A 195,375-nucleotide genomic window follows, 5' to 3' on the forward strand; every position below is an offset into this window, starting at 1 on the left:
AAGAAAAGCGCCCAGATCAGCATGTCGACGGAGCGAAGGAAGTCGAAGGACCTCTTCGTCACGTGGTTTGCAACACCGTTGCGCGTGATGTTGCGTGCTGCGACGAATGCCAGGGGAAAAGCGACGAGCGAAGCGAACAGAGTCCCGACGAACGCCATCACGATGGTCTGCAGGAGCTTGGTCCATACGTCGAGGTGCTGCCATTCGCTGTTGTAGAGGATGTTGTTCCAGGCGAGAGCCAGGTTGCTCCGCTCCGGGTCGATGCGGGGACCGCCGAAAATGAGGCTCGCAACCTCGGAATATGGCTTCCCAAAAAAGGGAGACCGCGTGTCGAACAGGAAATTCGCCCATCCGAGAAACCGCTTGTGGACCTTGACGTCGTTCGTCGTGACTTCCGCCCAGCCGGCGAATCCGAAGCTGGCGATGATCTTCTCGCCCGGCCGCCTCTGCGACGCCCAGTCCGGAAGGGGGGCGTCGATGCGAATGTCCGACCTACCCATCGGCACGACGACCGTTTCAGCACCTCTCGTCAACACCGCCTTATTGGCAGTCATTTCTATCGAGGAATTGCTGCTCATGGCGATCCGCGCCCGTGTAACAACCTCCTCGGTGACGGTTGCCGGAGCGGTCGCCGCCGGGGCCTGCGGGGGCGATTCGGGCCCTTTAGGTGCGGACGATCCCATGGCAGCACCGGGAACCATCAGCGATATGCTGCTTTTCGGCGTCGTCTGCGGCTCGGACAGGCTGACCGTCGGTGTGGCCGTGCCGGTCTGATGGGTTACGACGGACTTTTCGGTCTCCACCCAGCCGGGGTTCGGATCTTCGCCAAGCGGATCGAACCGCGAATAGGAAATCTTCATGGTCCCGTCGGCTGCCATGTCGATCTCCGGGCGAACCTCGTAGGAGATCCAGTCGGCAAGATAGGTGCCGGCGATCGAGTAGTCGGCCTGAGAGAAGACCTTTCCGAACGCGAAGAACCAGAATGAGAACGCTACATATGCGGCAGCGAGAATGACGAGAAGAGGCGCGCGGTAGGGGCGCAGCGAGGTCCTGTCGAAGAACTGCGGGTGGCGCGCGGCGATGTCGGCCTTTTGGACGGGCGAAAGCGTGTTCATCGATGCAACCTCATGCGACGGTGCGGAACGACTGCTCGCCGACCAGCTTTCTACGCAGCCATGCGGAGAACTGGTCGACGGCAATGATGGTGCAGAAGAGGAGGAATACGATCGCAAGAGTCTTGGCCGGATGACCCTGTCCGATCGAAAGCCTGAGAAGTTCGCCGATACCGCCGCCGCCGACCGCTCCGATGATGGTGGACGCCCGCACGTTGATCTCGAGCCTCAGGAGGAAATAGCTCACGAAGTTGGGCATGACCTGCGGCACCATTCCAAACCAGACCCGTTCAAGCCAGGTCGCGCCGACGGCCCGCAGGCCTTCATCAGGGCGCATGTCGGCGTTCTCCACCACCTCGAAGAACATCTTTCCGAGCGCTCCGGTGGTGTGGACGGATAGTGCGATGATCGCCGGGACCGGCCCGAGCGAGAGGATCGCCAGGCAAAAGCCCGCGATGACGACCTCGGGAAACGCCCGCAGGATCTCCATGAAACGGCGCACCGCTCCACGGACATAGGCATTCGGCATCATGTTTTTGGCAGCGAAGAAGCACAGTGCAAATCCCAGGCAGAAGCCGACGCCCGTGGAGAAGATGGCGATGTTCACCGTCTCGACGATCTTTTCGACATATTCCGGAACGTAGAGGGTCTGCGTGACGTAGAACCGGCCCTCGGGATAGTCGTACTTCTGGCTGCCGTCGTAATAGGGGGAAGGGAGATCGAGCAGGGCGCGCGCCGGCTCCCACGCGTCACGCGGCACGAGGTCCCCCACGAAGTCTGCCAGATAGGGTAGGCGGTCCCAAAACTTGCCCGCGTTGGTCTCATTGGCGAACCACACCGAACCCGCTGTGAAGACGACGACGAGAAACAAGGCAAGGAATGTCTGGCCGCGGCGCCGGGAGGCAAGTTCGTGCCAGTGCCGCTCGATCATGTTTGCGGATTCACTCGGGAAGTGGCGCAGCGCGGTGTCGCTCATAGTCAACCTTCGAACGTGGGATATGGCAAAGCCGCCGGAGGGAACCGGCGGCTTTGCGGGAGGAAACGGCATCAGCCGCCAATGGCTGCCTTGCGGACGTCGACGATCGGCTTGTAGAAATCGACGTTGACTTCGGTAAAGCCCTTGAAATCGCCCCCCTGAATTGCCGAGAAGCAGGCCGGATCCGACTTCGGCAGGTCCATCATGAACGCCTTGAATTTGGCCTTCATGTCTTCGTTCAGCGAGGAACGCACGACGACTGGGCCATTCGGGATGAGCGGCGACTTCCAGAGCTCGACGAGGTCGTCCATGTTCAAGATGCCCTTGTCGACCATCTTGCGAAGGTTACCGGAGCTGTAGCCATCCTTGAACTCGCCCACGCCCGAGGCCCAGGTCGTGCCCGCATCGAAGTTGCCTTTTACGACTTCCAAGACGAGATTTTCGTGGCCGCCGCCAAAACCGGTGGAGGAGAAGTATTCCTTGACCGGAGCGCCAGTGGCTTCAGGCAGTGTGACGAGGGGAACGAGGTAGCCGGAAGTCGAGTCAGGATCGGCAAAGCCGAGCTTCTTGCCCTTCATTTCTTCGAGCTTCTTGATGCCGCTGTCCTTGCGGGCGACCATGACCGAGTAGTAGCCGGTTGCGCCGTCGGTCTGCACGGTCGTCAGGATCGGCTCGACGGCCTTGGGATTGGCGAGATAGACCTTGGCATAGGCCGATGCGCCCAGTTCTGCGTAGTCTAGCGTGCCGCCGAGCAGGCCCTGGACAACGCCGTCGTAGTCAGCTGCCGGGAAGAAGGAGACCTTCTCGACGCCGATTGCTGCAGGAAGCTTTTCAGACAGGCATTGGAAATTGCGCAGCCGGTCAGCTTCGTTTTCGCCTCCCAGAATGCCAACCCGGAATTCCTTGAGATTTTCGGCTGCGGCAGCGCCGGCAAGCGCTAGAAGCGCTGTCGCGGCGAAGAGTGCTTTCTTTACCATGGTTCTCTCCTGATTGACCGGTTTCCCGGTGTCTTGCTGTTGCGAAGAAGTTTGCTTGTCGACGCGGGCGATCGATCGCCGCCCTTTCTCACAGACCCGCCAGGGCGACGGGTTGCCGGGCGGCGGGTGCTTGAGCGGTGGCTGGCCCGGGCATGTTGATCGAGGTGGAGGTCATTGTTTCGTCGATGCCGGCGCCATCCCTGTCGGTGCCGTAGATTTCCTTGACCGCAGCCGCTGTCAGCTCGGAAGGCTTACCGTCGAAAACGATGCGGCCGGCGGCCATGCCGACGATGCGTTCACAGTAATTGCGCGCCGTATCGAGCGTATGCAGGTTGGTGATGACTGTGATGCCCTCGCGCTCGTTGATGTCGCGCAGCGCATCCATGACGATCTTGGCATTCAGCGGGTCGAGCGAGGCGATCGGCTCGTCGGCGAGGACCATCTTCGGGTTCTGCATCAGGGCACGCGCGATGGCCACGCGCTGCTGCTGGCCGCCGGAGAGCGTACTGGCCGTTTGTAGCGCCGTCTGTTCGATGCCGAGGCGCTCCAGAGCCGCAATCGCATGAATACGCTCGTCGCGGCTGAAGATGCTGAGGATGCTCAGCATGGTCGGGCGGTGATTGAGGCGGCCGAGCATGACATTGGTCAAAACGTCGAGGCGAGGGACGAGATTGAACTGCTGGAAGATCATCGCACAATCGCGCTGCCAGTTGCGCAGGGCTTGGCCACGCAGAGCAGAGACCTCGACGCCGCAGAATTGGATGGAACCGGAAGTCGGCTCCTGCAGGCGGTTGATCATGCGCAGAAGTGTGGATTTGCCGGCGCCCGAGCGGCCGATGATGCCCACCATTTGGCCCTGCGGTATTCTCAGGTTCGTCTGGTCGACCGCGGTTTTGCCACCGAACCGCCGGGTCAAATCCGTTATTTCCAGCATTGGCGCGTCCCTCGTCATTGCGTCTGAGGGGACATATGCCGCGTTCGTAACGGTGGAATGTCGGTTTTATGTCACTTTTATAATGTTTGCCGATTTTCTCCTGGCTGCACGACGGATAATGGATGTGTTGGCCAGCTCTTATCTGCTGGAGGCCGGAACCGTCCGGCTAAGATTTGAAATCAGATGGAAACTGCCGAGAAGACGTTGACTCTATTTGTCTAATTTGATCTTGGTTCGATGCTCGAAATCCGCCCTCGCTGGCGCAGCCGGCACGCGTTGCCGATGCCTTCCTTCCCGCACGATGAATTGATACAAAACTGTCACAAAACTGTTACGTGGTGCCTATAGAGGGGAGCCGACGCCGAAGCGTCATCGTTACATTCTACGGGAGAGTATCCATGAACAAATATCTCGGAAGCTGCGCAGTCGCCGCTATTTTGCTGGCAACTGCAGGCGTCGCATCGGCTCGCGATCAGATCAAGATCGTCGGCTCCTCCACCGTGTTTCCCTACACTCAAGCAGTTGCTGAAGAGTTTGCCAACAAGACTGGCAAGCCCGCTCCGGTCGTCGAGTCCACCGGCACGGGCGGCGGCTTCAAGGCCTTCTGCGGTGGCGTCGGCGAAGACTTCGCAGATATCACGGGCGCTTCCCGCGCAATCAAGGAATCGGAAGTCAAGCTCTGCGCCGGCAACGGCGTGACCGACATCACCGAAGCTCTCATTGGTTATGACGGCCTGTCTGTCGCCGTATCCAGGTCCAATACCGGCGACTGGAACCTGACCAAGGGGCAGATCTTCCAGGCGCTCGCCGCGCAGCTTCCCGACGGTAAGGGCGGCCTGACTGCCAACCCGAACAAGAAGTGGTCGGACATCGACAAGTCCCTCCCGGACGTCGATATCGTCGCCTTCGGACCGCCGCCGACCTCCGGTACCCGTGACGCATTCGTCGAACTGGTTATGCATCCGGGCTGCGAGAAGACCCCAGGCATGGCTGACCTCAAGAAAGCCGACGAGAAAAAATACACGGAAGCCTGCTCGCGCATGCGTCAGGACGGCCCGTTCATCGAAGCCGGCGAAAACGACAATCTCATCGTTCAGCGTCTTGAATCCGATCCGAACTCGGTCGGCATCTTCGGCTATTCGTTCCTCTATGAGAACGAAGACAAGCTCAAGGATATCAAGATCGAAGGCGTCGAGGCAAGCTTCGAGACCATCAAGGACGGCTCTTATCCGGTATCCCGACCGCTCTTCATCTATGTCAAGAATGCGCACCGCGACGTCATCCCTGGCATGAAGGAGTTCCTGGAAGAATATACTTCCAAATCTTCGATGGGCGAGGACGGCTACCTTGCTGAACGCGGTCTGACGCCTCTCGACGAATCCAAGCGTGCGGAAGTCGAGAAGGCTGTCATGGCAGCCAAGAAGCTCGGCTCGTAATATCGAACTTCACCGGCCGCCTGCGCAGCCCGCGGGCGGCTTCTTCTTATATGGGGGCAACATGTTCGGTTATCTCTTCCTCGTATTGGTTGCCGCAGCCGTGGTCGCGGCCTACTTCGGAGGCTTGCGCGCCCTCGCCGTATCGACAACGGCAGGAACGAGCCGCATCAAGGCGCATTCCCGGCCGATTTACCACGGTCTCAACGCTGCGATCTGGACCGCTGTTCCCGCTTCCATCTTTCTTCTTCTCTGGCTTGCCTTCCAGTCCAGCGTCGTGAACCAGCTTGTGCTCGCCTCATATCCTGGCTCCGAAGGCATGGACAGTGCTGCACTATCGCTGCTCATCGGCGAAATCCGCCAGGTTGCGGCCGGAAACCTCTTCCGCCAGCCAACGCCTGAAGTGGCTGCTGCAGCCGAACATCTTCGGTCGCTCCAGACCTACTCCACCTATCTGATGATGGCGATTGGCTTCTGCATCGTCGCGGTGGGTGCATTTCTCGGGATGAAGGTGATCAGCCCAAGGTATCGCGCCCGCCACAGTGTCGAGACTGCGGTCACGGGTTTCATGATGTTCTCCTCCCTGGTTGCCATCATCATCACAGTGGGCATCGTCGGCTCGCTCGTATTCGAAGCGCTCCACTTCTTTGCAAGGGTTCCGGTCACCGAATTTCTCTTCGGCCTGCGTTGGGAGCCTCAGATCGCCATCCGCGCAGACCAGGTGGCCGGGCAAGGCGCGTTCGGCGTTCTTCCGGTCCTGTTCGGCACGTTCGTCATCTCGGCGATCGCTATGCTGGTTGCGGTTCCGACGGGGATACTCTCCGCCATCTATCTGACCGAGTATGCGCATCCGCGGTTCCGTGCCGTTGTGAAGCCGCTTCTTGAAATTCTCGCGGGAGTTCCGACGGTCGTCTACGGCTTCTTCGCCGTGCTGACGGTCGCCCCTGCTATTAGGGCCCTGGGCGCTTCCGTGGGGATAGCCTCGTCGCCGAACAGCGCGCTTGCCACCGGCCTTGTCATGGGCGTGATGATTATTCCGTTCATTTCCTCGCTTTCGGACGACGCCTTTGCGGCGGTGCCGCGTGCCATGCGCGACGGCTCGCTGGCCCTGGGAGCAACCAAGGGCGAGACTATCCGCAAGGTCCTGCTGCCGGCCGCTTTGCCTGGCATTATCGGCGGCGTCCTTCTGGCCCTTAGCCGTGCGGTCGGCGAAACGATGATCGTCGTCATGGCAGCCGGCCTAATCGCGAAGATCACACTCAACCCCTTCGATGCGGTCACCACCGTGACCGTCCAGATCGTCACCCTTCTCATCGGCGACTCCGAGTTCGACAACCCGAAGACGCTGGCGGCTTTTGCACTCGGCCTTGTACTCTTCCTCGTCACACTCGGCCTGAACCTCATCGCGCTGCGCACCGTGCGCAAGTACCGGGAGAAATATTGATGTCCACGACCGCAGTCGCCGGAACGCGTGTGAACTGGCATTCGGATGACATGAAGGCACGCCGGAAGGCACGCTATGCCGCTGAGCGGCGTCTCCAGGCTTATGGCATGATCGCAATCATTTTCGCGCTCGGCTTCCTCGCTTTCCTCATCGGTTCTCTGACGCTCACCGGGTACAAGGCGTTCACCCAGACGGTGGCCACCATAAACATCGACCTCAGCAAAGCTGAGCTCGATACAAGTGATATGATGAAGGCCGACTGGCGCGGCGCCGTGCGCGAGGCACTGCGCAACCAGATTGGGGACCTGCCACGCAGGCAGGAGAAGGCCTTCTTCGACCTCTTCACATCCTCGGCACCGTTCCTCGTTCGCGATGCAGTCATTAAGGATCCAGCACGCCTCAAGGCACCGAGCAGCTTCGTCATCCCGATGTCCGATCCGGCCGACCAGTTCGTCAAAGGCGAGATCAGCCGGGATACGCCAGAGAGCCAGCGGCGCATCAGCGACGAGCAGATCGGCATGATCGACCAGCTCGTATCCAAGGGCGTAATCTCCAGTCCGTTCAATTGGGCGCTTTTCCTCAATGCCGACAGCCGCTTCCCGGAACTGGCTGGCTTGGCTGGCGCGATTTCCGGATCGTTCTGGTCGCTGCTCGTCTGCTTCGCCATCAGCTTCCCGATCGGCATTGCGGCGGCGATCTACCTGGAAGAGTTCGCTCCCAAGAACCGTTTCACCGATCTCATCGAAATCAACATCAACAATCTTGCGGCGGTCCCGTCGGTGGTGTTCGGTCTCCTCGGGCTCGCCGTGTTCTTGAACGGTTTCGGCCTGCCGCGGTCGTCTCCGCTCGTCGGCGGCCTCGTCCTCTCGCTGATGACGCTGCCGACGCTCATTATTGTTACACGCGTGTCGCTGAAGGCGGTGCCTTCCTCGATCCGAGAGGCGGCCCTGGGGGTCGGCGCCTCCAAACACGAGATGATCTTCCACCACGTGCTGTCGCTCGCCATGCCGACCGTCATGACGGGAGCGATCATCTCGCTCGCGCGAGCTCTTGGAGAAACCGCGCCGCTGCTGCTCATCGGCATGAACGCCTTCATCACGAGCCCTCCGGACGGGATATTCGCGGCGTCGACGGCGCTTCCGAGCCAGATCTACATCTGGGCGGACAGCCCGGAACGCGGCTTCGTATCGAGAACCTCCGCCGCAATTCTCGTGCTTTTGGGGTTCCTCATATTGATGAACGCGATCGCCATCTTCCTCAGGCAGCGCTTTGAGCGCCGCTGGTAACGGAGTAAGGATTATGAACATGTTGACCGAAACAGCAGTTGAGAAGGCTCTGGAGCAGAAAATGAACGCGACCGCCTACAAGATGGTCGGCAAGACGGTGTCGGTTTACTACGGCGAGAAGCGTGCGCTATTCGACGTGAACCTGAACGTCCGCGAAAATACCGTTACCGCACTCATCGGCCCGTCGGGCTGCGGCAAGTCCACCTTCCTGCGCTGCTTGAACCGCATGAACGACACGATCGACAATTGCCGCGTCACGGGCGAAATCAAGCTGGACGACGCGGATATCTACGATCCGGACATTGACGTTGTGGAACTGCGCGCTCGCGTCGGCATGGTCTTCCAGAAACCGAACCCGTTCCCGAAGTCTATCTACGAGAACGTTTCTTACGGACCGCGCATCCACGGTATTGCCAGGTCGAAGGCTGACCTGGATCAGATCGTCGAAAGCAGCCTCCACAAGGCCGGTCTCTGGAACGAAGTCAAAGACCGCCTGCAGGAATCCGGCACCGGTCTGTCGGGAGGCCAGCAGCAGCGCTTGTGCATCGCACGAGCCGTCGCCGTCAGCCCGGAAGTCATCCTGATGGACGAACCATGCTCGGCGCTTGATCCTATTGCGACCGCCAAGGTCGAGGAACTGATCCACGAGCTTCGCGAGAACTACAGCATTGTCATCGTGACGCATTCGATGCAGCAGGCGGCCCGCGTTTCGCAGCGCACCGCCATGTTCCACCTCGGCAATCTCGTCGAGGAGAACGACACCGACAAGATGTTCACCAATCCGGACGACCCGCGCACCCAGGACTACATCATGGGCCGCTTCGGCTGATCTGCGGCGTTCAGGCTATTCAAGGACAATCCCCATGGCATCGACCCATATTTTTTCTGCCTATGACGAGGATCTGAAGTATTTGTCCCGCCGCATCTCGGAAATGGGCGGGCTTGCCGAGCAGATGGTGTCGGACGCCGTCCGCGCGCTTGTCAACGGTGACGCTGGCTTGGCCCAGAAGGTCATCTCCGACGATGTTATCATGGATCACGCCGAGCGCGAGATTGGCGACAAGGCGATCGTCACGATTGCCCGCCGCCAGCCGGTGGCCTCCGACCTTCGCGAGATCATGGGCTCGATCCGCATCGCGGCCGATCTCGAACGCGTCGGCGATCTCGGCAAGAACACTGCCAAGCGTGTCATTGCCGTGCAGAGCACCGGCGTTCCGCGCAAGCTCGCCCGCGGTCTCGAGCATCTTTCCGAACTGGCGCTGGTACAGCTCAAGGAAGTACTCGACGTCTATGCCTCGCGTTCAGCCGACAAGGCGAAGTCGATCCGCGAGCGAGACGAGGAAATCGACGCCATGTACACCTCGCTGTTCCGCGAGCTGCTGACCTACATGATGGAAGATCCGCGCAACATCACCAGTTGCACGCATCTTCTCTTCTGCGCCAAGAACATCGAGCGCATCGGCGATCACGCAACCAACATTGCCGAAACGATCTATTACATGGCGACCGGCGCACAGCCGGAAGGCGAACGTCCGAAGGACGACACTGCCAACACCGTCGGCGCGGTCACGCAATGACTGTTGCGAACCCGCCTTCAGGAGACAGAACCGCATGATCCCGAGAGTTGCAGTCGTTGAAGACGAAGAAGCACTGAGCGTGCTTCTTCGCTATAACCTCGAGGCCGAAGGTTTCGAGGTGGACACCATCCTGCGCGGCGACGAGGCCGAAATCAGGCTTCAGGAGCGCACGCCGGATATCCTGATCCTCGACTGGATGCTGCCCGGCGTCTCTGGTATCGAGCTTTGCCGCCGCCTGCGCATGCGCCCAGAAACGGAGCGTCTGCCGATCATCATGCTGACGGCGCGCGGCGAGGAAAGCGAGCGCGTGCGCGGCCTTTCCACCGGGGCCGACGACTATGTCGTCAAGCCGTTCTCCACGCCAGAGCTGGTTGCCCGCGTAAAGGCGATGCTGCGCCGCGCCAAGCCTGAGGTGCTCTCCACGGTGCTGAAATGCGGGGATATCGAACTCGACCGCGAAACGCATCGCGTCCACCGCAAGAGTCGCGAAGTCCGCCTTGGTCCGACCGAATTCCGCCTCCTGGAGTTCCTGATGTCATCGCCCGGACGCGTCTTCTCGCGTTCGCAGCTTCTGGATGGTGTCTGGGGCCACGACATTTATGTCGACGAGCGCACCGTCGACGTTCATGTCGGTCGCCTTCGCAAGGCACTGAATTTCTCCAACATGCAGGACGTCATCCGCACGGTCCGCGGCGCGGGATATTCGATGGAAGCGTAGCAGGGAGGCCGGAGAGGATGTCGGTGCGGATACTTGTTGTCGAGCAGGACGAAGATCTGCTCACCACGCTGAAGAACGCTCTGGAGACAGAAGGATATTCGGTGAACTGTCTTCCCCCCCATGCATCGCTCGTCGAGCTTGTGGCGTTGCGGCTGCCTGATGCGGTGATATTCGGTGCGCCGGCTCCTGGCTCGATGGCGATCTCGACATGCCGCCAGTTCAGGACAACCGGAGCGACCGCCCGCCTTCCGATCGTGGTGCTTCTGGACTCGCCCCTCGAACAGGACCGGTTGGCAGTCCTTTCGGCCGGAGCCGACGACTGCCTCATAAAGGCAGTTTCCCCCGTCGAACTCCTCATCCGATTGCGGAACCTTCTGCGACGTCTCAATCCAGCGTTACTGGAGAGCACGCTGAAAGTCGGGGATCTGACGCTCGATAAGAACGCCCGCCGGGTCCACAGGCAGAAAAAGGAAGTCAAGCTCGGACCCACCGAGTTCAGGCTACTCGAGTTTCTGATGAAGTCCCCCGGTCGCGTCCACTCCCGATCGGAATTGAGGGCATCGCTGTGGGGCAGCGATGCCAGTGTCGATGAACGCGCTGTCGACGTACACATCGGACGCCTTCGGAAGGGCATCAGTCTCGGCAAGGCCGACAAGGTGATCCGGACGGTGCGCGGCGCCGGCTACGCACTTCGCGACTTCTGACCGGTATCGGGGTCCGACCCGATCCCGCCACTGTGTGCAGAGATTGTGAGGCGCGATATAGATGTTCTCGCAACACGTGTGTCACGTCGATTTCACGCGACCGCCTATATTGGTGTGTGTTTAGTCGCGCTGGAGGTGATTCCAGTCCGCCTTCGGCTCCCATACTTGCCCAAAGGCGTCAGACATACAATCCAACCGGGATGAGGCTCGGTCCGATCGGCCTACACTCGTCCCAAAGTACAGCTAGTTTGGTTGAAGCGATTTGGAGTATTCCATGACGATCAAGACGGCGTTGTTGAGAATGTCCCTCATTATCGTTTCCGGTTGGGTCATGGTCGGCACCATCACCTTGGTGATGTTCCATTGACCAGTGAGGTTTAACGGCATGCGGTTCCTGGTGTACACGAAAACGATCGCCCAACTCGATTATGACGAAGAGACGCGCGTCTTGACGATCATCTACCGGGACGGCCAAGTGCGATCCGTTCACCATGTCGATCCCAAGATCATGATGAAAATGGTTGCGCAGCTTCCTCCGGAACGATCCCTCTACCTGATGCAGGCGGCGATCTGATCGTCGCGGTCAAGGCAAGGTGTGACCTCATCTGGCGTCAATGCATGGCCTCGATAAAGGCGCGTCGATAAAACGCGCCAAGGCTGATCCGTTCTTCAGCGACCGCCACGAGCTTCTTCTGAAGACGGCGCTCGAATTCCCGCGATCGGGCTGCCCGTAGCCTGCCGTGCGGCGTCGTGGGCTTTAACCGCATCCGTGGTCCGAGGTCGGCGCGGTACTGGGCCAGCGTCATGCCCGCTCTGATCAGCAGAGCTCTTATCTGCGGACGGTGCTCGGCAGCGATGACGAGGCCAAACGACTTGATCAGCATAGGCTTCGGGACGGGCAGCTCGATCTCGTCGATGATGTCATTTCCCACTTGCGCTTCCTCGGCGAACGCAAGGTACCGGTCCACCAGGTCATGAGCGGCCTCGAGGGTCTCGGTGTCCGGCCTGTACCGGCACCAGGTGTCACCAAAAGCACTCAGCGATCCGTACGACATCAAGAGCTCCTTTGCCCCTTCAAATGAACGCGGAAATTGGCTGATTGTTCAAAGGATGCCGCAAGCGGTGCCAGGGCGCGGCTTCGCCACCATCGGCTCCACGTCGAGATTGCCGCCGTGGAGCAGCGCGGCGCGTTTTTCGTAGAACGAGCGCTGGTAGGTGACCTCGATCGAGTTGTTGGCACGGACGAAGAATCCGACCATGGCGGCAGGGGCTTTTCCCAGAACCCGTCGATCCATCTGGGTCGCAGGCCATGATGGCGAAGCCCTTGGTACTGGCCGGCGCATAAACCCTACCACGCAATCGCCCGTTTGCCGTGGAAGCGGCGCAGCCTGTGCGGCGTTTGCTAGCCAGCCATCGGACGCAGGAGTAAAATCTTAAACGTGATGGACCGGGAGCGATGTGGGAGCATCGCGAAAGGAGGCCCGGTATGAACAATGCGCCCGCGAACGACCCGCCGAACCCGACTTCGGCAGAAGCCGGTGTCATCTTCGCCGATCTTGTGCGGGAAGGGACCGACCATGCCGACGTTCTCGCCCTGCTGCCCGATCCGGCAACTGCGCAACCTTGCCTTGACGTCGCCGAAGACGCCGCCCGTGCCATCCATGGCACCATGTCCGTGGCCCATGTCGGCGCCGATCCGGAACGGATGATCGCCGCGCCCGAGGAGATCGATCTGCAGATGCTGCGGGACCTGACCGAAGGCTCGCCGCATGAGCGGTTCGAACGGGTCGCCCGAGCCTTCGAGGATTGGAAGCAGTGCAAGCCCGGCCGAGAACGGCTCCTTCTCGATGATTGCCGCGGCGAAGTTGCTCGTTGCGTGAGCGCCAAAGTCCGTGAGACGGCGTTGGTCGTCGCTCCTTGTCATGGCAATATGGATGCCCGCGACGCTTTTCACGATCTCGTTTTCCATGAGCGCAAGCTGGTGTTGGCACCACCTGCCGGTACCCATGCCGGCAATCTGCTGGGGCATGTGGTGATCGGCTGGAAACCGCATGGTCATGCGCGGGGAGCCGTCGCCGCGGCCAGACGCTGGCTGGCTGCGGCCGATCGCGTGACGGTTCTGTGCGTCAACGACGAACCGGACGGAAGCTACCAGTCAACGGCAAGAGAGTTGCTTGATCAGCTGGGCCTTGACGGCGACGTCGTCGCAATCAACTCGGCAGGGCTGTCCGTCGGGGAAACGATCCTCGATTTCGCCAAATCGGCGAATGCGACGTGCCTTTTGATCGGCGCTTTCAAGCATGGCTACTTCCTGGAACTGCTGCTCGGTCGTGTCACTCACTACCTGCTGTCGCATTCGCCGCTTCCATTGATGATGAAGCATTAGCGACGGCGTTGGCCTGACCTCGCCCGCGCCAAGAAAAGTCGTTCCAGATCGGTACTCCCATCCGGTTCGATGACACGTTTGCCCACATCTGCGATGGTCCTCCTGGTTGCAAAGGAGGAAGTCTGGCGGCCTCAATAGTTCGGTGCGGGTCCTGCGAGTCGATTACAGTTTTCGTTGAGGGTCAGCTGCCGACAAGCCCGGCGTGAAGCGCATTTCGTGCAGCGTCTGTAACGCTTTACGTGCAGAACTTCGTGGAGAAGCAGATGGATGGGTGAACCATTCTCGGCTGTTGTCGAGCGCAAGTGGCGCGACATCGGCGATCAGGTGGCTGGGCAACGCGGTCATCTGCCGCATAGTGTTCTCCCAGGCGGTGCGCTGCAGTTGCCTTGCCCTGAACGTAAAGAAGATGTCCAAAATGCTATGTGCAGTCTCGGTCATCATGGCCTCCTTCGTTTATCGCCATGGTGCTAAAATAGCTTTGCGTTGACATTCAAACAAACGAAATGATATGGTGCTTAACATCAGAAAAATTGAAAGATGCGACGATGACTGTGCCCTTTCGCCGCCCGATCCCCTTGCTCGACAATGATGTTCTAAGAACCTTTGTCGCCATTGCGGAAACAGGCAATTTTTCGACCGCAGCCGAAGCAGTTTTCCGCACTCCTTCGGCGGTTTCCATGCAGATCAAGAAGCTCGAGGAACAGCTCGGCGCGACGCTGTTCATGCGTGATGCGCGATCGGTGACGCTGACGCAGCACGGTGAGCTCCTGCTGACCTACGCCCGCAATATCTTGGCGCTTTCCAACGAGGCGGTTTCCCGCTTCATCATGCCGGAACTCAGCGGCGTCGTGCGGCTCGGCGCGCCGGAGGATATCGGCGAACGGCTGCTGCCAAGTATCCTGAAGAGCTTTGCGGAGAGCTACCCGGGCATCATGGTCGACGTGACGATCGACATGAGCATCGGCCTCAAGAAGCGTATGGAAGAGCAGAGGCTGGATCTGGCACTGATCAATTGCGCCACGCGGCCGTTTCCGACCGGCGGAGAGATCGTGTTTCGAGAACGCCTTGTTTGGGCAGGCGCCAAATGCGGTACTGCCCACAGGCGCGATCCCCTGCCGATCTCGATCTGGGAGGATGGCTGCATCTGGCGCCAGGAGGCGCTGGCGCAGCTTGAGCGTAACAAGCGGCCCTACCGCGTTGCCTATCTCAGCGGCCATACGATGGCGCAGCGCGCCGCTGTGCTTTCCGACCTTGCGATCGCGCCGCTGCCGCGCTCCTATGTGGCCGACGGGATGGTGATGCTTGGTGCCCAGGAAGGCCTGCCTGAACTCGGCTCGTTCGACATCCGGCTGTTGACGGCCTCGCAGCTCTCCGGGCCTATGGAGGCCGTCGCCGACAGCATCCGCTTTGCCTTCGCGGAAAAGGCAAAGGCCGCCGCCGCTTGATCTGGACGGCGAGGAACTTTATTGGATTTCAGCGCGTTAAACGGCCGGAGCGGCGTTGGCTGCTTCGGCTGCGTAATTTTCGTTTGCACAAGAGGATTTCCAAAATGGCGACAACGGTCAAAGTCGGCGCAGCACTGATGCTGCTTCTGGCCCTTTCTTCCTGCGGCAATACCATCCGTGGCATGGGCCGTGATACGGCAAACGCCGTCAACGCGACGCAGGATGCCGGCCATTCGGTCAACCGCGCCGCACGCCGCTAAATCTTTTCAGATCGTGCGGCAGGGTAGGCGCGTTCCAGGCCGCCTGATCGGTCAAGCCCGGCGCGGAATGCAAGATAGGCCGGATGCTGGCTGGATCTTGCCGTTTCCGTCAAACGGATCTGAAGGCGCCTGGGAGCGGCTTCGCCAATCCAGACTCCGCAATTTTCAATTTTCAGAGAATTGAGAAAAGGCCCAGCCGCCGCCAAATCCAGATACCGACGCAAGCCGTCGATCAGGTTGTCGTCTTGCGCTGCATTTCCATGAGCAGCGCAAGATAGGACCTGTCGGCTTCGCAAGCGCCTGCAAATTTGTGGGCAACGATCTCGCGATCGGGAAAGGAAGCGGCTGGCGTCATCGGTCATCCATAGGTTCTTGCCATTGTCCGGCAGTCGTTCGACTAGCTATGCCGTCAGCCTAGGAGCTATAGCCTTCGCGAGGCTGGAATTGCTCAAAGTGCGGCCCTTACCCTTTCCGCGACGTCAGCCGTCATCCACCGTGTCCAGAGTTCGGGGTAGTTGCGCAGAAAATGCAGTGCGGCGTTCTCGCTGCTTTCTTGGTTTTCGTCCTGCCATGCCAGAACGTCGTTTATAGTGTTGTTGTCCCAGGTGCGGGAGCGAAAGTAGGCGAGTTCCGGACCGGCACGGTCGGCAAAGGCCTTGGTGACGACGGTAAAGGCTTGGGAGACGGGATAGGCGTTAAGCTGCGGACGCGCGCAGCCTTCGATCGCGGTGCAGGCCAGCCATTCCGCCCTGTCGTGGCTGACGCCCATACTAAGCAGTGTCATGTCATATTTGCCGAGGATCGCCGTTGGTGCCCAGTAATAGCCGAGCCAGCCGACCTTGGCGTCGAAGGCTGCGGCGATCGAATCGTCGAGGCTTTGCGGGCTTTCGCTGTCAATCAGCTCGAAACCGGCCTTCTCGCCGGCCAAGGCTCTGAAAAGATTGGCTGTCGAAATCCGGCAGCTCCAGCCCGGCGGACAATTGTGAACGGCGCCCTTGGAGGCATTTTTGGGTGCGGGGAAGAGGTCTGGCCGTTTCAGCGCATCCTGCACTGAGCGGATGTCGGGATTTGCATCGGCGATGAATTTCGGAATCCACCAGCCTTCGATTGCACCATCCGACAAAATCTCGGAGGCCTGGATCAGGCGCCCGCTCTTCACAGCCGCATCGAATTGAACCCTGACTGACGCGGTCCAGAGTTCGGGTGCGATATCGGGTTCGCCCTTCTGATCCATCGAAGCAAAAGTGGGCACCGTATCACCGGCTACCATCGTGACGTTGCATCCGTAGCCGTTTTTAAGGACGAAGCGGTCTATATTGGCGGCAATCGCCGCCGAGGCCCAACTCATCTCCGCAATCGAAACATTATCGCAATCAGCGCGCGCGGCGCGGGCGCCGGTAACGAGACATACCGCGATAAACAGCCAAGCCAGGATGATCTTCATTCCCTCGTTTCCCAGTTTCTGATGCTGACATGCAGAATACAAACTGCCCATCGGCTCGTTCAATGGATGCATGTGACAATTTCGCCGTCGCAATTTCAGGTTTCAGCCATTTTTGCATCGCCACCGCGGCCTGGAACATTCCATCACTTCCAGCCTACGCCTTTGACACGGCAATTGAAATCCGATTATGAGCGAATATTATTGAGCTAAGCAGCTGATTTGAATGCGCTAATATCCCCACTGATCCACAAGCGATAGCCTGTACCGAGCTGCCATCATGGGCTGCATGCGGATCGGGAATCGGCAAAATGTCGAAAAAAGTCGAAATCCGCCATTGCTGAGGTCCGTAATAACACTCCGGTAAGAATGTCGCGCTATCAGTTGAACCACGGCGGGGGACAACCGCCGCTTTCTCCGGATCAGGTAGTGCGTCCCGGAGAATACGAGTTTCGTCGTGTATTGGCGAATACGCCAGAGTTTTCGGCAAACCGCGCGCGCCCGCCAGCCCGCGCGGTTTTCGCATTTCAATCGGACGATTGACCGCGGATCATGCCGCGTTGTAGGCCTCATCGCATGACCAAGGCGATCATGTTGCAGGGAACCGGCTCGGATGTCGGCAAGACGGTGCTCGTTGCCGGGCTTTGCCGACTTGCGGCCAATCGCGGCCTCAAGGTGAAGCCTTTCAAGCCACAGAATATGTCGAACAACGCGGCCGTCTCCGATGACGGCGGGGAGATCGGCCGGGCGCAGTGGCTGCAGTCGCTTGCGGCGCGCACGCCCTCGTCGATACACATGAACCCGGTTCTCCTTAAGCCTCAATCCGAAAACGGCAGCCAGATCATCGTGCAGGGCAAGGTCTTTGGACAGGCTAGGGCACGAGACTACCAGATGTTGAAACCGCTGCTTCTTGAGCAAGTGCTAGAGAGCTTTGCGATCACGTTGGAAGGCGCCGATCTCGTCATCGTCGAAGGTGCAGGCTCGCCGGCCGAAATCAATCTACGTCCCGGCGATATTGCCAATATGGGCTTTGCCACCCGCGCCAAGGTGCCCGTCGTGCTCGTCGGCGATATCGACCGCGGCGGCGTGATCGCCTCTCTTGCCGGCACCCACGCAATCCTTTCGGACGACGACCGGGCGATGATTTCCGGCTATATCATCAACAAGTTCCGAGGCGATGTTTCGCTCTTTGATGACGGCAAGGCAGCCATCAATCGCTTCACCGGATGGCCGTGCTTCGGCGTGGTGCCCTGGCTGAAGGCTGCCGCGCGCTTGCCAGCGGAGGATTCGGCCGTGCTGGAGCGCCTCGCCAGGGGTGCTTCCGGTGCGTTGAAGATCGCCGTACCGGTTCTGCCGCGGATCGCCAATTTCGACGATCTCGATCCTCTGCGTGCCGAGCCGGATGTCGAGCTCGTCTTCGTGAAGCCGGGAGACCGGCTACCGGACGATGCAGCGCTCGTGATATTGCCCGGGTCGAAATCGACGATCGCCGACCTCGGTGACCTGCGCGCTGCCGGCTGGGACCGAGACCTGGAGGCGCACGTCCGGCGCGGCGGGCGCGTCATAGGCATCTGCGGCGGATATCAGATGCTCGGGCGCGTGGTTCGCGATCCGCTCGGCATCGAGGGGGCGAGCAATGCGACACCGGGTCTCGGATTGCTGGATGTCGAGACCGAAATGGCGCCTGAAAAGACCGTGCGGAACAGCCTGGCGGTTTCGGTCGAACACGGCGTTCCCCTTGCCGGCTACCAGATCCATCTGGGCGTGACGACCGGGCCGGACTGTGCCAGGCCATCAGCGGTGATCGACGGTGTGGCCGATGGCGCGGTATCTGTTGGCGGCCGGATCATGGGCACCTATCTGCACGGCCTGTTCGGCAGCGATGCCTATCGCGGCAAGCTTCTCGAAAGCTTTGGCCTATCCGGCCAACGGCGGAGCTACGGTCAAATCGTCGACCAGGCGCTCGACGAGGTCGCCGACGAACTCGAGACCCATCTCGACAATGCCTGGGTGGCGGGGCTCCTCGGCTAGATTTCGCCGGATACCTCGCGTCGTCTGCGGTCGAGCTCTTCACTGTAGCGGCGAAGCGTATAGCTTTCGCTGAGCTGGCCGACGACGCGGCGCTCGATCAGATTGTTGAGCACGGCGAGGGCCTCGCTCTCCGTCTTGTCGAAGATCGCCGCCGCCTGCTTTGCGTTCATCTGTGGCTGCAGGAAGTCGTTCCGGTAGCGAATGAAATCCTTCAGATCCTTGCCCTCGTCGTAGGTGTCGACCGGGCTCGCGTAGATTTCCGGAACGAGCACGATGCCGGCATATTTGTCGGAGTCGTCGACGAGGATGACGCGCTGCCTCGATCCGATCGGGAAGGCCTTCTTGAAATCTTCAATCGTGATGCTGGCCTTCGCCGTTTTCACGTCCGAGCGCATCAGCTTGTCGACCGTCAGATTGCGGATCCAGCCGACATCATGGGCGCTGCGGATGCTTTCGCCACGAAGATGGAAACGCCATGTCGCGAAAGAGTAACCGAACGTGTTGCGAACGACGAGCGACGAGGTGATGACGGCTGCAAGTACCAGCGCGGTGATTGGAAAGTCCCCGGTTATTTCGAGCGCCAGGAAAGTCATCGTCAGCGGCCCTCCGATGACCGCAACGGCGAGCGAACTCATGCCGACCACGGCATAGATCACGGGCGTCAGCGTCGCATGGGCGAAATAGGGGGCACAATAGGCGAAAAGCTTGCCGAGCAGCGCGCCCATGAAGAGCGAGGCGAAGAAGAGGCCGCCCCTGAAGCCGGAACCGATGGAGATCGCCGATGCGAAGGACTTCAGTAGGAGAAGGCCGACCAGGATCGGGACGGCAACATCACGGCCAAGGTTCAGATGCAGCGCGCCGTGGCCCGCTGAAAGCACCTGCGGTGTAATCATCGCCAGAAGGCCGACGACGATGCCGCCGAGCGCCGGGCGAAGCGGCGTCGGAACGGAACTTTTACGCGCCATCTCCTCGATGAAGGCCACGCCCTGCATGATCAGGATGCCGACGCCGGCGCAGAAGGCGCCAAGCAACAGGGCAGGGATATAATCAGCCGGAACCACCGTGCCGAATTCACCGACATCGATCATGAAATCGCTTCCCGCCAGCAGGCGCGCGACGAGCGTCGATACGAGGGCGGAAACGACGACCGGCGTCAGTGAAACGATCGTGTAGGTGCCGATGATGAGCTCGAATGCATAAAACGCGCCTGTCAGTGGTGCGTTGAAGGCCGCGGCAATCGCTCCCGCCGCGCCGCAGCCGACAAGGACGCGCAGATCGGCACGGCGGAGCTGAAGCTTCAGCCCGAGTTTGGAGGCGATACCCGCCGCGAGCTGAACGTAGCCGGCCTCCAAGCCGACGGAGGCGCCGAAGCCGTTCGAAACCAGATTCTGTACGGCGACGATGATGCTATCTGTCAGCGACAGCCGTCCGCCATGCAAAGCGTTGGCTTCGATGGGATCGACCATAGGCTTCTTGCGGGTTCGCGCGAGAATGAAAAACAGAAGGCCGAGCAGAACCCCGCCGCAGACCGGCGCCATCAGGAGCAGGAATTTGTCGTTTGTCTGCGATGAGCTCAGCCGTTCGATGTCGCTGATACCGAAGATCAAGCGATGCAGTTCGCGCGAGACAAGGCTCATGCCGGTGACAGCCAGGCCCGACGTCACGCCGACGGCGATGCCGGCGAAGACCATGCCCATTTCACTGCGGCGGGCAAGCGCACGGAGCCTCCCGGCGTCGAGCAGGCGGTAGAGCCGGTAGAGGCGCGGGAAATTCGATTTCGTGAGCATGTGCAAAGAACTAGATGGCGGCCAACAGCGTCAAGGGCTATACGGGCGCTTGCTCCCGAAATGTGGCGAAAGCCCGGCGCGAAACGGACCGAGAATTGGAAGCTGTTTGCCGCGGGTTTCATTTGAGTGGGCACAATTGACTTCGGAAGGCGGCTTGCCTAACGATGAATATTCTTACGGATGGTTCCGGGGCTGCAGATGCTGTTCCGGATGAAAAGGGAATGTGAAGGGACGGACCCACGCCGGGCGTCTTCATCACAGCCGACCCCGCGACTGTAGAGCGGTCAGGGTCTTCCATCCGGCGTCGGGTCGGGTCACGGCTGTTTTGCATGTTGCGGAGCAGGTGAAGCGGCTGCGGCGCCGGAAAAGCCACTGGAAATGCATTGTGATCAGCCGGGGCAGGACGCCTCCATTTCTACGAATCGTCCGCCTTTTCACAAGATCGCAACCGGGAAGGCGAGGCAGATCCGCTGGCGCGGTCAGGGCGACCTTAGGTGGTCGCCCTGTCGGCCGACACCCGCGAGCCAGGAGACCTGCCATGCGTGCCGGGCGAAGAGCTCATTCTGGGGCATTGTTCCCCGCTGCCAGCACGGAGGTTGTCATGGCTCAACGATGGAATTCCATGCCGTATTTCGCGGCGTCTTTGAGGGATGCGGCACTTTCGACTTTCCGCACTCCTGTCGTCACAGGAACGCAAACAGTCCTGTTGAAAGGATCTTCTGAGCCCAAGGACCTGGAGGCGCTCAGCTCCTGTGACAGGCGCAGGAACGAGGGTTGGCTGCGCTATGCCTCCGCAGTGCCATCCCTTACCCCACAGGTCTCCAGATGAACCGTTCCACACGCGGCACCGCCTTCGTCCTGGGGGGCGCCCGTTCCGGCAAGTCCCGATTTGCCGAGCAGCTGATTGCCGACAGCGGGCTTGAGCGCCACTACGTCGCGACGGGCCGGGCCTGGGACGAGGAGATGCATCAGCGCATCGAGAGCCACAAAACCGAACGCGGCCCATTGTGGAGGACGCATGAGGAGCCTCTGGAGCTTGTCCCGCGTCTTTCCATTATCGACCGCGAGGGCCGGGCGATTCTTGTTGATTGCCTGACGCTTTGGGTCACCAACCTGATTATGGAGGAGCGCGACATGGCGGCGGAATTCGCAGCACTTGCCGCTTGGTTGCCCAATGCAAAAGCGCGGCTCGTCGTCGTTTCCAATGAAGTCGGCCTCGGCATCGTGCCGGAAAACCGCATGGCGCGGGATTTCCGCGACCATGCAGGACGGCTGCACCAGATAATGGCGGCGCAAGCCGCGGAAGTGTATTTCATCGCGGCCGGTTTGCCGCTGAAAATGAAGGGTTGAACCCATGAGCCAGCAGAAGATCCCCGCAACCGTCATCACCGGCTTCCTCGGCGCCGGCAAGACTACCATGATCCGCAACCTGCTTTCCAACACCGGCGGCAAGAAGATCGCGCTGATCATCAACGAGTTCGGCGATCTCGGCGTCGATGGCGATGTATTGAAAGGCTGCGGCGCGGAAAACTGCACTGAGGACGATATCATCGAGCTGACCAACGGCTGCATCTGCTGCACCGTTGCCGACGATTTCATCCCGACGATGGCGAAGCTTCTGGAGCGCGCGCAACGCCCAGACCACATCGTCATCGAAACCTCCGGCCTTGCCCTGCCGCAGCCCCTCGTTGCCGCCTTTAACTGGCCGGATATCCGCAGCGAAGTAACCGTCGATGGCGTCATCACAGTCGTCGACAGCGCGGCCGTCGCTGCCGGCCGTTTTGCCGACGATCACGAGGCGGTGGAGGCGCGCCGCGCAGACGACGTCTCGCTCGATCATGAGAGCCCGATCGAAGAACTGTTCGAGGACCAACTGGCCTGCGCCGATCTCATCGTGCTCAACAAGACAGATCTCCTTGACGGCGAAGGGCTCAGTCGCGTGCGCCACGAAGTGACCTCCCGCATCGCCCGCAAGCCGGCGATGATCGAGGCGAGGAACGGCGAGGTTCCGGCAAGCGTGCTGCTCGGCCTCGGCATCGGTACTGAAGAGGACATCGGCAACCGCAAGTCCCATCACGAGCTGGAGCATGAGGACGGCACGCCGCACGATCACGACGAGTTCGACAGTTTTGTGGTCGAGTTCGGCCCGATCGGTGATCCGGCAGGCTTCGCCGAGAAGCTGAAAGGCGTGATTGCCGAGCACGATATTCTGCGCCTCAAGGGCTTTGCCGATGTCCAGGGCAAGCCGATGCGCTTGCAGGTCCAGGCCGTCGGCAGCCGTATCGACCAGTATTTCGACCGCGCCTGGGTGCCGGGCGAAGCGCGCGGCACGCGGCTTGTGGTGATCGGCCTGCACGAGATGGATCAGGACACCGTCCGCAGGTCCATCCAGGCACTCGTCTAAGGCTCGGCCATGCATCTGCTGCTTGCCCAGAGGGGAACGATCAGCGACGGCGACGAGGCGATCGACCTCGGCCAATCGCCGGCCGACATCCTGTTCCTGTCTGCGGCGGATACCGAGCTTGCGGCGATCGCCGCAGCTCACGCGCAAGGCTCAAGGTCCTTCACGCTCCGGCTCGCCAGCCTGATGAGCCTCAAGCACCCAATGTCCGTCGATGCCTATATCGAGCGCACGGCAAGCTGCGCAAAGCTTATCATCGTCCGGGCGCTTGGCGGCGCGAGCTACTTCCACTACGCGCTGGAGGCGCTGCATGCCTGCGCGGCGCGGCATGGTGCGTTGATTGCGGTCCTGCCTGGGGATTCGAAGCCGGATGCCGGATTGACGCCATTTTCGAACGTGCCGCTTGACGATCTCAACGCGCTCTGGGGCTATCTGATCGAAGGCGGCGAGGGGAATTCGCGAAGTTTTCTCGATTACGCGACGGCGATGCTTTCCGGCGGCGAGAAGCCGGGCGCAGCCGCGCCACTGATGAAGGCGGGCATCTGGTGGCCGGGTCGAGGCGTGATTGGAGTTGAGGAATGGAAAATCTTTTCCGCGCCCGGTATCCAAGACTCGAAAAAAGAGGCCGGATTCAAACCGATCGTCGCCATCAGCTTCTACCGTGCGCTCGTGCAAAGCGGCGAAACGGCGCCCGTCGAAGCGCTCATAGAAGCGCTGGCGGCGGAAGGACTGCGCCCTTTGCCGGTTTTCGCCTATAGTCTCAAGGATCCGCTATCTATCGGCATTCTAGAGCGTGTCTTTGCAGAGGCGCCGCCCGATGTCGTGATCAACGCTACCGGCTTTGCCGTGTCTGCGCCCGGCGCCGATCGAGCGCCGAGCGTGCTTGAATCAAACGGCGCCGTTGTTCTTCAGGCGATTTTCTCGGCCACATCCAAGGAGGCGTGGGCCTCGTCGTCCCAAGGCCTTTCCGCCCGCGATCTCGGCATGAACGTCGCGCTGCCAGAGGTCGATGGCCGCGTTCTGGCGCGGGCTGTCTCGTTCAAGTCCGCCGCCCGTTACGACGCGGCCGTCGAGGCCAACATAGTCGCCAGCGAGCCCGATACTGAACGCATGCGCTACACGGCGAAACTCGCTGCCAACTGGGCGCGCCTCCGAAACAGGCAGGTTGCGGGCCGGCGGATCGCACTGGTGCTTGCAAACTACCCGAACCGTGATGGACGCCTCGGCAATGGCGTCGGCCTCGATACACCAGCAAGCACCATCGAGGTGCTCAAGGCAATGCGGGATTCGGGTTACGCTGTTTCCGGTTTCCCGGCCGATGGTGATGCGCTGATGAGGCACCTAGCCGAGGGGCCGACGAATTCCGGACATGATGGCAAGGTGATCCGCGAGACGCTTTCCTTGAGTGGATACAAGGCCTTCTTTGCATCTCTTCCGAAAAAGATTCAGGACGAGATTACACTCCGCTGGGGGGATCCGGCGTCCGATCCCTATTTCATGGACGGCAGTTTCGCCCTGCCTTTCACCCGCTTTGGACATCTCCTCGTCGGCATCCAGCCTGCACGCGGCTACAACATCGATCCGAAGGAAAGCTACCATTCGCCGGACCTCGTGCCGCCGCATGGCTATCTTGCCTTCTATGCCTTCCTCCGCGAGGAATTCGGCGCTGATGCCGTGATCCATATGGGCAAGCATGGCAATCTGGAATGGCTACCGGGCAAGGCGCTTGCACTGTCTTCGGAATGTTATCCGGAAGCGATCCTCGGCCCGCTGCCACATCTTTATCCCTTCATCATAAACGACCCGGGGGAAGGCACGCAGGCCAAGCGGCGCTCGAGCGCCGTCATCATCGACCACCTCACGCCGCCGCTGACACGGGCCGAAAGCTATGGCCCACTGAAGGACTTGGAAACGCTGGTCGATGAATATTACGAGGCCGCCGGCAGCGATCCGCGGCGCATCCGGCTGCTCGGCAAACAGATCCTTGATCTCGTCGCCGATATAGGTCTCGACCGGGACGCGGGGATCGCCAAAGGCGAGAGTGGGGACGAAGCGCTGAAGAAGCTCGATGCCTATCTTTGCGATCTTAAGGAAATGCAGATTCGCGATGGGCTGCATGTCTTCGGCGTTGCGCCGGTGGGCCGGTTGCTGACCGATCTCACGGTGGCACTGGCGCGCGTGCCGCGCAGTTTGGGCGAGGACGGGGATCAGAGTTTGCAAAGGGCGATTGCGAAGGACGCATTTGCAGCGGACGTCGCGGAGGCACCCCCCTTTATGAAACACCTATCTGCGGCTTCCGGTCGGACAGAGGGCCTCAAGTCCCTCTCTCGACATTTCGATCCCTTGGATTGCGATATGTCGGCGCCCTGGCTCGGCCCGCGGCCATCGCTGCTGATGGAAACCTCCGATACCCCCTGGCGCACCAATGGCGACACCATCGAACGCATCGAACTGCTTGCCGCAGAACTGGTCGCTGGTGAAATTCCGTGCCCGCCGGACTGGCCTGCGACACAATCGGTCCTCACCGAGATCGAAACTCGTCTGAAGCCTTCCATCCTTGCCTGCGGGAAGGCTGAAATCGCGGGCCTTCTTCGCGGTCTCGACGGCCGCTTCGTCGCTCCCGGTCCGTCCGGCGCGCCGACGCGCGGGCGGCCGGACGTGCTGCCGACGGGGCGGAATTTCTACTCAGTCGATAGCCGCGCCGTTCCGACGCCCGCAGCCTTCGAACTCGGCAAAAAATCCGCCGAATTGCTCGTTCGGCGCTACGTTCAAGACCATGGTGACTGGCCGGTCTCGTTCGGGCTTACGGCCTGGGGTACGTCGAACATGCGCACCGGTGGCGACGATATCGCCCAAGCGCTGGCGCTGATCGGCGTCAAGCCGGTATGGGACATGACCTCGCGGCGCGTCACCGGCTACGAGATCATTCCGCCTGCACTGCTGCAGCGCCCGCGCGTCGACGTGACGCTGCGCATCTCCGGCTTCTTCAGGGACGCCTTTCCCGAGCAGATCACGCTGTTTGACCGGGCAATCCGCGCTGTAGGCGCCCTCAATGAAGATGCCGCCGACAACCCGATCGCGGCCCGCATGCGCGGCGAAACGGCGCGCCTTGCCGCCGCCGGCCTCGATGAGGCATCCGCACAAAAGCGCGCCGGCTACCGCATCTTCGGGTCCAAGCCCGGCGCCTATGGTGCGGGCCTGCAGGCTTTGATCGACGAAAAGGGCTGGGAACGGCGTGCCGATCTGGCGGAATCCTATCTTGTCTGGGGCAGCTATGCCTACGGCGCGGCGGAGGAAGGCAGGGCTGAACGCGGCGTCTTCGAAGAGCGCCTGCGCTCCATCCAGGCCGTGGTGCAGAACCAGGACAACCGCGAGCACGACTTGCTCGACAGCGACGATTACTACCAGTTCGAAGGCGGCATGGCGGCCGCAGCCGAACAACTGGGCGGAGTACGTCCCGCGATCTATCACAACGATCACTCACGACCGGAGAAGCCGGTGATCCGCTCGCTCGAGGAGGAGATCGGCCGCGTCGTGCGCGGGCGCGCGGTCAATCCGAAATGGATCGATGGCGTCATGCGCCATGGCTACAAGGGCGCCTTCGAGATCGCAGCCACAGTCGATTACCTGTTCGCTTTTGCAGCGACGACGGGTGCCGTCGGCAACCACCACTTCGAGGCCGTCTACCAGGCCTTCGTCGCCGATTCGAAAGTCCGCGATTTCATGGCAAAGAAGAACCCGGCGGCGCTTGCGGACATGAAGGAGCGGCTGCTCGAAGCCATCGAGCGCAGGCTCTGGACGCCACGCAGCAATTCGGCGCGATTCGATCTCGCGGCGCCGCGCACGGAAACGGCACAAGCTTTTAGGGAAGAACAATGAGCGAAGAACCAGTGGAAAGCGGCGCGAAGGACGATGCACGTCACGCCGAAAAGATGGCCAAGAAGAAGGCCGCGCGTGACAAGATCATGGCCACGAAGACCGACGAGAAAGGCCTGATCATCATTCATACCGGAAAAGGCAAGGGCAAGTCGTCTGCTGCCTTCGGAATGATCTTCCGACATATCGCCCATCGCAAACCGTCAGCCGTCGTGCAGTTCATCAAGGGCGCGATGTGGACCGGCGAGCGCGACCTGATCGAGAAACATTTCTCTGATATTTGCCAGTTTCATACGATGGGCGAGGGATTCACCTGGGAAACACAGGACCGTGCGCGCGATGTTGCAGCGGCGAGGGCTGCCTGGGAGAAGGCGAAGGAACTGATCCGCGACGAGCGCAATTCCATGGTGCTGCTCGACGAGATCAACATCGCGCTCCGTTATGACTATCTGGACGTCAACGAGGTGGCCGCATTCCTCATTGCCGAGAAACCCTATATGACCCACGTCGTGCTGACGGGCCGGAACGCCAAGGACGAGCTGATCGAGATCGCCGATCTGGTCACGGAAATGGAGCTGATCAAGCATCCGTTCCGCTCCGGTATCAAGGGGCAGCCCGGCGTGGAGTTCTGAAAGCGGATCAATTCCCCGGCAGGTAATCGGAGGCCATCCCCAGGCTCCAGAGGCGCAGAGGGTTCGTCGGGTCCGACAGAAGCTTGATCGTGAAGGCGATGCAAACCGCCACCAGCAGCGGCTTGATGAGCTTGGCGCCGGTGCGCATCGCAAGCCGTGAGCCAACCTGTGCGCCGAAGAACTGACAGACACCCATCATCAGCCCCACCGTCCACAGCGTTGCGCCGAAGGAGGCGAAGACGATGAGCGCGCCGATGTTCGAGCCGAGGTTCAAAAGCTTGGTATGCGCAGTTGCCTTCAGCATGCCGAAACCTGCGAGCGTCACGAAGGACAGCATGAAGAAGGAACCCGTGCCTGGACCGAAAATCCCGTCGTAAAGGCCGATCAACGGCACGAATGTCATGCCGAATAAGAATGGCGTGACGCGGCGGTGGGTATCGAGGTCGTTCAGGTTCGGCTTGAAGGCGAAATAGAGCGCGATCGCGATAAGCAGCACCGGCATGATGGCGCGCAGAACATCGCCGGGCACGATCGTCGCAAGGGCTGCACCGAGCGATCCGCCCATGGCCGCCATCATGGCCATCGGCAGTTGTTCTTGAAGGTTCACATGGCCCTTGCGGGCATAGGCGATCGTCGCGGACGCTGCTCCGAAAACGGATTGCACCTTGTTCGTGCCGAGCGTCTGGAGCGGCGGGATCCCTGCGATCAGCATCGCCGGGACGGTGATGAGCCCACCGCCGCCTGCGATGGCATCGACAAAGCCGGCAAAAAAGCCGGCAAGGCACAGGAGTAGAAGCAGTTGGGGAGCGATATCGGTCAAAGCGGAACTCGAAGGCGGACTGAAGTCCGCGCCATGTTGCATTTCCTGCTTCCGGCTGCAATGGCTGGACAAACACCCATCATTTCAAATAGGGCCGATGACCGGAATCACCTTTGACAATTCACGCCGCCATGTCCTCGGCCTCGGTTGCGAGCGCGGGACGCCGCCTGACGAAGTCATGGCGCTTGCGGCCGAGGTTTTGTCGCTGGGTGGCCTGGTGCCCGATGAACTCGCAGCGATCGCGTCGATCGACGGCCGGGCCGGAGAGCCTGCTATTGTCGAGGCTGCCAGGCATTTCGGCGTACCATTGCTGTTTTTCAGCGCCGCACGCCTTGAGGAAGAGACGCCGCGCCTTAAGAATCCATCCGACATCGTCTTTTCCCAGGTCGGCTGCCACGGCGTTGCCGAGTCCGCTGCGCTTGCCGTTTGCGGCTGCAATGCAGAGCTTGCCGTGCCCAAGATCAAATCTGCGCACGCAACCGCGGCGATCGCCCGCATGCGGTTGCAGAAAGAATAACGGCCGCTATGGTGTCGCCACTTCGCGAGGCGTTTTCCGGCACGCGACGAACAGCATAAAAGGAAAATCTCATGCACAAGGTCATATATGACACGGACCCGGGCGTCGATGACGCCATGGCGCTCCTCTTCCTGCATCGTCACCCCGACATTGATCTGATCGGCATCACCACCGTATTCGGGAATGCCTCGATCGAAGCGACGACGCGCAACGCGCTGTTTTTGAAGCGCGAATGGAATATTCCGGCTCCCGTCGCCAAGGGCGAGGGTACGACGATCGATCCGTCGCGCAAGGAGATCGGCTGGCCGACCCTCGTGCATGGCGACAATGGCCTCGGTAATATCGACGTGCCGGAAACGGTCGATGGGCAGCTCGATCCGCGCCCGGCCTACCGGTTCATCATCGACACCGTGCGCGCCAATCCGGGCGAGGTGACGCTCGTTGCCGTCGGCCGCATGACGAACCTTGCGCTGGCCCTGAAGGAAGATCCGGGGATCGCCAAGCTCGTGAAGGCCGTCGTCATCATGGGCGGCAATTTCTATGTGCCGGGCAATGTCTCGCCGGTCGCAGAAGCCAATATTCACGGCGATCCGGAAGCTGCCGACATCGTCTTGACCGCTCCCTGGAAGGTCGTGGTCATTGGCCTCGACGTGACCGCGGTCACGACTATGAGCCGGCGCTATCTCGCCGCTACCGCCGCAGAGGGCGACAGTGCCGTCAAACTGTTGAACGAACTCTCGCAGTTCTATATCGATTTTTATGCGCACGCCGTCGATGACGGAATGATGGTGCATGACAGCTGCGCCTGCGTCTACGTCGTGGCGCCGGAACTCTTTTCGACCATCACAGGTTCTGTTCGCGTCGTCTGTGGCGGTATTGCCGACGGCCAGACGATCGTGAAGCCGGATGGCCGCCGCTTCCCGCCCGGAGATTGGGACGGCCTGCCGAGCCAGATCGTCTGCACCGGCGTCGAATCGGAAAAGGTGATCGGCCTCGTGCGCGAGACGCTGCTGCGCGCTTGATGAATTGCGGAGCCGGTGTTGTCTCCGCCGGTTCTTGCCGAATCGGATCAATGGGATGGCTTGCTTTGCTTGTGTTCGGATACAACCGATTCCAATATTAAGCCGCTTTCCATCCCCAGCCTGTGGTGGGTCTTCACGGTTGCCGTTGACCTTGCCTGCTGCCGGGCATAGATCACCTGAATGATCGAAAGCGCATTCTCCCATCTGCCGGCGCTGGAGCCGGGGAGCGTCTGGCTCGTCGGCGCCGGGCCGGGTGATCCTGGGCTGCTGACGCTGCTTGCCGCTAAGGCGATGGCGCAAGCCGATACGATCATTCACGACGCGCTGGTGAACGAGGAATGCTTGAGGCTCGCGCGGCCCGATGCCGTTCTCGAATATGCCGGCAAGCGAGGCGGCAAGCCTTCCGCGAATCAGCGGGATATCTCGCTTCGCCTGGTCGAACTTGCGCGCTCAGGCAAACGCGTGCTGCGGCTGAAGGGCGGTGATCCCTTCGTCTTCGGCCGTGGCGGCGAAGAGGCGCTGACGCTGGTCGAGCACAACATCCCGTTCCGCATCGTGCCGGGCATTACGGCCGGGATCGGCGGTCTCGCATATGCCGGCATTCCGGTCACCCATCGCGACATCAACCATGCGGTGACGTTTCTCACAGGCCATGATTCTTCCGGCATCGTGCCGGATGCGATCAATTGGGAGGCAATCGGCCGCGGTTCTCCGGTGATCGTCATCTATATGGCGATGAAGCATATCGCCCAGATCAGCGCCAACCTGATCGCGGCCGGCCGCAATCCGTCGGAGCCGGTCGCCTTCGTATGCAATGCGGCAACCAGCGGGCAGCAGGTTCTTGAAACGACGCTTGGCGAAGCACCGGCCGCCGTCGCGGCCTCCGGGTTGGAGCCGCCTGCAATTTTCGTCGTCGGCGAGGTCGTGAAATTGCGCCCGTCGCTCGATTGGTTGGGTGCTTTGGCAGGGCGCAGGCTGCAGCCTGATCCATTTGGCCGCACGGGCGGGAGGGTGATGGCATGAGCGGCTTGCTGATCGCTGCGCCGTCCTCCGGCTCGGGCAAGACTACGATCACGCTCGGCCTGCTTCGGGCGCTTCGCAATCGCCGTGTTGCGATCGCTCCCGGCAAGGCCGGCCCCGACTATATCGATCCAGCCTTTCATTCCGCCGCCAGCGGCACGCCCTGCCTGAATTTCGACGCCTGGGCCATGCGCCCCGAATTGATTTCCGCCAATGCCGCGCTTCACCGGTCCGGCGATCGCATTCTGGTCATTGAAGCGATGATGGGCCTCTTCGACGGCGCGGCCGACGGCAAGGGGACGGCGGCCGATCTCGCTGCGATGCTTCGCCTGTCGGTCGTGCTCGTTGTCGACGCCTCGCGCATGTCGCATTCGGTCGCGCCGCTCGTCAGCGGCTTTGCGAGCTTCCGCGCCGACGTCCGTATCGCCGGCGTCATTCTCAACAAGGTCGGCAGCGAGCGGCACGAGACGATGCTGCGCCAGGCGCTCGATGCGATCCGCATGCCGGTCATCGCCGTCGTCCGCAGCGACAAGACATTGGCGCTTCCGGAGCGGCATCTGGGCCTCGTCCAGGCTGGCGAGCATCAGGGGCTGGAGGACTTTATCGAGCATGCCGCCGAAGCTGTATCCGACGAGTGCAATTTCGAGTTTCTCCTGCGCACCGCGCGCCAGGGCCTCAATGTTCCCTCGGCGGCGAATATCCATCGGCTGGCGCCGCTCGGAAGCCGGATTGCCGTTGCCCGGGACATCGCCTTTGCCTTTTCCTACGAACATATGCTGCTCGGCTGGCGCCGCCGCGGGGCAACGATTTCCTTCTTCTCGCCACTGGCCGACGAAGCACCCGTTGCCGACGCCGACGCGATCTATCTGCCGGGCGGTTATCCGGAATTGCATGCCGGAGTGATCGCGGGTGCGCAGACGTTCCGCCGGGCGTTGATCGAGGCTGCCAGGCGCGGCACTCGCATTTACGGCGAGTGCGGCGGATACATGGTCCTTGGCGAAGGGCTGATCGATGCTGGCGGCACGCGGCACGAGATGGTCGGCCTGCTGCCGCTTGTCACCAGCTATGAAGAGCGCAGCCGGCATCTGGGCTATCGCCGCGTACAGCCGGTCGACGGGGCATTCTTCGACCATGCCATGACGGCCCATGAATATCATTATTCCACTGTCGTTCGCGAAGGCGAGGCCGACAGGCTCTTCAGGGTGAGCGATGCTCTCGGCATCGGACTCGGCGAAGCCGGCCTTCGCCGCGGCCAGATCGCTGGGTCTTATATGCATCTGATCGACCTTGCTGGAGCCGCCGGATGAGTGTTGCGATCGTGCATGGCGGCGGGATCACGGCCGCCGCGGCTGCCTTTGGCGGAAGGCTGGAGGATTGGCTTGATCTATCGACCGGCATCAATCCGTGCCCGGAGGCGCTGCCGGACATTCCTGCTCAATCCTGGCATCGCCTTCCCGACAGGTACCTGGTGCAGTCTGCCGTTGCCGCTGCCCGCGACTATTACCGCAGCGGCGATCTCCTGCCATTGCCTGTTCCGGGCACACAATCCGTCATCCAGCTTCTGCCCAGACTGATCGAGCCCGGCAGGCCGATCGCGATCGTCTCGCCGACCTATGGCGAATATGAGAAGGCGTTCCGGTCAGCCGGCTTTATCGTGGATGCGGTCGATGCGATCGGGGATGTCGACGACAGGCATGCGCTTGCCGTCGTTGTCAATCCGAACAATCCTGATGGCCAAAGCTATAAGCCGGACGAGCTCGCCGCGCTGCATGACCGGTTAAAAGGGCAGGGCGGCTTGGTCGTCGTCGACGAAGCCTTCGGCGATGCCGAGCCGAATTTAAGTCTCACGCCTCTTGCATCGCGACTTTCAAATCTCGTCATCTTCCGTTCGTTCGGCAAGTTCTTCGGCCTCGCAGGTCTGCGGCTCGGCTTCGTCGTGGCTGCAGGCGATATCCGCGAGCGTTTCGAGGATTGGCTCGGCCCTTGGGCGGTGTCCGGTCCGGCGCTGTCGATCGCCGCGTCCTTGCTGCGGTCGGATACGGCTCCAATCATCCGCAGGATCGCCGAGCGCCAGCATGCCCTGGAAGGCGTGTTGAAAGGTGCCGGTTTGGAAACGGCCGGCGGTACGCGGCTCTTTTCGCTCGTCAAAGACAGCCTCGCAGGCCGCATTCACACGCATCTCTGCCGCCACCATATTCTCGTCCGCAAGTTCGACTATGCGCCGGAATGGCTGCGTTTCGGCCTCGCGCCCGATTTCGCCGCCGACAATAGGCTTGCGGTCGCTTTGGAAAGTTTTGACGGATGACGATCGACGAAAATCTCCTCGTGCTGTTGCTGGCGCTCCTTCTCGACCGGATCGTCGGCGATCCGGATTGGCTGTGGTCGCGGCTGCCGCATCCCGTCGTCCTCTTCGGCAAGGCGATTTCACATTTCGATCGTCAGTTCAACAGCGAGACGCTGACGAAGGCCGAGCGGCGGCTCAACGGCACCGTCTCGATTACGGTGCTGTTGGCCTTCAGCGCTGTCGCAGGCCTCGTGCTGCACTGGTTCTTCGGGCTGTTCGGCTTTGTGGGAATTCTGCTCGAAGTTGCCTGCGTGGCGATCTTCCTGGCGCAGAAGAGCCTTGCGGATCACGTTTCTGCGGTGGCGGAAGCCTTGCGCTGTGAGGGGATCGTCGGCGGCCGCAAGGCCGTGTCCCGCATTGTCGGTCGCGATCCTGAAACGTTGGACGAGCCGGGCATTTGTCGTGCGGCGATCGAAAGCCTGGCCGAAAACTTCTCCGATGGCGTCGTTGCCCCGGCGCTCTGGTATGTCATCCTCGGTCTGCCCGGCCTCTTCATCTACAAGATGCTGAATACCGCCGACTCGATGATCGGACACAAGTCGGACAAGTACATCGATTTCGGCTGGGCCGCAGCTCGCCTCGACGATCTGGCGAATTGGCCGGCCGCCCGTCTTGCCATCCTGCTGATTGCCGCTGGCGCCTGGCTCCGGCGCGGCGCAAGCGCCAGCCGCGAAGCCTTCCAGGTTGCGATCCGCGACGGCGGTCTGCATCGCTCACCGAATTCCGGCCGGCCGGAGGCGGCCATGGCCGGTGCCCTTGGTTTGCAATTGGCAGGTCCGCGGGTCTACGCCGGCATCGTCGTCAGCGAACCGATGATCAACGGCGCAGGCCGCGGCACGGCCACCGTCAGCGACGTCGAGGACGGGATCGCGGTATTCAATGCGAGTTGCATGATAATGGCGATCGCCGTGTTTCTGGCATTCGTCGCTTTGCTTTGACGGTGCCTCGCACGAGTTTCGGCGTTATCCAGACAAGAATGCTGGTCAGTTGATCCGAGCATTTATGCCATTTGCTGTTTCGGCAACAGTTGCGCGCCAAATTTGAAAGCAGATCATGCGAAAGCATTGGCTTTTGAAATGGATTTGCCTATGAGGGGGATAAATTCGTCATTGAAAGAGGTACAGCGCGTGACCGCTACATTCGATAAAGTTGCCGACATCATTGCAGAAACCAGCGAGATCGATCGCGAAACGATCACGCCGGAGAGCCATACGATCGACGACCTCGGTATCGATAGCCTCGACTTCCTCGATATCGTTTTCGCCATCGACAAGGAATTCGGCATCAAGATCCCGCTTGAAAAGTGGACGCAGGAAGTCAACGAGGGGAAAGTTTCCACCGAGGAATATTTTGTGCTGAAGAACCTCTGTGCCAAGATCGATGAGCTTCGCGCCGCCAAGGCCTGAGCGACACAGCTGTCTTTTTTCTCCGCCCTGCCTCTGCGATCAGTAGCGGCCGGGCGGTTTTGTTCCTAACTAGGCGTATCCGGCGCTCGCTTTCTCGCCGGGCCGGAGGATCCGATGCTGCTGGAATATTTCCAGATGATTGACCGCGTGGAAGCGGTCGACCTCGAAAAGGGTATGCTCAAGGCGCGTTCCGTCGTGCCGGCGAAAAGCCCCGTTTTCGAAGGCCATTTTCCGGGTATGCCGCTCGTTCCGGGCGTGCTCCTCATCGAAACCATGGCGCAGGCCTCCGGCATGCTGGTGCTGGCAGCGACTGATTTCGCCGCGATGCCGTTCCTGATGTCGGTGGATGGCGCCAAGATGCGCACCTTCGTCGAACCAGAGGCGGTTCTCGACATTGAGGCGTTTCTGGAGCATGACGGGTCCGGCTTTGCCGTGACCAAGGCAAAGATCACGAGCGGCGGCAAGAAGGTCTGCGATGCGCAGTTGAAGTTGCGCACCATGCCCTTCAGCGAGGTTCCGCTCGGCGAAATCGTGAAAAAGCGCGCGGGCGAGGTCGGCCTGATGGATGCGATCGCTGCGCAGGGAGTAAAGGGATGAGCAAGGCTCAAAATGATGTCCTCATCACCGGTGTCGGTATCGTCACCTGTCAGGGCGTCGGCAGGGATGCGCATGTCGCGCTCTTGACGGCAGGCCGCGCGCCGGAGCCGATCATCGAGACCGAGAAATTCAAGCCCTATCCGGTGCATCCGCTGCCGGATATCGACTGGTCGCAACAGATCGCCAAGCGCGGGGATCAGCGCCAGATGGAAAACTGGCAGCGCATCGGCGTCTTTGCCGCCGGCCTGGCGCTCGATGACGCGGGCTTCAAGGACAATGCCGAAACCTGCGGCAGTATGGACATGATCGTGGCCGCTGGCGGCGGCGAGCGTGACATCAACGTCGATACGCTGATCGTCGACGAGGGCCTGAAGCGCAATGATCGCGAGCTCTTACTCAACGAGAAGCTGACTACGGAGCTGCGCCCGACGCTCTTCCTGGCTCAGCTTTCCAACCTCCTCGCCGGCAATATCTCGATCGTCCATAAGGTCACCGGTTCCTCGCGGACGTTCATGGGCGAGGAGGCTGCAGGCATCTCCGCCGTCGAAACGGCGTTCTACCGGATCAAGTCGGGCGAATCCTCGCATGCGCTCGTCGGCGGCGCCTTTGCCGCCGAGCGTCAGGACATGATCCTGCTGCCCGAATCGATCGGCGCTCATCTGCAGGGCAAATGGGTACCGCTTTGGTCGCGCAAGGATGCCGAAGGTGGCGGCATGATCCTCGGTTCGGCCGGAGCGTTTGTCGTCCTGGAATCGCGCAAGCACGCGGAAGCGCGGGGCGCGCATGTCTATGCCACGATCGATTCCATCGAAGGCGACCGCGGTAACCGGAATGCCGGGAAATTTGAGGCTCGTCTCGGGCGCTTGCTGCAGCCGGCCAAGAAGCTTGCGCCGGAAAACACTGCGATTTTCTCCGGCTCGACCGGCATGCATGACCTGGCAGAGCGCGAGAAGGCGGTTCTGGAGCATGAGCTTCCGGGCGCGGCCGTCCGCGGCTTCGGCGGCGTGTCCGGCCATGCGATCGAAGCGCAGTTTACCGTTGGACTTGCTTTTGCGGCACTTGCCGTCGACAGCAAAGCGAAGGTGCCGCCTTTCGACGTCGCGCACGAAAAACCGATGAGCGCCGGTACGACGGCCGCGGTCGTCACCGCAGTCGGCCACCAACGCGGCGAGGGTGTCGCCGTTCTTTCCGCGGATGCGTGAGGAGTGAGCAAATGACAGAAGCGACTTACAAGGATCATCTCGGCCGCCCGATCGTCGCGGTCACCGGTATGGGAATCATTACCTCGCTCGGCCAGGGGCTCAAGGACAACTGGGTGGCGCTGACGTCCGGCACTTCCGGGATCCACGCCATCACGCGCTTTCCGACCGACGGGCTCTCGACGCGCATTGCCGGCACTGTCGATTTCATCGACATCCCGGTCCCCAACGCCGTTGAGCGCTCCTACGCTTTTGCCCGCGAAACGACGATCGAAGCCCTTTCCGTTGCCGGTATCTCCGGCGATTTCAACGGTCCGCTTTTTCTCGCCGCGCCGCCGATCGAGCCGGAATGGAGTGCCCGCTTCGATCTCGCCGACCGTTCGCCTCCCTCCGACCATCCTGGCGATGCCTACGAGCGGTTCCTGGCCGCCATGCGCAAGCGCACGGATTCCGCCTTCCATGAAGCAGCACTGTTCGGCGCGATCTCCGAGCGCCTGGCCGACCGTTTCGGCACGCGCGGGCTGCCGGTGACCCTTTCGACCGCCTGTGCTTCTGGCGCCACCGCGATCCAGCTCGGCATCGAAGCGATCCGCCAGGGGCGTACCAATCGCGCCCTTGCTGTTGCGACCGATGGTTCGCTGAGCGCCGAAGCGCTCATCCGCTTTTCTCTGCTTTCCGCGCTGTCGACGCAAAACGATCCGCCGACGAAGGCTTCCAAGCCCTTCAGCAAGGATCGCGACGGTTTCGTCATCGCCGAGGGTGCAGCGACGCTGGTCCTCGAATCGTTGGAAGCGGCCGTCGCGCGTGGCGCCAAGGTGCTCGGCATCATGAAGGGCGCAGGTGAAAAGGCCGACTCCTTCCATCGCACCCGTTCGTCGCCCGACGGCGGCCCGGCGATCGCCACGATCCGTGCCGCCCTCATCGATGCCGGCATCGAAGAGAGCGGCATCGGCTACATCAATGCTCACGGCACTTCGACGCCGGAAAACGACAAGATGGAATATGGCTCGATGCTTGCCGTCTTCGGCGAGCGCATGGCCTCCATTCCGCTGTCCTCCAACAAATCGATGATCGGCCATACGCTGACGGCTGCTGGTGCGGTCGAAGCGGTGTTCTCGCTGCAGACCATGCTCACCGGCACGCTGCCGCCGACGATCAACTACAACAATCCGGATCCATCTATCGTTCTCGATGTCGTACCGAACAGGAAGCGCGAACAGCAGGTTTCCGCCGTGCTTTCGAACTCTTTCGGCTTCGGCGGCCAGAACGCCAGTCTTGTCATGGCGCTCGAACCGGCTTAAGCGGTTGCCGACAAAACAAGAGAGACAAGACGCCTTCGAGGCGAGAGGTTTTTTATGCGCGCATTGCAACTGATCGATGACCGCAAGCTGGAGATCACCGATCTGCCGGAACCGGATGCCCCGGCTGCAGGTGAGGTGACGCTGCGCGTAAAGGCAGTAGCCCTCAACCATATCGACGTCTGGGGCTGGCGCGGCATGGCATTTGCCAAGCGCAAGATGCCGCTCGTCATCGGCGCGGAGGCCTCGGGCGTCGTGGAGGCGATCGGCCCGGGCGTCGCGCACGTCTTGCCCGGCCAGTTGGTGGCAATCTACGGCGCGCGCACTTGCGGTCTCTGCCGTTCGTGCCGCGAAGGCCGAGACAATCTCTGCGAGCACGTCTCTGGCGTCCATGGTTTCCATCTTGACGGCTTTGCTCAGGAGAAGGTGAACCTTCCGGCCCGCCTGCTCGTTCCGGCACCGCCCGGCGTCGATGCCACCGGCGCGGCTCTGGCGCCCGTCACCTTCGGGACGGTCGAGCACATGCTCTTCGACAATGCCAAGCTTGAGCCCGGCGAGACGATCCTCGTGCATGCCGGCGGTTCGGGCATCGGTACGGCGGCGATCCAGCTCGCCAAGAAGATCGGCTGCACGGTGATCACTACCGTCGGCTCGGACGACAAGATCGAGAAGGCCATGGCGCTCGGCGCCGATCACGTCATCAACTACCGCACGGATCGCTTCGAGGGCGTGGTGCGCAAGCTCACGAAAAAGAAGGGCGTCGATGTCGTCTTCGAACACGTGGGCAAGGATACCTGGGCGGGCTCGATGCTATGCATGAAACGCGGCGGCCGCCTCGTCACCTGCGGCTCGACGTCTGGCGTTTCCACCGACATGAACCTGATGATGCTCTTCCAGCAGCAGCTGAAGCTACTGGGCTCCTTCGGCTGCCGTATGGAGAATATGGCGAATGCCATGCAGAAGATGGGACGTGGCCTCGTTCATCCGGTCATCGACACGGAAGTCGGCTTTAACGATATCGACCGCGCGCTCGAACGCATGGAATCCCGCCAGATCTTCGGCAAGATCATCCTGAAGATGGACTGAACCGGTGAAGCTCTTCCTCACCCGGATCTTTCTGAAGCTCGAGCATTTCCGCCAGTGGCTGATCGCTCAGCTGGCCTTCGGCTTCATGAATTTTCTGAAGCTGTTTCCTGCAGATAGCGCGATCGGATTTGCTGATTGGCTGACCCGCAAGATCGGTCCGCACACATCGCGCCACAAGCTGATGCTCTTCAACCTGCGCAATGCCTTCCCTGAGAAAGGAGAGGCGGAGCTAGAAGAGATCGCCTTGGCGAGTTGGGGCAATATGGGCAGGCTCGCCGCCGAATATGTCTTTCTGGATCGTTTGTTCGATTTCGACCCGCAAAGGACAGGACCGGGCAGGGTGGAAGTCTCCGGAATCCCAATCTTCCTCGACCTGCGGGACAATCCCCGGCCGTTCATCGTCTTTACGGCGCATACCGGCAACTTCGAACTCCTGCCCGTCAGCGGCGCTGCCTTCGGTCTGCATGTGACGGTTCTCTTCCGTCCACCGAACAATCCTTATGTCGCCCAGAAGGTCTTCGATTTCCGCAGCGCCCGCATGGGCAAGCTCGTACCGTCGCATGCAGGCTCATCCTTTGCACTTGCGCGTCAGCTCGAAGCCGGACAGGGTGTCGGCGTTCTCGTCGATCAGAAGTTCCGCAAAGGGCTGAAGACCACTTTTTTCGGCCTGGACACGAAGACGAATCCTCTCTTGCCGAAACTCGTCCGCCAGTTCAACTGCGAGGTTTATCCCGCGCGCTGCATCCGCCTTCCCGGCAACCGCTATCGGCTGGAAATCGAGCCGAAGCTGGACATGCCGCGCGACGAGAAGGGCAATCTCGACCTGAAAGCGACCGCGCAGATGCTGAACGACAAGGTCGAAAGCTGGGTGCGGGAATACCCGGCCCAATGGCTCTGGTACCACGACCGTTGGAAGGTAAAGCACGAAGTTCTTAAGTGAAGGGCTTTCAACCTCTCATATCTCATCCACTAAAACCGTGACGTTCACGTTGAACGTGAATCCTGATCATGTTATCCGTCGCTACTAGGGCGAGTAACGGGATTCACGTACGTGTCATGTGCGTTGAATTCCGCCAAAGCGGGGAGAATATGTGTCCTTTGTAGAACAAGGGATCTGGAGGCGCCTTGCGCGAACTTTTGCAAGCTTTCTCATCACGCTGCTCGCAGATCGAAGAGGCAATTCGTCTTGGTGACGATCGGCGCGTTGCAACTCTTGACCGCGGTCTCGATCTTTTGGTCGAGGTCATTGTGGGCCATCAGGCCGCCAACCTGATGGAGATGTACGCGCAGCTTCAGTTTGTCGGCTATCTGCTGCAGCAGGATGCCGATGATGCTGCCAGTGTCAGCCATCACTCAACCGTGCTCCTATCGCTTTTGGAGCGTTATTTCGGCGCGCTTCCGCGTGCCGATTTCGCCTTGCCGCGGGCTTTGCCTCAACCTGCACCGAAAGCCGGTGTGCCCGACGTCGACATCGGGAATTTTCTGAATTCGGCAATTCTCGAGACGCTTCCGGATCGTGTCGCCGTGCTCACGCGCGACTACCGCTATCTTTATTCCAACACGCTGAACTGTGCGTATCTCGGGCAAACGCCGATCGACATGATCGGCCGCCATGTCATGGAATTCGTCGGCGAGGAACAGTTCGTTGCACAAGCGAAAGCCAACTTCGACGCCTGCTTTGCGGGGCAGCATGTCGAATACCACTATGAACAGCGCGGTGAAAGCAGGCGCACGCGTTGCCGCATGTCGCCGTTGCGCGATCTGTCCGGGCAGGTTCTAGGTGCGCTTGTCGTACTGGAAGCTGTCGGTGCGGCAGCGATCTCCACAATCGCTGCCTAGGTTCCCGCCTTAAGTCTTGCTCCATACGGCAAGTTCATAGGCGTCCTTGTCAAGAAAATGAAAGCGTCGGCCGCCGGGAAAGGCGGTGATCGGCTTTACGATCTTGCCTCCGGCGTGTTCGACCTTCTCCAGCGCTTCCTCAAGCTTGTCGGCGTAGAGGATCACAAGCGGGCCACCACCCGGGCGCGGCGGTTGGTTGTTTGTGAAGCCGCCCGTCAGGCGGCCGTCATTGAATTCGCAATAGCTGGGGCCGTAGTCGGTGAAACTCCAACCGAATGCGCGACCATAGAAGGCCTTCGCCGCGGCTATGTCGGCGACGTTGAATTCAATGTAGTCGATCTTCAGGTCGTCTCCTTTTTCCATCGCTTACATCTCCATCAGTGATTTCAAGGCGCCGAGGTCCTTCTGCACATGGGCGGCATCAGCGGCGAACTGGTCGTCCGTCATGCCCGGCTGTTTCAACATCATGAACATCACCTCGCAGCCGTCGCCGTTCGGCACGATTCGCAGCGCGTTGTAGACCCGTAGTCCGCTTTCGATCGTTACCGTATGGTCGATGATGCCGAATTCGTTGTGGGGGACGAAGCTCACTCGCACCGTTCCGAGAGGACCGTGCGCGATCCAGTCGCTTCCTTCCGGTTCCAGGCCGGAAGCCAGCCCCGAGGCCCAGAGCGACATGTTTTCCGGCTTGCCGGCAAAGTCGTAGACCTCCTTCCAGTACCGATTGATCGAGCAGTGAAGAATTTTGGCAGGCATGGTGCTCATCGGATTTTCCTTGGTGTTCCCTCTGCCGACAATAGCAGACAGGAAGGCCCCTGTTGAAGGAAACGGCCGCTCAGCCTTTGAACTGCGCCTGCCGAACTGATCGGCCTCCTTCCAGACTTGCCGTTTTTCCCGGAGAGTGCCACAACACCGATCCAAAATGACTCATCGGAGGTGTATCGTGGAAAAGGCAGAAATCGGGCTGATCGGCCTTGCCGTCATGGGTTCCAACCTGGCACTCAACATCGCGGAAAAAGGCAACAAGATCGCAGTCTTTAACCGCACGCCCGAAAAGACGGACGAATTCTACGAAAGCGCCGGTGAGCTCAAAAAGCAGATCGTCCCCTGCAAGACCATCGAGGAATTCGTTGAGGCCATCCGCCCGCCGCGTCCGATCATCATCATGATCAAGGCGGGCGAGGCTGTCGACCAGCAGATGGAAGCGCTGCGGCCGCATCTTTCCAGAGGCGACATCATGATCGATGCCGGCAATGCCAATTTCCGTGACACGATCGCCCGTTTCGACCGCCTCAAGGATACCGAGCTGACCTTCATCGGCATGGGAGTTTCCGGCGGTGAAGAAGGCGCCCGCCACGGCCCGTCGATTATGGTCGGCGGTACCGAAGACTCCTGGAAGCGCGTGGAGAAGGTTCTGACCTCGATTGCCGCCAAGTACAACGGCGATCCCTGCGTCGCCTGGCTCGGCAACGATGGTGCCGGTCACTTCGTCAAGACGATCCACAACGGCATCGAATATGCCGACATGCAGATGATAGCCGAAATCTACGGCATCCTGCGCGACGGCCTCGGCAAGAGCGCCGGCGAGATCAGCAAGATCTTCGGCGAATGGAACAAGGGCCGCCTGAATTCCTACCTCATCGAAATCTCAGAAAGGGTGCTGGCGGCGAACGATCCTGTGTCCGGCGGCCCGATGGTCGACATGATCCTCGACAAGGCTGGCCAGAAGGGGACCGGCAAGTGGTCAGCGATCGAAGCGCAGAACATGGGCATTCCGGCGACCGCTATCGAAGCTGCCGTTGCGGCCCGCAGCATTTCCTCGATGAAGGGCCAGCGCGAAGCCGCCGAGAGGATCTTCGGCACGCCGAAATATGATTTCCCGATCCCCTACAGCCAGGACCTCGACAAGGATCTGGAACTGGCGTTGTTTGCCGCCAAGATCGGCGCCTATGCGCAAGGCTTTGCCGTGATGGCGGAAGCTTCCCGCGAGTTCAACTGGTCTCTGCCGATGCCGGTGATCGCCAAGATCTGGCGAGCCGGCTGCATCATTCGTTCACAGTTCCTGGACGAAATCACCAGCGCCTTCACCAAGGCGCCGGATGCGGCAAACCTCATCGTCACGCCGGCGTTCTCGGAAATGGTCAAGGAATCGATCCCATCGCTTCGCCGCGTCGTTGCAACAGCACTTGCCGCCGGCCTGCCGGTTCCAGCACTCACCTCGGCGCTTACCTATTTCGACGCCTATCGCCAGGGCCGCGGCACGGCCAACCTCATCCAGGCCCAGCGCGACTTCTTTGGCGCCCACGGTTTCGACCGCCTCGACGGCAAGGATTTCCACCATGGTCCGTGGGGCAGCGGCGCTTCGACGTTCTGAGGTATCAATCGAACATGCAAAAGCCCGATTTCGAACGGGCTTTTTTATTGTGAGCAGATCGATGCAGGATCAGTGGCCCGCGCACCGGCTCCTATCTTCGATCGTCCGGCCAGACCGGCTTGCTGATGCTCTGCAGCAGTTCCGGCTCAATGCCATCGATGCGGGCGATGACGGCCTTGGCCAGTTCGCGGCCGGCGTGGCGAACATCCTCGTTGGCCGTGATGATTTCCGGCCTGATCCAGTTTAGAATCGGCGCGGACTGTTTGGAAACCATGTCGACATCGTAGCCGACGCGCTTGCTTGTCGCCTCGATGCCGGCATTGACGGCAATAGCGGCACTTCCTGCCGAACAGACGATGCCGTCGGGTGCATTCGGCACGCGCATCATCGCTTCGACCGCGGTCTTGACCTCCTCCAGCGGCGTATCGGTGTTGACGCGCAGCGGGACTTCCTCGGCGCCATAATCGTGAAGGCCGGTTTGGAAGCCGATCCTCGTATGGGCATAGTAAGTGAGCTTGCTTGCCGGCTGAAGCAGGGCGATGCGCCTGCGGCCGCGCTCGACGAGTCTCTTGACCGCCTCGTGCGCGAAGGATTCGTTGTCGAAATCGTGGTAGGGATGAACCAGTCCCGCATCGGTCCGGCCATGCGTGGCGAAGGGCATGTTCTGCTCAGCGAGCAGTCGCACGCGCGGATCGTCGGGCTCGATGCGCGAAATAATGACGCCGTCTGCAGAGCCGGTGTCCAGGATGTAGCGCACCGGCAGCATCGGGTCCTTGCTGTGCGAGTGCGGTGTCACGACGATGTGGTAGGGCGTGCCGGTCAGCACTTCGGAAATGCCGAAGACCATCTGGCTCGAGAAGCCCATGATTTCTTCATCGATGGAAAGGACGAGCGCAATGACATTGGTCTTGCCGGTCCTGAGGCGTACGCCGGCGCGATTTGGCTGGTAGCCGAGCTGGCGGGCGACCATACGCACGCGCTCCTTGGTCTCCGCGCCGATATCCGGTGCATCCTTGAGTGCGCGCGAAACCGTGGTGATGCCCAAGCCCGTCATGAAGGCGATTGTCTTCAGTGTCGGCCGTTCGCGCTGGATGGCTGCTGCCGCTCCCCCCGAATTTCCCTTGTTTTCCATCCCTTTATGTCACCTTCGCGCGATTTCGGTCCGCTTATAGAATGTTTTCTGCCAAGCCGTAAGCATATTCGCCGCTGAAAAGTAATCCTCCTCGAAGTTGTTAAATCTGTAACGATACAGTTCAAATGTCGAGCACTTTTTATCCCGGCTACAATCTCACTGGACGCCTGGGTTGACTCGCGATTTCAAGCTCTGACCCTTTTCACTTGCAAATCCCGTTTCCTGGGGTGGCGTCGGCATAGTTGAAAAATAATGTCTAATATCAGTGCGTTCGGATGATATTTGTCACGAAATATTGAATTCTCAGCGCAACGCCACATCTCGCGAAAGTGTGGAACAAGAACAGGCATGGATAGCAATGGCGAGTTTTGCATAGAAATTTGACGGCGGGCTGTTGCGCCAAAATGTCGATTGCACTAAGTTTTTCCGGCAACGTTTCAGTGAGGGAGGAGAACTCATGAATTTTCGTTCGATGGCGGCTGTGCTTGCTGCTTCTGTCGTGCTGCCGCTTGGCGCGGCCAACGCGACTGATCTCGAGGTCACCCATTGGTGGACATCCGGCGGCGAAGCCGCTGCGGTCAAGGTCCTTGCCGACAGCTTCAATGCGAGTGGCAACAACAAGTGGGTCGATGGCGCTATTGCCGGCTCCGGCACCACCGCCAACCCGATCATCATTAGCCGAATTCTCGGCGGCAACCCGATGGGCGCTACCCAGATGAACACCGGCCGCGACGCTGAGGAGCTCATCAAGGCAGGCCTGATGACGGATCTGACGCCACTTGCCGAGCAGGAGCATTGGAAAGATATCATCCGTCCGGCCAAGCTGCTCGACGCCTGCGTCTATGAAGGCAAGATTTATTGCGTGCCGATCAACATCCACTCCTGGCAGTGGATGTGGCTCAACCGCCACGTCTTCGAAGACAATGGCATGGCTGTTCCAAAAAATTGGGACGAGCTCGCAGCCAATGCTCCGAAGCTGAAGGAAAAGGGCATCACGCCGCTCGCCACCGGCGCCCCGTGGCAGGTCGAAGGCATCCGCAACGTCATGCAGGCCGGCATTGGCGGCAAAGACCTCTACTTGCAGATCAACGACAAGAAGAGCGAAGAGGCCGTTCGCAGCGATCAGAACAAGAAGGTCTGGACCGCATTCGCCCAGGCCCGCGACATGGTCGATCCGGCTTACTCCGGCCGCGACTGGAACGTTGCCACCAACATGGTGATCGAGGGCAAGGCTGCCGCTCAAATCATGGGCGACTGGGCGCAGGGTGAATTCGCCGTCGCGAAGAAGGTCGCCGGCGTCGACTACGATTGCCTGCCGGGTCTCGGCTTCAATGCGCAGCTCGATACGGGCGGCGACGCCTTCTATTTCCCGAAGAACAGCAATCCAGAAATTACCAAGGCGCAGCTTGAACTCGCCAAGATGCTTCTTTCCAAGGAAGTTCAGGTCAAGTTCAATCTGGTCAAGGGTTCGCTTCCGGTTCGCGGCGACGTCGATCTCGAAGCCGCAAACGCCTGCATGAAGAAGGGAATCGAAATCCTGTCGGACCTTAACAACGTTCTGCCTTCGACCGAGCAGATGCTCGATTCCGATACTCAGGGTCAGCTGCAGGATCTCGCGCTCGAATTCTTCAGCTCCAAGATGTCTGTGGACGATGCGATCGATCGTCAGGCCGACATCATCTCGCAGGCCCAGTAAGGCCACAGAGGCTCTCGTACTTGAGACGGTTTTATGGGCGCGCGAGCGGACAGCTATCCAGTCTGGTCGCGCTCCTGACCGCCAACAGGAGGTATTGATGGCTCATGCCGGCCGGCCGTTTGGCCTATTGCGCAACCTCAATGCGAAGGTCGCAGCAATCCCTATGATGCTGACCGTCATCGTGATTTTCATCGGTTGCACGCTCTGGACCGTATTCTACTCGTTCACGTCATCGCGGCTGCTGCCGACGAGCGATTTCGTGGGCTTTGATCAGTACAGCCGGCTCTTCGGTAATTCACGGTGGAACCAGTCGCTTCTCAATCTTGCCACCTACGGCGTCTGCGTCCTGACATTCGTCTTCATCATCGGCTTCGTGCTGGCTGTTCTCATCGACCAGAAGATCAGGTTCGAGAACACCTTCCGCACGATCTTTCTCTACCCGTTCGCCTTGTCGTTCATCGTGACGGGGCTCGTCTGGCAGTGGATTCTCGACCCCGGCCTCGGCGTGCCGAAGGTTTTGAACGATCTCGGCCTTCCGGGAGGCAGCCTCGCGCTGCTCGGCGACAAGAACACCGTCATCTATGCGCTCGTCATCGCCGGCCTGTGGCAGGGGACGGGGCTGGTCATGGTGTTGATGCTTGCCGGTCTGCGCGGCATCGATTCCGAAATCTGGAAGGCGGCGCGCGTCGACGGCATTCCGGCGTGGCGCACATACCTGTTCATCATCATTCCGATGATGCGCGGCGTCTTCGTCACCACGCTGGTGATCGTCGCTTCCGGCATCGTGCGCGTCTATGACCTAGTCGTCGCGATGACGCAGGGCGGACCCGGATTTGCTTCGGAAGTGCCTGCCAAATACGTCTATTCGTTCATGTTCGAGCGCGCCAATCTCGGGCAGGGCCTCGCGGCTTCGACTGTGATGCTCGTCACCGTCTTCATCATCCTGGTTCCGTGGGCTCTCGCCGAGTTCCGCCAGAAGCGATCCTGAGGGAGCACGATCATGGCCATAGCCACCACCACCAACAACATCGCCGGCGTCGTCGAGCCGGCAGGCGCAAGACCTCGTCGCATGTTCGCGCCTTCGACCATAATCCTCTACAGCATCCTTACTGTCGCCGCGCTTTATTATCTCCTACCGCTCTACGTGATGGTCGTGACCTCCCTCAAGGACATGACAGAAATCCGCATGGGCAACATCTTCGCTCCGCCGGTGCAGATCACCTTCGAGCCCTGGGTCAAGGCATGGAGTCAGGCCTGTACGGGCCTTGATTGCTCCGGCATCAGCGTCGGCTTCTGGAAATCGGTCAAGATCACCATTCCGAGCGTCATTATTTCCGTGGCGATTGCCTCGGTGAATGGCTACGGCCTGTCCTACTGGCGTTTCAAAGGTTCGGAAGTCTTCTTTACGATCCTGCTTTTCGGCGCTTTCGTACCCTATCAGGTCATGCTCTATCCGCTCGTCATCATCATGCGCGAGCTCGGCATCTTCTCGACGATCTGGGCCGTCGTCCTGGTTCACACGATCTTCGGCATGCCGATCAACACGCTGCTTTTTCGAAATTATTTCGCATCGCTGCCCCCCGAACTCTTCAAGGCTGCGCGTGTGGATGGGGCAGGGTTCTGGCAGGTGTTCTTCCGCATCATGCTGCCGATGTCGCTGCCGATCTTCGTCGTTTCGATGATCATCCAGATCACGGGCATCTGGAACGACTTCCTGTTCGGCGTGATCTTTGCCGGCAACCAGAATTTCCCGATGACGGTACAGCTCAACAACATCGTCAACGCCGTCCAGGGCGTGAAGGAATACAACGTCAACATGGCTGCAACGCTACTCACCGGCGCGGTGCCGCTTATCGTCTATTTCGTGTCCGGACGTCTCTTCGTCCGCGGTATCGCCGCTGGCGCAGTGAAAGGTTGATCATGAACACAAGCGTTTCCATCAAGGATCTGTCGCTGAATTTCGGCGCCGTCAGCGTCCTCAAGGATCTGAACCTCGACATTAACGACGGCGAATTCCTGGTCCTGCTCGGCTCGTCCGGCTGCGGCAAGTCCACGCTGCTCAACTGCATCGCCGGGTTGCTTGATGCATCCGCGGGACAGATCTTCATCAAGGGCAAGAACGTTACCTGGGAAGAGCCCAAGGATCGCGGCATCGGTATGGTGTTCCAGTCCTATGCGCTCTATCCGCAGATGAGCGTCGAAAAGAACCTGTCCTTCGGACTTCGGGTTGCAAAGGTGCCGCAGGCCGAGATCGACAAGCGCGTGGCGCGCGCCTCCGAGATCCTGCAGATCCAGCCGCTCTTGAAGCGCAGGCCCGCCGAACTGTCCGGGGGCCAGCGCCAGCGCGTGGCAATCGGCCGCGCCCTCGTGCGTGATGTCGATGTGTTCCTGTTCGACGAGCCGCTGTCCAATCTCGATGCCAAGCTGCGTTCGGAACTGCGTGTGGAGATCAAGCGCCTGCACCAGTCGCTGAAAAACACGATGATCTACGTCACCCACGATCAGATCGAGGCGCTGACGCTGGCAGACCGCATCGCGATCATGAAAAGCGGCATCATTCAGCAGCTCGACGATCCGACGACCATCTACAACAGGCCGCGCAATCTCTTTGTCGCTGGCTTCATCGGCTCGCCATCGATGAACTTCCTGCACGGCGAATTGACCAAGAACAGCGACAAGACGGTCTTCAGATCAAACGGCGTCAGCTTCTCGCTCGAAGGCTATGACGCGGCTCAACCGTTGCAGTCGGGCCGCAAGGTGGTGCTCGGCGTGCGCCCGGAGCACATCAAGGTCGATGAAAATCTCGGCCCCGAAGTGCATGATGCGACCGTCGACATCGAGGAGCCGATGGGGGCCGACAACCTCCTCTGGCTGAAGCACGCCGGCCACACGATGTCGGTGCGCATCAACGGCGCGCGTCGATTCAAGGTGGGAACACCGGTGAAGCTCAGCTTCGACATGTCGCTGGCATCGCTCTTCGATGCTGCGACGGAGGAGAGAATTTAGGAGACGGCGAGCGTAAGGTGGGCGAGGGAGGTACCCTCATGCCTGTCGGCTCCTTCTGCCCACAGACAGCCGCAGCGCCTTCCCGATCGCAACGCTGCGCTCGGCAAACTTCCTCTTCTCGCGGGTGGGGTGAGGGATAGGGTGAGGGGCAGAAAGTGCTCCTGGGCGAGCGAGGGCATTCCTCGTTCCAATGTTCGAGATCAGAAAATGACCACGTCCAACACTTCGTCCATCGATCTTTCCGGCTCCTGGCGACTTGCCTCCGCTGAAGGCGATGTCACCACATCGATCACGCTTCCGGGCGACGTCCATACGGCGCTTCACGCTGCAAGGCTCATTGCGGATCCGTATTTCGGCCGCAATGAAGAGCAGGTGCAGTGGGTCGCGCATCGAGATTGGGTGCTCGAGCGAGCCTTCCAGCTCGAGGATGCCGAAGGCGACTGGTATCTCGACATCGATTACCTCGATACCGTTGCCACGGTCTTCGTCAACGGGTTCGCAGTGCTCTCGGCCGACAATTGCTTTCGCCGCTACCGGCCAGACGTTTCGAGCATGCTGAAGGCAGGCGAAAACACGATTCGCGTCGTGCTGCATTCGAGCATTGCCGCGGGCGCAGAGCGGCAGGGCAGGCAGCCTTTCTACGTACCCTATCACCAGGGCAACTCGCCGATCGCCAACGGCAATATGCTGCGCAAGCCGCAATGCCATTTCGGCTGGGACTGGAACATCGCGATCGCACCGCTCGGGCTTTACGGCAAGATCGCATTGAAGAAGCTCGAGACTGCGCGCATCGAGCACGTCACGACGCGCCAGGGGCATAGCCTTAACGGCAGCGTCGAACTGCAGGTTACAGCAACGCTCTTTGCGAAGGAGCCGGGCATCGTGCCGATGCATTTCGCGCTCGACGGTGAGCGTGTTCGACTGGATGTCGGTGTCAATGCCGGCGAGACGGTGGTCAATCATATCTTTTATGTCGAGAAACCGCGCCTCTGGTGGCCCTCCGGCAGCGGCGAGCAGGCGCTTTATGCGCTGACCGTCGATTTGCCGTCCGAAGTGGTGACAAAGCAGATCGGCCTTCGTACCGTCGAACTCGTTACCACGCCGGATGCGGCCGGAAGCCGCTTCGCTTTCAGGGTCAACGACCGCGAAATCTTCTGCCGCGGTGCGAACTGGATTCCGGCGGATGCACTGTTTTCGCTGTCGTCGGAAGAGAAGACGGAGGACCTGTTGCAGTCGGCAAAAGCTGCGAACATGAACATGATCCGCGTGTGGGGTGGGGGCTTTTACGAGCACGACTGGTTCTATGACCTGTGCGACCGGCTCGGCCTCATGGTCTGGCAGGATTTCATGTTTGCCTGCAACCTCTACCCCTCGACAGAAGACTTCCTCGACAATGTCGCGCTCGAAGTCGACTACCAGGTCAAGCGGCTCGCCTCGCATCCTTCGATCGCACTCTGGTGCGGCGACAACGAACTGGTCGGTGCGCTCACCTGGTTCGACGAGCCGAAGAGAGACCGCGACCGCTATCTCGTCTCCTATGATCGACTGAACCGCACGATCGAGCAGGCGATGAAGAAGGCGGCTCCAGGTGCGATCTGGTGGCCGTCGAGCCCGTCCTCCGGCTATCTTGATTTCGGTGACGCCTGGCACGCCGATGGCTCCGGCGACATGCACTACTGGTCGGTCTGGCACGAAAACAAGTCGTTCGACAATTATCGCTCGGTGCGGCCGCGTTTCTGCTCCGAATTCGGTTTCCAGTCCTATACCTCTATGCCGGTCATCAAGACCTATGCCGACCACAAGGACATGAACGTCGCGTCGCCGGTGATGGAGTTGCATCAGAAGAATGCCGGCGGCAATGAGCGAATCGCGGGCACGATGTTCCGCTACTTTCGCTTCCCCAAGGACTTTGCGAATTTCGTTTATCTCAGCCAGATCCAGCAGGGACTGGCGATCAAGACGGCGGTGGAATACTGGCGGTCGCTCAAGCCCCATTGCATGGGCACGATCTACTGGCAGCTCAACGACACCTGGCCGGTCGCGTCCTGGTCGAGCCTCGACTACGGCGGGCGCTGGAAGGCGATGCACTATCTCGTCAAGCGCTTCTTCCAGCCGATCGCCGTGGCCGCCATTCCGTCGGAGGACGGCAAAACGATCCGTTTCTCGCTGGTCAACGACACGCTTTCGCAGGTCAGCGCCGATCTTTCGATTTCCGTTGTGACGATGAAGGGCGAGCGCAAGCACCTGAAGGACGCCCAAGCGGTCTGCACGCCGGAGGCTGCCGTGACGGCAACGGCGATCGATGTCTCGGATATCCCCGAGGGTACGCTGCTTGCCTGGCGCTTCACGGCGTCAAACGGCATGGGCGGTGAGGGGCACTACGCCCACGGCACCTACAAGGCACTCGAATTGGAGCCTGCCGGTCTCCAGGTGACCCGCGAATATGCTGAGGAAGATGGCTCGGTTTGCCTCAATGTCACCGCCAGGGGACTGGCGCTGTTCGTGATGATCGAGACCGAGACCGACGGCAAATACTGCGACAATGTCTTCGATCTGGCAGCTGGCGAAACCCGGCGCATCCTCTTCACCCCGGCAAAGCCGCTCCAAGACGGCGAGCTTCCGGAGTTCCGATTCTACGACCTGCATTCCTGCCAGTCGGCAGATTGATTTTGAGAAAGGGCACGAGGCCCGAGGAGAAAGTGATGACGAAACTGAGTTTCCAGCTTTATAGCGCCCGCAATTTCCAGCCCTATTCGGCAATCTTCGAAAAGCTCGGCAGGGCCGGTTATTCGGAGGTCGAAGGCTTCGGCGGTATCTACGCCGACCTCGACGACGCTGATTTGAAGGGCCTGCGCGCCGATCTCGACAAGAACGGCCTCACGATGGCAACGGGCCATTTCAGCCCGGATTTCCTTGACGGCGAAGTCGAGAAATCGCTGAACATCGCAAAGACGCTCGGCATGGATTCGATCTACGCGCCGCACCTTGCCGCCGACCAGCGTCCGGCGGACGGCGCCGGCTGGCTTGCGTTTGGCAAGCGCCTGCAGGAAATGGCCAAGCCCTATAAGGACGCCGGCTACGAATTCGGCTGGCACAATCACGACTTCGAATTCGTGAAGCTTGCCGACGGCTCGCTGCCGATCGAGCGCATCTTCGAAGGTGCGCCCGACATTTCGTGGGAAGCCGATATCGCCTGGGTCGTCCGCGGTGGAGCCGACCCGTTCGCCTGGATCGACAAGCTCGGCTCGCGCATCACTGCCGTACACGTCAAGGACATCGCGCCGGCCGGCGAGAACAAGGACGAGGACGGCTGGGCCGACGTGGGTCACGGCACGCTTGCCTGGCCGAAGCTGATCGCGGCGCTCGAGGGCACCAGGGTCAAGCACTTCGTCGTCGAGCACGACAATCCGCGCGACATCGATCGCCTGATCACCCGCTCGATCGCATCCTTCAAGACCTACTGAGGCAGACCATGACCAAGGAACTTGGCGTCGGCATCATCGGATGCGGCAACATCTCCACCACTTACCTTTCGCTCGCGCCCCTCTTCAAGGGCCTGAAAATCCTGGCCTGCGCCGACATCAATGTGCAGGCAGCCGAGCTTCGCGCCAAGGAATTCGGCGTTACCGCGCAGACCATCGAGCAGCTTCTTGCCAATGAGGAGATCGACGTCGTTGTGAACCTCACCATCCCTGACGCGCATTATCCGGTCTCGAAGGCGGCGCTGGAGGCTGGCAAGCACGTCTTCTCCGAAAAGCCGCTCGTGCTGACGCTGGAACAGGGCGAGGATCTGCGGCGCATCGCCAAGGAGAAGAAGCTCTCCGTCGGCTGCGCGCCGGACACCTTTCTCGGCGGTGCGCACCAGCTTGCCCGCAAATATGTGGACGAGGGCGGCATCGGGCGCATCACCTCCGGCGCCTGCTATGTCATGGGGCCGGGCATGGAGATGTGGCATCCGAACCCGGACTTCTTCTTCCTGCCGGGCGGGGGTCCCATCCTCGACATGGGACCGTACTACATCGCCAACCTCATCAATTTCATCGGCCCGGTCAAGCGCGTCGGCGCGATCACCTCGATGGCTTCGGAGACACGCACAATCACCAGCCAGCCACGCCACGGCGAGACGATTCCGGTCAAGACGCCGACGACGGTCCAGGCACTGCTTGAATTCGTCAGCGGTGCGACGGTGACGTTGACGGCGAGCTGGGATGTCTGGTCGCACCGCCATGCCAACATGGAGCTCTACGGCACCGATGGCACCCTTTTCGTGCCGGACCCGAATTTCTTCGGCGGCGTCGTCGAGGCCAGCGGCCGCGACAAGGACATCAAGCCGCTTGAAGCGTGGGAACATCCCTTCGGCAAGTTCAACCAGGACAGCCCGCAGGGCCCGCGCGCCAACTACCGCACGGCAGGTCTTGCCGATATGGTCGCGGCGCTGATCGAAGGCCGCGATGCCCGCTGCTCTCTGGAGCGCACGCTGCATGGCGTCGACGTCATGACTTCGATCCTGAAATCGGGCGAGGAGGGGAGGTTCGTGGAACTCACGACGACCTGCACACAGCCCGCCGCGCTTGGCATCGAAGAGGCTCAGGCACTCTTGAAGTAGGCCTCCAAAGGGATATTTTTCGCGCGGGCTTTTCCCGCCCGCGCGCACTCTTCCAAAGGATCAGTACGATGAGCTGGCAACCGGCTTCCGACCGCTATTCGAAGATGAAGTACAACCGCACGGGCCACTCCGGCCTGAGGCTTCCTGCCGTCTCCCTCGGTCTCTGGCACAATTTCGGCGGTGACACGCCGCATGATCGCAAGATCGACATGTGCCGCACTGCCTTCGATCTCGGCATCACTCACTTCGACCTTGCAAATAATTACGGCCCGCCTCCAGGTTCGGCCGAAACCGCCTTCGGCGAAATCCTTCGCACCGAATTCGCAGGCCTGCGGGACGAACTCATCGTCTCGTCGAAGGCAGGCTACGATATGTGGCCGGGTCCTTATGGCGAGTGGGGTAGCCGCAAGTATCTGATCGCTTCCTGCGACCAGAGCCTGAAGCGGATGGGCCTCAACTACGTCGATATCTTCTATTCTCACCGGTTCGATCCGGATACGCCTCTCGAAGAGACGTGCGGCGCGCTCGACTATATCGTGCGCTCCGGCCGGGCGCTCTATGTCGGCATCTCCTCTTACAATTCCCAGCGCACCCAGGAGGCAGCCGCGATCCTCAAGGATCTCGGTACGCCGTGCCTCATCCACCAGCCAAGCTATTCCATGCTCAACCGCTGGGTTGAGGACGACAAGCTGCTCGACACGCTGGACAAGGTCGGTATGGGATCGATCGTCTTTTCACCGCTGGCGCAGGGCATGTTGACGACCAAGTATCTCGCCGGCATCCCGGAAGACAGCCGTGCGGCGCTAAACCACTTTCTGAAGCGGGATTTCATCCGCCCGTCGATCGTCGAAAACATCCGCAAGCTGAATAGCATCGCCGAACGCCGCGGACAGACGCTAGCGCAGATGGCTATCGCATGGGTATTGCGCGGCGGCCGGGTGACGTCGGCGCTGATCGGCGCCAGCCGCTCATCGCAGATCGTCGATTGCGTCAAGGCGCTCGACAATCTTGAGTTTACGGCGGATGAGCTGAAAGAGATCGACGTCTATGCCCGTGGGGCCGACGTCAATCTCTGGGCGAAATCGGCAGAGCGAGAATAAGCGCAAGAACGCCCGGCCATAACTGCCGGGGCGTTTCTCATTCAGTCTGATGTACGTGCCGCAGTCTGCGGCTATCCGGAGGAGCAGCCGTTATGATCCGCAACCCCGTTCTGCCGGGCTTCAATCCCGATCCGTCTATCTGCCGCGTCGGCGACGATTATTACATCGCGACATCGACCTTCGAATGGTATCCGGGCGTGCAGATCCATCATTCGCGCGATCTGGTGAACTGGACACTGGTGCGCCGTCCGCTGGAGCGCCAATCGCAGCTCGACATGCGCGGCAATCCTGATAGCTGCGGCGTATGGGCGCCGTGTCTTTCCTATGCCGATGGGCAGTTCTGGCTGGTGTATACAGACGTCAAGCGCTTCGACGGCAACTTCAAGGACGCGCACAACTACATTGTCACCTCGCCGACAATCGAGGCCCGCTGGTCTGATCCGGTCTACGTCAACTCCTCCGGTTTCGACCCCTCGCTCTTCCATGACGACGATGGCCGCAAGTGGTTTCTCAACATGCAGTGGAACCACCGCACGGAAAGCTATGGCGGTGCGCCCAAGCATCCAGCCTTCGATGGCATCCTGCTGCAGGAATGGGATCCGGTGACGAAGGCGCTGAAGGGTCCGATCAGAAACATTTTCGCCGGCAGCCCGCTCGGCCTCGTCGAGGGCCCGCATCTCTTCAAGCGCAACGGCTACTATTATCTAACGACCGCCGAAGGCGGCACGGGCTATGATCATGCGGTCACCATGGCGCGTTCGCGCAACATTGCCGGTTCCTACGAGATGCATCCGAATATCCATCTCATCACTTCCAAGGACAATCCGGAAGCCGTTCTGCAGCGGGCAGGGCACGGGCAGTATGTCGAGACGCCCGATGGGCAAGTCTATCACACCCATCTCTGCGGGCGGCCGCTCCCGCCGAAGCGCCGCTGCACGCTTGGCCGCGAAACCAGTCTCCAGAAATGCGTGTGGAAGGCGGACGACTGGCTCTACCTCGAAAACGGCACGACGGTGCCCGATGTCGAAGTTCCGGGTCCCAAGGGTGCAGTTAGCACCGAAAAACCCATTCGCACCGAATACAGTTTCGATGGCGGCACGTTACCTGCGGATTTCCAGTGGCTGCGCACGCCGAAGCCGCAGCGCATCTTCGATCTCACGGCGCGCCCCGGCCATCTGCGCCTCATCGCCCGCGAAAGCATCGGCTCATGGTTCGAGCAGGCGCTCGTCGCCCGCCGCCAGGAGCATCACAGTTTCCGCGCCGAGACTGTTGTGGAGTTCGACCCGGACACCTACCAGCAGGTCGCCGGCCTGACGCATTACTACAATCGCCACAAGTTGCATGCCATAGGCGTGACGCTGCACGAGAAACTCGGCCGCTGCGTCACCATCCTTTCCTGCAACGGGGATTATCCAAACGGTCGACTGAGCTTTCCGGCTGGCAGCGGCGTCGCCCTTCCAGCGGAAGGCCGCGTGCAGCTTTCCATGGAAATCCGCGACAACGACCTGCAGTTCTTCTGGCAGACGGAAGGAAAGGGCGCCTGGCAGCCGATCGGCGCGGTTCTCGATGCCGGCGTCGTCTCCGACGAGGGTGGCCGCGGAGAGCACGGCTCCTTCACCGGTGCCTTCGCCGGCGTCTTCGCCTTCGACACATCGGGCCGCGCCAAGACAGCCGATTTCGACTGGTTCAGTTATGAAGAGCTTTGAAAATGGCTATCGTGATCGAACCGATCGCCGTGCGACACATCGAGAGCTATCACCAGGCTCTCGACGTTGTTTCGCGTGAGCGAAGGTATCTCACCTTCCTTGAGGCTCCTCCGCTCGAAGGCACACGGGAATTCGTGCTCGACATGATCGAGAACAAGCATCCGCAATTTGTCGCCGTGAGGGACGGTGAAGTCGTGGGGTGGTGCGATATCCGGCGACATTCCTTTCCGTCGCATGCCCACCGGGGATCGCTCGGCATGGGCATCATCTCTGCCCATCGCGGACAGGGCATCGGCTCGCGCCTCATGGAGACAACGCTCAAGCAGGCAAGGGAATACAACATCATACGGGTGGAGCTCAGCGTCCATGCCGACAACGCCCGCGCAATCCGTCTTTACGAGAAGGCTGGCTTCGTCAGCGAGGGCGTGAGCAAGGACGCCGTTCGGATCGACGGCCGCTATATCGACGTCGTCAACATGGCTTTGATCTTCTCAAAAAGCGAAACTAATATATAAGAATAATCTTGCAAGTGGCGGTTTCTATTAGAAAAGTTTAATTTTATCTTCAGCTTTGGTTCACCTTCGTGAAATTAGCTTCGGCGTGCAAACATGAGGTTCACCCGATGAAGAAGATATTCACAACTCTGCTTTCCGTTTCCTTCCTGATTACGCCGATTGCTTTGGCATGAGGACCCATGGCTGAGCGAACGACGCATGATTGCCTGGGAGCCGATCTTTGTCAGCCGGTCGATGCGGCAGTGAAGACCGCCAACTGAGCGGCGAAAGCACGCTTGTATGCGGGCCGCGCTTCACCGCGGGCGACATAGGCGAAAAGGTTCGGATATTCCTCCAGTATACCGGATCCTTTCAACCTGAGCAGCACCGACACCATCAGAAGGTCACCGGCGCTGAACTCGCCGTCCAGCCAGGCGGCATCGCCAAGACGACTGGAAAGGCCGCCCAGCCGCTTCCGAATGCTGTCTTCGAGCACACGCAGACGTTGCTCGTACCAAGGCTCGTCGCGCTCGAGAATCTTGGAGAGGGCGCGGTCGAAGATCGGCGTTTCGACCGTATTGAGCGCCGCGAACATCCATGTGATCGCCCGTGCCCGGGCATTCGCATCGTCTGGCAGCAAACCTGCATGGCACTCCGCGATATGGAACACGATTGCCCCCGACTCGAACAGGGCGAGATCGCCTTCTTCATAGGTCGGGATCTGCCCGAAAGGATGTAGCGCGAGATGCGCGGGTTTCTTCAACGCTTTAAACGAAAGCAGGCGAACTTCGTAAGGCTCGCCAACTTCTTCGAGCGCCCAGCGAACGCGCATGTCGCGCGCCAGTCCCTTGCCTCTATCGGGCGACCGTTCAAAGGCCGTAATCGTAATAGTCATCGCTGTTCTCCACGTCTGGTGTCTTGAAGACGAGTGGCTCGACGAGAATCCGACATCCCATGTCTGCGCGCGGTCGCCGTTACAACGCAGATACGGGCTTTTTTGAAGATTTTCTGGCCCGGATGTGCGAAAGTCGCAAAACGGCACGCAAACAGGGCGGCGGCAAGATGTCGTTTTCTCAATCCAGGATTTGCAAGGGCTGCTGGCAGCAGATGCGTCTCCCGGTGCCCTTGCACGGACTGGCTTCCATTCCCTTCCGCGCCTTCGGCATACGGCCGAGCCGGATGAATCCGAACACCTGCACGATTTGCGAACTTATGTTCACGCGCGTGATGAAAGCCCGCAAGATTAATGTTGATGTATCCGTACTTTTTGCAGATCTGAGAGGCTATACGACGCTTTCGCAGTCGCTGTCGGCAGATATTGTCTCCTCGCTGCTGGATGATTTCTACGATGAATGCGCCACAGCAATTTGGGAATATGACGGCCTTCTCAACAAGACGGTCGGGGACGCCATCATGGCTATATTCAACTTTCCGATCCACCACCAGGACCACGCCGCACGTGCTGTGCTCGCTGCCCGGGAGATTCAGCGCCGCTGCCAGTTGCGTCGTGAACGTCACATCGCTGAAGGTGCCGGCCTGGACGGAAGTGAATTCGGTGTTGGTATAGGCATCGATTCCGGCGAGGCCAGCTTCGGAGAGTTCGGCCGATCGCATCGCGATCTGACTGCGATTGGAACTGTTGTGAATACGGCTGCTCGCGCGCAGTCGGTTGCTGACGCAGGGCGGATTCTCGTCACCAAGGCCGTTTGCGAGCGGGCGCAGAGCCAAACGGCCGACAGCAAAGGTCGGGCATATCGCTTGAAGGGCTTTGAGAAGCCGATTGCGCTTTACTCGATCTGAAAACCGTTGAATGCCGCGTCCTTGAGATTGAGGGCCGGGCGCGATTTCTCAGGCGGCTTTCCGTTTCCAACGCAGCTTTTGCGCGGCAGATAGCAGTATCTTCCCTGGCGAGACTCCCCGGGACGCAGCCTCATTGTCCGTGGGTTCGCTCAGTCCCTCGATCGGCGGCAACGGTTCACGCTCCTTAAAGATGCAGCGAAGCGGCCTGAGTTCATCGCCGTCATGCTGTGCGCAGTGGCCACCTTGCGAAGAAGGCGAGCATAAACGCTCGCCTTTGCGGCTCAGCTTTCGCGCGAAAGGCAATCCTTCAAGCTGTTGGCGATGCCGCGCATCATTGTGAAATAAAGATCGGGACCTGCCTCCAGCGTTGCTGCCTCCGGGTCGAGCACGCCGGCTTTCGCATTGGTTCCTTCGATGACGACGCCGACCAGGCGCGGCTCGAACTGCGGTTCGGCGAAGACGCAGGTGGCGCTGAGGTCGGCAACCTTTTTGTGGATCTCCGATACGCGCTCGGCGCCGGGCATGTTTTCCGGGCTCACCGTAATGGAGCCAGCGACGCGGACGCCATAACGGTGCTCGAAATACTGATAGGCGTCGTGAAAGACGATGAAAGGCCTGTCCTTCACCGGGGCAATGATGCCGGTAATTTCCTGGTCGAGCGCATCGATCTTTCCGTCGAGGGCCTTGGCATTGGCCTGGTAGGTCAGCGCGTTGGCGGGATCGGCGGCCACCAGCGTCGTGGTGATTTGCGCAGCCATGGCCTTGGCGTTCATCGGGTCGAGCCAGAGGTGCGTGTCAAATTCGCCGTGAGCGTGATCGTCTTGCGCATGCGTGTCATGATCGTGCCCGGCCTCTTCATGCTTATGTCCGGCTTCCGCCTCGTCGCCATCACCGTGCGGTTCGAAGGCGCCGCCTTCGCGGAACTTCAGCTTCACGAGGCCTGGCGCATCCTCCAGCTCGGCGATGCTGGCGCCGGAGCCCAGCGATTCCAGCGGCTTTTCGAGGAACGCTTCGAGGCCGGGACCAACCCAGAAGATCACCTTGGCGCTCTGCAGTGCGCTCGCGTCCGACGGCTTGAGATTGTAGGTATGCGGTGAGGCGGGGCCATCGACGATGAGTTCGGGCGTCCCGATGCCCTGCATGATTGCCGAAACCAGCGAATGGATCGGCTTGATCGAGGTTACGACAGCCGGTGCATCCGCCGCCTTGGATGCGCCGGCCAGCAGGACTGCCGAGATCGCCAGGGAAAGGCCGATAGCCATTTTCATGTTCACGCTCCGCTTGAATTCAGTTGTAATGTTATTACATCAATTGCGTAATGCTATAACGTGTGCGATAGCATGAGGCAACAGCACTGTCGGAAAAATGATGTTATCTCCCGCAAACCCTGCTTCGGAGCCGCTGGTCTCTCTCCACAATGTGGGTGTCCGGCGGGATGGCCGCTGGCTCGTCCGGGGCGTGGATTTTTCGATTTCACGCGGCGAGATCGTCACCCTGATCGGCCCGAACGGCTCCGGAAAATCGACAAGCGCCAAGGCGGCGATCGGCATTTTGAAGCCAGATGAGGGCAAGGTGGAGCGAGCAAGCAGCCTCAAGGTCGGCTACGTGCCGCAGAAGCTTGCGATCGACTGGACGCTGCCGCTCACCGTCCGGCGCCTCATGACACTGACCGGCTCGCTTCCGGAAGGCGAGATGATGGCCGCGCTCGAGGCCGCCGGCATGGCTCATATGCTGAATGCCGAGGTGCAGCACCTTTCCGGCGGCGAGTTCCAGCGGGCGCTGATGGCGCGTGCCATCGCCCGCAAGCCCGATCTGCTCGTGCTGGATGAACCGGTTCAGGGCGTCGATTTCTCCGGCGAGATCGCGCTATACGATCTCATCAAGCAGATCCGTAATTCCACCGGCTGCGGAATCCTCTTGATCTCGCATGATCTCCATGTCGTCATGGCGGAGACCGATACGGTCATTTGCCTCAATGGCCATGTCTGCTGCCGTGGCACGCCGGAGACGGTCAGCCAGAGCCCGGAATATGTGCGACTCTTCGGCACCCGTGCGGCAAAGACGCTCGCCGTTTACAGCCACCACCACGACCACACGCATCTGCCGGACGGCCGCGTGCTGCATTCAGATGGTTCGGTGACGGATCATTGCCATCCCGACGACGGCCATCACCACGATCACGATCACTTCGATGACGAGCGCCACCATCATGCGGGAGAGCGCCATGCTTGACGATTTCTTCGTCCGCGCGATCCTTGCCGGTGTCGGCCTGGCGCTCACAACCGGGCCGCTCGGCTGCTTCATCATCTGGCGGCGCATGGCCTATTTCGGCGATACGATCGCTCATTCCGCGCTGCTTGGTGTTGCGCTGTCGCTGCTCTTTGAGTTCAACCTGACGTTAGCCGTCTTTGCTGTTGCGGCGACAGTTTCGATCCTGTTGCTCTTCTTGCAGAAGCGGCAGGCGCTGTCGGCCGATGCGCTGCTCGGCATCTTGTCGCACGCGACGCTGGCGATCGGGCTCGTCATGGTCGCCTTCATGAGTTGGGTGCGCATCGACCTCATCGCCTTCCTTTTCGGCGATATCCTCGCCGTCGCGAAAAGCGATATCGCGTTGATCTGGGGCGGCGGCTTCTTCGTCGTCGCTGCAATCGCCTGGCTCTGGCGTCCGCTGTTGGCGTCGACCGTCAACCCCGAGCTTGCCGAAGCCGAGGGGCTGCAACCGGAACGGGCGAAGCTCTTTTTCATGCTCCTGATGGCGATCGTCATCGCCATTGCCATGAAGATCGTCGGCATAATGCTGATCACGTCGCTGCTGATCATCCCGGCGGCCGCGGCCCGCCGTTTCTCGTCGACACCGGAGTTCATGGCCGTTCTCGCGTCTCTGATCGGTGCTGCCGCCGTCGTCGGCGGCCTGTTCGGCTCGCTCACCTACGATACCCCGTCAGGCCCGTCGATCGTGGTTGCCGCACTCATTCTCTTCATCTTCAGCCTGCTGCCGCGGCTGGGGCGCAAGGAACCGCAAGGACAAGGCTCATGAACGCACCTCAACTGACCAAGAACCAGGCGCTGGTCTTCGACGTGCTGGAAAAGGCCGACGGCCCGCTCAGCGCCTATACCATCCTCGACAAGTTGCGCGACCACGGGTTCCGCGCCCCTCTGCAGGTCTACCGTGCGTTGGAGAAGCTGCTCGAATATGGCGTCGTGCATCGGCTGGAGAGTATCAATTCCTTCGTTGTCTGCGCTCATCCGAACGAGAATTGCCACAGCCACGGCACCGTTGCCTTCGCGATTTGCGAAAGCTGCGGCCATGTTATGGAATTCCACGATCACGACGTCGATAACCGGCTGATGAACTGGACCCGCGGCAAGAAATTCAAGGCGGAGAAGACGACGATCGAAATCCGCGGTCTTTGCGAGACCTGCGCCGCCTAGTACAATTCCTCGCCGGCTAGTCGATCCGCTTCAAGTCGCGGGCGAAGCGCTGCCAGTTGGCGACATATTTTTCCGCCGAGCGCCTGAGCCCCTCTATCGCCTTTTCATCGAGTGTCCGTATCGCGCGGGCAGGCGAGCCGACGATCAGTGAACCGTCGGGAAATGCCTTGCCTTCCGTCACCAGGGCATTGGCACCGACAAGGCAGTTGTTTCCGATCTTCGCGCCGTTCAAGACGGTTGCGCCCATGCCGATCAGTGAATTGTCGCCGATCGTGCAGCCGTGGACGATCGCGTGATGACCGATGGTGCAGCCTTGGCCGATCGTCACCGGAAAGCCCGGATCGGTGTGAAGCATCGCGCCTTCCTGGATATTGGTGTTGCTGCCGACGGTGACCGTCTCGTTGTCGCCGCGAAGCACGGCCCCGAACCAGATGCCGACGCCTTCGCCAAGCTCCGTCTGCCCGATTACATGCGCGTCAGGCGCAATCCAGTAGAGCCCGCTCGGCGGCAATTTCGGCGACAATCCCCCAAGCGTGTAAACGGGCATGGCAATCTCCTCAGGCGACTGTTACGGCAAGCGTCGCGATACCATCAATGCCGCATTCGACGCGATCGCCTTTCTCGACGGCGCCGACACCGGCCGGCGTGCCGGTCATGATGACGTCACCGGGCGCCAGGACGAAGAGCTTGGAGAGCTCAGCGATGATTTCCGGCATCTTCCAGATCATCTGCTTCAGGTCGCCGTCCTGAACGCGCTTGCCGTTGTGGTCGAGCCAGATGCGGCCCGCCTCCGGATGGCCGAGGCGGCTTGCAGGTACGATTGCCGAAACCGGTGCCGAGTATTCAAAGGCCTTTGCCACTTCCCAGGGACGGCCGAGCTTCTTTGCCTCGGCCTGCAGATCGCGGCGGGTGAAATCGATGCCGACGCCATAGCCATAGATGCAGTCAAGCGCGCTGCTGAGGGGAATGTTCCCGCCGCCGGATTTCAGCACAATCACGCATTCTGCCTCGTAATGCACATCAGTGGAAAGGGACGGATAGGGGAATGGCTTGCCGGGAGGCAGCAGGTTGTCAGCGTTTTTTTGAAAGAAGAACGGCGGCTCGCGGCTCGGGTCGTGCCCCATCTCGATTGCGTGATCGGCATAGTTGCGCCCGACGCAATAGACGCGGCGTACCGGAAAGACGTCGCTGCTGCCTTCGATGGGAAGTAGAACCGGCTGCGGAAGCGGAATGACGGTAGCGGGGCTTCTTGCTGACATTGAGATGCTCTAGCTGTTATCGAATCCGACGATCTTAAACGGAAAATCGCAAGCGGGGAAAGCGCAACGGTACGATTATCCTTCCGTGCCCGAGACATCGCTGCGGACGATCTGATAATAGGCCGCAAGTTCGGGGATCGCCTGCGGCAGCGTATCGAATACGGGATCGTTCGGCGAAAGCCTGCCCGCATATTTCATTTCGACGAAAGCCTGGTGCGCTGCCAGCGACGCGGCACCCGCGTGATGCAGCACCGTGAAAACCGGCGTGGGGAGCGTCTTGCCTTTGACCATGACACGGTCGAGCTCGGCGACGGTATAGGTGTCTGCCACAAGCTTTGCAGTCTGCTCGCCGAGAAGCAGAGCGACACCATAATTTTTCGAGACTCCCTCCAGGCGCGAGGCGAGATTGACCGCGTCCCCGAGACAGGAATAATCGAAACGCCGGTGCGAGCCCATGTTGCCTACAACGCACTCGCCGGTATTGATGCCGACGCCCATTTTCAGCGCATGCAGCGGCGTTCCGTTTATCCTGGCCTCCTTCTCGAGCTGCCTGTTCAGGCTTGCGATCGCTTCTTGCATCGCGAGCGAGGCCGCAACGGCATGCAGCGCATGATCCGCATCGTCGAGGGGCGCGTTCCAGAAGGCCATGATGCAATCGCCCATATACTTGTCGATCGTCCCGGCGTGATCCATCACGACATCGGAAAGCGGTGTCAGGAGGCGGTTGATGAGGCCGGTGAGCTGCTCCGGATCGTCCTTCAGCGTTTCGGCAATCGTCGTGAAACCCCGCACGTCCGAAAACAGGACCGATAGCGTCCGCCGCTCGCCGCCGAGCTTCAGCTGTGATGGATCCTCGGAAAGCCGTTTGACGAGATCGGGCGATATATATTGCGAGAAGGCGAGAGTGATCTGCTTCTTCTTGCGTCGCTCTTCGGCAAAATCGAATGCCGCCTGGCCGAAGGCGACCGACACATAAGCTACGACCGGCCCCAGCGGCGAGACGAACAGATTGCCGAAGCGGATGCCGGCATAGCTCAGCGCCGCCGCGACACCGATGAAGACAACCGTGGCGGCGGATGTCGGCCAGCCCGTGGATTTCCAGACGGTCGCTGCAGCGAGGATGGCGGCGATCAGAATGGCGAAGGCAACCACTGGAAGGCGCGCCAGCTCGATCGAATAACGGTGCACGATGTTGTCATAGATCGTCGCCTGGATTTCGACGCCGGCGATCAGTCTGCCGGTATGGACCGTGTAAGGCGTGGCAAAGGCATCTGCACCGCCTTTGTCGATTTCCGGCGCATTCTGCAGGCTGAGCCCGACGAGTACCACGCGGTCCTTGAAGAAATCCTTCGGCAGAAAGTTCTCTGGGTCCAGCGCCTGATAATAAGAAACCGTCGGGTAACTTCGTGATGGTCCGAATGACTGAATGAGCGCGTTGGCGGGCAGGCGGCCCGGTGCCGTCCCGGCTGCCTGCGCAAGGGTGATGGCAAAGCCGTCCTGATAGGGCGGGATGGTGCGGAAGACGCCGTCGCCGCCGAGATCGATCGAAGCGATGCCGGTTCTCGCGCCGGCTTCCGTCAGTTGCGGCATCGGCGTGGCGCGGATCAACTGGTCGGCCTGCGGCGTCTGGATCAGCGTTTCGTCGCCGGCAAGCACAATGTCCGGCCCAACGGCCGCAGTTATTGCGGCATCGTCCTCTCGCGAAGACTGTTCGGCCATGATGATATCGAGGCCGATTGTCTTGGCGCCCGCTGCGCGCAGCTGCCGGATCAGCCGGGCATGCAGGCTGCGCGGCCAGGGCCATTGCTCGTTGATCTCCGCAAGCGACGGCTCGTCGATCGCCACGATCACCGGCGCATCAGCAGGCGGCAGCGGATCGTCGACGGTCGAAAGATAATCGAAGCTCCGCAGTTCCAGCAGCGACCAGGCCGGCAGACGCGATAGCAGCGAAATGGCAATCAGCGTCAAAAGCACCAGAACCGCCAGCCGCACCGGTCGGCTGCTGAACGGCCAGCCTGGTTGGCGTATTTTGCGCCCGGTATCTGCGACCGCGATCATCAGAAGCGAATTTCAAGCGTGCCTTTGAACACGCGGCCCCAGCCATTGAATCCTGAGGCGACCTCAAAATCCTCATCAAGCAGATTGTAAGCTGCTGCTTCGAGTGCGAACCGCTTATCAAGTGGCTCCCAGACAAGATTTGCATCGAGCGTCCAGTAATCATCGAGAATCTCGTCGGACTGATCGCCATGGCGTTCGCCGACGTAGTTGGCCGCAAGCGTAGCTTTCACATTGGCTTCGTTCACCCAGGTGAGGGCAATTTGTCCCGAGTACCTTGGAAGGAATGGCAATTCTTGTCCATAACCGCCGCTCGACGGATCGTTATCTTCGGAATCGCTGAGGGCGTATGTCGCAGCCAAGCCAAACCCATGTCCCAAAGCAACGTTTGCTGTAAACGAAGCACGATCTGCGCGCGCTTTGCGGGTGTCAAAGCTCTCCAGAGCAATGATGTTGTCGATTGAGAGGTCGCGGAGTTCCTGATGCTGGAAGTCTACAGCCGTAAACAACCAATCATTCCATTCAGCATCCCATCGAACAGTGAACGTATCCGCATATCCTGAAAGATCGGTGCCGAATGTGTTAGGCTGCAGGCCGACGATGCCGACCGGGGCAAGGGTCGGCGTGGTCCCGTTCGTGCCTTGTCGCAAGTAACCGGCTCGCAGCCAATGGCCCACCGCCGGCGACCAAGCGACTCCTATACGGGGCTCTAGACGTTGAATGTCTACCTCGTCGCCTTGGTAAAAGGTCCCGAAGAGCCCGTACTGCGCCGTCAAATCGGGCGTTATCTCGTGAAGGAGATCGATGTATACCTTGCCATAGCGAGTACCGGTGCGTTCCTCGACCTCACCGAGAGGGATACCAGCGAATGAAACGCCCGTGGTCGTTTCTGTGTCGATCCATCCTCCTTCGATCCCATAGCGCCAGGTCAGGTCGTCCATACCGTAGGTGCGATTTATCGCGCCGACGTAATTTTCCTGCTTAGTGAGTATTAGGCTTGAAAACAGACCGGGAATTAGTGGCGGAACGAGAATGTTTTGATCCATCGAAGAATCAACTGATGAATAGAAGAAAGCTGAATTTACGACGTTCCGATATCCGAAAGTATGGCTCAAGCCGACGCCGGCAATGGTAAATTGGTTATCAAGGCCATAGTAGAGGCCTGGCACCAGCGGCAGAAATGCTCTGGACGGAATGTCGAGATCGTATTTTGAATCTGAATGATTGAGGAATGCGACGAAACGATCGTCCGGAGTTATCGATGCCGTCACGTAGCCATTGCCGGCGACAAGCTTCGTATCGGTGTTTAAATCAAGCGCACCGTTATTGTATTCGCGTGTCGTGTCAGAGGTCTTTTCCCACTGGAAATTTGCGAAGAAGCTGATGGGCCGGGGTTCATTGGAAAAGCCCTGAATCTCAGCCTCACCCAACGAGCCCGCACTTTCTTGCGTCAGCGTCGTTCCAGCGCCAATCGAGCCTTCCAGGAAGGGCATGCGCGCAAGATTTGCCGACCGCGAGCGACCCGAAAGCATGTGGGGATCAAACAATAATCCTTGAATGAAGGATGAATAGGATGACGCGTTTGCGGTGTTGGTGACCACGTTCCCGCCATAAAGAAATGAATTGGCGAGCGGGTTTACGCTTCCACGAAAAGTCTGGTCGAAATAGCTGCTGCCCGAAAACGGATCGAAGACCGCATCGCCGTAGTATTGACCCCAGGCGTCCAAACCCTGGAGGCGAAAAGCTGCATTGAGCGTCGAGCCGCCGTTTTGGTTGGCTCCAAGCGAGGCGTAATATCCTCCCCGCGCGCGCGATCGCTTGAGATATTCACGGGCACTCTTCATCGCGCCATCTGAGTCATAGTCGTCTATTGCGACGGCTGCGCGGAATGCTGCGACAGAAGGATCGTTCTTGTCCAGCCGATCGGCATTATCGAGCGCCTGACTGGAGGCTTCGCGGTCGCCATTCTCGTAGTGGCCGGCGGCGAGCATGAGCTGGGCCTGCGAATAGCCGGGGTTGGCAGTCGAGGAGGCGAGCAGGTCATCGACCGCTTTTTCCCTCTCGTTCATCTGCAGATAATAGCGGCCGCGTGCCAAAATGGCGATGTTGAAGGCAGGGTCGGCGGCAAGCGCCAAATCGATCTCGCGCTTGGCCTCTTTCATACGCGACTGGTCGAGATAGAGGATCGCGAGATTTGCATGGCCAACCGGATCGTCTGGATCAAGCTCGATGGACTTCTTGAGCGCGGCTTCCGCTTCGCGCGTCGCACCGCGGGCATCCTGGAGCAGGCCGAGGTCGTTCCAGGCGCTGGACGAGCCCGGCGCGATACTGATCGCATTGTTCAGGTCCATAAGCGCGCCATCGAGATTACCTTCATAATCGGCGCGCATGCGGGCTCGGGCCTGCAACGCATTGGGATCGGTCGGGTCGATCGAGAGCGATCGGTCGATCGCCTCTTTCATCTGGATTCGGTCGTTGATCAGCATCGCGAGCTGGGCGCGCAAGGCGGGCAGGGTGGAATCGTTGGGATATCGCGCTTCCGCCTGCTTCATCGTCGCTATCGCGGCCGGGATGTCCTCAAGGAACCCTGAAGTGTAAGCCTTCATCACGGCAGAATAGGGGCCCGTGACGTTTGCCGGCGGCTTTTCGGCATGACTGGGATCACGCAGGGAACGCGAATAATAGCTGCCATAGGCCGCGATGCTCCGGCGCTGCGGATCGAGCACCCGTTCAGCCCGCGAGAACAATTTTGCTGCCTCGTCATATCGCTTTTCGGCGCCGGCAATCAGGGCGTCGATCAGGTCGGCACGAGCGCGCTGGGCGGCGGAAAGCTTGAACATGCGCGCATTCGCCAGCGATTCCTGCGCCTTCTGCCGGCCGTCGAGTGACAGTTGTACCTCTGAAAGCGTCAGCCAGTCCTCCGCACTTCTTGCCTCAGGTGCCCTGGCTTCGATGCGGCTGCGTTCGCTGCGCATCTTCTGGACCGGAAGCGGCGAGGCGGGCATGAAGGTGAAACCGCCGCGCAGCGTCAGGTAGAACAGCATCTGCTCGCGGTCGTCCGGCGCAACGATGACAAGCTTGCGGGGCGCCTGTCCGATGGTGGCGACGGCCGCTTGGCCCTGCGTGACCTCGACGCTACCGTGCTCGTTCTTCAGCTCGACGCGGCCTTCCAGCACGATCAGCGAGGTTTGGTCTCCCTTGACCGTCAGCGTCCAGTCGGTGCCGCGGATGGCAGCTGCTGCGGCCGGTGTCTGAACGGTCAGGCCCGAGCCGCCGCGCTGGGCGCGGGCCCACATCGTGCCGGACTGGAGGTTGAGGATCGTATCGCCCGCCGGCGCCATCTGCTTGACCTGCAGCGACGAATTCCGGCCGAGGCGTACCTGCGTGCGGTCCGCGAACAGGACCGCGAGTTGGCCGGTGGCATTGGTACGCAGCACGTCGCCGCCCAAAAGCTCCTGGTTAAGGTCGACATTCTGCCAGTTGGACAGGTCGACGAACCGGACTTCCTCGCCGACCCTGCGGTCGATCACGGAGCCTGCAGCCGGTGCCGCGCGGCGTACGGGTTCAGCGGCTGCCGGCCGCCCAAGACAGCACGCCACGCTCAACGCCGTAACGGCGGACATGGAACTGATGAATTTTCCCCTCATGTCTAATGCGTTTGTCTATATGAAGTTGAAAAGTCAAGATGCGCTGCATGCGCGCTATTGCTTTGGCTGTGAAGTGTAATATCACGGAAACACTTTTAGGCTGGAGTTGAGAACGTGACCGATTTTGAAAGTGCGGCTGAGCTTATGAGGAGTGGGCCCTCGACAGAGGATATAGGTGCAGAGTATTTTGATCACATAAAGAAAATTAACGATATATTTTACGACCAGATCAAGATTTCAGATCAGAAAGCTGCCTATATCTTTACTTTCATGCTCGCATTCTTGGTTAGTTCGAGTGAGGTTCGCAGCGTATTTACCTTGGAGCGCTATGTTAACGGGTACCAGCAGAGCATGCTTTTCTCGGGATTGCTTGCCGCGGCGTCGGTCTTTTCAATCATATCGGCCATCCTCGCAGTTCTGCCGCGCCACGTTAACAAGTCGACCTCCCTGTTCTGGGGGTCATGGGGCAAGCACCGCCATCGCTTCTGGGATGCAGCGCAGCGCCGGGACGAGGTCTATCTTTTCAACGAGTATCTGAACAATGCCGATATTCTCTCGGCAATCGCCCGAGGAAAATATCGCTGCGTGACCTTCGCCTTCCGCGGGTTGATGGTGACCGTGATTGCCTATGTGCTCCTGCTCATTGCCGCCTAAGCGGGGGCCCAAGCTGGCCTTGGTCCTATTTCTTCGCGAGAAGCCCTCGTCCCGCGTGAGCTATGCTCACCATGCTGTGGTTCGGAACACCGGGGCGGTAGCGAAACGAGATCGAGCTTAAAATCACGCAAGGCGGCAGGATGTCTGTGGCAGACGGCAAGGGGCATTATTCCAATGGCCCGGTGTTTTCCGTTGCGCCGATGATCGACTGGACGGACGGTGCGAATTTGTTGGTTATTCAACAACTATTTGACGCTGTTGCCGTGTACCAGATACCAAATTGAGGTCAGTTCAGGCCGGGAATCAGCGCTGGAGAACAACGGATCGAGCGCTTTGCCACTCCCGAGTCTAGCGAAGCAACCACTGTCGAAGTTGCGAGGCCTATCAAGTCTCATACCGCACGACAGCGGAACTCCCTGAGCCTTTCAGCTGATCGATGGACGCAATGCCCATCAGCGCAAGGCTGATCGAAATCTCCCGCTCGAGGATGGCGATCACCTCGGCGACCCCCGCCTCGCCGGCGGCCGAGAGGCCGTAGGCATATGCCCGGCCAAGCATTACGCCGTCAGCTCCGAGCGCAATCGCCTTGATGACGTCCGCGCCACGAAGAATACCGCCGTCGAGCATCAGGCAGAAGTCGTTTCCGACGGCAGCGCGGATGCCGGGCAGGGCGCGGATCGTGCTCGAGGCCCCGTCGAGCTGACGTCCGCCGTGATTGGAAATCACCACGCCATCACAGCCAAGGTCTCAGGCGGACACAGCATCCTCGGGCGTGAGAACTCCTTTGATCACAAGCTTGCCCGTCCAACGCTCGCGCAACCAGGCAATGTCCTTCCACGACAGCGTCTTGTCGATTCGACGCGAGAGATTGGCCGCCTGCTCCAGCGCGCCGCGGCCGAATTCTGGCCGGTGCTCGATTGCCCTGACCGACGGCATACCGGTGAGGGCGATGTCGGCTAGCCATCGGGGCCGCATCAGCAGACGGGCAAGAAGCGCCGGCGTGACGCGAGTGAGAGAACGAAAGCCGTTGCGCACGTCACGCTCGCGGATGCCGGTTATGGCGGTATCGACCGTGACGAATAGAGTATCGACGCCAGCCTTCTCCGCCGAGTCGAGAAATTCCTCACACAGCGAGCGGTCGTTAAGAACGTAGAGCTGGAAATGGAGGGGCCCGTCCGTCTTTGCGCGCAGATCGGCCAGCGAGGCGATGGAAAAGGTCGACAAACAAAAGGGAATGGCGGCGGCATGCGCTGCTCGAGCGGCCTTGATCTCGCCCTTGCCGGAATAGAGACCGAGGAATCCGACTGGACCGAGCATGAAGGGCAGGGGATGGCGGCGCCCGAGATAGGTGGTCGAGAGGTCCTGCGGCCGCGGTTCGACCAGGACGTTCTGGCGCAGGGCAATGCGGGAAAAGTCCGATCGGTTCGCCCGCATCGTTTCCTCCTCGAAGGATCCGCCATCGATATAGTCGAAGAAGATCTTCGGCAGCTTCCGCCGCGCGACATCGCGGAAGTCGTGGATGTTGACCGGGTTCATGTCAGTCTCTGTCGGGATCGATCAGGTCGAGGAAGCTGGAAATGTCATCTTTCCCTGCCACCGGCTCACTGCCGGCGGCGACCGCGATGGAAAAGCCGATCAGCGAGGAAACCGGGTTGTGGCTCGCAGCGCCGGCACGCAGGTTCATCACCAGCGTCGGGCAGAGGAAGAGACCGAGCCGGATAACCCGGCGCCAGTCGGCCGGAAGCATGCCCCGCGCCTTCAGTTCGGCAAGCAGCGGACGCCACAAGGCTTCAGCTTTCACGTCTAGCAGCGCGCGCCGGACGGGGCTCAGCTCGAAATCGGTCGTCACCCGCAGCAGATCGCCGTCAAGTACCACGCTCGCCTCGTATTGTTCGGTCGCCATGGCCGGATCGTAGAGCCATAGTGGATGGGCGAGGATATTATGGAAGGTGGTCTTCACCTCGGCAAGCAGCGTCGGAACGTTCTCGCCGGCAAATGCGGGGTCGAAGAACGACAAGCTGGCCTCGCCATCGCGGTCCTCGTACCAGACATTCGCGTTGTGGGCGTCGCCATGTGCCGTCACCCCACCCGCATCTGCGAGCCGCAACGGGCTCAGTCTCTCGTGCGCGGCGTCGAAAAGAGTGCCGATGCTGTCCCGGTATTCAATGCCATTGACAAGAAAACGGCAGCGTGAAAACGCCTCCCAATTCAGCATGAGGCCGGGCAAGGAAAAGTCCTTGCCGACATAGAAGCTCGCCATGCGCCCGCCCGGATAGGCGCCGGTCGGAGGGTCAATGAGGCGTTCATAGAACAGCCGATGGATCGGCTCGGCCGCAACCTCCCCGGCGCTCACCGGATGCAACGTGTCGAGATAGACTTTCAGCACGGCTTCGCTCAGCCTGCGTTCGGCTTCGACAGCCCTTTTTCGCGCTGCAGGATCGTCCTTCAAGTCCAGCGCCCGCAGCACATCGGAAAAGCGCGGGTCGGTCCGCCTGTGATAGACGAGGATCTGTTCGCCCGGAAGCACCGACATCAGCAGCGGCTGGTCCACGGGCAGGCCGGCGCGGGCCAGGATGTCGGCGCGGTAATATTCACCGCTCATGGCCTCTTCGCCCTCTTCCTGGTGGAACTTGAAGAAAAAGGCTCCATCGGCGGTTTTGAAGAAGCCGTTAATCGAATTGAGGCTGTACTGGTCGTGATTGATCACAACATTCCTCGCCTCAATGCTGAAAAGGTCGCGCAGAAGCTCGGCCAGCAATTGTTCCGCCTTGCCGTTCCCGGTTTTGGCGATCTTCCTGATTTCGGCAGTGCGGCTCGTGGGCTGGCTCATGGCGTTCTTTCCGGATGGGGCTTCTGGTCAAAAGGACCCGCGCTCACTTGCTGCCGTGCAGATAGCGGCTGCCGAGCGAATAGCGGCTGCCGACATAGGTCAGCGTGTTGACGGTGGCGATGACCGGGCCGGACCAGGTCTTGCGGTGGAGGACAAGGCAACACTCGTTGGGACGGATATGCAGCAGGCGCGCCTGGTCCGCGCTGGCCGGCAGGGCACTGATGAGGTGTTCCACTTCGGTCAGCGGGGTGGCGTTCTGCAGATAGTCGTAGGTCGCGATGGCGCTGAAATCCTGCTCGACATAGCCGGAAACGAGGGCGGGATTGACAAAGCGTTCCTCAAGCTGGACCGGCAGGTCGTTCTCGAAATGGATGACGACCGAGTGGTCGACCGGCTTCACCGTCTCGAACTCGAAGGCAAGCAGTAGCTCTGGCTCCGGTCGTTTGATACGTTCGAGGACGACCACCTCGGCCCGGTGCCGGCTGCCGCGCGCCTTGATCTCGGTGATAATGTTGCTGATCTCGATCAACGTCGATTGCGGCTTCGGTGGCGCGACAAAGGTTCCGACGCCCTGGATGCGGCGAAGATGCCCCTCTGAGGTGAGTTCGCGCAGCGCCCGGTGAACGGTCATGCGGGAGACGCCAAGCGTCGAGACGAGTTCGTTCTCCGACGGAAGGCGAGCGTTGCGCCCCCATTTTCCGCTACCAATATTGCCGAGGACGAAATCCTTCACCTTCTCGTAGAGGGGTGACGCGGAATCGGAAAGAGTGTTCATGGGGCCAGGTCTCCAGCGCCGCCTGACAAGGCCGGCATTCAGATGACATGACGGGCCGGACTAGCCCGTCACCTCGATGATCGTCTTCAGCGCCTTGCTCTCGCCTCTCAACAGCCGTTCATAGGCTGCGGGAACCTCGTCGAGCGCCGGCACCACTTCGATGAACCGCTGCAGCGCGGGCGCGAGATCGACAAGCAGCCCAATGGCCTCGGGCAGTTCGTCGGCAAAGGCATGGCAACCGACCAGCGATATCTCCCGCTCGACCAGAATGTTCGGGTCGAAGTCGAGCTTGCCGTGGCTGATCCCGACGAGCGCCAGCGCTCCGCCGCCCGACAGGATGTCGAGCGCCTGGACAATCGCCTGGATGCTGCCTGTGGCATCCAGCGCATGGCGCAGCCGTCCGCCGGAAAGTACGGCTTCGATCGCCGCCTTGTCGAGAGCAACAAACGTGCCGCCGGTTACGTCGGCAACGAGGGCGGCCCTCTCGGCGTTCAGATCGGCCAGTAGCAGCGGGCCGTCATGCAGCCGGGAGAGAAGAAGGGCGCTCAACCCGCCGATCGTGCCGCAGCCGACGACGAGAACCGGTTCGCCGTCGGGGACGGCGAGGCGACGTACGGCATGCAAGGCCACGGCCAGCGGTTCGGCCATGGCGGCGACATGCGGCGAAAGCTGCGGATCGTGACGGACGACCAGGCGCGCCGGCAGTTGCACCGCCTCGGCAAAGCCGCCGTCGCAAACCTCGCCGACGAAACCGAGCGTCTCGCAGACATTGCTGCGGCCGCTCTTGCAGGCCGGGCAGGTGCCGCACCACATGCGTGAGTCCGCCGACACGACATCGCCGAGTACAAGATGGCCAACGCCTTCTCCGACCGCGGTCACGCGACCGCAGAATTCATGGCCTGCCGTCGAGGGTCGGCGCGAGATCCACTGGCCGGTACGGTAGTTGTGAAGGTCGGAGCCACAGATACCGGCGGCCCTGACCTCGATATTGACGAAGCCCGACGCCGGAGCCGATGGCTGAGGCATCTCTTCCACTCGCAAGTCCCGGGCGTCGTAGAGCCGCACGGCCTTCATGGTTAGGCACCTTTCTTCAGGTAAGCATCGCGTACCGGTGAGACGGCAAGCGCATGCGAGGAGAAACCCTCGTAGATGGCCAGATTATGGGAATGCCTTGCGAATTCCGGGTAGGCGGGTGCCGTGACATAACCGATCGAGCTGCGCTTGACGAAATCAGTGACAGACAGCGGACCGAACGTGCGCGCCCAACGGCTGGTCGGCAGCACCGCGTTCGGCCCGAGCGAGAAATTGGCGATGCTGACCGGTGTATGGGTGCCCATCAGGATTTCGGACGCCTCGGTGATGTGGCCGAGATGGATAAAGGGCTCTTCCGACAACAGCTCAAGATGCTCCGGCGCGTAGGCGTTGACGAACGCATAGCTTTCCTCGAGTGAGGAGGTGAGCACCACGCCGCCCGTCTTGCCGGTGAGCACGGCCTTGGAGAAGGCGACCCGCTGCTCGGTCATTTTCGCCCAGTGTTCGGGAAGGGCTGCGAGCGCCTCTTCGGCGACGCGGCGGCTGTGGGTAACGAGATAGGCCGACGAATCCGGGCCATGTTCTGCCTCGATCAGCAGGTCGAGCGCAGCAAGTCCACCATGGACGGTGTCATCGGCAAGGACCATCACCTCGGACGGACCGGCGGGAAGACCGGTGTCGATGACGCCCGCCAGCGAGCGCTTGGCGGCGACCACCCACGGGCTGCCGGGGCCAACAATCTTCAGCGCTGGTTTGACGGTTTCGGTGCCGTAGGCAACCGCCGCCACGGCTTGCGCGCCTCCCACCTTGTAGACGGTTTCGACGCCGGCAAGGCGCGCGGCAACGAGGGTTGCGGCATCGACCGAACCGTCAGGTGCTGGTGGCGTGACGATCGCCAGGTTCGGGACGCCCGCGACCACGGCCGGAACTGAGGTCATCATCGTCACCGACGGGAAGGATCCCTTGCCGCGCGGCACGTAGAGCGCAACCGACTGGATGGGCGTGAAGCGGTCGCCGGCAAAGGCGCCGGGGCGGATTTCCTTCAGCCACATGGCTTCCGGGCGCTGCTCCTCGTGGAACGTGCGGATATTGTCGATGCCAAACTGGATGGACTCCATGACGCTCGCGTCGACCGACTTGAAGGCCGCGTCGAACTCCGCCTCGCTGACCTTGAGATTGGCTTCCGTGACATTGGCCTTGTCGAGTTCTCGGCCAAAGCGCGCGAGCGCCTTGTCACCCTCGATACGCACGGCTTCCAGTATCGGCGTGACCTTCTCGATGAAGCTCGATATGTCGGTTTCCGAGCGGCGCAGCAGCGCGGCCTTTTCCTCGGCGTTCAGCTTGGAATATTCATAGAAAGACACTGATGTCATCGTCTTGTCCTTGATGTCTGGCCCGTGCAGGGCAGAAGGGTCATTTCGATTTGAGGAAGATGTCGAGACCGACCAGTCGGTCGAGCAGTGCGATCGCAAGTCCGGCGCAGGCGATGAACACCACGGAGATTGCGGCCAAATCTGGTGTGATGATCGAGCGGATGGAATTGTAGATCTGCACCGGCAGCGTCACGCTTCGGGCATCGACCAGCAGCAGGCTCACCAGGAACTCGTTGAGCGCGAGGATGAACATCAACAGCGATCCGGTGATCACGCCCGGCAGCACCGCCGGAAGGGTGATGTACAGGAAACGCTGCAGGGGCGGGGCTCCACAATTGGCCGCAGCCAGTTCGAGATCGGGCGACAGGTTGCTAGCGCTCGCCGTCACGGCCCAGATCATGAAGGGCAGATTGATCACACAGCAGGCGATGCCCACGGGCCACAGTTTGCCGAGGACGTTCATCTGGCCGAAGACAAGCATCATCCCGATGCCGGAACCGATCAGCGGAATGGTAAAGGGCAGCAGCAGGTAGATCTGGATGGAGCGCGCAAACCGCACCCGATACTTGGCGAGTGCGATGCCGGCGAGCGTGCCGGCGGGAATGGCAATCACCGTGCAGATCGTGGCGACGATCAGCGAGCGCAGGAAGGCTTGGCGGAGATCACTCGCCTGCGCGATTGCGCCATACCATTTGAGCGACAGACCGTCAGGCGGGAAAGTGATGATGTTTCCGGCCGTGAAGGAGGCCCCGAGCACCACAATGGTGGGCGCTGAGAGCATAACGAGGGCAGTTGCGACGAAAGCCCAGATGACAATGGACTTGCTTCGGCTGTCGATCATTTGCGCTCTCCTCCCATGGCAAGCGTGCCCGCGCCGAAGAGCATGAAAACGACGCCGACGAGGATGGAACCGACGGCGACAAGCATGAGCGACAGCGTCGCCCCGAGACCCTGGTCGGAGGTGCGGAAGAACTGGTCGTAGATCGCATTGGCGATAAAATCCTGGGTGCCGCCGCCGAGGATGGCGGGAATGGCAAAATCGGTGAGCGAGAGCGTGACGACCACGAGACCGGCACCGACGAGTCCTGGCCGCGAAAGCGGCAGGACGATATGGCGGAAGGTTCGGACCCAGCCGGCACCAAGGGAGGCGGCTGCGGATTCCAACTCGGTCGGGATCGCCGTGAGCGCCGGCGCCAGCATCAACACGGCGAAAGGCAGCATGTATTGGACAAGGCCGAACAGAACCGCCGGATAGTTGTAAAGCAGCCGCATAGGCGACACGCCGACAAGACCGAGCGCCTCGTTGACCATGCCCTGGTTTCCGAGAATGATGAGCCAGCCATAGGCCCGCACCACCTGTCCGATGAAGAATGGCAGAAAGAGCGCCACGAGCAGGAACTTGCGGAGCGCCGATGAAGGCGTACGCACCATCAGATAGGCGTATGGAAAGGCGAACAGCAGCGTGACTACGGTCACGATCACAGAGCCAATCAGACTTCGTCCGGCCACTGTGGCGAAGAAGCTCTCCGACAGCACGCGCTGGTAGTTGGCAAGCGTATAGCTTTCCGACATCAGGAAGGTAGTGGTGTCGAGCGTCCGAAGGCTGGCGTCGCCGATCTGAAAAAGGCCGAGCACAAGAAGTCCGACAAGCACCAGCGCCGGCGCCAGCATGAGATAGGGCAGGCCTCGCTGGAAACTCGACGGCCAGACCATCGCCGCAAGGCGTTCGAGCACATCCATGACGCGCCATGTCAGGGGATATGCGGCGGGGGAGGCGCGCATGTTACCAATCCTGTTTCACGAAAGGAGGTTGCCCGCCGCCAGGGACGCGGCGGGCGCACAGGGCCTCAGCCCTGCATGATTTCCTTGAACTTGGCGAACCACTGGCTCTCGTTTTCGACCTGCACCTTGGACGAGATCCGGATCAGGTGTTTGAAGTCTTCTTCCTTGGTCGGATAGGACGGATCGCCTGCGAGATCAGCCGGCGGTGTCAGGCCGGGGACGACGCCTGGGAGGCCGAGACCGTCCAGCCAGATTTGCTGGGCTTCCTTGGTCAGGGCGTGGTTGATGTACTGCTTGGCCCAGTAAAGCTCGTTTTCCGGCAAGCCCTTCGGGATCCAAAGGCCGTCGGTGTCGAACTTGGCCCCTTCCTCCGGCACGACCCAGGCGATCTCGATGCCATTCTTCTTGGCTTCGCGCGCATTGGTCGAAATGGTGCATGCGGCGTCGATCTCGCCCTTCTGGAACCAGGTAGTAAAGTCAGGGTCTTCGCCGAGCAGCGGCTGCTGTTCCTTGATCTTGGAAATAAAGTCCCAGGCCGGCTGCATGTTGCCGGGAATATCCTCCAGCTTGCCGCCACCGGCGACCTGGGCCGGAAAATGGAAGCCAATGCCGTCGTTGTATAGAGCGATGCGGCCCTTAAGTTTGGGGTCGAGCAGATCCTTCCAGGACTTCGGCGCACCATCAGGGAAGGCCGACGGGCGATAGGCGAGCACGTAGACATAACCGTAGGTGTTGACGATCGGATAGCCGTCGAGCCCCACGGGCTTGGCAAGGTCGGTGGTGTTCTTGATGTTCGACAGATCCGACAGGTCCTCAGTCACGCCGCGCAGCGCCGACTTGGTGGCGTTGGTCGTCGTATCCCAGTTGATGTGGATCGGCGGGACACGCTTCTGTGCGACGGCAGCCCACACCTTGGGCTGGATCTCGTTGTCCTCGGTCAGGTCGTGGCGAACGGCAATGCCAGTCATCTTGGTGAAGCTGTCGGACACGCCGGCCTTCAGAGCATCGACCCAGCTGCCGCCCCAGGCGCGAACGATGATTTCGGCCGGCTTTTCCGGCTCTTGGGCAAAGGCGCGGCTCGCGCCAAGCGTCGAGAGGCCGGCCGAGGCGCCGGCTGCGGCCATGGACGCAAGCAGTGTTCGGCGGCGAATTTGCGCGGACAGGAACTTTTCATGCGACATTATACATTCTCCTCTGGCTGGACCTTCTCGGGGTCATTTTTGAAAAACATTCATATCCCTTGCGTTCCAGCCGAGACGAACGTCTTCGCCCGGACCGAACTGCAAGTGGGATTCTGGGTCGTGGTCGAAGACACGCATCAGAACGCCGGCCAGCCCCGGAACCCGAATTTCGTAGACCAGGCGCTCGCCTTCAAAGATGCAGTCGACCACCTTGCCGTCAACCACTGCTTCGAGATCGCCGAGGCTTCCGTCCTTCGGGGCGATGCGGATCTGCTCGGCGCGGACCGCAGCGGCACAGGGCGCACCGGCGGCAAGCGCAGCATCGGTGACGACACCGGAAAAGCGCAGGCCATTCGCCTCAAACACGACGCCCGCAGAGGTCAAATCGACGACCTCGCCCTCGATGAAATTGGTAACACCAATGAAGTTGGCGACGAAGGCATTGGACGGAGCGCGATAAGCGTCGACTGGACGAGCCTTCTGCTGAATTTCGCCACCGCTCATGACGATGATCTCGTCGGAGACCACCAGCGCCTCGCGCTGGTCATGGGTGACGTTGATCGTCGTCACCCCGAGTTCCTTCTGGATGCGGCGGAATTCGAGCTGCATTTCCTCACGAAGCTTCCGATCGAGCGCGGCGAGCGGTTCGTCAAGCAGGAGCAGGTCCGGTTCGAACACCAGGGCGCGAGCGATGGCGACACGCTGCTGCTGGCCGCCGGACAACTCATTGATGCGCCGGCCGCCATAGCCGCCGAGCCGCACGAGATCGAGATAGCGCTCGACTTTCTCCGGGATCGTGCGGGCATCATGGCGGCGCATCTTAAGCGGAAAGGCGACGTTTTCAGCCGCCGTCATGTGCGGGAAGAGCGCGAGCTTTTGAAACACCATGCCGATCGCGCGCCTGTGCGGCGGCACGGCACTGACCGGCTGGCCGTTGATGAAGATTTCGCCGCTGGTCGGGCGATCGAAGCCGGCAATCATACGCAGGAGGGTCGTCTTGCCGGAACCTGACGGGCCGAGAATGGTCAGGAACTTGCCCTTCGGCAGGTCGAAGAAGGCATTCTTGACGGCATGGACATTGCCGAAAACCATGCTGACATCTTTGACGGAAACAGCAATCTGACCAGTCATTCCGGCCGGACGGAGGCCGGCAGCAACAACGCCCATGAGATTCCCCTGTGTTGCCCGGCTTGACGAACGGTGCCGTCCCGAAGCTTCATTCTGCCGTCGCGACGGCAGCCAACCGATCGAGTTTCACGTTAACTTGTCTATACATATTTGTACAAGTACCGTCAATCAAACTTGCGTATTTTTTGCGCCGCAATGTCGTCTGGCTAAGTTTTGTGCAGTTGCGAAAAGTCTCGCGCATCTCGATCGAGATTTTGTCGCACGCGAGCAGAAAGGCAAGCGCCTGAGGGGGCGGCGGTGTTTGCCGCCATTCTACTAACCACTCGGGCGAAGCTGGCGCCGATCTCAGATTGAAGCGAGAAAGCCGCCGTCGACTGGAATGCACTGCCCGGTGACGTATGCCGCAGCATCGCTGCAGAGAAAGACCGCGACCCCGCCGATGTCGCTTTCCTTGCCGAAACGGCGCTGCGGGATCTTGTCCAGCATACGCAACTGCCAGTCCTCGTTCTCGTAGAAGACCTCGGTCATGGCCGTGCGAAAATAGCCGGGCGCAATGGCGTTGACCCGGATGTTGTGCACTGCCCATTCGGTGGCCAGCGCCCGCGTCACGCCGAGAAGTCCGGACTTCGAGGCGCCGTAAGGCACAGCGGTCGGAACGCCGACATAGGAGGTCAGCGAGCAGAGATTGACGATAGCGCCGCCGCCTGCTTCGGCCATGATCCGGCCGGCCGCCTGAGAGCAGAAGAAAGCCCCCTTCAGATTGGTCGACAGGATCGATTCCCAGAGCGCCTCATCCACATCGAAGGAGGGCCGGACATTTTCGAATCCCGCATTGTTGACCAGGATGTCGAGGCCGCCCAGCGCCTCGGACGCCGCTCTCGTGACGTGTCCGCAGGACTCGACGTCGCGTACGTCCTGGGCGATCGTCACCGAGCGCCTGCCGGCGCCCTCGACCAGCGCCCGGGTTTCGGCTAGTCCCTCGACCGCCCGCGCTGTGACCGCCACATCCGCACCGGCCTCAGCCAGGGCAACCGCGATCGCCTGCCCTATGCCTCGGCTTGCGCCGGTGACGAGAGCGCGGCGGCCGGAAAGATCAAAACTCGCACGGGTCATAGCGGCTCCCTTCTTGTTCTCTGATGGAATGAAGCATACTTGTGTTGACATGTCTATACATATACGCACATCCTGAATGTCGCGTAGCAAGCGCGCCCATGGAGACTGCAAATGGCAAATGCTTCAAGCCCTATCCGGGAGGAAATCCGCTCGATCGCTCCTTACAATGCCGGATTGACGCTGGAGGAGGTGCGGGCGAAATACCATATCGACGACATCGCCAAGCTTGGCTCCAACGAGAACCCTCTCGGCCCTTCGCCGATGGTGCGCACGCTCTTTCCCGATATCGGCGAGCTTGCCCGGCTCTATCCCGATCCGCAGGGCCGCGCCCTGTGCGCTCGACTGGCGGCCAACTTTGACGTGGAGGCCAACCAAGTCATTCTAGGCAACGGCTCGGAAGACCTGATCGCCGTCATCTGCCGGTCGGTAGTGCGCCCGGCCGATACCATGGCGACGCTCTATCCATCCTTCCCTCTGCACGAGGACTACGTGACCCTGATGGGCGGAAAGGTCGAGCGCGTCACCGTCACAGCGGATCTCACCATCGACATGAATGCGCTTCTTGCCGCGATCGCCCGCAAGCCGCGCATGCTGATGTTCTCCAATCCTATGAACCCGGTCGGCTCATGGCTGACACCCAGTGAACTAGCGAAGGCTATCGCTGCGCTCGATCCGGAAACTCTCATCGTTGTAGACGAGGCTTATGCCGAATATGCGGCAGGCGATGACTATCCCAGCGCAGCCGACATGCTGAAGGATAGCGGTTGCAACTGGGTCGTGCTGCGCACCTTTTCCAAGGCCTACGGCCTGGCCGGCCTGCGCATTGGCTACGGCATCGTCAGCGATGGCGGCCTTTGCGATTTCTTCAACCGCGCCCGCACCCCGTTCAACACCAATGCCATAGCCCAGGTTTCGGCAATTTCCGCGCTGGACGATGCGGGCCACCTGAAACGGTCCATCGAGGCCGCCAGTCTCGAACGTCAACGGATGGCTGCAAGCCTTGCCGCCATGGGCTACCGGATGGCGCCTTCGAAATGCAATTTCCTGTTCGTCGACACAGGGAAAAACTCCACCCAACTGGCCGTGGCCCTGCTCGAACGCGGTGTCATCGTCAAGCCGTGGAAGCAGACAGGCTTCGAGACCTTCATTCGTGTCAGCGTCGGTTCGATCCGGGAAAACGACCATTTCCTCCGCGCGCTGAAGGACGCGGGGGCACAAGGCTCTTCACCGGCTCTGTTCCGACGTTGAAGCTGCGGGCAGCGTGCCCGAGCGCAAGTAAATTTCCCTGACTCGATTGTGGAGGCTCCTCCGCAGCAGAAAAAGCCTCGTCCAAGCGGCGCATGCGCTTGCTATCTGGTCTCGACCGCCGACTGGGGGCCGCCCCAGCTAGCATAGTTGTCGCCGGTTTCGCGAAGATGCGTGTAACGCTTGAGGCGGACCCATTGCCTCCGGCCGCCTATCAAAAGTCTCTGTCTCATGATAAGTGAGGCCATCCCGCATAACGCGCACGCGTGCCCCGTAGCCGACGCTACCATCTTTTCGCTTGCGCGCGGTGATAGTTCCCATGACCGCATCCTCATTTGGTACATGGCGATTCCAGTTGGTGCATTGTGCCAAGTCCGGCGTCGAAATCGGCGGATTTGGCATAAAACAAGCGTGAACAAGACGGAGAAAAAACTGTTGCAAGCGCCTGAAAAAAAAGAAAAAGGCAACTACTTCAAAGCTCCCGTCTTCGCCGTCGCGCCGATGATCGACTGGACCGACCGCCATTGCCGGTATTTCCACCGGCAGATCAGCCGGAACGCATTGCTCTATACTGAAATGGTCGTGGCGGACGCGATCATTCACGGGCCGCGCGAGAGGCTGCTGTCGTTTGATGGCGACGAGCATCCGGTGGCGCTGCAGCTCGGCGGATCGGATCCGGTGAAACTTGCCGAGGCGCTTCGGATCGCAGGGCCCTACGGCTACGACGAGGTCAATCTCAATGTCGGCTGTCCTTCGGACCGGGTGCAGTCGGGAACCTTCGGGGCCTGCCTGATGCTGACGCCTAAGGTGGTGGCGAATTGCGTTATGGCCATGAAGGCAGTCTCCAATGTACCGGTCACGGTAAAGTGCCGGATCGGCGTGGACGAGCAGGAGCCGGAAGAGGCACTGCCGGAACTGTTGGCGCGGGTGCTGGACGCAGGTGCCGATGCGGTGTGGATCCACGCACGAAAGGCTTGGCTCAAAGGGCTGAGTCCGAAGGAGAACCGCGAGATCCCGCCGCTCGACTACGACATCGTCTATCGCATGAAGGAGCGGTGGCCGGAGGTCTTTATCGGTATCAACGGCGGCATCCTGACGTTGGACGAAGCAGCGGCGCATCTGAAGCATGTCGACGGCGTGATGCTGGGTCGGGCGGCCTATCAGAATGCGGGGATCCTTGCCGATCTCGATCACCGCTTCTTCGGCGCACCGGCGGCAGAGCCGGATTGGGACGGGCTGCGCGACCGCATGATGGCCTATGCCGCGCGGCATCTCGAAAGCGGCGGGCGCCTGCAACATGTGGCGCGGCACATGGTCGGGCTGTTCACCGGGCTGCCGGGCGCCAGGCGCTACCGACAGATTCTGTCGAGCGATGCGGCAAAGGCAGGCGCCGGGCCGGAGGTGATCGCAGCGGCCTTTGCGGCGGTGGATTTTCCCGGTGCCAAGGAGGCGCTGAGCGCCTGACGCCAAAAGCAAAAAACGGCGCCCATGAGACGCCGTTCTCATTCCTGCCGTGGCAGAAATTAAAATCAGTTGGCCGAGATGTTGACGGCCTTCGGGCCCTTGCCCATGCGATCCGGCTCGGTGTCGAAGGTGACCTGTTGGCCTTCACGGAGCGACTGGATGCCGGATGCCTGGAGAGCGGAGATGTGAACGAATACGTCCTTTGCACCGCCGTCCGGAGTGATGAAACCAAAACCCTTGTCCTGGTTGAAGAATTTTACGACGCCTTTGGTGGCCATGTGGGATAGTCCTTTTCCCTTAGTCTGTCTGGTATCCGCGCCCCCGAAAGGAAGCGGACGGCTTTAGCTTTCGTCCCGTTAGACCGGAACGAAGGGTCAGTCGGAGAAGTCACGTACGGGGAAAGAACGTCTACGCAGGCGGGGGTTACCCGCGCCGCCTTCCGTAACGGAAGGCTTTACCACATCTGTCCAGTCACCGGCATGCTAATGCCCGAGTGCTGCAATTGGTGACAGCATTTCGGGAAAAAAGCAAGCGGCAATATTGTGGCATGCGCTGACGCAAGCCGGGAAACGCCAAAGATTCAAACACTTGACGAAATGTTACCTTTCACAAGGCGATCTGTGTCATTTGCGGATTCCGTCTCGGAACAGAACCGCCCCCCTTGCTCCGCGGCGATCTCGACTGCAGCCTTGACGCCCTGACGGTTCCTTTTCCGTCGCACTTCCGCGCGCCATCATTCGACTGTGTTTTAACAGGAATTCACCACGTCGACGCCGGTCGGCGCCGTGAACCAACCTTCTTGCAATGTTGAATGAGCCTTTCGAACCATGGACATGGCGCGCGCGACAAGCATAGAGATGGGGAATGGCCGCCGAAATTGGCTAATCGAATGGTTCGCGGCCCGGCGAATTCACGTGCCGCTCCACAATTTCGTCCCGACTGGACCCGATTATGGCCGGTGCAGGTGCTTCGGGCTTGATGCCGGAGGGCCGAGGGGGTAGGTCACGGGGGTGGGGACAGATGAATGCTAGATGGACAGGTGGGCGGTTTGATCGATCCCTATATTTTGCTCGGACTTGACCGCGACGCCGGCGAGCAGGCGATCCGCAGCGCCTGGCGCAAGGCCGCCAAGACAGCCCATCCCGACTCGGGCGGAGATGCGGAGCATTTCGGCCGGCTGCAGACCGCCTACGAACTCTTGAAGGATCCGGTGCGCCGCCGGGTCTACGACGACACCGGCTACGACCCGCAGCTTGCCGACCCCAAGGACCTCGAAGGCGTGCTGATGCTGGAAAAGCTTGTCAACGACGTCATCCTCGACGATCGCGAGCCCGGCAGCTTCGACCCTGTGGCGGCCATGCGCAGAAAGCTCTCCGACGACATCGTCAAGAACCGCTTCCACATCCTGGAGCTGGAGCGCCACCGCAACCGCGTGCGCCAGCACATCGACCGCCTCGGCCGTCGCCCGGAAACTGACGTGCTCGGCTCCATGCTGCGCGCCCGCAGCCAGTCGATCACTGACGCCATCCGCAAGGCGGAGGGCCAGATCGAGGCGATCGAGCATGCATATCAGATGCTCGAAGGGTACTCGTATGAGGTGGAAATGGTGGCGATAGCGACCGTGACGGAGCGGCGGGGCGAGGCTGCGGAGTAGGGCGCTTCACGGCTCGCGGTCGTCCTCGGGCGGTCGCGCAAATCATGCAAGCGCCGAATTCCGGATATCGGTTCCCGTCGAGGTGCATCGGCACCGCGGGCACAAGAATTCGATCGTATGGGCGCTGTGCGGGCCATTGGTCCGAAACTGCTTTCGCATGTTGCGATCGACAGTGTGATTTTGAGCAGGTGCTGCAGATCGATGTGCGGTGATGTGCGGTTTGACGCTGAACGTGGCTGGTTCGCGGATGGAGTCCGGGAGGGAAAAGTTCAGTGCCCCGGGCGCCCGGTCTTGCCTTTCGTGCTGCCCTTACGCTTCTGATCCGCGGGCTCCTCGTAGGAGCCGGCCCCCGTCTTGCCCCGGACGAGGGGGCGGGGGTCGTCGCTGGATCCTCGGGTCAAGCCCGAGGATGGCGGAGAGCTTGGCGCGTCGGCGCGTTCCCGCTGGCCTTCTTGCGGCGGTGTGATGAGCTTCGTGCTTTTTGCGGCATCAGGCTTTACCGGCAGCTTGCCGGTGACCGGTTTTTCGGTGCGGCCGACGGTCATTTCGTCGAGGGTGTTTTTGCGGAAAAGGGGCTTTCTCGTGGGCTCGGCGACGTCGCGGCCCATTTCATCCAGATCGGGCTTGCGGAAGAGCGGTTTTGCGGCGTCGATTCCGGGTCCCATGTCGTCGAGGCTGGGTTTGCCGTTCGAGGCGGTCCTTTGAACGTCCTCACCACGAGGTCTCCTGCTGGCCCCGGTTGCTTGCGGGAAGGAATTTGTTGAGTTTGCGGCACCCCCATGCTGAGGCGCGGAGGTCGAGGACCGAAGGCTCGTAGCATCCTTACGTCCGCTTTCCATCGCCCGCGACTCCTCGCGGGCCATCGGGTCGTCCATGACCGCCAGCTCGGCAGCCTTGAGGCGCTTGATTTCGTCGCGGAGGCGGGCGGCTTTTTCGAAGTCGAGGTCGGCGGCAGCGTCGCGCATCTGTTTTTCCAGCGCGTTGAGATGGGCAGCCAAGTTGTTGCCGACGAGGTTGCCGCCGTCGGCAAAACCCTTGCCGGAGACGCCGGAGATGTCGGCGCGGACGTGGTCGCGTTCGTAGACCGAATCAAGGATATCGGAGATGCGGGCCTTCACCGATTCCGGGGTGATGCCGTGTTCCTCGTTGTAGGCCACCTGCTTTTCGCGGCGACGGCTGGTTTCTTCCATGGCCCGTTTCATCGAGCCGGTGATGGTGTCGGCATAGAGGATGACCTTGCCGTCGACGTTGCGCGCAGCGCGACCGATCGTCTGGATAAGCGAGGTTTCGGAGCGCAGGAAACCCTCCTTGTCGGCATCGAGGATGGCGACGAAGCCGCATTCGGGGATATCGAGGCCCTCACGCAAAAGGTTGATGCCGACCAGCACGTCGAAGGCGCCAAGGCGCAGGTCGCGGATGATCTCGATGCGCTCTAGCGTGTCGATGTCGGAATGCATGTAGCGGACGCGCACGCCCTGCTCATGCAGGTATTCGGTGAGGTCCTCGGCCATGCGCTTGGTGAGCACGGTGACGAGGGTGCGGTAACCTTTGGCGGCAGTCTCGCGGATCTCGCCGAGCACGTCGTCGACCTGGGAGCGGGCGGAGCGGACTTCCACCGGCGGGTCGATGAGGCCGGTCGGACGGATGACCTGTTCGGCGAAGACGCCGCCTGCCTGCTCCATCTCCCAGCCGCCAGGCGTGGCTGACACAGCGACCGTGTCCGGGCGCATCGCATCCCATTCCTCGAAACGCAAAGGGCGGTTGTCCATGCAGGAGGGCAGGCGGAAACCATATTCGGCGAGCGTCGCCTTGCGGCGGAAGTCACCGCGGTACATGCCGCCGATCTGCGGCACGGTGACGTGGCTCTCATCGATGAAGAGCAGGGCGTTGTCGGGAATGTATTCGAAGAGGGTGGGCGGCGGTTCGCCGGGGGCGCGGCCGGTCAGATAACGCGAATAGTTCTCGATGCCGGCGCATGAGCCGGTGGCCTCCAGCATCTCGATGTCGTAACGGGTACGCTGCTCCAGGCGCTGGGCCTCCAGCAGGCGGCCGGCCCTTTCCAACTCGGCGAGGCGAAGCCTCAGCTCCTCTTTGATCGCCTTGATGGCGCCGTTGAGGGTAGGACGTGGTGTGACATAGTGCGAATTGGCGTAGATCTTGACCGATTTCAGCTCGCCGGTCTTCTGTCCGGTCAGCGGGTCGAACTCGGTGATGGCGTCGATCTCGTCGCCGAACATGCTTATGCGCCAGGCGGCATCTTCCAGGTGCGCGGGGAAGAGCTCGATGGTGTCGCCGCGGACGCGGAACGAGCCGCGCTGGAAATCCATGTCGCGGCGCTTGTATTGCTGGGCGACGAGATCGGCGAGCAGCTGGCGCTGGTCGAGGCGGTCGCCGACCGACATCTGGAAGGTCATGGCGGTATAGGTCTCGACCGAGCCGATACCGTAGATGCAGGACACGGAGGCGACGATGATGCAGTCGTCGCGCTCCAGCAGCGAGCGCGTCGCCGAGTGGCGCATGCGGTCGATCTGCTCGTTGATCGAGGATTCCTTTTCGATATAGGTGTCGGAGCGCGGGACGTAGGCCTCCGGCTGGTAGTAGTCGTAGTAGGAGACGAAATATTCGACGGCGTTGTCCGGAAAGAAGTTCTTGAACTCGGAATAGAGCTGGGCGGCGAGCGTCTTGTTCGGCGCCAGTATCACGGCAGGGCGCTGTGTCGCCTCGATCACCTTGGCCATGGTGAAGGTCTTGCCCGAGCCGGTGACTCCGAGCAAGACCTGCGAGCGGTCGCCGTTTTCCAGGCCCTCGACGAGGTCCTTGATGGCGGTCGGCTGGTCGCCGGCGGGCTCGTAGTCCGAAGCCATGCGAATGGCGATTCCGCCTTCGGATTTATCCGGCCGGGCCGGGCGGTGCGGCGTCCAGATCTTGCCGTTCTTGTGAAGCGGATTGCCGGATTCGATTAGCGCCGAAAGCGCCTCGACCGTGGCTGTAACGGCAGTGCCGGCCGAAAGCGAGGAGGCCTCCTCCAGCGTCGTATCCATGCCGGAGACCGGATTGAGGCCGGCGGCGGCGCGGGTCTTCGGATCGGTCGAGCCGCCCATCGAGGTGCCGCGCGCGGATTTCGAGGCTGCGATTTCCACCTTCTTGCGGTGCTTGCCGGCCTTGGAGGCTATCTCGCGCTGCGTCTCGACGCTCGAGGCCTCGGCATCGGCCTCGAGCTGCCTTACCCAGTCGGCGACGGAGCCGTCCAATGGAGCGCCTTCGAAGGACGTCTGCGGGGCTTCCTCGAAGCCGTTCGGGGTGGGGGATTTCTTCGTCGATTTGGCCATGGGCGGAATATGGAGAGAGTCAGCGCTAAAGGGAAGAGGCAAAGAGTACAAAAGGGAAACGAATGAATCGTTCGGATTTCGTGAATAGTATCGATCAATGTCTTTCATCCTGGTTTTTTCGCGCCGTTGTCGGCGCCGACGGCTGCCCCACGTCCTTGACATGCAACGGGGCAGCGACGGGCCATTACAACGGGCCAAGGGAACCACGAAGGAGAGCAGACATGAGAAAGATCATCATTGGTGCATTTGTCAGTCTCGACGGCGTCATGCAGGCCCCGGGCGGCCCGGACGAAGACCCAGTCGGTGGCTTCAAGTACGGCGGCTGGGTTGCCCCTTATTTCGATGAGGCGATGGGGGATGCCGTGGGCGAGATGTTTGCCGGGGCGTTCGACCTCCTTCTCGGCCGCAAGACCTACGACATTTTCGCCGCGCATTGGCCCTATGTCGCTGCCGACGACCCGATCGGCCCGCTTTTCGACCGCGTCACCAAATATGTCGCCACCCGCAATCGCAACTTCAAGCTCAGCTGGCAGAACAGCCAGGTGCTCGGGGCGGACGTGGTCGGCGCACTCAGGACGCTGAAAAGCGAAAAGGGGCCGGATCTGCTTACTCAGGGCTCGACCGACTTTCTCCAGACCCTGTTCAGCAACGACCTGGTCGATGAAATCAATGTCTTCGTCTTCCCGGTCGTGCTCGGGAAGGGCAAGAAACTGTTCGGCGACGGCGCTTATCCAGGCAAGCTGAAACTTCTCGGCTCGAAGGTTTCCGGAACCGGTGTCACGATCAACAAATATGTCCGGGACGGCGACGTCGTCACCGGCTCATTCGCATTCGAAAACCCGTCCGCGGCAGAGCTTGAGCGGCGCCGGAACCTGAGCTGAGGCGAGCAGGCGCTCCGGCCAGACCGGTGCTTTGTGGCGGTCAAACTGTCGCAGCCGCGGAACATGGGCAGGAGTGCTGCCGTTGTCCGGCGTTGCCGTCCGGCAACCCCGTTTCGGGCCAACCTCTCTTCGACGGCATCCGGACATTGCCCGCCTCGCCGCCGCTTTCGGACGGAGGAAGCATGATGTCCGCATTCGAAAGCCTGCGCGCGCTCAGCCACCAGCAGCGCAACACCGTCATTGCCAGCTATCTCGCCTGGACGCTCGATGCCTTCGATTTCTTCATTCTCGTTTTCGTTCTCAAGCATATTGCCGATGAGTTCCACACCGACGTCCCGGCTGTTTCGGTGGCGATCTTCCTGACGCTTGCGATGCGGGCGGTGGGAGCGCTTGTTTTCGGGCTTGCGGCCGACAGGTTCGGGCGCCGCGTGGCGCTTATGGCCGACGTGCTGCTGTATTCGCTGTTCGAATTCCTGACCGGATTCTCGACGGGCCTGGCCATGTTCCTCGTGCTGCGCGCGTTCTACGGCATCGCCATGGGCGGGGAATGGGGCGTCGGCGCCTCGCTGGTCATGGAGAGCGTGCCGGAAGAAAGCCGCGGCATCGTCTCCGGCATCCTGCAGGCCGGCTATCCCTCCGGCTATCTCGTCGCCTCGATCGTCTTCTTCCTGCTCTTTCCGGTGATCGGCTGGCGCGGCATGTTCTTCGTCGGCGCCCTGCCGGCGCTCCTGGTGCTCTATATCCGCCGCAATGTCGCCGAAAGCCCGGTGTTCCTGAAGCGGCAAGCGGAGGGGCGGCGGCCGTTCCTCACCATCCTTAGGCAAAACATTCCGCTGTTCGTCTGGTCGGTGCTGCTGATGACGGCATTCAACCTTTTGAGCCACGGCACGCAGGACATCTATCCGACCTTCTTGGAAACGCAGCGCAACTACGACAGCTACACGACCGGCGCGATCGCCATCGTCTACAATATCGGCGCGATCTGCGGTGGGCTGTACTTCGGCCAGCTATCCCAGCGGATCGGACGGAAGCGGGCGATCGTCATCGCCGCGCTGCTCGCCGTGCCCGTCGCGCCGATCTGGGTCCATGCGCCGGGGCCGGTGTTGCTCGCCGTCGGTGCCTTCGTGATGCAGTTCTTCGTGCAGGGCGCCTGGGGCATCGTGCCGGCGCATCTCAACGAGCTGTCGCCCGACGAGGTGCGCGGCACCTTCCCGGGCTTTGCCTACCAGCTCGGCAACCTCTTTGCCTCCGGCAACGCCACGATGCAGGCGGGGCTCGCGGTGCGCTGGAACGGCGACTATGCGACGGCGCTGCTCATCGTCGCCAGTGCGGTGGCGGTAGCCGTCGCGCTTCTTTCCGGCTTCGGCTACGAGAAGAAGGACGTCCGTTTCGGCACGCAGGAGGCCGAAACGCCGCAGGGCGTTTTGCGCAGCTGAACGGCGAGGGACCTTGCGCGATCTCAGACGGCTTCCTCATCGTCCTGCCATAGGCCTTTCTTAACCACGCGACGCTAATGTTTGTCGCGCGGAGGTCAGGTATTGCGTCCCGCCGCACGGCTTTTACCGACAATTTCGCCTTTCTGCTGCCCGTCATCATGCTCACTTTCGGCTGCACCTTCCTGGTCGTCGCCGGTTCGGACCCGCGCGAATACAGGCATTGGGGTGATCGGGCTAAATCGTTCCTGCTTCTTCGTTTTTTGCCCATGACCCCCGTCGAGGCTCCGGCGCCGTGGCATCGCTTATCGCCGATGCGCTATTTCCGTCTTTCTATGGCAGCGCGCTCCTGTGCCACTTTAGCCGATCTTCTTGCCGCGCTGCGCCTCGCCTTCTCCGCGAGCATCTATGCTCGGACCTCTACGCGGTCATCGTTGCGCAGAGCCTTTTGGGCCGAACTGCTGCTGCATGACCTTGCCTGGGCGTCGCTGCTGGGTTTCGCGCTGGTCAATATGGCGCGCCGGGCGAAGCACTAAGCCGACACGATGCTGCTTGCGGTTTCGGGGCTCGTGGTGACGGCGATCATCGCCCGCATTGCGATCCTGGCTTAGGCCTTGCCTCTTACATGAAGGCGCGGATCGTTTCCTTCGTGCCGTTCCAACGCTTGCAGCGGAGAAAATTCCGCCAGCCGCAGCAACGGTCGACAATCTGGGCGTTGCCTTCCCCTTCGAGCAGACCATATCAATGGCTCACGGGCGATTTGAACCGGTTCTATCGCAACCTTTTGGCGCATTATGGTGTCTTGCGATGGGACGGGTGTATGCGCCTCAAACCGCAGTATTGGATATCGGACGAACTTGCTCGCAGGTATCAAACCTGAACCGCGCGCACTTGATTTCCGGAGAGTGGATCCGCGTCGACTGAGAGGCGCCTGGACCGAGAGAGCCGTGTGCGATGACGTTCGAGTGGAAAATGATGGACGCAGGAGGAGGGACATTTCATGCTTTACGCCATCCTGGCATATCACGACGAGAAAGTGGTCGAATCCTGGACCAAAGAGGAGGACGAGTCTCTGATGAGCGAGCTGCTCCAGGTCAACGATCGCCTGGTCGAGGAAAAGCATTTGGGACCGGCCGCGCGACTTGGCCCGACGGGGCGCGCGGTGACCTTGCGGGGGACGGGAGCCGGCTTGGTCACGGACGGCCCCTTTGCTGAAACCAAGGAGCAATTGCTCGGCTTCTATGTCGTGGATTATCCAAGTCTTGAGGAAGCCGTGGCAGCAGCGCGCGACCTGCGACGCGCCAATCCCACCGCAGTCTATGAAATCCGGCCGATCTCGCTTTATCTTCCTGGCGCGCCACTGGCGTTTCGGGACGAAGGTTAGGCGCGCGATGTCGGCGGGTGGCCTTGGGCCACCATACCAACATTTCGGTGGGGAAGGGCTGCGGCACGTCGCCATAACCCCTTGAGCCCCGGCTAATTGGATATACAAGCTGCCGGCAGTTCTCTCCCATCGGATTCGCCCATGTATTTTTCGCTCAGCCCCGCCGCCATCTGGCCGGTCGTCATGCTTTTCGCCTCCAATATCTTCATGACTTTTGCCTGGTACGGGCACCTGAAACACAAGGGCAGTGCGATCGCCCTTGCCATCGTCGTGAGTTGGGCGATTGCCTTTTTCGAATACTGCCTCGCCGTGCCAGCAAATCGTATCGGCTCGGCGGTCTATACGACGGCGCAGTTGAAGACGATGCAGGAGGTGATCACTCTGATGGTCTTCTCCGGATTTTCGGTTTTCTGGCTCGGCGAGAACCTGACCTGGAACCATGCCATCGGATTTGCCCTGATCGCCATCGGCGCCTCCTTCATCTTTCGCGCATGAACGCAACCTTTCCAATGGATTACAATTCGTCCATGTCTAAAAATCACCGAATTGCGGACGCATTTGGCTGGGAGGCTGTCACCATCCAGTGATGAGGAGGTGACCGCCCATGAGCCTCTCTTTCCAGACGATGGCGGCAATCCGGTTCGGCTATGGATTCCGACCGGGCGAGGCGCTGCCGCAGAACCGCGATCAGCTGCTTGGCCAGGTGAAGGACGCCAGCCGGCGAGCGCCGTCTTTTCCGGTCGGCGGCATCGATGGACGCCATCGGCAAATTGTCGATCTGCAGGAGCGGCTCCGAAAGATGCGCCAGAGCGGCAGTGATGATCTATTGCGCCGCAAAAGCCGCAAGGCAATCCAGAAGCAGGTGCAGCAGCGGTTCCAACGCGATGCAAGCGCGCGGCTGATGCAGGCCGTGCTTTCGCCGAACGGATTTTACGAGCGGCTTGCGACCTTCTGGACCAATCATTTCTCGACGAGCGCCGCCAAAAGCCTGCCGATGTGGATGATCGTTCCGCTTTACGAGGCGGAGGCGATCCGGCCCAATATCGGCGGCTCGTTCCGTGACCTGCTGCGGGCCGCGACGGAGCATCCGGCGATGCTCATCTATCTCGATCAGGTGCAATCGCAGGGGCCGGAATCGGCCCGCGGCATGAAGCAGAACAAGGGGCTCAACGAGAACCTCGGCCGCGAACTGCTGGAACTGCATACGCTGGGTGCAGGCAGCGGCTATACGCAAGCCGACGTGCGCGCTGCGGCAATGGTATTGACCGGACTGACGATCGATCGCGAGGAAATGGACGTGACTTTCCGTCCCGGCATCTCGGAGCCCGGCAGACACACGGTTCTCGGTGTCAGCTATGGCGGCGCGATAAGGTCGCGGAAGAACTATCTGGCGCTGCTCGACGATCTGGCTGTCCATCAGAAGACGGCTCAGCATATCAGTCACAAGCTTGCCGCTCACTTCGTCTCCGACCAGCCACCTGAGGAGATGGTGACGGCGATGGCGGATGTTTGGAAAAGGACGGATGGCGACCTGACGGCCGTTTATGGCGCTATGTTCGATCATCCCGCAGCCTGGCGCGACGAGGGCGCGAAGGCGCGCCAGCCTTTCGACTATATAGTGACGGGCCTGAGGGCGCTGAACGCTGGCAGCGGCAACGGTATTTCGGGCGACTTCATGAAGGCGGCTCAGGAAGAAGACGACGATGTGATGGCGCGCCCGAAGGACATGGCGGGACAAGACGATGCCCTGGGCGGCGATGCGGGCGCGATTGCGCCCGATCCTGCCAACGAAGCCAGGTCCAAGCGGCGCAAGTCCTTCCAGACGGCACGCGCCCTGGGGCAGGATGCGCTTCGCCGCATGGGCCAGCCGACCTGGCTTCCGCCAAGCCCCGCAGGCTTCGAGGAAAACTTCTCCGCCTGGATAACGGCAAGCCAGCTTGCCGAGCGGCTTGCCTGGGCGCGGCGAGCTTCCGCCCAGTTCGGCAAGGACGAGGATCCGCGCGAATTTTTAAGATCGACGCTTGCCGATGCGGCGCGCGACGAGACGATCCGCGTGGTTTCGCAGGCGCCGACCAAGATCAGCGGCCTGACGCTGGTTCTTGCCTCCCCCGAATTCAACCGTCGATAGGAGCTGGACATGATCGAGACTACGCTTTCCCGCCGCGCCTTTCTCGCTTCGGCCTGTTGCCTTGCCGCCGCTCCGATCTTCACGCCGGTCACCTTCGCCGCCACACCCGGCGACAACCGCTTCGTGACCATCGTGCTGCGCGGGGCGATGGACGGCCTCGACCTGGTGCAGCCTTACGGCGAGGCAGGCTTTGCGGCGCTAAGGCCGAAGTTGGCGCTGACGCCGGATAGGGGGCTCCTCGACCTCGACGGGCATTTCGGGCTCAATCCGGCGGCGGCCGATCTGATGCCGCTCTGGAAGAGCAGGGAGCTTGCCTTCGTGCATGCGGTTTCGACGCCCTATCGCGACCAGCGCAGCCATTTCGACGGCCAGGACATGCTGGAGACGGGCGGCGAACATGCGGCCGAGCAGAAGACCGGCTGGCTGAACCGGGCGCTTTCGGTGATCCCGCGTTCGGATGTCCGCAAGGCGATCGACGTGAATACCTCGACGGAGCTGATCCTTTCAGGTCCGAACAATGTCGACGTCTGGGCCCCGGATTCCGATCTTGGAACGGCGAAGGACGAGATGCAGTTTCTGATGCGGCTTTATGCCGGCGATCCGGCCTTTGCCGAGGCGATGGAAGAGGCGACGCGCGCAAACAATGCGGCGATGATCACCGAGTCGGAGGGCAAGCGCGGCGGCAAGATCGCCGACGTTGCGATGCTCGCCGCCAATATGCTGAAGGGCGACTATCGCATCGCGAGCTTCTCGATTACCGGCTGGGATACGCATGTGGCGCAGAATGGACAGTTTAATCGGCCAGTGCAGGATCTGGCTCGGGCGATCAATACACTGAAGGCTGTGATCGGTCCGGAAGTCTGGTCGAAGACCGTGGTGCTGGCGATGACGGAATTCGGCCGCACCGTGCGTCAGAACGGCTCCGGCGGCACCGACCACGGCACCGGCGGCTGCGCGGTGCTGGCGGGCGGGGCGATCAATGGCGGACGTATTCTCGGTCAATGGCCCGGCATTGGCGACGGCCAACTGCTCGACGACCGGGACCTGATGCCGACGGCCGACGTGCGCGAGATTGCCGCCGCGATGCTCTACCGGCAGTTCGACGTGACGGCGCGCGATCTGACGGGAAAGATTTTCCCGGGACTAAGCTTCGACAACGGTTCGCAGTTCTTGAAAGTTTAATGAAGCTCGAGCGTCAGGTTGTCAGGAGCTCTTTGCTCCTGCTGGGTTTGATGCTCCAGGTCCTTCCGGGAACCCCGGCCAGGCGGACTTCAGTTTTTTTTCTGGGACAGCGCCGCGTCAGTCGAGGCAGTGCGCCCGCTTGCTGGAAAGCGCCGGTCCTCCAAAAGGCGCAGAAGCAAATTCCGCTTTCTCTTGCGCTGGACAAGATCGATATCACTGACAAGCTTTGCACCGCCCTCGCGCCGCTCCAATGTGATCTTGCGGCTATGGAAGGCCTCCAGCTCAGCCCGATGCGCTACGCTTATGATGGTTACCTTCGGCAACTCATGGATCAACATCTCCATCATCTTGTCCTGGCTCTTCTCATCGAGTGCTGAGGTTGCCTCATCCAGGACGATGATATCGGGAGTGTGTAGCAGGAGACGCGCAAACGCGAGTCGCTGCTTTTCGCCGCCCGACAAAGTCTGGTCCCATGGCGCGTCGTCCTCGATCTTGTCGTTCAGGTAATCGAGCCCCACCTTGTCGAGCGCTGCCTTGATCTTATCCGGCGTCCAGCTATCTGCGGCGCGAGGATAGGCGACTGCACGGCGAAGCGTGCCGGAAGGAATATAAGGCCGCTGCGGCAACATGAATAGTCGTCTGTCGGCGTGGAAGTTGACGCTTCCCTCACCCCACGGCCAAAGACCTGCGATGGCACGTACGAGCGTGCTCTTGCCTGAACCGGATTCTCCGGCTACGAGCACTCGCTCGCCTGGTTCGATAACGACCTGGGTTTCCTTGACAACGGCGGTGCCATCGTCAAGCGACACGGAAAGATCGTTTAGGCTGAGCATCGTATCGCCTTCCGTCTCACCTTGCCTGATGCGTCCCAGGGCATTGCTCTGTTCTGCGCGCTCGAGCCCGTCTAGCGACATCATCAGCGAAGCGATGCGGCGCGCACAGGCATTCCAATCGGCGAGTCGAGGATAGTTGTCGACCAGCCATCCGAACGCGCTTTGAACGATGGCAAAGGCAGAGGCAGCCTGCATCACCTGTCCGAGGGTCATGCTGCCTTCGAGAAACTTCGGAGCACAAAGCAAAACCGGCACGACTGGGGCAAACAGGCTCGAGCCCTGCGACACAAGCGCCGTGCGCATGTGTTGGCGAGCAAGAAGCGCCCATTGCCTGAGCACCTTGGCGAACGTCTTCTCGACGTCGTTGCGTTCCTCCTCTTCACCGCCGAGCAATGCAATACTCTCGCCGTTTTCCCGCACATGCGTCAGTGTATAGCGGAATTCGGCTTCCGCCTGATTTTTGACCTCAGAGACCTGGACGAAATGGCGGCCGATGACCGCCATCGAGCTCGACGTGATGGCGGCGTAGAGAACCGCGGTGATGACAAGGAAGCCAGGAACACTGAAAGTCGAACCCGCGATTGTCAGAGTGAGGGACCCGCCGATCGTCCAAAGCACCACGATGAAGGTCGAGGCCGACAGAAATGCGGAAATGACACCCGCGATGAAATCGACGGGGGATTCAGTGGCAATCCGCAAATCTTCGGCGATCCGCGCTTCGGGATTCTTGTGGTCGCCGCCGATGAGATTCAACTGATAATAGCGGCCGTTTGCGAGCCAGCGCGCGATGACTGCGGTCGTGAGCCAGCAACGCCAGCGGCGCTGAATCGTCATCCGAAGGGAGACCTGTGCAACGACAAGGGCTATGGTCCCGAGCACCAGTGGCAGGAATACGGCGCTCAGAAAATAGACTGTGCGGGCATCGTGTTGCTCTATGGCGTCAAAGATTGCGCGATTCCAGACATTGATTCCATACTGGAAGCCGACATTGATGCCGATCAGGGTCAACAGCGCGATTGAGCACGGCCAAGCGAGTCTGTCGCCGCTGCGGCCCCAGTAACCGCGCGCGCTGATCCAGAAACGCCTTAGCAAATACCTCTTGCGCGCCTGCTCGGCATCCTCAGGCGTCAAGTCTGTATCGGGTTCGATGACATTCGGGGGCGGCGCGACCTCGACAGTCGATGCCTTATCCTGGCGCGACGTCTCGGCACCATTCGGCTTGGTGCCGTCGACCGAGTTCGGATGAGATTTTGCGTCGGTCATAAGCACGACAACGGCTTAAAAATCAAAAGGTTTCATGATGCCAATGTCGAACATGGCATGGGGGCGTCGAGAAAATGAGGCAGGCGCCGCCCGAACTCACACGGCCACTGAAGGCGTGGTGTTCACCTCCGACCCGATTTTTCTGCCAGCGGCGAGTCCCGCCCAGCTAAAGGGTATTTAAAGCCACCATTGGCTTCTCAGAGGATATTCCGGATTGAATATCTGAGGACCTAGACGCGCCGCCAGTCTCCATCCTGAGCTGAGGCGGGAGATTAGTCGACGACAGTGATTGAGCAGGCAGCATTCAGCGCGGCGGCGACTGGCGTCCGATTCCGGGCGTCCGACGGCAATATCGTGAAACTCAGGGAGGAGATGACAAACTCCGACTTCTGAAGGTGATCTGCCGACGCAAGGCGTGGCAGATCACGATGTTCCGGTCCCCTCAGGCGGTCTTGGTCTTCATTTGGTCCAGAGCAGCCACAAGCGCCTCTGCTGCCTCGCTCGATGATGCCGGGTTCTGACCGGTAATGAGCTGGCCGTCGACGACTGTATGCACGCCCCAGTCTTTGACCCTGGAGAAGACCGCACCGAGGCTGATGAGCTCGTCCTCGACGAGGAACGGCACGACCTGCGTAAGACCTACGGCCTCTTCCTCGCTGTTGGTGAACCCGGTGACGTAGCGGCCTTGAACAAACGGGGTGCCGTTGGGATTGGTCACGCGATGCAGGACGCCCGGTGCATGGCAAACGAGAGCGATCGGCTTGCCGGCCGCGATGAAGGATTCGATCAGCTTGATCGAATTCGGATCTTCGGCCAGATCCCACAACGGGCCGTGACCTCCGGGGTAGAAGACCGTATCGAAGTCCTTGTGGTCGACGCTGCCCAGGCGCACGGTTTCTGCGAGCTGCGCCTTGGCAGCCTCGTCAGCGTTGAAGCGCCGCGTAAGTTCGGTCTGGAACATCGGCTCGTCGCTCTTCGGGTCGAGGGGCGGCTGGCCGCCGTTCGGAGAGGCGAGGGTGATTTCAGCACCGGCATTCTTGAACACGTAGTATGGCGCTGCCAGCTCCTCGAGCCAAAAGCCGGTCTTCTTGCCGGTGTCGCCGAGGGTGTCGTGGGAGGTGAGTACGACCAGGATTTTCATCGTCGGATCCTTTCGTGGCGGTGAGGCGTCGCGGTTGGTTGTTTGCAGCACGACCAGCCGCATCGGCCTGTCGATGAGCTCATAATGGCACCTGCCCACATATTGCAGAAATTTACTTCCTTTATTTTAGATATTTCGATGAGATTATATCTCGATGAGATACGATCTGAATCTGCTTCCGGTTTTCCTGGCCCTGATGGAGGAGCGGAGCGTGACACGGGCGGCCGCGCGACTGGGCATCACCCAGCCGGCGCTGTCGAATTCATTGAACCGCCTGCGCGACACCCTGCGGGATCCGCTGTTCATCCGGGAAAGGTACGGCATAAAGCCGACGCAACTGGCCGAGGAGATCGCTCCGACAATCGAAGCAGCGCTGGCACAACTCGACGATCTCATTTTGAATCAGCAGGAGTTTCAGCCAGCAAACGCCCAGCGACTGTTCACGCTTGCCCCCAACAGCTACGTGGAGCTTGTGTTGATGCCGGCGCTTGTCGCGAGGACGCGAGAGCTGGCGCCGGGCATCAAGCTGCGCATGACAGCATTTGGCAACGATCTCGCCGAGACGGGCGTCATTTCCGGTACCACGGCGATGGTGCTTGGCCGGATCGTCGATCCGCCGGACAACCTTGTCGTCCAGCATCTGATGGACGATGGGCTGGCCTGCGTGGTGAGCAAGGACCATCCCGACGTTGGGGACCATATTTCCCGAGAACAGTATGAAAGACTCAAGCACGTGAATGTGCTCCCACCTGGTAGGCTGCGCGCCGGCCTCTTTCAGGCATTGGGGCAGCATAACCTCAAACGAGAGGTTGCCGTTTCAGTCACGCACTTCCTTGCCGTGCCAGAGATGCTTGTTGTTACGGACTACTGCGCAACGCTGCCGAGCCTTATCTGTCGAAGCCTTGAGCGGGATCGGCGCCTGAAGGTATTACCGGCGCCCGTCGACCTTGGCACTTTTCCAGTGCAGATGGCTTGGCACGTTCGCTACCGCCACGACCCGGCCCATAGGTGGCTGCGTTCGATGATCGGCGAACTTGCAAAGGAAATGACTTCTCAAGCGACCTAAGAGGGCTGATGACCGGAGTGGGCCCGCGAGGCGACACTCTCAGCCATGGGTAACAGGACGGGCAAGCACGATGCCCGAGGCCTGGCTCTAATCCTGCAATCGGGTCGGTTCAGTCGGGTCCACGTGAAAAGCGTCGAAAGTGATTACTTCCGAGCGCTTGCACGCCAGCCGCAAGGGGTCATGCAGCGGAAATGCATCGATCTCGAAAACGAGATCCGATGGCTGCAAGCTCTCCTCAAATTCCTCGTGCCAGATTCCATGCTTGCTCCGACCCGTATTGGTCTTGCGGTTTATGACGCAGGTGTCATGGGCGGCTGCTTCCACGTGCCCTCGAGTGCCGCTTGCTTCGGCCAGTAGAGGCGCATTGCAATGAAGAACGGTCCCTTGGGCGCAGGCAGCCAATTCGGCTCCTTGTCCTTGCCGGGGGATTCGTTCTGGACATAAAACGTCAGTCCGCCATCGGGGTCCTTGACAAACTGCGGCAGCATTGGGGAATTGAGCAAGTAACGGTTGATCGGGTTGGCGACGAGCAGGCTCTCCGGCAGATTGTACATGGTCAGCGACCAAAACGCGCTGACCGGGGGCAATTGGTCAGCTGCGAAGTGGACGGTGTATTTGTTAGCTCCGTCAAGTTTCTTGCCATCGGAATCGACGGCATAGATCGGATACATCGCCTCCTGTTTTGAATTGCCGTAGATGCCGAGCACAGCAGCTGCCATGCGGTAGAGATAATTGTTCTTCAGATATTCGCGTGTGCCAAACATATCGCCGGAGGTCACTTCCCCCGCGTCGACGCGTTTACGCAAGGCCGCAAGATCAGCCCAGGCGTCGGCCATTCCCTGATCGAGGGCGGTTTTCGTTTCGGGTGAAAGTGTGCTGGCGTCAAAGGTCTTGCCTGGCCCGACCCCGATTTTGGCGAAACGCGCCATGAGCTCGGTTTCGGACGGATCGGTCGGACAGTACTGCAGGATGAAGTTCAGGATGTTAAAAAACTCGGGCGAGGTCTTCTCTTCTTCCGGCGTCAGCGGCTTGATGAAATCGATCGCAGGCGCGGTTTCCACCGCGGTCTGGCCGAGAAATTTGGACAGCGGCTCTGCCTTGTAGCCAGCCTGGATTTTCTTGACGTTGTCGAGATCATCCGCATTGAAGAGCTGCGTGCGGTAGGCTGCGATGATAAGCTCGGTTTCCGAGATGAAGACCTTCTTGATGCCTTGGGGCGTCTCGCCCTTCCAGCCGGGTCCGGCGATAAGGAAGCTGCCGCCGTCGTTGCCAGTCGCACGGCTGCCTATGTAGTCGAAATTGAAAGTGTACGCGTCGATCAACTGAATACTGAAATAGCGATCCTTCTCGATGGGTGGCACCGTCAGCACCATCGGTTCTGCGCGCAAGTCCATACCGATCATCGAGTAGGGTGTATCCGAGTTGGGTGTCTGAACCGCTGTGTCGGCTGGCGTATAGACACGCGGGATATTGACGAGCTGGTTCCAGGGGCCTTTGTATTCGGGATTCTTGGCGTCGACGAAGTAGGCGTGCTGAATGCGGTAGTTGTCGACCATCGGAAAGCCGTAGATATAGGCCTCCTTGGCGATGGCGCGCGCCTCCGTCTCAACGATGTCGGCGGCTTGAGCCGTCGCGGAGCCAAACCCAGCAAACCCCGCAGCCAAAACCAGACCCTTCGTGAAATCGCGTTTTGTTATGTTCACGGCATATCCCCCTCAACACCAGACGTGAGGGTGGATGGTGCGTCTGAATCGCGAAAGCGCAAGTATGTTACAGTAACAAACATGCCGAGTACGCGTACCGTCATAACGCCCGAGCGGGCGCTGGTGGCGACCATGGCGCATCAGCCGGACCTCGTGTGCGAGTTTTGCCGACTCGCGCCCCGCTGACGAATGGGGGCGCACAGGCTCCATGTGCCTCGGACAAGATCTAAGCCCTGCACGACTGAGCAACATAGCTGCGGCGTTTAAGCTGGCGGGCGAACGATGTCCGTGCTGGTTGCGGAAATGGCGTGCACCTGGAACACCAACTCGGCAAAGTCGAGTCCAAGCCTGGCAATCTCTCTTATCGGTGGCTCCTCCCATGTGCTTCCTGACAACACCACGACCATGGCACATCGCGATGCCGGCGGAGGAGCCGTCCACAGCATCAATCGTGGTCCCCATAAGTCTTGTCCTTTTGCGACCGAAGGACGCAGGAGACCCTGTTCCGCAGATTGGAAATGACTCGCGTTCTTCCCGGCTTGAGCGTTAACTGTTGTTCTGACGGAGGAGGAGGTAAGCCATGGCCATGTATCTCACGCGCTTCAGCTACACGCCCGAGACGTGGGCGCGCATGATTGAAAACCCCGAGGATCGCAGAGAGGCGGCACGTACTTACATTGAATCCGTGGGCGGAAAACTCCATGGGTTCTGGTATGCCTTTGGCGAGCATGATGGTTGGAATCTCTGGGAGGCGCCTGATAACGCATCGATGGCAGCCGTCGCACTTGCTATCGGCGCAGGAGGCGCGCTCAGCTCTATCGAGACCACTGTCCTCCTCAGCGTCGAGGATACGATTGAAGCCTTGGGAAAGGCCAAGTCGATTCAGTATCGTCCACCGGCAGCCTAGGCAACGGCTCAAATGCTTCCCATCCAGGTTGAAGATTGAGTGCTTCGACGATCTCGTTTCCGACGCAAGCGCTCTGTGAATTGCGCTGGAGACAACAAAGGTTTGCATCAGGTCGACAATGGCCGGAAAACGCCGGTAATTGCGGGCCGAAGTCACGGGATTCGGACCGAGGCCCCGTACGATCTGTGCTCGCCGACTGACAGGCCTCGGTTCTTCTCTAAAACAAGCCGCTACCCATGCGAATCTTTACGGTCCCGAGCTTTGTTGCCGTGACGGCATCGATTGCCACCGGCTCCAATATCTAAACCCGTTTCATCAGCAACATCCCGATGGTCGCAGTAACGTTGCGCCCACGCACCGATCATCATCAGGACCGGCAGGAAATCGCGACCCGCTTCCGTGAGAACATATTCATCGCGGGGCGGATGTTCGCAACAAAGGCGCTTTTCCATCAACCCATCTCTCGTCAAAGCCTTAAGCGCTTCGTTAGCATGGTTGGCACGATGCCGAGGCTCTTCCTGAACTGGCCAAAACGAGTGAGTCCTGCATGGGCATCCCTGAGGAGAAGAACGCTCCACGTATCGCCAACCGACTGAAGGGCGCGTGCGACAGGGCACTGGGAAAGCGAATTATTTTCCATTTAGTATCTTTTCGATAGTGACATGATATCGAAAAGATAGTAACACCGGTCCGGACAGCGATCCACTCCAATTGAAAGAGGACGACATGAGCAGTCAAAACAGCGGCGTCGCGTTAGTGACCGGTGCTTCCTCGGGCATTGGACTTGTAACCGCGCAAGCATTGGTTAAGGCCGGATATCGCGTGTTCGGCACCAGCCGCAAACCGGTGGTCGGTCCGCAAGGCATAACGATGCTCGTCTGCGACGTCACGGACGAAGCCTCGGTACAGGCAATGATTGCCGAGATCATCACGCAGACCGGACGCATCGACCTGGTCGTTAATAATGCCGGCGTAGGCCTCCTCGGTGGTGCGGAAGAGTCTTCCATTGCCCAGGCACAGCGACTGTTCGACGTCAACGTGTTTGGAGTTGCTCGCATCGTCAATGCAGTATTGCCAGTCATGCGTGCACAGAAAAGCGGTCGGATCATCAACATGAGTTCGATCCTTGGCCTGATCCCGTCTCCGTTCAATGCCTTCTATGCCTCGACTAAGCATGCCATCGAAGGCTACTCGGAATCACTCGATCATGAGGTGCGCGCTTTTGGTATCCGTGTTGTGCTCGTCGAACCCGGAGTGACGCGCACCTCGTTCGAAGAAAATCTGACGCGCGCCGATAAGCCGCTGCCAGTATATGCTTCCGAGCGGGCGCGCAGCGAAATCCTGATGCGCAAGTGGGTCGAAGATGGAGACGCTCCGCAGGTCGTTGCGGACACGGTGATCAAGGCCGCGAAGGCGAAGAAGCCCAACCTGCGCTACACTGCCGGCAAGCAGTCCGGTCAGGTCCGCGCCCTGCGTCGCTACCTGCCGGAACGAGTAATTGACGGAATCTTGCGTAAGTTCAATGGCTTTCCAGCCTAAGCCAGTGAGAAATACAGCGCCCAGAAGTGCGAAAACCAGCCCCAACCCGGCGCGTGCGCCCTCGTGCACGCCGTCACAGCACAGGAAGAGGATGGACAAGACCAATCGTCGCCATAAAAGCTGAATTCACCCGCTCCGCGCGATGACACGGAGCCCCAAGCGCACCTCACCCAAGCACATCGTAGAGCCGAAAGATCCAGCTGATCTGATAGAGCAGGCCGAGGGTGACGAAGGCGATGTGGAAGCGCCGGTTGCGCGTCCAAGCCGCGACGGCGCAAGAGGCGATATAGGCGAGGTTGCGGATGAGGTATTCCCGGCCGAGCACATGGACATAAGCCTCGCCCTTCAGCCAGGTATCGCCGAGGTCCACGCCATAGGTCAGCGCCAGCATGCCGAAGAACCAGATGCGCCGGGAGATGAAATAGTCCTCGTAGTCGCCATACTCCTCGATCGAGGTCGGGAAGAGCAGGACGCTGAGGAAATAGAACAGGCAGCAGAAGCTGATCAGGAAGAGGTAAACGCCGAAGGTGATGACGACCAGCGAGCCGAGGCGATACTCCCACCACCAGAAATGGATGATGAAGAGGAACATCGATGCGACCCAGCCGAGATGGACATGGTAGACGCGGTGTTTCTTTGGCGACTGGACGATGCCGGCGAGGCCCGTGAGCAGGCGGGTGAGACTGAGACCGATGATCATCGCCATTATGGCGCGGATATAAACGAAGACCTCCGGTGTCGCCGCCGCCTGCATAGATGTCAATCCTCGGGGACCGGCTTCGGCGCCCCGTTCTCGTCGAGCGCCACCATGATGAAGGTGCCGGCCGTGACCTTTTCCATCTTGTTGTAGCGAGAACGGTGCGCCCAGGCCTCGACGCAAAGGGTAATCGAGGTGCGGCCGACGCGGTCGATATCGGTAAAGACCGAAAGCGTGTCGCCGATCTTCACCGGCAACTGGAAGGCCATTTCCTTGACAGCTGCGGTGACCACGCGGCCCCTGGCGCGTTCGGCGGCGCGAATCCCGCTCGCCAGGTCCATCTGCGCCATAACCCATCCGCCGAAGATATCGCCTGCGGGGTTGGCATCGCCGGGCATGGCAAGCGTGCGGAGCGTCAATTCGCCTTTCGGCCTTACGGTCTCGGTCATGGTCCCACTTCGCGATGTTTCAGGTTTCGATTCCGCCCGCACGGTAATGCAAAGCGCACGCGAAATGAACACGCAAACGACAAGCGGTTTATGCAAGGGCCGCCGCGGGTGCTGAAATAAATCGCTTCGATATGAGAATCAAAGACAATTCAGTCTGTTGCAACGCGAGACGGACCGTGGGCGACCACACCTTCCGTAACGTTATGTCGCCTCACTCTAATATTAGTTCACCGTCCAGTAATGGATCCTCCTCATCATCGAAAAATCGATTCTGCATGGGAATGCCGGGGGAATTCATGCGTAACATCAAGATATCAACGCGTCTCTATTGTCTCGTCGGCCTGACGCTGGCGATCTTTGTCGCGACGATGATTTTCTTTCTGAACTATTCTTATTCCGAACTGGAAATGGAGAGAAAATCGGGTCTTGCGCAGATGGACTCGACGGCGGTCAACATCCTGCAGAAATACTACAAGATGGAACAAGCAGGGACGCTGACGCGCGATGAGGCGCAAAAGGCTGCCAAAGACGTGGTCGCCGCCATGCGCTATGGCGGCAGCGGCTACTTCTGGATCAACGACATGCGTCCTGTCATGGTGATGCACCCGATCAAGCCGGAGCTGAACGGTACCGACCTTTCGCAGAACAAGGACCCGGCCGGCAAATTCCTTTTCATGGAGTTCGTCAATGTCGTGAAGGCCCATGGCGAGGGTTTTGTCGACTACTATTGGCCTAAACCGGGTGCTGATCAGCCCGTCCTGAAATACTCGCACGTTGCTGGCTTCGAGCCATGGGGCTGGATCGTCGGCACCGGCGTCTATTCCGACGATCTTGCAGCGCTCTACTGGCAGAATGCGATCTGGACGGCGATATTTTGCGCGATCGGGGCTGCAATCATCGTTTCCGTTGCCTATGCGATCGTCAAGAGCGTTACCGCACCTGTCGCACGCATCGGCGCGGCGATGCATGAGATCGCCGGCGAAAACGGTGCGGTCGAAGTCTCCGACAGCGACCGGCGTGACGAGATCGGCCACATGGCAAAGGCCCTGCTGGTATTGCGCGACTCGATGCTCGACCGCAGCAGAATGCGTGCCCGTGAAGACGAGCGCCAGCGCGAGATCGACGGCGAACGCCGAGGCAATGAAGAGAGCCTGCGTGCTGCAGCCGAGCGCCAGAACCACGCGATGCAGGCGCTGGGCGCCGGCCTCGAGAAGCTTGCAATGGGCGACCTCACGGTTTCGATCGGCGATCTGGGCGAGGACTATTCAAAGCTGCGCTCCGACTTCAATGCTGCCGTCGGCGCCCTCAACGACGTCATCCAGGCGATCGCCGAATCGAGCAATGTCGTGAACGACAACGCATCGGGTATCAGCGAGGCCACCAACAATCTGTCGAAGCGCACCGAGCAGCAGGCTGCTGCGCTCGAAGAGACGGCAGCCGCACTCGATGAGATCACCGCAACGGTGCGGACCGCGTCCGAACGGGCGACCGAAGCCCGCGAGATGGTCGCCGAGACCAAGGCGAGTGCTGGGAAATCCGGTGAAATCGTACGGAATGCGGTTAGCGCGATGAGCCGGATTGAGGAGTCCTCCAGCCGGATCGGCCAGATCATCGGGGTGATTGACGAGATCGCCTTCCAGACCAACCTTTTGGCGCTCAATGCAGGTGTCGAGGCCGCACGCGCAGGCGAGGCCGGCCGGGGCTTTGCGGTCGTCGCGCAAGAGGTTCGCGAACTCGCGCAACGTTCGGCAAATGCCGCCAAGGAGATCAAGACACTGATCAGCAACTCGGCGGCGGAAGTTGAATCCGGTGTGGCGCTGGTTCGCTCCACGGGCGATGCTCTGGTCGAGATCGAGACGCTGGTGAACAAGGTCAACGACCATGTGAATACAATTGCCACCGCCGCGCGAGAGCAGGCTACGGGCCTCCACGAGATCAACACCTCCGTCAACCACATGGATCAGATGACCCAGCAGAACGCTGCCATGGTGGAGGAAACGACGGCGGCGAGCCAGACGCTTGCCGAAGAGAGCAGTCAGCTTCGTACGCTGCTTGCCAAGTTCCGCCTCGACTCGCGCGCGTCGCAGCGTAACGCGCGACTTGCAGCTTGATCAGCGGTCGAGCCGGGCCTGCCCGGCTCCACTTGCGGGGTAAGCTTTCATTCATCGTTTTTAGTTAAATTCGAGCCAAATTCTTCAATGCAAGCAGGGCTGCGGGAGCGATGGAGAGTATTGTGTCTACCTCCCTTTTGCGGCGCGTCGCGCTGCCGGTGCTGATATCCACCAGCCTTGCGACCTGTTCCATCAGCGACGGCATGATACCGCCGGCAAGCGTCGACCGGGGCACGAAGGTGAGTTCGATCTCGCCGATGCCGGGTCAAGGTGCGATGCGCATGGCACCCGCCGACGCCCAACCGTCCTATCCTGTTTCCAATGCACCGGTATCGAACACCGAAGGCTCGATCGATTATCTCGACACGCCGAACCTTGCGGGCACCGGACATTCTGCGCGCCCCGGCAGCCAGCCGATGTCGAGGAAGCTGCCGGCAGTCCATGGTGATGAGAATCTGGCGCAAGCGCAGGGGCAGCCTCAGAACTGGGGCGGCACCCAGCAGCTTTCCGTGCCTTCCGGCGGCGTCAACATGGATGCCGAGCTTGGCGCGGAGCCCGTCGTCGGGCTGGCGCAGGAACAGCACATGCAGATCGCCGAAGGAAACTCGGCTGAACCTGTGGTCGACGGGATCGGCACCGACAATCCGACGCAATTGAACCGGACGGCCATGCCGCGGTCCGCCGCCCAGGCGGAAATGAGCCGTGCCCCCGTGTGGAACGACGGCAGTTCGGTGATCGAGCCGTCGCGCGTTCCGGAAGAGGACGAGAGCCAGGACGTGGCGATGCTCAGGCCGAACGACCCGATGATGAGCCGACCGGTTGCCCCGGACCCGAACGTGATGCCGGCCTCAGAGCTTGCCTGCCGCCGCGAGTTGAAACGCATGGGCGTGATCTTCGCCGATAAGCCGGCGATCAACGACGGCCCGTCCTGCCAGGTGCCTTATCCGGTCTCGCTGCAGGGGCTTTCCGGCAATATCGGCGTGAGGCCTGCGGTGACGCTGAATTGCCAGGTGACACTTGCCTTCGCCAAATGGGTGAAGAACGAGCTCGCGCCATCGGCCCGTTTTCGCTACTGGTCCGGTGTCAAGACGATCCAGCCGCTCGGCGGTTATTCCTGCCGGCGCATGAACAACAGCCGCCAGAGATACAATCCGATGTCTGAACACGCACGCGGCAACGCGATCGACGTCGGCAAGTTCGTGCTGAAGAACGGCCACCAGATCGACGTGCGCAGGAAGGGCCTCTTCTCTTTCCGCGAGGGCAGGCTGCTGAGGGCTGTGCGTTCCGACAGCTGCCGGTACTTCAACACCGTGCTCGGCCCCGGTAGCAATCCGGAGCACTGGAACCATTTTCACTTCGATCTCAGATCCCGCAAAGGCGGCAGGGTCTATTGCGGTTAATCCTGGTGGGCTACGGATGCGGGACTGGAGGGTAGCGGTGGCAGCCGGCGCCAAAAGCCAGGAGGATCGCTCCGCCTTGGCAATGGCCGATTCAAGCTAATTCTCTCAAGCCGAGTTTCAGATCGAACCGCGAAGATCTCGCGATCCGATTCCGATAGCCTTTGCTTGATCCTGATTGCTACTCATTGATCTCCGGCTCGACAAGCCGTGCCAGGTTTTGCAGCGACTCCTGCCAGCCGAGGTAACAAGCCTCTGGTGGAATAACGTCGGGCACACCTGCCTGCGTTATCTCCAACTCGGTACCGACCGAAACTTTCTTCAAGATCACAGTGACTTCCATTTCGCCAGGCAGGTTAGGGTCGTCGAATTTGTCCGTGTAGCGCAGCCGTTCTGCCGGGACGAGCTCGACATATTCGCCACCAAATGCGTGGCTTTTTCCTGTTGTGAAATTCCGGAAGGACATTTTGAACTTTCCGCCGACTGTCGATTCGAAGTGGTGCACTGTGCAGGTAAAGCCGTCAGGGGGAAGCCACTTGGCGAGCGCATCCGCTTCGAGAAACGCGCGGTAGATCTTCTCCGGGCTGGTTGCCAGGACGCGATGCAAGCGTATTGTGTTCGGCATGGTTGTGATCCTTTTCAATGATGAAATTGACGATCCTAAGGACGAACGGGGCTTTGTTAATCCGACACCGACCTGTTGTTGAAGCAAAGATTGCTGAGACCTGCGCGGTACGATTTGAGCGAGATCAGCCATCGTTGGAAAACCAAATCCTCCGCTTTGCGCCACCACCGGTCCTTGCGATACGGAAGTAATTGCAGCGACCTACTATCACTAAGTATATGAATTGAGCGGCATGTTTTTCGTCAACAAGCGAGACATTCGATGCGCATTTCCTCTTTACCAGACCCTCCGTACTATATGGTCAGCTTCACCTCGCAGCGAACGGATGTGGACGATGGTTATGGCGAGATGGGCCATGCAATGACCGAACTCGCAAGTCGACAACCGGGTTATCTTGGCTTCGAAAGTGCTCGCGGAGCAGACGGCTTCGGCATATTAATCTCCTACTGGAAGGACGAGGCAAGCATTCGTGCGTGGAAGTCGGTCGTCGATCATGTCGAAGCACAACGTCGAGGACGCAAAGACTGGTACTCCCGATACGAAATTCGAGTGGCACTTGTTCAGCGAGCCTATGGGTTTGACTTTGCGAAGCAGTAAACTGCGACGGAAGCAGATCGGCGTGCGTCTGATGACCGCATTTGGAGCCGGTATGGGCAGTTCTTCTTCGGCCAAGCGCAGAAAAAGGAAGTATTGGCCAACCAGAGGCAACTGACCTGACCTAGCTGCCGCATAGGACGTCCAGATTACGTTCCACTATTCCGACCGAGGAATTGAGCCATGGCAGGCTACCGGGGAGGACGAAATGAGCGTCAAACGCATTGTCGCGAACATCGCGGTTTCCGATATAAAAGCCGCCAAGGCTTTCTATCAGGGCATCCTCGGCATGGATGTCGTCATGGATCATGGGTGGATCGTGACTTATGCGGCGGATGCGAGCACCAGGCCGCAGGTCAGCTTTGCGATCGAAGGCGGCTCCGGGACGCCGGTGCCCGATCTTTCTATCGAAGTCGACAATCTCGACAAGGTCTATCAGCGGGTCATCGGCGAAGGCATCGCGGTGGAATATGGTCCGGCGAGCGAGCCTTGGGGGGTGCGGCGGTTTTACGTGCGCGACCCTTTCGGCCGGCTGGTGAATATTCTGAGGCACGCTTGATCTAATGCGGTATGCCAGGAAGCGGATGCTTTTCCCGCGCAAAAGAAAGCCGGCTCCGGAGCCGGCTCAAGCTGGGCCGGCCGGGGAGGGGAACGCGCGGCCGGGTAGGATTACTGGCATGACTGCTTACCATACACGAGGCAGCGGAGATCGGACGTAACGAGCGCCCTGGATACGGTTCCGCGAACGGATGGGCGGCGGCGCGGGAGCCGTTGCTTGCCTCGACACTTCTTATCTGCGAAGAAGATCACCGCTTGATGACAAATAAAACCTGCGGCTGATTTTCCTTTCCGTGATCCGGCCTGCTTGGAAGTAGGGGAGATCGCGATGCCGGCCCTTTCGGAGCTTGCCCTTTTTGCGCCGATGATGGCGGCTGCGGGCGCGGTAGCGGGGCTGCTTGCCGGTCTCTTCGGCATTGGCGGCGGCGCGATCCTCGTTCCGGTCTTCTATCAGGTATTCGGCTTGCTCGATGTGCCGGAGGCGGTGCGCATGCACCTTTCGGTCGGTACCTCGCTTGCGATTATCGTCCCGACGTCGCTCAGGTCCTATATGGCGCATCGCAATCATGGGGCGGTCGACCAGAAGCTTTTGAACGGCTGGATCATCGCGGTGCCACTCGGCGCAATCGTCGCGGCGGTGATTGCCTCGGAAGCGTCGAGCGTCACCTTGCGATTCATCTTTGCAACGGTCGCGCTGGTCGTCGCTTTGCGCATGTTGTTTAACCGCGCGAGCTGGCGGCTCGGTAGCGATTTGCCGGGTAATCCATTCAAGTTCCTGGTCGGGACAGGCATCGGTATTCTTTCCGGCCTGATGGGGATCGGTGGCGGCGTTCTCAACAATACCTTCATGACGCTCTTCTCTCGGCCGATGCACCAGGCGGTGGCGACGTCTGCGGGGGTTGGCGTGCTGATCTCGCTGCCGGGATTGTTTGGCTATGTCTGGGCCGGTTGGGGTGTATCGGGCCTGCCACCGTTTTCGACCGGCTACGTCAGCTGGATCGCCGTGGTGTTCATCATTCCGCTGACGATGTATGTCGCGCCGATCGGCGCGCGGCTTGCGCATCGGATGAGCAAGCGTCAATTGGAGATCGGCTTTGGCATCTTCCTGATCGTTACTGCCGCGCGGTTCCTCATCAGCATCTACGCATAAAGATGCTTTCGCTGAATAGTCTGTTCAGCGTCGGCAGGATGTCAAAGTTCAATAAAGGGGCTATATAGCGGACGAAAAACGAGGAAATACTCAAGAAATCCGCAATGGCACCCATCATTTCCATCCGAAATCTCACAAAAAGCTATGCCAACGGGTTCGAGGCGCTGAAAGGCATCGATCTCGATGTCGAGAAGGGCGAGATCCTGGCTCTGCTCGGACCGAACGGCGCGGGCAAGACGACGATGATTTCGATCATCTGCGGCATCGTCAATCCGAGCAGCGGCCAGGTGCTGGTCGCCGGGCACGATGTCGTCAAGGACTTCCGCGCGACGCGGACGATGATCGGGCTCGTGCCGCAGGAACTGACGACCGATCAGTTCGAGACCGTATGGAATACGGTGAGCTTTTCGCGCGGCCTGCACGGCAAGAAACCGAACCCGGCGCATATCGAAAAGGTCTTGCGCGACCTTTCGCTGTGGAACAAGAAGGACAATATGCTGCGGGAGCTTTCCGGCGGCATGAAGCGGCGCGTGCTGATCGCCAAGGCACTCAGCCACGAGCCGGAGATCCTCTTCCTCGACGAGCCGACGGCAGGCGTCGACGTGACGCTGCGCAAGGATATGTGGCGGGTCGTGGAAAGGCTGCGCGAGTCCGGCGTTACCATCATCCTGACGACGCATTACATCGAAGAGGCCGAAGAGATCGCCGACCGCGTCGGCGTGATCAACGGCGGCAAGCTGCTGCTGGTCGAAGACAAGACCGCGCTGATGACGAAGCTCGGCCGAAAGCAGCTGATCCTCGAGCTTGCCGAACCGCTCGACAAGCTGCCCGACTGTTTCTCCGGAAACGGTCTGTCGCTGGAACCCGACGGAAACCGCCTGATATACGATTTCGATGCGCATAGCGAGCAGGAGAGCATTGCCGCGTTGCTCACCCGGCTTGCGGCGCAGAACATCCACTTCAAGGATCTTTCGACGCGGCAGAGTTCGCTCGAGGATATCTTCGTGGCGCTCGTGGGAGGCACGAAATGAACTTCGAAGCCATCAAGTCGATCTATTTCTTCGAAATGGCGCGCACGCGCCGCACGCTGCTGCAGAGCGTCTTTTCTCCGGTCATTTCCACCTCGCTCTATTTCATCGTCTTCGGCGCGGCGATCGGTTCGCGTATCCAAGAGGTGGAGGGCGTTTCCTACGGCGCCTTCATCACGCCGGGTCTCATCATGCTGACGCTGCTCGGGCAATGCATCGGCAACGGTTCCTTCGGCATCTATTTCCCGAAATTCACCGGTACGATCTACGAGGTGCTGTCAGCGCCGGTTGCGATGACGGAGATCCTGCTCGGCTATGTGGGAGCTGCGGCCACCAAAGGGCTGCTGATCGGGCTCATTATCCTTCTGACGGCAAATGCCTTCGTGGAGGTGAGGATCGAGCATCCCTTCATGATGATCCTGTTCTTCCTGCTGACGGCAGTGACGTTCAGCCTGTTCGGCTTCATGATCGGCATATGGGCAGGCAACTTCGAGCAATTGAACCTGATCCCGATGCTCGTCGTGCCGCCGCTGACCTTCCTCGGTGGCAGCTTCTATTCGATCAATATGCTGCCGCCCTTCTGGCAGGCCGTCAGCCACTTCAATCCGGTGCTCTACCTGGTGAGCGGCTTCCGATGGAGTTTCTATGGCATCGCCGACGTCAATCCGCTGCTCAGCCTTGGGATGATCACCATGTTCCTGGCGATCTGCCTTGCGACACTTGGCTGGATTTTCAAGACAGGGTACCGGCTGCGGAACTGAAGCCGGCCTGCGAAACGATGCGATCCAGGTCACGCCGGAGGCGATCGACGACCGCAACAAGCTTGTCGTTGCGGAAGGTGCTGGCGTTCATCGTGGTGCCGTCTTTGGCATCGAACCTCGACTGGTATTGACCGATTTGCGAAGCGCGTGCGGCCGATGCCGGCAAGAACCTCGATACCCCGGCCTGGCGCTGCGACAAGACCTGCCTCCCGCCCCTGAATGTGGCGGGCGATCAGATCCTATTGATTGTTGGCAGGAAGGATACGACCTGCCTGCGGTGGGCGGCATCCAGGGTATCTATGCGGTCTTTCCAGAACTGTGCGGCCTCGGGCGTATCTTTTTCCCAGCAGCGGGTGGACACGATGTTATCGTCGATCACCGCTCGGCGATGGCCGCCAAGGCGCAGATATTCGTCCGCGAGTTGCTTCGAGGGATTTTCCATGGCCAGCGCCTCCTTTCAATCCTTTCAACCCGGATGCGCGACGCAATGTTCCATGGGTTGAAGAATATAGAGCTGGGCGCCGAGCTGCGCTGCTCCTCAGGCACGCTTTGATCTGTCCTGCGAGGTGTTCAGTGCCACGGCGGCGCGAATGAGCGCCTTGAAGGCTTCTTCGTCGATCACGTCGCTCTCATGGAAATCGATGGCACGCCTCGTGTTGCCTTCGAGACTGGAGTTGAAGAGACCTGAAGGATCCTCCAATGAGGCGCCCTTGGCGAAGGTCAGCTTCACAGCGTTCTTGTAGGTCTCGCCGGTGCAGATGATGCCGGCGTGGTTCCACACGGGAACCCCCAACATGTTCGAGGGCTTTCTCCATTTTACCTCCTCGACCACCTCGGTGTCGGCCTCCTTGATGAGGCTTCGGAGCCTGGCGAGCGTCTTGCCCCGCCAATCGCCTAGCGCGGCTACTTTCGCATCGATCAGCTGAGACGGAGAGGCTTCTGCTTCCTTCATGGCGTTCTTCTTCATGTGGTTGTCGCTTTCATCATAATGGTCGCTTACAGTCGTTCGCCGGGCAGCCGGCTGGCTTGCTCCACCCAATCGGCGAACTGAGATTCGTCGAGTTCGCCCTCATGGATGTCGAGATAGCGCACGTCCTTGTGCTTGGATCGGCCGGGGGGAAGAGGGCGCAGCAATGCCCCGCGGAAGAACGTCACTTTCACGTATTTCGTGAAGCAATGAAAGCTGAGGAACCAGACATGGTCCTCGACACCATAGAAGGGCGAGTTCCATTTGACCGCCTTGCGCACGCCAGGGACTGTGCGCTCGATGAGCGCGTCCAGACGTCGCCCGACGTCGCTCTTCCAGCCCGGCATGGCCGCGATGTAGGCCTGCACGGGGGCCTCGCCGTAACCCTTGGCGATCTGGGGGTTGCCGCCTGAGAGAAGGACTGGTTCTGTGGAGGGCGGTTTGGCAGTGGCCCCGTTTGCGGCCGTCGCCGACTTCCTGTCCGTCTTGCGGTCCATGTTGCTCATGCCTCCCGCCACTTCGCGACATAAGGCCGCACGAACATGTAAAGTCCCGTGAGCATGAGCAAGAATAGCGGCAGCAGTGGCGAGTAGACGATCCAGCTGCGGGGCTCTTCCGATCCCATAGCGACGAAGTTGGCGACGACGGTCGCCGCAAAGGCGATGGACAGCCAGCGGTGGAACTGCCGAATCCAATGACTCCAGTTCAATGGAACCTCCTTTGAGTATCAGCCGAAGGGCAAGGCGCGACCTCAGTCTGCCCGCGACAAGACCTGTTCCAGGTTTGCGAAGAACTGCTGCCACCCTGCCTTTGCACCCCCGTACGCCTGCTTCTGATCCGGCCGGAAGCCCGACTGCTCCATGCGCAGATGGGTGCCCGTGTCGGTTGGGGTGAGCGTGAAGGTCACAACGCTCTGCAGATTATAGGCCGCATCGTTGTGTGCAAAGTTCCAGGTGTAGGACAGCGTTCTGTTCGGCTCCACGGCGAGGACCTCGCAGTCCAGCACGCCGCCCCAGTCTCCGCGAAGATTGAAACGGTGCCCTATATCTGGCTTGAAGTCGTTCGTCATGAGCCACTCCTTAATCAGGTGTGGCTGCGTGAGCGCGCGCCAGATCTTTTCCGGCGGAAAGGGAATCTCCCGTTCGACGATGACGGAAAGCGTTTGGGTCGCGGCTTTGTTCATTGATCCATCCTTTTGAGCAGATCTTCGAGATCGTTGAACCGGCTCTGCCAGAAACCCGCCATCTGGCTTGTCCAGTCGATCAGCGGGGCGAGGGCTGCAAGCTGCGCGCTGTAGTGCGTGTGGCGGCCTTCGTGGCGGTCGCGTACCAGCCCCGCCTGCTTCAGGACTCCCAGATGCTTTGAGACGACCGGCTGGGAGACCCCGGCCCGGGCCGTCAAGGCCCCGACCGTCTTTTCTCCTTCGCGGCACAGCCGCTCGAAGAGAGCCCGCCGGGTCGGGTCGGCGAGCGTTCTGAAGAGCATATCGGGATCGTTCGACATTTGGATCCATACTCCGCTGGCTATGGATTGACGTATAGTCATGTAGGTATGAGTGAGTCAAGGCAAAATCGGTATGGAACAGGGACGTGCATTGTCAAAGGGGCAACTTAATATACCCCGTAGGCTATGCATGGTGCAATTATTGTCATCGATGACGCTTTACCGCTGCGATGTGGCGAAGCGGGTGGTGGTGCTCCAATTGCACAACCTAGTCGCGCATTCTCAGTTCATCCGTCTGCATCTGCAGGGAACCCAGCGTTTGGAGAAAGCTCATGCCGAGCAGGCTCTTGTCGAGTGCGCCGTCTTCGGCGACGCTGGCGGCGACGTCGGTGCGCACGATGGGGCCGATGGCGATGCGGTCGAGCGTCACGGGGGCGGCGCGTGCTCGGCCGTTCGCCGTCATGACGGTCATCGAATAGGTGAGATTTTCGGGGATGATGCCGATGCGCTCTGCGTCCGTATGCGACAAGGCCACCATGCTGGCGCCGGTATCGACAAGCATCGGGATCGTCCGGCCGTTGACCGAAACGTCGGCCTCGAAATGGCCGTTCAGCAGCTTGTGCAGGATGACCTCGTTGCTGCCATCGCTGGTGGTGACGACGACGGCCCGGCCGGGCACGAGACCGGCTAGAAGGCGGTTGCCGACGCCCAACAGGTCCTGGCGGTAGAGATAGACCGTTGCCAGGGCCAGGATGATGACCAGCCAGATCATCAGGTTGCGCATGGTTTCGCCGGCGCTGCGGCGGCTTGCCCAAATGCCGGCAGACAGCATCAGCACGATCGGCAGGAGATAGACCATGCGCCCGAAGTCGTCGATGTTCATGCCGAGCACGCGATCGCTGTCATGGTTGTAGACGAGCACCGCAAGCCCGATCCCGAGGATCAGAAGGAAGAGCCCGAGCCGGTTCATGAACGATGGTCCGGCATTGCGGCCGCCTCGCGGATCGGGACCGCCGGTTCGCAGAGGCGCGCGGCAAGGACAGTCGTGATGCGCTGCCTTTCTTCATCCGAAAAGGACATCCAGTTGCCGATCTCCTGAAGCGTGCGGCCGCAACCCGTACAAAAGCCGGTAGCGGGATCGATTGAGCATACGTGGATGCAGGGCGTTTGCATGAGCGGAATATCGTGATTTCACAAGGCCGTGGCAAGGGCGCAGAAGGCTGCGATTTCGGAAATCTGCTGCGCGGCGCCGAGCGTGTCGCCCGTATGTCCGGCAAGATTGCGGCGCATATAGAGCGTGAAGGCGATGACGGCGATGCCCGTTGCAAGCAGGCTGCAGACAAGCGCCAGCAGGCCGAGCGCCGGCCAGACGAGAAGGGCCGAAAAGAGGCAGGCGGACACCAGCGCGACATGCATTGCGCTTTCGCCGGGTTGGCCCGAGGAGGCGGCGATGCCATCCGTCTTTGCCGGCGGCAGACGGTGCCAGTGCCAGACGAGCGCGGCACGGCTGAGGCAACCGCCCGCGGGGATGGCGAAGGCGGCGGCAAGCGGGGCGACCTCGCGGGCGATGGCAGCAAGCGCTGCGGCGCGAAGTGCCAGCGAGAAGACGAGGGCAATCGCGCCGTAGCTGCCGATGCGGCTGTCCTTCATGATCGCCAGCGCGTGGGCGCGGTCACGTCCGCCGCCGATGCCGTCGGCAGTGTCGGATAGCCCGTCTTCGTGCAGTGCGCCGGTGATGAGCGTCTGGACGGCGAGTGCGACGAACGCCGCCATCAGACGGTCGGCGCGCAGGCCAAGGAGAATGAGAAAGACGAGGGCCGGAAGAAGCCCGATCAAAATGCCGGCGAGCGGGAAGGCGCGCACCGTGCGGGTGAGCTTGCCGTCGTCTGCGGAAAAAACCCATTGCGGCACGGGAAGCCTGCTCAGAAAAGCGACGGCGCGGGCAGTGTCGAGCGCATAGGCCTTGATGTTCATGTCTCCAACTTCATGCATGAAAAGTGCGACGCTTTGGGAGTTGTGAGGCCTGCCCGCTGCCTTTATTAGAGTCGCGACGACAGAAGCCGATTTGCCTGCAAAACACAAGTTGGCCGGGGTCTTTGGACAGAAGCAAATATAAGGAAGCCGAATTCATGAGCGTTTCAGGCCTGCCGTTCGACGATTTCCGCGCGCTGCTGCGCGATCTGCCGGGACCGGATACCCGGTCGCTGGTGGCAGCGCGCGAGCGCGACGCGCAGCTGACGAAGCCGCCGGGCGCACTCGGGCGGCTCGAGGAGATCGCCTTCTGGCTGGCGGCCTGGACGGGCAGGGCGCCTGCCGTCAACCGGCCGCTGGTTGCGATCTTCGCCGGCAATCACGGCGTGGCGAAACAGGGCATCACGCCCTTTCCGCCGGCCGTGACGCAGCAGATGGTGGAAAATTTCGCCGCCGGCGGTGCGGCGATCAACCAGATTTGCGTCGCCTACGATCTCGGGCTGAAGGTCTTCGATCTGGCGCTCGACTTTCCGACCGGTGACATCACCGAAGAGGCAGCACTTTCCGAGCGCGATTGCGCGGCAACCATGGCCTTCGGCATGGAGGCGATTGCGGGCGGCACGGACCTGCTGTGCATCGGCGAGATGGGCATCGGCAACACGACCATCGCTGCGGCGATCAACTACGCGCTTTACGGCGGCTCGGCGCGCGACTGGGTCGGCCCCGGAACCGGTTCCGAGGGCGAGATGCTGGAGCGCAAGGTGGCAGCCGTCGAGCGCGCGATCGAATTGCACCGCGACCACCTGAACGATCCGCTGGAAATCATGCGCCGCCTGGGCGGCCGCGAGATTGCGGCAATGGCCGGCGCCATTCTTGCTGCGCGCGTCGAAAAGATACCTGTGCTGATCGACGGTTATGTGGCGACGGCGGCAGGCGCCATCCTGCAGGCGGCCAATCCGTCGGCTCTCGATCACTGCCTGATCGGCCATGTCTCAGCCGAACCGGGGCATCTCAGGGCAATCGAGATGCTCGGCAAAACACCGCTTCTGGCGCTCGGCATGCGGCTTGGCGAGGGAACGGGTGCGGCACTTGCCGCCGGCATCGTAAAGGCCGCCGCGGCCTGCCATTCCGGAATGGCCACATTCTCGCAGGCAGGCGTTGCCAACAAACACTGAGCTCTGGAGCGTCGTGTCAGACGATGGCGGGTGCTTGCGGCGGAAGCCTCGAACCGGTATTCGCATTTTGACCCATGGACGGCGGCTGCGGCCGCCGCCGACTTAACGACGAGGACGTGCATTGACCAAACCTGCCATAGGCAAACAGACGGGTGTGAGCCATTTCTTCGCTGCCGCCGTCTATTCCTGGGCGGGCTTCCAGCGCCTGATCAAGGAATCGGCCTTCCGGCAGGAACTGGTCTTTGCCGCGGTTTCGCTGATCCTGCTTGCCGCCGTCGGTGCATCGCCGTGGGAAATGATGATTGCCGTCGTGCTGTTTCTGGTGCTCTTCGCCGTCGAGGCGCTGAATACGGCGATCGAGGAGGTGATCGACCGCATCTCGCCGGAAATCTCGATGGTCGGCAAACATGCCAAGGATCTTGGCTCCTTTGCCGTCCTGTGCGCGATTGCCGCCTGCGGGCTCTATCTTCTCGTCACGATCGGCGCGCACCTCATTGAAATCGTCCTTTCCTGACGCAGATGGCATCAGGATTTTTCTCCGATCGCTTTCTCGAAAAACAGGCTGATCGGTGACGGCTTATAGGTGCCGAAGGGGCCGCGCTCCCTGTATCCGGCCGAACGATACAGTTTTTGTCCATCCGTATTCCTGATACCAACTTCCATTTGGATAAGACGAATTCCTTTGGACATGGCCGCTGCTTCTGCGGCTTGCAACAGTGCTCTTCCAACACCCTGCTGTCTGAACCTCTGGTCTACGATCATCCGCTTGAGCTCCGCCGTGCCATCATGATCGTCGAAGAGCGCGCAGCATCCTACTGCGGTAAGGTTGGCAATGCGTGCGACAAAGACTGAAATATGTGGTGCGGACAAGGTTTGCGGATCGAGAGGCCGGCGATACTGTCCGGGATAGAGCGAAGCTGCAACCGCATCGGACAGCAAGAGAAGCGAGGCCACGTCATCTTGCCGCGGGTTTTCTTGCCTGACGTTCAACTTCGTTTGCACCGGTCTGCCACCCTGGTTTCGTGCAGGTTTGCCAAGATCAGGCGAAGCTCTTGCGCTTGCGGGAAACGGGCTGCGCCTCCTCGACGGCCGGCAGGCTCTGCAGCACGCGCTTGGCGGGCAGAATGGCGATCACTTCGGTGCCTTCGCGCAGCTTTGATTTCAGGACGAACTGGCCGTCATGCTTGGCAAGGATCGCCTGGACGATCGGCAGGCCGAGGCCGGTACCCTGTTCGGCGCTCTTAATGGCGATCGATCCCTGGCCGAAGGCGGAGAGAACGACGGGTATTTCGTCCTCGGGGATGCCAGGGCCATTGTCCTTGATGGAGATGTACTGGCCGCCGCCTGCCGTCCATCCGACCTTGACATGGATTTCACCGGCCTGCGGCGTGAACTTCACTGCGTTTGAAAGCAGGTTCAGCACAACCTGGCGCAACGACTTCTCGTCAGCCCAGACCGACGGCAGCTCCCGTTCGAACTGCTGGGTGATGGAAATGTTCTTGCCCCTGGCACGCAGCTGCACCATGCCGATGCAATCTTCCGCGATGTCAAGGAGCGAGATCGCTTCTTCGATGAGTTCGTATTTTCCGGCCTCGATGCGCGACAGGTCGAGGATCTCGTTGATAAGGTTCAGCAGATGCTGGCCTGAACGGTGGATGTCGTTGGTATACTCCTTGTAGGTCGGGTTGTTCAGCGGGCCCATGACCTCGGCCGACATCACCTCGGAGAAGCCGAGGATGGCATTCAGCGGCGTGCGCAGCTCATGGGACATGGAGGCGAGGAAGCGCGACTTGGCAAGGTTTGCCTCTTCCGCGCGCCGACGCGCCTCGTCGGACATGGATTTGGCGACTTCGAGCTCGGCGATCAAGTCGTCCTTTTCCGACTGGAAGGAGAGGATCTTGAGGTTCGACTGGAAGAGGCGGTCGCTGATGTAGTTGAAGAAAATGACGGTCGTCGTGAAAACGGCAGCCAGGCTCAGCTCAAGCAGGTCGCGCGAGACGCCGGCCTTTGCAGCGAGTGCCACGACGGAGGGCGCGAAGGCAACGAGCACGGCGGGCGTCAGCATGAAATTCGACATTGCCGTAACGGAAAGCGCGATGAGAAGCGTTGCGCCCTTGAACAGGATGAAGCCGGCAGGATCGCAGGCGTCGCACTGTTGAAGCGCGAAGACGGCCCAGCAGCTGCCGATCATCAGCTGGCCGAAAAGCAAGATGCGGCGCCATTTGCGCGCCGAGTCCGGCGACATCTCCTTTTTGCGGGCGCGGCGCACGAGATAGATGTTTGCTGCGTAGGCAGTCAGCGTCAGTACCGACCAGAGCAAGATTTGTGTGTTGCCGGTGAAATAGATGCCGAGTACCGCAACGATGATGACGAAGAGCGGCATGATCGACGCGCCCTGGATGAAGGCGCTCATATACATCCTGAGCGCATCGCGATCGAAGGCGGCGGCGGAGGAATGGCCCGATTGCAGACGCTCGCGCGTCTGCCGCACAGCCCGGGAGACAGGCTTGTTGCGGTGACTGCGGGATTTGTCGACGATAATCTTATCGGTCGATGTGCTGACGCCGGTACTCATGTGCACAATGATACTTGATCCGCGGATGGTTCCACCGTAACCCGCAATTCTTAAGAAGTTGTTTGCCATTTTTGCCAACGGTTTGTTTTTCAAGGAGGCGAAAGCGTGGCGCGTGGTTTTAAATCGATACGCGACGGTGTCACCGCTTTGGCAATTCTTGCGCTGATCTGGCTGTTTGCCGCAAAGCTCGACGACCGGCCCGATACCCTGCATTCCGGCAGGTTTCATGCGGCAGACGGTGACAGCCTGACGGCCGGTGCCGAACGCATGCGGCTGAAGGGCATCGATGCGCCGGAGCTCCACCAGAGCTGCGAGCGCGGCGGAAAGCGCTGGGCTTGCGGCCGGGCGGCAAAAGAGGCATTGCAGGCTCTGGTGTCCGAACGTGATACCCGATGCGGCGGCGCCGGACGAGACCACTATGACCGATTGCTCGTCGTCTGCCGGAGCGGCGGCATCGATCTCAACGCAGAGATGGTGGCCAGAGGCATGGCTGTCTCCAATGGCGATTACGAGCGGGAAGAGGCGAGGGCGCGGGCGCAAAGGGCCGGTCTCTGGGCGGGGGCATTCAAGCGTCCGCGCGACGTGCGCGACCATGAGCGCAGGCAATCAGGATTAGAGGATGCCAGGCGGTGACGGGATGGCAGTGACGGGCGAAGCGGCGCTTGCGGCGCTGTACAGCGAAATTGCGCGCTGTCGCATCTGCCGCGATCGCCCATTGCGGGGCGACGATCGGCTACCGCACGAGCCGCGGCCGGTCGTCGTGATGTCGTCCACCGCGCGCATCCTGATTGCAGGCCAGGCGCCGGGGCTCAGGGTGCATGAAAGCGGCATTCCCTTCAACGATGCCTCCGGAGACCGTTTGCGCGGCTGGCTGCAGGTGGACCGCGAGACATTCTACGACGCAAAGCGGTTCGCGATCGTGCCGATGGGCTTCTGTTTTCCGGGCTATGACGCCAAGGGCAGCGACCTGCCGCCGCGGCGGGAATGCGCGCCGCTTTGGCGCCAGAGAGTGATCGATCGGATGGCGCAGATCGAGCTGGTTCTCACCGTGGGTCAATATGCCCAGGCGTGGCATTTGAGCGGATTGCGCAAGCCGAACATGACCGAAACGGTAAAGGCGTGGCGCGAGACGCTGTTTTCAAACCGCAGTCCGGCGGTCTTGCCGCTGCCGCATCCAAGCTGGCGCAACAGCGGCTGGCTGAAGCGCAATCCCTGGTTCGAAGCAGAACTGCTCCCGGTGCTGCGGGACAGAGTAAAATTCCTCATATCCTGAAACAAAATTCTTCTCTGGCACCGGAATCGCGTTATATAGAGAAAATAATTCGAAAAGGGCTTTCGCATATGGACCGTCTCGACCGCAAGATATTGCGTCTTTTGCAAGAAGATTCGACTTTGGCTGTTGCCGATCTCGCCAAGAAGGTCGGCCTTTCGACAACGCCGTGCTGGCGCCGTATCCAGAAGATGGAAGAGGACGGCGTGATCAAGCGCCGCGTCGCCATCCTCGACCCCGAGAAGGTCAACACGAAGGTCACGGTTTTCGTCTCGATCCGCACCGCGACGCATTCGATCGAGTGGCTGAGGCGTTTTTCCGAAGTGGTCTCGGACTTTCCCGAAGTTGTCGAATTCTACCGCATGAGCGGCGACGTCGATTACCTGCTGCGCGTGGTCGTGCCGGATATCGCCGCCTATGACGCCTTCTATAAGCGGCTGATCGCCAAGATCGAAATCCGCGACGTTTCTTCTGCCTTCGCCATGGAGCAGATCAAGTATTCGACGCAGCTGCCGCTTGATTACATGGTCCTGGACAATGCAAAGTCCAGCGAGGATTGAAGTCCAGCCATTCCGCGGGAAGGGCAAGCATGGCACCTGCCGCTCATCAACGCGGTCAGGTAGCCGCACCGGCAACGTTGCCTTTTGAGCCGTCGTTGCCCGCACGTCATGCCTGGCATCGTAACTGGCCTGAGGTGCGCCCAATTGCTTGGGCGCACAGGATCCTCGAATATCCTTCAGTCATTCACGGCGCAGTTGCCTCGGGGCTCCATTCCTGTGACAGGTAAAAGAGCGAGGGAAATTGGTGGCAATGATGCGGCAGATAGCCAACGCCGCGCGTGCTGTTGCATTCGCCCATCCTCGCACTGGCGGCTGGCTCCTACTTCAATTTCCCCATCACCTTCTCATTGGTCAGCTCCCTGACGGCGTCCTTGCCGATCCAGCGGGCGATTTTATCGGGGTGTACGGCCAGGCGTTCGGCAAGGGCCAGCGCCGGGGCGTGGCAGTAGCGGCTGCGCTTGCCGATGTTGCGAAGCGCCCAGTTGACGGCTTTGCGCACGAAGTTGCGCGGGTCGGCAGAATGCGACTCGATCAGGGGAAGCCAGGCGAGGAGAGCTTCGTCCGGGTCCTGCTTGCGGTGGACAGCAGCGCCGGCGATCATGGCAAAGGCGGTGCGGCGGACGAATTCACCTTCGTCGGCGGCAAACTGGAAAATCAAGTCATCCAGCCTCGCCTCGACGAAGAGATCTGCGGCGCAATCGACAATTTCCCAGGAGTTGAGATCCTTCACCCAGCGGCAGGCGTCCGCGCGCGTAAGCTTCTTCGGCTCGGCCGTGTAGAGCGCCAGCATGCGTGCCTCGCGAATTTCGCTTAGCCAGAGCTGTCGAGCGCGGGCGTGGTCCTTCTTCGCAAGGCGGGCGATTTTCTTGAGGTCGGGATTGGAAATGCCGAGCGCGGTGCCGGTGACGATGCCGAAGCGGGTCATGCCGGTAATTTTCTCTTCCGAGCGCAGTGTCTGCAGATGTGCGATCAGCTCGGCTGCGCTCGCGCCGGGGCCGATCATTTTTCCAGACGCGCCAAAAGGGAGGACGTATCCCAGCGGTTGCCGCCGATCGCCTGGACGTCGCCGTAGAATTGATCGACGAGGGCGGTGAGAGGCAGTTTCGCGCCGTTGGCGCGTGCTTCGGTGAGCACGATGGCGAGATCCTTGCGCATCCAGTCGACGGCGAAACCGAAATCGTATTTACCCTGGTTCATGGTCTTGTGGCGGTTCTCCATCTGCCAGGAGCCGGCGGCACCCTTGGAGATGACATCGACAACCTTCTCGATGTCGAGGCCGGCACGCTTGCCGAAATGGATGCCTTCTGCGAGCCCTTGGACGATCCCGGCGATGCAGATCTGGTTGATCATCTTGGTGAGCTGGCCGGAGCCTGCAGGACCCATGAGGCCGACCATGCGGGCATAGGCGTCGATGACCGGCCTTGCCCTTTCGAAGACGACTTCATCGCCGCCGCACATGACGGTGAGCACGCCGTTTTCCGCACCCGCCTGGCCGCCGGAAACCGGTGCGTCAATGAAATCGCTGCCTTTTGCCTTGGCGGCATCGTAAAGCTCGCGGGCGACTTCGGCGCTGGCGGTGGTGTTGTCGATGAGCACGGCGCCCTTCTTCATGCCTTCCAAGACGCCGCCCTTGCTGATGGTGACCGAACGCAGGTCGTCGTCATTTCCGACGCAGGTGAAGACGAAGTCGGCATCTGCTGCTGCTTCGGCAGGGGTTGCGGCAAATTTGCCCGCGAACCTGGTGGCCCAGTCCGCAGCCTTGGATGCCGTGCGGTTATAGACGGTGACATCGTGGCCGCCCTTCGTCTTCAAGTGACCTGCCATGGGGTAGCCCATGACGCCGAGACCGATGAACGCGACTTTTGCCATATGCCAGATCCTTCTCCTGAATTTGGGGCATGATTAGCCGAAAGTGCTACGGCAGGAAAGCCAGGTGACGCCGGTGCGTTTGCCATTCGCATTCTCGGAAGGGGCTTTGGAATAAAATTTCGCTGATCGAGCACATTGCGGTCAGGAAAACCGCCCGGGTGCCAAAAGTTACAAATTAAATTGTCGATTAAATATATAGACATTATCATTATGCACTCATCGCAACGACCGGCAGAACCAGGGATGCTGCCGCAGCAAAGGGGATTGCCATGATTTCTCGACGCCAGACGCTCGGACTTATCGGTGCTGCTGCTGCAACTGCCGTTCTGCCGGCCATCAGACCCGCACGCGCGACAGCCACAGACTTTCGGATCGGCTGGCAGAAGAACGGCGTGCTTGCGCTCGCCAAGCGCCGCGGGGCGCTCGAGAGCCGACTTGCCGATCGTGGCATCACGGTTAGCTGGTCAGAATTCACATCCGGCCCGCCGCTGCTCGAAGCGCTCGGTGCCGGTGCGCTGGACTTTGGCGCAACTGGCGATGTGCCGCCGCTCTTTGCGCAGGCTGCCGGCGGCCATCTCTATTATGTCGGCACCTATCGCGGCAGCCCGGCAGGTTCGGCGATCCTCGTGCGCAAGGGCTCTCCGATCAAGTCTCTCGAAGACCTGAAGGGCAAGAAGGTGGCGTTCAAGCGCGGTTCCAGCGCGCATAACGTTGCGGTGAAGGTCTTACGCAAGGCAGGGTTGACACTCGATGATGTCCAGCCGCTGGACCTGGCGCCGCCGGATGCGGCCCCTGCTTTCAGGAACGGCAGCATCGATGCCTGGTCGATCTGGGATCCTTACCTTGCGATCGCCGAAGCCGATCCGGAGACCCGTATCCTGACGACGGCCGAGGGCATCGTTGCCTCCTACAGCTATTTCCTCGCCAACCAGGACTTCACCGATGCCAACGGTCAGGTCGTCGTCGACGTGATCGACGAACTCGCCAGGGTCGGCACGTCGGCACAGGGCAAGCTCGACGATACGGTCAGGGAGCTTTCCGAAATCACCGGCGTGCCGGCCGAGGTGACCCGCGTGGCGCTGTCGCGGCCGGGCGCCGATCTCGGTGCTGTAACGACCATCACCGACGATGCGGCTGCCTACCAGCAGGCGCTTGCCGATGAATTCTACGAGCTCGGCATCGTGCCGAAGCAGTTGACCATCGGCGACATCGTCTGGCGGCCAAAGGCGAGCTGATATCTGTCCGGTTTTTCAATGGAGATTTCCGACCCATGAGCGCTTCATCCAAGCCAATCGATTTCCTGTGGTTCATCCCGACCTCTGGCGACGGGACATATCTCGGCTCCGGCGAACTGACGCGCGCCCCGGATATCGGCTATATGACGCAGATCGCGCAGGCCGCCGACCGGCTCGGCTATTCCGGCGTGCTTCTGCCGACGGGCGTTGCCTGCGAGGAGTCCTTCGTGACGGCCGCAGCCCTTTCGGCCAAGACCGAGAAATTGAGATTCCTCGTCGCGATCCGTCCCGGTACAGCCTCGCCCGCCTATTATGCGCGGTTGACGACAACACTCGACCGCATCTCGAACGGCCGCGTGCTGCTCAACATCGTCGTCGGTGGCAGCCCCGGCGAGCTTGCCGGAGACGGGATCCATCTGGAGCATGACGAGCGCTATCGGCACGCCGAGGAATTCTTCAGCCTCTGGGAAGAGCTGCTGGAAAAGGGTGTCGCGAGCCTCGACGGAAAATACATCAGGGCAACCAACGCTCGGCTCGGTTTTCCGTCCGTCCAGAACCCGCGCCCGCCGCTCTATTTCGGCGGCTCGTCGGATGCCGGAATCGATTTTGCGGTGAACCGCGTCGACAAGTATCTAACCTGGGGCGAGCCGCCGGCACAGGTCGGCGAGAAGATCGAGCGGGTGCGAGCCGCCGCCGCCAAGAAAGGCCGTGAGGTGAGTTTCGGCATCCGACTGCACTTCATCGTCCGCGAAACGGACGAGGAAGCATGGGCGGCGGCCGACCGGCTGATCTCAAAGCTCGACGATGCGACGATCGAGGAAGCGCAGCAGCGTTTCGCCAAGGAGTCCGACTCCGTCGGCCAGGCGCGCATGGCGGCCCTTCACGGCGGCCGACGGGACAAGCTCGAGGTCTCGCCAAACCTCTGGGCCGGTGTCGGCCTCGTGCGCGCCGGTGCCGGGACAGCACTGGTCGGCTCGCCAAAGACTGTCGCCGCGCGGCTTCGCGAATATCAGGATCTCGGCATCGAGACGGTGATCGGCTCCGGTTATCCGCATCTGGAAGAGGCCTACCGCGTCGCCGAACTGCTGTTTCCCGAACTCGGGCTAGAGCGTGAGGAGCAGCGCCACGGCCTCAGAAGCGATTTCGGCCATCACCGGGTCTTCGGTGGCGGCAGCCACGATGGCAACCTGAAGGTCGTTTCCGGCTCCTGATTTCAAAAGCACGCAAAGAGAGAAGAAAGCATGTCGGTTTTCGAAACGCCGTTCACGCGAGCGATTGCCGGGCAAGAGAGCAGCAAGGCGTCCTCTCGCCTCTCGCTTCCAAGCCGCGAGGCGCTGCTGCCCTATCTGGTACCGTTCACGATCATTCTCGCCTGGCAGGCGGCGTCTTCGGCAGGGCTTCTTTCCTCACGCCTCATGCCGTCACCGGCGGATGTGGCTGTCGCCTTCTGGTCGACCTCGCTATCGGGGCAGTTGCCGCATGACGTTGTCGTCAGTGCCGGGCGGGCTTTCGCCGGTCTCATCGTCGGCGGGTCGATCGGCTTCCTGCTCGGCATTGCAAATGGCGTTTCGAAGATTTCCGAGCAGCTGACGGATACGACATTGCAGATGCTGCGCACAATTCCGCATCTGGCGATGATCCCGCTTGTCATTTTATGGTTCGGGATCGGCGAGGAATCGAAGCTTTTCCTCACTTCGCTCGGCGTGCTGTTCCCGGTCTATCTCAATACCTATCATGGCGTGCGCAACGTCGACCGCGACCTGATCGAGATGGGCAGGGTCTACGGCATGGGCGGCTGGAGGCTGTTTCGCATGGTGATCTTTCCCGGCGCGCTTCCCTCGATCTTCGTCGGCCTGCGCTATGCGCTCGGCATCATGTGGCTGACGCTGATCGTTTCGGAATCGATCGCCGCGTCTTCCGGCATCGGCCACATGGCGAACAATGCGCGCGAGTTCATGATGACGGATGTCGTGGTGCTGGCGCTGGTGATCTATGCCGTGCTCGGCAAACTGGCGGACGTCGTGGCGCGGGCGCTGGAGCGGCGGGCGCTTCGCTGGAACCCGGTCTATCAGGAACAGGAGAGGGGCAATGGCCGTCATCACGCATGAGCGCTGCCAGGGGGCTGCTGGGCCGGAATTCGGGACGGAAGCGGCCTTTTTGCAAGCCGGTGCCGCTTCGATCACGCTCAGCGCCGTTGAGAAGAGTTTCAGCGGCAACCGGGTTTTACGCGGCATCAACCTGTTCATTCCGGCGGGCCAGTTCGTCGCGGTCATCGGCAAGAGCGGCTGTGGCAAGAGCACGCTGCTCCGCATCCTGATGGGGCTGGATCAGCCGACGGCCGGTGAGTTGCGCTTCGAAGATACCGCAGGTAACGAGCCGAATGCGCGCATCGTCTTTCAGGAGCCGCGCCTGCTGCCGTGGCTGAACGTGGCGGAGAATGTCGCCGTTGGGCTTGGCGACAAGGTGGAGACGCGGTTGGCACTGGCGGAAGCGGCGGTGGTGCTGTGCGAAGTGCAGCTTGCCGAGAAGGCGCAGGAATGGCCGTCACGGCTTTCCGGCGGCCAGCGGCAGCGCGTTGCGCTGGCCCGGGCGCTGGTAAGCAGGCCCGGCGTGCTGGCGCTTGACGAACCGCTCGGCGCATTGGATGCGCTGACGCGCATCAGCATGCAGGAACTCCTCAATCGCGTCTGGCGCGAACTCGGCTTCACCGCTGTACTGGTGACGCATGACGTTAGCGAGGCGGTGCACCTGGCCGACCGGGTGATCGTGCTCGATGAGGGTCGGATCGCGCTTGATCTGGCGATCCCTTTTGCGCATCCGCGCAGGCACGGCAATGCCGAACTCGCCGAACTGGAGGCCAAGCTGCTTTCGGCGATCCTCGGAAGGTAGCGCGCGTTGGATCAGCTTTGTCGGTTTCGCTCGCAGATCCAGCGATCGAGATGGCCAAGCGCCTCCTGCTGCAGGCGGTAGGTGCGGACGCGGCCGGCCTTTTCCGACAGCACGAGGCCGCTCGATTCCAGCACGTTCAGATGCTTCATCACTGTCGGCAGCTTCATGGAAAGAGGCCTTGCCAGCTCCATGACGGAGGCAGGGCCGCGGCCGAGGCGATCGACCATGCCGCGGCGGCTGCGGTCGGACAAAGCGTGAAACATCCGGTCGAGGACGGCAGGTTCCATGGTCATTGCGAGGGCATTTCGCTGCGGATGCGCTCGGGGAGCTGGTGACTGTAGGGGTAGAACCTGAAGTAGGGCAGTGCCTCCTTCAATACCCGTTCAAAGGACGGCCGCTCGAGCAGGCGCTCGTAATAGGCCCGCAGTTTCGGCTGGTCGTCACCGAAGGGAACGAGCGTTTCGGCATAGAAGAGGGCAGGTGCGGCAGCGCAATCGGCCATCGTGAAGCTGTCGCCGGCAATCCATTGGTTGCTGCCGAGCTGCTGCTCGATCATGCCGTAGGCCGTTGCGTGCGTGTTGCGTGCCTCTTCCACGCCATGCGGATCCTTGCTGCCCTGCGGCCGCAGCGTATCGGTGACGATCTTTTGCATCGGCGCCTGCACATAGAGATCGAAGAAGCGGTCCCAGAGGCGGACGCGAAGCGCCCGGTCGATATCGTCCGGCAACAGGCGGACAGGACCGGGGTAGTGTCGGTCGAGATATTCGATGATGATGCTCGTCTCGGGGATCGTGCTGTCCAGCGCCTCGTCGCGCAGGACAGGCATCTTGCCGACCGGCCAAAAGCGGAAAAGCTCGGCGCTCGATGTTTCATCGGCCAGGTCGACGGTGCGGTTTTCGAAATGCGTGCCGTTCTCGTAAAGCGCGATCAACACCTTGTGGCAGAAGGAGGCGAGTGGATGTCCGTAAAGAACGAGCGACATGGTCGAGCCTTTCAGTCGTCTGAAAGTTTGCTGAACGGCTAAGTATCAGGTTACAGGACGTGCCGCAAGGGATGGTTTCCTGATTGCGTAAGTCTCCGATGCAGCGGGCGGTTCGTTATTTCCTCCGTCGCTCAGGCAGGGTTCACAGCAACTGGGGCCGGGCCGAAGCAAGCTGGTTCCCGTTCCCGACCGCATCCCAGCCGATTTATGAGGAGGGGAAGTCGTCCTTTCTTCCTGAGAAATATGGCGGTCGCACTTGGTGATCAAAGAAACTGCTGACCTGCGCTCCAGGTGCGTCGCAACGGCGGTCTCCGACCTGGGCCAGCCTGAGCCGTTGGCTCGAAGACCGTGCCTCAACCGGCCAACCGTGCAATGACCAGATGTCCCGGGCTGGGCCGACCTTCCTGCATGCGGACGTTGATTTCGCTCATCTCCACAAGATCGAAGCCGGTCGCAGTCAGGCGGTCGCGGATATAGGCTTCGGCGTGCAGAAAGCGCTGGTGCGGGCCGACGGCGTAAAGGCGGCCGTCGGTCGGCGGGAGCGTCTCGGATGAGAAGATGAAGAGGCCGCCGGGCGTCAGGTTTTCAGCGGCGCCGAAAAAGAGCGGCTCCAGGGCGCCGAGATAGGGCAGCACGTCGGTCGCTGTGATGAGGTCGAAGGCGTCTTCGTCGTTGTCGTCGAGGAAGTCCTCGACCTCGGCGACGAAGAGGGTCTCGTATATATCCTTTTCATGGGCGATCTCGACCATGTTTTCGGAAATATCGATGCCCGTCATCTCCTCGCACAGGTCGCGCAGCGTGCCGCCCGTGAGCCCCGTGCCGCAGCCGAGGTCGAGCATGCGCCTGAAGGGGCCGAGCTTCAGTTCCTGCAGGCGCTGGCGGACCAACATGGGGACGTGGTAGCTGAGCTGCTCGACAAGAACGTCCTCGAAAACTTCGGCATGCTGGTCGAAAAGGGTTTCGACGTAGGCATCCGGCGCCCTGACCGGCGTCTCGCCGCGGCCCAGCGATGCGATGCGGACGGCGGCACCGCCGTGGTCTTCCGGGTCGATCGCCAGCACCTCCTCATAGGCCTTCACGGCAGCATCGATGTCACCGGCCTTTTCGAGACGAAGGGCGCGATTATAAGCTTCCGCAAGCGCTTCCTCGTCGATCTTCTTTGCCATTGCCGTCACCACCTTTTCGAGTTCAGTCAAGCCTGTAAGGCGCCTCGGTGCCTTTTGCAATGGCGGCCTTTGAGGCGCAGAATGTAAATGGAGACCTCAATAAGAAGGACAGGGAGGAATGCCATGACGACCGACATCAGCAAGCCCGGCCTTGACGAGAGCGCCCGGAAGGAGGCGACGCCGCCGCTGCCGCTGACCCCGGTCGAAATCACCAATACCCTGGCGCACTATTATCGCGGCGAACTCGGACGCATGACGAGTTGGCGCGATCGCATCGACCGGACGTCGAACTGGGCGATCACGGTGGTCGCGGCATTGCTCTCACTCTCGCTGTCGACGCCGACTGCCCATCATGGCGTGCTTCTCTTCGGAATAATGCTGATCTCGCTGCTCTTGCTCATCGAGGCGAGGCGCTATCGGTTCTTCGATATCTACCGCGCCCGCGTCCGGCAGGTCGAAAAAAACTATTTCGCGCAGATCCTGTCGCCGGAGGCAAATTCCGCGCGCGATTGGGGTCCGGTGGTCGCAAGCAGCCTGCGCAAGCCGAAGTTCCTGCTGACCTACGCAGACGCCGTCCAGCGGCGGCTGCGGCGCAACTACAGCTGGATGTATCTCATCATGCTGCTTGCCTGGGCGCTGAAAATCACGACGCCGAAACTGCAGACCGAGGGCAGCGCACTGGCACAGACGCATTCCTGGACCTATGTGATCGACAATGCCGTGCTCGGGCCGCTTCCAGGGCTCGTGGTCATTGCCCTCGTGGTGGCCTTCTATCTCGCCATCCTCTATGGCGTGTTACGCCGGGAACCCGACAAAGGCGAGTTCATTCATGGCGAAGCACACGTCTGACGACCTCAATGCAGGATGAACTCGCCTTTCAGGGCGCGCCATTCCGTCGCCGAAATCAGCTTGCGGTGGATGTAGCGCACCGAATGCAGCGGGCCGTCCAGTTTCTCCTGCCAGAATTTCAGAAAGCCGCGCATTTCGGGAAATTCCGGAGCAAGATCGTATTCCTGCCAGATGTAGGTCTGGAGGATCGCCGGGTGATCCGGCAGGTGGTAGAGGATGTGGGCGGTTGTCAGCCCGTATCCCTGAAGCTGCTTTTCGAAGTCCTTGTTCATCTCAGCCTCGCTTTCGTTCCCATGCCACGTTTGTGAACATGATTTGAAATGGAAACACGCGTCGGTTAACCGAAGCTTGACAGATGCGGGAAGAAAAGGCTATTTGTTTTTGATTTCAATGACTTGGCAGCGCTCATATGGGAGTGCTGCCAAGCGTCGTCAGCGCTTCAGATGCCGTGTCAGGCGGCGCTCGATCCAGTTCCAGAAATGTCGAAGCGCCTCAACCATCGAAAGATAGAAGATCGCAGCCCAGAGATAGGTCTGGTAGTCGAAGGTGCGCGAAAAGGCGTAGCGGGTTTCGCCCATCAGATCGAGCACTGTGATGATGGCGACGACGGCAGAGCCCTTGATCAGCAGGATGATTTCATTGCCGTAGGGGCGCAGCGCCACGATGAGCGCCTGCGGCAGAACGATCTTGCGGAAGGCGACGGCCTTGTGAATGCCGAGTGCTGAGGCTGCCTCGTGTTGGCCGCGCGGCACACTTTCGATGGCGCCGCGCAGGATTTCGGCCTGATAGGCGGCGGTATTGAGCGTCATCGAGAAGAGACCGCAATACCAGGCGTCGCGGAAGAACCACCACAGACCGGCGGCTTCGAGATGCGCGCGAAAGCCGCCGAGGCCGTAGTAGATCAGAAAGAGCTGTGCCAGGAGCGGCGTGCCGCGGAAGACGTAGACGTAACAATAGGCAAGCGTGCTGATGATCCTGTTCTTCGACATGCGCGCGAAGGCGAGCGGCAGGGAAAGTGCCGCGCCGAAGATCACGGAGATCGTCACCAGGATGATCGTCGTCATCAGTCCGTGCAGGTAGCGCGGACCGTAGCGCGCGAACTTGTCCACGTCCCAGCCGGCGATCACCATGTAGATCAGGCTTGCGGCAAGCAGCGCCCACAGCAGGACGAGGAGCGAGCCGACGACGCGCGTGCCCGTTATCGGCTTGACGATTTCCTTCGGCGCCGGCTGCGGCGGAATGAGGGTTTGCGCATAGCTCATCGGCGGGCCTCGGAGCGCTTGGCCCAGCGTTCGATATAGCTGAGGCCGATCGACGAGATGATCGCAAGCGCGAGGTAAAGTCCGCAGGCGATGATGTAGAAGAAGAAAGCCTGCTTGGTGACTCGGACGGCAACGCCGGTCTGGCGCAAGATGTCGGCAAGGCCGATGATCGAGACGTATGAGGTGTCCTTGAGCAGGATCATCCACAGGTTCGTGAGGCCGGGCAGGGCAATGCGGACCAACTGTGGCAGCACGATCAGGCCAAGCGTGCGGCCATGATGAAGGCCAAGCGCATAGCCGGCTTCGTACTGGCCCCTCGGTATGGCGCGGAAGGCCGACAGCAGCACTTCCGCGCAATAGGCCGAAAAGACCACCGAGAGCGCGATCATGCCGGCGACGAAGGCGTTGATCTCCACCCGCTGCTCGTAGCCGAAGGAGGTGAGCACCGACTGTATCAGGATCTGAAGGCCGTAGTAGATGATGAAGAGGGTCAGGAGTTCGGGCAGGCCGCGGAAGATCGTGGTATAGATGCCCGATGCAACGCGCACCGACCTTTCTTCCGATTGCTGGCCCAGCGCGACAAAGAAGCCGATGATGAGGCCGACGGGAAGCGTCAAAAGCGCCACGCTCACGGTGGTCTTCAGGCCGAGCGCGATTTCGTCGCCCCAGCCTGCATTGCCACAGGCGAGAATGGTCGATTGCCCGAACCAGGTGAAAACGCCGGAAGGTCCGCAGAGCGGATCAAAGATATATCCTATCCAGGCCCAGAACGAGCCCGGCGCGGAAAACAATCCGCCCATGCCAACTTTCCCCTCACGGCTTATGCCGTTTTGATCTTTCCATGGTTGTCAAACAAAAATGGCGGAAGAGCAAGCCTTCCGCCATCATCTTTGCCGGTCAGTTACAAGTTTTCTTATTCGCCGTAAACGTCGAAGTCGAAGTACTTGTCCTGAATTTCCTTGTACTTGCCGCTGGCGCGGATCGCTGCGATCGCGGTGTTCAGCTTGTCCTTGAGCGGGTCGCCCTGGCGCACGGCAATGCCAGCGCCTTCGCCGTTGATTTCCTTGTCGACGGGAAGTGTCGTCAGGATCTTGCAGCAGGCGCCGGCTTCCGACTTGATCCATTCGGAGAGAACGACGACGTCGTCGATGGCGGCGTCGATACGGCCGCTGGAAATGTCGAGCTTATACTCGTCGGCGGTCGGGTAAAGCTTGAGCTCCGTGTCGGCAAGGTGCTTTTCGGCGTAGTTGGCGTGCGTCGTCGAGGTCTGTGCGCCGATCGTCTTGCCTTTCAGGCCGGCGACATCGGTGATCGTCGAGTCCTTCGGCACGGCGACGGCCGGCGGCGTGTTGTAGTACTTGTTGGTGAAGTCGACGAGCTTCAGACGCTCCGGCGTGATCGACATGGATGAAACGATCATATCGAACTTCTTGGCCTGCAGCGCCGGAATGATGCCGTCCCAGTCGGTGCTGACGAAGGTGCATTCGGCCTTCATTTCAGCGCAGAGCGCCTTGGCGATGTCGATGTCGAAGCCCTTGATCTCGCCGCTGGCGTCAACGAATTCGAAGGGCGGGTAGGTCGAGTCGGTGCCGATCACGTACTTCTCGCCGTCGGCCATTGCCGAGCCTGCGAAAAGCGACAGCGCTGCGAGTGAAGCAGCTGCGAGAAAGCGGGTGGAGATACGCATGAGGATCCTCTCTGTTGGTTGGCCGCTGCGTCTTCTTCTTATCCGCCAGCGACCTGAATGCGGCGGGCACGAGGCACACGCCTTGGCGCGATAATCAAACCTTTTTTTTGGAAATTGCAACTGGAATCGCAGCCAAATGGTGCGGCGAAAACTGTGGCAAAGATGAACGGGACCGAACCGCTTCATTCATACCGGGTTAATAAGCGGCTTCCTAAAACAGCGGGAACAAATCCGGATTTGGACGATTTCGATCCTGAATCCGCCCACAGACGTCGGGACGCCCTGCGGGTGTGCCAAGGCTCAACAAGAAGATGAGGAAACCCCCCAATGGGCATGAAATCCAGATTGTTTGCTAGCGCCGCTTTCCCGCTGCTTTCGCTGTCGCTTGCCATGTCGCCGGCCCATGCAGCGACTGCAGCCGGTGTCAGTGCAGTGCGGCCCGTGTCGCAGGTGATCAGCGGAAGCTACGAGGTCGCCCAGGATGCCGCGCCGTCGGATGAAGAGATTCTGAAGAAGAAACGCAAGCGGCCTGCCGAGCAGCCTGCCGAAGAACAGCAGCCTGAAGCAGAACCCCAGCAGGAGGCGCCGCAGGCCGAACAGGAAGCGCCGCGCCGCAAGCAGCGCAAGCCAGCACCTCAATCAGAGCAGGCTCCAGAAGCGCAGCAGGCTCAGCCGAGCGAGGAGCAGCCACGACGCAAGAAGCGCCAAGCCTCACCGGAGCAGGCCGAGCCAGAACCAGAGCAAGAACAGGTAGCGCCTGAGGCTGCACCGCAACAGCAGCCCGCGCAGAATCGCGAGCGGCCGCGCCGCAAGCAGCGCGAGCAGCAGCCCGCACAGCAGGAAGTCCCCCAGCAGGACCAAGCCCAGCCCCAGGCCGACGAGCCGCAACAGCAGACGGATGAAGCCCAGCCCGAGCAACAGCGTCCGCGCAAGCGACAGCAACAAGCAACTGAAGGCGAAAAGCAGCAAGCAACTGAAGGCGAAAAGCAGCAGCCTGCCGCAAAACCCGGCCGAAAACCCGTGAAGGAAGCTCAGCCTGAGCAGCAGCCGGCCGAGGACAAGGCAGCCGTTCCGAAGGAATTACCGGCGCCCGAGAAGACACCTGTGCCCGCAGAATCTCCGGCACCCGAAAAGCCGCCGGTTCCCGCAGAGCCTGACGAGGCGCAAAAGCCTGCCGAAGGTGGCGAAGAGCCGCTGCAACAGCAGGGCGAGCAGGTACCGCCCGCAGCGCCGACCGGTGAACAGCCGACCGGCGATGCGCAGCCGACGGAGCAGGCAATTCCCGCTCCCGAGAAAGTGACGCCCGAAGAGCTCGATCGCCGCAAGCAGATCGCCGAGGATCCGAGCAAGAGCAACGAGACCGTGGTCCTGCCGGTCGAGAACGGTGCCGCCGTACTCGATAGCGACAAGGATGCCGACCGGACCGTCGGTCGGGGCGGACGGCGTGAACGTGATCGCCTGCGCGCTGCAGAGCAGCAGGTCATCGCCGTCCCCAAGTCAGATGCCGATGCACAGCTCGCGCCGGAGGGCCAGCGTCGTCCTCCCGTCAAGTTTGAGGCGGTGACGAGCGAAGAGGGCCGCAGGCTCGACCGCAGGCCTGAGTTCATGAGCCCCGAAGGTGCGCGCGTCGAGCGCTACGAGGGTGACGACAACCGCACCATCATACAGTTCAACAACCGGATTGTGGTGCGCAGCGATGACGAGCGGCGCTTCCTCAGGGACGGCGAACGGCCGCTCTATGAGCAGCTTTCGCGGGATCGTTACCGCGAGACGATCGAGCGCCCCGAGGGCTATCGCATCGTGACCATCCGCAACCGCTATGGCGATATCATCCAACGCTCGCGCATCGACAGTCGCGGCCGCGAATATGTACTCTATTATTCGCCGGAACTTTACGATGATCCCGACCGCGGCTACTTCGAGGATCCTGGCGCAGATTTGCCGCCGATGCGGCTGGCGATTCCGGTGCGCGACTACATCATCGACACAAGCAGCAATCCGGATCGCGACTACTACGAGTTCCTGAGCGAGCCTCCCGTGGAACCCGTCGAGCGCGTCTATTCGCTGAACGAGGTGAAGTACTCGGCCCGTATCCGCGACAAGGTCCGTCGCATCGACCTCGATACGATTACTTTCGCCACGGGCAGTGCCGAGATCCCGATGAGCCAGGCCCGCAGCCTGCGCAAGGTTGCGGATGCGATGAACGAGGTGCTTGAAAAGGATCAGAGCGAGACCTTCCTGATCGAAGGCCACACGGATGCCGTCGGCTCGGATGAGAGCAATCTCGTCCTTTCGGACCAGCGTGCCGAGTCAGTCGCCAACGTGCTGACCGACGTCTATGGTATTCCGCCGGAAAACCTTGCGACGCAGGGTTATGGCGAGCGCTATCTGAAGGTCAACGTGGATGGTCCGGAACAGGAAAACCGCCGCGTGACCATTCGCCGCGTCACGGCTTTGGTGCGCCCGGTCGCATCGAACCAGTAAGGTAAGCAGATCGAGGAGAAAATGCCGTCGCTAGCGCGGCGGCATTTTTATTCGAAAGCCTGAGAAAGGCCGATCTTGGCGGCGATAAAGTCGGCGATCTCTGTCGTGTCGTCGAGACTGAAGACCGGCAGGGTCGCATCCGCGATAGGATGGTCCGCGGCGATGGCGCAGATATGAGGATCGGTCGGCGCCAGAAGATCGCGTCTGGCCGCTTCCAGGCGGCGGGCTTCGATCTTGGGGATCGGTTCGCGCTTGTAGCCTTCGACCAGCACCAGGTCGCAGGGAGCCAGGCGTGCAAGGATTTCCTCAAAGCCCGGTTCGGGCGCGCCGCGCAATTCATGCATGATGGCGTAACGGGTGCCGGAGACGATCGTCACCTCATGCGCACCGGCCTGCCGGTGGCGGTAGCTGTCGGCGCCGACCTTGTCGATATCGAAATCGTGGTGGGCGTGCTTGATCGTCGAGATGCGGTAGCCGCGGCGGGTAAACTCCTCGACGAGTCGTACGGCAAGGCCCGTCTTGCCCGAATTCTTCCAGCCGGCGATTCCGAATATCAGTGGTCTGGTCATGACAGCACCTGCAGCCAGCGCTCGGCTTCCACCAAGTCGTCCGGCGTGTTGATGTTGAAAAAAGGGTCGAGCAGGCTGGCGCGCGTCGGATGCAGCGGGAAGGCAACTTCCGCAACGTCGTGGCGTAACAGGAAGTCGCGCACGCGCCGCTTTTCGTCCGTTGCGATCCAGTCGGCGAGCTCGTCCCTCAGCGAAACCGGCCAAAGGCCGAAGACGGGATGAGGGCGGCCTTCGGAGGCGGCGATAGCGATCTTTGCCGGGGAATCGATTACGGCGACGAAATCCGCGACGAGCTCTGCCGGAAAGAAGGGGCTGTCGATCGAAACGGTCACCACATGGCTGACGTCCGCAAACGTGGCCGCATGCGCCATTGCAGCATGGATGCCGGCCATCGGCCCCGCTTTGCCAGGGACAATATCGGGAATGAAGCGCAGGCCGCATTGCGGCTCACTGTCGGCATTCACTGCAATTGTGGAGACCTGCGGGGCCAGCCGCGTGATGGCATGATCGAGCAGTGAGTGGCCGCCGAGCATGACGCGGGCCTTGTCCTGCCCCATGCGCGTCGAGCGGCCGCCGGCAAGGATGACGCCGGGAATGTTGGTGTTGTGCAGGGAAAAATCGGCCATGGCGGTTCTCACACGGGGCTTCTCGGCTCGGATTCCTGCGCCATCGGCGGCACGCGCCGTTTGGCCTCGCGATAGAAGGTATAAAGGCCCGACGCGATGACAACCGCGGCCCCGCAGAGCGTCCAGAAATCCGGCACCTCGGAAAAGAAGAAGACGCCGAGAAGTGCAGAGAAGATCAGGCTCGTATAGCGGAAGGGCGCGACGAACGAAACCTCGCCGGTGCGCATCGCGAGGATGACGGATTGGTAGCCGATCAGCACCAGGACGGAAGCGAGCAGCAGGTGCGAAAGCGAAGTGAGGCTGACGGGCTGCCAGCCGCCGAGTGCCGGCATGAGGAGCGCGCCGAAGAAGGCGACCGACATCGCGGTGACGACGGTCACCATCAGGGAGGGAATTTCTGGATCTATGGAGCGGGTTGCGAGATCGCGCCCTGCCGTCACCAGGACGCTGGCGACGCAGAGAAGGGCTGCGGGTGTGAATCCTTCGGGACCGGGACGGATGATGATCATGACGCCGAGGAGGCCGACCAGGATCGCCGACCAGCGCCGCCAGCCGACCGGCTCGCCGAAGAAGAGTGCTGCTCCGAAAGTGACGACGAGCGGCAGGGACTGCAGGATGGCCGAGGCGTTGGCGATCGGCATCATGCCCAGCGCCGTGATGTAGGAGACAGCGGCAAGCACTTCGCAGACGACGCGAAGGATGATGATCGGCTTCAGCACGATGCGCCAGGAGCGAAGTGCCCCCAGATGGCGGGCGATCAGATAGACGAGAATGCTCGTGAAGACGCCACGGATGAAGATGATCTGGCCAGCGTTCATATAGCTGATGACCGACTTGGAGAGGGCGTCGCTAGAGGAAAAGCCGGCCATGGCCAGGCTCATGAAGATTGCGCCCTGGGTGTTTCGAGACCGCGGCATAAAAAGAGATTCCCGATTTTCGTGCCGTCCTTTTAGAGGGGATCGCGCATTAAGGGAATCCAATGAAAGTCACATCCAGAATAAATCGATCGCGCGTGCACAATAAGCGGAACAATGCCGGGTTTGCTGGCAGAAACTGCTCAAGCCACTGTTTTTCCAGGTAAATCTCTTCCAGTGCAATGGCCTGAAGGCTCCGGCACGCTGGAATGAAGGTGCTTATACCTCGCTCATTGAGGGCTATTCCAGTTCATTTCATCGCCCGTTTTTGCAAACCCGCTGCATTGTCACGAAAGTCCTTCTGTTCGTCGTTCAGCTCAATCGGCCTTATCGCGGGTCGGCGAACAACCATCGGCATCCGGGAGGTGAGCCAAGCGGCCAAGGACGAAGAGCTCATCGCGCAGCAGAACGCACCAGAGTGGCGAAATCCAGGCCTTGGCGCCAGCGCCTCGACACGCCCTTCGGACAAGACCGAGCGTCAGGACGCATGGACCGGAGTGCGGGGTGAGTTGGGGATGCGCTCGCGCCGTCTGAAAGATCGCCTCCGGCAGAATTGGGAGTCGACGGTCCGTTGTCTATTGTTTTCTTCAGGCAGCGCCGGAAACGGGTGGCGGCAGCTGCACGTTCTTGCGATCTGGTTGCCGAACTTGGTCTTCTGCAATGAATGGAGGCGGGCATGAACAGCCTGAATGGAAAAATCGCAATCGTCAGTGGTGCCAGTGCCGGTATCGGCCGCGCCGCAGCCAAGCTCTTTGCCGCCGAGGGAGCGAAACTTGTCGTCACAGCACGGCGGCAGGCGGAATTGGGGACGCTCGTCGAGGAGATCGAGGCGGACGGCGGAGAGGCGGTTGCCGTTGCAGGCGATATACGCGACGAGGAACTGCATCGATTTCTCGTGGAAACGGCGTCAAGGCGGTTCGGAGGCCTCGACATCGCTTTCAACAATGCGGGCGGCACTGGCGCCTATTGCGCGCTTGGCAATATCTCGCTCGGCGATTGGCGCGATACCGTCGACCTCAACCTGACAAGCGGATTTCTTGCCGCCAAGCATCAGGCGCCGGCGATGATTGAACGCGGCGGCGGGTCTGTCATCTTCACCTCGACCTTCGTCGGCCACACGGCAGGCATGCCCGGCATGGGCGCTTATGCGGCGGCGAAGGCGGGGCTGATGGGGCTCGTGCAGGTCCTGGCGGTTGAATTGGGACCGAAGAATGTGCGCGTGAACGCATTGCTTCCTGGGGGCGTCGACACGCAGGCAAATCCGATCAACTTCAAGGACGCCGCTCCGCAGACGATCGCATTCGTCAAGGGTTTACACGCGCTGAAGCGGGTCGCCCAGCCGGAAGAGATCGCCAAGGCGGCGCTTTTTCTGGGCTCGGACATGGCAAGCTTTGTCACCGGTTCGACAATGCTCGCCGACGGCGGCGTTTCGATCAATCGCACGTAGCCACTCTTTGTCCGGAAATTTGAACAAATCCGGGCTGTTGGCGTTCTCCATTCATGTCCAAGTGAAGAGGAGAAGGTAGATGGATTGGAATCGTGTCGAAGGGAACTGGAAGCAGTTGAAGGGCAAGATCAAGGAACAGTGGGGCAAGCTCACTGACGATGATCTCGACCAGATTGCGGGGCGCCGCGAGCAACTTGAAGGCAAGATCCAGGAGCGCTACGGCATTGGCAAGGATCGCATCCATCGTGAGGTCGATGACTGGTACGAGCGCCAGACCTGGCATTGAGCATTTGCCCGGCTCTGGCCGGGCTTCCTCCAGAAAAAAGAAGACACATCATGTCGGAAGATGTTTCAAGTTCCACTAAATCGCCGCCTGGTCCCGCACCGGCGACGGACGCGCCCGACCGGGTTCGGGAAAAGCCGCCGTTAAAACCGGCCAATGCCCCTTCGAACGACAAGGATTCCGACGAGCCGTCGCCCGTCGATCCGGCACTGTTACCGATCGGCGATCCCGCCGGGGCAGCTTGAGGCACTCAATTTGAAGCCCGTCACCCCCCGGTGACACTCATGTGGCGGGAGACCGCCGGGCGATTATGGGTGCGATCAATGATGAAGTCGTGGCCTTTCGGCTTGCGGGTGATGGCCTCGTCGATCGCGGCATAGACCAGGCCGTCGTCTTCCGTCGCGCGCAGTGCAGAGCGGAGGTCGGCGGCATCGTTCTGGCCGAGGCACATGTAGAGCGTGCCGGTGCAGGTGAGGCGGACGCGGTTGCAACTTTCGCAGAAATTATGCGTCATCGGCGTTATGAAGCCGAGACGGCCGCCGGTCTCAGTGACTTCGACATAGCGTGCCGGACCGCCGGTCTTATAGCCGATATCGGTTAGCGTGAACTGACGTTCGAGTTCGGCGCGAAGCTCGCAGAGCGGCAGATACTGGTCAGTCCTGTCCTCGTCGATCTCGCCCATCGGCATGGTTTCGATGACGGTGAGGTCCATGCCGCGGCCATGCGCGAAACGTAGCATGTCCGGTATCTCGGCCTGGTTGAAGTCCTTGAGTGCGACCGCATTGAGCTTGATCTTCAAGCCTGCCTTCTGCGCCGCGTCGATGCCTTCCATGACCTTGGCGAAATCACCCCAGCGGGTGATCTTTCGGAATTTGACGGGGTCGAGGGTATCGAGCGAGACGTTGATGCGGCGCACGCCGCAGTCGAAGAGCTCCTGCGCATGGCGGGCGAGCTGGGAGCCGTTGGTCGTCAGCGTCAGCTCCTCGAGGCCGGAACCGATCCGCTTTCCGAGCTCGCGGACGAGAAACATGATGTTCTTGCGTACCAGCGGCTCGCCGCCGGTCAGCCTGATCTTGCGCACGCCCTTGGCGATGAAGGCGCAACAGAGCCGGTTTAGCTCTTCCAGCGTCAGAAGGTCCTTCTTCGGCAGGAATGTCATGTTTTCCGCCATGCAGTAGGTGCAGCGGAAATCGCAGCGGTCGGTGACGGAGACGCGCAGATAAGTGACCGCCCGTCCAAATGGGTCGACCATCGGGGCTGCATCTGCCACAAGCGGCGATGCGCTTGCTATCGTTCCAACGTTGCTGTTCACCAATACCTCCGTCGTCATGGTAATGTGGACAGATGTGGCTGCACCGTCAAGGGAAAGGCGGGGACGCACGGTAAATTGAGCTTGCCTCGAAATGCTCGATTGCCTACTGCTTCGTGACAATTGGAGGGAGCGATGAGCGATATCTGGCCGACTGAACTGCGTGTCTCGAAGGACCGTCAGCGTCTGACCGTGACCTTCAACGACGGCCAGAGCTTTGATCTTTCGGCCGAAATGCTACGCGTGCTTTCGCCCTCGGCAGAAGTACAGGGCCATGGGCCGGGGCAGAAGTTGACGGTTCCCGGCAAGCGCCACGTAGCAATTATCTCGATGACCCCGACCGGCAATTATGCCGTGCGCATCGGCTTCGACGACATGCACGACACGGGCATCTTCACCTGGAGCTATCTGCGCGAACTCGGCGAGCGTGGCGAGGAGCTCTTTGCGGAATACGAGAAGGAACTCGGCGACAAGGGCATGAGCCGCGACGTCGCGGAAAAGCCGCGCTGAGCCGAAAACAGCCATAAAGGGGGGGAAATGGCGAGAACCGCTGGTAAAAACTGGCTGCGTTCGAAGGAAAGTCCGGCCGACAGCAAGGTCAGCTTTCTCGAACTCTTCTTCGACTTGGTGTTCGTCTTTTCCATTTCCCAGCTTTCCCACGCGCTGGCGGCCCACTATACGCTGCTCGGCGCAGTCGAAGCGGCGCTGATGACCTTCGCTGTCTGGTGGGTCTGGGTCTTCACCGCCTGGGTAACAAACTGGCTCGATCCGGAAAAGATGCCGGTGCGCGGCATGCTCGTTGTTCTGATGCTGCTCGGATTGGTACTTTCGGCTTCGATTCCAGAAGGTTTCGGCGACAAGGGACTGCTTTTTGCCGCTGCCTACGTGCTGATGCAGGTCGGACGGTCGTTCTTTGCGCTCTATGCGATGAAGGATGCCGGCCGCTCGAACTATCTCAACTTCATCCGTATCAGCACATGGCTTTCGGTTGCAGGCGTTTTCTGGATCGCCGGCGGTTTTCTAGACCATGAGGCGCGGTTGATTACATGGATTGTCGCGCTCCTCATCGATTATGCGGGTCCGGCCTCAGGTTTCTTCGTGCCGGGGCTGTCCAAGTCGACGGCGGCGGATTGGGATGTCTCGGGCGCACATATGGCGGAGCGTTGCGCGCTGTTCATCATCATCTGCCTCGGCGAAGCGATCCTCGTTTCCGGCCGCACCTTTTCGGAACTTCCTTTTTCCGGCCTAACGACCGTCGTTTTCGTCACGGGCTTTGTTGGAACCGTGGCGATGTGGTGGCTCTATTTCCGGTTCGGGCACCAGCGGGCCGCACACAGGATCGAGCACGACGAAACGCCGGGTCGCCTTGCGCGCCAGGCTTTCACCTATGCGCATATTCCGATTCTGGCGGGCATCATCGTTCATGCGGTGGCCGTCGAGTTCATGTTCTCGCATCCGCACGACAGCGGTGATATCGGTGTGATGACTGCAATCCTCGGGGGCTCGGGACTTTTTCTTGCTGGCAATCTCTGGTTCAAGGGCGCAACGAGCGGGCGGGCGCCGCTTTCGCACCTGGCAGGGCTTGTGCTGCTGGTCCTATTGGCGTTCCTGGCACCGGTGCTCGAAGTCTATGTAATGGGCATTCTGGCGACGCTGGTGCTGATCTTCGTTGCTGCATGGGAATACAGATCGCTTGCCGGCCAGCGGGCCGAACGCATGCTGCACTGACGTCAATCCGCCTCGCGCAGATCCTGCTGCAGCAGGCCGATGATGCGTTCCATCGAGCTTGCCATGGCCATGCACTGCTCGATCGGCTCGGTGGAGAGCACCTGCTCGATCAGGTCGGTCTGGATCACCATGGCGCGCTCGGTGACGCTGCGGCCCTCCGGTGTCAGGTAGAGCCGCAGCACGCGCTTGTCCTTGTCGTCGCCGCGGCGCTCGATCAGGCCGCGTTTTTCCATCTGTGGCAGCAGCATGCTCATATTGGAGCGGCCGACGAGGAGCTTGCGGGCAAGCTCCTGCTGCGAGATGCCTTCGAAGCGATAAAGATTGATCAGTATATCGAGATGCGGGGTCTTGATATCGAGCCCTGCCAGCGAGCGGCCCAGGGATTGCTGCATCAACTGGCAGGCGCGGGCGACGGCGACCCAGCTGCGAAAACGCGGATGATCCCAGGGAAGGGATTGATTTTTGTTCATCGTTGTACTTTATTGTTCAGTGTTGAACATTATTGGATTCCCACTATGCCAAACTTTGCACTGAAGGTCACCCGCCTCGGATTGTTGCTGTTGCAGGCGGTTTCCCCGCGTCTTGCGGGTAAGGCGGCATTCAGGCTGTTTTGCCTGACACCGTCGGCAAAGCCAAAGGGCGCAAAGGCGAAGGCGGCGCATGCGGCCGGCCGGGCTTTCCTGCAATCGGCAGAGCGAATCGAGCTTCGCCTTGCAGGTGGGCGGCGGGCGCATGCCTACCGGATCAACGGCGGTGCTGCCGGCAGGCGGCAGCGTTGCCTTGTGACGCACGGTTGGGGATCGAGCATGGAATACATGACCGATTTGATCGGTGCGCTTGCTGCAAGCGGCGCGGAGGTGATCGGTGTCGATTTTCCAGGCCACGGACGGGCAGGCGGACGCTTCCTGCATATGGGGCTTGCCGTACAGACGATCGCCGCAGCCCAGGCGCGGTTTGGGCCATTCGACGCGACAGTCGGCCATTCCTTCGGCGGCGCGGCGCTGATGGTTTCGGCGGCCGGCCTTCTGCCTGAAATCGAGCCGCTTTCGACCGGAAAGATCGTCACGATCGGCTCGCCGAGCGAGATGAAATGGCTGTTTGCCGACTTCGGCAGGATGGTCGGCCTCAAAAAGGCGGCACAGACGGCGCTTGAAGGCGAGGTGCATCGGCTGACCGGCCGGGGACTGGAGGATTTCGATGCGGGGGAGGCGGCTGCAACGATGAGGCGCCCGATGCTGGTGATCCACGCGCAAGACGACAAGGAAGTCAGCGCCAGTCATGCGCGGCGCTACGCTGCCTCGGGCCGGAGCGTGCGGCTCTTCTGGGCCAACGGCTTCGGCCACCGACGGATCGTCAGCGCCGAGCCGGTGCTTGCGGAGATCCAGCGGTTCCTTGCCGACAATCCCATAAGAAATGATGTTGGGATCATTCCGCTTTTTGGCCTTCCGGGCAGACGGGCGTCATTGTAGCGTCATTTCGGGCGGCTAATGGCCGGTCTTTGAAACGTGGCAGGACGATCATGAAAGTCATCAGGACGGTCGAGGAACTCGCTGAAATCTATGCGGGAGGCCTAACACAGGCGTCCCTTGCCAAGGTGACGAAGGGCCTGACGCCGCTGTACCGCCAGATGATCGAAGCTTCCCCCTTCATGGCGCTTGCGACCGTCGGGCCGGAAGGGCTCGACTGCTCGCCGCGAGGCGACATCGGCGGCGTCGTGCGGGTGATCGACGAAAAGACGCTGCATCTGCCCGACTGGCGCGGCAACAACCGCGTCGATTCGCTTTCAAATATCGTGCGCGATCCGCGCCTTGCACTCATGTTCCTGGTGCCGGGTTCGAACACGACGATGCGCATCAACGGCCGCGGGCTGGTGTCGAACGATGAGGCACTGCTCTCGAGCTTCGAGATGGATGGTAAGCATCCGCGCACCGTCGTTGTGATCACCATCGACGAGGTTTATTTCCAGTGCGCCCGCGCTCTCATAAGAGCGCAGCTTTGGAACCCGGAGAATTTTTCCGATCCGGCGAAGCTGCCGACCCCGGGCCTGATGCTCAAGGAGGCGGCGGAAGATTTCGATCACGAAACCTACGACCGGGAGTGGGCGGGCCGTGCGGCAAAGACGATGTGGTAGGCAGCCGTCACCCAATGACGGCCGTTACGACTTGTAGATCAGCCAGCTCTTGCTGAAATCTTTCTGCATGCCTTCCTGGTAGAGGACGCTGCAGTTGCGCCCGGCATTCTTTGCTCCGTAGAGAGCGATGTCGGTCTTGTAGTAAAGCTCGCCCGGATCATCAGCGTTCGATGCCATGCAGACACCCATGGAGACGGTCACAGGTCCATAATTCACGCGGGTCCGGGAATTCTTGAAAGGGGTAGCCTCGAGCGTGCGGCGGATGCGCTCGGCCATGCTCATCACTTCCTCCGGCGTATTGCCATCGACGACCAACGCGAACTCCTCGCCGCCGGTGCGGGCGACGAAGATATCGCGGCGTACATTGGCGCGGATGACGGAGGCCACGGTCGCGAGGATCTTGTCGCCGACAGGATGGCCGTAGGTGTCGTTGATCTTCTTGAAATTGTCGATATCGGCAAGTACCAGCGCGGTGATGGGCTTCAGTGCGGGATTGTCGAAGACGGCGGCGAGGCGATCGTCGAAGGCGCGGCGGTTGGAAAGGCGCGTCAGCGAGTCGGTATTGGCTATGCGCTTGTATTCATCGAGTTCCTTACGGACCCGGTCCATCTCCTGCGAGCGCTGGGCGACGTTTTCAACCGTCCTTTCGCCATGCGCCATCGTATCGCCGGTCGCCTCCGAAAGAATTGTGATGGCGTTTTCGATGAGCTCGACGCTTGCGGCACTTTTGGAATTGATGCGCTTGTAGGTTTCGCCAAGCAGCTTGTTGTAGCTTTCGAGCGAGGTCTGCTCCTGGCGCAGGACACGCAGGAGCCCTTCCAGCTCGGCGGCGATGCGCCTGTGAGCATCGTCGAAGACACGGGCGGGCGAATGGGTGAAGTGCCGCGCGCCGAGTGCGTCGAGCTCTTCCTGCGTCGCCTGGCTACCAAGAGCAGCAAGATCGCGCGTCAAGGCGGGATTGGAGCCGATATAGGCCTCATAGAAGAGCTCGTAATTGCGCGGGATTGGCGCGACCCCCATCGAGCGCATGGCATATGTGATCTGACCTGCCACGTCGGGAACCTGCGCCTTTGGCGCTGCAGCCGCAGTCATTCGGCATACTCCTCAATGAGATTTCGAAGGCAATCTTCTAATGACTAGCTTAAATTCGTTGGGAAAGGATTAAAGGCACATATACTAAAGATTAGATATGAGTATTCTGCTCCACCATCGATGAAATACTAGGCAATCAAAATAAGGCGAAAATTCAATTTTCCTGACGCTTTGGCGCATTGCGCCCCAGTGACGCCCCAATACGCGGACATTTCCGACGACTTTGGACGTCTTCGATTTGTTGACAGTCGGTGTCGAAAACGTTCTCTGTCGTAAACGATGGGCGAGGTGCACATTCCTTCTCAATGGACCTGGAGCGGTCCAACAGAAGGCATGAGATTATGGAAACCGTCCCCGGTCATTCTTGCGGCTGCCATTGTCGCCGGCTCGGCACTGTTGCTGCACGACAGCGGCTTCTTCGACGGCGCGTTCCGCACCGATATCCTCGCCAGCGTAAGGGCCGAGGAATCGCTGGGCGCTGCCGATTTTCAGGCTTTGAATGGTCTGGCAAGCACCCAGCAGATCGATCCGCGCAAGACCGCGGCGGTTCACTGATGGCACTCAGCCGAGATTGAGCTCCTGAAAGAAGTCGTTGCCCTTGTCGTCGATGACGATGAAGGCCGGGAAATCCACGACCTCGATTTTCCAGACGGCCTCCATGCCGAGTTCCGGATATTCCAAGACGTCGACCTTCTTGATGCAATCCTGCGCCAGGCGGGCGGCCGGACCGCCGATCGAGCCGAGATAGAAGCCGCCATGCGCCTTGCAGGCTTCGCGCACCGCGCGCGAACGGTTACCCTTGGCAAGCATTACCATCGAGCCGCCGAATGACTGGAACTGGTCGACATAGCTGTCCATGCGACCGGCGGTGGTCGGGCCGAAGGAGCCCGAGGCGTAGCCGGCGGGCGTCTTTGCCGGACCGGCATAATAGACCGGGTGGTTCTTCAAGTAATCCGGCATGCCTTCACCCTTTTCGAGGCGTTCGCGGATTTTTGCATGGGCGAGGTCGCGCGCGACAATGATCGTTCCCGTCAGCGAAAGGCGGGTCTTGACCGGATGCCTGGTCAATTCGGCAAGGATGTTGGCCATCGGCTGGTGGAGGTCGATGCGGACCGTCGATTCCGACAGCTTCGTCTCGTCGATCTCCGGCATATACCTGGACGGATCGTTTTCCAGCTGTTCGATGAAAATTCCGTCGCGGGTGATCCTGCCCTTGGCCTGACGATCGGCGGAACAGGAGACGCCGAGGCCGATCGGCAGCGATGCGCCGTGGCGGGGCAGGCGGATGACGCGCACGTCGTGACAGAAATATTTGCCGCCGAACTGGGCGCCGACACCCATTTGCTGCGTCAGCTTGTGGATTTCCATTTCCATCTCGACATCGCGGAAGGCGTGGCCGCTCTCGGAACCTTGCGTCGGCAGGCCGTCGAGGTAATGTGTCGAGGCGAGCTTGACGGTCTTGAGGTTCATTTCGGCCGAGGTGCCGCCGATGACGATCGCCAGATGGTAGGGAGGGCAGGCCGCCGTCCCCAGCGTCAGGATCTTTTCCTTGAGGAAGTCGATCATGCGGTCATGCGTCAGAAGCGAGGGCGTTCCCTGATAGAGGAAGGTCTTGTTTGCCGAACCGCCGCCCTTGGCGACGAAGAGAAAATCGTAGGAATCCGTGCCTTCCTCATAAATGTCGATCTGGGCGGGCAGGTTGTTTTTGGTGTTCTTCTCTTCGAACATCTTGAGCGGCGCGAGCTGCGAATAGCGCAGGTTCTTCTTCTCATAGGCATCCATCACGCCCTTTGCGAGCGCTGCGTAATCGCCGCCTTCGGTCCACACCCGGCGGCCCTTCTTGCCCATGATGATCGCAGTGCCGGTGTCCTGGCACATGGGGAGGATGCCGCTTGCCGCGATATTGGCGTTTTTCAAAAGGTCGTAGGCGACGAAACGGTCGTTTTCGGTTGCTTCCGGATCATCCAGGATGGCTGCAAGTTGCTTCAAGTGGCCGGGCCGCAGCAGATGGTTGATGTCGGCAAAGGCAGTTTCGGCAAGCAGGCGCATGCCCTCTGGTTCTACCGTCAGGATCTCCTGTCCCCTGAAGCTGTCGACAGAGACGTAGTCGCTGCTGATCTTGCGATAAGCGGTGGTGTCCTTGCCGAGCGGGAAGAGATCGTCAGCCATCGAATTGACCTTTCTTGAGAATTGGCATCGCACAGTTTGGAACCGATCTAAATCGGGCGAACGGCAAATGCAATCGCTGACCTGGCCTCGCTGCTCCCCATCGCACGACGAAGGGAGCGGCGTCATCATTCGACGTTCACGAACGAGTTGTGATGATGCGGGCTGATGCGGGCTCTAAACGGGGACTTCGGCGTTCTTCGTATTGAACTGCTGAGCCTGCGCGCGGGCAGTCCCGGCCGATCGCAGCCGATCAATGCGGAAGGCTTGATTGACCTCTGCGAGCCTTTCTTGTTTTTGGTGCCGAATCGCCCTCCCGCTTTCGCTTACCGGACGGGTTTGTGTAGGCGGACGAGATCGCGCCGGCTATTTGGGGCCGATCATCTGCTCGGGGCGGACAATCTCGTCGTACTGTTGGGAGGTGACGAGCCCGCTTGCGAGTGCTTCTTCCTTCAACGTCGTTCCGTTCCTGTGCGCCGTCTTGGCGATCTTGGCGGCGTTGTCGTAGCCGATCGTCGGCGCAAGCGCGGTGACGAGCATCAGCGAACGCTCCAGGCCAGCCTTGATATTGTCTTCGCGGGCCTCGATGCCGACGACGCAATTGTCGGTGAAGGAGATCGCCGCATCGCCGAGAAGCTGGACGGACTGCAGGAAATTATAGGCCATCATCGGGTTATAGACGTTGAGCTCGAAATGACCCTGGCTGCCTGCGAAGGTGAGGGCGGCATGATTGCCGAAGACGTGGGCGCAGACCTGCGTCAGCGCCTCGCACTGCGTCGGGTTGACCTTGCCGGGCATGATCGATGAGCCCGGTTCGTTTTCCGGCAGCGACAGTTCGCCGAGGCCGGCACGCGGGCCGGAGCCGAGCAGGCGGATGTCATTGGCGATCTTGAAGAGCGCGGCTGCTGCGGCATTGATGGCGCCGTGGCTGAATACCATGCTGTCATGTGAGGCAAGCGCCTCGAACTTGTTGGGCGCGGTGACAAATGGCATATCGGCAATCTTGGCGATCTCCTCGGCCACCTTTTCCGCAAAGCCGGCCGGTGCGTTCAGCCCGGTGCCGACGGCGGTGCCGCCTTGCGCCAGTTCGCAAAGGCCCGGAAGCGTCATCTCCAGACGCTTGATAGCGGAGCCGACCTGTGCCGCATAGCCGGAGAATTCCTGCCCGAGCGTCAGCGGCGTTGCGTCTTGGGTATGCGTGCGGCCGATCTTGATGATGTGATTGAATTCGACGACCTTCATGTCGAGGGCGGCATGCAGGTGCTTCAGGGCCGGTAGCAGGTGGTGGGCGATCTGCTCGGCGCAGGCGATGTGCATGGCCGTCGGATAAGTATCGTTCGAAGACTGGCTCATATTGACGTGGTCATTCGGATGCACCGGCCTCTTGGACCCCATGACGCCGCCGAGCATTTCAATCGCCCGATTGGAGATCACCTCGTTGGCGTTCATGTTCGACTGCGTCCCCGAACCTGTCTGCCACACGACGAGCGGGAAATGGTCGTTGAGCTTTCCGTCAATGACTTCTTGAGCGGCATCGACAATCGCCTTGCCGATTGCTGGATCGAGCTGGCCGAGTTCCATATTCACCCTGGCGGCTGCCTGCTTGACGATGCCGAGGGCTCGCACGATCGACAGCGGCTGTTTTTCCCAACCGATCTTGAAATTGCCGAGCGAGCGCTGCGCCTGGGCGCCCCAATATCGGTCGCCTGCCACGTCGATCGAGCCAAAGGTATCTGTTTCGGTACGGTTCGAGGTCATAGCAATGCCTTCCTGTCGCATGCGCCGAAGCGCGTTCGTTTCAGGTCGGTCTTATAGGTCCGAACGGATCTCAAGAAAACCAGGCCGAAGACGAAATATGAAAGCGTTATTCATGTTTTATAGTATTCATCGTTGTTTTTAGGACACGCTTGAAACTTTATGCCCAGAGGGCGCGTTTGACCACTATGGCAATCGCGCGAAATTCGGTAAAAAATTAACTAATAATTTCATAATTTTGTGTGAACTGTTTGCCGGCGGCACGCTTTGACGGCGTCACACAAGTTGTGCCGGTGCTTCTGGCGCTCGGAGCAGGTTTCTGACAATGGACCGGGAAAGCCAGACGGTTTGAATTTATAAATGGGCTTGGCCTCGGCCAAGGACAGCGTGATACTGGGACTGGAAAAAGCATGACATCGTTTTTCAAGGGTGCGGTCTCCGCACTGGCACTTTCCTGTGGATTTGCGGCGATGGCCGCGCCGGCGCATGCTTATACGCTGATGGACATGATCCGCGGCCACCGCGAGCGGACTCCGATCATCAACCCTGCCAATCCAGGCGCGTTCGGCGAGATGCCGGCAATGCCGCTACCGAAGGTCAGCGGTCCCCGCTACTATACCTATAAGCCGGACGCGATGCGCTTCGTCAATATTACCAGCTTTGCCGAGCCGACGGTGACGGGCGCGATTGCGTCGGCGTCCGGTGAGGCGGCCATCGCGCCGGTGGTCGTCGAGCGCCGGTTCCTCGCCGAAGCCAAGGTTCGCGCCGACGTAAATGTCGCAAAGGCTCTCGAAACCTATTACGGCAGTCCCAAGAACCCCTTTGTCTGGCTGACCGGCGCAGAGATCAACGATCGTGCCAAGGCGGCGATGAGTTTTCTTTCCGGTGTAGGTTCCGTCGGCCTCGATCCGGCCGACTATACTGTCGAAGTGCCGGCCGTCGACCCGGTCAATCCGGATCCGGCTGCCCGCGACCGCGCGCTTACGCAGTTCGAGCTGCAGCTTTCCTCGAAGGTCCTCGCCTATGTCCAGGATACGGTTCGTGGACGCATCGATCCGAACAAGATTTCGGGATACCACGATTTCAGGCGCAAGCAGGTCAACCTCGCTCCGGTTCTCAAGCTTGCACGTATGAGCCCGGATATCGGCGCCTATCTTACCAGCCGCACGCCGGACGGACCGCAATTTGCAGCACTCAAGGAAGAACTCGCCAAGCTCAAGGCCGAGACGGCTGGCGACGAGCCGATCACGATATCGCTCGATCGGCTGCTGCGCCCGGGCGACAGCTCGCCGGAGGTCGCCAATATAGTCAAGGCCATTGGCAGGCACGGCTCGGAAGCGCTTAAGGCGCAGCATGCGGCAACGCTGGATGCCTATAGCGGTGGCTTCGTCTACTCGCCCGAGCTGGTTTCACTGGTCGAGGGTTTCCAGAAGGAGCACAATCTGAAGCCGGACGGCGTAATCGGCCAGGCGACCGTGCGTATCATGACCGGTGGCGACAGCAATGCTTCGAAGATCGAGAAGCTTACCGTCGCGATGGAGCAGGCACGCTGGCTGCCGGAAGACCTCGGTTCGCGCTACGTGTTCATCAACCAGCCAGCCTTTATGGTCTACTACCACAACGACAACAAGGAACAGTTGTCGATGCGCGTCGTGGTCGGTCAGAAGTCCAACCAGACCTATTTCTTCCAGGACGAGATCGAAACCGTCGAGTTCAATCCGTTCTGGGGCGTTCCGCAGTCGATCATCATCAACGAGATGCTACCGAAACTGCGCGCCGATCCGAATTATCTCGACCGCCTCGGGTATGAAGTGGCGATCAATGGCCATGCGGTTCCGTCCTCCAGCGTCGATTGGTACGGCTCGACCTCCAATGTTTCCGTGCGCCAACCCCCGAGCGGCGACAATGCGCTGGGCGAGTTGAAGATACTGTTCCCGAACAGCCATGCGATCTACATGCACGACACGCCGTCGAAGAGCTTCTTCAAGCGCGACATGCGTGCACTGAGCCATGGCTGCGTGCGCCTTGCCGATCCGCGCGCGATGGCGGCGGCTGTGCTCAACACGAGCGTCGCCGATGTGGCAAGGCAGATCGCCGCCGGTCAGAACAAGGCGGTCTCGGTCCCGCAGAGAGTGCCGGTCTACGTGTCCTACTTCACTGCATGGCCGAACAAGGACGGCGTCGTGGAATATTTCGACGATGTCTATGGGCGCGATGCCTATGTCGAGAAGGCGTTCGAGGCGACGACGAAGGCGCGGGACGCTCAGATCTGAGTGTTTCCGATCCGGAATGTAGGCGGCGGTCTTCGGGGTCGCCGCCGTTCGGCAAATATCGAGTCGCATTCCAAATGAGTTTGCCGCGCGCTTGATCGCGAATTTCAGCGAGAAGCAACCACCGCGTTCGACCGCGCAAAATCGCCGATGACGGTTTCGACGAGTTCAGGCGTCAGTTCGTCATAATGCAGGATGATCCGGTCCGGACGCAGCGTTTCGACCGGCACGTCGGAATAGCCGAAGGGGACGGCGATCGATGGGACGTTGGCGTTTCTGGCGACGGCGATGTCGTTGAGGCTGTCGCCGATCATGATGGTGCGTGCCAGTGTGCCGCCGGCGCGTTCGATCGTGCCGGTCAGGTGTTGCGCATCTGGTTTGCGGACCGAAAAGGTGTCGCCGCCGGTGATGGCGTCGAAATAACCGGTGAGGTGGAGTTTTCGCAGAAGCGTCAGCGTCAGCGATTCCAGCTTGTTGGTGCAGACGGCGAGCTTGTACCCCTTGATTTTTAGGGTATCCATGGCGGCCATCAAGCCGGGATATGGCTGTGTATGGCCGGGCATCGCATCGGTGTAATGGGTGATGAAGCGTTCCAGCAGCGGCGGCAGCTCGGTCTCCGAAAGCGGGTGGCCGCGCAGCGCGCAGGCGCGCTCGATCATCACCTTGGCGCCGTGGCCCACAAGATGGGTCAGATCGGCATAAGTTACTGGCGCGAGATCGAGCGCGGCGATCGTGAAATTCAGGCTCTCGACGAGATCGGCATGTGTATCGAGCAGCGTGCCGTCGAGATCGAATACGACAAGAGCAGGGGTCAAGGAAATCGCCTCTTCATGAAATCCGGTATTCCCGCAGTAGGTGATGGGCATTGAAAAAGCAACGCCAAGACTATGGGCCGTAACGCCGCAGCGATGCTTTTGCATTTCGGTTTTCCGTTATTATTTTGGCTTTCGTTTGCCATACGAGCCGTGTAAACAGCACATCCAACGAAACAACCGGAGTAGGCGGCGCATGGACGCCCGCGAAATGAAGATCAAGGCCGCCGAGGCGGCTCTTACCCACGTCGAAAATGGAATGCGGCTCGGAATCGGGACGGGCAGTACGGCAGAGGAGTTCGTTCGCCTGCTAGCGGAGAAGGTTGCCGGTGGCTTCAGGGTCGAGGGCGTTCCGACGTCGGAGCGCACGGCGCGGCTTTGCGTCGAGCTCGGCGTGCCGCTGAAGTCTCTCGACGAACTCCCGGAACTCGACCTGACCGTCGACGGCGCCGACGAAATCGATGCCAGCCTGCGCCTGGTCAAGGGCGGCGGCGGGGCGTTGCTGCGCGAAAAGATTGTCGCGGCGGCTTCGGACCGCGTGATCGTGATTGCCGACGAGACCAAGCTGGTCGAGACGCTCGGCAGGTTTCCGCTGCCGATCGAAGTCAATCCCTTCGGTCTGGTTTCCACACGCATCGCGATCGAAAGGAAGGCTGCCAGGCTCGGCCTGACCGGCAGCCTGACACTTCGCCAATCCGGTGACGGAGAATTTACCACGGACGGCGGCCACTACATCATCGACGCATCTTTTGGCCGCATTCCTGATGCAGACGCGCTTTCGAGCGAGCTGAATTCGATACCCGGGGTCGTTGAGCACGGGCTTTTTCTCAATATGGCGTCACTTGCGATCATCGCGGGTCCAGCGGGTGCGCGCACGCTGCAGGCGAACAGATAACAGGAGCATAGAAACTCATGAAGAAATTTGCAGGTCTTGGCCGTTTTGCCGCCGCGACGGTTATTCTGTCCGGCATCGCTTTCGGCTCAGCTGCGCAGGCGCAGGAAATTTCCGACGAGCAGTTGAAGGCCGCGCGTGCAGCCGTTGCCGCCATCGGCGCAACGGCGCAGTTCGACAATATCCTGCCCGGCCTCGCCGAACGCCTGAAGGCCGGCCTCATTCAGGATTCGCCGAACTACGAAGACGTAATCAGCGCCACGGTCGACGCGCAGGCTCTGGCGCTCGCACCGCGCCGCTCCGATCTCGAGAAGGAAGCCGCAACGAACTATGCGAAGGCATTCACGGTTGAAGAGCTGAAGGCCATCGCAGACTTCTACAACTCGCCGGTCGGCAAGAAGCTTCTGAAGGACGGTCCCATCGCTTCGCGCGAGACGAACAGGGCAGCCGATATCTGGGCGCAGGGCATTGCCCGCGATCTCCAGAAGAATGCCAATACGGAACTCAGCAAGATCATCAAGGTAGAGCCTGTGCCGGAGACTCCGCCAGCTGGCGACAAGCCGGCAGCTGCGCCTGCTCCGGCTGCAAAGCCCTAACTCGGCTGATGTGATCGCAAGAGCCCGGCATCGTCCGGGCTTTTGTTTTTGCAGGCATGGATACTATATCCATCGAACCATTCCCGCCTATTCCTCACGGAGCACCCTTCCATGTCTTCCTATGATTACGACCTCTTCGTCATTGGCGGCGGTTCGGGGGGCGTGAGAAGCGCGCGTGTTGCCGCGTCGCTCGGCAAGAAGGTCGCGATCGCGGAGGAATACCGCTACGGCGGCACCTGCGTCATCCGCGGCTGCGTTCCCAAGAAGCTGTTCGTCTATGCATCGCAATATCGGGAGCATTTCGAGGATGCCGCCGGCTTCGGCTGGACGGTCGGGGAAAGCCATTTCGACTGGAAGAAGCTGATCGCTGCCAAGGACGCCGAAATCGCGCGGCTGGAGGGGCTCTACAAGAAGGGGCTTTCCGGCGCGAATGCGGAAATCCTCGAAACGCGCGCCGAGCTAGTCGATGCGCATACGATCCGGCTGGTGAAGACCGGCATGACCGTGACCGCCAAGACCATCGTCATTGCCACCGGTGGCCGGCCGAACCCGCATGCCGCCCTGCCAGGGCACGAGCTTTGCATTTCCTCCAATGAAGCATTCCATCTCGAAGATCTGCCGAAGGCGATCGTGATTGCGGGGGGCGGATATATTGCCGTGGAATTTGCCAATATCTTCCATGGACTGGGCGTCGAGACGACGCTCGTCTACCGCGGGGCGGAAATCCTCTCGCGCTTCGACCAGGATCTGCGCCGCGGCCTGCATGAAGCCATGGTTGCCAAGGGAATCCGCATCCTGTGCCGTGACACCTTGGAAATGGTGTCGAAGAGCGAACAAGGGCTTGCTGTCGAGACCTTGAATAATGGCACGCTGAATGCCGGCGCCGTGCTGCTTGCGCTTGGACGCGATCCGAATACCGAAGGCCTTGGGCTTGAGGCGGCAGGTGTGAAAACGAACGAGCGCGGCGCGATCGTCGTCGACGAATATTCGCGCACGAGCGCCGACAACATCTACGCGCTCGGCGATGTCACCGACAGGGTGCAACTCACGCCAGTCGCGATCCACGAGGCGATGTGCTTCATCGAGACGGAATACAAGAACAATCCGACGAAGCCGGATCACGAAACGATCGCGACAGCTGTCTTCTCCCAGCCCGAGATCGGCACGGTCGGCCTTTCGGAAGAGGAGGCGGCGAAACGCTACAGGGAGCTCGAGGTCTACCGGGCGCAGTTCCGGCCGCTCAAGGCGACGCTTTCTGGCCGGTCCGAAAAGATGCTGATGAAGCTGATCGTCGATACAGAAAGCCGCAAAGTCGTCGGCGCCCATATCCTCGGGCACGACGCTGGCGAGATGGCGCAGATTCTCGGGATTACGCTGAAGGCCGGATGCACCAAGGAGGATTTCGACCGAACGATGGCACTGCACCCCACGGCGGCGGAAGAGCTCGTGACGATGTATGTGCCGAGCTATCGAATTCGCCGTGGTGAGCGGGTTTGAGGTTCGCGTTGGGTGGTGCCGCGCATTACCCGGTGAGACGCGGCGTGCTGACGATCTTGTGGAAGAGGGTGTCCATAGCCTCGGTAATGCCTTGCGTCAGGGACACCTGGAAAAAGTAGCCAGGGCTCGCACATTCTTGCATCCGGGTGGCGATGATGCCGTCGAACGGTTTGACCCAGTCCTTCCAGAAGCCGTTATCCTCCAGGGGCAGATAGGTCGTATAAAGAACGGCTATCTTGATATTCTTATTCTTCAGATATTCGCAGAACTTCGTATCGATAGGTTCGATGCAGCGAGTGCTGTTGACTCGGCCTTTCGGGCTGGTGCAGCCGGTGGGCTTGGCGTGGTCACCCACGCCATCTGAGACGAAGAAGACGATCTTCTGGCGGTCCGCGCTGCTTGTGCCTTGGCCGGGAATTTCTTTGATCTCTTTTTCGATTTTGGTCAGCGCATCGTCGAAGCTGGTCTGCTGATCTTGGTTGTAATTCTGAAAGGGGATGCTCATAAGCTTGATGTTTTTGGTCGCTTCGCCGACTGTCGACAGATTCTCGTCCAGTTCTGCGACCTTGAAAAGCTGCGCATCCTGAGCTGTCTTGCCAAAGGTGTAAGCGGCCATGCGGAACTGCCCCTTAACCGTCTGGGTTTGTTCTGCCGTTTCCATAAGTGCCTTTGTCGCCTGCGCAACCACATCGATCCGGATTGGAATGTTGTTGTTCAGTGCGACATTGTAGTAGCTGGTTTTGTCTTCGACACCTTTCTCGGAAACGATATGGCAGGCAAACGCGCACTTAGCGTCCTTGCCCTTAGCGTTGCCAAATCGGGTGGCATGTTTCATTCGCTCGATATCATCGGGCGTCGCGGCGACGCCCATCGAAGGAGTGTTATCGAGCAGCATGTAGAAGTCCATGTAGGACGGCGTCTGGTATTGCGCTGTCGCCGTGCCGCCGATCGTGACTGTCTCGCGGCCCAGAAGCTGCATGAAGGTGGTCGGCATCGCAGCACTGAAGGCCACGCGTGATGCGATGACGCTGCCGGTCTTCGTAACGTTGATCTCAAGGTTGATCGGTAATTTGCTCGTTTCGCCGGCCATCTGGCCCATGAACATCGTTTGTGCGTCTTCAGAGCCTACTGTGATGGTCCCATCACCCTGCATGGTCATGGCTTTTGCGACCGCCGGCGATTTCTCGGAAATGGCACCCACAGCCGCTGCGTCCGCGGCCGCATAGAGCTGGGTCCTGAGACTGAGTGCGTGGGCAAAATCGACTGCCATGCCCGCCGCGCCAAGGACCGGCACGGCAAGCAATGCTGTCATTATTCCAAAGTTTCCCGAACGATCGCCCACAAGGCGGCGCGCCAGCTTCTTCATATCATTCCCCCAGGATCGGGCCGATCATCGGCGAAGACGAAGCGCGCTCTTCATGGCGTGCAGTTTCAGATTCGTGTTTGACACAAATTGCTGAATTACCCCCAAAAATTTATAGTATATGTAACGTAAATCGGAGGGCGGGATTGAAGGCGCATCAGGGGCTTATCTTGTAAGCGTGGCAGCATTGGCTTCCGTTCAGAACGATGTCGAACGGCGCTAGGCAAGCGGATGCTAAAGGTTTATAAGCCGCCGTTATTGTGGACGACAGGCGCCGGGCAGCGATCCCGGCGAGACAAAGGTGACTAAAATGGCAGAGACTTGGACCCCGAGCAGTTGGAGGCAAAAGCCGATCCAGCAGGTCCCGGACTATCCCGACCAGGCCGCTTTGGCGGCAACGGAAGCCCAGCTCGCCACCTATCCGCCGCTCGTATTTGCGGGTGAAGCGCGCCGTCTCAAGAAACATCTCGCCAATGTCTCCGAAGGTAACGGTTTCCTGCTGCAGGGCGGGGACTGCGCCGAGAGCTTCGCCGAGCACGGTGCCGACACTATCCGCGACTTCTTCCGCGCCTTCCTGCAGATGGCCGTCGTGCTGACGTTCGGCGCACAGCTGCCTGTGGTCAAGGTCGGCCGCATTGCCGGCCAGTTCGCCAAGCCGCGCTCTTCGGGCATCGAAACGCAGAACGGCGTCTCGCTGCCGAGCTACCGCGGCGATATTGTCAACGGCATCGAATTCACCGAGGAAGCGCGTATTCCGAACCCGGAACGTCAGGCCATGGCTTACCGCCAGTCGGCCGCGACGCTGAACCTCTTGCGCGCCTTCGCGATGGGCGGCTATGCCAACCTCGAGAACGTCCACCAGTGGATGCTCGGCTTCGTCAAGGACAGCCCGCAGGGCGAGCGCTACCGCAAGCTTGCCGACCGCATCAGCGAAACGATGGACTTCATGAAGGCGATCGGCATCACGTCCGAGAACCACCCGAGCCTGCGCGAGACGGATTTCTTCACCAGCCACGAGGCGCTGCTGCTCGGCTACGAAGAAGCGCTGACGCGCGTCGATTCCACCTCCGGCGACTGGTACGCGACTTCCGGCCACATGATCTGGATTGGCGATCGCACGCGCCAGGCCGACCATGCGCATGTCGAATACTGCCGAGGCATCAAGAATCCAATCGGGCTTAAATGCGGCCCGTCGCTGCAGGCGGACGACCTCTTGAACCTGATCGACATCCTGAACCCGGCAAACGAAGCCGGCCGCCTGACGCTGATCTGCCGTTTCGGCCACGAAAAGGTTGCCGACCACCTTCCGCGCCTCATCCGTTCGGTCGAGCGCGAAGGCCGCAAGGTCGTCTGGTCCTGCGACCCGATGCACGGCAATACGATCACGCTCAACAATTACAAGACGCGTCCGTTCGAGCGCATCCTGTCGGAAGTCGAAAGCTTCTTCCAGATCCACCGCGCAGAAGGCACGCATCCGGGCGGCATTCATATCGAGATGACCGGCAAGGACGTGACGGAATGCACGGGTGGCGCCCGCGCCGTTTCTGCGGACGATCTGCAGGACCGCTACCACACGCATTGCGACCCGCGCCTCAATGCCGACCAGGCGCTCGAACTGGCCTTCCTGCTCGCCGAGCGCATGAAGGGCGGCCGCGACGAGAAGCGGATGGCCGTCAACGGCTGATCTGCACGAATGAACGAAATCGAGAGCCCGGCTCAGCGCCGGGCCTTATACACTGCAAGGCGGGACAGTGCTATGACGGTCTGGCCGCGTTTGTCATTGTGGTGATTGAAAACCGCAATGGCGGTGCGCAAAGCGGCTTGTCTTTCCGGACCCGAACTTTCGTTCGTAAGAAAAGAATCTTTTGCTACTTGAAGGCTAGGTCGAACCGTTGAGAGGGTTTCACGCTCGCGCATAAGAGGGATAAGCCCTTCAAGACCTATACCTATCCGGTTTGTCGGCATCGACATATCAAAAACATCCTTTGACGTCTGCCTTTTGCCAGAGGAGCAGTCGGCGAGTTTTGCCAACACCGCTGCCGGGATCTTGCCCCTTTTGAGGGGGCGAGCGGCTCGTCCTGGAGCCGACCGGCGGCTATGAGGCCGATGCACTGCTGGCGACGCAGTTGCCGGTGGCACGGGTGAACGCCAAACAGATCAGGCAGTTCGCAAAAGACTTCGGTCAGGTCTTTAGGACCGACCACCGACCTGGTCACGCACTAGAAAAAACAGCAAACCCGCGAAGGTCGCCATGAGCGCCGTCAAGGGCAAAATCGTCATCACGCTCAACGCAAGAATGCGAGATCTCATCAGGCAAGTCCCTGACCTCTAACACCGTTTATTCTCTCTTGAACATGCACGGATTGCTGGTCAGGGCTTTTAGGAAGTCCGGCATCAAAATTCTTGACGCTGTGCTTCAAGGAATTGGATTTGACGCAGCTCCAGGCAAGCGGCCAATTTCGCATTCCATCGAAAAAGGAGCTGCGAATGACGAAGGAATATACGGGTGGCTGTGGATGCGGGGCGGTGAGGTTTTTAAGCCGGCGCAAGCCTGGACCGGTTGTCGCATGTCATTGCTCACAGTGCCGACGGCAGACTGGGCTCTACTACGCGTCTTGCGACGTCTCCCTAGAGAGCCTGACGATCGAGGGCAATAGCTCGATCCGCTGGTACCGGTCGAGCGAGACGGCTGAGCGCGGCTTCTGCGAAAACTGCGGTTCGGCGCTCTTTTGGCAGCGGAAGGGATCGCCAGAAGTTTCCGTGATGGCCGGTGCCTTCGACCTGCCGAGCGGGCTTTCCTTCGGCTATCATATCTACTGTGCCGACAAGGGCGACTTCTATGAGATTGACGAAGGCGCGCTGAAATACGCAAAAGGTGTTTAAGCCCCTTTTCCGGCCAGCAAAGTGTTCAGGCGCCCGACCTCTTCACGCAGTGCGGCGAGTTCAGTCACGACGTGCATGTCGATTTTCTGGTGCAGTGACATGACCTCGAGCTCGGCCTTGAGATTTACTTCATAATCCTTGGCTGCTTCGAAGCGGTCGCGCTCGGCCTGCCGGTTCTGCGACATCATGATGATCGGCGCCTGGAGAGCGGCCAGCATGGAGAGGATCAGGTTCAGGAAGACGAAGGGGTAAGGGTCGAAGGCGCGCGTTGCAAGGACAATGGTGTTTATTACCGCCCAGATCGCCAGGAAAGCGAGGAAGGCGATAATGAAGGACCAGGAGCCGCCCACCCTTGCGATACCGTCAGCGACGCGCGCTCCGAAGGTCGCCTCGGCGGAAAAGGCTTCATTGACGTCGGTCGAGATGATCTTGCGTTCGTGCGTCCTCCTGAGGACGCGCTTTTCGATGTCGCCGAGTTGCTCAGTCGGCCTGTCGAAATGCAGGTGAACGAAGTTCGAGATATTATTCATGACTGGCTCCGATATCTGGCACCCGCGCGGAAGATCTGCTTAGTCAGCGAATGTGCGCTCAGCTTGCGCCTTGCCACTATCACCGACTCCTCCAGGAATTGACAACATCAAGGCCAAATTTGCCGAAGCCGGTGATGTTGAAATCGACGTCAGCGGCGGGGTGACGGGCTTCGTCTTCCGGGAGTGGCCATGCGTGCGGTGCGAATCCGCAGCCGCTGTTTCAGCGTCTCGTCGAGATTGGGATCGTCATGCGATCTTCGAGTTACATGTGCAACGGAGCCGCCGACTGCACTCAATGGCTCAGGTGGCCCTCGGCGAGCAGGTCGTGCTTTGGGAAAAAGCGCTCCAGCGTCCGCGCTTTGCCGAACATGATGTCGTGCTGCAGGTAGCCGTAATCACGCACAAGGGGGTCGAGTTTTTTCCGGTCGCGCAACCAGTCCGGCGTCACATTCTTGTTGCGCGCCGCCAGTTGGTAACGGTCGATGATGTCGTATTTCTTCTGCACGCGGCCGAGGAAGCCGGTGTAGAAGGGATGCTCGAAACCGGCGAACTTGAGGAGGTTGTAGGAGATCAGCGACGGGCTGATCGTGCCGACGTTCTGCTTCACCCCTTTCTTGTTCGACCAGATGACCAGCGGCGTTTCATGCTCGCGCTTCATTACGTCGAGCGGCGCCCTGCGGGTGGCCACCTGGTCCGCCATGTAGCCGGCGCTCATATAGACGTTGCCGAGCGGCGGCAGGTGATCGCCCCAGAGCACGATGATCGTTTCGCGCTCGCGCTTCGAGGCCCAATTCATCAGCATCTTGAGACTGTCGTCAGCTTCCTTCACGCCCTGCGCATAGGTCGCAAGCGTCGCACGATCGGCCTCTGGAATGTTGCCGCGGATGCCAATCGTGTTGCGTGCATAGCGATACGGCTCGTAGGGACCATGTCCCTGCAAGGTGACGGCGAAGAAGAAGAATGGCTTATCGAGGCCGTCGCCCTCGCGCATGATCTCCTTCGTCAGGGAATCGTCGGAGGCGAAGATGCCGCGCTTTTCCATCGGCGGCATCGTTTCTTCGGTCCGGAACTCCTCGAAACCGAAATCCTTGTAGACCTGGTTGCGGTTCCAGAACCAGCCACTGAAGGGGTGCAAGGCGCGGGCGATATAGCCTTCGCCGCGGAAGAAGGTGGCAAGCGAGGGCACGTCGCTGCGGACATATTGCTGGTAAGGAATGCTGCCGTAAGGCAGGAAGGCGTTCGAAAATCCGGTCAGTGCCTCAAATTCGACATTGGCGGTCATGCCGCCGAATTCCGGCGAGAAGACGTATCCGGACTGCGCGGCGCGGACGTTCGGCATCGGATCGGCGCTGAACGAGAGATTTTTCAACCTCGTCGGATCCCAAAAGGACTCGCTCATCAGCATAATGATGTCCGGCTTTTCTTTCGGGCCCGTCAGATAGCCGTAGTTGCGCGAGGGAATCGCGTCGAGCGCATCGGCGTTGAGACCGGCGGGCGCTGCGACGTCGGCCATCGGGATGTTGAAGAGGAAGGCCAGTATGAAACCGTTGCTGCGGTAGTTTTCCTTCTGGTCCCACATCATCGGTACGACCTGCAGGCGGTCGCGAACGTAGGAATATTGCGAATAGTCCATGAGCGAGGCGAAGGCCGCTATCACCGGCAGCCCAAGGCAGAGGTGGCGCAGGCGTGCCTGGCGCGAGAGCTTGGGAAAGTTCTGCCATGCATAACGCCATGCGAAAACGATGCCTGAGGCGAAAAGCACGATGCCGACGAGAAGCGTTGCGGCGGTCAACGGCCTGTCTCGCACCATGACCGGCAGCAGCTCCATGATCTGACGAGTAAAGAGTATGTCGGACGGATAGAAGGGGTCGGAGAGAAAGTGCTGCTTCTGATTGGAGACAAAGGCAGGAACCAGAAAAAGCGGGATCAATACAAATGCCGACTGGTGGCGCCGGCCAAATACGGCATCGAGGGTCAACATCACGATCGCCAGCATGGCGACGGTCGTCATGCCGGGCCTGACCGTCGATGTCAGGAACTCGCCCACATCGGTCAAGGTGCCGCGCGCAATCCATTCGACAGCGACGACGCTGAGGAAAGCGAGGGAAAACGAAAACAGGATGCCGATTGCCGCGCGCGCTGCCGGAGACTTTAAACTCGACCCGAAACCGGCGGAAAGCAGTGCTGCTTTGCTCGAGGGTAGAGACTTCATTATCAACGCAATCAACGGTATGCTCCGATGTCATAAAATTTTCACCGAAGTGTCACATGTCCGTCATGAACGCTAGATGAACCTTGCGGGGCGCCGGCTTTTCCCAAGGGTTTGAGTTTTTCGCCCGCCATACCCGGCGTCTTTTCATGGAACGGGCAATTGAAGAGGCGGGCGACCCGCGCTAAATGGATGACATGACACAGGAAAACGCTCCTTTGAATACGCTCCGGATTGCCGTTGCCCAGTTGAACCCGACAGTCGGCGATGTCGCCGGAAACCTCGCCAAAGCTCGTGAGGCACGCACCGATGCGGCCCGCCAGGGCGCGGATCTGCTGCTTCTGACGGAGCTTTTCATTTCCGGTTATCCGCCGGAAGACCTCGTGCTGAAACCGGCCTTCCTAAGGGCCTGCCTGAAGGCGGTCGAGGACCTCGCGGCCGATACCGCAGACGGCGGCCCCGGCGTCATCGTCGGCTTTCCGCGGCAGGGAAAGACCGGGCGGCACAACTCGGTTGCAGTTCTCGACGGCGGCCAGATCCTGGTGCTGCGTGACAAGATCGACCTCCCGAACTACGGCGAGTTCGACGAGAAGCGCGTCTTTTCCGAAGGGTCGATGCCGGGGCCGGTGAATTTCCGCGGTGTGCGGATCGGCGTGCCGATCTGCGAAGAGATCTGGAACGATCTCGACGTCTGCGAGACACTTGCCGAAAGTGGCGCCGAAATCCTGCTCGTGCCGAACGGTTCGCCCTATTATCGCGGCAAGGTCGACGTGCGCCATCAGGTGGCGCTCAAGCAGGTGATCGAAACCGGCCTACCGCTCGTCTTTGCCAATCAACTCGGCGGCCAGGACGAACTCGTCTTCGACGGTGGGAGTTTCGCCTTCAATGGCGACAGGACGCTGGCCTTTCAGATGAGCCAGTTCGAAACGGCGCTGGCGGTGACGACCTGGAAGCGCGGCGAACATGGTTGGCGCTGCAGCGAAGGCCCCATGTCTCGGATTCCCGAGCCCGACGAGGCCGACTATCGCGCCTGCCTGGTCGGTTTCCGTGATTATGTGAACAAGAATGGATTCAAGAATGTCGTCCTTGGTCTCTCCGGCGGTATCGACTCGGCGCTCTGCGCGGCGATCGCCGTCGATGCTCTGGGCGAGGAGCGCGTTCGAACGGTGATGCTGCCGTATCGCTACACGTCAACCGATTCGCTGAAGGATGCCGCCGATTGCGCCAAGGCGCTCGGCTGTCGTTACGACATCGTGCCGATCGAGGACCCGGTGAACGGCTTCACTTCGGCGCTCTCACGGCTGTTCGAAGGAACCGATAGCGGCATTACCGAGGAGAACCTGCAAAGCCGTGCGCGCGGCACGATCCTGATGGCAATCTCCAACAAGTTCGGCTCGATGGTTGTCACGACCGGCAACAAATCGGAAATGTCGGTTGGATATGCGACGCTCTACGGCGATATGAACGGCGGGTTCAATCCGATCAAGGACCTCTACAAGATGCAGGTCTATGCGCTGTCGCGCTGGCGCAACAGTCATGTGCCGCCGGACGCGCTGGGGCCGTCCGGCAAGGTGATCCCGCAGAACATCATCGACAAGGCGCCGTCCGCCGAACTTCGCCCGGACCAGACGGACCAGGATTCGCTGCCGCCTTATCCGGTTCTGGACGACATCCTCGAATGCCTCGTCGAGAAGGAGATGGCGGTCGAGGAGATCCTCGCGCGCGGGCATGATGTGGCGACCGTCCACCGCGTCGAGCATTTGCTCTATCTCGCCGAATACAAACGCCGCCAATCGGCTCCGGGCGTCAAGATAACCAAGAAGAACTTTGGGCGCGATCGCCGCTACCCGATTACCAACCGGTTCCGCGACCGGTAACCCAAGATCCGGGAGTATGCATGCGCAGTTCGGTCGAGATCTACAATATTCGCACCGGCGAAAGCCGGATTGTCGTCCAGACGGAAAAGCTGATCGAGGCGCCGAATTTTTCGCCCGATGGCGGCTATGTGCTGTTGAATGGCGACGGGTTGCTTTACCGGCTGCGGCCGGACGGTACCGGCGGCCTCCAACAGGTCGATACGGATTTTGCAACGCAGTGTAATAACGATCACGGCATTTCGCCGGACGGGACGCAAATCGTCATTTCCGACAAGACCGAATTCGGCAAGTCGGCGATCTATATTCTGCCGGCGGCTGGCGGGACGCCGCGGCTGATCACCGAAAATCTGCCCTCCTATTGGCACGGTTGGTCACCGAACGGCAGGGAGCTCGCCTATTGCGGCATTCGCGACGACCTCTTCGACATTTATACGATCTCCGTCGATGGTGGCCCCGAAAAACGGCTGACGCATGGCGAGGGTCGAAACGACGGGCCGGATTATTCGTCTGACGGGAGATGGATCTACTTCAACTCCAGCCGCACCGGTCTCATGCAGATCTGGCGCATCCATCCGGATGGAACCGGCCTGGAACAGGTGACATTCGACAATTATGGCAACTGGTTTGCGCATCCTTCGCCGAAGAACGACAAGGTGCTGATCCTTTCCTACGATCCGGAGGTCTTCGATCATCCGCGCGACCTCGATGTGCGGTTGCGGCTGATGGACATAGACGGCGGCAACCTGACCACGCTGTTCGAGCTCTTCGGCGGACAGGGAACGATCAATGTACCCTGCTGGTCACCTGATGGTGACGAATTTGCCTATGTGCGTTATTTCCCCGGGACTTGAACGAGCCGCCGACTCGGACGATAGAGACTGCGTCAGGTGCCTGCATCCAGCAGGAGAATCGGGAATCCGGTGAAGGACCGGAACGTGCCCAACGCTGTGAGGCTGACGCTTTCTGCAACAATGGCCACTGGCATCTGCCGGGAAGGCCGCGGCAAGCGGGTGACGCCAAGTCAGAAGACCGGCCTGACAAGATAGACCGAACCGCGTGGACGGCGGCGAAGTTTTGACGCTTCGCGCGCCTGTGCGCGGGTGCTGAAGCATTGTTGGGGATTTGACGATGCAACTTGAACCTTTTGCCCGCTCCCTGGTGCCGGCCGGCCATTTTTCCGACGATGACCGGGCCGCGGTCTATAGAGCCATCGAAACGCGCCGCGACGTGCGCGATCAGTTTCTGCCCGATCCCCTGCCTGACGATCTGGTGTCGCGGCTGCTGGGGGCGGCGCATGCCGCGCCCTCGGTCGGTTTCATGCAGCCCTGGAATTTCATCGTGATCCGCGATCCGAAGGTGCGCCAGGCCGCCTGGCAGGCGTTTTCGCGCGCCAACAGGGAAGCGGCCGACATGTTTGAAGAGGAGCGGCGGGATATGTACACAAGCCTGAAGCTCGAAGGCATCCGGAAGGCGCCGCTCAGCATCTGCGTCACCTGCGATCCCGACAGGGCAGGGCCGGTAGTCATCGGCCGCACCCACAATCGGCGTACGGATGTCTATTCGACAGTCTGCGCCGTGCAGAACCTGTGGCTTGCTGCCCGGGCCGAAGGCATCGGGGTCGGCTGGGTTAGCATCTTCCACGATGCGGATATTCGGGAATTGCTCGGCATTCCAGAGCGGATCGAAATCGTCGCCTGGCTTTGTGTGGGTTATGTCGATCAGCTTTACACAGCGCCGGAACTTGCCGTGAAAGGCTGGCGCCAGCGCCTGCCGCTGAAAGACCTGGTGTTCTGCGACCGATGGGGAAGCCAGTAACGACGCGTCAGTTCTGCTGGGGCTGCGGTCCGGGCGTTGCGGGGTTCTTGAGATCGATCGCACCCTGATCGCCAGCGAGGAACTGCGGACCGACCTGGCGGACTTTACTGTTCGCCGGGTCATAGGGGCGGTCCGGCACCTGCGGCTGGCGGGCAGGCGTGGAGGCGGCGCCCGATGGCGGCTTCGTCTTGATACTGGTGATCGAGCCTTTCGTCGGCGGTTCGCTGATCGATTGATTCTTGCGCATGTTCTCGTAATAGGCGCTGAGATTGCACAAACAGGAGGACTTTTCGCCGGGCGCGCGGTTCTTGTAGGCAAAGGCATTCGGCATGGCGCTGTAGGGCGCACCGGTCGAGGCCGAGATCATGTTTGCGGCATCGGTATTCGAGATGTCTTGATAGAAAAGCTCCGTCTCGATACCCGGGCACATTCTCGAACACGTCGCTGCGTCGCGGTTGAAATCGATCGACGTTGCATTCGTTGTGATCGGGAAGAAGCCGCCGTCGCAGGTGCGCACGCACATGGTGCTGACATGCGACATGAGCTCGCCGTCCGGCACGCCGTATTGGATGTCGCCTTGTTCGCCTTCTCCAAGCGGAATGAAGGTATCGCTCCGCATCGCCTGTTCTTCTGGACTTGGCGCCGGTGCATAGGCCTGCGGGTCGGGCGCATAATCGAGCTCGTCGTTGCAGCCGTTGTCTTCGAGCGCCGCCATCAGCTCGCGGCGGACGCGATAATCGGCGCCGCCCTGATCGCGCAGTTCGTTACGCCGCTCCTGAAGGTATCGAATGTTGTCGACCATGCGCGCCTCGGACTGCTGGAGCTCGCTGCAAAAGTCCGCATTCTCGCCGCCGATCACGACCATGCTGTCCACCGAGCAGCCGTAGCCGCGCAGGTCGTTGCGGACCTTTCTAAGCTCGAGATTCTGCTCGGCGATAGCGCTCGCATATTGGCGGACTTCGGGGCCGTTGCCGATGACTTGGGGCAGATCGGCGATGCGGCCGCGCAGGTCGTCGCAGATCTCATTCGTCTGCGCGGCAGCAGGCGCGGCCAGGACAAGCAGGATCGCAAGGGTCAGGTTTCGGCGTTTCACGGCATCATCCGCAGCAAGGTCGGGCCAGAGCGCGGCGCGACACCCGCTTCCGTTAACAAGCTGGCGAGGCAATAGTAGCGCATTTTTGCAGTTGGCGACAACTTACGCCGGCTGAGAAGCCTCAACGACGGCAAGCGCCGCCATGTTGACAACGCCGCGCGAGGTGACCGAAGTCGACAGGATATGCGCAGGTTGTGCAGTTCCCAGCAAAATCGGGCCGACATGGAGCGCATCCATCATGGTACGGACGAGGCCGAGGGAGATGTTGGCGGCATCGAGGTTCGGGAAGAGCAATAGGTTGGCTTCGCCGGCAAGCGAACTATCCGGCATGGCGCGCTTGCGCAGCGCTTCCGACAGTGCAGAACCGGCTTGCATTTCACCATCGACCTCCAGATCCGGGGCGCGATCGCGCACGAGCTGCAGGGCATCGCGCATCTTGCGTGCGCTCTCGGAGTTTCGTGAGCCGAAGTTCGAATGGCAGATGAGCGCAGCCTTAGGAGTGATGCCGAAGCGCCGAACCTCCTGGGCAGCGAGAACGGCGATCTCGGCGATTTCCTCATGGGTCGGATTGTAGTTCACGAAAGTATCGGCGAAGAAGACCGGCCCTTTCTGGGTGATCAACAGGCTGAGGCCGGCGAAGGTGCAGGCACCCGGCCGTCTGCCGATGATTTGGCCGACGTCTTTCAAGTGGCGGTCGAAGCGACCTTCCACGCCGCAGATGAGGGCATCCGCCTCGCCGCGCTTCACCGACAAGGCGCCGATAACCGTGTTGTTGGTGCGCACGATCGTGCGGGCGGCTTCCGGATTGATGCCAGCACGGCCGACGAGCGCGAAGTAGTCGTCGACATAGTCGCGATAGCGCGGGTCATCTTCGGGGTTCACCACGGCGAAGTCGATGTTCGGGCGAATGCGGATGCCGAACCGCTTGAGGCGTGCCTCGATGACCGAGGGGCGGCCAATTAGAATCGGCTCGCCGGTCTTTTCTTCCAGCAGAACCTGGGCCGCGCGCAGGACGCGCTCGTCTTCTCCCTCCGCGAAGATGACGCGTTTCTTCTCGCAAAGCTTGGCGCTGGTAAAGATCGGCTTCATGACGAAGCCTGAACGCCAAACGAACCGGTTCAACTGATCGAGGTAGGCGTCGAAATCGGCAATCGGCCGCGACGCGACGCCCGTCTCGGCCGCGGCCTTGGCGACAGCCGGGGCGATGCGCAGGATGAGACGCGGATCGAAGGGCGAGGGAATAAGGTAATTCGGGCCGAAGACGGGCGTCTCGCCGGAATAGGCGCGAGCCGCGACATCCGATACTTCCTCGCGGGCAAGTCCCGCGATGGCCTTAACGGCTGCCATCTTCATTTCTTCGTTGATGGCTGTGGCGCCGCAATCAAGCGCGCCGCGGAATATATAGGGGAAGCAGAGGACGTTGTTCACCTGGTTCGGGAAATCCGAGCGGCCGGTGCAGATCATCGCATCCGGGCGGGCGGCACGCGCAAGGTCAGGCATAATTTCGGGGGTCGGATTGGCGAGAGCCATGATGAGCGGCTTTTCCGCCATCTGTGACAGCAGGTCGGGCTTCAGGACACCGGCAGCCGAAAGGCCCAGGAAGACATCGGCGCCGCCGATATTGTCGGCAAGCGTACGCATCTTACTTTTCTGTGCATAGACAGCCTTCCATTCGTCCATCAGTTCGGTGCGGCCTTCATAGACGAGGCCTTCGATATCGTGGACCCAGATGTTTTTTCGCTTCGCGCCGAGCGTCACCAGGAGGTTGAGGCAGGCAAGCGCAGCGGCACCCGCGCCGGAGGCGACGATTTTCACATTCTCGATCTTCTTGCCGGCAAGCTCCAGTCCGTTAAGGATCGCTGCGGCGACGATGATGGCCGTGCCGTGCTGGTCGTCATGGAAAACCGGGATCTTCATCTTCCCGCGAAGCTGGCGTTCCACCTCGAAGCACTCCGGCGCCTTGATGTCCTCGAGATTGATGCCGCCAAAGGTCGGCTCGAGCGAGGCGATGGTGGAGACCATCTGGTCGACGGTGGGCGCCTCGATTTCAACGTCGAAGACGTCGATGCCTGCAAATTTCTTGAACAGGACGGCCTTGCCTTCCATGACGGGCTTGGAGGCGAGCGGGCCGATATTGCCGAGGCCGAGAACCGCTGTGCCGTTGGAGATGACGGCGACGAGATTGGCGCGCGAGGTATAATCAGCCGCCGTCTCCGGATTGTCACGGATCGCAAGGCATGGTGCTGCGACGCCGGGCGAATAGGCGAGTGCCAGGTCGCGCTGGTTGCCGAGTGGCTTGATCGGCTGGATTTCAAGTTTGCCGGGACGGGGATAACGATGGAAGAAAAGCGCCTGTTCGTCGAGGTTTCCGCCGGTCTCGTCTTTCTCCGTCTTGGATTTTTCCTGATGATCCATTGCCGTCTCCGCTTGCGCACTCACATCTTTTGAAGACCTCTCCATACAACAATCGGCTGGCTGGGACAGTCAGAATTTCGCATCCGAGCGGAAAACTCGCGAGCGCTGCGAATGCGCCATTTCGCGCATCTGTCATCTTCCTGAAACACGAGTCTGATTTTGGAAGGCCAGATGAACGATGGGACGCAGGCAAGATGCTTGTGAAAGACATATGGATATTCGACATTTCCGTACTCTCTTCATTTCCGATGTGCATCTCGGCTCGAAGGCGGCAAAGGCGGACTTCCTCCTCGATTTTCTTCGGTATCACGACGCCGATACGATATTTCTGGTAGGCGACATCGTCGACGGCTGGCGGCTGAAGCGCAGCTGGTACTGGCCGCAGGTCTGCAACGACGTCGTGCAGAAGCTGCTGCGCAAGGCGCGCAAGGGCACGCGCGTCGTCTATATCCCTGGCAATCACGACGAATTCCTCCGCGATTTCCCCGGGATGCATTTCGGCGGCATCGAAGTCGCCGAGCGCATGATGCATGACGGCGCGGACGGCAAGAAATACCTGATCCTGCATGGGGACGAGTTCGACGTCGTCGTGCGAAATGCCCGCCTGCTCGCCTATCTCGGGGACTGGGCGTATGACACGGCGATCAAGATCAACGTCGTGCTGGCCGCGATCCGCCGCCGCATGGGCATGCCCTATTGGTCTTTCTCCGCCTGGGCGAAACTGCAGGTGAAGCATGCCGTCAATTTCATCGGCGAGTTCCAGCGCGTCGTGGCCGACGAAGCCCGCAAGCACGGCGCCGACGGCGTCATCTGCGGCCATATCCACCATGCTGTGATCGAGGACATGGACGGCGTGCGCTATATCAACACCGGCGACTGGGTGGAGAGCTGTACGGCAATTGCCGAGCACGAGGACGGCACGTTCGAACTCATAACCTGGAGCACGATTGCCGACGCTCAGGCCATCCCGATGGCGCTCGAGCATCGCGACAGCGAACTCGAGCCGCAGGCCGCCTGAATCTCATTTGTGAATATTGAAATTGAAGCGATATCCCACGGAATCCAGTCGATGCAGCGAGCTTGCTTGTGGCGCCGGTTATCATGGGCCTAGTTCCAGCCGCATGAGGATCTCGTCATGGTAAATATCACCCACCTTTAAAGCTTCGACCTCGACGGCCCACTCTTTAAAACCCATGGATCTGTAAAGCCGGATCGCCGCAACGTTGGACGAAACCACGCTGAGCCGGAGCGAGCGCAATGTCGTGCCAACTTCGTCGACGGCCGCACTCAGCAGTCGGCGTGAGAGCCCTGTGCGTCTTGCCGTTTGACGGACAAACATTCCCCAGATCGATCCGACATGTTGCGTCTTGATGCCTTTGGATTTTGACACACCGATAGTTCCGGCAAGCATTCCGTCATCAAAGAACCCTCCGATCACAAGACCGTTCTCGAGCCTTTCAGCGAATTGGGCCTCCGATTGGCGCTGCTCTTCTTCCCATGACGCGCCAAATGCCTCTGGATGGTTCGCGAGAGCCTCCAGGCGGATCTCCCTAAAAGACCACGCATCATTCCCGTCGAGGCGGCGAAGCTTGAATCGGCACACAGGTATGTTCCTTTTGTTTATTGGACGGGCGAGCGAACCAGCTGACTGTGACCCATCGCGCTTGGCTCAAAAATGTATGGCACTCTGCGCGCACCCGGACTGAGTGGGATTTGCGCGAATGGGTTGTAAGCGGAGTAGTTCAGCTTTTTTCACAACGTTTCCGGAAGGCTATTTCTGGCCATAGTAGACCTTGGGTTGATGTGATAGGCAACCATCTGGTTTCCTGCAGGTCCAACGATGATTCCCGCACAGAATGCTCCGACAGGCGAGGAGGCGCCGCCGCGCTTCCGGCTGCTCAGCGCCCTGTCTTATTGCGCACCGCTGACCGTAAACGGTGTCGTTCTTCCCTTTTTTCCAGTCTGGCTCGCATTCCACGAATTCACCGATCATGAAATCGGCATCATCCTGGCGGTGCCGATGGTGGTGCGCGTCCTCGTCGCGCCGGTCGTCGCGATGTATGCCGATCGAATGAAGGAGCGCGCCGACGTGTTGTTGTGGTCCGGCGGACTGTCGCTGTTGACGGCGGTCGCGCTCTGCTGGACGACTAGTTTCTGGCCGGTCCTGATCGTTTTCAGTATGCAGGGAGCGACCTTTGCGCCCTACCTGCCGGTCGTCGAATCGATCGTCATTTCTGGCGTTCGCCGATGGGGACTGGACTACGGCTCGATGCGCGTATGGGGCTCGATCGCCTTCATCGCATCGACCCTGATCGGCGGCGAGATGATCGGCCATTGGGGTGGCTCGATGGTGCTGCCGGTGATGATTTTCGGCTTCGTCGCGACGATGCTGATGGCGATCCACTGTCCACGCATCGGGCCGACGCGCCGGCGCGGAACGCCGGTCGACCTGCCGGCTGCCACTGGCAGTTCGCTGCGGCAGCCCCACCTGCTGGTGCTGCTTTGGGGCGTGGCAATCCAGCAGTCGAGCCACGCGCTACTTTATGCTTTCGCCTCCATTTACTGGCATCACCTCGGCTTTTCGGGAACGCAGGTGGCTTTGCTCTGGAGTGCGGGCGTCGCATCCGAAGTCATGGTGTTCTTCGTCTCCAAACATCTGAACCGCCGCTTCAACGCCTGGACGCTCATCCGCATCGGCTGCGCGGTCTGCATCTGCCGTTGGATCCTGTTCCCAGTGCACTGGGGATTCTTTGGCTTTTTAGTGCTGCAATGTTTCCATTCCTGCAGCTTCGCCTTCGTGCATTCCGGCGTGCAGAGGCGGATCGTGGCAACCGTACAGGAGACGCAGGAATCGTCGGCCCAGGGCGCCTATTTCTTCTATAATGGCATGTTCATGGGCCTGATGACGCTCGCCTCCGGCTATATCTATGCCTGGCTCGGCCTCGCGGGCTTCTACGTGATGGCGCTCGTCGCGGCGCTGGGGATGTCTCTGGTCTTCGTCGCCTCCTACCTTCAGCCCCAAAGGCCGGCCTCAGGCGGCCAGACAAGGGAAGCGGTGTAGCGCAGCCCGCATTCCCGGTCGCAGGCAAGAAGCAGCGGACCGTCGAGATCAACGAAATCCGCGTCCTGCGCCAAGAGCACGGCTGGTGCCATTGCGAGCGATGTGCCCACCATGCAGCCGAGCATGATCTGGAAGCCGAGGCGCTTTGCCTCTCGTTTCATCAATAGTGCCTCCGTCAGGCCGCCGGTTTTATCGAGCTTGATGTTGATCGCGTCATAGCGGTCGCGCAGGCTTGCAAGATCGCCGGTGTGATGGACGCTCTCGTCGGCACAGACGAGGACCGGGCGCGCGATGCCAGCGAGCATTTCATCCCGGCCGGCGGGCAGGGGCTGCTCGACAAGGGCGATGTTCATTTCGGCGGCGATGCGCAAGTGGTGTTCCAGCGTTTCCTCGGACCAGCCCTCGTTGGCATCGAGGATGATGATGCTGTCAGGCGCGGCTTCGCGCACGGCGCGTATGCGGCTCTCATCGTCGCCGGTGCCGACCTTGACCTTGAGCAGCGTCCTTGCAGAATGTTCGAGCGCTTGCGCTGTCATCGTCTCGGGCTCGCCGAGCGAGATCGTGTAGGCGGTCGTAAGCGGTTTTGCGGCCGCAAGCCCAATGCGTTCGGCAACGCGCTTTCCGTCGAGCTTGGCTTCGAGATCCCATATCGCGCAATCGACAGCATTTCTCGCTGCGCCGGGCGGCATGGCAGAAAGCAGCTCTTCGCCTGAAATGCCTTTCTCGATCAGTGGCCGGGCGGCTTCGATCTGAGCGGCGACGCTTTCCATCGTTTCGCCATAGCGTCGGTAGGGAACGCATTCGCCCCAGCCGCGCCTGCCCGTTTCCGTCAGAATGCAGGTGATGACGTCCGCCGACGTCTTTGCGCCACGCGAGATCGTGAAACTTCCCGCAATGGGAAAGGAATTCGTCTGGATTTCGAGCGAGCGTGGCATAATTGCAATCCTGCGAGCATGGAAATTCTGCGTGTCTTCGGTATATTGACGCGCCGGGCGTGAGCGATTTGTTCGCGAGTCGGCAATGTCGCCGCAAGCCTTGAAAGACACAAGCATTTTGAAGCCCGACACCCGCAAAGCCGCCTCACTGCACGTGGACGACCGAGCCGATGGTGGAGGTCGCCGCGTTCATCTAGAAGGCAATTGGCGCAGCGCGAACATCCACCTCGTCCTCCAAGACTTCGAAAAGATTTCCCGTGGAAAAGGTGATCTGACGCTCGACCTATCGGGCGTGAAGGATATCGACACGGCCGGTGTCTGGCTGCTTTGCCGGCTCAAGCTGCAGGAAGAGGCGGCCGGGCGGCAGGTTCGTTTTGAAGGCACCAATCCGCACATCGACGAGATGATCGAGGAATTCTCCGAGAAACCGGTGGAGGAAATGACCGAGGCAGCGATGAAAAGCGGCATCGCCCAGCGCATCTTTGCCCCGGTCGGCAAGGTGACCATGGACCTCTGGAATGACCTCACGGCCGCGATGTATATCTTGGGCTCGGCTGTGCGCGGCGCTCAGATGAAGTTCGGGCGTGGCAGCGGCGTTTCTCCGGCATCCATCGTCAACCAGATCGACCACATGGGCGTGCGCGCCGTTCCGATCATCCTTTTGATGTCGTTCCTGATCGGCGCCATCATCGCGCAGCAGGGTGCCTTCCAGCTCCGCTATTTCGGGGCTGAAGTCTTTGTCGTCGACCTCGTGGGCATCCTGCAGCTCCGCGAAATCGGCGTGCTATTGACGGCAATCATGATCGCCGGCCGTTCGGGCAGCGCGATCACGGCCGAAATCGGCTCGATGAAGATGCGCGAGGAAGTCGATGCGCTGAAGGTCATGGGCCTCAATCCGGTGGGCGTGCTCATCTTCCCGCGGCTTGTGGCGCTGACGGTGGCGCTCCCGCTTCTGACGGTGCTGGCGAACTTCGCCTCGCTGTTCGGCGCGGCCGCGGTCGCCTGGGCCTATTCTGGCATCACCTTCGCAACCTTCCTGTCGCGCCTGCACGAGGCGATCACTCTGTCGACGGTGCTCTCCGGCATGATCAAGGCGCCCTTCATGGCGCTCGTCATCGGTATTGTCGCGGCCGTGGAAGGCCTTAAGGTCGGAGGCAGCGCCGAATCGCTCGGCCAACACGTGACGGCTTCCGTGGTGAAGTCGATCTTCGTCGTCATCCTCATGGACGGGCTGTTCGCCATGTTCTATGCGGCGATCAATTTTTAAGGGTTCAGCGTGAACGGGCAGCAGTCAGAGCCGGGTGAGGAAAAGGAGCGGGACATCGTGCTTTCGGCGCGGGACGTCACCGTCGGCTTCGGCTCGAAAATTGTGCTCGATAAGCTGAACCTGAATATCTACCGCGGCGAGATCCTGGGCTTCGTCGGGGCATCGGGTACCGGCAAATCGGTGCTGATGCGGACCATTTTGCGCCTTTTGCCGCGCCGCTCCGGCACGATCGAGATCCTGGGGCAGAACTTTGATAAGCTCGATGAAAACCAGCGCAACGCGCTCGATATGCGGCTCGGGGTGCTTTTCCAGCAGGGCGCGCTTTTTTCCTCGCTGACGGTGAGGGAGAATATCCAGGTGCCGATGCGCGAATATCTGGATCTGCCTAAATCGCTGATGGACGAGCTGGCGCACCTGAAGATCCGGCTTGTGGGCCTTGCTGCCGATGCGGCGGACAAGTATCCCTCCGAGCTTTCCGGTGGCATGATCAAGCGCGCCGCCCTTGCGCGGGCCCTGGCGCTTGATCCGGAACTGGTGTTCCTGGACGAGCCGACATCAGGCCTCGATCCGATCGGGGCTGCGGAATTCGACGAACTGATCGCCCGGTTGCGCGATACGCTTGGGCTCACCGTCTACATGGTAACCCACGACCTCGACAGCCTGTTTTCCGTCTGCGACCGTATTGCCGTGCTTGGACACAAGCGAGTAATGGTTGAGGGCACGATCGACGACATGCTGGCCTTTGATGACCCGTGGGTTCAGGCCTATTTCAAGGGTAAGCGCGCGCGCTCGATCGTGCCGCAAGAAGAAACAGCCGCCGGCCGTGCCGAAGTTGGCGACAGCCGCGGGAAGTGACCGGAAAAGATGGAAACCAAAGCGAACTATACGATCGTCGGCTTTTTCACTGTTCTGGTGATCGCAGCCGCATTCGGCTTCGTCTACTGGATGGCCGAGTACGGACGCAGCGGTCCCATGGCGGAGCTCGTCGTGCGCATTCCTGGCTCGGCAAACGGCCTCAGCGTCGGCTCGCCGGTGCGGTTCAACGGCATCCAGGTGGGTTCGGTGACGTCGCTGTCGATCGATGCCGACGACCCGCAATATTCGCTGGCTTTCACCGAGGTGCGTGTCGATGCACCGATCTATCCTTCCACCAGGGCCATCCTTGAAATCCAGGGCCTGACCGGTGCGGCCTATATCGAGCTTTCGGGCGGCAAGGTGGGTGAGGAGAACATCCTGCAGAAGGCTATCGAGACCGGCAAGCGCGCAGTCATCGTCGCGGATCAATCGAGCGTGACGAACCTCCTGGCGACGGCCGACAGGATCCTCGATCGGGCGAACGATGCGGTTGGAGAGGTTCAGGGGTTTGTCCGCGACGCGCGCGGACCGCTGACGAAGACCCTGCAGAATGCCGAAAGCTTCTCGGACGCGCTGGCGAAGAATTCCGGCAACATCGATTCGTTCCTACAGAGCGTCGGGCAGCTTTCGGAAACAGTGCGAAACGTTTCCGGCAAAGTCGATTCCACGCTGGAAGCCGTCGAGGCGCTGGTGCGTGCGGTCGATGCGAAGAAGATCGATACGATCCTCGGCAATGCTGAGAAGGTGAGCCGCGATATCGCGAATGCCTCTGGCGACCTAAAGGGTGCGATCCAGAGATTTAACGACACGGCGACGACATTCAACGATTTCGGCAAGAAGGCGCAAACGACCCTCGATCGCGTCGATACCCTTGTGGCGCAGATTGATCCTGCCAAGGTGAAGGGGTCGGTCGATGATATTGCGCAGGCGACGAAGGATGCGCGCGTCGCGGTCGCTTCCATCAGGGATGTGGCCAATACGGTTTCGGCGCGCCAGAAGGATATCGACCAGACGATACAGGACGTCTCGCAGATGGCGAACAAGCTGAACTCTGCGTCGACGCGCGTCGACGGCATCCTGATCAAGCTTGACGCGCTGTTCGCCACTGACAATTCGCAGTCGCTCTTTACCGAAGTGCGCGCGACGCTCGAATCCTTCAAGAAAATGGCGGACAACCTCAACGCCCGCATCGGTCCGATCGCGGACAATCTGCGGCGATTCTCAAGCGGCGGCTTGCGCGACGTGCAGTCGCTGGTCGAGGATACTCGCCGGACCATGCAGAATCTCAACAGTGCGATCAGCAATTTCGATCAAAATCCGCAGCGGCTGATATTTGGTGGCGATACGGTGAAGCAATTTGACGGCCGGACGCGCCGTTGACATCGATATTTGAAAAGCAGGGGTATTGGAATATGGCCGTATCGCATGTTTTGGCACGCCGTTCATTGCTGGCAAGGACGGCGTTCCTTTTGCCGCTTATGGCGCTGGCAGTGAGCGGTTGCGGCACGGCGGCCAAGAACGACACCTTTGATCTTTCCGCCTCCGTCAGCGTTGATGGCCCGGCTGCGAAGCGAAGCCAGATCCTGGTGCCGGCGCCGACGGCGCTGAAGGCGCTGGACGGCGAACAGATCGTTGTCCGGGTTTCGCCATCCGAAATCCAGTACCTGTCACGTTCGCAATGGAGCGACAGGCTGCCGCGCATCGTGCAATCGAAGCTGGTCGAGGCCTTCGAAAACTCCGGCAAGCTCGGTGGAGTCGGCAAGCCGGGGCAGGGCCTTGCGATCGACTACCAGGTCGTGACCGACATCCGCTCCTTCGAGATCGACAACAGCGCCGGCGGCCGGGCGATCGTCGAAATCTCCGCGAACATCCTCAACGATCGTAATGGTACGGTCCGCGCCCAGAAGGTTTTTCGTGCGGCCGTTCCTGCCGGCGGCGGATCGAGCGAGGGCTACGTGAGAGCGCTCGATCGCGCATTTGCAGCGGTGACTGGCGAAATCGTCGATTGGACACTGCGATCGATCTGACCGAGCCGGTTTTTCTGGGCCGCCCAGTCGGCCTTCGGTTCGGCGAAAGCTCAGTGTAGCGTTCGGGCAATTCCTGCCCCCGCAATGCTGCTTGTCATCACGGCCGCGGCAAATTTTACAAGTCTCTCCACCATCACCGTGCTTTGCTTCCGTTAGCTACTAGCTCAGCCGGCCTGCGGCGTGGGCAAGCATCGTGTAGACCTTGCCGGTGTCCGACGTCAGGTACGATTGCGTAATCGTGCGGTCGCGATCCGTGCGGGCGACGTCGCCAAGTAATTTCTCGAAATCGGCAATGTAGCGGTCGACGGCGGTGCGGAATTCCGGTTCGCGATCGTATTTGCGCTTGATCTCGTCGAATGTCTGCTGGCCCTTCAGCGTGTAGAGGCGGCGGGTGAAGACGTCGCGTTCACCGCGCTGATAACGGCGCCACAGATCGACCGAGGCGTCGTGGTCGATCGCACGGGCGATATCGACCGAGAGCGAATTCAGCGATTCCACGACGTGGCGCGGATTGCGATTATCGGCGCTGCGCTGTGCCGGCGCGGGCTGGGCGGCCGGGGCTGCCGGGGCTGCCGGGCGTGCAGTCGGCGCGTCCTCGGCGGCTTCATCGCGCGAGGCGCCGCGCAGCAGGTCGCTGATCCAGCCGCCGGTTTCCTGACGGGCAGGCGTGGCCGGTACAGGCGCGGCGCGCTGCGGGGCAGGCGATACCGGCGGAGCGATCGTGCCGCGGAGCGCAAAGCCGTCTTCGACGACGGCCGGACGGGCGGGCGTCGGACCAGGCTGCTGGACCGCCGGCGCCGGGCGCGGAACGGGCTGGGCCTGTGCGGCGGCGCGGGCGACCGGCTCGGAGATTTCAAGCTGCTGCGTGGAACGGCTGACGATCTGCGAAATATCCTGCAGCGCCTTGATCTGCTCGGCAACGGCGCGGCGCATTGCGGCCGCACTTTCCTTGGCTTCTTCTGGAAGGTCGAATGCACCGCGCTTCAATTCGCTGCGCGTCATGTCGAGTTCTTTGCGGATATCGCCGGCAGAACGGCGGATTTCGTCGGTGGCGCCGGAGAAACGTGCAACCGCTTCCTCGACGGCTTCGCGAAGCGCTTCCCGGAGCTGCTGGGCAGCACCGTCCGATGCGCGGCCCGCCTCGCCCAGCATCCGCTCGACATCCGAAAGCGACGCGGTCAGCCCGCCGCGTAGGCGGTTCACCAAGTCGTTCGAGCGGCGTTCGGCATTGTCGAAGGTACCCTCGATCGTTGCGTTTGCTTCTTCGCCAGCCTTGACGATTGAGCTGCGCATCGCCTCGGCGGCTTCCTCGGCGCGCTTTTCCGCGTCCGAAAGAACGCGGCCGATGTCGGCGAAGGAGGATTGCACGCCCTGGCGCAGATTGCCGGTGACCTGGTTGGAGCGCTGCTCGGCACGCTCGAACGCATTCTCGACCATGCTGGAGAGGGCGCGCATGGTCTTTTCGATCTCTTCTGAACGTTGGACGAGGCCGACGGAGAGGGTTTGCAGCGCGCCTTCGCGTTCCTCCAGTGTCGAGACAAGATTAGACTGCGCAGCTGCGAGCAGGTTTGAAGCCTGACTTAGAACTTTCGAGTGCTCGTCGAAGCGGCTGATGATGCCCCCGACCTGCGCCAATGTCTGGCCCGATATGTCGGAGAGGCGGTCGACCTTGCCTTCGAGAAGACGGGTCGAGGCGGAAACCATCTCTGCCGCCTTCGACGCCGAGTCCGTGAAGCGCGAGGTGGTCTCGCCGAGGCGGCCATCGACATTGGCAAGATCTTCCGCCGCACGGTTCATCATACCTGCCATCGACGCACTATTTTCGGACAGACGCTCAATGAGGGCGTTGACGTTGGCCAGCAGGCTCGTTTCAATCGCATTGACCGCCGTGGAAGCGCTCTCGGTGCGCGCCGCGATCGCATTCGCCAGGACTGCGTTTTCGGCGCGCAGGCGGTCCGCGCTCTGCTCGGCGGCGGCGGCGATGCGGGCCGCAGCCTCCTTGCCAGCTTCCGTGTAGCGTTCGATCATCGGATTCGCGGTTTCGTCGATCAGGCGCGACAATTCGGAAGAACGGCCGGCGAGCATGGAGTTGAGCTCGCGGGTGCGCTCGTCGAGCGTCGAGCGGATCGTATGGCCGCGGGCTTCGAGCGCCTTTTCAACGTCGCTCAAGGTCGCATCGATTTCGCGTGCGCGCTCTTCCAGACCGGAGCGGATCGCGCTGCTGCGGGCTTCAAGAGCCCTGTCGACGTCCGACATGGTCGTGGCGATGCCTTCGCTGGCGCTTGCGATCGTCGAACGGATTGCGTCACCGCGGCTCTCCAGCGACGACTGGGCCTCCGAGAGAACCTGCGAAATGGCATTCACCTGGCCGCTAACCAGCGTTTCGGCTTCTGCGACCTTGTTGACGATCGCATTGCCCGCCTCGGAAAAGGTCTGAGCGACGGCGGCTGCCTGGCTTGCGAGACGGTTCTGCGCTTCGGAAACCCGGCCGACGATCTGTTCGGAGCGTTCATCCATGGCGCGCGCGAACTCGCCGCTCTTCTGGTCAAGACCTTCTGTAAACTGCTGACCAGTGCGGGCCATCAGTTCCGCCGTGCGTGCGGCTTCGGCATCCATGCCCTGGGCAGCATCGGCCACGGCGCTGCGCAGCGTCGAGGCGAGGCCGGCGGCCTTGCCTTCGATCGTCTGGTTGACGGCGTTGAGGCCAAGGGTGAGCGCCCGGTCCATGGTGGACAGGCGTTCGTCGATGTGCTCGCTGCCGCGGTGCATCGCCTGTGCAAGGTTTGCCGTGCGGTCGTCGATGGAGGTTGCGAGATTTGCGGCACGATCGTCGATCGTCATCGTTAGATTTGCAGCGCGTTCATCGACAGCGGCGGTCAGAGCCAAAGCCCGCTCGCCAATAGCAGCTGCGAGACTTGCTGTGCGTTCGTCGATTGCGCCGGCAAGGCTTGCCGTGCGCTCATCGATTGCGCCGGTAAGCGTATCGCTCGTGCTTTCCAGGACAGTCGTAACGCGCAAGGCGGCATCGTCGCCGAGTTCGCGCAGTTGCGAAATGCTGTCGTTGAGTGTTTCGGCAAGGCGGCTGCCTGCGGCATCCACCTGCGTTGCGACTCCGCCGACGCCGTCGCGGATGCGGTTTTCGAGAGCGGCAAGGCCTGCTTCGACGCGCGAACCGGTTTCGGCGAAACGGCCGGTCATACCGTCTATCGACTGATCGAGGTGCATGGAAAAAGTCTCGGCCGAACGCGAGATTTCGCTTGCCGCATCCTGGAAGCGGCCGGCGATCTGGCCGGCGCCTTCACGCAGGCGCTCTTCGAGCGACCTGGCGCTGCTGTCGATCGTCTGACGGATGGAGGCTTCATGATCTTCCAGCGACATTTCGAGCATGCTGGCGCTTGCAGCGACCGAGGCGCCGATGGTCGTCGCCTGGTCGGACAGCGTATTTTTGAGCTGCGAATGCGCGTCGCTGAGCGAAAGGCTGATGGAGTTGGCGCGGTCGTCCAGCGTTGCGCGGATGCGATCATGGGCCGATGCAAGGCCGCTGTCGATGCGGGCGGCAGCTTCGCTGGTAAGCGATTCCATCCGTGCGGCTGCTTCGCCCGTCAGCGTCTCAAGACGGTTGTTGCTGCTCGAGAGTGTCGAGGAAAGCACCGCGACGTGCTCGCTGAGCGACCTTTCGAGCCGCTCCTGGTTGTCAGTATAAGCGCTGCGGATCCCCTCTGCCTTGTCGGTGAAGGCGCCGGCAACCCGAGCCTCAGCACCTGCAACGGTATCGAGGAGCGCGCTGGTGCGGGCTTCAAGTGCGCTGTCGAAGCGGCTCTGGCTGTCGTCCAGCGATATGGCGAGCGCCATCGTTTTTTCGTCAAGGGCGTCGGCGAGGCGATCGTGGTTGCTGGAGAGCGCGCTGACGAGCGCGCTGCTGCGTTCGGCCATGACACCGTCGATGCGTTCATGGGCAGAATCCAGGGCGTGCGTGATCGCAGCGGCGCGCTGGGAGATAACGTTGTTGAGCTCGTCGGCGCGGCCGAATGCCGAAGTTATCTGCTCCGTGCCGGCGGAGACGGCAGCCGTGAGGTCGGACGTGGTCGACAGCAGGGTCTCGCGGAATTCGGTCGAACGCGCCGCAAGATTGTTGTGGAGTTCGGAGGTGCCGGTTGCCAGTGCCAGCGAAATTTCGCCGGTGGCGTTCTGCAGGGCCGATGCCAATTCGCTGGTGCGGCCCGAGAGATTCGCCTGCAGCTCTGACGTGCCGGATGTGAGAGCCTCGGAGAGCTCGCTTTTAGCATTTTTCAACGCGGAGGTCAGCTTGCCGGTTTGGCTCGAAAGGTTCGTCCGCAGATCGGTGGTGCCGGACGCCAGAGTCTCAGAAATTTCATCCTTTGCGCTCTGCAGCGCGAAGGTGAGTTCGCTGGTGCGGCCGGAAAGGCTGCCATGCAGGTCGGAAACGCCCGAGGCGAGCACCTCAGAAATCTCGCCGCTTGCAGACTGCAACGCAGAAGTGATCTCGCTGGTGCGGGCCGAAAGGCTGCCATGCAACTCGGAAACACCCACGGCGAGCGCCTCTGAAATCCCGCCGCTCGCAGACTGAAGGGCAGACGTGATCTCGCTGGTGCGGGCCAAAAGGGCATTCGAGATTTCGTCGACCTTGCTGCCGAGAGAGCTTTCGATAACCTCCTGGCCGGTGCTCAGCGCGGTGGCCAGCGCAAAGGACTGGTCGGTCATCGAGGCGCCAAGGCGCTCGATGCTGGAATTGAGGATGCCGTCGATCGATTCCGAGCCACCGGCCAGCGTCTCGTTGATGCGCGCGAGGCTTTCCATCAACTTGGTGTCGAGCGAACCGGCGCGCTTATCGAAGGCATTTGCGAATTCCGCCACGCGCTCGTCGAAGGCGGTCGACATCTGGGCGACGGTTGCCTGCAGGCGCTCGTCGAAGAATCCGGAGCGCAGGTCGAGGTCCATGATGGCGTCGTCGGCGCTGGACTGCAGGCTCTGACGGAAGCTCGCGCTCTTATCGTCGAGCGATGCGTTGAGCTTGGCAAGCACGTCGTCGAGCGTGCCGGTGATCTCGCGTTCGCCGCCGGTCAGACTTTCGTTTATTTCGCGGGTGCGGGCAATCAGGATTTCGTTCAGTTGGCGGGCGCGGTCGTTCAACGCCGCATTCAGCTTCTCGGCGCTGCTGTCCATAGTGGAGGCACGCGTTTCGAACTGGCTGAGCAACTGCTCACCGCGATCATTGAGGTTGGAGGTGAGTGATTCCAGGCGCGTGTCGAATTCGTGCGCCAGCGCAAAACCGGAGGACGTCAGCGTCTGCAGCAGCGAGTCGGTCTTGGCTGCGAGGAGCGAGCCGAGCGACTGGATCGCGGTTTCCGATTTTTCCGTCAGCGTCGCAGCCCGGGTGTCGATCATCGATGCGAAGGCTTCGCCCGACGTTGCAAGGCGCACCGCGATCTCTTCCGTTGCGAGCGAAAGGTCTTCCTTCAGCTGGTCATGGACGCCGACGATCGAGCTGCGGATACGCTCCGCGTGATTGACGATGGCTTCGCGCTCGGAGCCCAATTCATGAACCAGACCACGCACGCGCAGTTCATTATCGGCATAGCTGCGCTCAAGCGCGTTGACTTCGGAGTGAACCAGGGTTTCAAGCTCGGAGGCGCGCGCGATCGTGCGCTCGATGCCTTCGTTCATGGCGGAGACTTCACGGCGAACGGCTTGGCCGACCGTCATGATGCGTTCGGATGCGATTGTTTCCGGCTCGGAGAGGCGCAGAGCCACTTCCGCCATGGAGCGGGCGGCGTTGCGCATGTCCTGGGCGCGCGAGATCATGATTGCAAAGGCATAGAACAGAAGCACCGGCACGATGATGCCGATGACACCGGCAATGACGCCGGGGAGTGCCACGAGATCCGTGACGGAACGGATCTGCCAAATCTGCGGCGAGTAGAGCAGGGCCATCAGGCCAACGCCGCCGACGATCCACAGCAGCGAGAAGAGCGTGGCATTGCGCACGGCCGAGCGCGTCGAGCCGCCGTCCAGCGATTTGAGAATGGAGGCCGCAGTCATGCGATTGGCATCGTTGGCCGCGGCCAGCGCTGGGGTGCGGGCTACCTGCTCTGCCCGGGAGCCGCGGCCGCGGCGGCGCTGGCTGTCATCCTGGTCCTGCTGGCTGCTGCGGGCAGAGGGCGTATCGGACACATTGGCCTCCGGGGCGTCAGGCGTTTTAGCGCCGCGAGGCGGCGCCTTCTGCTGGCTGAAGTCAATCTGGAGGGCTTCGTCCAATGCTTTGAACGCCTTGTCCTCGATCGACTCGCTATACTTGTTGTTCGCCATTCGGTTACGCCTCGTTACATCTCAGCCGGTTCAGCCGCATCCCCGGACAGTGCCGCATCCGGATTCCAACCTTTGCCTCTGACCTTCCCATCCGAGCCCGTCGGACGGATAAGCATGTCATTTCAGAGTAGATAGCCGCTTTTTCAAACGGACGGTATCAAAACATTACCACTATCCACTTGGCCAGCAAAGGCGCGTACCACAAACCTACTCTACTAGTATCGTAGTGACACATCCGGGCTTCCGAGACAATTAATGAAGCCTTGCTAATCACCGTCCATTAACCAGTTGTTAACATAATTTAACGACGGAGGGACGTCGAAAAACCAACAATTTAGGGGTGTTAAGCGGTTGTTAACCATAGCGGGAGAATTCCGGCTTCGATGTGCCAGAATTTAACGAGATCGCCACTCTCCAACCGCAGTGTGAATCCACCTGTGGGGTAAAGACGGGAGAATTGGCACAATGGCAGCAGTCAGTATTGCGTTCGAGGCGCCGGATAATTCAAACGGGCCTTGTCCCTCGAAGTCACGCCCAATCGACCTTGTGCACCTGGCAAAGCAGACGATGGGCGACAAGGCACTCGAAGTCGAGGTCCTTAAGATGTTTGCGCGCCAGGCACGCGCCTGCCTGCAGGAAATTTCGTCGGGCGATGCAAAGAAGATGCAAGCTGCTGCCCATCGGCTGAAGGGGGCAGCGAGCGCGGTTGGGGCTTTCCAGGTGTCCGAAGCGGCGGACATGTTCGAGAATAATTGCGCAAATGCAGCGTGCATGGCCGCTGTCGGAGCCGCCGTCGTCGAAGCCGAAAATTTCATTCTCAAGCTCAGCCGCTAGAGCCGAGCATCTTAAGCCACTCGGCCCGCTGCTCCATTCCGGAACAGCGGGTCTTTTTGTGGCCAGCGGTATGACGCAAATGGAAAAGCCCGTCGCTTTTAAATATGGAATGAAGCCGTAGACGCGGTCGATGTTGACTGGCCATCGGATTTGTTGGAAGAAAAATTTCGACCCTCCCTCTTCATGTAATACCGGAAAGCATCATGCCCAAACTGACTATCGTTGCCTTCGACGGCACGCGCTTCGATCTGGATGTCGATCAAGGCTCCACCGTGATGGAGAATGCCGTGCGCAACTCGGTGCCTGGCATAGAGGCCGAGTGCGGCGGCGCGTGCGCCTGTGCGACCTGTCATGTTTATGTCGACGAGGAATGGGCCGAGCGCGTCGGTTCGCCCGAAGCGATGGAAGAAGACATGCTCGACTTCGCTTTCGATGTGCGCCCGACTTCGCGGCTTTCCTGCCAGATCAGAATGAAGGCGGTGCTCGACGGACTTATCGTCCACGTGCCCGAGCGGCAGGCCTGATCAGCGCAAAAAAAGCCTCGCGCGCCAGATGACGTGCGAGGCGAGGCGGGCGCATAACCATCGGACGAGGGAGGACCGCCCGCGGCTTAGAACGCGCCAGGAGAACCCAGCAACAGAAGGTGAGGTCAACCACCTGAACTTCCGAATGTGTTCATATTAGCGCGTGCGGGTTGAGTCGCATATCTCTAATTTTCGTCATTAACAGGCTTTGGAGGAGGAAAGGGCCGCATCGGTTTCGTTGCTCAGCTAACGATATTACCTGCTTATCGGCCGGACGAACCCAGTCGTTTGTTGAGCAAGCGCATCATCCTGCTCTGAAAGTTGACCGCCTCGATGCGATCGAAACGGGCCTGCAACCTGTCGTGTTCTTCTATCCCGCGATTAGACGCTTCCGTAACGAGCTCCTGCATGGCTCCACAGCTGTGCTGTGCGGGCAGCGCGAGGATCCGTCTTTCCATGACACGTGCTTGGGTGCGGGCGATTTCCGCGTGCCGCTCCTCATGCCGTTTGATGTCGCTCGAAAGTGCATCCCAGATCGTCGACAGCTGTTTGCTGGCGCCGTTGCGGTTTCGCCAGCGCGGCAGGATGATCTGCGTGTGAACGGTCACCTTTGCACTGGAGATGCGGCAGCGGCCGTTGCTCTGCACGTAGGTCGCCTCGCCGCCGAAGCGGATTTTCGTGGCCCCGGGGTGGCGCGCCGATGAGCCGCTCGCCGTCGGTCCGCGACGGCTCAGTTCCTCATCGAGTTCGCCGGCGCTCTTTCCGCGGATATCGAAATAGGAGTAGCTTTTGGTCGCAACGACTTGAGCCGAGGCGGGAATGCAAAGGGCAACCGTCATGGAAAAAGCAAGGACGAAACGCATATAACGCGATGCGGAAGGCATTCTTGACGCTACCCGTGTTGAAGTTTGGCGGAGCTTGGGGCATAGCCACCGCGAGCGCAATATAGGGTCGTCGGCTTTTTTTATTATCAATGGGATAAACCCCGATGCTACAGCTTCGAAGCAGTTTCTGGCGCGTCGCGCATGGCCGCGAAATAGAACTCGGGCCGCGCGGCGTAATCATGGCGATCATCAACGTGACGCCGGATTCTTTTTCGGATGGCGGACGCTACGAAAGCGTGGACGCCGCCGTCGAGCATGCCCTTCAATCTGTCAGCGAGGGCGCCGCGATCATCGATATCGGCGGGGAGTCGACACGTCCGGGTGCTACCGAAATCAGCCCCGCGCAAGAGCAGTCCCGCGTGCTGCCGGTGATCGAGGCTCTGCGCGGCAAAAGCGATGCGCTGATTTCGATCGACACCTACCGGGCGGAGACGGCGCGGCTGGCCGTCGGGGCAGGCGCGCATATCATCAACGATGTCTTCGGATTGCAGAAGGAGGCGGAGATCGCGAAGGTTTCGAGCGATACGGGCGCCGGGCTCTGCCTCATGCATACGGGCCGCGAACGCGAGAAGCTTCCGGACGTGATTGCGGACCAATACCATTTCTTGGTGCGCTCCCTGGAGATCGCCGCGCAAGCAGGCGTCATGCGCGAGCGGATCGTCCTCGATCCGGGATTCGGCTTTGCCAAGGATGCCGACGAGAATCTGGAACTGATGGCGCGATTTGCTGAATTGCAGCGTTTCGGATTGCCGCTTCTGGCCGGAACGTCGCGAAAGCGCTTCGTCGGTGCGGTCACAGGACGGAATGCGGCTGATCGCGATGTTGCAACTGCGGCAAGCAGCGCACTGCTCAGGCTACAGGGTGCTGCGGTTTTCCGGGTGCACAATGTCGCAATCAACAGGGATGCGCTGGCGGTCGCGGATGCTATGCTGGCGGCGCGCCGGGAGTACGAGCGGAGAGAAGGCTGATGCGCACGAAATATACAATCACGCTGCAGAACTGCGCCTTCTTTGCGCGTCACGGTGTTCACGACGAAGAAGAGTTCCTCGGCCAGCGGTTCTTTGTCGATGCCGAGCTCGACGTCGTCGCGGCCGGTGCACTCGAAAGCGACTCTATCGACGATACCGTCAATTACGGGATTGCCTTCACAGTGATCGAGGACATCGTCACGGGCAAGCGCCGCAATTTGATCGAAGTGCTGGCGCTCGATATAGCCAAGGGCCTGTGCGAAAAGTTTCATCAGATCAGGCGCGCCAAGATCACGGTGCGCAAGCCGAATGCGCCGGTGCCCGGCGTTCTCGATTTCGTACAGGTGAGCATTGAACACGTTGCCGGCTGATCCTTTCAGGCCCGCCACGCTCGGTCTCGGCGGCAATCTCGGCGATCCCGTGAAATCGATGGCTGCCGCCCTGCGGAAGCTCGACGGGCGTGATGATTGCCGCGTCACCGCCGTTTCGCGGCTCTACCGCACGCCGCCTTGGGGCAAGACGGACCAATCCTTCTTCTTTAATGCATGCGCAGCACTCGATACTTTGCTCGAACCGGAGGCTCTGCTCGATGTCTGTCTCGGCATCGAGCGCGACATGAAACGCAAGCGCATCGAGCGTTGGGGACCGCGAACGCTCGACATCGATCTTTTGACTTTCGACGATATCGAACAGGGGGCGCCGAGGCTGGAGCTGCCGCATCCGCGCATGACCGAGCGAGGCTTCGTTCTGATGCCGCTTGCAGATTTTGCGCCGGACGTCATCGTTAAGGGTCGGACGGTCGCGGATTGGCTTTCCCGAGCAGATATCCAAGGCATCGAGATCGCCGACGCCAATCGCGAGTGGTGGCGTAGCGCGTGACATGAAAAACGGCGGAAAATCCGCCGCTTGGGATGCCTTCCAACATGCAGCTCTTACTCGACGGAGCCGACCGTCATCTCATCGATCTGGCGGGTCAGCGTCAGGCCGATCACCGGGACCATGCGATCTTCGACCTTCACCGAGACGGTGACATTCATCGTCTTGTCGTCGCGAACGCGGGCGATCATCGCGCCGTTCAGCTTGGCGCGGTTCAGGCCGACGACGACGGTGTCCTGCGTGACGGTGCCCGAGACGACATCGAGACCCTTACCGGCGGCGCCATCAAGGAATTTTCCCTTGTAGCCGCCGCGCGACTGGGTGATGAGGGCGGACATCGGCTGTTTGAACACGCCAACGCGGCAAGAGCCGTCGAGCTTGATGCCGGCGCCGCCATCGCTCACGGCAGAACCGATGAGGTTGCAGCTAAATTTCGTGCCCTTGTATTTGCCGGCCACGATTTCGCCCGGACCTCTCCAGTTGCCGGCAACAGACTCAAAGAATGCCTTGTCACGTGTGGCGGCAGTTGCAGCAGGGGCAATATCGGCCGCCGGAGACAATGCCGCGGCGATGAGCCCGCCTATGAAGAGAACTTTGCGCGAATACATGGATTTTCCTTGGCAAACACCACCCGTTGTCAGCCATGAGTTTTGCCGAATAATGGTTAATGCTTGGTTTCTAGAGCGTCTAAATGCACGGATTCGAGGGATTTCGGGCGGCTCGGCGAATTCAATTCATATTGCCAGTGTCATGAATTTCCTGCGTTTTGTAATTCTTTCCGTTACGCAAGGCACCTAGCTGCGCAAATGTTCATTTGCCACTGGTGCGCGGCGTTACGGATGGCGCCAGATCGCTGATGAAGTCGCCGATTCCCGGCCGCTTCAATGCGCGGAACGCAAGCGGACGGCACAGATCCATTGCAGCTATGCCGATCCGGGCTGTCATCAACCCGTTGATAATGCCTTCGCCGAACCTGGCTGAAAGCTTGGAGGCAAGGCCGTGGCCCAGGACCTGTTGCACGAGGCTGTCGCCGACGGCGATCGAGCCGGTGACGGCGAGATGCGCCAGAACGTCCCGCATCAGGCGGATCATGCCGAGCGTGCCCGGCCTGCCGCCATAAAGCTCGGCGATGGCGCGGATCAGGCGCGAGGCTTCGAAAAGCACGTAGAGAAGATCGACGATCGCGCGCGGACTGACAGCGGTGACGATCGAAACGCGCTTTGCGGAATTGACGATCAGCGCTCTTGCCTGGCGGTCCAGAGGCGCCAGCAATTCGCGTTCTGCGAGTGCGACGAGATGCGGCGCGTCGATGATGTCGCCTTCGGAGGCTTTCAGGGTTGCGCGGCCCTTGGCGGTTTCAGGCTTTCCTGCAAGCAGCTGTGAAAGGTGCTTTACCAGGGCGCGTGCCCTGGCGGGCCTCGTCTCCAGTATGGCGGCCTCCGCCTCGAGCTTGATCGTCTGCACCGCCGCGAGGCGCATTATACCCGCCGTTTCGCGGATAACGATGGCGACGACGGCGAGAATGCCGATCGCGAGCGCCGCCAGCGCCGTGTAACCAAGCCAGTCGGCGCGGGAAAAGAGGTCGCGGATCAGGCTGTCGGTCCACAGGCCGAAGGCGAGCGAAAAAAGCACGCCGAATGCGCTTAGCGCGATCTTGGCAAAGGAGGCATGCCGCTTGCGCGGCACTGCGACCGGCAGGGAGGCGATATCCTTGTGCGGGTTGAAGGGGTCGTCCTCGTCCGATGTGAGGACGACTTCGCCGCCGAAGCTTGCCGGCTTGCGGGCCTCCGGCTTCCTGTCCGTCTCGCCGGCGCGCGGGTCGTCCTCATAGGCAAAGGCCGCCGGTATGCGGCGCGGCCGGTGCGAATCTCCAGAAGCGGGTTTGCTCATGCGAGGCGGTCTCCAAACAGAAACTGCATGGCCCGGTCGAGCCGGATATGCGGTATCGAAAGCTTAATGCCGCTGCCGGTTTCCTCGAGCTGCGGTGGCCGGAAGCGCACAATGTTCACATCCGGCAATTGGACATCACCACCTGCAGATTCAATGCCGTCGAACAGGCTTTCGGGGTCTTCGGGAAGGTCACCCGGAAAGACCGCCGTCTTCTTCATGCCGTCGAAGTGTTCGCCGGCAATCGTTTCGCCATCGATCGGCGTGCCGACAATCACCGGAAGATCGTGGCCGTCGCGCTTGACGGTCGCCTCCCGCGTGGCGCGCACCGAGGCAAGTGCCATGACGTCGATGCCGGCGCCTGCCATGCCGATCCGGTGGATGGCTCGCTCGACGAGGCGGCGCGTCAGCGCATCGAGGCGGTCGTGGCTTTCGTGATGCAGATGATCGGCTTTCGTAGCGGCCACGAGAACACGGTCGATGCGGCGGCGAAGGAGCGACGAAAGAAGCGAGTTCGTACCGGGACGGAAACAGGCAAGCACATCCGTCAACGCACGTTCCAGATCCTGGATCGCCTCCGGGCCGCGGTTCATTGCCTGCAGCGCGTCGACGAGGACGATCTGGCGGTCGAGCCGGGCAAAATGTTCGCGGAAGAAAGGTTTGACGACGACGGATTTGTAGGCCTCGTAGCGGCGCTCCATCATCGCCCAGAGAGAACCCTTGGGCGGTTTGCCTTCAAAGGGCAAGGCGAGTGGCGCGAAGGTGAGTGCGGGAGAACCTTCAAGATCGCCCGGAAGCAGGAAGCGGCCGGGCGGCAATGTCGAAAGCGAGCGATCGTCTGCCTTGCAGGCTTTGAGGTAACCGGTGAAAGCCGTCGCGAGATCGCGCGCCTGCATCTCATCGGCGGGTCCCTTCACGTCAGTGGCTTCAGTCAGTATCATCCAGCCGCTGGAAAGTTTCGCGCGGATGCCGCTGCGGGCGAGCGCCAGCGTCTCCTCGCTGAAGGTCCGGTAATCCTTGGCCAACAGCGGTAGATCAAGGAGCCACTCTCCGGGATAATCGACGATATCGATCGAGAGACGTCCCGGCGAGAACAGACGGTTCCAGGCACTGGCGCTCTGATAATCCAGCGTGATGCGAAGTTCGGATATGGCGCGGGTCGACTCCGGCCAGATGCGGTCTTTCACCAGCGCCCGGATATGATCCTCGTACTGGAAGCGCGGAACAGCGTCATCCGGCTGATGTTCCAGCCGCACGCCTGACACCCGGCCGGACTGGACCGGCTCGAAAAGCGGCAGGCGTCCGCCATGCAAAAGGTTATGAACGAGGGACGAGATGAAGACCGTCTTACCCGAGCGGGAAAGCCCGGTGACGCCGAGGCGGATGGTCGGTTTGACGAGACCCGAGGCGCGGTCTGCGAGGTTGTCGAGCGCGATACGCGCGTCGCCGGTAAGGGATGTTAGGCTTGGCGGCAAGGCGGATTTCCGATTGTCAGTGCTCAAGCATATAGGACGTGGATGCTTTCCGAAAAAGAAGCGGCGCGAAAGAGATCAGTCGTGCACGAAGTCGATAAGCTTCCAGCCCGCGGAGGCATGGTCGAAATCGAGGACTGCAAGTCCCGCCGTGGGAAAGCCGTCCGGGATTGCGCGGAGCAGTGCATCGTGACCGATCAGCGCTTCAAGCGTCTGCTCGGTTGTCGGGTTGTGACCGACAAGCATGACGGAGCCGACGGTTTGGCTGTCGATGATATCGAGATAGACCTCCGGGGTGGCGTTGTAAAGTTGGTCGACATAGCGGATGTCGAGCGACAATCCCATAGCGCGATGCACGGCTTGCGTGGTCTCGCGGCAGCGCCGTGCAGTGGAGCTTATCAAAACCTCCGGTCGGTAGCCTTTGTCGGCTGCGCGGTCCGCCACGATTTCCGCGTCGTCATAGCCCTTTTCATTCAAAGGCCGGTCAAAATCCCGTTCGCCCGGTTGCGCCCAGGCGGCCTCTGCATGCCGCAACAAATAAATTCTTGAGGGCGAAGGCAAGGTTGCGGCCATAGAAGATTCCACGAGCGAAGGAGCCTTTTCAGTAGCGTCCGCGGATCACCGCCGTCAACCGCATCGGCATAGCGATGGCGCAAAACAGTAAGCTCAACACGCGTTCTTGAACGGTAAGCAAAAACCAGCATTGCTAATAGTGATGCGAAAATAAACCGTTAGCTTAAAAATGTTACAGATTTAAAAATCTGTTTACGTGTCGTATTTGGCTTGAACCCGCGATAGCGCTTGGGATATACACCCCGCCATATGAGATGTTCTTCAGGAGAATCGCGTTGAGTGAGAAGATCGATCTTAGCAGCTACGTTCCCTCGGAAGACGAGGAATTCATGAACGCAAACCAGCGGGCTTACTTCAGAGCCAAACTTGTTGCCTGGCGAAACGACATCCTTAGAGAAGCGCGCGAGACACTCGATCATCTGGCAGAAGAAAGCGCCAACCATCCGGACCTCGCGGACCGAGCCTCTTCCGAAACGGACCGGGCGATCGAACTTCGCGCTCGAGACCGTCAGAGAAAGCTGATTTCCAAGATCGATGCAGCATTGCAGCGTATCGAAGACGGCACCTACGGCTACTGCGAGGAAACGGGCGAGCCGATCGGCATCAAGCGTCTCGACGCACGTCCGATCGCAACGCTGTCGATCGAGGCGCAGGAGCGCCACGAGCGGCGCGAAAAGGTTTATCGCGACGAGTGAGCTTTTCGGAATCCTTCGTGGAAATTGAAGGCACCGCAGTCTGCGGTGCCTTTTTTCTGTGTGCCGAGCATGATCGACAGCTTGGAGGTGTAAGTCCTTTACCCAGCCTGATGGCGGCGAAGGGTTAGCGAAGCGCAAGGGCGTCGTCGTGAGGCGGGATCTGAAGGAAGCGTGGAGCAAACCCGCGACCCGATGGACAAGAACCGGATACGAGGCCTACCCGGCCGGACGAGCGGGCAGATGACCGCGAAGTCCATGGTCATCAAGGA

General features: G+C 60.5%; 185 protein-coding genes, 4 pseudogenes and 2 riboswitches (1 of these 191 running past the window's edge). Of the genes and pseudogenes, 107 read left to right on the forward strand and 82 right to left on the reverse strand.

Features of this window, described 5'->3' with window-relative positions:
- The 4 genes from phnE (EV130_RS14805) to phnC all read right to left on the reverse strand — a co-directional run.
- A protein-coding gene (gene phnE / locus EV130_RS14805) for a phosphonate ABC transporter, permease protein PhnE (RefSeq protein WP_132550299.1) crosses the window boundary here: on the reverse strand, positions 1-1,115 show its 5' portion. It extends 415 nt beyond the left edge of the window; the window shows 1,115 of its 1,530 coding nt (coding positions 1-1,115); it begins with the start codon at positions 1,113-1,115; its stop codon lies beyond the left edge, outside the window.
- Between the two features lie 10 nt (positions 1,116-1,125).
- Positions 1,126-2,088, reverse strand: a complete 963-nt coding sequence (phnE, locus tag EV130_RS14810) for a phosphonate ABC transporter, permease protein PhnE (protein ID WP_074061586.1) — start codon at positions 2,086-2,088, stop codon at positions 1,126-1,128.
- 71 nt (positions 2,089-2,159) lie between these two features.
- Entirely contained in the window at positions 2,160-3,065 is a 906-nt protein-coding gene (phnD, locus tag EV130_RS14815; protein WP_132550296.1) for a phosphonate ABC transporter substrate-binding protein, read from the reverse strand.
- An 88-nt stretch (positions 3,066-3,153) separates the two neighbouring features.
- Positions 3,154-3,999 carry a phosphonate ABC transporter ATP-binding protein gene (gene phnC / locus EV130_RS14820; RefSeq protein WP_132660670.1) on the reverse strand — a complete coding sequence of 282 codons (846 nt, stop codon included), beginning with the start codon at positions 3,997-3,999 and terminating at the stop codon, positions 3,154-3,156.
- 398 nt (positions 4,000-4,397) lie between these two features.
- Between phnC and EV130_RS14825 the strand changes: the two genes are divergently transcribed.
- From EV130_RS14825 to EV130_RS14860, 8 genes are all read left to right on the forward strand, one after another.
- A complete protein-coding gene (locus tag EV130_RS14825; protein WP_074061583.1) occupies positions 4,398-5,435 on the forward strand; it encodes a PstS family phosphate ABC transporter substrate-binding protein in 1,038 nt (345 codons plus the stop codon).
- A gap of 61 nt (positions 5,436-5,496) precedes the next feature.
- On the forward strand, positions 5,497-6,876 hold the full coding sequence (gene pstC / locus EV130_RS14830) for a phosphate ABC transporter permease subunit PstC (protein WP_074061582.1): 1,380 nt from the start codon (positions 5,497-5,499) through the stop codon (positions 6,874-6,876).
- Entirely contained in the window at positions 6,876-8,162 is a 1,287-nt protein-coding gene (gene pstA, locus EV130_RS14835; RefSeq protein WP_074061581.1) for a phosphate ABC transporter permease PstA, read from the forward strand. The genes pstC and pstA overlap by 1 nt, the downstream gene beginning before the upstream one ends.
- A 13-nt stretch (positions 8,163-8,175) precedes the next feature.
- Positions 8,176-8,991 (forward strand): phosphate ABC transporter ATP-binding protein PstB, encoded by an 816-nt coding sequence (gene pstB, locus EV130_RS14840; protein WP_074061580.1) that lies wholly within the window; start codon positions 8,176-8,178, stop codon positions 8,989-8,991.
- Between the two features lie 34 nt (positions 8,992-9,025).
- Positions 9,026-9,739 carry a phosphate signaling complex protein PhoU gene (gene phoU / locus EV130_RS14845; protein ID WP_074061579.1) on the forward strand — a complete coding sequence of 238 codons (714 nt, stop codon included), beginning with the start codon at positions 9,026-9,028 and terminating at the stop codon, positions 9,737-9,739.
- Positions 9,740-9,773: 34 nt separating this feature from the next.
- Positions 9,774-10,457, forward strand: a complete 684-nt coding sequence (gene phoB, locus EV130_RS14850; RefSeq protein WP_022714998.1) for a phosphate regulon transcriptional regulator PhoB — start codon at positions 9,774-9,776, stop codon at positions 10,455-10,457.
- Between the two features lie 17 nt (positions 10,458-10,474).
- On the forward strand, positions 10,475-11,161 hold the full coding sequence (locus EV130_RS14855; RefSeq protein WP_074061578.1) for a winged helix-turn-helix domain-containing protein: 687 nt from the start codon (positions 10,475-10,477) through the stop codon (positions 11,159-11,161).
- Positions 11,162-11,546: 385 nt separating this feature from the next.
- A complete protein-coding gene (locus tag EV130_RS14860) occupies positions 11,547-11,735 on the forward strand; it encodes a KTSC domain-containing protein (protein ID WP_074061577.1) in 189 nt (62 codons plus the stop codon).
- 37 nt (positions 11,736-11,772) lie between these two features.
- On the opposite strand, the gene EV130_RS14865 is transcribed toward EV130_RS14860, so the two are convergent.
- Positions 11,773-12,216 (reverse strand): hypothetical protein, encoded by a 444-nt coding sequence (locus tag EV130_RS14865; RefSeq protein WP_074061576.1) that lies wholly within the window; start codon positions 12,214-12,216, stop codon positions 11,773-11,775.
- Positions 12,217-12,264: 48 nt separating this feature from the next.
- Positions 12,265-12,456 (reverse strand): hypothetical protein, encoded by a 192-nt coding sequence (locus EV130_RS14870; protein ID WP_132660672.1) that lies wholly within the window; start codon positions 12,454-12,456, stop codon positions 12,265-12,267.
- 191 nt (positions 12,457-12,647) lie between these two features.
- On the opposite strand from EV130_RS14870, the gene EV130_RS14875 reads away from it, so the two are divergent.
- Positions 12,648-13,547 carry a universal stress protein gene (locus EV130_RS14875; protein WP_132550284.1) on the forward strand — a complete coding sequence of 300 codons (900 nt, stop codon included), beginning with the start codon at positions 12,648-12,650 and terminating at the stop codon, positions 13,545-13,547.
- A gap of 162 nt (positions 13,548-13,709) precedes the next feature.
- Here EV130_RS14875 and EV130_RS14880 read toward each other — a convergent pair whose 3' ends face one another.
- On the reverse strand, positions 13,710-13,985 hold the full coding sequence (locus tag EV130_RS14880) for a hypothetical protein (RefSeq protein WP_132660674.1): 276 nt from the start codon (positions 13,983-13,985) through the stop codon (positions 13,710-13,712).
- 65 nt (positions 13,986-14,050) lie between these two features.
- On the opposite strand from EV130_RS14880, the gene EV130_RS14885 reads away from it, so the two are divergent.
- Together EV130_RS14885 and EV130_RS14890 are read left to right on the forward strand one after the other, a co-directional pair.
- The gene (locus EV130_RS14885) at positions 14,051-14,992 is read left to right on the forward strand and encodes a LysR family transcriptional regulator (protein WP_196776273.1); all 942 of its coding nucleotides are present in this window, start codon (positions 14,051-14,053) and stop codon (positions 14,990-14,992) included.
- 104 nt (positions 14,993-15,096) lie between these two features.
- A complete protein-coding gene (locus EV130_RS14890) occupies positions 15,097-15,252 on the forward strand; it encodes an entericidin domain-containing protein (protein ID WP_074063205.1) in 156 nt (51 codons plus the stop codon).
- Here the strand turns inward: EV130_RS14890 and EV130_RS14895 are convergent.
- Together EV130_RS14895 and EV130_RS14900 are read right to left on the reverse strand one after the other, a co-directional pair.
- Positions 15,249-15,607 (reverse strand): annotated as a pseudogene (locus EV130_RS14895) (hypothetical protein). The gene EV130_RS14890 and the pseudogene EV130_RS14895 overlap by 4 nt on opposite strands.
- A 93-nt stretch (positions 15,608-15,700) precedes the next feature.
- Positions 15,701-16,696 (reverse strand): glycine betaine ABC transporter substrate-binding protein, encoded by a 996-nt coding sequence (locus tag EV130_RS14900; protein ID WP_132660676.1) that lies wholly within the window; start codon positions 16,694-16,696, stop codon positions 15,701-15,703.
- Positions 16,697-17,269: 573 nt separating this feature from the next.
- Between EV130_RS14900 and EV130_RS14905 the strand changes: the two genes are divergently transcribed.
- Positions 17,270-18,724 (forward strand): cobyric acid synthase, encoded by a 1,455-nt coding sequence (locus EV130_RS14905; protein WP_132660678.1) that lies wholly within the window; start codon positions 17,270-17,272, stop codon positions 18,722-18,724.
- Here the strand turns inward: EV130_RS14905 and EV130_RS14910 are convergent.
- Positions 18,721-20,511, reverse strand: coding sequence for a chloride channel protein (locus EV130_RS14910; protein ID WP_074061570.1), 1,791 nt, complete (start codon positions 20,509-20,511; stop codon positions 18,721-18,723). The two genes, EV130_RS14905 and EV130_RS14910, sit on opposite strands and share 4 nt — an antisense overlap.
- A gap of 164 nt (positions 20,512-20,675) precedes the next feature.
- Positions 20,676-21,066: riboswitch (cobalamin riboswitch) on the forward strand.
- 270 nt (positions 21,067-21,336) lie between these two features.
- On the opposite strand from EV130_RS14910, the gene cobU reads away from it, so the two are divergent.
- From cobU to cobO, 4 genes are read left to right on the forward strand one after another with little or no spacing between them, the layout of a single operon-like run.
- Positions 21,337-21,861, forward strand: a complete 525-nt coding sequence (gene cobU, locus EV130_RS14915) for a bifunctional adenosylcobinamide kinase/adenosylcobinamide-phosphate guanylyltransferase (RefSeq protein ID WP_074061569.1) — start codon at positions 21,337-21,339, stop codon at positions 21,859-21,861.
- A gap of 4 nt (positions 21,862-21,865) precedes the next feature.
- A complete protein-coding gene (gene cobW / locus EV130_RS14920) occupies positions 21,866-22,915 on the forward strand; it encodes a cobalamin biosynthesis protein CobW (protein ID WP_132660680.1) in 1,050 nt (349 codons plus the stop codon).
- A gap of 9 nt (positions 22,916-22,924) precedes the next feature.
- A complete protein-coding gene (cobN, locus tag EV130_RS14925) occupies positions 22,925-26,791 on the forward strand; it encodes a cobaltochelatase subunit CobN (RefSeq protein ID WP_132660682.1) in 3,867 nt (1,288 codons plus the stop codon).
- A complete protein-coding gene (gene cobO, locus EV130_RS14930) occupies positions 26,788-27,420 on the forward strand; it encodes a cob(I)yrinic acid a,c-diamide adenosyltransferase (protein WP_132550263.1) in 633 nt (210 codons plus the stop codon). Before cobN ends, cobO begins: the two co-directional genes overlap by 4 nt.
- A gap of 7 nt (positions 27,421-27,427) precedes the next feature.
- Here the strand turns inward: cobO and EV130_RS14935 are convergent, their stop codons facing one another.
- Positions 27,428-28,240, reverse strand: coding sequence for a TSUP family transporter (locus EV130_RS14935; RefSeq protein WP_074063204.1), 813 nt, complete (start codon positions 28,238-28,240; stop codon positions 27,428-27,430).
- A gap of 97 nt (positions 28,241-28,337) precedes the next feature.
- Here EV130_RS14935 and EV130_RS14940 point away from each other — a divergent pair, with 97 nt between their 5' ends.
- The 13 genes from EV130_RS14940 (at position 28,338) to EV130_RS15000 (ending at position 40,568) form a co-directional block, all read left to right on the forward strand.
- On the forward strand, positions 28,338-28,757 hold the full coding sequence (locus tag EV130_RS14940) for a cobalamin biosynthesis protein (protein WP_074061565.1): 420 nt from the start codon (positions 28,338-28,340) through the stop codon (positions 28,755-28,757).
- 71 nt (positions 28,758-28,828) lie between these two features.
- The gene (locus tag EV130_RS14945; protein WP_132660684.1) at positions 28,829-29,779 is read left to right on the forward strand and encodes a nucleoside hydrolase; all 951 of its coding nucleotides are present in this window, start codon (positions 28,829-28,831) and stop codon (positions 29,777-29,779) included.
- A 180-nt stretch (positions 29,780-29,959) separates the two neighbouring features.
- A complete protein-coding gene (gene cobA / locus EV130_RS14950; RefSeq protein ID WP_074061563.1) occupies positions 29,960-30,802 on the forward strand; it encodes a uroporphyrinogen-III C-methyltransferase in 843 nt (280 codons plus the stop codon).
- Positions 30,799-32,106: a cobyrinic acid a,c-diamide synthase CobB gene (locus EV130_RS14955; RefSeq protein WP_132660686.1), complete on the forward strand. Its 1,308-nt coding sequence runs from the start codon at positions 30,799-30,801 to the stop codon at positions 32,104-32,106. The genes cobA and EV130_RS14955 overlap by 4 nt, the downstream gene beginning before the upstream one ends.
- Positions 32,103-33,104 carry a threonine-phosphate decarboxylase CobD gene (cobD, locus tag EV130_RS14960; protein WP_074061561.1) on the forward strand — a complete coding sequence of 334 codons (1,002 nt, stop codon included), beginning with the start codon at positions 32,103-32,105 and terminating at the stop codon, positions 33,102-33,104. Before EV130_RS14955 ends, cobD begins: the two co-directional genes overlap by 4 nt.
- The gene (gene cbiB / locus EV130_RS14965) at positions 33,101-34,081 is read left to right on the forward strand and encodes an adenosylcobinamide-phosphate synthase CbiB (protein ID WP_074061560.1); all 981 of its coding nucleotides are present in this window, start codon (positions 33,101-33,103) and stop codon (positions 34,079-34,081) included. The genes cobD and cbiB overlap by 4 nt, the downstream gene beginning before the upstream one ends.
- Positions 34,082-34,231: 150 nt before the next feature.
- The gene (locus EV130_RS14970) at positions 34,232-34,549 is read left to right on the forward strand and encodes an acyl carrier protein (protein WP_022715027.1); all 318 of its coding nucleotides are present in this window, start codon (positions 34,232-34,234) and stop codon (positions 34,547-34,549) included.
- A gap of 114 nt (positions 34,550-34,663) precedes the next feature.
- On the forward strand, positions 34,664-35,146 hold the full coding sequence (locus tag EV130_RS14975) for a 3-hydroxyacyl-ACP dehydratase FabZ family protein (protein WP_074061559.1): 483 nt from the start codon (positions 34,664-34,666) through the stop codon (positions 35,144-35,146).
- Entirely contained in the window at positions 35,143-36,348 is a 1,206-nt protein-coding gene (locus EV130_RS14980) for a beta-ketoacyl-ACP synthase (protein WP_074061558.1), read from the forward strand. The genes EV130_RS14975 and EV130_RS14980 overlap by 4 nt, the downstream gene beginning before the upstream one ends.
- Positions 36,349-36,359: 11 nt before the next feature.
- A complete protein-coding gene (locus EV130_RS14985) occupies positions 36,360-37,646 on the forward strand; it encodes a beta-ketoacyl-ACP synthase (protein WP_074061557.1) in 1,287 nt (428 codons plus the stop codon).
- A gap of 54 nt (positions 37,647-37,700) precedes the next feature.
- Positions 37,701-38,729, forward strand: coding sequence for a zinc-binding dehydrogenase (locus tag EV130_RS14990; RefSeq protein WP_074061556.1), 1,029 nt, complete (start codon positions 37,701-37,703; stop codon positions 38,727-38,729).
- Between the two features lie 4 nt (positions 38,730-38,733).
- Positions 38,734-39,669 carry a lipid A biosynthesis lauroyl acyltransferase gene (locus tag EV130_RS14995; RefSeq protein ID WP_132660688.1) on the forward strand — a complete coding sequence of 312 codons (936 nt, stop codon included), beginning with the start codon at positions 38,734-38,736 and terminating at the stop codon, positions 39,667-39,669.
- Positions 39,670-39,854: 185 nt separating this feature from the next.
- The gene (locus EV130_RS15000) at positions 39,855-40,568 is read left to right on the forward strand and encodes a PAS domain-containing protein (protein ID WP_132660690.1); all 714 of its coding nucleotides are present in this window, start codon (positions 39,855-39,857) and stop codon (positions 40,566-40,568) included.
- A 9-nt stretch (positions 40,569-40,577) separates the two neighbouring features.
- On the opposite strand, the gene EV130_RS15005 is transcribed toward EV130_RS15000, so the two are convergent.
- Both EV130_RS15005 and EV130_RS15010 read right to left on the reverse strand, forming a co-directional pair.
- Positions 40,578-40,931 (reverse strand): VOC family protein, encoded by a 354-nt coding sequence (locus EV130_RS15005; RefSeq protein WP_074061554.1) that lies wholly within the window; start codon positions 40,929-40,931, stop codon positions 40,578-40,580.
- Positions 40,932-40,934: 3 nt separating this feature from the next.
- Positions 40,935-41,333 carry an SRPBCC family protein gene (locus tag EV130_RS15010; RefSeq protein ID WP_074061553.1) on the reverse strand — a complete coding sequence of 133 codons (399 nt, stop codon included), beginning with the start codon at positions 41,331-41,333 and terminating at the stop codon, positions 40,935-40,937.
- Positions 41,334-41,490: 157 nt separating this feature from the next.
- Between EV130_RS15010 and gndA the strand changes: the two genes are divergently transcribed.
- The gene (gndA, locus tag EV130_RS15015; protein WP_207900883.1) at positions 41,491-42,942 is read left to right on the forward strand and encodes an NADP-dependent phosphogluconate dehydrogenase; all 1,452 of its coding nucleotides are present in this window, start codon (positions 41,491-41,493) and stop codon (positions 42,940-42,942) included.
- Between the two features lie 91 nt (positions 42,943-43,033).
- Here the strand turns inward: gndA and EV130_RS15020 are convergent, their stop codons facing one another.
- Positions 43,034-44,074: a LacI family transcriptional regulator gene (locus EV130_RS15020; RefSeq protein WP_074061551.1), complete on the reverse strand. Its 1,041-nt coding sequence runs from the start codon at positions 44,072-44,074 to the stop codon at positions 43,034-43,036.
- Positions 44,075-44,531: 457 nt separating this feature from the next.
- Here EV130_RS15020 and EV130_RS15025 point away from each other — a divergent pair, with 457 nt between their 5' ends.
- From EV130_RS15025 to EV130_RS15070, 10 genes are all read left to right on the forward strand, one after another.
- Positions 44,532-45,770 (forward strand): ABC transporter substrate-binding protein, encoded by a 1,239-nt coding sequence (locus EV130_RS15025; protein ID WP_132660694.1) that lies wholly within the window; start codon positions 44,532-44,534, stop codon positions 45,768-45,770.
- A gap of 97 nt (positions 45,771-45,867) precedes the next feature.
- Complete coding sequence (locus tag EV130_RS15030; protein ID WP_074061549.1) at positions 45,868-46,758, forward strand: carbohydrate ABC transporter permease; 891 nt, start codon at positions 45,868-45,870, stop codon at positions 46,756-46,758.
- A 12-nt stretch (positions 46,759-46,770) separates the two neighbouring features.
- Positions 46,771-47,688, forward strand: a complete 918-nt coding sequence (locus EV130_RS15035) for a carbohydrate ABC transporter permease (RefSeq protein ID WP_132660696.1) — start codon at positions 46,771-46,773, stop codon at positions 47,686-47,688.
- 2 nt (positions 47,689-47,690) lie between these two features.
- Positions 47,691-48,776 (forward strand): ABC transporter ATP-binding protein, encoded by a 1,086-nt coding sequence (locus tag EV130_RS15040; RefSeq protein ID WP_074061547.1) that lies wholly within the window; start codon positions 47,691-47,693, stop codon positions 48,774-48,776.
- A gap of 207 nt (positions 48,777-48,983) precedes the next feature.
- Positions 48,984-51,443 carry a beta-mannosidase gene (locus EV130_RS15045; protein ID WP_132660698.1) on the forward strand — a complete coding sequence of 820 codons (2,460 nt, stop codon included), beginning with the start codon at positions 48,984-48,986 and terminating at the stop codon, positions 51,441-51,443.
- 35 nt (positions 51,444-51,478) lie between these two features.
- A complete protein-coding gene (locus tag EV130_RS15050; protein WP_074061545.1) occupies positions 51,479-52,240 on the forward strand; it encodes a sugar phosphate isomerase/epimerase family protein in 762 nt (253 codons plus the stop codon).
- An 8-nt stretch (positions 52,241-52,248) separates the two neighbouring features.
- A complete protein-coding gene (locus EV130_RS15055; protein WP_132550245.1) occupies positions 52,249-53,382 on the forward strand; it encodes a Gfo/Idh/MocA family protein in 1,134 nt (377 codons plus the stop codon).
- 68 nt (positions 53,383-53,450) lie between these two features.
- On the forward strand, positions 53,451-54,482 hold the full coding sequence (gene mgrA / locus EV130_RS15060) for an L-glyceraldehyde 3-phosphate reductase (RefSeq protein WP_074061543.1): 1,032 nt from the start codon (positions 53,451-53,453) through the stop codon (positions 54,480-54,482).
- Between the two features lie 92 nt (positions 54,483-54,574).
- Positions 54,575-56,188 carry a glycoside hydrolase family 43 protein gene (locus EV130_RS15065; RefSeq protein ID WP_132660700.1) on the forward strand — a complete coding sequence of 538 codons (1,614 nt, stop codon included), beginning with the start codon at positions 54,575-54,577 and terminating at the stop codon, positions 56,186-56,188.
- A gap of 2 nt (positions 56,189-56,190) precedes the next feature.
- Positions 56,191-56,703, forward strand: a complete 513-nt coding sequence (locus EV130_RS15070; protein ID WP_132660702.1) for a GNAT family N-acetyltransferase — start codon at positions 56,191-56,193, stop codon at positions 56,701-56,703.
- 223 nt (positions 56,704-56,926) lie between these two features.
- Here the strand turns inward: EV130_RS15070 and EV130_RS15075 are convergent, their stop codons facing one another.
- Complete coding sequence (locus EV130_RS15075; protein WP_074061540.1) at positions 56,927-57,577, reverse strand: glutathione S-transferase family protein; 651 nt, start codon at positions 57,575-57,577, stop codon at positions 56,927-56,929.
- A gap of 167 nt (positions 57,578-57,744) precedes the next feature.
- On the opposite strand from EV130_RS15075, the gene EV130_RS15080 reads away from it, so the two are divergent.
- Positions 57,745-58,482: an adenylate/guanylate cyclase domain-containing protein gene (locus tag EV130_RS15080; protein ID WP_074063202.1), complete on the forward strand. Its 738-nt coding sequence runs from the start codon at positions 57,745-57,747 to the stop codon at positions 58,480-58,482.
- A 281-nt stretch (positions 58,483-58,763) separates the two neighbouring features.
- Here EV130_RS15080 and EV130_RS15085 read toward each other — a convergent pair whose 3' ends face one another.
- On the reverse strand, positions 58,764-59,750 hold the full coding sequence (locus EV130_RS15085; protein ID WP_074061539.1) for a zinc ABC transporter substrate-binding protein: 987 nt from the start codon (positions 59,748-59,750) through the stop codon (positions 58,764-58,766).
- 100 nt (positions 59,751-59,850) lie between these two features.
- Between EV130_RS15085 and znuC the strand changes: the two genes are divergently transcribed.
- Genes znuC through EV130_RS15100 form a run of 3 tightly spaced genes read left to right on the forward strand, consistent with a single transcriptional unit; the run spans position 59,851 to position 61,914 of the window.
- On the forward strand, positions 59,851-60,714 hold the full coding sequence (znuC, locus tag EV130_RS15090; protein ID WP_074061538.1) for a zinc ABC transporter ATP-binding protein ZnuC: 864 nt from the start codon (positions 59,851-59,853) through the stop codon (positions 60,712-60,714).
- Positions 60,707-61,519: a zinc ABC transporter permease subunit ZnuB gene (gene znuB / locus EV130_RS15095; protein ID WP_074061537.1), complete on the forward strand. Its 813-nt coding sequence runs from the start codon at positions 60,707-60,709 to the stop codon at positions 61,517-61,519. The genes znuC and znuB overlap by 8 nt, the downstream gene beginning before the upstream one ends.
- A complete protein-coding gene (locus EV130_RS15100; protein WP_074061536.1) occupies positions 61,516-61,914 on the forward strand; it encodes a Fur family transcriptional regulator in 399 nt (132 codons plus the stop codon). The genes znuB and EV130_RS15100 overlap by 4 nt, the downstream gene beginning before the upstream one ends.
- Positions 61,915-61,930: 16 nt before the next feature.
- Here EV130_RS15100 and EV130_RS15105 read toward each other — a convergent pair whose 3' ends face one another.
- From EV130_RS15105 to EV130_RS15120, 4 genes are all read right to left on the reverse strand, one after another.
- Positions 61,931-62,461 (reverse strand): gamma carbonic anhydrase family protein, encoded by a 531-nt coding sequence (locus EV130_RS15105; protein WP_074061535.1) that lies wholly within the window; start codon positions 62,459-62,461, stop codon positions 61,931-61,933.
- 10 nt (positions 62,462-62,471) lie between these two features.
- The gene (locus EV130_RS15110; RefSeq protein WP_132550230.1) at positions 62,472-63,173 is read right to left on the reverse strand and encodes a fumarylacetoacetate hydrolase family protein; all 702 of its coding nucleotides are present in this window, start codon (positions 63,171-63,173) and stop codon (positions 62,472-62,474) included.
- A 75-nt stretch (positions 63,174-63,248) separates the two neighbouring features.
- Positions 63,249-65,231 (reverse strand): adenylate/guanylate cyclase domain-containing protein, encoded by a 1,983-nt coding sequence (locus EV130_RS15115; RefSeq protein WP_132660704.1) that lies wholly within the window; start codon positions 65,229-65,231, stop codon positions 63,249-63,251.
- On the reverse strand, positions 65,231-68,875 hold the full coding sequence (locus tag EV130_RS15120; protein WP_132660706.1) for a FecR domain-containing protein: 3,645 nt from the start codon (positions 68,873-68,875) through the stop codon (positions 65,231-65,233). The genes EV130_RS15115 and EV130_RS15120 overlap by 1 nt, the downstream gene beginning before the upstream one ends.
- A 114-nt stretch (positions 68,876-68,989) precedes the next feature.
- On the opposite strand from EV130_RS15120, the gene EV130_RS15125 reads away from it, so the two are divergent.
- Positions 68,990-69,529, forward strand: a complete 540-nt coding sequence (locus EV130_RS15125; RefSeq protein ID WP_074061531.1) for a Pycsar system effector family protein — start codon at positions 68,990-68,992, stop codon at positions 69,527-69,529.
- A gap of 140 nt (positions 69,530-69,669) precedes the next feature.
- A complete protein-coding gene (locus tag EV130_RS32570) occupies positions 69,670-69,813 on the forward strand; it encodes a hypothetical protein (RefSeq protein ID WP_165918529.1) in 144 nt (47 codons plus the stop codon).
- A 100-nt stretch (positions 69,814-69,913) separates the two neighbouring features.
- Here the strand turns inward: EV130_RS32570 and EV130_RS15130 are convergent.
- The 10 genes and pseudogenes from EV130_RS15130 to EV130_RS15175 form a co-directional block, all read right to left on the reverse strand.
- Positions 69,914-71,065: pseudogene (locus tag EV130_RS15130) on the reverse strand (alpha-hydroxy acid oxidase).
- Position 71,066: 1 nt separating this feature from the next.
- Positions 71,067-72,287, reverse strand: a complete 1,221-nt coding sequence (locus tag EV130_RS15135; RefSeq protein WP_207900885.1) for a hypothetical protein — start codon at positions 72,285-72,287, stop codon at positions 71,067-71,069.
- Positions 72,288-72,402: 115 nt separating this feature from the next.
- Positions 72,403-73,134, reverse strand: a complete 732-nt coding sequence (hutC, locus tag EV130_RS15140; RefSeq protein ID WP_074061528.1) for a histidine utilization transcriptional repressor HutC — start codon at positions 73,132-73,134, stop codon at positions 72,403-72,405.
- 60 nt (positions 73,135-73,194) lie between these two features.
- Complete coding sequence (locus EV130_RS15145; protein WP_132550215.1) at positions 73,195-74,208, reverse strand: zinc-dependent alcohol dehydrogenase; 1,014 nt, start codon at positions 74,206-74,208, stop codon at positions 73,195-73,197.
- A 2-nt stretch (positions 74,209-74,210) separates the two neighbouring features.
- The gene (gene hisD, locus EV130_RS15150) at positions 74,211-75,539 is read right to left on the reverse strand and encodes a histidinol dehydrogenase (protein WP_132550212.1); all 1,329 of its coding nucleotides are present in this window, start codon (positions 75,537-75,539) and stop codon (positions 74,211-74,213) included.
- A 40-nt stretch (positions 75,540-75,579) separates the two neighbouring features.
- Positions 75,580-76,380 (reverse strand): ABC transporter permease, encoded by an 801-nt coding sequence (locus EV130_RS15155; RefSeq protein ID WP_074061525.1) that lies wholly within the window; start codon positions 76,378-76,380, stop codon positions 75,580-75,582.
- Positions 76,377-77,321: an ABC transporter permease gene (locus EV130_RS15160; RefSeq protein ID WP_132550209.1), complete on the reverse strand. Its 945-nt coding sequence runs from the start codon at positions 77,319-77,321 to the stop codon at positions 76,377-76,379. Before EV130_RS15160 ends, EV130_RS15155 begins: the two co-directional genes overlap by 4 nt.
- A gap of 65 nt (positions 77,322-77,386) precedes the next feature.
- Positions 77,387-78,502, reverse strand: coding sequence for an ABC transporter substrate-binding protein (locus EV130_RS15165; protein ID WP_132550206.1), 1,116 nt, complete (start codon positions 78,500-78,502; stop codon positions 77,387-77,389).
- Positions 78,503-78,535: 33 nt separating this feature from the next.
- A complete protein-coding gene (locus tag EV130_RS15170) occupies positions 78,536-79,669 on the reverse strand; it encodes an ABC transporter ATP-binding protein (protein ID WP_074061522.1) in 1,134 nt (377 codons plus the stop codon).
- Between the two features lie 306 nt (positions 79,670-79,975).
- A complete protein-coding gene (locus EV130_RS15175; RefSeq protein WP_074061521.1) occupies positions 79,976-80,743 on the reverse strand; it encodes an SDR family NAD(P)-dependent oxidoreductase in 768 nt (255 codons plus the stop codon).
- 111 nt (positions 80,744-80,854) lie between these two features.
- Here EV130_RS15175 and EV130_RS15180 point away from each other — a divergent pair, with 111 nt between their 5' ends.
- Both EV130_RS15180 and dusA read left to right on the forward strand, forming a co-directional pair.
- A complete protein-coding gene (locus EV130_RS15180) occupies positions 80,855-81,991 on the forward strand; it encodes a histidinol-phosphate transaminase (RefSeq protein WP_074061520.1) in 1,137 nt (378 codons plus the stop codon).
- Positions 81,992-82,420: 429 nt separating this feature from the next.
- The gene (gene dusA, locus EV130_RS15190) at positions 82,421-83,452 is read left to right on the forward strand and encodes a tRNA dihydrouridine(20/20a) synthase DusA (protein ID WP_425375573.1); all 1,032 of its coding nucleotides are present in this window, start codon (positions 82,421-82,423) and stop codon (positions 83,450-83,452) included.
- 65 nt (positions 83,453-83,517) lie between these two features.
- On the opposite strand, the gene EV130_RS15195 is transcribed toward dusA, so the two are convergent.
- Positions 83,518-83,730: a cold-shock protein gene (locus EV130_RS15195; RefSeq protein WP_018900054.1), complete on the reverse strand. Its 213-nt coding sequence runs from the start codon at positions 83,728-83,730 to the stop codon at positions 83,518-83,520.
- Positions 83,731-84,476: 746 nt separating this feature from the next.
- Between EV130_RS15195 and EV130_RS15200 the strand changes: the two genes are divergently transcribed.
- Entirely contained in the window at positions 84,477-85,106 is a 630-nt protein-coding gene (locus EV130_RS15200) for a J domain-containing protein (RefSeq protein WP_132550195.1), read from the forward strand.
- Positions 85,107-85,375: 269 nt separating this feature from the next.
- Here EV130_RS15200 and uvrB read toward each other — a convergent pair whose 3' ends face one another.
- Positions 85,376-88,435 carry an excinuclease ABC subunit UvrB gene (gene uvrB, locus EV130_RS15205; RefSeq protein ID WP_132660712.1) on the reverse strand — a complete coding sequence of 1,020 codons (3,060 nt, stop codon included), beginning with the start codon at positions 88,433-88,435 and terminating at the stop codon, positions 85,376-85,378.
- A 221-nt stretch (positions 88,436-88,656) separates the two neighbouring features.
- Between uvrB and EV130_RS15210 the strand changes: the two genes are divergently transcribed.
- The 7 genes from EV130_RS15210 to EV130_RS15240 all read left to right on the forward strand — a co-directional run bounded on the left by EV130_RS15210 (position 88,657) and on the right by EV130_RS15240 (position 95,443).
- Positions 88,657-89,316, forward strand: a complete 660-nt coding sequence (locus tag EV130_RS15210) for a dihydrofolate reductase family protein (protein ID WP_074061507.1) — start codon at positions 88,657-88,659, stop codon at positions 89,314-89,316.
- Between the two features lie 185 nt (positions 89,317-89,501).
- Positions 89,502-90,752: an MFS transporter gene (locus EV130_RS15215; RefSeq protein ID WP_132660714.1), complete on the forward strand. Its 1,251-nt coding sequence runs from the start codon at positions 89,502-89,504 to the stop codon at positions 90,750-90,752.
- 158 nt (positions 90,753-90,910) lie between these two features.
- Positions 90,911-91,285: a hypothetical protein gene (locus EV130_RS15220; RefSeq protein ID WP_132660716.1), complete on the forward strand. Its 375-nt coding sequence runs from the start codon at positions 90,911-90,913 to the stop codon at positions 91,283-91,285.
- Positions 91,286-91,749: 464 nt separating this feature from the next.
- Positions 91,750-92,133, forward strand: a complete 384-nt coding sequence (locus EV130_RS15225; RefSeq protein ID WP_132660718.1) for a YciI family protein — start codon at positions 91,750-91,752, stop codon at positions 92,131-92,133.
- A 141-nt stretch (positions 92,134-92,274) separates the two neighbouring features.
- Positions 92,275-92,628, forward strand: coding sequence for a DMT family protein (locus EV130_RS15230; protein WP_074061504.1), 354 nt, complete (start codon positions 92,275-92,277; stop codon positions 92,626-92,628).
- A 109-nt stretch (positions 92,629-92,737) separates the two neighbouring features.
- Positions 92,738-94,261 (forward strand): DUF1800 domain-containing protein, encoded by a 1,524-nt coding sequence (locus EV130_RS15235; protein ID WP_132660720.1) that lies wholly within the window; start codon positions 92,738-92,740, stop codon positions 94,259-94,261.
- A 9-nt stretch (positions 94,262-94,270) separates the two neighbouring features.
- Positions 94,271-95,443, forward strand: a complete 1,173-nt coding sequence (locus tag EV130_RS15240; protein WP_132660722.1) for a DUF1501 domain-containing protein — start codon at positions 94,271-94,273, stop codon at positions 95,441-95,443.
- Positions 95,444-95,532: 89 nt separating this feature from the next.
- Here EV130_RS15240 and EV130_RS15245 read toward each other — a convergent pair whose 3' ends face one another.
- Positions 95,533-97,539, reverse strand: a complete 2,007-nt coding sequence (locus EV130_RS15245) for an ABC transporter ATP-binding protein/permease (RefSeq protein WP_074061501.1) — start codon at positions 97,537-97,539, stop codon at positions 95,533-95,535.
- A 442-nt stretch (positions 97,540-97,981) separates the two neighbouring features.
- Positions 97,982-98,680 carry a type 1 glutamine amidotransferase domain-containing protein gene (locus EV130_RS15250; RefSeq protein WP_074063195.1) on the reverse strand — a complete coding sequence of 233 codons (699 nt, stop codon included), beginning with the start codon at positions 98,678-98,680 and terminating at the stop codon, positions 97,982-97,984.
- Between the two features lie 154 nt (positions 98,681-98,834).
- Here EV130_RS15250 and EV130_RS15255 point away from each other — a divergent pair, with 154 nt between their 5' ends.
- Positions 98,835-99,746 carry a LysR family transcriptional regulator gene (locus tag EV130_RS15255; protein WP_074061500.1) on the forward strand — a complete coding sequence of 304 codons (912 nt, stop codon included), beginning with the start codon at positions 98,835-98,837 and terminating at the stop codon, positions 99,744-99,746.
- A gap of 290 nt (positions 99,747-100,036) precedes the next feature.
- Here EV130_RS15255 and EV130_RS15265 read toward each other — a convergent pair whose 3' ends face one another.
- On the reverse strand, positions 100,037-101,449 hold the full coding sequence (locus EV130_RS15265) for a DUF1254 domain-containing protein (protein ID WP_132660724.1): 1,413 nt from the start codon (positions 101,447-101,449) through the stop codon (positions 100,037-100,039).
- 580 nt (positions 101,450-102,029) lie between these two features.
- Here EV130_RS15265 and EV130_RS15270 point away from each other — a divergent pair.
- A complete protein-coding gene (locus tag EV130_RS15270; protein ID WP_074061497.1) occupies positions 102,030-102,356 on the forward strand; it encodes a GYD domain-containing protein in 327 nt (108 codons plus the stop codon).
- Between the two features lie 217 nt (positions 102,357-102,573).
- Here the strand turns inward: EV130_RS15270 and EV130_RS15275 are convergent.
- Positions 102,574-102,996, reverse strand: a pseudogene (locus EV130_RS15275) (winged helix-turn-helix transcriptional regulator).
- 86 nt (positions 102,997-103,082) lie between these two features.
- Between EV130_RS15275 and EV130_RS15280 the strand changes: the two are divergent.
- Positions 103,083-103,895: an oxidoreductase gene (locus EV130_RS15280; RefSeq protein WP_074061496.1), complete on the forward strand. Its 813-nt coding sequence runs from the start codon at positions 103,083-103,085 to the stop codon at positions 103,893-103,895.
- A 166-nt stretch (positions 103,896-104,061) separates the two neighbouring features.
- Here EV130_RS15280 and EV130_RS15285 read toward each other — a convergent pair whose 3' ends face one another.
- Together EV130_RS15285 and EV130_RS15290 are read right to left on the reverse strand one after the other, a co-directional pair.
- Positions 104,062-104,649 carry a hypothetical protein gene (locus tag EV130_RS15285; RefSeq protein ID WP_074061495.1) on the reverse strand — a complete coding sequence of 196 codons (588 nt, stop codon included), beginning with the start codon at positions 104,647-104,649 and terminating at the stop codon, positions 104,062-104,064.
- Between the two features lie 5 nt (positions 104,650-104,654).
- A complete protein-coding gene (locus EV130_RS15290) occupies positions 104,655-105,041 on the reverse strand; it encodes an acyl-CoA thioesterase (protein ID WP_074061494.1) in 387 nt (128 codons plus the stop codon).
- A 296-nt stretch (positions 105,042-105,337) separates the two neighbouring features.
- Here EV130_RS15290 and EV130_RS15295 point away from each other — a divergent pair, with 296 nt between their 5' ends.
- Both EV130_RS15295 and EV130_RS15300 read left to right on the forward strand, forming a co-directional pair.
- The gene (locus tag EV130_RS15295; protein WP_074063194.1) at positions 105,338-107,152 is read left to right on the forward strand and encodes a methyl-accepting chemotaxis protein; all 1,815 of its coding nucleotides are present in this window, start codon (positions 105,338-105,340) and stop codon (positions 107,150-107,152) included.
- A gap of 110 nt (positions 107,153-107,262) precedes the next feature.
- Complete coding sequence (locus tag EV130_RS15300; RefSeq protein ID WP_132660726.1) at positions 107,263-108,552, forward strand: extensin-like domain-containing protein; 1,290 nt, start codon at positions 107,263-107,265, stop codon at positions 108,550-108,552.
- A gap of 178 nt (positions 108,553-108,730) precedes the next feature.
- Here EV130_RS15300 and EV130_RS15305 read toward each other — a convergent pair whose 3' ends face one another.
- Positions 108,731-109,174, reverse strand: coding sequence for an SRPBCC family protein (locus EV130_RS15305; RefSeq protein WP_074061492.1), 444 nt, complete (start codon positions 109,172-109,174; stop codon positions 108,731-108,733).
- Positions 109,175-109,435: 261 nt separating this feature from the next.
- On the opposite strand from EV130_RS15305, the gene EV130_RS15310 reads away from it, so the two are divergent.
- From EV130_RS15310 to EV130_RS15330, 5 genes are all read left to right on the forward strand, one after another.
- Positions 109,436-109,771, forward strand: a complete 336-nt coding sequence (locus tag EV130_RS15310) for an antibiotic biosynthesis monooxygenase family protein (protein WP_132550174.1) — start codon at positions 109,436-109,438, stop codon at positions 109,769-109,771.
- 205 nt (positions 109,772-109,976) lie between these two features.
- Entirely contained in the window at positions 109,977-110,327 is a 351-nt protein-coding gene (locus EV130_RS15315) for a VOC family protein (RefSeq protein WP_132660728.1), read from the forward strand.
- A gap of 327 nt (positions 110,328-110,654) precedes the next feature.
- On the forward strand, positions 110,655-111,476 hold the full coding sequence (locus tag EV130_RS15320; protein ID WP_132660730.1) for a sulfite exporter TauE/SafE family protein: 822 nt from the start codon (positions 110,655-110,657) through the stop codon (positions 111,474-111,476).
- 104 nt (positions 111,477-111,580) lie between these two features.
- On the forward strand, positions 111,581-112,507 hold the full coding sequence (locus EV130_RS15325; protein ID WP_074061488.1) for an ABC transporter ATP-binding protein: 927 nt from the start codon (positions 111,581-111,583) through the stop codon (positions 112,505-112,507).
- Positions 112,504-113,265, forward strand: coding sequence for an ABC transporter permease (locus EV130_RS15330; protein ID WP_074061487.1), 762 nt, complete (start codon positions 112,504-112,506; stop codon positions 113,263-113,265). The genes EV130_RS15325 and EV130_RS15330 overlap by 4 nt, the downstream gene beginning before the upstream one ends.
- On the opposite strand, the gene EV130_RS15335 is transcribed toward EV130_RS15330, so the two are convergent.
- The 10 genes from EV130_RS15335 to EV130_RS15380 form a co-directional block, all read right to left on the reverse strand.
- Positions 113,237-113,464 (reverse strand): hypothetical protein, encoded by a 228-nt coding sequence (locus tag EV130_RS15335; RefSeq protein WP_074061486.1) that lies wholly within the window; start codon positions 113,462-113,464, stop codon positions 113,237-113,239. The genes EV130_RS15330 and EV130_RS15335 overlap by 29 nt on opposite strands.
- Before the next feature lie 33 nt (positions 113,465-113,497).
- Positions 113,498-113,707: a hypothetical protein gene (locus EV130_RS15340; protein ID WP_074061485.1), complete on the reverse strand. Its 210-nt coding sequence runs from the start codon at positions 113,705-113,707 to the stop codon at positions 113,498-113,500.
- Between the two features lie 96 nt (positions 113,708-113,803).
- Positions 113,804-114,217 (reverse strand): DUF1801 domain-containing protein, encoded by a 414-nt coding sequence (locus tag EV130_RS15345; RefSeq protein ID WP_420493348.1) that lies wholly within the window; start codon positions 114,215-114,217, stop codon positions 113,804-113,806.
- Between the two features lie 44 nt (positions 114,218-114,261).
- Complete coding sequence (locus EV130_RS15350; RefSeq protein ID WP_074063193.1) at positions 114,262-114,729, reverse strand: DUF1801 domain-containing protein; 468 nt, start codon at positions 114,727-114,729, stop codon at positions 114,262-114,264.
- Positions 114,730-114,734: 5 nt separating this feature from the next.
- Positions 114,735-114,941, reverse strand: coding sequence for a hypothetical protein (locus tag EV130_RS15355; RefSeq protein ID WP_074061483.1), 207 nt, complete (start codon positions 114,939-114,941; stop codon positions 114,735-114,737).
- 42 nt (positions 114,942-114,983) lie between these two features.
- On the reverse strand, positions 114,984-115,415 hold the full coding sequence (locus tag EV130_RS15360) for an SRPBCC family protein (protein WP_074061482.1): 432 nt from the start codon (positions 115,413-115,415) through the stop codon (positions 114,984-114,986).
- Entirely contained in the window at positions 115,412-115,735 is a 324-nt protein-coding gene (locus tag EV130_RS15365) for an ArsR/SmtB family transcription factor (RefSeq protein WP_132660732.1), read from the reverse strand. Before EV130_RS15365 ends, EV130_RS15360 begins: the two co-directional genes overlap by 4 nt.
- A gap of 208 nt (positions 115,736-115,943) precedes the next feature.
- Positions 115,944-116,645, reverse strand: a complete 702-nt coding sequence (locus tag EV130_RS15370; RefSeq protein WP_132660734.1) for a TIGR02281 family clan AA aspartic protease — start codon at positions 116,643-116,645, stop codon at positions 115,944-115,946.
- Positions 116,642-116,848 (reverse strand): DUF1289 domain-containing protein, encoded by a 207-nt coding sequence (locus EV130_RS15375; RefSeq protein ID WP_132660736.1) that lies wholly within the window; start codon positions 116,846-116,848, stop codon positions 116,642-116,644. The genes EV130_RS15370 and EV130_RS15375 overlap by 4 nt, the downstream gene beginning before the upstream one ends.
- A gap of 18 nt (positions 116,849-116,866) precedes the next feature.
- On the reverse strand, positions 116,867-117,649 hold the full coding sequence (locus EV130_RS15380) for an adenosylcobinamide-GDP ribazoletransferase (protein WP_132660738.1): 783 nt from the start codon (positions 117,647-117,649) through the stop codon (positions 116,867-116,869).
- A 155-nt stretch (positions 117,650-117,804) separates the two neighbouring features.
- Between EV130_RS15380 and cobT the strand changes: the two genes are divergently transcribed.
- Together cobT and EV130_RS15390 are read left to right on the forward strand one after the other, a co-directional pair.
- Positions 117,805-118,821, forward strand: coding sequence for a nicotinate-nucleotide--dimethylbenzimidazole phosphoribosyltransferase (cobT, locus tag EV130_RS15385; protein WP_074063192.1), 1,017 nt, complete (start codon positions 117,805-117,807; stop codon positions 118,819-118,821).
- 121 nt (positions 118,822-118,942) lie between these two features.
- On the forward strand, positions 118,943-119,335 hold the full coding sequence (locus EV130_RS15390) for a diacylglycerol kinase (protein ID WP_074061477.1): 393 nt from the start codon (positions 118,943-118,945) through the stop codon (positions 119,333-119,335).
- Positions 119,336-119,346: 11 nt separating this feature from the next.
- On the opposite strand, the gene EV130_RS15395 is transcribed toward EV130_RS15390, so the two are convergent.
- Together EV130_RS15395 and EV130_RS15400 are read right to left on the reverse strand one after the other, a co-directional pair.
- Positions 119,347-119,823 carry a GNAT family N-acetyltransferase gene (locus tag EV130_RS15395; RefSeq protein ID WP_074061476.1) on the reverse strand — a complete coding sequence of 159 codons (477 nt, stop codon included), beginning with the start codon at positions 119,821-119,823 and terminating at the stop codon, positions 119,347-119,349.
- Positions 119,824-119,860: 37 nt separating this feature from the next.
- On the reverse strand, positions 119,861-121,396 hold the full coding sequence (locus EV130_RS15400) for a sensor histidine kinase (RefSeq protein ID WP_074063191.1): 1,536 nt from the start codon (positions 121,394-121,396) through the stop codon (positions 119,861-119,863).
- Positions 121,397-121,501: 105 nt separating this feature from the next.
- Between EV130_RS15400 and EV130_RS15405 the strand changes: the two genes are divergently transcribed.
- The 3 genes from EV130_RS15405 to EV130_RS15415 all read left to right on the forward strand — a co-directional run bounded on the left by EV130_RS15405 (position 121,502) and on the right by EV130_RS15415 (position 123,226).
- Positions 121,502-122,029, forward strand: a complete 528-nt coding sequence (locus EV130_RS15405; protein WP_074061475.1) for a thermonuclease family protein — start codon at positions 121,502-121,504, stop codon at positions 122,027-122,029.
- 10 nt (positions 122,030-122,039) lie between these two features.
- On the forward strand, positions 122,040-122,669 hold the full coding sequence (locus EV130_RS15410; RefSeq protein ID WP_132660787.1) for a uracil-DNA glycosylase family protein: 630 nt from the start codon (positions 122,040-122,042) through the stop codon (positions 122,667-122,669).
- Between the two features lie 68 nt (positions 122,670-122,737).
- Positions 122,738-123,226: an Lrp/AsnC family transcriptional regulator gene (locus EV130_RS15415; RefSeq protein ID WP_074061474.1), complete on the forward strand. Its 489-nt coding sequence runs from the start codon at positions 122,738-122,740 to the stop codon at positions 123,224-123,226.
- Positions 123,227-123,545: 319 nt separating this feature from the next.
- Here EV130_RS15415 and EV130_RS15420 read toward each other — a convergent pair whose 3' ends face one another.
- Together EV130_RS15420 and EV130_RS15425 are read right to left on the reverse strand one after the other, a co-directional pair.
- Positions 123,546-124,229, reverse strand: coding sequence for a DNA alkylation repair protein (locus EV130_RS15420; RefSeq protein WP_074061473.1), 684 nt, complete (start codon positions 124,227-124,229; stop codon positions 123,546-123,548).
- Positions 124,226-125,095: an NAD(P)-dependent oxidoreductase gene (locus EV130_RS15425; RefSeq protein WP_074061472.1), complete on the reverse strand. Its 870-nt coding sequence runs from the start codon at positions 125,093-125,095 to the stop codon at positions 124,226-124,228. Before EV130_RS15425 ends, EV130_RS15420 begins: the two co-directional genes overlap by 4 nt.
- 269 nt (positions 125,096-125,364) lie before the next feature.
- Between EV130_RS15425 and EV130_RS15430 the strand changes: the two genes are divergently transcribed.
- The 4 genes from EV130_RS15430 to EV130_RS15445 are packed head-to-tail and all read left to right on the forward strand — an operon-like array spanning position 125,365 to position 129,219.
- Complete coding sequence (locus tag EV130_RS15430; protein ID WP_132660740.1) at positions 125,365-126,330, forward strand: aliphatic sulfonate ABC transporter substrate-binding protein; 966 nt, start codon at positions 125,365-125,367, stop codon at positions 126,328-126,330.
- Positions 126,331-126,365: 35 nt separating this feature from the next.
- Complete coding sequence (ssuD, locus tag EV130_RS15435) at positions 126,366-127,541, forward strand: FMNH2-dependent alkanesulfonate monooxygenase (RefSeq protein WP_074061470.1); 1,176 nt, start codon at positions 126,366-126,368, stop codon at positions 127,539-127,541.
- A 30-nt stretch (positions 127,542-127,571) separates the two neighbouring features.
- Positions 127,572-128,438 (forward strand): ABC transporter permease subunit, encoded by an 867-nt coding sequence (locus EV130_RS15440; RefSeq protein ID WP_074061469.1) that lies wholly within the window; start codon positions 127,572-127,574, stop codon positions 128,436-128,438.
- Positions 128,419-129,219 (forward strand): ATP-binding cassette domain-containing protein, encoded by an 801-nt coding sequence (locus EV130_RS15445; RefSeq protein ID WP_132660742.1) that lies wholly within the window; start codon positions 128,419-128,421, stop codon positions 129,217-129,219. The genes EV130_RS15440 and EV130_RS15445 overlap by 20 nt, the downstream gene beginning before the upstream one ends.
- A gap of 11 nt (positions 129,220-129,230) precedes the next feature.
- On the opposite strand, the gene EV130_RS15450 is transcribed toward EV130_RS15445, so the two are convergent.
- The 3 genes from EV130_RS15450 to EV130_RS15460 form a co-directional block, all read right to left on the reverse strand.
- A complete protein-coding gene (locus EV130_RS15450; RefSeq protein ID WP_074061467.1) occupies positions 129,231-129,512 on the reverse strand; it encodes an ArsR/SmtB family transcription factor in 282 nt (93 codons plus the stop codon).
- Positions 129,509-130,201 (reverse strand): glutathione S-transferase family protein, encoded by a 693-nt coding sequence (locus tag EV130_RS15455; RefSeq protein ID WP_132660744.1) that lies wholly within the window; start codon positions 130,199-130,201, stop codon positions 129,509-129,511. The genes EV130_RS15450 and EV130_RS15455 overlap by 4 nt, the downstream gene beginning before the upstream one ends.
- 353 nt (positions 130,202-130,554) lie before the next feature.
- Entirely contained in the window at positions 130,555-131,367 is an 813-nt protein-coding gene (locus EV130_RS15460) for a class I SAM-dependent methyltransferase (protein WP_132660789.1), read from the reverse strand.
- 123 nt (positions 131,368-131,490) lie between these two features.
- On the opposite strand from EV130_RS15460, the gene EV130_RS15465 reads away from it, so the two are divergent.
- On the forward strand, positions 131,491-132,216 hold the full coding sequence (locus EV130_RS15465; protein ID WP_074061465.1) for a DUF2270 domain-containing protein: 726 nt from the start codon (positions 131,491-131,493) through the stop codon (positions 132,214-132,216).
- Positions 132,217-132,221: 5 nt separating this feature from the next.
- Here EV130_RS15465 and EV130_RS15470 read toward each other — a convergent pair whose 3' ends face one another.
- From EV130_RS15470 to EV130_RS15485, 4 genes are all read right to left on the reverse strand, one after another.
- The gene (locus EV130_RS15470; protein ID WP_074061464.1) at positions 132,222-132,488 is read right to left on the reverse strand and encodes an usg protein; all 267 of its coding nucleotides are present in this window, start codon (positions 132,486-132,488) and stop codon (positions 132,222-132,224) included.
- Positions 132,489-132,647: 159 nt separating this feature from the next.
- Positions 132,648-133,478 carry an ABC transporter permease gene (locus tag EV130_RS15475; protein ID WP_074061463.1) on the reverse strand — a complete coding sequence of 277 codons (831 nt, stop codon included), beginning with the start codon at positions 133,476-133,478 and terminating at the stop codon, positions 132,648-132,650.
- Positions 133,475-134,278: an ABC transporter permease gene (locus EV130_RS15480; protein ID WP_074061462.1), complete on the reverse strand. Its 804-nt coding sequence runs from the start codon at positions 134,276-134,278 to the stop codon at positions 133,475-133,477. The genes EV130_RS15475 and EV130_RS15480 overlap by 4 nt, the downstream gene beginning before the upstream one ends.
- 113 nt (positions 134,279-134,391) lie before the next feature.
- The gene (locus EV130_RS15485) at positions 134,392-135,165 is read right to left on the reverse strand and encodes an ABC transporter substrate-binding protein (RefSeq protein ID WP_074061461.1); all 774 of its coding nucleotides are present in this window, start codon (positions 135,163-135,165) and stop codon (positions 134,392-134,394) included.
- A gap of 327 nt (positions 135,166-135,492) precedes the next feature.
- Between EV130_RS15485 and EV130_RS15490 the strand changes: the two genes are divergently transcribed.
- Positions 135,493-137,649: an OmpA family protein gene (locus EV130_RS15490; protein WP_132660746.1), complete on the forward strand. Its 2,157-nt coding sequence runs from the start codon at positions 135,493-135,495 to the stop codon at positions 137,647-137,649.
- A 47-nt stretch (positions 137,650-137,696) separates the two neighbouring features.
- Here the strand turns inward: EV130_RS15490 and mobB are convergent, their stop codons facing one another.
- The 3 genes from mobB to EV130_RS15505 are packed head-to-tail and all read right to left on the reverse strand — an operon-like array spanning position 137,697 to position 139,761.
- Positions 137,697-138,218 (reverse strand): molybdopterin-guanine dinucleotide biosynthesis protein B, encoded by a 522-nt coding sequence (gene mobB, locus EV130_RS15495; protein WP_074061459.1) that lies wholly within the window; start codon positions 138,216-138,218, stop codon positions 137,697-137,699.
- Positions 138,215-138,844, reverse strand: coding sequence for a molybdenum cofactor guanylyltransferase MobA (gene mobA / locus EV130_RS15500; RefSeq protein WP_074061458.1), 630 nt, complete (start codon positions 138,842-138,844; stop codon positions 138,215-138,217). Before mobA ends, mobB begins: the two co-directional genes overlap by 4 nt.
- An 8-nt stretch (positions 138,845-138,852) precedes the next feature.
- Positions 138,853-139,761, reverse strand: a complete 909-nt coding sequence (locus tag EV130_RS15505) for a DMT family transporter (protein WP_074061457.1) — start codon at positions 139,759-139,761, stop codon at positions 138,853-138,855.
- A gap of 673 nt (positions 139,762-140,434) precedes the next feature.
- Here EV130_RS15505 and EV130_RS15510 point away from each other — a divergent pair.
- The 3 genes from EV130_RS15510 (at position 140,435) to EV130_RS15520 (ending at position 141,733) form a co-directional block, all read left to right on the forward strand.
- Positions 140,435-141,205, forward strand: coding sequence for an SDR family oxidoreductase (locus EV130_RS15510; protein WP_132550141.1), 771 nt, complete (start codon positions 140,435-140,437; stop codon positions 141,203-141,205).
- 79 nt (positions 141,206-141,284) lie between these two features.
- Complete coding sequence (locus EV130_RS15515) at positions 141,285-141,491, forward strand: CsbD family protein (RefSeq protein WP_074061454.1); 207 nt, start codon at positions 141,285-141,287, stop codon at positions 141,489-141,491.
- Positions 141,492-141,541: 50 nt separating this feature from the next.
- Complete coding sequence (locus tag EV130_RS15520) at positions 141,542-141,733, forward strand: hypothetical protein (protein WP_074061453.1); 192 nt, start codon at positions 141,542-141,544, stop codon at positions 141,731-141,733.
- A 20-nt stretch (positions 141,734-141,753) separates the two neighbouring features.
- On the opposite strand, the gene moaA is transcribed toward EV130_RS15520, so the two are convergent.
- Positions 141,754-142,818 (reverse strand): GTP 3',8-cyclase MoaA, encoded by a 1,065-nt coding sequence (gene moaA / locus EV130_RS15525; protein ID WP_420493347.1) that lies wholly within the window; start codon positions 142,816-142,818, stop codon positions 141,754-141,756.
- Between the two features lie 114 nt (positions 142,819-142,932).
- On the opposite strand from moaA, the gene EV130_RS15530 reads away from it, so the two are divergent.
- Together EV130_RS15530 and EV130_RS15535 are read left to right on the forward strand one after the other, a co-directional pair.
- The gene (locus EV130_RS15530) at positions 142,933-143,307 is read left to right on the forward strand and encodes a gamma-butyrobetaine hydroxylase family protein (RefSeq protein ID WP_074061451.1); all 375 of its coding nucleotides are present in this window, start codon (positions 142,933-142,935) and stop codon (positions 143,305-143,307) included.
- Between the two features lie 27 nt (positions 143,308-143,334).
- A complete protein-coding gene (locus tag EV130_RS15535) occupies positions 143,335-144,525 on the forward strand; it encodes a low temperature requirement protein A (protein ID WP_074061450.1) in 1,191 nt (396 codons plus the stop codon).
- 2 nt (positions 144,526-144,527) lie between these two features.
- Here the strand turns inward: EV130_RS15535 and EV130_RS15540 are convergent, their stop codons facing one another.
- Positions 144,528-144,995, reverse strand: a complete 468-nt coding sequence (locus EV130_RS15540; RefSeq protein WP_074061449.1) for a MarR family winged helix-turn-helix transcriptional regulator — start codon at positions 144,993-144,995, stop codon at positions 144,528-144,530.
- 45 nt (positions 144,996-145,040) lie between these two features.
- On the opposite strand from EV130_RS15540, the gene EV130_RS15545 reads away from it, so the two are divergent.
- Together EV130_RS15545 and EV130_RS15550 are read left to right on the forward strand one after the other, a co-directional pair.
- Complete coding sequence (locus EV130_RS15545) at positions 145,041-145,994, forward strand: alpha/beta hydrolase (RefSeq protein WP_132660748.1); 954 nt, start codon at positions 145,041-145,043, stop codon at positions 145,992-145,994.
- A gap of 50 nt (positions 145,995-146,044) precedes the next feature.
- The gene (locus EV130_RS15550; protein ID WP_074061447.1) at positions 146,045-146,656 is read left to right on the forward strand and encodes a pyridoxamine 5'-phosphate oxidase family protein; all 612 of its coding nucleotides are present in this window, start codon (positions 146,045-146,047) and stop codon (positions 146,654-146,656) included.
- A gap of 24 nt (positions 146,657-146,680) precedes the next feature.
- Here EV130_RS15550 and EV130_RS15555 read toward each other — a convergent pair whose 3' ends face one another.
- The gene (locus tag EV130_RS15555) at positions 146,681-147,748 is read right to left on the reverse strand and encodes a GGDEF domain-containing protein (RefSeq protein ID WP_132550133.1); all 1,068 of its coding nucleotides are present in this window, start codon (positions 147,746-147,748) and stop codon (positions 146,681-146,683) included.
- A 279-nt stretch (positions 147,749-148,027) separates the two neighbouring features.
- On the opposite strand from EV130_RS15555, the gene EV130_RS15560 reads away from it, so the two are divergent.
- Positions 148,028-148,303, forward strand: a complete 276-nt coding sequence (locus tag EV130_RS15560; RefSeq protein ID WP_342635845.1) for a hypothetical protein — start codon at positions 148,028-148,030, stop codon at positions 148,301-148,303.
- Positions 148,304-148,309: 6 nt separating this feature from the next.
- Here EV130_RS15560 and EV130_RS15565 read toward each other — a convergent pair whose 3' ends face one another.
- Both EV130_RS15565 and fumC read right to left on the reverse strand, forming a co-directional pair.
- A complete protein-coding gene (locus EV130_RS15565; RefSeq protein WP_074061445.1) occupies positions 148,310-149,917 on the reverse strand; it encodes a fumarate hydratase in 1,608 nt (535 codons plus the stop codon).
- Positions 149,918-150,280: 363 nt separating this feature from the next.
- On the reverse strand, positions 150,281-151,672 hold the full coding sequence (fumC, locus tag EV130_RS15570; RefSeq protein ID WP_074063187.1) for a class II fumarate hydratase: 1,392 nt from the start codon (positions 151,670-151,672) through the stop codon (positions 150,281-150,283).
- A gap of 407 nt (positions 151,673-152,079) precedes the next feature.
- On the opposite strand from fumC, the gene EV130_RS15575 reads away from it, so the two are divergent.
- Entirely contained in the window at positions 152,080-153,942 is a 1,863-nt protein-coding gene (locus tag EV130_RS15575; RefSeq protein ID WP_074061444.1) for a L,D-transpeptidase family protein, read from the forward strand.
- A 104-nt stretch (positions 153,943-154,046) separates the two neighbouring features.
- Here the strand turns inward: EV130_RS15575 and EV130_RS15580 are convergent, their stop codons facing one another.
- Positions 154,047-154,805 carry an HAD family hydrolase gene (locus tag EV130_RS15580; RefSeq protein ID WP_074063186.1) on the reverse strand — a complete coding sequence of 253 codons (759 nt, stop codon included), beginning with the start codon at positions 154,803-154,805 and terminating at the stop codon, positions 154,047-154,049.
- 142 nt (positions 154,806-154,947) lie between these two features.
- Between EV130_RS15580 and rpiA the strand changes: the two genes are divergently transcribed.
- The 3 genes from rpiA to gor all read left to right on the forward strand — a co-directional run bounded on the left by rpiA (position 154,948) and on the right by gor (position 157,736).
- Positions 154,948-155,646 (forward strand): ribose-5-phosphate isomerase RpiA, encoded by a 699-nt coding sequence (rpiA, locus tag EV130_RS15585; RefSeq protein WP_074061443.1) that lies wholly within the window; start codon positions 154,948-154,950, stop codon positions 155,644-155,646.
- Between the two features lie 17 nt (positions 155,647-155,663).
- Positions 155,664-156,239, forward strand: a complete 576-nt coding sequence (locus EV130_RS15590; RefSeq protein WP_074061442.1) for a DUF2059 domain-containing protein — start codon at positions 155,664-155,666, stop codon at positions 156,237-156,239.
- A gap of 111 nt (positions 156,240-156,350) precedes the next feature.
- A complete protein-coding gene (gene gor, locus EV130_RS15595) occupies positions 156,351-157,736 on the forward strand; it encodes a glutathione-disulfide reductase (protein ID WP_074061441.1) in 1,386 nt (461 codons plus the stop codon).
- A 25-nt stretch (positions 157,737-157,761) separates the two neighbouring features.
- Here gor and EV130_RS15600 read toward each other — a convergent pair whose 3' ends face one another.
- Complete coding sequence (locus EV130_RS15600; RefSeq protein ID WP_074061440.1) at positions 157,762-159,102, reverse strand: TadE/TadG family type IV pilus assembly protein; 1,341 nt, start codon at positions 159,100-159,102, stop codon at positions 157,762-157,764.
- Positions 159,103-159,409: 307 nt separating this feature from the next.
- On the opposite strand from EV130_RS15600, the gene EV130_RS15605 reads away from it, so the two are divergent.
- The 3 genes and pseudogenes from EV130_RS15605 (at position 159,410) to EV130_RS15610 (ending at position 161,982) form a co-directional block, all read left to right on the forward strand.
- Positions 159,410-160,783, forward strand: a complete 1,374-nt coding sequence (locus EV130_RS15605) for a class II 3-deoxy-7-phosphoheptulonate synthase (RefSeq protein ID WP_074061439.1) — start codon at positions 159,410-159,412, stop codon at positions 160,781-160,783.
- Between the two features lie 258 nt (positions 160,784-161,041).
- Positions 161,042-161,300, forward strand: a pseudogene (locus EV130_RS34235) (IS110 family transposase); the annotation flags it as partial.
- Between the two features lie 286 nt (positions 161,301-161,586).
- A complete protein-coding gene (locus tag EV130_RS15610; protein WP_132550125.1) occupies positions 161,587-161,982 on the forward strand; it encodes a GFA family protein in 396 nt (131 codons plus the stop codon).
- On the opposite strand, the gene EV130_RS15615 is transcribed toward EV130_RS15610, so the two are convergent.
- Positions 161,979-162,512, reverse strand: coding sequence for a DUF1003 domain-containing protein (locus EV130_RS15615; RefSeq protein ID WP_074061438.1), 534 nt, complete (start codon positions 162,510-162,512; stop codon positions 161,979-161,981). The genes EV130_RS15610 and EV130_RS15615 overlap by 4 nt on opposite strands.
- 292 nt (positions 162,513-162,804) lie before the next feature.
- Positions 162,805-164,724, reverse strand: a complete 1,920-nt coding sequence (locus EV130_RS15620; RefSeq protein WP_132550568.1) for an LTA synthase family protein — start codon at positions 164,722-164,724, stop codon at positions 162,805-162,807.
- A gap of 194 nt (positions 164,725-164,918) precedes the next feature.
- On the opposite strand from EV130_RS15620, the gene EV130_RS15625 reads away from it, so the two are divergent.
- The 3 genes from EV130_RS15625 to bluB all read left to right on the forward strand — a co-directional run bounded on the left by EV130_RS15625 (position 164,919) and on the right by bluB (position 168,413).
- Complete coding sequence (locus tag EV130_RS15625; protein ID WP_074063184.1) at positions 164,919-166,598, forward strand: NAD+ synthase; 1,680 nt, start codon at positions 164,919-164,921, stop codon at positions 166,596-166,598.
- Between the two features lie 20 nt (positions 166,599-166,618).
- Positions 166,619-167,449 (forward strand): TolB family protein, encoded by an 831-nt coding sequence (locus EV130_RS15630; RefSeq protein WP_074061436.1) that lies wholly within the window; start codon positions 166,619-166,621, stop codon positions 167,447-167,449.
- Positions 167,450-167,466: 17 nt separating this feature from the next.
- Positions 167,467-167,650: riboswitch (cobalamin riboswitch) on the forward strand.
- A 76-nt stretch (positions 167,651-167,726) separates the two neighbouring features.
- On the forward strand, positions 167,727-168,413 hold the full coding sequence (gene bluB, locus EV130_RS15635) for a 5,6-dimethylbenzimidazole synthase (protein ID WP_132660750.1): 687 nt from the start codon (positions 167,727-167,729) through the stop codon (positions 168,411-168,413).
- Positions 168,414-168,420: 7 nt separating this feature from the next.
- On the opposite strand, the gene EV130_RS15640 is transcribed toward bluB, so the two are convergent.
- Positions 168,421-169,506 carry a DUF2865 domain-containing protein gene (locus EV130_RS15640; protein ID WP_074063183.1) on the reverse strand — a complete coding sequence of 362 codons (1,086 nt, stop codon included), beginning with the start codon at positions 169,504-169,506 and terminating at the stop codon, positions 168,421-168,423.
- Positions 169,507-169,608: 102 nt separating this feature from the next.
- The gene (locus tag EV130_RS15645; RefSeq protein WP_074061434.1) at positions 169,609-171,921 is read right to left on the reverse strand and encodes an NADP-dependent malic enzyme; all 2,313 of its coding nucleotides are present in this window, start codon (positions 171,919-171,921) and stop codon (positions 169,609-169,611) included.
- A gap of 211 nt (positions 171,922-172,132) precedes the next feature.
- Between EV130_RS15645 and EV130_RS15650 the strand changes: the two genes are divergently transcribed.
- On the forward strand, positions 172,133-172,939 hold the full coding sequence (locus EV130_RS15650; protein WP_132550105.1) for a UDP-2,3-diacylglucosamine diphosphatase: 807 nt from the start codon (positions 172,133-172,135) through the stop codon (positions 172,937-172,939).
- 81 nt (positions 172,940-173,020) lie between these two features.
- Here EV130_RS15650 and EV130_RS15655 read toward each other — a convergent pair whose 3' ends face one another.
- Complete coding sequence (locus EV130_RS15655; RefSeq protein ID WP_165918530.1) at positions 173,021-173,524, reverse strand: GNAT family N-acetyltransferase; 504 nt, start codon at positions 173,522-173,524, stop codon at positions 173,021-173,023.
- A 237-nt stretch (positions 173,525-173,761) separates the two neighbouring features.
- Between EV130_RS15655 and EV130_RS15660 the strand changes: the two genes are divergently transcribed.
- A complete protein-coding gene (locus EV130_RS15660; protein ID WP_074061432.1) occupies positions 173,762-174,982 on the forward strand; it encodes an MFS transporter in 1,221 nt (406 codons plus the stop codon).
- Here the strand turns inward: EV130_RS15660 and dgcA are convergent.
- Positions 174,934-175,917, reverse strand: a complete 984-nt coding sequence (dgcA, locus tag EV130_RS15665) for an N-acetyl-D-Glu racemase DgcA (RefSeq protein ID WP_132660754.1) — start codon at positions 175,915-175,917, stop codon at positions 174,934-174,936. The two genes, EV130_RS15660 and dgcA, sit on opposite strands and share 49 nt — an antisense overlap.
- A 100-nt stretch (positions 175,918-176,017) precedes the next feature.
- Here dgcA and EV130_RS15670 point away from each other — a divergent pair, with 100 nt between their 5' ends.
- From EV130_RS15670 to EV130_RS15685, 4 genes are read left to right on the forward strand one after another with little or no spacing between them, the layout of a single operon-like run.
- Positions 176,018-177,184: an ABC transporter permease gene (locus EV130_RS15670; protein WP_245520060.1), complete on the forward strand. Its 1,167-nt coding sequence runs from the start codon at positions 176,018-176,020 to the stop codon at positions 177,182-177,184.
- Between the two features lie 9 nt (positions 177,185-177,193).
- The gene (locus EV130_RS15675) at positions 177,194-178,039 is read left to right on the forward strand and encodes an ABC transporter ATP-binding protein (protein WP_132660758.1); all 846 of its coding nucleotides are present in this window, start codon (positions 177,194-177,196) and stop codon (positions 178,037-178,039) included.
- 9 nt (positions 178,040-178,048) lie between these two features.
- Positions 178,049-179,419, forward strand: a complete 1,371-nt coding sequence (locus EV130_RS15680; protein WP_132660760.1) for an MlaD family protein — start codon at positions 178,049-178,051, stop codon at positions 179,417-179,419.
- 32 nt (positions 179,420-179,451) lie between these two features.
- The gene (locus tag EV130_RS15685) at positions 179,452-180,066 is read left to right on the forward strand and encodes an ABC-type transport auxiliary lipoprotein family protein (protein WP_074061428.1); all 615 of its coding nucleotides are present in this window, start codon (positions 179,452-179,454) and stop codon (positions 180,064-180,066) included.
- A gap of 159 nt (positions 180,067-180,225) precedes the next feature.
- Here EV130_RS15685 and EV130_RS15690 read toward each other — a convergent pair whose 3' ends face one another.
- Positions 180,226-186,393, reverse strand: a complete 6,168-nt coding sequence (locus tag EV130_RS15690) for an apolipoprotein A-IV repeat region-like domain-containing protein (RefSeq protein WP_132660762.1) — start codon at positions 186,391-186,393, stop codon at positions 180,226-180,228.
- Between the two features lie 465 nt (positions 186,394-186,858).
- Between EV130_RS15690 and EV130_RS15695 the strand changes: the two genes are divergently transcribed.
- Positions 186,859-187,227, forward strand: coding sequence for an Hpt domain-containing protein (locus tag EV130_RS15695; RefSeq protein ID WP_074061426.1), 369 nt, complete (start codon positions 186,859-186,861; stop codon positions 187,225-187,227).
- Positions 187,228-187,430: 203 nt separating this feature from the next.
- The gene (locus tag EV130_RS15700) at positions 187,431-187,751 is read left to right on the forward strand and encodes a 2Fe-2S iron-sulfur cluster-binding protein (RefSeq protein WP_132660764.1); all 321 of its coding nucleotides are present in this window, start codon (positions 187,431-187,433) and stop codon (positions 187,749-187,751) included.
- A gap of 263 nt (positions 187,752-188,014) precedes the next feature.
- Here EV130_RS15700 and EV130_RS15705 read toward each other — a convergent pair whose 3' ends face one another.
- Positions 188,015-188,635, reverse strand: coding sequence for a DUF922 domain-containing Zn-dependent protease (locus EV130_RS15705; protein WP_132660766.1), 621 nt, complete (start codon positions 188,633-188,635; stop codon positions 188,015-188,017).
- Positions 188,636-188,739: 104 nt separating this feature from the next.
- Between EV130_RS15705 and folP the strand changes: the two genes are divergently transcribed.
- From folP to folK, 3 genes are read left to right on the forward strand one after another with little or no spacing between them, the layout of a single operon-like run.
- Positions 188,740-189,603 (forward strand): dihydropteroate synthase, encoded by an 864-nt coding sequence (gene folP / locus EV130_RS15710; protein ID WP_132660768.1) that lies wholly within the window; start codon positions 188,740-188,742, stop codon positions 189,601-189,603.
- The gene (gene folB / locus EV130_RS15715) at positions 189,603-189,974 is read left to right on the forward strand and encodes a dihydroneopterin aldolase (RefSeq protein WP_132660770.1); all 372 of its coding nucleotides are present in this window, start codon (positions 189,603-189,605) and stop codon (positions 189,972-189,974) included. The genes folP and folB overlap by 1 nt, the downstream gene beginning before the upstream one ends.
- Complete coding sequence (gene folK / locus EV130_RS15720) at positions 189,955-190,482, forward strand: 2-amino-4-hydroxy-6-hydroxymethyldihydropteridine diphosphokinase (RefSeq protein ID WP_074061421.1); 528 nt, start codon at positions 189,955-189,957, stop codon at positions 190,480-190,482. The genes folB and folK overlap by 20 nt, the downstream gene beginning before the upstream one ends.
- A 53-nt stretch (positions 190,483-190,535) precedes the next feature.
- On the opposite strand, the gene EV130_RS15725 is transcribed toward folK, so the two are convergent.
- From EV130_RS15725 to EV130_RS15740, 4 genes are all read right to left on the reverse strand, one after another.
- Entirely contained in the window at positions 190,536-191,087 is a 552-nt protein-coding gene (locus EV130_RS15725; RefSeq protein WP_074061420.1) for a hypothetical protein, read from the reverse strand.
- A gap of 202 nt (positions 191,088-191,289) precedes the next feature.
- Positions 191,290-192,369 carry a YcjF family protein gene (locus tag EV130_RS15730; protein ID WP_074061419.1) on the reverse strand — a complete coding sequence of 360 codons (1,080 nt, stop codon included), beginning with the start codon at positions 192,367-192,369 and terminating at the stop codon, positions 191,290-191,292.
- The gene (locus EV130_RS15735) at positions 192,366-193,841 is read right to left on the reverse strand and encodes a YcjX family GTP-binding protein (RefSeq protein WP_132660772.1); all 1,476 of its coding nucleotides are present in this window, start codon (positions 193,839-193,841) and stop codon (positions 192,366-192,368) included. Before EV130_RS15735 ends, EV130_RS15730 begins: the two co-directional genes overlap by 4 nt.
- A gap of 75 nt (positions 193,842-193,916) precedes the next feature.
- Entirely contained in the window at positions 193,917-194,411 is a 495-nt protein-coding gene (locus tag EV130_RS15740; RefSeq protein WP_074061417.1) for a SixA phosphatase family protein, read from the reverse strand.
- A gap of 275 nt (positions 194,412-194,686) precedes the next feature.
- Here EV130_RS15740 and dksA point away from each other — a divergent pair, with 275 nt between their 5' ends.
- The gene (gene dksA, locus EV130_RS15745; RefSeq protein ID WP_028739636.1) at positions 194,687-195,106 is read left to right on the forward strand and encodes an RNA polymerase-binding protein DksA; all 420 of its coding nucleotides are present in this window, start codon (positions 194,687-194,689) and stop codon (positions 195,104-195,106) included.
- Positions 195,107-195,375 lie beyond the last annotated feature (269 nt).

The organism is Rhizobium azibense (assembly GCF_004342325.1).
GTDB classification, from domain to species: domain Bacteria; phylum Pseudomonadota; class Alphaproteobacteria; order Rhizobiales; family Rhizobiaceae; genus Rhizobium; species Rhizobium etli_B.

Excerpts from the sequence above, each read along its gene's own strand:
- phnE (WP_074061586.1), bottom strand. The coding sequence starts at position 2,088 with ATGAGCGACACCGCGCTGCGCCACTTCCCGAGTGAATCCGCAAACATG.
- phnD (WP_132550296.1), bottom strand. The coding sequence starts at position 3,065 with ATGGTAAAGAAAGCACTCTTCGCCGCGACAGCGCTTCTAGCGCTTGCC.
- phnC (WP_132660670.1), bottom strand. The coding sequence starts at position 3,999 with ATGCTGGAAATAACGGATTTGACCCGGCGGTTCGGTGGCAAAACCGCG.
- EV130_RS14825 (WP_074061583.1), top strand. The coding sequence starts at position 4,398 with ATGAACAAATATCTCGGAAGCTGCGCAGTCGCCGCTATTTTGCTGGCA.
- pstC (WP_074061582.1), top strand. The coding sequence starts at position 5,497 with ATGTTCGGTTATCTCTTCCTCGTATTGGTTGCCGCAGCCGTGGTCGCG.
- pstA (WP_074061581.1), top strand. The coding sequence starts at position 6,876 with ATGTCCACGACCGCAGTCGCCGGAACGCGTGTGAACTGGCATTCGGAT.
- pstB (WP_074061580.1), top strand. The coding sequence starts at position 8,176 with ATGAACATGTTGACCGAAACAGCAGTTGAGAAGGCTCTGGAGCAGAAA.
- phoU (WP_074061579.1), top strand. The coding sequence starts at position 9,026 with ATGGCATCGACCCATATTTTTTCTGCCTATGACGAGGATCTGAAGTAT.
- phoB (WP_022714998.1), top strand. The coding sequence starts at position 9,774 with ATGATCCCGAGAGTTGCAGTCGTTGAAGACGAAGAAGCACTGAGCGTG.
- EV130_RS14855 (WP_074061578.1), top strand. The coding sequence starts at position 10,475 with ATGTCGGTGCGGATACTTGTTGTCGAGCAGGACGAAGATCTGCTCACC.
- EV130_RS14860 (WP_074061577.1), top strand. The coding sequence starts at position 11,547 with ATGCGGTTCCTGGTGTACACGAAAACGATCGCCCAACTCGATTATGAC.
- EV130_RS14865 (WP_074061576.1), bottom strand. The coding sequence starts at position 12,216 with ATGTCGTACGGATCGCTGAGTGCTTTTGGTGACACCTGGTGCCGGTAC.
- EV130_RS14870 (WP_132660672.1), bottom strand. The coding sequence starts at position 12,456 with ATGGATCGACGGGTTCTGGGAAAAGCCCCTGCCGCCATGGTCGGATTC.
- EV130_RS14875 (WP_132550284.1), top strand. The coding sequence starts at position 12,648 with ATGAACAATGCGCCCGCGAACGACCCGCCGAACCCGACTTCGGCAGAA.
- EV130_RS14880 (WP_132660674.1), bottom strand. The coding sequence starts at position 13,985 with ATGACCGAGACTGCACATAGCATTTTGGACATCTTCTTTACGTTCAGG.
- EV130_RS14885 (WP_196776273.1), top strand. The coding sequence starts at position 14,051 with ATGATATGGTGCTTAACATCAGAAAAATTGAAAGATGCGACGATGACT.
- EV130_RS14890 (WP_074063205.1), top strand. The coding sequence starts at position 15,097 with ATGGCGACAACGGTCAAAGTCGGCGCAGCACTGATGCTGCTTCTGGCC.
- EV130_RS14900 (WP_132660676.1), bottom strand. The coding sequence starts at position 16,696 with ATGAAGATCATCCTGGCTTGGCTGTTTATCGCGGTATGTCTCGTTACC.
- EV130_RS14905 (WP_132660678.1), top strand. The coding sequence starts at position 17,270 with ATGACCAAGGCGATCATGTTGCAGGGAACCGGCTCGGATGTCGGCAAG.
- EV130_RS14910 (WP_074061570.1), bottom strand. The coding sequence starts at position 20,511 with ATGCTCACGAAATCGAATTTCCCGCGCCTCTACCGGCTCTACCGCCTG.
- cobU (WP_074061569.1), top strand. The coding sequence starts at position 21,337 with ATGAACCGTTCCACACGCGGCACCGCCTTCGTCCTGGGGGGCGCCCGT.
- cobW (WP_132660680.1), top strand. The coding sequence starts at position 21,866 with ATGAGCCAGCAGAAGATCCCCGCAACCGTCATCACCGGCTTCCTCGGC.
- cobN (WP_132660682.1), top strand. The coding sequence starts at position 22,925 with ATGCATCTGCTGCTTGCCCAGAGGGGAACGATCAGCGACGGCGACGAG.
- cobO (WP_132550263.1), top strand. The coding sequence starts at position 26,788 with ATGAGCGAAGAACCAGTGGAAAGCGGCGCGAAGGACGATGCACGTCAC.
- EV130_RS14940 (WP_074061565.1), top strand. The coding sequence starts at position 28,338 with ATGACCGGAATCACCTTTGACAATTCACGCCGCCATGTCCTCGGCCTC.
- EV130_RS14945 (WP_132660684.1), top strand. The coding sequence starts at position 28,829 with ATGCACAAGGTCATATATGACACGGACCCGGGCGTCGATGACGCCATG.
- cobA (WP_074061563.1), top strand. The coding sequence starts at position 29,960 with ATGATCGAAAGCGCATTCTCCCATCTGCCGGCGCTGGAGCCGGGGAGC.
- EV130_RS14955 (WP_132660686.1), top strand. The coding sequence starts at position 30,799 with ATGAGCGGCTTGCTGATCGCTGCGCCGTCCTCCGGCTCGGGCAAGACT.
- cobD (WP_074061561.1), top strand. The coding sequence starts at position 32,103 with ATGAGTGTTGCGATCGTGCATGGCGGCGGGATCACGGCCGCCGCGGCT.
- cbiB (WP_074061560.1), top strand. The coding sequence starts at position 33,101 with ATGACGATCGACGAAAATCTCCTCGTGCTGTTGCTGGCGCTCCTTCTC.
- EV130_RS14970 (WP_022715027.1), top strand. The coding sequence starts at position 34,232 with ATGAGGGGGATAAATTCGTCATTGAAAGAGGTACAGCGCGTGACCGCT.
- EV130_RS14975 (WP_074061559.1), top strand. The coding sequence starts at position 34,664 with ATGCTGCTGGAATATTTCCAGATGATTGACCGCGTGGAAGCGGTCGAC.
- EV130_RS14980 (WP_074061558.1), top strand. The coding sequence starts at position 35,143 with ATGAGCAAGGCTCAAAATGATGTCCTCATCACCGGTGTCGGTATCGTC.
- EV130_RS14985 (WP_074061557.1), top strand. The coding sequence starts at position 36,360 with ATGACAGAAGCGACTTACAAGGATCATCTCGGCCGCCCGATCGTCGCG.
- EV130_RS14990 (WP_074061556.1), top strand. The coding sequence starts at position 37,701 with ATGCGCGCATTGCAACTGATCGATGACCGCAAGCTGGAGATCACCGAT.
- EV130_RS15005 (WP_074061554.1), bottom strand. The coding sequence starts at position 40,931 with ATGGAAAAAGGAGACGACCTGAAGATCGACTACATTGAATTCAACGTC.
- EV130_RS15010 (WP_074061553.1), bottom strand. The coding sequence starts at position 41,333 with ATGAGCACCATGCCTGCCAAAATTCTTCACTGCTCGATCAATCGGTAC.
- gndA (WP_207900883.1), top strand. The coding sequence starts at position 41,491 with ATGACTCATCGGAGGTGTATCGTGGAAAAGGCAGAAATCGGGCTGATC.
- EV130_RS15020 (WP_074061551.1), bottom strand. The coding sequence starts at position 44,074 with ATGGAAAACAAGGGAAATTCGGGGGGAGCGGCAGCAGCCATCCAGCGC.
- EV130_RS15025 (WP_132660694.1), top strand. The coding sequence starts at position 44,532 with ATGAATTTTCGTTCGATGGCGGCTGTGCTTGCTGCTTCTGTCGTGCTG.
- EV130_RS15030 (WP_074061549.1), top strand. The coding sequence starts at position 45,868 with ATGGCTCATGCCGGCCGGCCGTTTGGCCTATTGCGCAACCTCAATGCG.
- EV130_RS15035 (WP_132660696.1), top strand. The coding sequence starts at position 46,771 with ATGGCCATAGCCACCACCACCAACAACATCGCCGGCGTCGTCGAGCCG.
- EV130_RS15040 (WP_074061547.1), top strand. The coding sequence starts at position 47,691 with ATGAACACAAGCGTTTCCATCAAGGATCTGTCGCTGAATTTCGGCGCC.
- EV130_RS15045 (WP_132660698.1), top strand. The coding sequence starts at position 48,984 with ATGACCACGTCCAACACTTCGTCCATCGATCTTTCCGGCTCCTGGCGA.
- EV130_RS15050 (WP_074061545.1), top strand. The coding sequence starts at position 51,479 with ATGACGAAACTGAGTTTCCAGCTTTATAGCGCCCGCAATTTCCAGCCC.
- EV130_RS15055 (WP_132550245.1), top strand. The coding sequence starts at position 52,249 with ATGACCAAGGAACTTGGCGTCGGCATCATCGGATGCGGCAACATCTCC.
- mgrA (WP_074061543.1), top strand. The coding sequence starts at position 53,451 with ATGAGCTGGCAACCGGCTTCCGACCGCTATTCGAAGATGAAGTACAAC.
- EV130_RS15065 (WP_132660700.1), top strand. The coding sequence starts at position 54,575 with ATGATCCGCAACCCCGTTCTGCCGGGCTTCAATCCCGATCCGTCTATC.
- EV130_RS15070 (WP_132660702.1), top strand. The coding sequence starts at position 56,191 with ATGGCTATCGTGATCGAACCGATCGCCGTGCGACACATCGAGAGCTAT.
- EV130_RS15075 (WP_074061540.1), bottom strand. The coding sequence starts at position 57,577 with ATGACTATTACGATTACGGCCTTTGAACGGTCGCCCGATAGAGGCAAG.
- EV130_RS15080 (WP_074063202.1), top strand. The coding sequence starts at position 57,745 with ATGTCGTTTTCTCAATCCAGGATTTGCAAGGGCTGCTGGCAGCAGATG.
- EV130_RS15085 (WP_074061539.1), bottom strand. The coding sequence starts at position 59,750 with ATGAAAATGGCTATCGGCCTTTCCCTGGCGATCTCGGCAGTCCTGCTG.
- znuC (WP_074061538.1), top strand. The coding sequence starts at position 59,851 with ATGTTATCTCCCGCAAACCCTGCTTCGGAGCCGCTGGTCTCTCTCCAC.
- znuB (WP_074061537.1), top strand. The coding sequence starts at position 60,707 with ATGCTTGACGATTTCTTCGTCCGCGCGATCCTTGCCGGTGTCGGCCTG.
- EV130_RS15100 (WP_074061536.1), top strand. The coding sequence starts at position 61,516 with ATGAACGCACCTCAACTGACCAAGAACCAGGCGCTGGTCTTCGACGTG.
- EV130_RS15105 (WP_074061535.1), bottom strand. The coding sequence starts at position 62,461 with ATGCCCGTTTACACGCTTGGGGGATTGTCGCCGAAATTGCCGCCGAGC.
- EV130_RS15110 (WP_132550230.1), bottom strand. The coding sequence starts at position 63,173 with ATGTCAGCAAGAAGCCCCGCTACCGTCATTCCGCTTCCGCAGCCGGTT.
- EV130_RS15115 (WP_132660704.1), bottom strand. The coding sequence starts at position 65,231 with ATGATCGCGGTCGCAGATACCGGGCGCAAAATACGCCAACCAGGCTGG.
- EV130_RS15120 (WP_132660706.1), bottom strand. The coding sequence starts at position 68,875 with ATGAGGGGAAAATTCATCAGTTCCATGTCCGCCGTTACGGCGTTGAGC.
- EV130_RS32570 (WP_165918529.1), top strand. The coding sequence starts at position 69,670 with ATGTCTGTGGCAGACGGCAAGGGGCATTATTCCAATGGCCCGGTGTTT.
- hutC (WP_074061528.1), bottom strand. The coding sequence starts at position 73,134 with ATGAACACTCTTTCCGATTCCGCGTCACCCCTCTACGAGAAGGTGAAG.
- EV130_RS15145 (WP_132550215.1), bottom strand. The coding sequence starts at position 74,208 with ATGAAGGCCGTGCGGCTCTACGACGCCCGGGACTTGCGAGTGGAAGAG.
- hisD (WP_132550212.1), bottom strand. The coding sequence starts at position 75,539 with ATGACATCAGTGTCTTTCTATGAATATTCCAAGCTGAACGCCGAGGAA.
- EV130_RS15155 (WP_074061525.1), bottom strand. The coding sequence starts at position 76,380 with ATGATCGACAGCCGAAGCAAGTCCATTGTCATCTGGGCTTTCGTCGCA.
- EV130_RS15160 (WP_132550209.1), bottom strand. The coding sequence starts at position 77,321 with ATGCGCGCCTCCCCCGCCGCATATCCCCTGACATGGCGCGTCATGGAT.
- EV130_RS15165 (WP_132550206.1), bottom strand. The coding sequence starts at position 78,502 with ATGTCGCATGAAAAGTTCCTGTCCGCGCAAATTCGCCGCCGAACACTG.
- EV130_RS15170 (WP_074061522.1), bottom strand. The coding sequence starts at position 79,669 with ATGGGCGTTGTTGCTGCCGGCCTCCGTCCGGCCGGAATGACTGGTCAG.
- EV130_RS15175 (WP_074061521.1), bottom strand. The coding sequence starts at position 80,743 with ATGACCCGTGCGAGTTTTGATCTTTCCGGCCGCCGCGCTCTCGTCACC.
- EV130_RS15180 (WP_074061520.1), top strand. The coding sequence starts at position 80,855 with ATGGCAAATGCTTCAAGCCCTATCCGGGAGGAAATCCGCTCGATCGCT.
- EV130_RS15195 (WP_018900054.1), bottom strand. The coding sequence starts at position 83,730 with ATGGCCACCAAAGGCGTCGTAAAATTCTTCAACCAGGACAAGGGTTTT.
- EV130_RS15200 (WP_132550195.1), top strand. The coding sequence starts at position 84,477 with ATGCTAGATGGACAGGTGGGCGGTTTGATCGATCCCTATATTTTGCTC.
- uvrB (WP_132660712.1), bottom strand. The coding sequence starts at position 88,435 with ATGGCCAAATCGACGAAGAAATCCCCCACCCCGAACGGCTTCGAGGAA.
- EV130_RS15210 (WP_074061507.1), top strand. The coding sequence starts at position 88,657 with ATGAGAAAGATCATCATTGGTGCATTTGTCAGTCTCGACGGCGTCATG.
- EV130_RS15215 (WP_132660714.1), top strand. The coding sequence starts at position 89,502 with ATGTCCGCATTCGAAAGCCTGCGCGCGCTCAGCCACCAGCAGCGCAAC.
- EV130_RS15220 (WP_132660716.1), top strand. The coding sequence starts at position 90,911 with ATGCTCACTTTCGGCTGCACCTTCCTGGTCGTCGCCGGTTCGGACCCG.
- EV130_RS15225 (WP_132660718.1), top strand. The coding sequence starts at position 91,750 with ATGCTTTACGCCATCCTGGCATATCACGACGAGAAAGTGGTCGAATCC.
- EV130_RS15230 (WP_074061504.1), top strand. The coding sequence starts at position 92,275 with ATGTATTTTTCGCTCAGCCCCGCCGCCATCTGGCCGGTCGTCATGCTT.
- EV130_RS15235 (WP_132660720.1), top strand. The coding sequence starts at position 92,738 with ATGAGCCTCTCTTTCCAGACGATGGCGGCAATCCGGTTCGGCTATGGA.
- EV130_RS15240 (WP_132660722.1), top strand. The coding sequence starts at position 94,271 with ATGATCGAGACTACGCTTTCCCGCCGCGCCTTTCTCGCTTCGGCCTGT.
- EV130_RS15245 (WP_074061501.1), bottom strand. The coding sequence starts at position 97,539 with ATGACCGACGCAAAATCTCATCCGAACTCGGTCGACGGCACCAAGCCG.
- EV130_RS15250 (WP_074063195.1), bottom strand. The coding sequence starts at position 98,680 with ATGAAAATCCTGGTCGTACTCACCTCCCACGACACCCTCGGCGACACC.
- EV130_RS15255 (WP_074061500.1), top strand. The coding sequence starts at position 98,835 with ATGAGATACGATCTGAATCTGCTTCCGGTTTTCCTGGCCCTGATGGAG.
- EV130_RS15270 (WP_074061497.1), top strand. The coding sequence starts at position 102,030 with ATGGCCATGTATCTCACGCGCTTCAGCTACACGCCCGAGACGTGGGCG.
- EV130_RS15280 (WP_074061496.1), top strand. The coding sequence starts at position 103,083 with ATGAGCAGTCAAAACAGCGGCGTCGCGTTAGTGACCGGTGCTTCCTCG.
- EV130_RS15285 (WP_074061495.1), bottom strand. The coding sequence starts at position 104,649 with ATGCAGGCGGCGGCGACACCGGAGGTCTTCGTTTATATCCGCGCCATA.
- EV130_RS15290 (WP_074061494.1), bottom strand. The coding sequence starts at position 105,041 with ATGACCGAGACCGTAAGGCCGAAAGGCGAATTGACGCTCCGCACGCTT.
- EV130_RS15295 (WP_074063194.1), top strand. The coding sequence starts at position 105,338 with ATGCGTAACATCAAGATATCAACGCGTCTCTATTGTCTCGTCGGCCTG.
- EV130_RS15300 (WP_132660726.1), top strand. The coding sequence starts at position 107,263 with ATGGAGAGTATTGTGTCTACCTCCCTTTTGCGGCGCGTCGCGCTGCCG.
- EV130_RS15305 (WP_074061492.1), bottom strand. The coding sequence starts at position 109,174 with ATGCCGAACACAATACGCTTGCATCGCGTCCTGGCAACCAGCCCGGAG.
- EV130_RS15310 (WP_132550174.1), top strand. The coding sequence starts at position 109,436 with ATGCGCATTTCCTCTTTACCAGACCCTCCGTACTATATGGTCAGCTTC.
- EV130_RS15315 (WP_132660728.1), top strand. The coding sequence starts at position 109,977 with ATGAGCGTCAAACGCATTGTCGCGAACATCGCGGTTTCCGATATAAAA.
- EV130_RS15320 (WP_132660730.1), top strand. The coding sequence starts at position 110,655 with ATGCCGGCCCTTTCGGAGCTTGCCCTTTTTGCGCCGATGATGGCGGCT.
- EV130_RS15325 (WP_074061488.1), top strand. The coding sequence starts at position 111,581 with ATGGCACCCATCATTTCCATCCGAAATCTCACAAAAAGCTATGCCAAC.
- EV130_RS15330 (WP_074061487.1), top strand. The coding sequence starts at position 112,504 with ATGAACTTCGAAGCCATCAAGTCGATCTATTTCTTCGAAATGGCGCGC.
- EV130_RS15340 (WP_074061485.1), bottom strand. The coding sequence starts at position 113,707 with ATGGAAAATCCCTCGAAGCAACTCGCGGACGAATATCTGCGCCTTGGC.
- EV130_RS15345 (WP_420493348.1), bottom strand. The coding sequence starts at position 114,217 with ATGAAGGAAGCAGAAGCCTCTCCGTCTCAGCTGATCGATGCGAAAGTA.
- EV130_RS15350 (WP_074063193.1), bottom strand. The coding sequence starts at position 114,729 with ATGGACCGCAAGACGGACAGGAAGTCGGCGACGGCCGCAAACGGGGCC.
- EV130_RS15360 (WP_074061482.1), bottom strand. The coding sequence starts at position 115,415 with ATGAACAAAGCCGCGACCCAAACGCTTTCCGTCATCGTCGAACGGGAG.
- EV130_RS15365 (WP_132660732.1), bottom strand. The coding sequence starts at position 115,735 with ATGTCGAACGATCCCGATATGCTCTTCAGAACGCTCGCCGACCCGACC.
- EV130_RS15370 (WP_132660734.1), bottom strand. The coding sequence starts at position 116,645 with ATGAACCGGCTCGGGCTCTTCCTTCTGATCCTCGGGATCGGGCTTGCG.
- EV130_RS15375 (WP_132660736.1), bottom strand. The coding sequence starts at position 116,848 with ATGCAAACGCCCTGCATCCACGTATGCTCAATCGATCCCGCTACCGGC.
- EV130_RS15380 (WP_132660738.1), bottom strand. The coding sequence starts at position 117,649 with ATGAACATCAAGGCCTATGCGCTCGACACTGCCCGCGCCGTCGCTTTT.
- cobT (WP_074063192.1), top strand. The coding sequence starts at position 117,805 with ATGAGCGTTTCAGGCCTGCCGTTCGACGATTTCCGCGCGCTGCTGCGC.
- EV130_RS15400 (WP_074063191.1), bottom strand. The coding sequence starts at position 121,396 with ATGAGTACCGGCGTCAGCACATCGACCGATAAGATTATCGTCGACAAA.
- EV130_RS15415 (WP_074061474.1), top strand. The coding sequence starts at position 122,738 with ATGGACCGTCTCGACCGCAAGATATTGCGTCTTTTGCAAGAAGATTCG.
- EV130_RS15420 (WP_074061473.1), bottom strand. The coding sequence starts at position 124,229 with ATGATCGGCCCCGGCGCGAGCGCAGCCGAGCTGATCGCACATCTGCAG.
- EV130_RS15425 (WP_074061472.1), bottom strand. The coding sequence starts at position 125,095 with ATGGCAAAAGTCGCGTTCATCGGTCTCGGCGTCATGGGCTACCCCATG.
- EV130_RS15430 (WP_132660740.1), top strand. The coding sequence starts at position 125,365 with ATGATTTCTCGACGCCAGACGCTCGGACTTATCGGTGCTGCTGCTGCA.
- ssuD (WP_074061470.1), top strand. The coding sequence starts at position 126,366 with ATGAGCGCTTCATCCAAGCCAATCGATTTCCTGTGGTTCATCCCGACC.
- EV130_RS15440 (WP_074061469.1), top strand. The coding sequence starts at position 127,572 with ATGTCGGTTTTCGAAACGCCGTTCACGCGAGCGATTGCCGGGCAAGAG.
- EV130_RS15445 (WP_132660742.1), top strand. The coding sequence starts at position 128,419 with ATGGCCGTCATCACGCATGAGCGCTGCCAGGGGGCTGCTGGGCCGGAA.
- EV130_RS15450 (WP_074061467.1), bottom strand. The coding sequence starts at position 129,512 with ATGACCATGGAACCTGCCGTCCTCGACCGGATGTTTCACGCTTTGTCC.
- EV130_RS15455 (WP_132660744.1), bottom strand. The coding sequence starts at position 130,201 with ATGTCGCTCGTTCTTTACGGACATCCACTCGCCTCCTTCTGCCACAAG.
- EV130_RS15460 (WP_132660789.1), bottom strand. The coding sequence starts at position 131,367 with ATGGCAAAGAAGATCGACGAGGAAGCGCTTGCGGAAGCTTATAATCGC.
- EV130_RS15465 (WP_074061465.1), top strand. The coding sequence starts at position 131,491 with ATGACGACCGACATCAGCAAGCCCGGCCTTGACGAGAGCGCCCGGAAG.
- EV130_RS15470 (WP_074061464.1), bottom strand. The coding sequence starts at position 132,488 with ATGAACAAGGACTTCGAAAAGCAGCTTCAGGGATACGGGCTGACAACC.
- EV130_RS15475 (WP_074061463.1), bottom strand. The coding sequence starts at position 133,478 with ATGAGCTATGCGCAAACCCTCATTCCGCCGCAGCCGGCGCCGAAGGAA.
- EV130_RS15480 (WP_074061462.1), bottom strand. The coding sequence starts at position 134,278 with ATGGGCGGATTGTTTTCCGCGCCGGGCTCGTTCTGGGCCTGGATAGGA.
- EV130_RS15485 (WP_074061461.1), bottom strand. The coding sequence starts at position 135,165 with ATGCGTATCTCCACCCGCTTTCTCGCAGCTGCTTCACTCGCAGCGCTG.
- EV130_RS15490 (WP_132660746.1), top strand. The coding sequence starts at position 135,493 with ATGGGCATGAAATCCAGATTGTTTGCTAGCGCCGCTTTCCCGCTGCTT.
- mobB (WP_074061459.1), bottom strand. The coding sequence starts at position 138,218 with ATGACCAGACCACTGATATTCGGAATCGCCGGCTGGAAGAATTCGGGC.
- mobA (WP_074061458.1), bottom strand. The coding sequence starts at position 138,844 with ATGGCCGATTTTTCCCTGCACAACACCAACATTCCCGGCGTCATCCTT.
- EV130_RS15505 (WP_074061457.1), bottom strand. The coding sequence starts at position 139,761 with ATGCCGCGGTCTCGAAACACCCAGGGCGCAATCTTCATGAGCCTGGCC.
- EV130_RS15510 (WP_132550141.1), top strand. The coding sequence starts at position 140,435 with ATGAACAGCCTGAATGGAAAAATCGCAATCGTCAGTGGTGCCAGTGCC.
- EV130_RS15515 (WP_074061454.1), top strand. The coding sequence starts at position 141,285 with ATGGATTGGAATCGTGTCGAAGGGAACTGGAAGCAGTTGAAGGGCAAG.
- EV130_RS15520 (WP_074061453.1), top strand. The coding sequence starts at position 141,542 with ATGTCGGAAGATGTTTCAAGTTCCACTAAATCGCCGCCTGGTCCCGCA.
- moaA (WP_420493347.1), bottom strand. The coding sequence starts at position 142,818 with ATGACGACGGAGGTATTGGTGAACAGCAACGTTGGAACGATAGCAAGC.
- EV130_RS15530 (WP_074061451.1), top strand. The coding sequence starts at position 142,933 with ATGAGCGATATCTGGCCGACTGAACTGCGTGTCTCGAAGGACCGTCAG.
- EV130_RS15535 (WP_074061450.1), top strand. The coding sequence starts at position 143,335 with ATGGCGAGAACCGCTGGTAAAAACTGGCTGCGTTCGAAGGAAAGTCCG.
- EV130_RS15540 (WP_074061449.1), bottom strand. The coding sequence starts at position 144,995 with ATGAACAAAAATCAATCCCTTCCCTGGGATCATCCGCGTTTTCGCAGC.
- EV130_RS15545 (WP_132660748.1), top strand. The coding sequence starts at position 145,041 with ATGCCAAACTTTGCACTGAAGGTCACCCGCCTCGGATTGTTGCTGTTG.
- EV130_RS15550 (WP_074061447.1), top strand. The coding sequence starts at position 146,045 with ATGAAAGTCATCAGGACGGTCGAGGAACTCGCTGAAATCTATGCGGGA.
- EV130_RS15555 (WP_132550133.1), bottom strand. The coding sequence starts at position 147,748 with ATGACTGCGGCTGCAGCGCCAAAGGCGCAGGTTCCCGACGTGGCAGGT.
- EV130_RS15560 (WP_342635845.1), top strand. The coding sequence starts at position 148,028 with ATGGGCGAGGTGCACATTCCTTCTCAATGGACCTGGAGCGGTCCAACA.
- EV130_RS15565 (WP_074061445.1), bottom strand. The coding sequence starts at position 149,917 with ATGGCTGACGATCTCTTCCCGCTCGGCAAGGACACCACCGCTTATCGC.
- fumC (WP_074063187.1), bottom strand. The coding sequence starts at position 151,672 with ATGACCTCGAACCGTACCGAAACAGATACCTTTGGCTCGATCGACGTG.
- EV130_RS15575 (WP_074061444.1), top strand. The coding sequence starts at position 152,080 with ATGACATCGTTTTTCAAGGGTGCGGTCTCCGCACTGGCACTTTCCTGT.
- EV130_RS15580 (WP_074063186.1), bottom strand. The coding sequence starts at position 154,805 with ATGCCCATCACCTACTGCGGGAATACCGGATTTCATGAAGAGGCGATT.
- rpiA (WP_074061443.1), top strand. The coding sequence starts at position 154,948 with ATGGACGCCCGCGAAATGAAGATCAAGGCCGCCGAGGCGGCTCTTACC.
- EV130_RS15590 (WP_074061442.1), top strand. The coding sequence starts at position 155,664 with ATGAAGAAATTTGCAGGTCTTGGCCGTTTTGCCGCCGCGACGGTTATT.
- gor (WP_074061441.1), top strand. The coding sequence starts at position 156,351 with ATGTCTTCCTATGATTACGACCTCTTCGTCATTGGCGGCGGTTCGGGG.
- EV130_RS15600 (WP_074061440.1), bottom strand. The coding sequence starts at position 159,102 with ATGAAGAAGCTGGCGCGCCGCCTTGTGGGCGATCGTTCGGGAAACTTT.
- EV130_RS15605 (WP_074061439.1), top strand. The coding sequence starts at position 159,410 with ATGGCAGAGACTTGGACCCCGAGCAGTTGGAGGCAAAAGCCGATCCAG.
- EV130_RS15610 (WP_132550125.1), top strand. The coding sequence starts at position 161,587 with ATGACGAAGGAATATACGGGTGGCTGTGGATGCGGGGCGGTGAGGTTT.
- EV130_RS15615 (WP_074061438.1), bottom strand. The coding sequence starts at position 162,512 with ATGAATAATATCTCGAACTTCGTTCACCTGCATTTCGACAGGCCGACT.
- EV130_RS15620 (WP_132550568.1), bottom strand. The coding sequence starts at position 164,724 with ATGAAGTCTCTACCCTCGAGCAAAGCAGCACTGCTTTCCGCCGGTTTC.
- EV130_RS15625 (WP_074063184.1), top strand. The coding sequence starts at position 164,919 with ATGACACAGGAAAACGCTCCTTTGAATACGCTCCGGATTGCCGTTGCC.
- EV130_RS15630 (WP_074061436.1), top strand. The coding sequence starts at position 166,619 with ATGCGCAGTTCGGTCGAGATCTACAATATTCGCACCGGCGAAAGCCGG.
- bluB (WP_132660750.1), top strand. The coding sequence starts at position 167,727 with ATGCAACTTGAACCTTTTGCCCGCTCCCTGGTGCCGGCCGGCCATTTT.
- EV130_RS15645 (WP_074061434.1), bottom strand. The coding sequence starts at position 171,921 with ATGGATCATCAGGAAAAATCCAAGACGGAGAAAGACGAGACCGGCGGA.
- EV130_RS15650 (WP_132550105.1), top strand. The coding sequence starts at position 172,133 with ATGGATATTCGACATTTCCGTACTCTCTTCATTTCCGATGTGCATCTC.
- EV130_RS15660 (WP_074061432.1), top strand. The coding sequence starts at position 173,762 with ATGATTCCCGCACAGAATGCTCCGACAGGCGAGGAGGCGCCGCCGCGC.
- dgcA (WP_132660754.1), bottom strand. The coding sequence starts at position 175,917 with ATGCCACGCTCGCTCGAAATCCAGACGAATTCCTTTCCCATTGCGGGA.
- EV130_RS15680 (WP_132660760.1), top strand. The coding sequence starts at position 178,049 with ATGGAAACCAAAGCGAACTATACGATCGTCGGCTTTTTCACTGTTCTG.
- EV130_RS15685 (WP_074061428.1), top strand. The coding sequence starts at position 179,452 with ATGGCCGTATCGCATGTTTTGGCACGCCGTTCATTGCTGGCAAGGACG.
- EV130_RS15690 (WP_132660762.1), bottom strand. The coding sequence starts at position 186,393 with ATGGCGAACAACAAGTATAGCGAGTCGATCGAGGACAAGGCGTTCAAA.
- EV130_RS15695 (WP_074061426.1), top strand. The coding sequence starts at position 186,859 with ATGGCAGCAGTCAGTATTGCGTTCGAGGCGCCGGATAATTCAAACGGG.
- EV130_RS15700 (WP_132660764.1), top strand. The coding sequence starts at position 187,431 with ATGCCCAAACTGACTATCGTTGCCTTCGACGGCACGCGCTTCGATCTG.
- EV130_RS15705 (WP_132660766.1), bottom strand. The coding sequence starts at position 188,635 with ATGCCTTCCGCATCGCGTTATATGCGTTTCGTCCTTGCTTTTTCCATG.
- folP (WP_132660768.1), top strand. The coding sequence starts at position 188,740 with ATGCTACAGCTTCGAAGCAGTTTCTGGCGCGTCGCGCATGGCCGCGAA.
- folB (WP_132660770.1), top strand. The coding sequence starts at position 189,603 with ATGCGCACGAAATATACAATCACGCTGCAGAACTGCGCCTTCTTTGCG.
- EV130_RS15725 (WP_074061420.1), bottom strand. The coding sequence starts at position 191,087 with ATGTATTCGCGCAAAGTTCTCTTCATAGGCGGGCTCATCGCCGCGGCA.
- EV130_RS15730 (WP_074061419.1), bottom strand. The coding sequence starts at position 192,369 with ATGAGCAAACCCGCTTCTGGAGATTCGCACCGGCCGCGCCGCATACCG.
- EV130_RS15740 (WP_074061417.1), bottom strand. The coding sequence starts at position 194,411 with ATGGCCGCAACCTTGCCTTCGCCCTCAAGAATTTATTTGTTGCGGCAT.